217 protein-coding genes, 1 pseudogene and 1 riboswitch (2 of these 219 only partly in view) are annotated in these 226,590 nt (G+C 58.2%); of the genes and pseudogenes, 104 read left to right on the forward strand and 114 right to left on the reverse strand.

Annotated elements, in window-relative coordinates:
- Together K7H94_RS23235 and K7H94_RS20580 are read right to left on the reverse strand one after the other, a co-directional pair.
- A protein-coding gene (locus tag K7H94_RS23235; protein WP_222952096.1) for a VENN motif pre-toxin domain-containing protein crosses the window boundary here: on the reverse strand, window positions 1–847 show its 5' portion. 500 nt of this gene lie to the left of the window's left edge; 847 of the gene's 1,347 nt are visible here — the first part of the coding sequence; its start codon is at window positions 845–847; its stop codon lies off the left edge, out of view.
- A gap of 101 nt (window positions 848–948) precedes the next feature.
- Entirely contained in the window at window positions 949–2,157 is a 1,209-nt protein-coding gene (locus K7H94_RS20580; RefSeq protein WP_222952097.1) for a pyridoxal phosphate-dependent aminotransferase, read from the reverse strand.
- Between the two features lie 68 nt (window positions 2,158–2,225).
- On the opposite strand from K7H94_RS20580, the gene K7H94_RS20585 reads away from it, so the two are divergent.
- On the forward strand, window positions 2,226–3,287 hold the full coding sequence (locus K7H94_RS20585) for a glutamine amidotransferase-related protein (RefSeq protein WP_222952098.1): 1,062 nt from the start codon (window positions 2,226–2,228) through the stop codon (window positions 3,285–3,287).
- Here K7H94_RS20585 and K7H94_RS20590 read toward each other — a convergent pair.
- Genes K7H94_RS20590 through K7H94_RS20620 form a run of 7 tightly spaced genes read right to left on the reverse strand, consistent with a single transcriptional unit; the run spans window position 3,250 to window position 9,896 of the window.
- A complete protein-coding gene (locus K7H94_RS20590; protein ID WP_058775906.1) occupies window positions 3,250–4,194 on the reverse strand; it encodes a dihydrodipicolinate synthase family protein in 945 nt (314 codons plus the stop codon). The two genes, K7H94_RS20585 and K7H94_RS20590, sit on opposite strands and share 38 nt — an antisense overlap.
- Before the next feature lie 9 nt (window positions 4,195–4,203).
- Complete coding sequence (locus tag K7H94_RS20595; RefSeq protein WP_222952099.1) at window positions 4,204–5,373, reverse strand: M24 family metallopeptidase; 1,170 nt, start codon at window positions 5,371–5,373, stop codon at window positions 4,204–4,206.
- Window positions 5,357–6,460, reverse strand: a complete 1,104-nt coding sequence (locus K7H94_RS20600) for a mandelate racemase/muconate lactonizing enzyme family protein (RefSeq protein WP_222952100.1) — start codon at window positions 6,458–6,460, stop codon at window positions 5,357–5,359. Before K7H94_RS20600 ends, K7H94_RS20595 begins: the two co-directional genes overlap by 17 nt.
- Window positions 6,457–7,632 carry a M20 family metallopeptidase gene (locus K7H94_RS20605; protein ID WP_222952101.1) on the reverse strand — a complete coding sequence of 392 codons (1,176 nt, stop codon included), beginning with the start codon at window positions 7,630–7,632 and terminating at the stop codon, window positions 6,457–6,459. The genes K7H94_RS20600 and K7H94_RS20605 overlap by 4 nt, the downstream gene beginning before the upstream one ends.
- Before the next feature lie 13 nt (window positions 7,633–7,645).
- Window positions 7,646–8,392: an amino acid ABC transporter ATP-binding protein gene (locus tag K7H94_RS20610; RefSeq protein ID WP_058775910.1), complete on the reverse strand. Its 747-nt coding sequence runs from the start codon at window positions 8,390–8,392 to the stop codon at window positions 7,646–7,648.
- Window positions 8,389–9,123: an amino acid ABC transporter permease gene (locus tag K7H94_RS20615; protein WP_058775911.1), complete on the reverse strand. Its 735-nt coding sequence runs from the start codon at window positions 9,121–9,123 to the stop codon at window positions 8,389–8,391. The genes K7H94_RS20610 and K7H94_RS20615 overlap by 4 nt, the downstream gene beginning before the upstream one ends.
- Window positions 9,124–9,143: 20 nt before the next feature.
- Window positions 9,144–9,896, reverse strand: a complete 753-nt coding sequence (locus K7H94_RS20620; RefSeq protein WP_369974301.1) for an ABC transporter substrate-binding protein — start codon at window positions 9,894–9,896, stop codon at window positions 9,144–9,146.
- Window positions 9,897–10,146: 250 nt separating this feature from the next.
- On the opposite strand from K7H94_RS20620, the gene K7H94_RS20625 reads away from it, so the two are divergent.
- Window positions 10,147–11,043: a GntR family transcriptional regulator gene (locus K7H94_RS20625; RefSeq protein WP_132463013.1), complete on the forward strand. Its 897-nt coding sequence runs from the start codon at window positions 10,147–10,149 to the stop codon at window positions 11,041–11,043.
- 52 nt (window positions 11,044–11,095) lie between these two features.
- Window positions 11,096–11,881, forward strand: coding sequence for an SDR family oxidoreductase (locus K7H94_RS20630; protein ID WP_222952102.1), 786 nt, complete (start codon window positions 11,096–11,098; stop codon window positions 11,879–11,881).
- Between the two features lie 114 nt (window positions 11,882–11,995).
- Here K7H94_RS20630 and K7H94_RS20635 read toward each other — a convergent pair whose 3' ends face one another.
- Window positions 11,996–13,189 carry a helix-turn-helix domain-containing protein gene (locus K7H94_RS20635; protein ID WP_222952103.1) on the reverse strand — a complete coding sequence of 398 codons (1,194 nt, stop codon included), beginning with the start codon at window positions 13,187–13,189 and terminating at the stop codon, window positions 11,996–11,998.
- A 12-nt stretch (window positions 13,190–13,201) separates the two neighbouring features.
- Window positions 13,202–13,873, reverse strand: coding sequence for a hypothetical protein (locus tag K7H94_RS20640; protein WP_222952104.1), 672 nt, complete (start codon window positions 13,871–13,873; stop codon window positions 13,202–13,204).
- A 232-nt stretch (window positions 13,874–14,105) separates the two neighbouring features.
- Here K7H94_RS20640 and K7H94_RS20645 point away from each other — a divergent pair, with 232 nt between their 5' ends.
- The 6 genes from K7H94_RS20645 to K7H94_RS20670 are packed head-to-tail and all read left to right on the forward strand — an operon-like array spanning window position 14,106 to window position 20,112.
- Entirely contained in the window at window positions 14,106–14,816 is a 711-nt protein-coding gene (locus tag K7H94_RS20645) for a FadR/GntR family transcriptional regulator (RefSeq protein ID WP_021509083.1), read from the forward strand.
- On the forward strand, window positions 14,803–15,969 hold the full coding sequence (locus K7H94_RS20650) for a PLP-dependent transferase (protein ID WP_222952105.1): 1,167 nt from the start codon (window positions 14,803–14,805) through the stop codon (window positions 15,967–15,969). The genes K7H94_RS20645 and K7H94_RS20650 overlap by 14 nt, the downstream gene beginning before the upstream one ends.
- Window positions 15,970–15,990: 21 nt before the next feature.
- The gene (locus K7H94_RS20655) at window positions 15,991–17,262 is read left to right on the forward strand and encodes an ABC transporter substrate-binding protein (RefSeq protein WP_222952106.1); all 1,272 of its coding nucleotides are present in this window, start codon (window positions 15,991–15,993) and stop codon (window positions 17,260–17,262) included.
- A 24-nt stretch (window positions 17,263–17,286) separates the two neighbouring features.
- Entirely contained in the window at window positions 17,287–18,207 is a 921-nt protein-coding gene (locus K7H94_RS20660) for a carbohydrate ABC transporter permease (RefSeq protein ID WP_058759118.1), read from the forward strand.
- Between the two features lie 9 nt (window positions 18,208–18,216).
- Window positions 18,217–19,041 carry a carbohydrate ABC transporter permease gene (locus tag K7H94_RS20665; protein WP_021509079.1) on the forward strand — a complete coding sequence of 275 codons (825 nt, stop codon included), beginning with the start codon at window positions 18,217–18,219 and terminating at the stop codon, window positions 19,039–19,041.
- A gap of 3 nt (window positions 19,042–19,044) precedes the next feature.
- Window positions 19,045–20,112, forward strand: a complete 1,068-nt coding sequence (locus K7H94_RS20670) for an ABC transporter ATP-binding protein (protein ID WP_088517298.1) — start codon at window positions 19,045–19,047, stop codon at window positions 20,110–20,112.
- A gap of 27 nt (window positions 20,113–20,139) precedes the next feature.
- On the opposite strand, the gene K7H94_RS20675 is transcribed toward K7H94_RS20670, so the two are convergent.
- Complete coding sequence (locus tag K7H94_RS20675; RefSeq protein WP_222952107.1) at window positions 20,140–26,118, reverse strand: autotransporter outer membrane beta-barrel domain-containing protein; 5,979 nt, start codon at window positions 26,116–26,118, stop codon at window positions 20,140–20,142.
- A 300-nt stretch (window positions 26,119–26,418) separates the two neighbouring features.
- Complete coding sequence (locus K7H94_RS20680; RefSeq protein ID WP_058759114.1) at window positions 26,419–27,546, reverse strand: acyltransferase family protein; 1,128 nt, start codon at window positions 27,544–27,546, stop codon at window positions 26,419–26,421.
- A gap of 570 nt (window positions 27,547–28,116) precedes the next feature.
- On the opposite strand from K7H94_RS20680, the gene K7H94_RS20685 reads away from it, so the two are divergent.
- Window positions 28,117–28,917, forward strand: a complete 801-nt coding sequence (locus K7H94_RS20685) for an SGNH/GDSL hydrolase family protein (RefSeq protein WP_072208996.1) — start codon at window positions 28,117–28,119, stop codon at window positions 28,915–28,917.
- A 358-nt stretch (window positions 28,918–29,275) separates the two neighbouring features.
- On the opposite strand, the gene K7H94_RS20690 is transcribed toward K7H94_RS20685, so the two are convergent.
- The gene (locus K7H94_RS20690) at window positions 29,276–30,220 is read right to left on the reverse strand and encodes an AraC family transcriptional regulator (protein ID WP_222952108.1); all 945 of its coding nucleotides are present in this window, start codon (window positions 30,218–30,220) and stop codon (window positions 29,276–29,278) included.
- A gap of 99 nt (window positions 30,221–30,319) precedes the next feature.
- Here K7H94_RS20690 and K7H94_RS20695 point away from each other — a divergent pair, with 99 nt between their 5' ends.
- A complete protein-coding gene (locus K7H94_RS20695) occupies window positions 30,320–31,066 on the forward strand; it encodes an SDR family oxidoreductase (RefSeq protein ID WP_222952109.1) in 747 nt (248 codons plus the stop codon).
- Here K7H94_RS20695 and K7H94_RS20700 read toward each other — a convergent pair.
- The gene (locus K7H94_RS20700) at window positions 31,063–31,491 is read right to left on the reverse strand and encodes a nucleotide triphosphate diphosphatase NUDT15 (RefSeq protein ID WP_021509070.1); all 429 of its coding nucleotides are present in this window, start codon (window positions 31,489–31,491) and stop codon (window positions 31,063–31,065) included. The genes K7H94_RS20695 and K7H94_RS20700 overlap by 4 nt on opposite strands.
- A gap of 80 nt (window positions 31,492–31,571) precedes the next feature.
- Complete coding sequence (locus tag K7H94_RS20705; RefSeq protein ID WP_245001424.1) at window positions 31,572–32,714, reverse strand: MFS transporter; 1,143 nt, start codon at window positions 32,712–32,714, stop codon at window positions 31,572–31,574.
- 110 nt (window positions 32,715–32,824) lie between these two features.
- Between K7H94_RS20705 and K7H94_RS20710 the strand changes: the two genes are divergently transcribed.
- Complete coding sequence (locus K7H94_RS20710) at window positions 32,825–33,313, forward strand: MarR family winged helix-turn-helix transcriptional regulator (protein ID WP_059011261.1); 489 nt, start codon at window positions 32,825–32,827, stop codon at window positions 33,311–33,313.
- A gap of 87 nt (window positions 33,314–33,400) precedes the next feature.
- The gene (cybB, locus tag K7H94_RS20715) at window positions 33,401–33,940 is read left to right on the forward strand and encodes a cytochrome b561 (protein WP_031280003.1); all 540 of its coding nucleotides are present in this window, start codon (window positions 33,401–33,403) and stop codon (window positions 33,938–33,940) included.
- 72 nt (window positions 33,941–34,012) lie between these two features.
- On the opposite strand, the gene K7H94_RS20720 is transcribed toward cybB, so the two are convergent.
- The 4 genes from K7H94_RS20720 to K7H94_RS20735 all read right to left on the reverse strand — a co-directional run bounded on the left by K7H94_RS20720 (window position 34,013) and on the right by K7H94_RS20735 (window position 38,188).
- Entirely contained in the window at window positions 34,013–35,953 is a 1,941-nt protein-coding gene (locus K7H94_RS20720) for a methyl-accepting chemotaxis protein (RefSeq protein ID WP_021509066.1), read from the reverse strand.
- Window positions 35,954–36,429: 476 nt separating this feature from the next.
- Window positions 36,430–36,759, reverse strand: a complete 330-nt coding sequence (locus K7H94_RS20725) for a YebG family protein (protein WP_058775925.1) — start codon at window positions 36,757–36,759, stop codon at window positions 36,430–36,432.
- 77 nt (window positions 36,760–36,836) lie between these two features.
- Window positions 36,837–37,631 carry an SIR2 family protein gene (locus K7H94_RS20730; RefSeq protein WP_010618046.1) on the reverse strand — a complete coding sequence of 265 codons (795 nt, stop codon included), beginning with the start codon at window positions 37,629–37,631 and terminating at the stop codon, window positions 36,837–36,839.
- Window positions 37,628–38,188, reverse strand: coding sequence for a non-canonical purine NTP pyrophosphatase (locus K7H94_RS20735; protein WP_010618047.1), 561 nt, complete (start codon window positions 38,186–38,188; stop codon window positions 37,628–37,630). The genes K7H94_RS20730 and K7H94_RS20735 overlap by 4 nt, the downstream gene beginning before the upstream one ends.
- Before the next feature lie 372 nt (window positions 38,189–38,560).
- Between K7H94_RS20735 and K7H94_RS20740 the strand changes: the two genes are divergently transcribed.
- Window positions 38,561–39,919, forward strand: a complete 1,359-nt coding sequence (locus K7H94_RS20740) for a putative bifunctional diguanylate cyclase/phosphodiesterase (protein ID WP_021509063.1) — start codon at window positions 38,561–38,563, stop codon at window positions 39,917–39,919.
- Between the two features lie 202 nt (window positions 39,920–40,121).
- On the opposite strand, the gene K7H94_RS20745 is transcribed toward K7H94_RS20740, so the two are convergent.
- The 8 genes from K7H94_RS20745 to K7H94_RS20780 all read right to left on the reverse strand — a co-directional run bounded on the left by K7H94_RS20745 (window position 40,122) and on the right by K7H94_RS20780 (window position 47,758).
- A complete protein-coding gene (locus K7H94_RS20745) occupies window positions 40,122–41,033 on the reverse strand; it encodes an ABC transporter substrate-binding protein (RefSeq protein ID WP_222952110.1) in 912 nt (303 codons plus the stop codon).
- Complete coding sequence (locus K7H94_RS20750; RefSeq protein WP_021509061.1) at window positions 41,033–41,827, reverse strand: amino acid ABC transporter ATP-binding protein; 795 nt, start codon at window positions 41,825–41,827, stop codon at window positions 41,033–41,035. The genes K7H94_RS20745 and K7H94_RS20750 overlap by 1 nt, the downstream gene beginning before the upstream one ends.
- Entirely contained in the window at window positions 41,811–42,737 is a 927-nt protein-coding gene (locus tag K7H94_RS20755) for an amino acid ABC transporter permease (protein WP_222952111.1), read from the reverse strand. Before K7H94_RS20755 ends, K7H94_RS20750 begins: the two co-directional genes overlap by 17 nt.
- An 11-nt stretch (window positions 42,738–42,748) precedes the next feature.
- Window positions 42,749–43,261, reverse strand: a complete 513-nt coding sequence (locus tag K7H94_RS20760) for a GNAT family N-acetyltransferase (RefSeq protein WP_021509059.1) — start codon at window positions 43,259–43,261, stop codon at window positions 42,749–42,751.
- A gap of 9 nt (window positions 43,262–43,270) precedes the next feature.
- Window positions 43,271–44,203 (reverse strand): ABC transporter substrate-binding protein, encoded by a 933-nt coding sequence (locus K7H94_RS20765; protein WP_021509058.1) that lies wholly within the window; start codon window positions 44,201–44,203, stop codon window positions 43,271–43,273.
- Between the two features lie 17 nt (window positions 44,204–44,220).
- The gene (locus K7H94_RS20770) at window positions 44,221–45,534 is read right to left on the reverse strand and encodes an LLM class flavin-dependent oxidoreductase (protein ID WP_420874732.1); all 1,314 of its coding nucleotides are present in this window, start codon (window positions 45,532–45,534) and stop codon (window positions 44,221–44,223) included.
- Between the two features lie 79 nt (window positions 45,535–45,613).
- The gene (locus tag K7H94_RS20775) at window positions 45,614–46,750 is read right to left on the reverse strand and encodes an amidohydrolase (RefSeq protein ID WP_222952112.1); all 1,137 of its coding nucleotides are present in this window, start codon (window positions 46,748–46,750) and stop codon (window positions 45,614–45,616) included.
- 12 nt (window positions 46,751–46,762) lie between these two features.
- Complete coding sequence (locus tag K7H94_RS20780) at window positions 46,763–47,758, reverse strand: MsnO8 family LLM class oxidoreductase (RefSeq protein ID WP_222952113.1); 996 nt, start codon at window positions 47,756–47,758, stop codon at window positions 46,763–46,765.
- A gap of 418 nt (window positions 47,759–48,176) precedes the next feature.
- Between K7H94_RS20780 and K7H94_RS20785 the strand changes: the two genes are divergently transcribed.
- From K7H94_RS20785 to K7H94_RS20820, 8 genes are read left to right on the forward strand one after another with little or no spacing between them, the layout of a single operon-like run.
- Window positions 48,177–49,799: a TIGR04028 family ABC transporter substrate-binding protein gene (locus K7H94_RS20785; RefSeq protein ID WP_222952114.1), complete on the forward strand. Its 1,623-nt coding sequence runs from the start codon at window positions 48,177–48,179 to the stop codon at window positions 49,797–49,799.
- A gap of 10 nt (window positions 49,800–49,809) precedes the next feature.
- Window positions 49,810–50,754, forward strand: coding sequence for an ABC transporter permease (locus K7H94_RS20790; protein ID WP_193750276.1), 945 nt, complete (start codon window positions 49,810–49,812; stop codon window positions 50,752–50,754).
- The gene (locus K7H94_RS20795; protein ID WP_021509051.1) at window positions 50,751–51,608 is read left to right on the forward strand and encodes an ABC transporter permease; all 858 of its coding nucleotides are present in this window, start codon (window positions 50,751–50,753) and stop codon (window positions 51,606–51,608) included. The genes K7H94_RS20790 and K7H94_RS20795 overlap by 4 nt, the downstream gene beginning before the upstream one ends.
- Window positions 51,605–53,215 (forward strand): dipeptide ABC transporter ATP-binding protein, encoded by a 1,611-nt coding sequence (locus K7H94_RS20800; protein ID WP_222952115.1) that lies wholly within the window; start codon window positions 51,605–51,607, stop codon window positions 53,213–53,215. Before K7H94_RS20795 ends, K7H94_RS20800 begins: the two co-directional genes overlap by 4 nt.
- Window positions 53,212–54,216, forward strand: coding sequence for a putative FMN-dependent luciferase-like monooxygenase (locus K7H94_RS20805; protein ID WP_021509049.1), 1,005 nt, complete (start codon window positions 53,212–53,214; stop codon window positions 54,214–54,216). Before K7H94_RS20800 ends, K7H94_RS20805 begins: the two co-directional genes overlap by 4 nt.
- Before the next feature lie 12 nt (window positions 54,217–54,228).
- Window positions 54,229–55,332: an alkylhydroperoxidase domain protein gene (locus K7H94_RS20810; RefSeq protein WP_222952116.1), complete on the forward strand. Its 1,104-nt coding sequence runs from the start codon at window positions 54,229–54,231 to the stop codon at window positions 55,330–55,332.
- A gap of 2 nt (window positions 55,333–55,334) precedes the next feature.
- A complete protein-coding gene (locus K7H94_RS20815) occupies window positions 55,335–55,712 on the forward strand; it encodes a peptidase dimerization domain-containing protein (RefSeq protein WP_222952117.1) in 378 nt (125 codons plus the stop codon).
- A 23-nt stretch (window positions 55,713–55,735) separates the two neighbouring features.
- Window positions 55,736–56,584, forward strand: coding sequence for a VOC family protein (locus K7H94_RS20820; protein WP_222952118.1), 849 nt, complete (start codon window positions 55,736–55,738; stop codon window positions 56,582–56,584).
- A gap of 1 nt (window position 56,585) precedes the next feature.
- Here the strand turns inward: K7H94_RS20820 and fetB are convergent, their stop codons facing one another.
- A complete protein-coding gene (gene fetB / locus K7H94_RS20825; protein ID WP_021509035.1) occupies window positions 56,586–57,347 on the reverse strand; it encodes an iron efflux ABC transporter permease subunit FetB in 762 nt (253 codons plus the stop codon).
- On the reverse strand, window positions 57,334–58,002 hold the full coding sequence (gene fetA / locus K7H94_RS20830) for an iron efflux ABC transporter ATP-binding subunit FetA (RefSeq protein ID WP_222952119.1): 669 nt from the start codon (window positions 58,000–58,002) through the stop codon (window positions 57,334–57,336). The genes fetB and fetA overlap by 14 nt, the downstream gene beginning before the upstream one ends.
- Window positions 58,003–58,126: 124 nt before the next feature.
- On the opposite strand from fetA, the gene K7H94_RS20835 reads away from it, so the two are divergent.
- A complete protein-coding gene (locus K7H94_RS20835) occupies window positions 58,127–59,065 on the forward strand; it encodes a nickel/cobalt transporter (protein ID WP_222952120.1) in 939 nt (312 codons plus the stop codon).
- 133 nt (window positions 59,066–59,198) lie between these two features.
- Here K7H94_RS20835 and fhuE read toward each other — a convergent pair whose 3' ends face one another.
- Window positions 59,199–61,397: a ferric-rhodotorulic acid/ferric-coprogen receptor FhuE gene (gene fhuE, locus K7H94_RS20840; protein ID WP_222952121.1), complete on the reverse strand. Its 2,199-nt coding sequence runs from the start codon at window positions 61,395–61,397 to the stop codon at window positions 59,199–59,201.
- Window positions 61,398–62,110: 713 nt separating this feature from the next.
- Between fhuE and K7H94_RS20845 the strand changes: the two genes are divergently transcribed.
- Window positions 62,111–62,512: an H-NS family histone-like protein gene (locus K7H94_RS20845; protein WP_021509031.1), complete on the forward strand. Its 402-nt coding sequence runs from the start codon at window positions 62,111–62,113 to the stop codon at window positions 62,510–62,512.
- Between the two features lie 156 nt (window positions 62,513–62,668).
- Here K7H94_RS20845 and K7H94_RS20850 read toward each other — a convergent pair whose 3' ends face one another.
- From K7H94_RS20850 to K7H94_RS20860, 3 genes are read right to left on the reverse strand one after another with little or no spacing between them, the layout of a single operon-like run.
- Window positions 62,669–63,868 (reverse strand): aminotransferase class I/II-fold pyridoxal phosphate-dependent enzyme, encoded by a 1,200-nt coding sequence (locus K7H94_RS20850; protein WP_222952122.1) that lies wholly within the window; start codon window positions 63,866–63,868, stop codon window positions 62,669–62,671.
- A gap of 16 nt (window positions 63,869–63,884) precedes the next feature.
- Window positions 63,885–65,183, reverse strand: a complete 1,299-nt coding sequence (locus K7H94_RS20855) for an LLM class flavin-dependent oxidoreductase (protein WP_058770255.1) — start codon at window positions 65,181–65,183, stop codon at window positions 63,885–63,887.
- 34 nt (window positions 65,184–65,217) lie between these two features.
- Window positions 65,218–66,288, reverse strand: a complete 1,071-nt coding sequence (locus K7H94_RS20860) for an iron-containing alcohol dehydrogenase family protein (protein WP_058759090.1) — start codon at window positions 66,286–66,288, stop codon at window positions 65,218–65,220.
- Between the two features lie 252 nt (window positions 66,289–66,540).
- Between K7H94_RS20860 and K7H94_RS20865 the strand changes: the two genes are divergently transcribed.
- The 9 genes from K7H94_RS20865 to K7H94_RS20905 all read left to right on the forward strand — a co-directional run bounded on the left by K7H94_RS20865 (window position 66,541) and on the right by K7H94_RS20905 (window position 73,896).
- Entirely contained in the window at window positions 66,541–67,086 is a 546-nt protein-coding gene (locus tag K7H94_RS20865) for a GNAT family N-acetyltransferase (RefSeq protein ID WP_021509027.1), read from the forward strand.
- Window positions 67,083–68,234, forward strand: coding sequence for an amidohydrolase (locus K7H94_RS20870; RefSeq protein WP_058775941.1), 1,152 nt, complete (start codon window positions 67,083–67,085; stop codon window positions 68,232–68,234). Before K7H94_RS20865 ends, K7H94_RS20870 begins: the two co-directional genes overlap by 4 nt.
- The gene (locus K7H94_RS20875; RefSeq protein WP_222952123.1) at window positions 68,231–69,547 is read left to right on the forward strand and encodes an MmgE/PrpD family protein; all 1,317 of its coding nucleotides are present in this window, start codon (window positions 68,231–68,233) and stop codon (window positions 69,545–69,547) included. The genes K7H94_RS20870 and K7H94_RS20875 overlap by 4 nt, the downstream gene beginning before the upstream one ends.
- A 40-nt stretch (window positions 69,548–69,587) precedes the next feature.
- Window positions 69,588–70,292, forward strand: a complete 705-nt coding sequence (locus K7H94_RS20880) for a helix-turn-helix transcriptional regulator (RefSeq protein ID WP_211724600.1) — start codon at window positions 69,588–69,590, stop codon at window positions 70,290–70,292.
- Window positions 70,293–70,409: 117 nt separating this feature from the next.
- Window positions 70,410–70,652: a ParD-like family protein gene (locus tag K7H94_RS20885; protein WP_071813632.1), complete on the forward strand. Its 243-nt coding sequence runs from the start codon at window positions 70,410–70,412 to the stop codon at window positions 70,650–70,652.
- Complete coding sequence (locus K7H94_RS20890) at window positions 70,615–70,956, forward strand: type II toxin-antitoxin system RelE/ParE family toxin (protein ID WP_222952124.1); 342 nt, start codon at window positions 70,615–70,617, stop codon at window positions 70,954–70,956. Before K7H94_RS20885 ends, K7H94_RS20890 begins: the two co-directional genes overlap by 38 nt.
- Window positions 70,957–71,028: 72 nt before the next feature.
- Entirely contained in the window at window positions 71,029–71,412 is a 384-nt protein-coding gene (locus K7H94_RS20895) for a VOC family protein (RefSeq protein WP_222952125.1), read from the forward strand.
- 500 nt (window positions 71,413–71,912) lie between these two features.
- Window positions 71,913–73,067, forward strand: a complete 1,155-nt coding sequence (locus K7H94_RS20900; RefSeq protein WP_222952126.1) for an MFS transporter — start codon at window positions 71,913–71,915, stop codon at window positions 73,065–73,067.
- A 34-nt stretch (window positions 73,068–73,101) separates the two neighbouring features.
- The gene (locus tag K7H94_RS20905) at window positions 73,102–73,896 is read left to right on the forward strand and encodes a hypothetical protein (RefSeq protein ID WP_222952127.1); all 795 of its coding nucleotides are present in this window, start codon (window positions 73,102–73,104) and stop codon (window positions 73,894–73,896) included.
- A gap of 125 nt (window positions 73,897–74,021) precedes the next feature.
- On the opposite strand, the gene biuH is transcribed toward K7H94_RS20905, so the two are convergent.
- The 4 genes from biuH to leuE form a co-directional block, all read right to left on the reverse strand.
- Window positions 74,022–74,729, reverse strand: coding sequence for a biuret amidohydrolase (biuH, locus tag K7H94_RS20910; RefSeq protein ID WP_222952128.1), 708 nt, complete (start codon window positions 74,727–74,729; stop codon window positions 74,022–74,024).
- Entirely contained in the window at window positions 74,722–76,032 is a 1,311-nt protein-coding gene (locus tag K7H94_RS20915) for a purine-cytosine permease family protein (protein WP_222952129.1), read from the reverse strand. The genes biuH and K7H94_RS20915 overlap by 8 nt, the downstream gene beginning before the upstream one ends.
- On the reverse strand, window positions 76,025–77,473 hold the full coding sequence (locus K7H94_RS20920; protein WP_222952130.1) for an amidase: 1,449 nt from the start codon (window positions 77,471–77,473) through the stop codon (window positions 76,025–76,027). Before K7H94_RS20920 ends, K7H94_RS20915 begins: the two co-directional genes overlap by 8 nt.
- Before the next feature lie 254 nt (window positions 77,474–77,727).
- Entirely contained in the window at window positions 77,728–78,366 is a 639-nt protein-coding gene (gene leuE / locus K7H94_RS20925) for a leucine efflux protein LeuE (protein WP_058770263.1), read from the reverse strand.
- A 38-nt stretch (window positions 78,367–78,404) separates the two neighbouring features.
- On the opposite strand from leuE, the gene K7H94_RS23185 reads away from it, so the two are divergent.
- The gene (locus tag K7H94_RS23185; protein ID WP_260467644.1) at window positions 78,405–78,536 is read left to right on the forward strand and encodes a hypothetical protein; all 132 of its coding nucleotides are present in this window, start codon (window positions 78,405–78,407) and stop codon (window positions 78,534–78,536) included.
- A 31-nt stretch (window positions 78,537–78,567) separates the two neighbouring features.
- On the opposite strand, the gene K7H94_RS20930 is transcribed toward K7H94_RS23185, so the two are convergent.
- Window positions 78,568–79,449, reverse strand: coding sequence for a LysR family transcriptional regulator (locus tag K7H94_RS20930; RefSeq protein WP_222952131.1), 882 nt, complete (start codon window positions 79,447–79,449; stop codon window positions 78,568–78,570).
- Between the two features lie 123 nt (window positions 79,450–79,572).
- On the opposite strand from K7H94_RS20930, the gene K7H94_RS20935 reads away from it, so the two are divergent.
- A complete protein-coding gene (locus tag K7H94_RS20935) occupies window positions 79,573–80,427 on the forward strand; it encodes a Vmh family MBL fold metallo-hydrolase (RefSeq protein ID WP_222952132.1) in 855 nt (284 codons plus the stop codon).
- 48 nt (window positions 80,428–80,475) lie between these two features.
- Here the strand turns inward: K7H94_RS20935 and K7H94_RS20940 are convergent, their stop codons facing one another.
- Entirely contained in the window at window positions 80,476–81,456 is a 981-nt protein-coding gene (locus K7H94_RS20940) for an alpha/beta hydrolase (protein ID WP_420874739.1), read from the reverse strand.
- Window positions 81,457–81,798: 342 nt separating this feature from the next.
- Here K7H94_RS20940 and yddG point away from each other — a divergent pair, with 342 nt between their 5' ends.
- The gene (gene yddG, locus K7H94_RS20945; protein WP_136547317.1) at window positions 81,799–82,713 is read left to right on the forward strand and encodes an aromatic amino acid DMT transporter YddG; all 915 of its coding nucleotides are present in this window, start codon (window positions 81,799–81,801) and stop codon (window positions 82,711–82,713) included.
- 47 nt (window positions 82,714–82,760) lie between these two features.
- Here the strand turns inward: yddG and K7H94_RS20950 are convergent, their stop codons facing one another.
- Window positions 82,761–83,729, reverse strand: coding sequence for a GlxA family transcriptional regulator (locus tag K7H94_RS20950; RefSeq protein ID WP_222952134.1), 969 nt, complete (start codon window positions 83,727–83,729; stop codon window positions 82,761–82,763).
- A gap of 112 nt (window positions 83,730–83,841) precedes the next feature.
- Here K7H94_RS20950 and K7H94_RS20955 point away from each other — a divergent pair, with 112 nt between their 5' ends.
- From K7H94_RS20955 to K7H94_RS20970, 4 genes are all read left to right on the forward strand, one after another.
- Window positions 83,842–84,483 carry an HD domain-containing protein gene (locus K7H94_RS20955; RefSeq protein ID WP_222952135.1) on the forward strand — a complete coding sequence of 214 codons (642 nt, stop codon included), beginning with the start codon at window positions 83,842–83,844 and terminating at the stop codon, window positions 84,481–84,483.
- 594 nt (window positions 84,484–85,077) lie between these two features.
- The gene (locus K7H94_RS20960) at window positions 85,078–85,812 is read left to right on the forward strand and encodes a gluconate 2-dehydrogenase subunit 3 family protein (protein WP_222952136.1); all 735 of its coding nucleotides are present in this window, start codon (window positions 85,078–85,080) and stop codon (window positions 85,810–85,812) included.
- Window positions 85,809–87,584 carry a GMC family oxidoreductase gene (locus K7H94_RS20965; protein WP_222952137.1) on the forward strand — a complete coding sequence of 592 codons (1,776 nt, stop codon included), beginning with the start codon at window positions 85,809–85,811 and terminating at the stop codon, window positions 87,582–87,584. Before K7H94_RS20960 ends, K7H94_RS20965 begins: the two co-directional genes overlap by 4 nt.
- An 18-nt stretch (window positions 87,585–87,602) precedes the next feature.
- Entirely contained in the window at window positions 87,603–88,898 is a 1,296-nt protein-coding gene (locus K7H94_RS20970; protein WP_222952138.1) for a c-type cytochrome, read from the forward strand.
- 113 nt (window positions 88,899–89,011) lie between these two features.
- Here the strand turns inward: K7H94_RS20970 and K7H94_RS20975 are convergent, their stop codons facing one another.
- From K7H94_RS20975 to K7H94_RS20985, 3 genes are all read right to left on the reverse strand, one after another.
- Entirely contained in the window at window positions 89,012–90,079 is a 1,068-nt protein-coding gene (locus K7H94_RS20975; protein WP_058759073.1) for a mechanosensitive ion channel family protein, read from the reverse strand.
- Window positions 90,080–90,496: 417 nt separating this feature from the next.
- A complete protein-coding gene (locus K7H94_RS20980) occupies window positions 90,497–91,075 on the reverse strand; it encodes a YceI family protein (protein WP_222952139.1) in 579 nt (192 codons plus the stop codon).
- A gap of 281 nt (window positions 91,076–91,356) precedes the next feature.
- Window positions 91,357–91,734 carry a winged helix-turn-helix transcriptional regulator gene (locus tag K7H94_RS20985; protein WP_058759071.1) on the reverse strand — a complete coding sequence of 126 codons (378 nt, stop codon included), beginning with the start codon at window positions 91,732–91,734 and terminating at the stop codon, window positions 91,357–91,359.
- 101 nt (window positions 91,735–91,835) lie between these two features.
- On the opposite strand from K7H94_RS20985, the gene K7H94_RS20990 reads away from it, so the two are divergent.
- On the forward strand, window positions 91,836–92,564 hold the full coding sequence (locus K7H94_RS20990) for an SDR family NAD(P)-dependent oxidoreductase (RefSeq protein ID WP_031279994.1): 729 nt from the start codon (window positions 91,836–91,838) through the stop codon (window positions 92,562–92,564).
- 58 nt (window positions 92,565–92,622) lie between these two features.
- Here the strand turns inward: K7H94_RS20990 and K7H94_RS20995 are convergent, their stop codons facing one another.
- Window positions 92,623–93,402: a MipA/OmpV family protein gene (locus K7H94_RS20995; protein ID WP_104093363.1), complete on the reverse strand. Its 780-nt coding sequence runs from the start codon at window positions 93,400–93,402 to the stop codon at window positions 92,623–92,625.
- Between the two features lie 125 nt (window positions 93,403–93,527).
- Between K7H94_RS20995 and K7H94_RS21000 the strand changes: the two genes are divergently transcribed.
- The 4 genes from K7H94_RS21000 (at window position 93,528) to K7H94_RS21015 (ending at window position 99,723) form a co-directional block, all read left to right on the forward strand.
- Window positions 93,528–94,223 carry a response regulator transcription factor gene (locus tag K7H94_RS21000; RefSeq protein ID WP_021509002.1) on the forward strand — a complete coding sequence of 232 codons (696 nt, stop codon included), beginning with the start codon at window positions 93,528–93,530 and terminating at the stop codon, window positions 94,221–94,223.
- Window positions 94,220–95,392: a sensor histidine kinase gene (locus tag K7H94_RS21005; protein ID WP_222952140.1), complete on the forward strand. Its 1,173-nt coding sequence runs from the start codon at window positions 94,220–94,222 to the stop codon at window positions 95,390–95,392. Before K7H94_RS21000 ends, K7H94_RS21005 begins: the two co-directional genes overlap by 4 nt.
- Window positions 95,393–95,489: 97 nt before the next feature.
- Window positions 95,490–96,659, forward strand: coding sequence for an efflux RND transporter periplasmic adaptor subunit (locus K7H94_RS21010; RefSeq protein WP_222952141.1), 1,170 nt, complete (start codon window positions 95,490–95,492; stop codon window positions 96,657–96,659).
- Window positions 96,643–99,723 carry an efflux RND transporter permease subunit gene (locus K7H94_RS21015; protein WP_222952142.1) on the forward strand — a complete coding sequence of 1,027 codons (3,081 nt, stop codon included), beginning with the start codon at window positions 96,643–96,645 and terminating at the stop codon, window positions 99,721–99,723. The genes K7H94_RS21010 and K7H94_RS21015 overlap by 17 nt, the downstream gene beginning before the upstream one ends.
- Before the next feature lie 131 nt (window positions 99,724–99,854).
- On the opposite strand, the gene K7H94_RS21020 is transcribed toward K7H94_RS21015, so the two are convergent.
- The 3 genes from K7H94_RS21020 to K7H94_RS21030 form a co-directional block, all read right to left on the reverse strand.
- The gene (locus K7H94_RS21020) at window positions 99,855–101,051 is read right to left on the reverse strand and encodes a cupin domain-containing protein (RefSeq protein ID WP_222952400.1); all 1,197 of its coding nucleotides are present in this window, start codon (window positions 101,049–101,051) and stop codon (window positions 99,855–99,857) included.
- Window positions 101,052–101,395: 344 nt separating this feature from the next.
- Window positions 101,396–102,595, reverse strand: coding sequence for an FAD-dependent oxidoreductase (locus K7H94_RS21025; protein WP_222952143.1), 1,200 nt, complete (start codon window positions 102,593–102,595; stop codon window positions 101,396–101,398).
- Between the two features lie 90 nt (window positions 102,596–102,685).
- Complete coding sequence (locus tag K7H94_RS21030; protein ID WP_222952144.1) at window positions 102,686–103,720, reverse strand: SDR family oxidoreductase; 1,035 nt, start codon at window positions 103,718–103,720, stop codon at window positions 102,686–102,688.
- A gap of 69 nt (window positions 103,721–103,789) precedes the next feature.
- On the opposite strand from K7H94_RS21030, the gene K7H94_RS21035 reads away from it, so the two are divergent.
- A complete protein-coding gene (locus tag K7H94_RS21035) occupies window positions 103,790–104,761 on the forward strand; it encodes an AraC family transcriptional regulator (protein ID WP_222952145.1) in 972 nt (323 codons plus the stop codon).
- A 28-nt stretch (window positions 104,762–104,789) separates the two neighbouring features.
- On the opposite strand, the gene mgrA is transcribed toward K7H94_RS21035, so the two are convergent.
- Window positions 104,790–105,824: an L-glyceraldehyde 3-phosphate reductase gene (mgrA, locus tag K7H94_RS21040; RefSeq protein ID WP_021508994.1), complete on the reverse strand. Its 1,035-nt coding sequence runs from the start codon at window positions 105,822–105,824 to the stop codon at window positions 104,790–104,792.
- A gap of 169 nt (window positions 105,825–105,993) precedes the next feature.
- On the opposite strand from mgrA, the gene K7H94_RS21045 reads away from it, so the two are divergent.
- Entirely contained in the window at window positions 105,994–106,893 is a 900-nt protein-coding gene (locus K7H94_RS21045; protein WP_222952146.1) for a LysR family transcriptional regulator, read from the forward strand.
- Window positions 106,894–107,251: 358 nt separating this feature from the next.
- Window positions 107,252–107,575 (forward strand): hypothetical protein, encoded by a 324-nt coding sequence (locus K7H94_RS21050; RefSeq protein WP_245001426.1) that lies wholly within the window; start codon window positions 107,252–107,254, stop codon window positions 107,573–107,575.
- 24 nt (window positions 107,576–107,599) lie between these two features.
- On the opposite strand, the gene K7H94_RS21055 is transcribed toward K7H94_RS21050, so the two are convergent.
- Together K7H94_RS21055 and K7H94_RS21060 are read right to left on the reverse strand one after the other, a co-directional pair.
- Window positions 107,600–109,027, reverse strand: coding sequence for an alpha,alpha-trehalose-phosphate synthase (UDP-forming) (locus tag K7H94_RS21055; RefSeq protein ID WP_222952147.1), 1,428 nt, complete (start codon window positions 109,025–109,027; stop codon window positions 107,600–107,602).
- A gap of 173 nt (window positions 109,028–109,200) precedes the next feature.
- Window positions 109,201–110,064 (reverse strand): substrate-binding domain-containing protein, encoded by an 864-nt coding sequence (locus tag K7H94_RS21060; RefSeq protein WP_222952148.1) that lies wholly within the window; start codon window positions 110,062–110,064, stop codon window positions 109,201–109,203.
- Window positions 110,065–110,298: 234 nt separating this feature from the next.
- On the opposite strand from K7H94_RS21060, the gene K7H94_RS21065 reads away from it, so the two are divergent.
- The 5 genes from K7H94_RS21065 to K7H94_RS21085 all read left to right on the forward strand — a co-directional run bounded on the left by K7H94_RS21065 (window position 110,299) and on the right by K7H94_RS21085 (window position 115,610).
- Window positions 110,299–110,994, forward strand: coding sequence for a RipA family octameric membrane protein (locus K7H94_RS21065; protein WP_058759059.1), 696 nt, complete (start codon window positions 110,299–110,301; stop codon window positions 110,992–110,994).
- Between the two features lie 98 nt (window positions 110,995–111,092).
- Window positions 111,093–111,623 carry an outer membrane lipoprotein Blc gene (blc, locus tag K7H94_RS21070; RefSeq protein WP_222952149.1) on the forward strand — a complete coding sequence of 177 codons (531 nt, stop codon included), beginning with the start codon at window positions 111,093–111,095 and terminating at the stop codon, window positions 111,621–111,623.
- A 230-nt stretch (window positions 111,624–111,853) separates the two neighbouring features.
- The gene (locus K7H94_RS21075; RefSeq protein WP_222952150.1) at window positions 111,854–112,150 is read left to right on the forward strand and encodes a hypothetical protein; all 297 of its coding nucleotides are present in this window, start codon (window positions 111,854–111,856) and stop codon (window positions 112,148–112,150) included.
- A 361-nt stretch (window positions 112,151–112,511) separates the two neighbouring features.
- Window positions 112,512–113,632 (forward strand): IS3 family transposase gene (locus tag K7H94_RS21080; RefSeq protein WP_222952151.1). Its coding sequence is split into 2 segments (ribosomal slippage): window positions 112,512–112,770 and window positions 112,770–113,632, totalling 1,122 coding nucleotides; the frame shifts between segments, so codons are not numbered across the junction.
- Between the two features lie 259 nt (window positions 113,633–113,891).
- Window positions 113,892–115,610: a DUF262 domain-containing protein gene (locus tag K7H94_RS21085; protein ID WP_222952152.1), complete on the forward strand. Its 1,719-nt coding sequence runs from the start codon at window positions 113,892–113,894 to the stop codon at window positions 115,608–115,610.
- A gap of 471 nt (window positions 115,611–116,081) precedes the next feature.
- Here K7H94_RS21085 and K7H94_RS21090 read toward each other — a convergent pair whose 3' ends face one another.
- Window positions 116,082–116,831, reverse strand: coding sequence for a hypothetical protein (locus tag K7H94_RS21090; RefSeq protein ID WP_222952153.1), 750 nt, complete (start codon window positions 116,829–116,831; stop codon window positions 116,082–116,084).
- A gap of 241 nt (window positions 116,832–117,072) precedes the next feature.
- Window positions 117,073–117,291: a DUF7661 family protein gene (locus K7H94_RS21095; RefSeq protein ID WP_222952154.1), complete on the reverse strand. Its 219-nt coding sequence runs from the start codon at window positions 117,289–117,291 to the stop codon at window positions 117,073–117,075.
- A gap of 331 nt (window positions 117,292–117,622) precedes the next feature.
- Between K7H94_RS21095 and K7H94_RS21100 the strand changes: the two genes are divergently transcribed.
- The 4 genes from K7H94_RS21100 to K7H94_RS21115 all read left to right on the forward strand — a co-directional run bounded on the left by K7H94_RS21100 (window position 117,623) and on the right by K7H94_RS21115 (window position 123,043).
- Window positions 117,623–119,335 (forward strand): ABC-F family ATP-binding cassette domain-containing protein, encoded by a 1,713-nt coding sequence (locus K7H94_RS21100; RefSeq protein WP_222952155.1) that lies wholly within the window; start codon window positions 117,623–117,625, stop codon window positions 119,333–119,335.
- A 143-nt stretch (window positions 119,336–119,478) separates the two neighbouring features.
- Window positions 119,479–120,654: an efflux RND transporter periplasmic adaptor subunit gene (locus K7H94_RS21105; protein WP_222952401.1), complete on the forward strand. Its 1,176-nt coding sequence runs from the start codon at window positions 119,479–119,481 to the stop codon at window positions 120,652–120,654.
- Window positions 120,651–122,588 (forward strand): MacB family efflux pump subunit, encoded by a 1,938-nt coding sequence (locus K7H94_RS21110; RefSeq protein ID WP_222952156.1) that lies wholly within the window; start codon window positions 120,651–120,653, stop codon window positions 122,586–122,588. Before K7H94_RS21105 ends, K7H94_RS21110 begins: the two co-directional genes overlap by 4 nt.
- Window positions 122,589–122,764: 176 nt before the next feature.
- A complete protein-coding gene (locus K7H94_RS21115) occupies window positions 122,765–123,043 on the forward strand; it encodes a hypothetical protein (RefSeq protein WP_222952157.1) in 279 nt (92 codons plus the stop codon).
- A 352-nt stretch (window positions 123,044–123,395) separates the two neighbouring features.
- Here K7H94_RS21115 and K7H94_RS21120 read toward each other — a convergent pair whose 3' ends face one another.
- The 5 genes from K7H94_RS21120 to K7H94_RS21140 form a co-directional block, all read right to left on the reverse strand.
- The gene (locus tag K7H94_RS21120) at window positions 123,396–123,611 is read right to left on the reverse strand and encodes a YdgH/BhsA/McbA-like domain containing protein (protein ID WP_058770290.1); all 216 of its coding nucleotides are present in this window, start codon (window positions 123,609–123,611) and stop codon (window positions 123,396–123,398) included.
- Between the two features lie 114 nt (window positions 123,612–123,725).
- Window positions 123,726–123,884, reverse strand: a complete 159-nt coding sequence (locus K7H94_RS21125; protein ID WP_164861079.1) for a hypothetical protein — start codon at window positions 123,882–123,884, stop codon at window positions 123,726–123,728.
- A 141-nt stretch (window positions 123,885–124,025) separates the two neighbouring features.
- Window positions 124,026–124,241, reverse strand: a complete 216-nt coding sequence (locus K7H94_RS21130; RefSeq protein WP_059009207.1) for a YdgH/BhsA/McbA-like domain containing protein — start codon at window positions 124,239–124,241, stop codon at window positions 124,026–124,028.
- Between the two features lie 320 nt (window positions 124,242–124,561).
- Window positions 124,562–125,113, reverse strand: a complete 552-nt coding sequence (locus K7H94_RS21135) for a C40 family peptidase (RefSeq protein WP_021508972.1) — start codon at window positions 125,111–125,113, stop codon at window positions 124,562–124,564.
- Between the two features lie 259 nt (window positions 125,114–125,372).
- A complete protein-coding gene (locus tag K7H94_RS21140) occupies window positions 125,373–126,890 on the reverse strand; it encodes an MDR family MFS transporter (protein WP_222952158.1) in 1,518 nt (505 codons plus the stop codon).
- Window positions 126,891–126,968: 78 nt separating this feature from the next.
- On the opposite strand from K7H94_RS21140, the gene K7H94_RS21145 reads away from it, so the two are divergent.
- Entirely contained in the window at window positions 126,969–127,631 is a 663-nt protein-coding gene (locus tag K7H94_RS21145) for a TetR/AcrR family transcriptional regulator (protein ID WP_215788071.1), read from the forward strand.
- 1 nt (window position 127,632) lies between these two features.
- Here K7H94_RS21145 and K7H94_RS21150 read toward each other — a convergent pair whose 3' ends face one another.
- The gene (locus tag K7H94_RS21150; RefSeq protein WP_193750267.1) at window positions 127,633–127,788 is read right to left on the reverse strand and encodes a hypothetical protein; all 156 of its coding nucleotides are present in this window, start codon (window positions 127,786–127,788) and stop codon (window positions 127,633–127,635) included.
- Window positions 127,789–127,971: 183 nt separating this feature from the next.
- On the opposite strand from K7H94_RS21150, the gene K7H94_RS21155 reads away from it, so the two are divergent.
- From K7H94_RS21155 to K7H94_RS21170, 4 genes are read left to right on the forward strand one after another with little or no spacing between them, the layout of a single operon-like run.
- A complete protein-coding gene (locus K7H94_RS21155; protein WP_021508968.1) occupies window positions 127,972–128,538 on the forward strand; it encodes a peroxiredoxin in 567 nt (188 codons plus the stop codon).
- A gap of 14 nt (window positions 128,539–128,552) precedes the next feature.
- Window positions 128,553–129,782, forward strand: a complete 1,230-nt coding sequence (locus tag K7H94_RS21160; protein WP_215801059.1) for a protein-disulfide reductase DsbD family protein — start codon at window positions 128,553–128,555, stop codon at window positions 129,780–129,782.
- 17 nt (window positions 129,783–129,799) lie between these two features.
- Complete coding sequence (locus K7H94_RS21165) at window positions 129,800–130,351, forward strand: sigma-70 family RNA polymerase sigma factor (RefSeq protein WP_088517367.1); 552 nt, start codon at window positions 129,800–129,802, stop codon at window positions 130,349–130,351.
- Complete coding sequence (locus K7H94_RS21170) at window positions 130,344–130,973, forward strand: NrsF family protein (RefSeq protein ID WP_141495885.1); 630 nt, start codon at window positions 130,344–130,346, stop codon at window positions 130,971–130,973. Before K7H94_RS21165 ends, K7H94_RS21170 begins: the two co-directional genes overlap by 8 nt.
- Window positions 130,974–130,994: 21 nt before the next feature.
- On the opposite strand, the gene K7H94_RS21175 is transcribed toward K7H94_RS21170, so the two are convergent.
- On the reverse strand, window positions 130,995–132,059 hold the full coding sequence (locus K7H94_RS21175; RefSeq protein ID WP_058781094.1) for an SDR family oxidoreductase: 1,065 nt from the start codon (window positions 132,057–132,059) through the stop codon (window positions 130,995–130,997).
- A gap of 100 nt (window positions 132,060–132,159) precedes the next feature.
- Between K7H94_RS21175 and K7H94_RS21180 the strand changes: the two genes are divergently transcribed.
- Window positions 132,160–133,062 (forward strand): LysR family transcriptional regulator, encoded by a 903-nt coding sequence (locus K7H94_RS21180; RefSeq protein WP_222952159.1) that lies wholly within the window; start codon window positions 132,160–132,162, stop codon window positions 133,060–133,062.
- A gap of 7 nt (window positions 133,063–133,069) precedes the next feature.
- On the opposite strand, the gene K7H94_RS21185 is transcribed toward K7H94_RS21180, so the two are convergent.
- The 7 genes from K7H94_RS21185 to K7H94_RS21215 all read right to left on the reverse strand — a co-directional run bounded on the left by K7H94_RS21185 (window position 133,070) and on the right by K7H94_RS21215 (window position 141,165).
- The gene (locus K7H94_RS21185; RefSeq protein WP_021508962.1) at window positions 133,070–133,720 is read right to left on the reverse strand and encodes a methionine ABC transporter permease; all 651 of its coding nucleotides are present in this window, start codon (window positions 133,718–133,720) and stop codon (window positions 133,070–133,072) included.
- On the reverse strand, window positions 133,704–134,801 hold the full coding sequence (locus K7H94_RS21190; RefSeq protein WP_222952160.1) for a methionine ABC transporter ATP-binding protein: 1,098 nt from the start codon (window positions 134,799–134,801) through the stop codon (window positions 133,704–133,706). Before K7H94_RS21190 ends, K7H94_RS21185 begins: the two co-directional genes overlap by 17 nt.
- Window positions 134,802–134,803: 2 nt before the next feature.
- Entirely contained in the window at window positions 134,804–135,604 is an 801-nt protein-coding gene (locus K7H94_RS21195; protein WP_021508960.1) for a MetQ/NlpA family ABC transporter substrate-binding protein, read from the reverse strand.
- A gap of 20 nt (window positions 135,605–135,624) precedes the next feature.
- Window positions 135,625–136,986, reverse strand: coding sequence for an LLM class flavin-dependent oxidoreductase (locus K7H94_RS21200; RefSeq protein ID WP_222952161.1), 1,362 nt, complete (start codon window positions 136,984–136,986; stop codon window positions 135,625–135,627).
- Window positions 136,983–138,185, reverse strand: coding sequence for an SfnB family sulfur acquisition oxidoreductase (locus tag K7H94_RS21205; RefSeq protein WP_222952402.1), 1,203 nt, complete (start codon window positions 138,183–138,185; stop codon window positions 136,983–136,985). Before K7H94_RS21205 ends, K7H94_RS21200 begins: the two co-directional genes overlap by 4 nt.
- 9 nt (window positions 138,186–138,194) lie before the next feature.
- Window positions 138,195–139,400, reverse strand: a complete 1,206-nt coding sequence (locus tag K7H94_RS21210) for an SfnB family sulfur acquisition oxidoreductase (RefSeq protein WP_222952162.1) — start codon at window positions 139,398–139,400, stop codon at window positions 138,195–138,197.
- A 340-nt stretch (window positions 139,401–139,740) separates the two neighbouring features.
- Window positions 139,741–141,165, reverse strand: a complete 1,425-nt coding sequence (locus K7H94_RS21215; protein ID WP_222952163.1) for a hypothetical protein — start codon at window positions 141,163–141,165, stop codon at window positions 139,741–139,743.
- Between the two features lie 184 nt (window positions 141,166–141,349).
- Here K7H94_RS21215 and K7H94_RS21220 point away from each other — a divergent pair, with 184 nt between their 5' ends.
- Window positions 141,350–142,237, forward strand: a complete 888-nt coding sequence (locus tag K7H94_RS21220) for an alpha/beta hydrolase (RefSeq protein ID WP_222952164.1) — start codon at window positions 141,350–141,352, stop codon at window positions 142,235–142,237.
- Window positions 142,238–142,245: 8 nt separating this feature from the next.
- Here K7H94_RS21220 and K7H94_RS21225 read toward each other — a convergent pair whose 3' ends face one another.
- Entirely contained in the window at window positions 142,246–143,448 is a 1,203-nt protein-coding gene (locus K7H94_RS21225) for a lactonase family protein (protein WP_420874733.1), read from the reverse strand.
- Between the two features lie 280 nt (window positions 143,449–143,728).
- On the opposite strand from K7H94_RS21225, the gene K7H94_RS21230 reads away from it, so the two are divergent.
- The gene (locus K7H94_RS21230) at window positions 143,729–144,367 is read left to right on the forward strand and encodes a LysE family translocator (protein WP_222952166.1); all 639 of its coding nucleotides are present in this window, start codon (window positions 143,729–143,731) and stop codon (window positions 144,365–144,367) included.
- Between the two features lie 113 nt (window positions 144,368–144,480).
- On the opposite strand, the gene K7H94_RS21235 is transcribed toward K7H94_RS21230, so the two are convergent.
- The 4 genes from K7H94_RS21235 to K7H94_RS21250 all read right to left on the reverse strand — a co-directional run bounded on the left by K7H94_RS21235 (window position 144,481) and on the right by K7H94_RS21250 (window position 149,694).
- Window positions 144,481–145,281 carry an inositol monophosphatase family protein gene (locus K7H94_RS21235; RefSeq protein ID WP_021508951.1) on the reverse strand — a complete coding sequence of 267 codons (801 nt, stop codon included), beginning with the start codon at window positions 145,279–145,281 and terminating at the stop codon, window positions 144,481–144,483.
- 14 nt (window positions 145,282–145,295) lie between these two features.
- The gene (locus K7H94_RS21240; protein WP_021508950.1) at window positions 145,296–146,357 is read right to left on the reverse strand and encodes an ABC transporter ATP-binding protein; all 1,062 of its coding nucleotides are present in this window, start codon (window positions 146,355–146,357) and stop codon (window positions 145,296–145,298) included.
- On the reverse strand, window positions 146,354–148,576 hold the full coding sequence (locus K7H94_RS21245) for an ABC transporter permease (RefSeq protein ID WP_058781082.1): 2,223 nt from the start codon (window positions 148,574–148,576) through the stop codon (window positions 146,354–146,356). Before K7H94_RS21245 ends, K7H94_RS21240 begins: the two co-directional genes overlap by 4 nt.
- An 89-nt stretch (window positions 148,577–148,665) precedes the next feature.
- The gene (locus K7H94_RS21250) at window positions 148,666–149,694 is read right to left on the reverse strand and encodes an ABC transporter substrate-binding protein (RefSeq protein ID WP_222952167.1); all 1,029 of its coding nucleotides are present in this window, start codon (window positions 149,692–149,694) and stop codon (window positions 148,666–148,668) included.
- 217 nt (window positions 149,695–149,911) lie between these two features.
- Here K7H94_RS21250 and K7H94_RS21255 point away from each other — a divergent pair, with 217 nt between their 5' ends.
- Complete coding sequence (locus K7H94_RS21255) at window positions 149,912–150,946, forward strand: LacI family DNA-binding transcriptional regulator (RefSeq protein ID WP_222952168.1); 1,035 nt, start codon at window positions 149,912–149,914, stop codon at window positions 150,944–150,946.
- Between the two features lies 1 nt (window position 150,947).
- Here K7H94_RS21255 and K7H94_RS21260 read toward each other — a convergent pair whose 3' ends face one another.
- Window positions 150,948–151,850: a LysR family transcriptional regulator gene (locus tag K7H94_RS21260; RefSeq protein WP_222952169.1), complete on the reverse strand. Its 903-nt coding sequence runs from the start codon at window positions 151,848–151,850 to the stop codon at window positions 150,948–150,950.
- 131 nt (window positions 151,851–151,981) lie between these two features.
- On the opposite strand from K7H94_RS21260, the gene K7H94_RS21265 reads away from it, so the two are divergent.
- On the forward strand, window positions 151,982–152,674 hold the full coding sequence (locus K7H94_RS21265; RefSeq protein WP_058770308.1) for an SDR family NAD(P)-dependent oxidoreductase: 693 nt from the start codon (window positions 151,982–151,984) through the stop codon (window positions 152,672–152,674).
- A gap of 5 nt (window positions 152,675–152,679) precedes the next feature.
- Here the strand turns inward: K7H94_RS21265 and K7H94_RS21270 are convergent, their stop codons facing one another.
- Window positions 152,680–153,609 (reverse strand): LysR family transcriptional regulator, encoded by a 930-nt coding sequence (locus tag K7H94_RS21270; RefSeq protein ID WP_222952170.1) that lies wholly within the window; start codon window positions 153,607–153,609, stop codon window positions 152,680–152,682.
- Between the two features lie 79 nt (window positions 153,610–153,688).
- Between K7H94_RS21270 and K7H94_RS21275 the strand changes: the two genes are divergently transcribed.
- Both K7H94_RS21275 and K7H94_RS21280 read left to right on the forward strand, forming a co-directional pair.
- A complete protein-coding gene (locus K7H94_RS21275) occupies window positions 153,689–154,510 on the forward strand; it encodes an MBL fold metallo-hydrolase (protein WP_222952171.1) in 822 nt (273 codons plus the stop codon).
- Window positions 154,511–154,513: 3 nt separating this feature from the next.
- Entirely contained in the window at window positions 154,514–155,875 is a 1,362-nt protein-coding gene (locus K7H94_RS21280; protein ID WP_222952172.1) for an amidase, read from the forward strand.
- Here the strand turns inward: K7H94_RS21280 and K7H94_RS21285 are convergent.
- From K7H94_RS21285 to K7H94_RS21300, 4 genes are all read right to left on the reverse strand, one after another.
- Window positions 155,850–156,257, reverse strand: a complete 408-nt coding sequence (locus K7H94_RS21285) for a DUF2000 family protein (protein WP_058770312.1) — start codon at window positions 156,255–156,257, stop codon at window positions 155,850–155,852. The two genes, K7H94_RS21280 and K7H94_RS21285, sit on opposite strands and share 26 nt — an antisense overlap.
- A 35-nt stretch (window positions 156,258–156,292) precedes the next feature.
- Complete coding sequence (locus K7H94_RS21290) at window positions 156,293–157,150, reverse strand: AraC family transcriptional regulator (RefSeq protein ID WP_058759029.1); 858 nt, start codon at window positions 157,148–157,150, stop codon at window positions 156,293–156,295.
- A 27-nt stretch (window positions 157,151–157,177) separates the two neighbouring features.
- On the reverse strand, window positions 157,178–158,473 hold the full coding sequence (locus K7H94_RS21295) for an SLC13 family permease (RefSeq protein WP_104187539.1): 1,296 nt from the start codon (window positions 158,471–158,473) through the stop codon (window positions 157,178–157,180).
- A 92-nt stretch (window positions 158,474–158,565) separates the two neighbouring features.
- Complete coding sequence (locus K7H94_RS21300) at window positions 158,566–159,465, reverse strand: LysR substrate-binding domain-containing protein (RefSeq protein WP_141495867.1); 900 nt, start codon at window positions 159,463–159,465, stop codon at window positions 158,566–158,568.
- Between the two features lie 97 nt (window positions 159,466–159,562).
- Between K7H94_RS21300 and K7H94_RS21305 the strand changes: the two genes are divergently transcribed.
- Entirely contained in the window at window positions 159,563–160,333 is a 771-nt protein-coding gene (locus K7H94_RS21305; protein WP_222952173.1) for a HalD/BesD family halogenase, read from the forward strand.
- On the opposite strand, the gene K7H94_RS21310 is transcribed toward K7H94_RS21305, so the two are convergent.
- Together K7H94_RS21310 and K7H94_RS21315 are read right to left on the reverse strand one after the other, a co-directional pair.
- A complete protein-coding gene (locus K7H94_RS21310; RefSeq protein WP_222952174.1) occupies window positions 160,318–161,400 on the reverse strand; it encodes a DUF2817 domain-containing protein in 1,083 nt (360 codons plus the stop codon). The genes K7H94_RS21305 and K7H94_RS21310 overlap by 16 nt on opposite strands.
- 38 nt (window positions 161,401–161,438) lie before the next feature.
- A complete protein-coding gene (locus K7H94_RS21315) occupies window positions 161,439–162,209 on the reverse strand; it encodes a transporter substrate-binding domain-containing protein (RefSeq protein ID WP_132463239.1) in 771 nt (256 codons plus the stop codon).
- Between the two features lie 267 nt (window positions 162,210–162,476).
- Between K7H94_RS21315 and K7H94_RS21320 the strand changes: the two genes are divergently transcribed.
- Window positions 162,477–163,151, forward strand: a complete 675-nt coding sequence (locus tag K7H94_RS21320; protein WP_222952175.1) for a heavy metal response regulator transcription factor — start codon at window positions 162,477–162,479, stop codon at window positions 163,149–163,151.
- The gene (locus tag K7H94_RS21325; protein ID WP_222952176.1) at window positions 163,148–164,527 is read left to right on the forward strand and encodes a heavy metal sensor histidine kinase; all 1,380 of its coding nucleotides are present in this window, start codon (window positions 163,148–163,150) and stop codon (window positions 164,525–164,527) included. Before K7H94_RS21320 ends, K7H94_RS21325 begins: the two co-directional genes overlap by 4 nt.
- 29 nt (window positions 164,528–164,556) lie before the next feature.
- Here K7H94_RS21325 and nfsB read toward each other — a convergent pair whose 3' ends face one another.
- Together nfsB and K7H94_RS21335 are read right to left on the reverse strand one after the other, a co-directional pair.
- The gene (gene nfsB, locus K7H94_RS21330; RefSeq protein ID WP_058770319.1) at window positions 164,557–165,210 is read right to left on the reverse strand and encodes an oxygen-insensitive NAD(P)H nitroreductase; all 654 of its coding nucleotides are present in this window, start codon (window positions 165,208–165,210) and stop codon (window positions 164,557–164,559) included.
- A 104-nt stretch (window positions 165,211–165,314) separates the two neighbouring features.
- On the reverse strand, window positions 165,315–166,316 hold the full coding sequence (locus tag K7H94_RS21335; protein WP_021508931.1) for a zinc-binding alcohol dehydrogenase family protein: 1,002 nt from the start codon (window positions 166,314–166,316) through the stop codon (window positions 165,315–165,317).
- Window positions 166,317–166,452: 136 nt separating this feature from the next.
- Here K7H94_RS21335 and K7H94_RS21340 point away from each other — a divergent pair, with 136 nt between their 5' ends.
- The 3 genes from K7H94_RS21340 to K7H94_RS21350 all read left to right on the forward strand — a co-directional run bounded on the left by K7H94_RS21340 (window position 166,453) and on the right by K7H94_RS21350 (window position 168,519).
- A complete protein-coding gene (locus K7H94_RS21340; RefSeq protein ID WP_058759023.1) occupies window positions 166,453–167,370 on the forward strand; it encodes a LysR family transcriptional regulator in 918 nt (305 codons plus the stop codon).
- A gap of 494 nt (window positions 167,371–167,864) precedes the next feature.
- Window positions 167,865–168,236 carry a type II toxin-antitoxin system RelE/ParE family toxin gene (locus tag K7H94_RS21345; protein ID WP_222952177.1) on the forward strand — a complete coding sequence of 124 codons (372 nt, stop codon included), beginning with the start codon at window positions 167,865–167,867 and terminating at the stop codon, window positions 168,234–168,236.
- On the forward strand, window positions 168,220–168,519 hold the full coding sequence (locus K7H94_RS21350) for a helix-turn-helix domain-containing protein (RefSeq protein WP_021508926.1): 300 nt from the start codon (window positions 168,220–168,222) through the stop codon (window positions 168,517–168,519). The genes K7H94_RS21345 and K7H94_RS21350 overlap by 17 nt, the downstream gene beginning before the upstream one ends.
- A 77-nt stretch (window positions 168,520–168,596) precedes the next feature.
- Here the strand turns inward: K7H94_RS21350 and K7H94_RS21355 are convergent, their stop codons facing one another.
- From K7H94_RS21355 to K7H94_RS21390, 8 genes and pseudogenes are all read right to left on the reverse strand, one after another.
- Window positions 168,597–169,064, reverse strand: coding sequence for a hypothetical protein (locus tag K7H94_RS21355; RefSeq protein WP_058759022.1), 468 nt, complete (start codon window positions 169,062–169,064; stop codon window positions 168,597–168,599).
- Window positions 169,065–169,249: 185 nt separating this feature from the next.
- Window positions 169,250–170,179 (reverse strand): ABC transporter substrate-binding protein, encoded by a 930-nt coding sequence (locus K7H94_RS21360; RefSeq protein WP_058781069.1) that lies wholly within the window; start codon window positions 170,177–170,179, stop codon window positions 169,250–169,252.
- A 9-nt stretch (window positions 170,180–170,188) separates the two neighbouring features.
- Window positions 170,189–170,923, reverse strand: a complete 735-nt coding sequence (locus tag K7H94_RS21365) for an ABC transporter permease (RefSeq protein ID WP_222952178.1) — start codon at window positions 170,921–170,923, stop codon at window positions 170,189–170,191.
- Window positions 170,907–171,545, reverse strand: a pseudogene (locus tag K7H94_RS21370) (ABC transporter ATP-binding protein); the annotation flags it as partial. The gene K7H94_RS21365 and the pseudogene K7H94_RS21370, both read right to left, overlap by 17 nt.
- 74 nt (window positions 171,546–171,619) lie before the next feature.
- Entirely contained in the window at window positions 171,620–172,588 is a 969-nt protein-coding gene (locus tag K7H94_RS21375) for a HesA/MoeB/ThiF family protein (protein WP_222952180.1), read from the reverse strand.
- A gap of 10 nt (window positions 172,589–172,598) precedes the next feature.
- Window positions 172,599–173,357, reverse strand: coding sequence for a thiazole synthase (locus K7H94_RS21380; protein ID WP_222952181.1), 759 nt, complete (start codon window positions 173,355–173,357; stop codon window positions 172,599–172,601).
- Window positions 173,358–173,360: 3 nt separating this feature from the next.
- Complete coding sequence (thiS, locus tag K7H94_RS21385) at window positions 173,361–173,558, reverse strand: sulfur carrier protein ThiS (RefSeq protein ID WP_010615679.1); 198 nt, start codon at window positions 173,556–173,558, stop codon at window positions 173,361–173,363.
- Window positions 173,542–174,486, reverse strand: coding sequence for an FAD-dependent oxidoreductase (locus K7H94_RS21390; protein WP_222952182.1), 945 nt, complete (start codon window positions 174,484–174,486; stop codon window positions 173,542–173,544). The genes thiS and K7H94_RS21390 overlap by 17 nt, the downstream gene beginning before the upstream one ends.
- Window positions 174,487–174,613: 127 nt before the next feature.
- Window positions 174,614–174,733, reverse strand: a riboswitch (TPP riboswitch).
- Window positions 174,734–174,898: 165 nt separating this feature from the next.
- Between K7H94_RS21390 and K7H94_RS21395 the strand changes: the two genes are divergently transcribed.
- The 3 genes from K7H94_RS21395 to K7H94_RS21405 all read left to right on the forward strand — a co-directional run bounded on the left by K7H94_RS21395 (window position 174,899) and on the right by K7H94_RS21405 (window position 176,885).
- Window positions 174,899–175,336, forward strand: a complete 438-nt coding sequence (locus tag K7H94_RS21395) for a 6,7-dimethyl-8-ribityllumazine synthase (RefSeq protein ID WP_058781064.1) — start codon at window positions 174,899–174,901, stop codon at window positions 175,334–175,336.
- 171 nt (window positions 175,337–175,507) lie between these two features.
- Window positions 175,508–176,185: a hypothetical protein gene (locus K7H94_RS21400; protein WP_222952183.1), complete on the forward strand. Its 678-nt coding sequence runs from the start codon at window positions 175,508–175,510 to the stop codon at window positions 176,183–176,185.
- The gene (locus K7H94_RS21405) at window positions 176,178–176,885 is read left to right on the forward strand and encodes an RES family NAD+ phosphorylase (RefSeq protein WP_222952184.1); all 708 of its coding nucleotides are present in this window, start codon (window positions 176,178–176,180) and stop codon (window positions 176,883–176,885) included. The genes K7H94_RS21400 and K7H94_RS21405 overlap by 8 nt, the downstream gene beginning before the upstream one ends.
- 118 nt (window positions 176,886–177,003) lie before the next feature.
- On the opposite strand, the gene K7H94_RS21410 is transcribed toward K7H94_RS21405, so the two are convergent.
- A complete protein-coding gene (locus tag K7H94_RS21410; protein WP_031279978.1) occupies window positions 177,004–177,213 on the reverse strand; it encodes a glycine zipper 2TM domain-containing protein in 210 nt (69 codons plus the stop codon).
- A gap of 253 nt (window positions 177,214–177,466) precedes the next feature.
- Window positions 177,467–178,192, reverse strand: a complete 726-nt coding sequence (locus K7H94_RS21415) for a pirin family protein (protein ID WP_222952185.1) — start codon at window positions 178,190–178,192, stop codon at window positions 177,467–177,469.
- 123 nt (window positions 178,193–178,315) lie between these two features.
- Here K7H94_RS21415 and K7H94_RS21420 point away from each other — a divergent pair, with 123 nt between their 5' ends.
- Window positions 178,316–179,197 carry a LysR family transcriptional regulator gene (locus K7H94_RS21420; RefSeq protein ID WP_222952186.1) on the forward strand — a complete coding sequence of 294 codons (882 nt, stop codon included), beginning with the start codon at window positions 178,316–178,318 and terminating at the stop codon, window positions 179,195–179,197.
- Between the two features lies 1 nt (window position 179,198).
- Here the strand turns inward: K7H94_RS21420 and K7H94_RS21425 are convergent, their stop codons facing one another.
- From K7H94_RS21425 to K7H94_RS21465, 9 genes are all read right to left on the reverse strand, one after another.
- Complete coding sequence (locus K7H94_RS21425) at window positions 179,199–179,948, reverse strand: anti-sigma factor family protein (RefSeq protein ID WP_222952187.1); 750 nt, start codon at window positions 179,946–179,948, stop codon at window positions 179,199–179,201.
- The gene (locus K7H94_RS21430; RefSeq protein ID WP_215481189.1) at window positions 179,945–180,448 is read right to left on the reverse strand and encodes a sigma-70 family RNA polymerase sigma factor; all 504 of its coding nucleotides are present in this window, start codon (window positions 180,446–180,448) and stop codon (window positions 179,945–179,947) included. The genes K7H94_RS21425 and K7H94_RS21430 overlap by 4 nt, the downstream gene beginning before the upstream one ends.
- A complete protein-coding gene (locus tag K7H94_RS21435; RefSeq protein WP_058781059.1) occupies window positions 180,448–181,002 on the reverse strand; it encodes a cytochrome b in 555 nt (184 codons plus the stop codon). The genes K7H94_RS21430 and K7H94_RS21435 overlap by 1 nt, the downstream gene beginning before the upstream one ends.
- Complete coding sequence (locus K7H94_RS21440; RefSeq protein WP_222952188.1) at window positions 180,999–182,048, reverse strand: catalase family peroxidase; 1,050 nt, start codon at window positions 182,046–182,048, stop codon at window positions 180,999–181,001. Before K7H94_RS21440 ends, K7H94_RS21435 begins: the two co-directional genes overlap by 4 nt.
- Window positions 182,049–182,119: 71 nt before the next feature.
- Window positions 182,120–183,343, reverse strand: a complete 1,224-nt coding sequence (locus K7H94_RS21445; RefSeq protein WP_222952189.1) for an MFS transporter — start codon at window positions 183,341–183,343, stop codon at window positions 182,120–182,122.
- Between the two features lie 186 nt (window positions 183,344–183,529).
- Entirely contained in the window at window positions 183,530–184,477 is a 948-nt protein-coding gene (locus K7H94_RS21450) for an ROK family protein (protein ID WP_222952190.1), read from the reverse strand.
- Entirely contained in the window at window positions 184,474–185,340 is an 867-nt protein-coding gene (locus tag K7H94_RS21455) for an ABC transporter permease (protein WP_058776091.1), read from the reverse strand. Before K7H94_RS21455 ends, K7H94_RS21450 begins: the two co-directional genes overlap by 4 nt.
- Window positions 185,340–186,260 (reverse strand): ABC transporter permease, encoded by a 921-nt coding sequence (locus K7H94_RS21460; protein ID WP_222952191.1) that lies wholly within the window; start codon window positions 186,258–186,260, stop codon window positions 185,340–185,342. The genes K7H94_RS21455 and K7H94_RS21460 overlap by 1 nt, the downstream gene beginning before the upstream one ends.
- 18 nt (window positions 186,261–186,278) lie before the next feature.
- The gene (locus K7H94_RS21465; RefSeq protein WP_222952192.1) at window positions 186,279–187,814 is read right to left on the reverse strand and encodes an ABC transporter substrate-binding protein; all 1,536 of its coding nucleotides are present in this window, start codon (window positions 187,812–187,814) and stop codon (window positions 186,279–186,281) included.
- A gap of 285 nt (window positions 187,815–188,099) precedes the next feature.
- Here K7H94_RS21465 and K7H94_RS21470 point away from each other — a divergent pair, with 285 nt between their 5' ends.
- The 4 genes from K7H94_RS21470 to K7H94_RS21485 all read left to right on the forward strand — a co-directional run bounded on the left by K7H94_RS21470 (window position 188,100) and on the right by K7H94_RS21485 (window position 193,279).
- On the forward strand, window positions 188,100–189,233 hold the full coding sequence (locus K7H94_RS21470) for an ROK family transcriptional regulator (RefSeq protein ID WP_222952193.1): 1,134 nt from the start codon (window positions 188,100–188,102) through the stop codon (window positions 189,231–189,233).
- An 11-nt stretch (window positions 189,234–189,244) separates the two neighbouring features.
- A complete protein-coding gene (locus K7H94_RS21475; protein WP_222952194.1) occupies window positions 189,245–190,687 on the forward strand; it encodes a M81 family metallopeptidase in 1,443 nt (480 codons plus the stop codon).
- Complete coding sequence (locus tag K7H94_RS21480) at window positions 190,684–192,480, forward strand: ABC transporter ATP-binding protein (RefSeq protein ID WP_222952195.1); 1,797 nt, start codon at window positions 190,684–190,686, stop codon at window positions 192,478–192,480. The genes K7H94_RS21475 and K7H94_RS21480 overlap by 4 nt, the downstream gene beginning before the upstream one ends.
- Window positions 192,481–192,559: 79 nt before the next feature.
- Complete coding sequence (locus tag K7H94_RS21485) at window positions 192,560–193,279, forward strand: GNAT family N-acetyltransferase (protein WP_222952196.1); 720 nt, start codon at window positions 192,560–192,562, stop codon at window positions 193,277–193,279.
- Here the strand turns inward: K7H94_RS21485 and K7H94_RS21490 are convergent.
- The gene (locus K7H94_RS21490) at window positions 193,248–194,417 is read right to left on the reverse strand and encodes an ROK family transcriptional regulator (RefSeq protein ID WP_058759002.1); all 1,170 of its coding nucleotides are present in this window, start codon (window positions 194,415–194,417) and stop codon (window positions 193,248–193,250) included. The two genes, K7H94_RS21485 and K7H94_RS21490, sit on opposite strands and share 32 nt — an antisense overlap.
- 264 nt (window positions 194,418–194,681) lie before the next feature.
- On the opposite strand from K7H94_RS21490, the gene K7H94_RS21495 reads away from it, so the two are divergent.
- From K7H94_RS21495 to K7H94_RS21515, 5 genes are read left to right on the forward strand one after another with little or no spacing between them, the layout of a single operon-like run.
- Complete coding sequence (locus K7H94_RS21495; RefSeq protein WP_222952197.1) at window positions 194,682–195,920, forward strand: extracellular solute-binding protein; 1,239 nt, start codon at window positions 194,682–194,684, stop codon at window positions 195,918–195,920.
- A 9-nt stretch (window positions 195,921–195,929) separates the two neighbouring features.
- Window positions 195,930–196,841, forward strand: coding sequence for a carbohydrate ABC transporter permease (locus tag K7H94_RS21500; protein WP_021508901.1), 912 nt, complete (start codon window positions 195,930–195,932; stop codon window positions 196,839–196,841).
- Window positions 196,831–197,670, forward strand: coding sequence for a carbohydrate ABC transporter permease (locus K7H94_RS21505; protein ID WP_021508900.1), 840 nt, complete (start codon window positions 196,831–196,833; stop codon window positions 197,668–197,670). Before K7H94_RS21500 ends, K7H94_RS21505 begins: the two co-directional genes overlap by 11 nt.
- A complete protein-coding gene (locus tag K7H94_RS21510; protein ID WP_420874740.1) occupies window positions 197,670–198,620 on the forward strand; it encodes a carbohydrate kinase family protein in 951 nt (316 codons plus the stop codon). The genes K7H94_RS21505 and K7H94_RS21510 overlap by 1 nt, the downstream gene beginning before the upstream one ends.
- 3 nt (window positions 198,621–198,623) lie before the next feature.
- Window positions 198,624–199,706, forward strand: coding sequence for an ABC transporter ATP-binding protein (locus K7H94_RS21515; RefSeq protein ID WP_058776100.1), 1,083 nt, complete (start codon window positions 198,624–198,626; stop codon window positions 199,704–199,706).
- 118 nt (window positions 199,707–199,824) lie between these two features.
- Here K7H94_RS21515 and K7H94_RS21520 read toward each other — a convergent pair whose 3' ends face one another.
- On the reverse strand, window positions 199,825–201,234 hold the full coding sequence (locus tag K7H94_RS21520; RefSeq protein WP_222952199.1) for an MFS transporter: 1,410 nt from the start codon (window positions 201,232–201,234) through the stop codon (window positions 199,825–199,827).
- Between the two features lie 115 nt (window positions 201,235–201,349).
- Between K7H94_RS21520 and K7H94_RS21525 the strand changes: the two genes are divergently transcribed.
- The 3 genes from K7H94_RS21525 to K7H94_RS21535 all read left to right on the forward strand — a co-directional run bounded on the left by K7H94_RS21525 (window position 201,350) and on the right by K7H94_RS21535 (window position 202,827).
- Entirely contained in the window at window positions 201,350–202,204 is an 855-nt protein-coding gene (locus tag K7H94_RS21525) for a helix-turn-helix transcriptional regulator (protein WP_021508896.1), read from the forward strand.
- 72 nt (window positions 202,205–202,276) lie between these two features.
- Complete coding sequence (locus K7H94_RS21530; RefSeq protein WP_021508895.1) at window positions 202,277–202,450, forward strand: hypothetical protein; 174 nt, start codon at window positions 202,277–202,279, stop codon at window positions 202,448–202,450.
- 29 nt (window positions 202,451–202,479) lie between these two features.
- On the forward strand, window positions 202,480–202,827 hold the full coding sequence (locus K7H94_RS21535) for a hypothetical protein (RefSeq protein ID WP_021508894.1): 348 nt from the start codon (window positions 202,480–202,482) through the stop codon (window positions 202,825–202,827).
- Window positions 202,828–202,866: 39 nt separating this feature from the next.
- Here K7H94_RS21535 and K7H94_RS21540 read toward each other — a convergent pair whose 3' ends face one another.
- Window positions 202,867–204,060: a zinc-dependent alcohol dehydrogenase gene (locus K7H94_RS21540; RefSeq protein ID WP_058781047.1), complete on the reverse strand. Its 1,194-nt coding sequence runs from the start codon at window positions 204,058–204,060 to the stop codon at window positions 202,867–202,869.
- Between the two features lie 263 nt (window positions 204,061–204,323).
- On the opposite strand from K7H94_RS21540, the gene K7H94_RS21545 reads away from it, so the two are divergent.
- Window positions 204,324–205,031, forward strand: coding sequence for a phage antirepressor KilAC domain-containing protein (locus K7H94_RS21545; protein WP_021508892.1), 708 nt, complete (start codon window positions 204,324–204,326; stop codon window positions 205,029–205,031).
- Between the two features lie 34 nt (window positions 205,032–205,065).
- On the opposite strand, the gene K7H94_RS21550 is transcribed toward K7H94_RS21545, so the two are convergent.
- Both K7H94_RS21550 and K7H94_RS21555 read right to left on the reverse strand, forming a co-directional pair.
- On the reverse strand, window positions 205,066–205,281 hold the full coding sequence (locus tag K7H94_RS21550; RefSeq protein ID WP_021508891.1) for a hypothetical protein: 216 nt from the start codon (window positions 205,279–205,281) through the stop codon (window positions 205,066–205,068).
- A gap of 141 nt (window positions 205,282–205,422) precedes the next feature.
- Window positions 205,423–206,694, reverse strand: a complete 1,272-nt coding sequence (locus K7H94_RS21555) for an NAD(P)/FAD-dependent oxidoreductase (RefSeq protein ID WP_338047827.1) — start codon at window positions 206,692–206,694, stop codon at window positions 205,423–205,425.
- A 117-nt stretch (window positions 206,695–206,811) separates the two neighbouring features.
- Between K7H94_RS21555 and K7H94_RS21560 the strand changes: the two genes are divergently transcribed.
- The 5 genes from K7H94_RS21560 to crtB are packed head-to-tail and all read left to right on the forward strand — an operon-like array spanning window position 206,812 to window position 212,582.
- Window positions 206,812–207,717 (forward strand): polyprenyl synthetase family protein, encoded by a 906-nt coding sequence (locus tag K7H94_RS21560; protein ID WP_022547229.1) that lies wholly within the window; start codon window positions 206,812–206,814, stop codon window positions 207,715–207,717.
- 14 nt (window positions 207,718–207,731) lie between these two features.
- A complete protein-coding gene (locus K7H94_RS21565) occupies window positions 207,732–209,009 on the forward strand; it encodes a glycosyltransferase (RefSeq protein ID WP_222952201.1) in 1,278 nt (425 codons plus the stop codon).
- The gene (gene crtY, locus K7H94_RS21570; protein WP_222952202.1) at window positions 209,009–210,175 is read left to right on the forward strand and encodes a lycopene beta-cyclase CrtY; all 1,167 of its coding nucleotides are present in this window, start codon (window positions 209,009–209,011) and stop codon (window positions 210,173–210,175) included. The genes K7H94_RS21565 and crtY overlap by 1 nt, the downstream gene beginning before the upstream one ends.
- Window positions 210,175–211,656, forward strand: coding sequence for a phytoene desaturase (locus K7H94_RS21575; protein ID WP_222952203.1), 1,482 nt, complete (start codon window positions 210,175–210,177; stop codon window positions 211,654–211,656). The genes crtY and K7H94_RS21575 overlap by 1 nt, the downstream gene beginning before the upstream one ends.
- On the forward strand, window positions 211,653–212,582 hold the full coding sequence (gene crtB, locus K7H94_RS21580) for a 15-cis-phytoene synthase CrtB (protein ID WP_222952204.1): 930 nt from the start codon (window positions 211,653–211,655) through the stop codon (window positions 212,580–212,582). Before K7H94_RS21575 ends, crtB begins: the two co-directional genes overlap by 4 nt.
- Here crtB and K7H94_RS21585 read toward each other — a convergent pair.
- The gene (locus tag K7H94_RS21585; protein ID WP_022547228.1) at window positions 212,521–213,054 is read right to left on the reverse strand and encodes a sterol desaturase family protein; all 534 of its coding nucleotides are present in this window, start codon (window positions 213,052–213,054) and stop codon (window positions 212,521–212,523) included. The genes crtB and K7H94_RS21585 overlap by 62 nt on opposite strands.
- A 308-nt stretch (window positions 213,055–213,362) precedes the next feature.
- Between K7H94_RS21585 and K7H94_RS21590 the strand changes: the two genes are divergently transcribed.
- Window positions 213,363–214,553 (forward strand): CynX/NimT family MFS transporter, encoded by a 1,191-nt coding sequence (locus K7H94_RS21590; protein ID WP_222952205.1) that lies wholly within the window; start codon window positions 213,363–213,365, stop codon window positions 214,551–214,553.
- Between the two features lie 2 nt (window positions 214,554–214,555).
- Here K7H94_RS21590 and sfnG read toward each other — a convergent pair whose 3' ends face one another.
- Both sfnG and K7H94_RS21600 read right to left on the reverse strand, forming a co-directional pair.
- Window positions 214,556–215,650: a dimethylsulfone monooxygenase SfnG gene (gene sfnG / locus K7H94_RS21595; RefSeq protein ID WP_222952206.1), complete on the reverse strand. Its 1,095-nt coding sequence runs from the start codon at window positions 215,648–215,650 to the stop codon at window positions 214,556–214,558.
- Window positions 215,651–215,870: 220 nt separating this feature from the next.
- Complete coding sequence (locus K7H94_RS21600) at window positions 215,871–216,218, reverse strand: ArsR/SmtB family transcription factor (RefSeq protein WP_021508880.1); 348 nt, start codon at window positions 216,216–216,218, stop codon at window positions 215,871–215,873.
- A 159-nt stretch (window positions 216,219–216,377) separates the two neighbouring features.
- Here K7H94_RS21600 and K7H94_RS21605 point away from each other — a divergent pair, with 159 nt between their 5' ends.
- Window positions 216,378–217,604, forward strand: a complete 1,227-nt coding sequence (locus K7H94_RS21605; protein ID WP_222952207.1) for an MFS transporter — start codon at window positions 216,378–216,380, stop codon at window positions 217,602–217,604.
- Between the two features lie 53 nt (window positions 217,605–217,657).
- Here the strand turns inward: K7H94_RS21605 and clcA are convergent, their stop codons facing one another.
- Window positions 217,658–219,061, reverse strand: coding sequence for a H(+)/Cl(-) exchange transporter ClcA (clcA, locus tag K7H94_RS21610; protein WP_081315776.1), 1,404 nt, complete (start codon window positions 219,059–219,061; stop codon window positions 217,658–217,660).
- 297 nt (window positions 219,062–219,358) lie between these two features.
- Between clcA and glsB the strand changes: the two genes are divergently transcribed.
- Complete coding sequence (gene glsB, locus K7H94_RS21615) at window positions 219,359–220,282, forward strand: glutaminase B (RefSeq protein WP_222952208.1); 924 nt, start codon at window positions 219,359–219,361, stop codon at window positions 220,280–220,282.
- A gap of 6 nt (window positions 220,283–220,288) precedes the next feature.
- Here the strand turns inward: glsB and K7H94_RS21620 are convergent, their stop codons facing one another.
- Both K7H94_RS21620 and K7H94_RS21625 read right to left on the reverse strand, forming a co-directional pair.
- Window positions 220,289–220,666, reverse strand: coding sequence for a type II toxin-antitoxin system death-on-curing family toxin (locus tag K7H94_RS21620; RefSeq protein ID WP_222952209.1), 378 nt, complete (start codon window positions 220,664–220,666; stop codon window positions 220,289–220,291).
- Entirely contained in the window at window positions 220,663–220,884 is a 222-nt protein-coding gene (locus tag K7H94_RS21625) for a type II toxin-antitoxin system Phd/YefM family antitoxin (RefSeq protein ID WP_088517422.1), read from the reverse strand. The genes K7H94_RS21620 and K7H94_RS21625 overlap by 4 nt, the downstream gene beginning before the upstream one ends.
- Before the next feature lie 291 nt (window positions 220,885–221,175).
- Between K7H94_RS21625 and K7H94_RS21630 the strand changes: the two genes are divergently transcribed.
- Complete coding sequence (locus K7H94_RS21630; RefSeq protein ID WP_222952210.1) at window positions 221,176–221,592, forward strand: DUF2946 domain-containing protein; 417 nt, start codon at window positions 221,176–221,178, stop codon at window positions 221,590–221,592.
- 65 nt (window positions 221,593–221,657) lie between these two features.
- Window positions 221,658–223,397, forward strand: a complete 1,740-nt coding sequence (locus K7H94_RS21635; RefSeq protein ID WP_222952211.1) for a DUF2534 family protein — start codon at window positions 221,658–221,660, stop codon at window positions 223,395–223,397.
- An 80-nt stretch (window positions 223,398–223,477) separates the two neighbouring features.
- Here the strand turns inward: K7H94_RS21635 and ahr are convergent, their stop codons facing one another.
- Both ahr and K7H94_RS21645 read right to left on the reverse strand, forming a co-directional pair.
- A complete protein-coding gene (ahr, locus tag K7H94_RS21640; RefSeq protein ID WP_021508873.1) occupies window positions 223,478–224,494 on the reverse strand; it encodes an NADPH-dependent aldehyde reductase Ahr in 1,017 nt (338 codons plus the stop codon).
- A gap of 123 nt (window positions 224,495–224,617) precedes the next feature.
- Complete coding sequence (locus K7H94_RS21645) at window positions 224,618–224,887, reverse strand: hypothetical protein (protein WP_010616678.1); 270 nt, start codon at window positions 224,885–224,887, stop codon at window positions 224,618–224,620.
- A gap of 332 nt (window positions 224,888–225,219) precedes the next feature.
- Here K7H94_RS21645 and K7H94_RS21650 point away from each other — a divergent pair, with 332 nt between their 5' ends.
- Complete coding sequence (locus tag K7H94_RS21650; RefSeq protein ID WP_222952403.1) at window positions 225,220–226,116, forward strand: extracellular solute-binding protein; 897 nt, start codon at window positions 225,220–225,222, stop codon at window positions 226,114–226,116.
- Window positions 226,113–226,590 carry the 5' portion of a molybdate ABC transporter permease subunit gene (locus K7H94_RS21655; RefSeq protein ID WP_222952212.1) on the forward strand. 305 nt of this gene lie beyond the right edge of the window, so 478 of the gene's 783 nt are visible here — the first part of the coding sequence; its start codon is at window positions 226,113–226,115; the stop codon falls past the right edge of the window. Before K7H94_RS21650 ends, K7H94_RS21655 begins: the two co-directional genes overlap by 4 nt.

Here is a 226,590-nt window from a genome sequence, read left to right on the forward strand (position 1 = left end):
GCGCATCACCCAGATCTTTAATTGTACCTTCAAGACCTGAAGCTATTTTCTTATCTGCATCCTGTTTAACCTGGTCGCCGGGACCAACAGGCACACCCGGAACAGGAACTGGAGGCGCAGGGATAGTCAGCGCATTATTCTCAACCGCATTCTTCCCTGCCTGAGCGCCGGCCAGCGCACTGGCGCTGCTGCCGCCGGTCACGCCGCCTGCCAGACCCGCAGCCAGGGTACTCAGTGCACTGATGACCTGCTTATCCGACTCCTGCAGGTCACTGACCTGTTTACCCGGATACATCGAATGCATGATCAACTGACCCATCAGCTCTCCGCTGACCGCACCGGTCGCGCCTGCTGCCGCGCTGTTGCCTGCCGCCCACGATGTTACCGCACCTACCACTGCATGAGCCATCGCTTTTGCGGCCTGATTGTCGGCGGTATATTTGTGTATCTGCTCGGCCAGATACGGTGCCGCCGCGCCGCTGGCTGCCTGCGCTAGATTGCCACCCGCCAAACCCTGAATTGCCGCAGTCGCCGCCTGAATCCCCTTCTGGATATCGCTGCCGGTGCCCCAGAGTGCCATGGCCTTCTTATAATCACTGCTGTTTTCCAGCGCTTCCTGATACGCTTTCTTTTCAGCCGCAGGAGCGTCGGCATCCGGCTGGTTTATGTTGTTTTTTGCCAGTTCCTTCTTACCTGCTTCCGTCGCCTCAATCTGCCCCTGCGTCCGGGCGATATCAGCAACCTGGCTGCCTGGTTCACCGATCAGCTGAGCCGTCTGCAGGCGTTTCTGCTCCTTCTCTTTGTCGAAAATCGGGCTGATGCAGTCATTAGCGTGCTCGCTGGCCATTTTTCTTTTAAACTGCCACCTGCCTCACCCGATCGCCATTGCTGGCGATCGGGAGGATGCATGCCAGCATCCGATCGCGTATCAATCCCTCATGGCGGACATCAGCGCAGTTTTAACACCGCAGATTTCAGCCGCGCGCAGGCCTGCTCCAGCAACGCATCGTCAACCGCGTAGGCAATGCGTAAATAACCCGGCATGCCAAACGCCGATCCATGCAACACCGCAACCTGTGCGTCCTGCAACAGCCAGCTGGCCAGCGCGCTGTCGTCCTCCAGCCGTTCTCCCTGCGGCGTCACGCATCCCAGTAACTTTTGGCAGTTGGCAAAAATATAGAATGCTCCCTGCGGCGCCCGGGCGCTGAGGCCGTTGCTGGTGGCGATCATTGTCAGCACCTGCTGACGTCGCCGATCAAGCGTAGCAAGCCAGCCTGCCAGAAATTCGGCTGGTTGCTGCAACGCGACAACCGCTGCTGCCTGCGAGATGCTGCTGGGATTAGAGGTACTCTGCGACTGCAAAATCTGCATCGCGTTAATCAGCCATGCCGGACCGGCAGCATAGCCGAGCCGCCAGCCGGTCATGGCATGGCTTTTTGAGACACCGTTAACTGTCAGCGTGCGGTCAGCCAACTGCGGAGCCGCCGCGGCAAAAGTGCTGAATGGCGTGGCGTCGTAGCGTAACGGCTCGTAAATATCATCCGCCATGATTAACACCTGGGGATGATCGGTCAGCACCTTAGCCAGCGCCTGTAGCTCCTGCGCACTGTAAACCGCACCGGTCGGGTTACCCGGTGAGTTCAGAATCACCCAACGCGTTGCCGGCGTCAGCGCGGCAGCCAGTTGTGGCGGCTGCAGCTTCCAGTCGTGCTGTTCGTCACAGGCCACGATCACCGGTTCGCCTTCTGCGAGCGTCACCATATCCGGGTAGGAAACCCAGTAAGGGGCAGGAATGATCACCTGCTGGCCAGCATCCAGCGTAGCCAGCAGTGCGTTGAAAATCAGCTGCTTGGCACCGCTGCCGGCAATGATCTGCTCAGCGGTAAAATGCAGTTGGTTATCACGGGCAAACTTGGCGGCAATCGCTGTTTTGAGTTCGCGCGTACCGGAAACGGCGGTGTATTTGGTTTGCTGCTGCACAATGGCGGCAATACCGGCATAGCTGATGCTGTCCGGCGTGGCAAAATCGAGTTCTCCCTCGCCGAGGTTGATTATCGCCTTGCCGGCGGCTTCCAGCGCACGCACCCGATCGGAAATCGCGGCGGTTGGAGATGGACGGACGCGCTGCATGCGACGAGCCAGTAGCTGACTATTCATAAATCCTCTTTTGTATATCCTGAATCAACTAATACAATTAATCACCCTATCCCAGCAGGAAGAGTGCCGTGTTACCTATTTTCATTGTTGATGATGCCCGCGTTCCGGCGCGCTTTGGGCTGCTTGCCAGCCTGTATGCCAATCAGCTGGCATTACCGTTATGGAGCCTGCGCCCGGATTTCTCCGGCGATTTCCCCGATAGCCATCAGCATGTCGCGGCGGCAGGTTACTGCGTCACCAGCGGGCTGTATCGGAGCGATACACTGCAGCATGAAGTCCGCGATGTAACCCTGCTGCCTGCGAACGAAGCCGTAATCGTCGTGGCGCAGGCGGATGTAGCGCGCATTGCTCATCTGCGAGGACAGCGCCTCAAGGCGCTTTCCCGTGAGACAACAATGCGGCTGCAGGCTGGCAGCGACACCCTGCTGCAACATACCCTGACTTCACCGACCCCCGGCCGCCATGCGCTGCGTATTGGTCTGATAGCGCGCGAGCACGATCAGCGTGACAGCTATCCGGCCACTCTCGATGCGCTTTACGCCGCAGCCCGGGCGCTGGCGCTCGATGTGGATATTCACTTTTTCGCTCCCGCCGCACTGACAAACGAGCTGCCCGAACTCGACGAGGTGCACGGCATTCTGCTACCGGGAGGTGCCTCGATGGCAGCGGTGCGCGGTCAAATCGCCGTGGCGCACGCCAGTCGGCAACGCAACATTCCCACGCTGGGCCTGTGCCTCGGCATGCAGAGCATGTGCACGGCTGCGTTACAACGTCACCCAGAGCTCAGTCAGGCCATGCTGGCAGAAGTGGCACCGCAGGCCGCGGTGCACAGCTTTATTGCTTTTGCCGATGGTCGCCATCGCTGTGGCCTGCTGCCATACCCGGCCGCAGAGCCGTTTAACCTTATGCATTACAACCATCGCTATCGCTTTAATCCGCAACTGCTGCCGCCACTGCTGGCAAGCGGTGTGCAAGTTACCGCCCAGACTGATGACATCATCGAAGGCATTGCGCTGGCCGATCACCGTTTCTGGCAGGGGGTACAGGGGCATCCGGAGCTACAGTCGCGCCCGGATGCACCGCACCCGCTGTTTACGGCCTTTCTGCAGGCGCTGGTGACGCCAGCGTAACCCCGCTGCGTCCGTCGCTGGCCAGCCGTTGCATCACGCTGGTCAGCGCGACCAGCGCGTCTGGCGAGATCGGCTGCAGCGGTGCGCGCACCGTGCCGCCATTGAAACCGCGCAGCGCCATTGCCGCTTTCACCAGTTGCGGCTGGCCGTGCTGGCGTGCCAGCGTGCGATAGTCAAACCACAGCTGGTGCAGATCGCGCGCGGTGGCGGCATCGCCCTGTTCCAGCGCACGATAGCAGGCAAGGATGAGCTCCGGCAGCGCGCCGCTGTTGGTGGTACTGATGCCATCGAATCCGGCCATCATCGGGCCGGCAAAGGCCAGATCGGAGGCACAAAATAGACGCAGTTTGCCGCGCAGGCGGTTGGCAATCTGATCGATGGCGGTTGGATTCAGATCGCCCTGTTTGATGCCTACCACACCCGGTATCATCGCCAGTTGCTCCAGCAGTGCCGGTGACAGGGTGATACCAATGCCCGGCGCGTTGTAAACCAGAATGCCGGTTTTCGACAGCGGTGCCATCTCAGCAAAATAGGCAAGAATTTGCGCGTCGGTAATTTCGCTGACAAAAGGCGCGGTGACCATCGGCAAACCGCCCAGATCCCCGGCCAGCTGCGTCAGCTCGCGGGCATCACGCGGGTCTGCGCTGGCGCTGCACAGCATCACCGCCACGCGATCCTGCACGCAGTCCATCACGGCGTGAAACAGCGCACGGCGTTCTGGCACTGACATCACCGGAAACTCGCCATAAGTGCCGCCAATTAACAGGCCGTCGTAGCCAAGGCCGATGACGCGTTCGATATTTTCGCGCAGGGCGCCGAAGTCAATGTCGCCGCTGGCGCTGAAGGGCGTCACGGTAATGTTAAAGATACCGCGCAGGCGTTCACGGCATTCGCTGATGTCTTTCATCGGGTTTCCTTATAAGCAGGTTAATGGGCGAGCCAGCGAACCGAGCTGGCGATAGCCGGTTTCCGTCACCACCACGGTTTCGCTAACACCAACCGTAAATTCGCCGTAGATGCGCAGCGCCGGGGGGATATGGAAGGTCATGCCTGGCTGCAATTCGGTGTTGACGCCACTGTACAGGCTGAGAATGCCGCCCTCGCCCCAGTCCGGCGCGAACGAGACACCGATGGAGTAGCCGGTGCGTTTTTTAAAGTTGTCGGTGAAGCCCGCGCGATCGATCACCTGCTGGCAGGCTATGTGCGGTGCGGCACAGGTTGCGCCCGGCCGAATGGCATCCAGTGCCGCCTGGAGCGCCTCCTGACACACTTTCTCCATTTCCAGCGCAATAGCAGGAGGCCGCCCCAGCCATGCCGAGCGCATCAGCGCGGCGTGATAGCGATCGTGCGCGGCAGCCATCTCCAGAAACACCGGCTCATTATCCTGCAACACGCGACGACGCCAGGTTCCGTGAGGCACACCGCTGCGTGGGCCACTGGAAACCAGCGGCTCCATCCCGACATATTCGGATCCGGCCGCGATGGCGGCTCCCATCATGGCCGCGACCAGCGCATTTTCATCCGCCCCGGCGCGCACTGCAGCCATACCGGCCTGCATGCCGGCGTCAACATAGCGCGCCGCCTGGGCGATCTTTTCCACTTCCGCCGTCGATTTCACTGCGCGCAGCGGCTCAATCACCCCGGCAGTATCGGCGAGGCTGCCGATGCGACTTTGTAACGCCTCATACACGGCTACCGGCAAAAACCAGCCGCGTTTGTCCAGCCCGACACGCTTACTAAGCCAGCCGCGCTGCTGCAGCAGGACAACGAGAAAATCAACCGGGTTATCGCCATCCTGATAGATGGCGGCATCTGAGATAAAGGTGTTGGCGATAAAGTTAAAGTATTCGAGCTGGCGGATAACAAACACCGGATCCCCTTCTGTTGGCAGCACCAGCGCCTGAAAGGTGTAATAGCCCGGTGTTTGCTGACCGGTTAACCAGAAGATATTTTCTGGTCCGGTCACAATCATCACATCAACGCCGGCCGCATTGAGACGTTCGCGGGTGCGCTGGATGCGTTGTGTGTACTCCTGTGCGCTAAAGGCGGATTCACTGCCCTGGATAACATTATTCAGCTGTTGCATAACCAGACTCCTGGAGAAAAGTGGCGCGCGCGGCATCAAAATGCACGCCCAGGCCGGGTAAATCATTGATGACGACAGTGCCCTGCTGATAATGCAGGCCGCTCACCGCATCGTTTATCAGGCCATCGGCACCGTACAGTTCTGCGAAACGCGGCTGCACGGCGCGACACACCTGCAGCGCCGCCGCTGTTGCCGCATGACCTTCGTTCATCTGACCTATCATGAAAGGGATGCTGGCCGCCTGAAGGCGCCGTGCCGCCGCCAGCGTGGGCGCAATGCCGCCCAGCTTCACCAGCTTGAGATGGCCCCACAGCGCGCCGTTCGCCGCCATCAGTTGATCGATGGCTGCCGGGCTATTGAGGCTCTCGTCCAGCATGATCGGCACGCCATAACCGCTCAGTTGCGCCAGTGCGGCATCGTTAGCCGGTGCCAGCGGCTGTTCGACATAGCTGAGATTCAGCGCCTGCAGCGCCGGAAAAGCGTCGTGCGCCTGCGCCAGTGACCACTGACCGTTGACATCAATCGCCAGCGTGATGGCCTCACCAAAGCGGGCGCGCAGGGCGTGCAACCGCGCCAGATCGGTCGCCACATCCGCCACGCCGGTACGCAGTTTGAGCTGGGTAAAGCCACGTGCAACGTACTGTTCAGCCTGCGTCAGCATTTGCGCTTCACTGCCCCAGAACAGCGTCTGGTTGGTGGGGTAGCCGGGGCTGGCCGCAGCGGCACCGAGCCAGTGCGCCAGGCTCACGCCGGCCTGCTGCGCCAGTAAATCATGCAGCGCCATGTCGAACAGCATGCGCGCCGGTGCCAGCAGTCCCGCCCCATCCGCATGCACACGCTCCAGCATCGCCTGCGGCGCCAGTGCCCAGTTCCAGCCTGCCAGGGCGCTGGTGATGTTTTCCAGCACCCGATCGGCGCTGTAGCCGTGCAGGTACTGTATGTTGAGCCGCACCTCGCCAGTGCCGCAGCGCGTGCCATCGTCCAGCCGCAGCCACAGCGTATCCAGCGCGCTGATTGCGCCCGAGGACGCGGTGTGCAGTGTGACCGCGTCATAGCGCAGCTGACCGCGCCAAAGCGTTGCTTTCACGTTGCAGACTCCTGCGGCAGCATCGCCAGTGCCACGTCGAGGTAGATGGCTGCGGCAGCAATAAATTCTTCAACAGGCACGAACTCATCTGGCTTGTGAGCCACCGCCAGGCTGCCGGGTCCGATCACCACGCCTTTCGCCCCGAGCGAACGAAAATGCACTAAATCGCATCCCCCGTGAAAACCAAACGGGCCCGGTTCCGCCTGCCCGTGGCGACGACAGGCAGCGAGGCTGTGCTGCACAATCGCTTCGTTACTGTCGGTCTCGGTGGCCCCGCCCGTGGTGGCCTGCCAGGCGATGATTTCAGCCTCTACGCCGGCAGTGGCTTTCGCGTGGTCAAGCAGCTGCTGCAGTTCGGCCTTCACCGCCTGCTCGTCCTCACCAGGCACCATGCGGCGGTCGAGGAGCAGCTCGCAGCTGTCCGGCACCACGTTATCAGCGTGCCCCCCGTGGATGCGCGTCACCGTCAGGCTGGCATTGCCCACCAGCGCGTGGCAGCGACAGCGCACCTGCTGCTGATGCGACTGCTCAATCAGGCCCAGTAATCTGGCGGACTGATAGATGGCATTTACCCCCAGCTCTGGCGTGCCCGAGTGCGCCGTTACGCCCTTCACCCTGACGCGCGGTCGCAGGCTGCCTTTATGGGCAGAAAACGTGGCGTTGCCGGTGGGTTCGCCAATCACCGCAAAATCGATGGCCGGCGGTGCCTGCCGGACATAAAACTTCGCGCCTTCACTGGCGACCTCTTCATCGGCGGTGAACACCCCCATCAGCGTACCGGACCAGCGGTGGCGACTGGCAGCCAGCAGGCGCAGCGCTTCAACCATCGCCACCAGCGGTCCTTTGGCATCGCAGGCACCACGACCGTACAGGCGTCCCTCGCGCTCGGTAAGGGTAAAGGGATCGCTACGCCAGCCGCTGCCGGCAGGCACTGTGTCCAGATGGGTATTGAAGGCGAAGCAGGGTCCGGCACCGTTGTGCAGAACCGCGATGACGTTGGTGCGCCCTGCCGCATATTCACTGAACGACAGGTCAAAACCGGCCTCGCGCAGCCAGCCTGCCACGCACTCTGCCGCTTCGCGCTCCTGACCGGGAGGATTTTCTGTATTGATGGCTACCAGCGTGGCGAGGTCGCGCTTCATGCGCACGCTGTCGACCGGGTGAATAGTCATTATGGCTCCGCAGTTAATGTAGGATTTGATCGAGAAAACGCTGGGCGCGTTCGCTAACCTGGCGGTTGAAGAAGTCGCTGGCGCTGGCGCGCTCCAGGATTTCGCCCTCTTCCATGAATAGAATCTGACTGGCGGCACGGCGCGCGAATCCCATTTCATGGGTGACGACCATGCTGGTCATGCCTTCGGCGCTCAGTTCCGCCATCACATCAAGCACTTCGCGGATCATCTCCGGATCGAGCGCTGACGTGGGTTCGTCGTACAGCATCAGTTCCGGCTTCATCGCCAGCGCCCGGGCAATGGCCACGCGCTGCTGCTGACCACCAGACAATTCGTCGGGAAAATGATCGGCCCGATCGTGAATACGCACCTTCGCCAGCAGCGCTTCTGCCTGTTTGCGTGCCGTGATGCGGTTGACGCCGAGTACCGTCATCGGTGCCAGCATGATGTTTTCCGCCGCCGTCAGATGGGAAAACAGCTCGTAGTTCTGAAACACCATGCCAATACGCTGGCGCAACTGGTGCGGCGGCACTTCTCCCCGGCTGATATTCTGGCGGGTGAAGAACACATCGCCGCTATCGGCGGGTGACAACAGATTGACGCAGCGCAGCAGCGTAGATTTGCCGGAACCGGAAGGCCCAATCAGCACCACCGTTTCCCCACGCTGAACGCTGAGCGAACAGTTCTTCAATACCGGCTGACGGCCAAAGCTCTTGTCGATGCCAATCAACTCCAGCAGCGGTGGTTTTGTCTCGTTCATGACAGATCTCCTGCGGTATCTGCCGCTTTGGTTAACCGACGATGGCGCGCCCGGGCCTTTTGCCATTTTCCACGCCGCAGTTTCGGGTCGAGCGTGCGCTCCAGCCACGACTGAAACAGCATGAACAGCGAGGTCAGCAGCAGGTAATAGAGCCCCGCCGCGCAAAGCGCCTCGAAATAGCGGAAGCTGGCGCTGGCGGTCTGGTTCGCCACCAGCAACAACTCCTGCACCGCAATCACCGACACCAGCGCGCTGGACTTCAGCATGCTGATCATCTGATTACCCATCGGTGGCAGCACGATGCGCGCGGCCTGTGGCAAGACAATCTTGCGCATGATCTGGGCGTGGGTCATTCCCAGCGCCATACCGGCGGTGCGCTGGCCGCTTTTTACCGCCTGTAAGCCGGAACGTAATATCTCCGCCATATAGGCGCCCTCATTCAGCGATAGCGCCAGCACGGCACAGGTAAACGCGGAGAAGCGCAGACCGAAACCAGGCAACACGTTGTAGACAAAGATGATCTGGAACAGCACCGGCGTACCGCGAAACAGCCAGAGATAAAAAAACGCCAGCCCTTTCGCGGCACGAAATGGCGCTTCCTGTAGCAGCGCCAGCACCAGTCCCAGCACTACGCCGCACAACAGCGAGCACAGAGTAATCAGCAGCGTCATCCACGCGCCCTGCAGAAATTCGCGGGAGAGGAAGTACTGCCACATTAAATCGATCGACATAGCTTTCTCCGGTCAGCGGATTAAAAAATGGCAACGGAGTCTGGGAAGTTCCATTTCTCAATCAGTTGCTTGTAAGTGCCGTCTTTCACCAGGTTTTGCAGTCCCTGTTCCAGTTGCGCTTTGGTGGCGCTGTCGCCTTTACGGACCGCAAAAGCGATGTGGGTATCGGCTTCAAACTCAGCGCCTGCCGCTTCAAACACGCCGGGCTTCTCGCTAAACAACGCAACGGTACCGGGCGTTGAGAGGAACTCTGCATCGGCGCGCCCCTGCGCAACAGCCACTGCCGAGTCCGTTGCCGCCGGGAACGTCATAACGTTGATCGCGGCTTTTTTGGCGGCGAGGCAGTTCTGGTTATCCACGCGCGCCTGGCTCTCTTCGATACCGCCAAGCGTGACCGCCACGTTTTTGCCGCACAACGACAGATCGCGCCCGGTGATGCCGGCCGGATTGCCTTTACGCACCACGACGCGACTGCCGATTTTGAGGTAAGGAACAAAATCCACCTGCGCCGCACGCGCCGGGTTGACGTACATCGCGGAGTTAATGATGTCGAGACGTTTGCCCTGCAGTGCCGGGATCAGCCCTTTAAACTCCATCGGCATGGCTGCGGGTTGCAGATTGAGCGTCTTACTCAGCGCGGTTATCAGCTCGATATCAAAACCGGTGAGCTTGCCGTCTTTCACAAACTCGAACGGCATAAAGGTGGCTGCGGTGCCGTAGGTCAGTTTGCCTGGGGCAACGCGATCGCTTGCCGCCTGGCTGATGATGGGCATCAGGGCCAGCGTGGCAAGCGCCAGCAACCGACCGGTAGAGCGAAATGAATTGCTGATCATCTGTGTCTCCTGGTAAACGTTTAAATTGGTTTTTATGATTCACAAAATACAATCATGGTGATAAAAAAACGTCTTCTCCCGGTGCACTCTGCACGCTTATCGTGCATGCATTGCTTTATATCGCAGCATTTACCTCAACATGTTATTGTACCTTTAGTCGACAATAATACATTTCAGGAAATCCCGTTCTATGCAGCCTGACTCCTCCGCCAGCAGCCGTCGTATTGCACGTCAGCTGCTTGACCTGATCTATGAAGCAAGATTCGATCCAGGTCAGCACTTACGTGAACAACCTCTGGCAGACGCGCTGGGCGTTTCCCGCACGCCGGTGCGGGCAGGACTTAAAGAACTGACCCGACTGGGCGCGGTGGAAGCGCGGCCCAATCAGGGATTTTTTCTGCTAAAAGGGGCAGATGAGTTACAGCAGTTGGACATTGAACCCCCGCAGAGCAGCGACCAGACGTTGTACGAGTTACTGGTACGCGATCGTATTGCTGGTGCCCTGCCCGAATCGTTCACCCAGACGGAAATCAGCCAGCGCTATGACGTTGATCGCGGCATTCTGACACGCACGCTGGTCAAGCTGTCGGAGGACGGGTTAATCGCGCGCAATGCGGGACACGGCTGGCGTTTTCAGCAAACGCTTAACTCGGAAGTCGCGCTGCGCAACAGTTATGGATTTCGTCTGATGATTGAGCCAGCCGCCCTGCTCAGCCCGCAATTACGCGCGGACCGTGCGATGCTGAAGCGCCTGCGGGCACAGCATCTGCGATTGATTACCCATCCGGATCTCACGCAGGTACCGGCGCGCGATATTTTTGAGACGGATGCCGCTTTTCATGAATCGCTGGCCGAAGCCAGCGGCAATCTGTTTGTGCTGCAGGCGATTCAACAGCAAAACCGCCTGCGCCGCCTGCTGGAATTTGGCAGTTACCAAAACAAACGGCGGGTGAAAGAGTGGTGCGAAGAGCACGTGGCCATTATCGACGCGCTGCGTGAAAACCGACCGCAACAGGCGGCCGAATTGATGAAAACGCATCTGCAATTCGCCTTCGATCAGGTACAGATGCGTAAACCAGGCGCATAACCGGCACTGTTTTTGCACATTACGACCCTGAAAATACAATCAGGAGGCAGTGATGGATTTGCAAATACAAGGGCGCGTGGCGCTGGTGTGTGGTGCAGGCAGCGGTCTGGGTCAGGCGATAGCGCTGGCACTGGCGCAGGAGGGCGTGCGCGTGGCGGTCACCGGGCGCAACAGCAGTAAGTTGCAGGCAACAGTGGAGCGCATTACCGCTGACGGCGGTGAGGCGCAGGCGTTCCAGCTGGATCTGGCGGCACCCGACACCTTTGACAGCGTGCTGGCGGCGATTCGCCAGCGCTGGGGCGCGGTGGATATTCTGGTGAATAATTCAGGTGGGCCGCCACCCGCGAAAGCCGCGGGTACCGGCAGTGAACTCTGGCGACAGCAGTTTGCGGTGATGGTGGACGCGCTGATTCAACTGAGCGACAAGGTGCTGCCGGCCATGCGCCAGCGCGGCTGGGGACGCATTATCACGTCCACCTCGTCCGGCGTGGTCACGCCTATCCCCAATCTGGCGCTGTCCAATGCGCTGCGCATGAGCCTGCTGGGCTGGTCGAAAACGCTGGCAAGCGAGGTAGCCGCGGATGGTGTAACGGTTAACGTCCTGGTGCCGGGACGCATTGATACTGAGCGCGTCAGTCAGCTTGATGCGCTGAAGGCGCAACGCGAAAACAGCACCGCCGCTGCCGTCGCAGCCCAAAGCCGGCGCAGCATACCGATGGGCCGCTACGGCGCGCCATACGAATATGGTGCCACCGCCGCTTTTCTCGCCAGTGAGCCTGCCAGTTATATTACCGGCAGCGTGATCCGCGTCGACGGCGGCCTGATCGATGCCGTTTAGCCGCTGATCGCGGTTTTAAGATGATTGTCCGGCGAAGCAATATCTCTGCTGGCAATAAAATCCGTATGGCTGCATCGCGTGAAGTGATGCAGCCACTCGCGTATCAGTAATGCATTATTTCCTGGTAAACAGGCTGACTACATTATTGTCGGCTGACTGAGGAGAGCTGTTGTCGCGGGCTTTGAGTGTGGCTGGCAAATGCAAAATCTGCGTTTCCGCTAATTCATCTTTTGGCAGGGAAAACAGTTTTTCTACATCGTGGCGCGCCATTGCCAGTGAAGAGACAAAGCTCTGTTTGCTATACAGGCCTTCATCCAGCAAAAGCCTGAGACTTCTGGGCAGTAATCGCACAGCTTCAGGAACCCGCTGATCGTCAAGCGGTTCACCTTTACGCCAGCCGCGCGCTGAAATTTGCTTGTACAGGCGCTGATGCTCAACATCGCTAATCAAATTCAGCTCTTTAGCCCGAATAATCATGGCCTGTGCAGATATTCCCCAGCGCTGCTTCAGCGCGACGAAATTCTCCAGCGTGGGATTTGCCGGCAATTCCACCGCAAACGCTTCCTCCGGTAACATAAAGCACGCGGCGAACTTATGCGCCTGCGCTTCGATCGGCTTAAAATTAATACTGTCCAGTCGTTTGATAAACCGGTGTAACACTAAATGGCCAAGCTCATGAGCGGCATCAAAACGGCTGCGGTAATAGTTATTTTTATCTGACGCCAGAATCATGTAAGGCCGTTGCTCACGCTCGTTCCATTGCGAGTAGCCATCCATCACCGCACTGCCCTGTTCGAAGCGCGCACAAATCACACCGGCATTTTCAATGACCAGCAGCAGATCGTTTAGCGGTGCGAGACCCAGTCCCCAACGTTTGCGGCACTGACCAGCCATCACTTCAATCATTTGATCATCAATTTGATGGTGATCGGTAACATCAAGCCAGGGAATATTCACAGCCGGAAAATCAAGATCCTGCTGTAAATGCGCTGACGCTTCCTGCAACCACTCCATATAACGTTCCGAAGCCGCGCACAGATCCTTTGCCGTGTTCGCCATGGTGCGGAAAAACACTGGATTATTAGTATGAACATGCAAGGGTTTTGTAAACCAGGCTACGGGACAATTCAGTACCAATGACAGGGCCAGCAGCGCGGCGGAATCAGGCGCATGGCTGCCATTCTCCCATTTAGTAATGGTCGAGGGGGAACGCTCAACCTGGCGCCCCAGATTGATCTTCGAAAACCCACGCGCCTCACGTACCTGGGTTAAACGTTTTGGCTCAAAACCCGCCACACCGACTCTCATTGCTGCACCACACTAACCTTCCTGCTGCTTTAAACGTTTCTTCAACTGTGGAACTGCTAAATCAGGGATTTCATTCTGATTATCTGCTGTATTGTACAACGCGAGAACATCGCGTATTGACTGATTATAATGGTAGTTACGCAGATTGGTGAATGGGACTGTTACCCGTAAATCCAGCATACTTCCCTGAGGCATAATGAGAGGAGGATTGACGTTAACAATCAGCACGCCTAACGTCTCTTTAGCCGTATGCACTCCGGCAATATCATAAAACATATCTGGCGTAACGCCTTCGAGCTCTCCGTTCAGTTCAGCAAGCAATGTGCGATGACGTGCCCGTTTGATCAGGTGTTCGTTGTGATTGAGCCCTATCCGGCTGACTTTGATTCCGCCCGATTCAACAAGACAATAGTGCTCACCCTGAGGTTGAGTGACGGCATCGATGCAGATCAGGCCGCTGGCCTCAGCCGTTCTGCGAAACGCGGCATTCAGAAAATAGTGCCGTGCCTGAGGACGAAAGCGGATCTTTTCCGGATGCTTCAGACTGCCTGCCGTCCCTTCTACCACCGCATGAGCGCTGGCATAACTCGCTTCCAGTTCTTCCATGAGATTAAGCCAGAACTCACGCGCAAATGAGGTGGTGAGCAGTTTGTTGATGCTGTCAAAAATTCCGATACTATCCATCCCGGCACCTCGTTGCGTTAACCGGAAATAATGCTAATTTATTTTCGTTTTGAGCGCAACATTGTCAGCTGTACCGCCACACCACGGTGCACTCTGGCGGTTTTTGCACCAGCAGATCTCATAACCTGCGCTTATTACGGCATCAAATCTCCTGCTGAATCAAAGCATCATGATTCTGGCATGCGGCTTGCTAAGCCTTTGGTAGAGATGTTGGACCAATTAAGGCAAAACGATGCATGACCCGGCTGAACTCCATCCCATTATTCCGACGCGCAGCGATACGCTGATTCTTGATGCGCTCACGCGCTACATGGCGCATGCCGGGGCGCAGCCGGGCAGTCGCCTGCCGCCGGAACGCGAGCTGGCGGAGAAACTGGGCGTCAGCCGTAATACGGTGCGCGAGGCGCTCAAGCGCTGGGAAGCACTTGGCATCATTGTGCGCAAAAAAGGCAGCGGCACCTTTCTGCAGGCGGAGGTCGGTCTGCATGACAGCTTTCTCTCTCTGCGCTTTAAAAACGACTCCGCCAACATGCTTCATGCGCTGGAAGTGCGCCGCATCATTGAGTCCGAGTCCTGCGTGCTGGCCGCGCAGCGCGCCAGCGCCGACGACCTGCTGGAAATCGAACGGAGGCTGGAAGAGATGGAGCGTGTGCACCTGGCTATCGGTTCCGCCGGGCCGGAGGATTGGGCTTTCCACACCAGCATTTACCGCGCCGCCGGTAATCCGCTGCTGTTGCAGATGCTTAACGGCGTCTACGACACGCTGCACGCCTTTTTCGAATCCCCGCCGGAGCAGGCGCTGTTTTCAGACTCGTTTCCCCTGCACCGTGAACTGTTTAACGCCATCCGCGCCCGCGACAGCCAGGCCGCGCGCGCCCTTTGCCACCAGATTCTTGATATCACCGAACGCGACATGAAGGACGTGATCCATGCCAAACGCTAAACCTATTGCGCAACAGACACTGCTGACCCACGACCAGCGCCACGAACAGGGCGCCGTAACGCCACCGATTTATCAGTCTTCGCTGTTTACCTTCAGCGATTACGACAGCATGATCGCCCGCTTTCGCGGTGAGAGCGACCAGCCGCTCTATTCCCGCGTTGATAATCCGACGGTTAAAGCGCTACAGGATAAAGTTGCCGCGCTGGAAGGCGGTGACGCCTGCCTCGCCTTTGCCAGCGGCATGGCCGCCATCAGCAACGCGATTTTGAGTGTGGTTCAGCCAGGCGCGAAAGTGGTTTGCGTCAATCATGTCTATCCCGATACTTACCGCTTTTTGCGCGGCTTTTGTCAGCGTTTCGGCATCACGACGCAGTTTGTTGATGGCGACGATGAAGCGGCGATGGCCGCCGCGCTGCCCGGTGCCAGCCTGCTCTATCTGGAAAGTCCCTCCAGTTGGGTGATGAGTGAACAGAACCTGCGCCAGCTGGCCACGCTGGCGCGCGATGCGGGCGTCGTCACGTTGATTGATAACAGCTGGGCTTCGCCCATTTTCCAGCAGCCGCTGCTGTGTGGTATCGACATCGTGGTGCACTCCGCCTCGAAGTACATCAGCGGCCACAGCGATGTAGTGGCCGGCCTGGTGATTGCCAGCCACCAGCACATCAACAACATTGCCCGTCACATTAGTCCGTTCCTTGGCGGCAAACTGTCTGCGAACGAAGCCTCTTTGCTGATGCGTGGCCTGCGCACGCTGCCGCTGCGCATGAAGCAACATCAGCAAAGCGCCCTGCAGCTGGCGCAAAAGCTGCGTGATCATCCGCAGGTCAGCGCGGTTTGCCACCCCGGGCTCAATCCCCCTGCATGGTCCACGCTGCGCGGTTACAGCGGGCTGTTTTCCTTTGCCGTGACCGAACAGGTCGACATACCGCAATTCTGCAACGCCCTGCAACTGTTCCACATGGGCGTTAGCTGGGGAGGTTTCGAGAGCCTGGTGATGCCGGCGATTTCGGTCATTAATCAGGCCAGTGAATTTAATTCAGCCCAGGATTTTGGTGTCTCGCCGCGCCTGATCCGTATCTCTGTTGGCCTCGAAGAGACCGACGATCTTTGGACCGATCTGAATAAGGCACTTGCTGCCGCCACTCACCGTTAATCACGCTCCGGAGAACCAGCCATGACAACACGTTTCGCCCTGAAAGCCCTGGTACTCGCCGTGGGTTTAAGCAGCGCCTTTTGCAGTCTCGCCGCCAAACTCACCGTGGTGGAAGTTATTACCAGCCCGCCACGTACCGCGCTTCTGCAAAAAATGCTCGACGAATACAAGACGCAGCATCCTGGTACCGAGATTGAGCTGATTTCGCTGCCGTGGGGCCAGGCGTTTGAAAAACTGGGCACCATGTTACAGAGCGGACAGGTTCCGGATGTGGTGGAGATGCCCGATACCTGGCAAGGCTTATACGCCAGCAACAATATGCTGGAAGATCTGGAACCCCGCCTGAAAAGCTGGCCTGAGAGCGCCCAGCTGACGGACAAAACGCTGGCAATGGCGCGGGCCGCAAACGGTAAAGCCACCATGGTACCGTACGGTTTTTACCTGCGGGCGCTGTTCTGGAATAAAAAGCTGTTTAAGCAGGCAGGACTGAGTGAACCGCCGAAAACAATGGAAGAGTTTGCCAGCGACGCGAAGCGTATTAGTCAGTCAGGTAACGGTATCAGCGGCTACTGCATGCGCGGCGGTGTCGGGGGAACCAATGCGTGGATGATGTTTATGGCGGCGATGAACGGTTCGCCTGCTTTCTTTGATAAAGACGGCAACAGTACCTTAACCCAGCCGGGGGCGATAAAGGGAGCACAACTGCTGGTCGATTTGTATCAGCAAGGTGGCGCGCCTAAAGACAGCGTGAACTGGAGCTTTAACGAGATTGTCTCGGGCTTTTATTCCGGCAAATGCGCGATGCTCGATCAGGATCCGGACGCGCTGATCGCGATTAAAAATAGCATGGCGGCTGAGGATTTTGCTGTGGCGCCCATGCCGGTCGGACCGTCCGGTAAAGCTTTCCCGACCATCGGCTATACCGGCTGGGCGATGTTCAAACGGGGTAAACAAAACGATGTCGCCTGGCCGCTGATTACCTTCCTCAGTAATAAAACCAACAACCTGGCGTGGACGAAGTTTGTCGGCACCCTACCCATCTATAAAGGTGCGGAACAGGACCCGTTCTATCAGACGCCGCAGTTTGCCGGCTGGTTTAAGGAGCTGAACGATCCAAATTATGTGCCGCTCACCATGCCGACCCATCTCAAAGGCTGGGGCTATTTCAATTCAGTGATCGTGAAAGAGAGCAGCCAGGAGACGTTACTGGGCGAAAACGACACCAAAGATATGGTGCAGGACTGGGCCAGCTATCTGAGTAAAGAGCAAAAAGCCTGGCTCGCCAGCCAGTAATCCCGCGTAAACCGGAGCCCTGAAATGATGCCTGAAATCTCTCTTCCTGCCAGCCCGGCGCGTCGCCGCTGGCGCTGGACCCGGCTTGCGGAGCCTTGGTGGTATCTGTCACCGGGCCTGTTGCTGATCGCCCTGTTCATCTTCGTGCCGATGGCGATCGGCATTTCTTACGCTTTTCAGAGCATGAACCTGCTCAACCCGCTTGAGAGCGGCTGGGTTGGCTGGGCGAACTTTGCGCAGATGCTCGACGATCGCCGCTTCTTTCGCGCACTCGGCCATACCCTTAACTGGACGCTGAGTTCACTGCTGCTGCAGTTCTTTTTCGGCCTCGCGCTGGCGCTGCTGCTTAACCGCGAGTTTCGCTTTCGCCGCTGGGTGCAGGCGCTGGTGTTTTTACCGTGGGCGGTGCCGGCGTTTCTTTCCGGCCTGACCTGGTCCTGGCTGCTCAACCCGGTTGTAGGTCCGCTGCCACAGTGGCTCAGCGACGTGGGCATTCTCAGCGAACCTTACAATATTCTTTCCGATCCGCAACTGGCGATGTGGGGGCCGGTGATTGCTAACGTCTGGTTTGGCATCCCGTTTTTTGCCATCACTTTACTGGCGGCGCTGCAGTCGATTCCCAAAGATTTGTATGAAGCAGCAGCCATTGACGGTGCCAGCGGCTGGCAGCAGTTTCGCCGTGTCACCCTGCCGTTTCTCGCCCCGATGATCGCCATTACCGTGATGCTGCGTACCATCTGGATCGCTAACTTTGCCGATTTGATCGTGGTGATGACCGACGGCGGTCCGGCCGGTTCAACCTCGATTCTTTCCAGTTACATCTTCACCACCGCTTATCGCAAACTGGATTTTGGTTATGCCTCGGCGATGGCGGTGTGTCTGTTACTGCTGATGACCTGCTATGCGCTGGTACTGCTGCGCATTCGCCATCAGTTACTTAAGTAAGGAGTCCGCATGCGTCTGTTACCGTTGATCGGTCATCGTCTCAGCATCGCCGCCTATTTGCTGTTTGCGCTGTTTCCGTTGTACTGGATCATTAAAATTGCCGTCACGCCGGACAGGTTACTGTTCAGTCAGGGCGTGACGCTGTTACCTGGCGGTTTCACCCTGAGCCACTTTGCGAAGGTATTGACCGACAGTGATTTCCCCACGTTTTTTATTAACAGTCTCATTGTCTCCTGCAGCACTGCCGCGCTGACCACTTTGATTGCTGCGGCTGCCGGCTATGCCTTTTCCCGCTTTCAGTTTCGCGGCAAGATGGTGATGGCGGCCCTGCTGCTGTTTACCCAGATGTTTCCGCTGGTGATGATCATTGCGCCGATTTACCGGGTGATGGCCCCGCTGGGTCTGACGAATAGTCTGCTGGGGCTGATTCTGATTTACAGCGCCTTTAATGTCCCGTTCGCCACCTTTCTGATGCAGTCATTTTTTGATGCCATCCCGAAAGATCTCGAAGAGTCCGCCATGCTGGAAGGCTGCACCCGCTTTCAGGCGCTGTACCGCGTGCTGATGCCGCTGACGCTGCCCGGCATGGCAGCGACGCTCGGCTTTGTTTTCACCGCCGCGTGGAGTGAGTTGCTGTTCTCACTAATGCTGATCAACAAAAACGAAGTCATGACCTTTCCGGTCGGGCTGCTCAGTTTCGTCTCCAAATTCGCCGTTTCGTGGGGCGAAATGATGGCTGCCGCCGTGCTGGCGTTAATTCCAGCCTGTCTGTTTTTCGCTTTCATTCAACGCTACCTGGTTCAGGGACTCACCGCCGGTGCGGTTAAGGGGTAAATAATGGCTGAAATTACGCTGGCGCAAATTGAAAAGCGCTATGGCAACGTTGAGGTTCTGCGCGACATCAATCTGACCATTAAAGATGGTGAGTTCGTGGTGCTGGTCGGCCCGTCCGGCTGTGGTAAATCCACCCTGCTGCGCACCATTGCCGGCCTGGAGTTGGCAACGGGCGGTAATATCCATATCGGCAGTCAGCTGATGAACGAGGTGGCGCCGAAAGACCGCGATATCTCGATGGTATTCCAGAGCTACGCGCTCTATCCGCATCTGACGGTCGCGCGCAACATGGGCTTCAGCCTTGAAATTCAGAAACGACCGCGTGCTGAGATTGAGGAGAAAGTCCGGCGAGCGGCGGAGATTCTCAGCCTGACACACCTGCTTGATCGCCGGCCAAAAGAGCTGTCGGGTGGACAACGTCAGCGCGTGGCGATGGGCCGCGCCATTGTGCGTCAGCCGCAGGTGTTTCTGTTTGATGAGCCGCTTTCCAACCTCGATGCGCAACTGCGCGGCCAGATGCGCGTGGAGATCAAAAAACTGCATCAGCAAATGAACAACACCATCGTTTATGTTACCCACGATCAGGTTGAGGCCATGACGCTGGCTGACCGCATCGTGGTGCTCAACCACGGCGTCATTCAGCAGGTGGGCACACCGCTGGAGCTGTACGACACACCGGCCAATAAATTTGTCGCCAGTTTTATCGGGTCACCGTCGATGAATTTTATCAACGGCGTGATGACCCCCAGCGGCGTGCGTATCAGCGACAGCGCTCAGTTGCCCCTGAATACGCACTGGGCGGCACAGGCCGCTGGCCGCGACGTTATTTACGGCATCCGTCCGGAAAACATCAGTCTGGCGCAGCCGGGTGAGCAGCATGCACTGCCCCTTGAAGTATCGCTGGTGGAACCGACCGGCCTGTCCGAACTGATTCACGGTTCGCTGTTTGGCCACCCGCTGATGCTGTTTACCACCCAGCGTTCCGGCGCGCGTGCCGGTGATATTTTACCGGTCACGCTGGACAGCGAACGTGCGATGCTGTTCGACGCCGCATCACAGCGCCGCCTGTAATTAAACGTTTAAGGTGGTCATTTACGTTTAAAACGACCAGCGCACCCCGGCATTGTAGCGCCAGCCTTTGACGCCGTTGCCGGCAATCTCTTTGCGGTAATCCGCCTCGGCATACAGCGCCACGTTGTTGATCAGCGTCGCCGTGCCCCCGAGGCCGACGTCCCACATCTGGCCAAATTTGCCGCTGCTGAAGCTCTGGCTCAGGTCGCTGTCGCTGGCGCCGACCCTGACCTGCGCCGTACCGCCCCAGCCGCGATAATAGTTAGCGCGCAGATACGGCGTGTACTGGTTCTGACTGCTGTCCTGCCAGCTGCGCGCCACACGTGCGCCGAGCCGGCCAATGGTTTGATCGTAATCGTTATAGGAGACGCGCGCGCCGTCAGCATCGGTAAAACTGTCCATGTTCATACGCAGCCAGCTAACCTGTGCCTGCGGTTCCAGGCGCACATCACCCGCCAGCATCAGCGGATAGCCAGACTCGACTGACGCCGTCCAGCCGTGCCCTTTGGGTTTGGCGACCGCTTTCTGCCGCGCAATGTCGGTTTCGCCACGGTAGCCGCTCCAGCTCAGCGAACCATCTACATACCAGCCACTGCTGCGCAGCCAGGTGCCATAAAGTGACAACGTATCGCTATCAAAGCTGATGGAGCTGTACCCGTCAGCGGCATGCGGGCGAATGCGCGTGTTGCCGCGCGTATAGGCGACGCCGCCACGTACGCTATCTTCAGCGCCATCGGCGCGCAACAGATTGCCGCCGAGCTGTACGGCGCTGTAGTTGAGGTCGAAATCATAACCCCAGGCGTCCAGGCCGCGATTGCTTCGATACTGCAAATCCGAACCGAGGTAGCGGATAAACATCTCTGCGTTGTCTGCCGGCTGCTGGCGCAGTTCGCCGAGTCGCTTATGCAGATCGTCAGTGACTGCCAGCGAGTAGTACGCCAGCCCGACCGGTGCGGAGATCCAGGACGGCACCTGCGGCGTAACCGCCGGACGGACCGCCTTAACCGCACTGCCCGCCTGCGGCTGGCACAGCGAGCCATCGCTGCAGATGAAATTGTTTGCCAGACGATAGTCCCATGCGTTGCCGCCCGCGCTACTGCCCGATGCAAAGCTGTACAGACCATACTGCCACGGCCCGGCTGCCACATAGCCATTGCTCAGCCTGAAGCTGTCGGCGCTGGCGCTGCCGGTCACCTGCACCAGCGAGACGCCTTCGCTGGCCGCGATGACGTTGTCGCGATTGCTGTCCAGCAGTCCGCCGCCCTGCAGCCGGTCATCCACCCAGGTGGTGCCGCTGGCGTTACCGTTAACACGCAGCACGTCGCTGTGGGTGGCTGTCGAATTGAGTTTCAGACGGCCCTGCGCGGAGGCCAGACTACCTTCGACGGTCAGGGTATTTGCCGCCACATTGCCACCGTTGGTCAGGTCGAGCGTGCCGGCATTGTTCACCACCAGCGAATCATTGCTGGCCCCCTGCAGCCGCGCGTTGACGCCATCGCCGGCGAACAGCGTGGATCCGGCATCGATATTGATGGTGCTGTGCGCCAGTTTAATGTTGTCGCTCAGCGTCCACTGCGTATCGATGAAGTTCAGCGTGCTCCAGCCCGCGCCGAGGTTGGTGCCTTTGGTGAGATCGTCCTGCCGGAACGAACCGCCGCGCGCATTGAGCTGGCTGAGGTTCAGCGTGCTATCCGCGCCGCCGCTGGTGATATGACGGGTCTGGTTCAGGCTGATAGCCTGCACTGTCGCCTGATTCGCACTGCCGTCACCCATACTCAGGCCGCCATCCAGCGTACCGCCCATGACCAGCAGCGTATCGCTGCCGTTACCGGTGTTCACTTCGCCGGTGACTTTGCCCGCCAGCAGTGCCACCACATCACGGGTCGCGCCGCCTGCCACTACCACCTGATCGGCGTACGGCGCATCCAGCGTGCCCTGGTTGATAAACACCGTCTCACCGCCGCGCAAATCAATGAGCGGTGCGACGCGGCTTTGTGAACGGATGGTGCCCTGGTTGATCACCTGGCTGGCGCTGCGGGTGACAATCGCCGAACCGCCATCGGCATCGCGGATATCAATCAGGCCCTGAGCGATCACCCGTCCACGGGTGTTGGCACGCACGCCGGTGCCGCTGCCATTAACTTCAATACGGTAGTCGCGTCCAATCACTAAATCGTTGCCCGTGGTCGATCCATCTGCGTTTTCAAAACGATAGCCGGTACCGCCTGCGCCGACGTGAATCTGCGCGCTACCCGCCGGATCGAACGAGGTGGCAGAGCGAATGCCGATGCCACCGTTAGCCTCGAAGCGCACATTACTCAGCGAAATATCACTGATGCCGGCGCGATTGTTCAGCGCAGTACCGCTGCCGTAAGCGCCGATGATGATGTCGTTGGCTTCAAAGCGCTGTGCACCACTGTCGAGCAGCAAACCATCGGCTTTGCCGTAAGCCGCCAGCGTGCTGGCCCCCTGCCCGTCGCCGTAAATTTTCATCGCGCCGCCGGAGCCCACGCGCAGCGTGGCGGTGCCGTCATTCACGCGTAAGGTGCTGTCGAGCGGTACATACTGGCCATAACCGCTGCTGACATCCACGCCGGTGCCGCTGGCGACGCTAACCGTGCCGCGGTTGATAAAGTTACCGCCATCGTGCACCCGGGCCCCGGTACTGTTGCGGCCACGCAAATCCACTACGCCCTGCTGCTGATTAAACAGGCGCGCGTCGCCGCTGACATCAAACGCCGTGGCGTTGCGCCCGGTGCCAGTGATAAGTGAGGCGGCGTAGACCTCGGTGCCATCGCCTGTCGCCTGCGCGCCGAGGGTGTTTTTGCCGTTCAGCGCGATTAGGCTGGTAATAATCCCCTGCGCGCGATCGCTGGCGCGCAGCACGGTGGCACCCTTACCGGTGACCTGATAAACATCGGTGCTGGATACCAGCGCATCCGTCCCGCTGACCACGATGCCGGTGCTGTCCCTGCCGCTCAGCGTGACGTTGCCAAAGCCCTGGTTGTACAGCCACGCGCCGTTGCGGATTTCATACAACGTCGAGTTGCGACTGCTGACATCAATCGGGCTGCCGTTGACGATCAGGCGTGAGCCGGGATCAAAAGCCTGATAGCCGATCTGCTGCGCATCGTGGAACACCACACGGCTGTTCGCGCCCAGCGTAATACGGCCGCCGGCAAAGGTTTTCGCGCCGACCACGTTATCGCCGTACAGATTAATTGTGCCGTTCTGGTTAATCCGCCCCAGCTGGTGATACGAGACCGCACCGAAGGTGGTGGTTTGCTGGGTGCTCTGACCGCTGTAGAGATTAAGCGTGCCGCTATTGTTAATCTCCGTCAGGGTTTTGCCGTCGCCGGCGCCTGGATAACCATCGGCGAACAGCGCCCGGCCGTTACGCAAAATGTTGATATCGCCGCGGTTGTCGACCGTTGCGCCATACTGCGCGTAGATACCCGTTACGCCTTCCCCCCGCAGAGAGATCGCGCCGCGATTCACCAGCCGCGCGTGATTCATCACGGTAAACGGCTGCTGGTTATTGGCGCGGCCGTCTATCGCCGCCTGATTGATCAGTAAAGTGTTCGGGTCGAACTGCGTATTAGGGTTAACAACGTTACCCTGCAGCGTATAGCGATTACCGTCAGCGATGGCGACGCGGGCATCAGACCCGTTGAGGTGAATACGCGTTGCGGCATCAATGGTAGCGCGGGCGCCATCAGTAATGGTCAGCCCGCTGGCAAAGCTGGCGATGTTCAGCGTCGCGCCGTGGGTATTAATGTCGGTGCCCGCACCGCTGCCGTACACACCGGTCGCAAACGGGCTGTTCATCGACAGAGTCAGGCCGCGCCCGTCAAAATCCGCGCCCTGCTCGACGCGAAAAATCATGCCGTTCCACACGGAGGCGCTGTAGCGGCCGTTGGCCGGCAGATTAATGCGCGCATCCGGGCCGATACGGTAGAAACTGATCTGTCCGCTATCCAGCATGCTGTCGCTGCCGCTGGAGGTGGGAATGGCGCGGGCACTAACGTTGACCGTTGCCTGGCCTTCAGCACGAATCCCGATGCCCGCTTTACCGCTGAGCCGGATTGGGCCGGTGATATCGGCACTGGCGTGACCGCCCGGTTCGCCAGTTACCCACACCGCCGTATTGTTGGTGCCGCCAAAGCGGTCGGCGTCACCCGCCACGTTGATCGCCCCGCTGGAGAAGGCGTGCGCCTGGTTGCCCGCCGTGGCGATCACTTTCAGGCCGGTGCTGTTATAGCCATTCAGATTGAGGGTGCCGCGGTTGCCCACCTGGCCGCCGCTGCCGGAATCCATCGCCAGCATGGCGATATTTTCGCGCGGTAGCGCCTGCGCCATACCGTTGACATCGATAACGCCGTTATTCAGTGACACCGCGTTGGGCCCGGCCTCGATGCGCATGCCAACGGCGTTCTCGACTTTTGAGCCGATAACAATACGACCATCATTGATGGCTCGTGAGTCGAGCAGGCCGGAAATGGCGCTGATGCCACCGCCGAGGCTGACCGCGACATCCTGCGTGACGTCGCCCTTGTGATTTTGCGGTGTGCGGCCGAGATAAATCGTGCCATCGCGCGCGTTGACGAAGCTGCCCTCGCCGCTGAAACTCACCGCCGCTGCTGAGGAGCCGTTCGCCACATCGTGAATGCCGATGTTAATATTGCCGTGGTTGACCGCGCTGCTGCTGCCGAGGAATAAGCCGGCGATGCCCCACGGCGCATCGCCGATATGCACATTGAGCACGCCGTTATTGCGGAAGTCGCTGTCATAAATCGCTGACACCGCCGTGCCCGCATAGCCGAGAGAGTCTTCTGCCACGCCGCGCCCATTGGCGGCATTAAAAAAGCCACTGTTGATGACGCCATTATTGATACCGCGCGCGCCGCTGATCAGCTCCAGCGCGCCCGCTTCGGATGAGAGCGCGTTACTGGTCGCCAGTTTTCCGGCGATAATCGGCGTTGCACCGTTGCTGGCGCGCATCACGGCGCTGGCGCTGTTAGCCACTTCCAGCGTTTTGCCGCGATTGATTTTCACACTGGCTTTCGCGCCATCGGCACTCAGCACCACCTGATCGCCCAGTGCGGCAGCCACTTCATCATCGTAATTGCCGGTGCTCATGCGGTAAACCACACGACCGTCGCGCAGGCTGAACGCCTGGTTCAGCGCGGCGTTATAACTTTCCGGGCTCAGGTTGCCGCCGCTAATCTGGTCAATCAGCCAGTCGTTATAGTTACGCAATTCATTGAGATTACTGACGTAGTACGCGTTGCTGCTGCCATCCTTAAGAGTGACATCAAACAGACCGGCATACATCACCACGCCTCCGGCATCAAATGCCAGCCGATCGCCACCGTACGGTGGCGTGGCGGCGGTAAAGCGGATGCGGTTATTGCTGTCCCAGTTAATATGGCCGTTATTACTGCTGGCAAATAACTGACTCTGTTTGGCCGCCATTGACCAGCGATTGGTGCTGGCGTTAGCGGCTGCGCCTTGCTGACCAATATTGATATTTAACCGGCCATTAGTGACTGTCGCCACGCGCGCATCAATATATTGTTTATCGTTCACATCATAATAATCTGGCACTACCGTAGCGCCATTAATTTCCGCCGGCGCAATCATTTCCGCACCGTTATAAACCTGATAGACACGATAACTGCCTGTTTCTTCATCCGGAATACCAATAGCGTAATTTTGTGCGCCGAGTTGCAGGCGGGGCTCGCCAATTAAATTGTCATTAATAATACGCCCAACCTTTTGTAGTTCACCCAGCGTGACGCTGCTCATGCCACTTTCTCCAGCGGTAAAGCGCGGCACGCCGCTCAGCGTCTGGGTGGAACCATTACATAAGCAATAAGCGCCGACTTTATTGTCGTTGCGTTCGGGAGTGAAAGGTTTTAATACCACCGCCGATACCGGTGTGGCAGACAGCATTAAGCCCTGCGCAGCAAGCAGGCTTAGTAACAAGGGGTTTAATTTAAACACACTATTTTCCTCACCAGAGAAAAGACAAATGCCGCACAGCGAATGCGCAGTGCGGGGAAATAGCGAAGCGAAATATATTGGCGTAATAGCTTACGGCTGGAAATCCGTTGAAATGAGTATTACCGCGACCAGGTTAAAACGTCCAGTTTGACTTAAGAAATTGTGATGACGGCGATAAGCTTTAGGAATTGCGCTAACGGCTTGAGATAATTATCTGGAACTAAAAATGCGGAAAATGGCAAAAATCAGATGGCGGGAAATAATACCCGGCACGCCAGTGGCGGCCGGGCATGATGACAATTACAGTCGCGCTTCGACCGGCACCGCCACTTTTTTATCTTTCGGCTTGAGGCCAAACATGAACGAGGCGAAGCGTGAACGTTTGACGATGGCGTAACACACCGCGCTCAGCGCAATGCCGAGGGCAAAATCGATCAGGACATACAGGACTGACAGGTTATCCGGTAACCAGACATCCAGCAGCCATGAGAAAATGATCACCACCGGATAGTGCAGCAAATAGATAATCAGCGCGGAATCCACAATCGCCGTCAGAATGCGACTCTCTTTCACGTTGATGCGTTCGAAGCTAAACACCAGCCAGTAGGACAGCATCACCGACAGCACGCTGCCCAGCATCACCGGCACATATTTCATCACCCCGGTGATGTGGTTGTGCGCGACGACATAGCAGGCGGCCCACACCGCCAGCACCAGCGCGGCCACCAGCCAGCCATTCATCAGTTTACTGTTGGCGTACCGGGCAATTTTCTCGCGGTTGACGTATAACGCAAAACCGGCGGTGTAATAGACGAGGAAACGTGCGGTCACCGGGATGAGCTCGACAAATTCACCGCGGCCTTTCACCAGGAACTTCAGCACGAAGCAGGCGTTACCCAGAATCACCAGCGTGGCGATCAGCATTGGCAACGACATTTTGCCCAGCTGACGGGCGCTCCACTGATAGAACGCGCCAGGTACCAGCAGCGACATCACCGACAGCGACACGAGGAACCACAGGTGGTGCATCATGGTATAGCTGTTTAGCCAGCCTTCGAGACTCAGCGGGGTGTTATTCATCTGTCCCGCGATAAAATACATCAGCGGCGGAATAAACAGATAGGCTGATATCAGCGGAATCAGGACGCGCTTACGGCGATTATCCGTAAAGAATTTCTGCCCTTTGCGCAAAATAATCAGCGCGGAGAACATGCCCGAAAGAAAGAAGAACACTTCCATCCTGAAGGTGTGCACCATGCTCAGCAGTGCCGTGAATATTTCCGAGGGATCGCGCTGCGCGACATAATACCAGCCATTCTCACCCGGTAAACTCCGTGAGGCGTGTAATAACACCCCTTCCAGAATTAGGCCGGCACGCAGCAGATCCAGGCCAATATTGCGGCTGGATAAAAAGGATTCTGTTTTCACATTGCACATCCTGAAATGAGTTGTAACGCAATCATAATGATTCAGTCAGAATGCTAACACCGGATTAATCTGTATACATTATGTTTAGAAACGTTTCGGAATTTCGCCATAGTGTAAAGAATGTCACTGTGCAATGGCTATAAAGCTTAAGCCAGAATGTTCTGATGGTAAAAGTTATCGTCAGGCAGTGCTTATTCGCAGCTAACCGCCGGATAAATAGTGAAAACCCGATACTATACAATAAGTTATGAATTATCCGACCCGACTCGCAGTGCGAAAATTCGCTAATCAAACCGCGTTATGTCCTGAAGCAACCATGATGTTTTAAGCAGGCGACAATGCGGGATTTTCTGGCTGAAGGGTGGCTATTAGGCAGGGATGTTTTTTACCTGATTGAATTTAAATAACTTTTATTCAGCAAGCGGCTTTTTTCTCAGAGTTGACCTAATTTTCACCCGACAACCGTGCTTTCGGATTGTTGACCCGCAATCTTCCCTGTTAAGGTAATTCGCTTACGGTAAACAACCGATTCTCCATGTAACCTTGAGTATCAAAAGGCGGAAATTTGTTATGCAACGAGCGCTATCTGGCATCGTCACTTTGCTGATTACCACAGCCTGTCTGTGCAATACCGCATTCGCCGAAAGCGGCAAGCCCGATAATAACTTTATTATTGAAGCCTATGGCGGTTCCAGCACGCGTGGCGCTATGGCGATAAAGGAAAATGGCAAATTGCGCGCAATCTATATTAAAGACAATGAGATTGCTCTGATTAACCAGTGGTTACAGGAGAAGTATGGCGATGGTATTCGCGTCGTGAATAAAGGCGCGTCCTCATCGCAGGCCATGGATCTGTTAAATGGCAAATATTTTTACAAGAATAATAAAAGCTGGCGCGAAGAGATGAAGAAATCGCCGGCAAAAATCATTTTGCTGAATTTTGCCACCAACGATGCACGCCATTTCCATTTCCGCGATATAGAAAAAGATTACCAGGTTAGCCCGGACAAATATACCCAGGTGATGACACAGCTGATTACTATTGCCCGTGAAGAGGGTAAGCAGGTGATATTACAGGAGCCGCACCCGATTTGTGGCCGCGCGGAGAAATGGCACGTTGCACCTTACGTCACCAAACTGGACGCACTGGCTAAAGCGGAGTCGGTGCCGCTGGCGCGTCAGTATCAGCGCATCCTGCAGATGAAAGACTGGCAGTCGCTGATGTCACCCGATTGTATTCATCCGTCCGAACAGCTGTACCGCATGAAAGCAGAGGAAACTTTTTCGGTGCTGGTCTCCCACTTTAATACCGAGCTGGCTGCTGCCGGGCATGGCAAAAACCCGGATGGCGAGCAGGTGGCGAAACGCTAAACCGGTGATTGGCTGACCGGTGAAAACGGCTTAACGATATTGTAGCGTTATGGCTGTCTTGTATGGTCGTCTGTGGCGCAGGCAAGTATTCCCTGGTCGCCATAAATGGCGACCCTACAAGGTAACTGCGCAGTTTTATAATATGTTTTGGGTCACCATAAATGGCGACCCTACGGGTTAATTGCACGGTTTTATAATGTGTTTTGGCTCACCATAAATGGTGGCCCTGTCGAGTAACGGCACGGTTTTGTAGGGTGCGCATTGATACGCACCGGCATTATCAGGGTGATTTTTTTACTGAACGGCATTGCACGCTTTATGGCGGCCCGTTTTACGCTGGCCGCCACTCCGGGCGTGATTAACTTACCTGGGCTATTGCTGGCTCAGCTTCTGCGGTGCCGCTGCGCCGTTCCGCGCCAGCGAAGCCGGTGGGCGTCTGGCCGGTGAAGCGGGTGAAAGCGATGCTGAAGGCGCTGGCAGAGCGGTAACCCACCCGTTCAGCCACGTCGGCTACTGACAGGCGGCTGCTGCGCAGCAGATTTTTCGCCAGCGCCATGCGCCACGTCAGCAGATACGCCATCGGCGCCATGCCCACTGCATCGCGAAAACGTACGAAAAACGCCGAGCGCGATAGCGCCGCGTGTTTCGCCAGCTGGGGCACCGTCCAGCCATGGGCAGGCCTGGCGTGGATGGCGCGAATCGCCCCGGCCAGCCGCTCATCGGCCAGTCCCCGCATCACGCCGGGCGATGCATTTGCCGCGGGCATTGCGCGCAGCGCCTCGATCAGCAGTAATTCCAGCAAACGTTCCAGCACGATCTGCCGTGCCGGACGCTGTGCACGACACTCATCCCTGACCAGCTGCACCAGCGTGGTCAGGCGCGATGCGCCACGCACATGAATGAACTGTGGCAGTAACGAGACAATCAATCCCGCGTCGGGTGCGGCAAACTGGCAGTAACCAATCAGCGTCTGTACCTCGGCTAGCTGCTGCCGATCGCCAAGCCACACTTCGCCCGGCGCAAGCATCTCCGGCATCGAATCAGGCGCATCTGCGGCCGGTGGCTGCTCGCTGGTCATGCAAAACTCCCACGCGGCCGGAATCAGGACAAAATCCCCCGGCTCAAGCGCAACCGGAGGATGACCTTTCATTTCCAGCCGGCTGCGCCCCTCCAGCACCACGCAGTAAAACGGCTGGCCGGTCTCACTGCGCTGCACACGCCATAATCCATTGGCACGTGCGCGTTTCGAATAAGCCGCCCCGGGCTGTAACAGTGACACCATTTCGGCGAGCGGATCGATCATAATGGACTCCTGCAAATGAAACCAGGACTGTACGTTGTAGTGAGTCCGGTAGTGGCACTCTATAGTGAGCTCTTACCCAACGCAATGCAGGAGTGAACCATGAAAACCATTTTAATCACCGGCTGCTCTTCTGGTTTTGGTCATGCTACCGCGCTCTGGTTTCTGGAGCGCGGCTGGAAAGTCATCGCCACCATGCGCACCCCGCGCGCCGAACTGTTTCCTGAATCCGCCCATCTGCGCCTGCTGCCACTGGATGTCACCGATGCCGCCAGCATCAGGCAAACGCTGGCTGAAGCAGGAGAGATTGATGTGCTGGTCAACAATGCCGGCATCGGTTTATTAACTTCGCTGGAAGGCGCGCCGATGTCCTCGGTGCGGGAAGTGTTCGAAACCAACACGCTGGGCACCATCGCCATGACGCAGGCGGTCATCCCGCAGTTCCGTGCGAAAAACAGTGGCATGGTGATCAATGTGACCTCGACGGTGACGCTGAAATCCCTGCCGCTGCTGGCGGTTTATACCGGAAGCAAAGCGGCCGTCAACGCCTTTACCGAGTCGCTGGCGCTGGAACTGCAGCCCTTTAATGTTCAGGTGAAACTGGTATTACCCGGGATGGCTCCCACCACCGACTTTGGCAAAAATGCCCGGCCGCGCATGGAAAACACCTTGCTCGAGCCTTACCAGCCGATGTTTGATGGCATCATCGCCGGCATGCAGCAGCCCCAGCCAACCACTAAAGCACAGGACGTTGCCGCTGCCGTGTGGCGTGCCGCAACCGATCCCGCCGCCCCGATGCGCATCCCGGCGGGAGAAGATGCCGAAGCTTCGATGAAGCAATACGGTTAGCGATCTTTACGCTGGGCCAGCGCCTGCAGTGCCGCCAGACCGTCGCGCGCCAGCCAGCTTTGCAGCGGCGCAAACAACGGTTCAGGCAGCGCCTCAGGCGCGAACCAGTGCCAGCCTGCGCACTTATCCGGTTCCCGCAGTTGCGGCTCACCGCTGGCGTCCGGCGCCACCATCAGCAGCGTAATATAGTGCCGGTTGACCGCCGGAAACACATCGCTGACGAAGGCGCCGTTGTGTACGCTGTGCAGCTGTAGACCGGTCTCCTCCAGCACTTCCCGCCGCGCACAGGCTTCCGGTGATTCACCAAACTCCAGATGGCCGCCCGGTGCCGACCAGTCACCGGCACCGTGGCTGCCTTTACGCTGGCCGAGCAACAGCTTGCCATCGCGGAAAATTAATACGCCAACACCGACCTGCGGGGACATCATTGCTCCTGATTTATCGATCCTCTCACTCTGCACGGTTTATAAAACAGCGTATTCCATCTGACAATGGTTTCCTGCCGTTATCGCTGGGGTTTGAGTCGCAGCGCCATCAGCATCAGTAGCAGCACGCCCGCCGCCATGATCTGCCACGCACTGTCGAGCGATGCCGCGCGGTCGCGCACAATGCCGGCCATCAGCGGCATCAGCGCGGCCAGCATATAGCCGCCGCCCTGCACAAACGACAGCAGCGCAGTGGCTTCTTCCGGCGTACGGGCATGATCAAGCGTGACGATCAGCGATAGCGGAAACAGCGCACCAATCCCCAATCCCAGCAGCAGCGTCGGCAACCAGGCGTGTTCGCCGCCCAGCCACAGCAGTGCGATCAGCCCCAGCAGGATGGAAGCCAGCAGCAGCGGCCAGCGGCGATCGCGGCAGCGATGAATCAGCGCGGAGAGCATAAATCCGGCGGCGACTTCGGTCAGGGTTAATGCGCCCAGCACGTAGCCGCTCTGCGCCGGCAGCCAGCCGTGTTGCATGTAAAATGGCGGCAGCCACGCCAGCACCAGCGTGTAAGCACCGGTGCCGATGCCAAAAAACAACATCAACAGCCAGGCGCGCCGCGTGCGATGTACGCCGCCGGCTGGTGGCGTGTTTACTCTCGTGGTCACAGGCTGCAGGCGCAGCCACAGTATCAATGCGATCAGCGCCGGTAGCGACGGCAGCATCAAAGTAATCGTCAGTCCGGCATGGCTGACGAGCGGCGCGGCGCAGGCTGCGGCCACTGCGGCTCCGGCCATAATACCGGTGGTGAACAGTGCCATTAACGTACCGGCACGCGAGGCGAAGTGACGTTTGATGAGCGCGGGCATCAGCGCCTGGATCAGCCCGATGCCGCAGCCGGCCAGCAGCGCGCTGGCGGTTAGCATGCCGGCGCTGTGATCGACGCCACGCGCGCCACCCGCGAGCACCAGCACTATCAGGCCAGCGGTAATGCCGCGCGCTTCACCCAGCCTGCGCAGCAGCAGCGGCCCGGCCAGCGCCGCCAGCCCCATCATAATGACCGGCAGCGTCGTCAGCAGGCTCAGCTGCGTGGCACTGAGCCCTGCATCGTGCTGCAGTTGCAGGAACAGCGGTCCGATGGCCGCCATCACCGGACGCAAATTCAGCGCCACCACAAAAACCAGTAAAGCAAACATGCCAATAGCAGGTAAGGTACGATTCACATTCTGTCTCCATACGCCAAAGTATCTTAACGTTAAGATACTTTGCGGAAGAACGATAGCGGGTGCGCACAAAGCGACACATTGCCCGCCGTGAACTGATGAGAATTAACATGACTGACCACGTAGATTTTGTCGTTGCGCAATGGGCCAGCGCCATGCCGGAGCTGGACGCCTCTTCCATGGCGATTTTTGGCCGCATGCTGCGCCTGATGAAGCATCTGGCGAAAAAGCGCGCTGAGGCGCTGGCGCCCTTTGGTTTTCGCGACGGCGAATTTGATGTGCTGGCGACGCTGCGGCGTGCTGGCGCACCTTACCGGCTGTCGCCCACGCAGCTCTACAAATCGCTGCTGGTCACCTCCGGTGCCATGACCAACCGGCTTAACCGGCTGGAAGAAGAGGGATTGATTGCGCGTGTTGCCGATGCCGATGATAAGCGCAGCATGCTGGTGACGCTGACGCCGGCCGGGCTGGCGAAGATTGAGCAGGCGCTGCAGGTGCATACGCAAACGCAGAACGCGCTGCTGGCCACGCTGGACAATCGGCAGCAGCAGCAGCTTGCCGCCCTGTTGCGTCAGCTGTTGCAGACAGCCGAACAGTAAGCCGGACGGGATGTGGCAAAAAATGAATTAATTCAGCGCGTTTTTCGCTATGTTAAGCATCCCACACCGCTTATTTTCGGACTGGCTATGCGTAACAAATATGCCCCTGCGCAAATCTTTATTCACTGGCTGACGCTGGTACTGGTGGCCACCGCTTACTGCACCATGGAGTTTCGCGGCTTATTCACGCGCGGATCCTGGCAAGGCTACACCATGATCGTCGGACATTTCAGCGCCGGCAGTTGTGTGCTGTTGCTGATGCTGTCACGCATTGTGCTGCGTTTTCGCCATCGCAGCCCGAAAATCGAACCCCAGCCGCCACACTGGCAAACCGGACTGGCGCATCTGATGCATCTGGCGATTTATCTGTTCTTTATCGTGCTGCCGATTCTCGGCATCCTTTCGCGCTTCTACATGGGCCGTAACTGGTGGATTTTCGCGATTCCGATGCCGGTCAGCGCCAGCCCGGATCCCGACTTTGCCGATATGCTGAGCGACTGGCACGAAACCCTCGCGCCCTACGGCTACTGGCTGATTGGTCTGCACGCGGCGGCCGCGCTGGTGCATCATTATCTGATTAAAGACAATACGTTGCTGCGCATGATGCCGTCACGGCGAAACGGATGAAAGGAATAAGACGGTCGCCTGACGTGGCGACCGTCCTGATTTACGCAGCGTGCCGGCGACCGGTCACCGACCTCAGCTGAGGTGAAAACGTCCCACGGTATGCGCCAGCTGTGCCGCCTGGTCTTCCAGCGAACTGGCGGCGGCTGACATCTGCTGGACCAGCGCGGCGTTCTGCTGGGTGGTGCCATCCATCTCGTTCACCGCGATCGTTACCTGGCTGATGCCGCGCGCCTGCTCGTCTGACGCAGTAACAATCTCGCCGATAATGGTGCGCACCGAGTTCACCGCCTGCGTCATCTCCTGCATGGTTTTACCGGCATCCTGCACCAGCTGCACACCGCTGCCGACGCGCTGCCCGGACTCTTCAATCAGCGCAGCGATGTCCTTCACCGCATTGGCGCTGCGCTGTGCCAGATTACGCACTTCCGACGCCACCACGGCAAAGCCGCGTCCCTGTTCCCCGGCGCGCGCCGCTTCAACCGCGGCGTTGAGCGCCAGAATGTTGGTCTGGAAGGCGATGCTGTTGATAATGGCGGTGATGTCGCCGATTTTCTTCGCGCTGTCGTCGATTTGCGCCATGGTCTGCACTACCTGGCCCACCAGTGACTCACCGCGGCTGGCGATGTGCGTGGCGTTATCGGTCAGCGTCGTCGCCTGATGCGCGTTAGCAGCGTTGTGTTTCACCGTCGCGGTAATCTGCTCCATGCTGGCGGCAGTTTGTTCCAGCGCGGCCGCCTGCTCTTCGGTACGTGACGCGAGGTTGAGGTTGCCGCTGGCGATTTCACCTGCGCCCTGGCGCACCGACGCGCTGGCATCCTGAATCTGCCCGACAATCTCGCGCAGCTGGTTTTGCATGGTGTGCAAGGCGAAGAACAGACTGCTGCTGTCGCGCGCTTTCAGCGGGATAGCGTTATCCAGTTTGCCATCGGCCACCGCCAGCGCAATGGTGGCTGCGGTCAGTGGCTCACCGCCAATCGGCTTCAGCACTTTGCGACTAAATACCAGCCCAAGCAGTGCGCACACCACCAGGATGCTGATCACCATTAAAATCACCGCGTTAATCAGCTGACGGTGCGCCGCCTCCATGACTTTGCTCACCGGGGCCACCACGCCGAGATACCATTTCTGATCGCTGTTACCGATCACCACCGGCCGCCAGGCTACCAGCGCATCCTCGCCCAGAATAGCGTCATGCTGTTCGGTGACCGTGCTGCTGAAATTATGCGTGTCGCCCTTCCAGGCTTTGCTGGTCTGGCTTTTGTCCGGATAAGACACCACATTGCCCGCGCTCGAAAGCAGCATGGCGTAACCGCTGCCTTCCCACGGTTTGATGCTGTTCACTTTTTCCTGCAGTGACGCCAGTGAGATATCGGACGTCACCACGCCCCACAGTTTGCCCTGGCTGATAATTGGCGCGGCCACCGAGGTCAGCAGCGTTGGCACACCGTTATAGGCATAGCTATAAGGTTCGATCAGCGTATCTTTCTGGCTTTTCTGTGGCAGCAGATAGTAATCGCCCTGGCCTGGCGTAAAGATTGAGGTCAGCGGATGCAGGGCAAAATTGCCGCCCTGGTCGCGATCGACGAAATAGGCGTAACGTCCTTTAGGTGCCGCGCCAGCCTGAGAGGCAAACTCAGCATCGCGTCCGTCAAACGCGTTTTCTTCGAAGATGACCGAAATAGAGAGATAGTCCGGATTATCACGCAGTGCAGAGACCAGCAGCTTATCGGCCACTTTGCGGTCCTGCACACCGGCAGCCGGCAGGGCAATCAGACTGTGGCCAAGGTTGTGTGCGACATCGCGTGCGTAACTCAGCTCCTGCTGGATTTGCAGCGCCTGACTCTGCGCAATCTGCTGTAAGTAACTTTCCGCCAGCGATTTTTGCTCATTGCTGGACTGCCAGCTGAGCACGCCGATAGTCACGGCGAAGCCGAGGGTGATGGTTAAGGCGCCCGTCAGCAGCATTTGTGTGCGGGTGCTCATTTTTTTCTTATTAGATACGGTTGTGGCCATGTCGGCGCTCCTGGTGTTGACACTTTATTACTGAAAAAGAATCACGCCCTGTGCACCTGCATCCCTGTAATCACTCTATCGGCGCACAATCCGGGAACTTGATGGCCTGGCAGGTCCGATCAGAAAACCACCAACCGCTGTTGTGGCGTTGAGTCGCCATTAAAAACGCTAAGACGATGCAATAAAAATGAGGGAATTTGATCTGGCGCAAGATCGCCACTTCGTTGTGCTGTCAGGTTAGTGCGTACGGGCGCAACGCGCCGCATAACAAGAGGAATGCAACATGGCAGGTAAATTGAGTCTGGCAGGGTTAATGGTGGTCTGGCTGGTGTATGTGGCGTGGATGGTCAGTTACTACTCAGGCACCTTCTCTCTTTTCACGCACTGATCCTTTGCACTGATCCTTAGCACGGTTCCCAGGCCAGCACATAGGCTGGCCCGGATTCAGCAGCAGTACAAAGCGAACGCGCGGTTCCTCAGGCGGCTTTGACCGCTCGCACCTTCTTCTCTTTTTCCGGCGCAGCGGTATCGCTGTCGTCAGCAGCAGTTTCGCCGCTGTCTTTCACCGCGTCCGGCAGTTTGCTGGTGCGCAGAATGTGTTGCACCGCGTCTTTCTGTTCGGCCAGCAGCATACCCAGCGCTTCTGCCTGGGCCTCATCCATCGCTGGCTGATGTTGCTGCAGCCAGTCGGTGAACGCGTCGGCCATATCGAGCATTTTGTCCCATGCATCTGCGTCTTTTTTATTGGCAAACGTCATCTTCTCTTCACCCTTTCTGACCACAACATATTTGGTTTCGACTGCCATGATGCACCTCATTTACTGTGTTTATATACAGTATATTTCATTCAGCTTTATTTCGCCAACGGTTTTCTGCTCGCCGTTTAAGCCAGCAGCTCTTCGAGGAAGGTTGCCAGCGCTTTGCGCGGATCGTCCTCTTCAGACACGATCATTTCAATGCCCCACTGCCCCAGTACCTCTTTCGCCACCGGATTATTACGGTTCGTGAACAGGTAGGATTTAGGCCGTGCGGTCGCCAGCCCGGTGCGGCCCCACATCTTGGTCAGGCGATAAAACAGCAGGCGGATATTGAAATCGCTGATGCTGTAGCCAACAAACAGCACGGAGTTACCCATAACATCATGGGTCAGTTTGATATCCAGCGGCGAGTCAAAATAGAGCCGCTCGAAGTAGCTGCTCTCATCCAGCACGATGGAGGTATCATCGTCAAAATCGCCATGAAGTTTAATAATATGGCGCTTATCTTCGGTCAGCGATACCAGATCGGCGGCGTTAGCGACCTTGCTGTACGGCACGTTGTGCGCTTCATGCGCCATCTCGAGCCAGCGGTCGTAATTGGTGGTATAGATGCGCGAGAAATTGCCCTGGGTGATCATGGTGTGGATTTCAGAGCTGCGCACGTCGATGTCAGGACGGTGCCACTCGCGATCCATCCAGCTGCGCAGCGGGCCGAGCGAGCCTTTGCGCTGTTTGTAATACTCCGCCAGCGACAAATGGGTGCCGTAGGTATTGAAGATCTTCGGATCGTAGCCCAGCTCATTAGCCAGATGCGCAATCAGCTCGTGCCACTCCGGCAGTCCGAGATTGCGTGAGATGCCCGCACCGGCGAACAGAATCAGTTTGCCGGCATCGTAAGCGCGTTTGAGTTCCGGTTTCATGCCAGTCCCCGCGAAGTTTTCAGAAAGGTGGCAAAGCGATCCAGCGCCAGGCGGCGCATTGAGATTTCGTTTTTCAGTTCGCCCATTTCAGCGAATGTCTGGGTGTGCCCTTCCGGGATAAAGACGCAGTCCCACTGAAACTCACGCGGCCCCGCCGGCTCCCGGGCAATGGTGCCGCGCAGCTGGCCTTCAAACTGGTACATTTTGCGCCCGTCACAGTAGCCGAGGACGGTTTTGGCGGTCACGCCCGGGCTGTCCAGTCCGTTCACCAGTTTGGTAAAGCGTTCCGCGTTCAGCCGGCTCCAGAAGATGCGCGTCAGTCCGGCGGGCAGGCCATTGAGCCCATCCAGATACAGACCGGTATGCTCGACAAACAGCGGGCGGCCAATGATTGAAAAGGCTTTAGTCAGTTTGTCACGAACCAGCTCCACCTCATTTTCGGTCTGAATCTCTTCAATACGGCGCGCAATGGGCACCACTTCGACACCCACCGGCTCAAGGATGGTACGCACCTCGGCCAGCTTGAGTTCATTAGCAGATAAGAAACGAATTTTCATTGCAATCAGTATGTTGAAAGTGGGTTAATCCAACCTGGTGACGCGTATCCGGCTGCGGTTCCGGCTGTTATTGTCCGGCACGCTGTCGCCGCGCCGCGTGGTCATTCTACTCTGCGGCGACGTCACTGGCGAGGAACAATCGGGTCGCGCTGCGCGCGCCTTCGCCGTTATAGCGCATCGCTTATCGCTGGCGGCGTTAAATATTGCGCCTGAATGCGTTAATAGCGCTATTTGACGCCGCTTATGTCAAATATAAAAATCCGCGCTTAACGCGCAAATAATCTGAAAACAATTATGACAGTCGTCTCGCTTAAATATATTATGTGGCGTTTACACCTTCACGCGTCATGACAATAAAACCCGGAACCGTTTATGAACCCTTTGTTGAGTTCAGCCTGGTCGCGCATCCGTAATCTGCCCTTCATTCTGCAGGGTGATAGCCCGGAAAAAAAGCTCCGCCTGACGCTGCTGATTGCCGGCGTCGCCAGTATCGTGGCCGGTATCTTTATGGCAACACTGAATTTCAGTCGCGGTCATCATGACATTGGCTGTCTGTATATCGCCAGTATAGCGCTGGGGGGCTACATCATCATCGGCGCCTTCAGCGACCGGCTGGAGCGGCATCTGGCGATCATTACCCATGCGTTATTATTCACCATCATCGTGCTGTTGCTGGTGGATAATCACCACGCTGCCGGCAAGCGTTCAGAATATAACTATCTGGTGGCCTTGATCATCGGTTCGGCACTGGTGTTGCGCCAGCAATCCTTTTATCTGAGTAAAATATTTCCGCTGCTGTGCCTGCTGTGTTATCTGTTTTTTGTCACCACCGGTCTGATCTGGGAAAATAATCGTTTCCATCTGAATATTCCGCAGGAAGCCGTTTTTACCGTTTTCAATTGTGCAGTGCCGGTGACGGCACTGCTGTCGACCGTGTTTACCTATGGCGGCAATTATTCCGCCACCGATCTTATCAAGCGCGAGCTCGCGTCCGCCATCGAGCGCCAGCAGCTGGAGCTCTATTATCAGCCGCAGGTCGATGGCGACAAAAATCTCATCGGTTTTGAAGCGCTGCTGCGCTGGAAGCACCCGGAGAAAGGCTTTATCTCACCGGAAGTGTTTATTCCGGTAGCCGAAAAAAGCGGGCTGATTATCGATATTGGCAAGTGGGTGCTGGAGCGCATGCTGCAACAAATCGTTGAGTGGGATCGCGTGCTGCGGCTGCCCCCGCTGGTGTTTTCCATCAATATCAGCCCGCTGCAGTTGATGCACCGCGACTTCACCCATGACACGCTGCTGACGCTGTCGCATTACAAAATCCGTCCCGAGCGGCTGAAGTTTGAAATTACCGAGACCACCTTTATTTACGATCAGCAGCGCATTGGCGATGTCATTAACCACTTCAGCCAGTTAGGGATTAAGTGGGCGATCGACGATTTCGGCGTCGGTTACTCTTCGCTTAAGTCGCTGAGTGATTTCGCTATTGATGATATTAAGATTGATAAATCCCTGATCATGCATATTTTTGAAAACGAATCGGCGGCGATTGTGGTGCAAAAGACCATTGAGCTGTCGCGCGCGATGGGGCTGAACGTGCTGGCAGAAGGCATTGAGAGCGAGGAGTATTTCGAGCACCTGCGCAATAAGGGCTGCCATTTATTCCAGGGCTACCATTTTGCCCGCCCGCTGCCCGCCGCCGAAGCATTGCAGTGGATAAAAAAAGCAGGGTAAACCGGGCGGGATGACGTGAGGACGGATTGCTGTGTCCTCACGCAATACACCACATTGCACGAAACTGTGGAGGCGCGATTTATCGCGCTAATGTTCAGAAGCGCCATGCCCTCCCGGCATAGCGCAATGAATTGTGCCGTTACCGCTATTGCCTGTGTTGTTGAACGGATAAAAACTCATCTCGCCGCTCTGCCACCCCGCCCTAATTATCCTGATAAACAATTCCGGGCGGATTAACCTGCGAAATCTCTACTGCTTCGCCCTCTTCACCCCATCTTGCCAGCACCTGGTGGTACTGGCCACCAGCGATAGCGCCGTTGATCGCCTGCTGCAGCGCGACGTCCAGGCCATTGCCCTTCTTCGTGGTGACCGCCACCCAGGCGCGAAACGGTCCGTGCCCGACAATTTTGGTTTGCCCGCGCGAAGCCACTTTCCACGCCGCCATGGCCTGCGGGCCGAATGACGCATCGGCCCGGCCAGAGAGCAGCGCCAGCGTGGCGGAGGCATCATCGTTGAGATAAATCGGCTGCACCGGGGCAAGGCCCTGCGCCCGATTCTTCTCATCCCAGCTCAGTAAGATTCGCTCCTGATTGGTACCGGAGCCCACAATAATCCGTTTGCCGGCCACGTCTTCCCGGCGACGAATCGCGCTGATTTTACTGTCCGCTTTCACCGCGAAGGCGTGGTTATCCGCGCGATAGGTGGCGAAATCGAATTTCTGCTTGCGCTCCTCGGTCACCGCGATATTAAACATCGCCACATCATAGCGCCCTGCCGTGATGCCCAGCGGCCAGTCCTCCCACGCCGCCGGCACCAGCCTGAGTTTCAGACCGAGGCTGTCGGCCAGCAGGCGCGCAATGTCCGGGTCGCTGCCGATCAGCGTTTTATTATCGGACGCCCAGAGGCCAATCGGCGGTGAATTATTGGCTGAAGTGGCGACGGTTAAATAGCCGGGTTGAACAAAATGAAACCCGGCGGGGATCTTCGCGATCGCCTGCGGGTTGGCCGCCATAGTGATCGGCGTTTCGTTATGACTGGCGTCAAGCTGTTGCGCGCCTGTCGCGGGTGCCGCCAGCACCGCACCCGCCAGCGCGACTATGATCACTTGCTTCATTACAGCACCCTGGCGAGGAAACGTTTGGTGCGCTCATGACGCGGCTGATTTAGCACCTGCTGGCTGCTGCCCTGCTCAACCACGCGCCCGTCAACCATAAACACCACGTTATCCGCCACTTCGCGCGCAAAGCCGATCTCGTGCGTGACAATCACCAGCGTGGTGCCGGAGCGCGCCAGTTTTTTAATCACATCCAGCACTTCGCCCACCAGTTCCGGGTCGAGCGCCGAAGTCGGCTCATCAAACAGCATCACGCGCGGGTTGAGCATCAGCGCACGCGCAATCGCAATGCGCTGCTGCTGACCGCCAGAGAGATGCCGCGGCCAGGCATCGGCTTTGTGCCGCAGGCCGACCACATCCAGCAGTTCACCGGCGCGATCGATCGCTGCCCGGCGCGACAGCTGACGATGGGCAATCGGCGCTTCAATCAGATTTTCCAGCACCGTCAGGTGCGGAAACAGATTGAAGTTCTGGAACACATAGCCGACGTTGATGCGCTGCCGCAAAATCGCCTTCTCTTTCAGCTCATACAACTTATCGCCGCGCCGCTGGTAGCCGATGTAATCGCCATCGATCTGAATAAAGCCTTCATCCACGCGCTCCAGATGATTGATGGTGCGCAGCAGCGTCGATTTGCCAGAACCGGACGGCCCGAGGATCACCGTCACCGAACCGGGAGCCAGCTCAAGCGACACCTCATCCAGCGCTTTATGCCGGCCAAACGTCTTGCTGACGCCGGTAATACTGATGGCGCCGGTGGTATGCAGATAGCGGTAATCAATGGCTTCGGACATGAGACAGCTCCTCGTTGACGGCAGGGTTCGCGCTGCGGTTGCGCCACTGGCGCCAGCGCGAAGGTTGCGGTTCACGCGTGACGCTGCGTGCCAGCCAGCGCTCGACGCTGTGCTGCAGCAGCGACAGCACGGTGGTGATGATCAGATACCAGGCGGCCCCGACCATCAGCAGCGGGATCACCTGCTGGGTGCGGTTGTAGATCATCTGGATGGTGTAAAACAGCTCGGGCATCGCCAGCACATACACCATTGAGGTGCCCTTGGCGAGGCTGATGATCTCATTAAAGGTGGTGGGAATAATCGCGTGCAGCGCCTGCGGCAGAATGATGCGAAACGTGCGACGCGACGACGATAATCCCAGCGCCGAAGCGGCTTCAAACTGACCGTGATCGACACCGAGAAACCCACCGCGAATAATCTCCGCGCTATACGCGCTCTGCACCAGCGTCAGGCCAATCACCGCCGCCGGGAACTGGCCGAGCACGTTGATGGTCTGGAAGTGCCCCCACGACAGGGCGGTGAACGGAATACCGAACGACAGCGTGTCGTACAGGTACGAGAAGTTATACAGAATAATCAGCACCACAATCAGCGGCAGCGAGCGAAACAGCCAGATATAGCCAAACGCCAGCGTGCTCAGCAGCCACGATGACGAGAGCCGCGCCAGGGCCAGCAGGCCGCCGAATATCAGGCTCAGCAGCGTGCCGCACAGCGTCAGCAGCAGCGTTTGTCCCAGGCCATTGAGGATCACCGGATCGAAAAACCAGCGGGCAAACACGCTCCACTCCCAGCGCGGATTAAAGGCCACGGAATCGATCACCGCCGCAAGGATAAACAGCGCGATGATGGCACCGACGGTACGCGCCGGATAGCGTGCCGGCACCACGGTCAAAGGTTGTTGCTTACTCATGGTGGCTCTCCTTAGCTGGCCTGCGCCACGTTGTGCACATCAATGACTTTGAGAAAACGCAGCCGGCCATCGTGCGGCGGCTGGCCGTAAATCTCCATATCTTCGCGCAGCTCAAACTGCGGCTGATAGCCGTGGCCGATATACAGCTGTACCGCTTCCGGCTGACGGAAACCGGTGGTGAGAAACACGCGCTGATAGCCTGCGCGCAGCGCCCGGCGCTCCAGTTCCTGCAGGATCAGCAGTGCCAGTCCCTGACGGCGCAGGTCACGCCGCGTCCAGATGCGCTTCAGTTCGGCGGTGGTAGCATCCCACGGTTTGTAGGCACCCATGGCGATGATCTCACCGTCGCGCTCCAGCACGATGAACAGCCCGCGCGGCGGCAGATACCACTCGGTCAGCTCGACTTCATTGTGTTTTCTGAAGAAATCGCCGTAGCGTGCGGCATATTCACCAAACAGACCGTCAAGAATCGGCTGCAGCTCCGGCGCTTCCGGTGACACTTCGCGGAAAAATTGCTGGCTCATGCCGCCTCCTTAATCGCCCAGTCCGGGCGGATTGATCTCGGAACGATCCAGACGCTCCACGCCTTCACCCCAGCGGTTCAGCACCTTGTCGTAGTCACCGTTTTTGATCACGCCGTTGAGTGCGGTGTTGATTGGCTGCACCAGCCCGTTGTCTTTCTTCACGGTCACCGCGATGTGCGCCGCCTTCGGCCAGCCGCCGTCCACGCTACCCACCAGCCGGGTCTTTTTGGTCAGCGCCGCTTTCCACGCGCCAATCACGTTAGGGCCGAAGTAAGCGTCGGCGCGCCCGGCCTGTAGCGCCAGCGTCTGCGCAGCGTCATCTTTGGTATAAACCGGTGTGAAAGGCTTCAGTCCCTTAGCCTGATTCTCTTTATCCCAGGCCAGCAGGATGGCCTCCTGATTGGTGCCGGAGCCGACGATGATGCGCAGGCCGGCAATATCTTCTGCCTTGCTCAGCGAGGTAATCGGGCTGCTGGTTTTCACATAGAAGCCCAGCGAATCTTTACGGTAGGTGGCAAAATCAAAACGCTGTTTACGATCTTTGGTCACCGTCACGTTGGTAATCGCCGCGTCATATTTGCCCGATGCCACGCCCAGCGGCCAGTCTTCCCACGAGGTGGGCACGATGTTGAGCTTCAGCCCGAGGCTGTCGGCCACCAGACGCGCGATATCCACCTCACTGCCCAGCAGCGTTTTATTGTCGTCGCTGAATACCGTGAGCGGCGGCGAGTTGAGTGCCGCCACCGCCACGGTGAACGATCCCGGCACAGCAAATTTGTGGCCCGCCGGAATTTGCGCCACGGCGGCAGGATTCTCTGGCGTGTTGATGGGCGTTTTATTGGCGGCAAGGCTCACCTGCTGACCATTGACGGCCACGTCCTCGGCCAGTGCAGCACTGCTCAGGCTCAGTAACAGCAGCGCAATCAGGGATTTTTTCTGCATAGCGTGTTTTCTCATCGTTATTGTGGTGTGAACTGGTTGAGCGGCTGTTTCAGACCAAAGCTGGCGCGCAGCGTGCTGCCCGGGTATTCGCGACGCGTCAGGCCGCGCGCCTGGAGAACCGGAATCACCTGATCAACAAAACGCTCGAAGGTGTCCGGCGTGCCGCCCTGAATAATGAAACCGTCAGTGGCTTCGGTTTCGAACCACAGCTGCAGACCATCCGCCACCTGCTGTGGCGTACCGTGAAACAGCGGACGCGGCGTCGCGGCTTCCAGCGCGGCCTGGCGGAGCGTATGGCCGTGTTCAAGCGCTTTGCGTTTGATTTCGTCGGTGGTGCTACGGAAGCTGTTCTGGCCAATATCGCCAATGTCCGGGAACGGCTGGTCGAGCGGATACTGCGAGAAGTCGTGATGGTCAAAGAAGCGACCGAGATAGTTGAGTGCATCCTCAATCGAGACCAGCGCCGCGGTGGTCTGGTACTGACGCTCGACGTCTGCGTCATCCTCCCCCACGATCACACTGACGCCCTGGAAAATGTGCAGATCGCCCGGTTCACGCCCGTTCGCCACCAGCTGCTGCTTCACATCCCGGTAGAACGCCTGCGCTTCTTCGCGCGTTGGCTGATGGGTGAAGATGGCATCGGCATGACGCGCCGCCAGCTTGCGGCCATCTTCCGATGCGCCCGCCTGAAAGATAATCGGCCGGCCCTGCGGCGTGCGCTCAATGTTCAGCGGCCCCTGTACCTGGAAAAAATCACCGTGATGATTCAGCGTGTGCAGTTTGTCAGGCGCATAGAACTGACCGCTGGCTTTATTGCGCACAAACGCGCCTTCTTCCCAGGAATCCCACAACCCTTTCACCACCTGCAGGTACTCGTCGGCGATGCGGTAGCGCAGCGCATGCTCGGGATGCTGCTGACGCGAAAAGTTTTTTGCCGAGCCCTCCAGCGGCGATGTCACCACATTCCAGCCCGCGCGCCCGCCGCTGAGATGGTCGAGACTGGCGAACTGGCGGGCAATGGTGAACGGCTCACTGTAGGAAGTGGACACCGTACCGACCAGGCCGAGATGCTCGGTGACGCCGGCCAGCGCCGACAGCAGCGTCAGCGGTTCAAAGCGGTTAAGAAAGTGCGGGATCGATTTCTCATTGATGAACAGGCCATCGGCGACAAACAGGAAATCCAGTTTGCCAGCCTCGGCTTTACGGGCGATACGGCGGGCGTAATCAAAACTGATGCTGGCATCCGCCTGCGCCGCCGGATGACGCCAGGCGGACATGTTGCCGGATGCGCCGTGCAGAATGGTGCCGAGGCGCAGTTGTCTTGCAGTCATAATCGTCTCTCTTTGCTCATGGCGCAGCCTGTCGGCGATAGCCTTATCGCCGTACAGCGCTGCCAGAAATGGAAGAAAATCAGTTAATGATGGCGTCGCGACATCGCGCGTTTAGCTGCTGCAATGCCTGTTGCGCCAGCTGACTAAAGTAGTGTGCCGCCGGGGCGATCAGCGCTTCATCGGGGTTGAAGCCACCGTGATGCAGGCCAAATTCACTGGCGCTGCCAATGCTGACAAACGCGCCAGGGAGCTGCTGCAGGTAATAAGCGAAATCTTCGCCGCCAAGGTGTAGCTCAGCCTGTTGCACCTGATAACCCACCTGCTGCGCCACCTGACTGGCAAACTGTGCCCAGTGGGCGTCGTTCTCCAGTACCGGCGGCCCCGGATGCCAGCTAAAGGTGGCCGTGGCACCGCTGGCGGCGGCGATATTGACCACCACCTCGCGCGCACGCTGCTCCAGCTGCGCGCGCACCTGTTTATCGTGCGTGCGCACCGTGCCGCCAAATTCCGCTTCAGCCGTCGGCTGACCGTCGTGCCTGTGCGCATCAATCCGCGTGACGCTCAGCACCAGACTGTCCAGCGTATTAAAGCTGCGGCTGGTGAGGGATTGCAGCGCCTGAATAATCTGGCTGGCGACCAGGATGCTGTTCACGTCCGCGCGGGTGCTGTGCACGCGCACCACAAATTTATCGGCGTTTGCGTAAAACGCACCGCTGCGCGTGGCAAAGGTGCCCGTGGGCAAACCCGGTTCGTTGTGCATGCCAAAAATCGCCTGTACCTGATCCAGCACCCCCGCGTCGATGAACTGGCGCGCGCCCTGGGCAATCTCTTCCGCCGGCTGGAACAGGATGCGCACCCGCCCCGCTAGCTGAGCTTCCCGTGCTTTCAGCTGCAGCGTGGCACCCAGTATCACCGCACTGTGCACATCGTGACCGCAGGCGTGCATGACGCCGGCTTGCCGTGAACGAAAAGGCAGCCCGGTGGCTTCATGGATCGGTAATGCATCGATATCGGCACGCAGGGCGATCAGGGGCGCGCCCTGACCCACTTCCGCCACCACGCCGGTGTGCAGCGGATAATCCAGCAGGCGCACGTCAGCCTGCTGCAGCCAGCGGCGCAGCCGCGCGCTGGTTTCCACTTCATGACCGGAGAGTTCCGGCCAGCTGTGCAGCTCGCGCCGCCAGTCAATCAGCTGCTGTTCGCTTACTATCGTCACAGGACCTCCCGGTCAGGCGCTAACCAGACGATGCGTCGCCAGCAGTTCGAGGGATTTCACCCGCGCCTGCTCCTCCGCCACCGGCGTATCAATAACAAACTCTTCAATGCCGTAGCGCTGGTGCAGCGCATCAAGCTGCGCGTGCACCTGTGCCGCGGTCCCTTTCAGCAGCGACGGCGTGCGTGGCTCAATCACGTAGTCACTGAAACCGCCCTGACGCACATAGCGCTCAGCCTGTTCAATGCTGCCGACGTTAACGCTCTGTCCGCCCGTCACGCTGACGTGATAAATGCGCAGTGTGTCGACCAGCAGGTCAGCTTCTGCCGGCGAATCCGCCACCACCACCTGTACCGCCACCAGCGCACGCTGACCCTGACTGTGCTGGCGATAGCTGTTCAGCACCTGCGCCATCAATTGCGGATCGCCGTTGTGGTGTGCGGCGAACACCAGCTGCCAGCCGAGCTCTGCCGCCAGTCGGGCGCTCGCTTCGCTGGCCCCGAGCAGAAAGCGATTGGCCGGACGCGGCGGCTGCGGCGTGGCGCGCAGGATCTCCTCATCCCCCACCGGCGGCACACTGAGCCAGCTATCCAGCAGCGCCAGCTGTTCGGCAAAGCTGCCTTTCTCCTGCTGGCGCACACCCAATTGCAGCGCGCGGGTGGAAAGCGGCAGTCCGCCGGGCGCTTTACCCACGCCCAGGTCAATACGTCCAGGTGCCAGCGCAGCCAGCAGGTTGAAGTTTTCCGCCACTTTATAAGGGCTGTAGTGCTGCAACATCACGCCGCCGGAACCCACGCGGATATGCCGGGTCTGGCCGATGATCCAGGCAATCAACAATTCCGGCGAAGGACTCGCCAGCTGCTCGCTGTTGTGGTGCTCCGCCAGCCAGAAGCGGTGATAACCCCAGGCTTCCGCGCGCTGAGCCAGCTGCAGTGTGCGATGCAGGGCCTGCGTGGCGCTCTCACCTGCTGCAATCGGTGATTTGTCGAGCAAACTCAGTCGGTATGACATGCGCCTGTTCCTTATTTCGATGAATAGGGTTGCGATGAATATGGCGCTTAGTGTGGCGGGGAGATTTATATTTCGTAAAACAACTAAATCGGCAAAGCGATTCAGGAAATGAGAAATAGTCATAATACTGGTGCATGAAAGCCTGATTTTGGTAAAGCGGATTTCGCTTTCTGTCGGGTTAACATTACGCGAGCCGGTAATGATCTGCAGCAGCAATAACCTCAGTGCAGGTTTTCAGGTTGAGAAAAAAACAATTTTTATCGAGCCAGGAAAACAACCCGGTAATTGCGGCATACAATTAATTCTCCGCTTTTGTTATTTTCGCAAAAGCTTAGTGCAATTCATTGGTTCAACTCACGGGTTGCACATTTGATGATGATTTCAGCCCACCGGGCACTTGATAACAAAGGAAATCATCATGAAGACGCATTTTCACTTGCGGGCGCTGAGCTTAGCCCTGCTGACAGGGATATTTAGCGCCCACGCGGCGGAGACGCCGGTCAAAGGCGGCACGCTGATTTATCTGGAACAGCAGGCACATACCAATCTTTATCCGCCGGCCGGGGGTTTTTATCCCAACGGCGGCATTCTTAATCAGATCACCGACAAACTGACGTGGCAAAATCCGAAAACGCTGCAGGTGGAACCGTGGATTGCCGAAAGCTGGAGCAGCAACGCGGATAAAACGGAATATACCTTTAAAATTCGTCCTGGCGTCACCTTTTCCGATGGCACGCCGCTGGATGCGAATGCCGTAGCGAAAAACTTTGATACTTACGGACTCGGTAATAAAGCCCAGCGCCTGCCGGTATCTGAAGTGATTAATAATTACCAACGCAGCGAAGTGATTGATCCCCAGACGGTGAAGTTTTATTTCAAACAGCCCTCACCTGGATTTTTACAGGGCACGGCCACCATTGGCTCCGGGCTGGTTTCCCTCAGCACGCTGCAGCGCAGCTTCGACCAGCTCGGCGATGCGCGCCATATTATTGGCTCCGGGCCATTTGTGGTCAGCGATGAAAAGCTTGGGCGGGAAGTGGATTTAACCGCGCGCAAAGATTACCAGTGGGGACCGAAAAACAGCGCCCAGCAGGGACCGGCGAATCTGGCTGGCATCAAATTTATCGTCACACCGGAAGATAGCGTGCGCATCGGCGCACTGCTGGCCGGTCAGGCCGATTTTATTCGCCAGGTGCAGGCGTATGACGAAAAACAGGCACAGCAGCAGGCGTTCCCGGTTTACGCAGCGCCGACGCGTGGCGTCAACGACAGCATCAGCTTCCGCCCGGACAACCCGCTGGTCAGCGATCTGCGCGTACGTCAGGCGCTGTTGCACGCGACCAACGCGCAGCAGGTGGTGCAAACCCTGTTTTCACCTAACTATCCGCAGGCCACCTCGGTACTCGCCGCCTCGGCCGCCGGGTATGTCAACCTCGCGGACAAACTGAAATACGATCCCGCCCGCGCCGGGCAACTGCTTGATGAGGCTGGCTGGCAGCCCGGCAGCGACGGCATCCGCGCCAAAGCGGGTCAAAAGCTGGCCCTGACCGTGTATGAATCGCTGCCGCAGCCGCAGAACAAAGAAGTGCTGCAGCTGGTGGCCCAGCAGTGGCGTCAGGTTGGCGTCCAGCTCACGGTGAAAGCCGGTGACGCCGGCAGCCGCACGCTGGACAACCTCGATCCGCTAAAAACGCCGCTCACGGTCTCGGAAGTGGGCCGCGCCGACCCGGACGTGGTGAAGAGCATGTTTTATCCCGCCAACCGCGATGCGCTGCTGCAAAAAGGTGGCTCCAGCGACAAAGTCCGGCATTTCCGTGACGACCAACTCAACAAGCTATTGGTGGCGATCTCGGCCGAAGTCGATCCGGCGAAACGTCTGGCGCTCACCGGAGACGCCCAGCGTTATCTGCTGGATCAGGCTTATGTGATCCCGATCTTTGAAGAGCCGCAGGTGTTTGCCGGCGCGCCGTGGCTGAAGGGCGTGAGCTTTGAAGCCGTAGGCCGACCGTCGTTCTACGGCGCATGGCTGGAAAAACATTGAGAGGATGATGATGCGACACGCACTGCTGCATAGAGCGGGACAAAGCCTGCTGGTGTTATGGGCGGCGTTTACCCTGTCGTTTCTGCTGCTGCAGGTGCTGCCGGGCGATGCGGTGCTGATCAAGTTCCAGAATCCGGATCTGGGTCTCAGCCCGCAGCAAATTGCAGAGATGCGGCAGGCCTACGGTGCCGATAGCCCGATCTGGCAGCAGTATCTGCATACGCTGCTGGCGATGCTGCGCGGTGACTTTGGCTACTCGGTGCAGGCAGGTGTGCCGGTCAGCGATCTGCTGCGCAGCAATCTGCCCGCCACGCTGCAGCTGGCGCTGGCCGGATTTGCCGTTGCCTGCGTGGTGGCCTTCGCACTGGCGGCGCTGGCGCGGCTGCCGGCGCTGCGCCTGCTACGCGCGCTATTGCAGTCGCTGCCGGCGCTGTTTATTTCGCTGCCGACGTTCTGGCTTGGTATCGCGCTGATTCAGCTGTTCTCCTTTCAACTGCGCTGGATCCCGGTGATCAACCCATCGCCCCTGCAGGGGCTGATTTTGCCGGTGCTGACCGTCGCCGTGCCCATCTCCGCCCCACTGGCCCAGATTCTGCTGCGCAGCATCGATCAGGTTGCTACTCAGCCGTTTGTCGCCGTGGCCCGCGCCAAAGGTGCCAGCGCACCACACGTGCTGTGGCGCCATATCATGCGTAACGCGCTGCTGCCGGTGCTCAATGTGGCCGGTTTGCTGCTGGGGGAACTGATCGCGGGCGCGCTGATTACCGAAACCGTGTTCGGCTTAAGCGGCATCGGCCAGCTGACCCAGCAGGCGGTCAACAATCAGGATGTGGCGGTGTTACAGGCGGTGGTGATGATCTCCGCACTGGCGTTTGTACTGATCAACCTGCTGGTCGATCTGCTCATGCCGCTCTTCGACCCACGTCTGCAAACCGTAGCCGGAGGAAATTCATGAGTCTGGTCGATTACTCTACCGCGCGTCAGGGACAGCCGGCCTTGCGGCGCGATCGTGCCCGTCGCCTGCAGCCTGGCTTGTGGCTGGCATGGACGGTGCTGGCGCTGGCATTCGTGGCGGCCGTGGCACCGCAACTGTTCACCCACTATAGCCCGACCGAAGGCATTGCCGGCGCGCAGCGCTTAGCGCCGCACAGTGCGCACTGGCTCGGCACCGATCAACTCGGACGCGACCTGCTGGCGCGCATCGTCTATGGCGCCTCGCAGTCACTCTCTGCGGCGGTCGCGGCGGTGGCGATGGGGCTCACTGGCGGAACCGCGCTGGGCGTCCTGGCCGGGGCCGTGGGCGGCCGCACTGAACAGGCGCTGATGCGACTGGTGGATGTGCTGCTTTCAATCCCGGCGCTGCTGCTGTCATTAAGCCTGCTGATCCTGCTGGGTTTTGGCACCGTGCACGCTGCGCTGGCGGTGGGCATTGCCTCGATTGCCAGTTTTGCCCGGCTGGCGCGCGGCGAAGTGGTGCGGGTTCGCCGCAGTGAATATGTGGAAGCGGCTTATGGCAGTGGCGGCCGTTTCTGGCAGGTACTGTGGCGCCACATTGTCCCGAACTCGCTGACCGCGGTGATTGCCTTCGCCGCGCTGCAGTTCGGTCAGGCCATTCTGGCGCTCTCAACCCTCAGCTTTCTCGGCTATGGCACGCCGCCACCGACCCCCGAATGGGGTTTGCTGATCGCCGAAGGCCGCAACTATCTGGCTACCGCGTGGTGGCTGACTACCTTTCCCGGCGTGGTGGTGGTCGCCGTGGTGCTGGCGGCGAATCGCGTCAGCCGTCAGCTGGCAGGAGGTGACGCATGACAGCGCTATTGAGCGTGGAAAACCTCAGCCTCAGCTATCGCCAGCGCGGCGAGTGGCACGAAGTGGTACACAACGTGAGCTTTTCCCTGCAGCCGGGCGAGATGGTGGCGCTGGTCGGTGAATCCGGCTCAGGCAAAACCACCACGGCCCAGGCGATTATCGGTCTGCTGGCGGACAATGCCCGGCGCGATAGCGGTAAAATTTTGCTGAACGGCACCGATATCGCCGGCTGGTCATCCCGGCGCATGGACAGCGTGCGCGGCGTGCATATCAGCCTGGTGCCGCAGGATCCCGGTAATTCGCTTAATCCGGTGAAGACCATTGGCGATCAGGTTGGCGAAATCCTGCAGCTGCATCAGAAGCTTAGCCGGACCGCGCGCCAGCAGCGCGTGCTGGAACTGCTGCAAAAAGTTGGGCTGAGCCATCCTGAGCAGCGCCTGCATCAATATCCGCATCAGCTCTCTGGCGGGATGAAGCAGCGCGTGCTGATTGCCATCGCTCTCGCCCTGCAACCACAGTTGATCATCGCCGATGAGCCGACCAGCGCGCTCGATGTTACGGTGCAAAAGCGCATTCTCGATCTGCTCGACCAGCTACGCCGTGAGTTCGCCACCGCCGTGCTGTTTGTCACCCACGACCTGGCGCTGGCCGCGGAACGCGCTGACCGTCTGCTGGTGTTTCGTCACGGCGAGATCCAGGAACAGGGAAGCGCAGCGACGCTGGTCAGCGCGCCACAGCATCCTTATACCCGCCAGCTGTTACAGGACGCGGTGCCTGATGTTACCGCTCTGCCTTATCCGTCCGCAGCCCGTTTTTCCACCCCGGCGATTCAGCTCAACGCCATCGATAAACAGTTTGCGCTTGGCAGGCAGCAGACGCTGACGGTGGCGAAAGCGGTCAGCCTGACGGTGCCACGCGGTACGACGCACGCGCTGGTAGGTGAATCCGGCTCCGGCAAAACCACGCTGGCGCGCATTCTGCTTGGCTTTGAACGCGCCGATCGCGGCAAAGTGGTGATCGACGGCATTGATGCCAGCAGCCTGCGCGGCGAAGCGCTGCGTCAGCTGCGGCGCAAAATCCAGTTTGTTTACCAGAATCCGTTCGCCTCGCTCGATCCGCGCCAGACGCTGTTTAACATCATTGAAGAACCGCTGCGCAACTTTGGCTCGCTCAGCGCCGCCGCACGCCAGCAGCGGGTGCACGAGGTAGCGCAGCGCGTGGCACTGCCGCTGGATCTGCTGACGCGCAAGCCACGCGAGCTGTCCGGCGGCCAGCGTCAGCGCGTCGCCATCGCACGGGCGTTGATCCCGCAACCGGCGATCCTGGTGCTGGATGAGGCGACGTCAGCGCTGGACGTCACGGTGCAGGCGCAGATTCTGCAATTGCTGCAACAGTTACAGCGCGAGCTGGGCCTCACCTATCTGTTTATCACCCACGATTTAGCCACCGTACGACGACTGGCACACAGCGTTACCGTGCTGCGCGCCGGCGAAGTGGTTGAACAAGGTGACACCGTCACACTGTTCAATGCGCCGCAGCACCCTTACACCCGCGCGTTGATTGACGCCATTCCGGTTTTCCGTCCGCTGATTAAGGAGTCTGCATGACGCGCAAACGCATCGGTTTTTTTACCCGCCTGCTCGACGACACCACAGCGCAACAGCGCTACCGGCTGGCGACGGAACAAATTCAGCACGCTGAACGCTGCGGATTTGACAGTGCCTGGATCGCGCAGCACCACTTTCATGAAAAGGAAGGCGGGCTGCCCTCACCGCTGGTGTTTCTTGCTCACGTGGCCGCGCACACCCGTCATATCCGCCTCGGCACCGGCATCATCACCCTGCCGCTGGAAAATGCCCTGCGCGTGGCCGAAGACGCGGCGGTGCTGGACCTGCTGAGCGACGGACGACTGGAGGTGGGGCTCGGCTCCGGCGGCACGCCAACCTCATTTTTGCCGTTTGGCCTGACCAGCGAACAGCGCGCCGGCGTGTTTGCCGACCAGTTGCATACGCTGCTCAGCGCGTGGCGCGGCGACACGCTGGCCCATCCGGACAATCATCTCTATCCGCCGGCTCCCACGCTGGCGCAGCGTGTGTGGATCGCCACCTTTTCCGTTGCAGGCGCGACGCGTGCCGGCCAGGCCGGTCACGGGCTGATGTTATCGCGTACCCAGCCGCGGCCGGCGGGCCAGCCGGACCTGTCGCTGCAGCAGCTGCAAAACCCGATGATCGATGCTTATCTCGCGGCGCTGCCGTCGGGCGTGGCGCCCCGCATCCTGGCTTCACGCACCGCGTTTGTTGCCGACTCGAACGACTACGCGCGCCGCCTTGCCGCGCCCGGTCTGCAGCGCCAGGCGGAGCAGTTTCGCAAGGCGGGCCACGACATCACTGGCAGCACGCTGGAGAGCCACGCGCGCCAGCTCGATGCGCATATCGGCGATGCCGACGCGGTGCTGGCTTCGCTGCTGGCCGACAGCACGCTGACGCGCGCCACCGACATCACCTTCCAGGTGCACTCTATCGATCCGCCGCACGCCGATACGCTGCGTTCGGTGGCGTTAATTGCTGAACATATTGCCCCCACGCTGCGTGCGCTGGGTACCGCTTAACAGGAGAAAACCATGTCTCAGGCTACAGATTTACTGGCGGCACTGGCCGATATCGACCCGGCGGCGCAACTGGCAGAGGCGCGCAACGTGCGTCAGGCCGCGACCCGACACGCTCAGGGCAGCTATGAGGTGCTGTTTGGCGAGGATGACGACGATTTCCCGCTGGCGCAGCGCTACGCGCTCGCCGGGCAGGTCGCCGGCTGGCACGGCGTTACGTCATTGCAGGCACACTATCAGCAGCAACCCAGCGAAACTCCGGCAGATGCGCGCTTTGCCGCCGGTCGCGCCTTTGCTGAACTGCTGAGCCTGCATCCGGTCGACGCCACACCGCAACAACTGACCACGCTGCGCCATGCCGGCTGGACGCCGCGCGGCATCGTCACGCTGGCGCAGCTGGTGGGATTTGTCAGCTTTCAGAGTCGCCTGCTGACCGGCCTGCGCCTGCTGAGCGGTGAAACATCGCGCGCGCAGCCGCATGCGGTGGCCGGTAAATGGCATAGCGCCCCGCTCACGGCCAGCGGTCAGACTGCGCTCACTGCGTTTACCCAGCAGGAGCTGGGCTGGGAGCCGTGGCTGGCAGCCAAACCGCTCAGCGAGTTTACGGCGGAAGAACAGGCGACACTGGCAAAAAACGGTCATAGCGAGTCCGACTATTTCCGTCTGCTGGCGCGCAATCTGCCGCTGCTGGAACAACGCACGCTGACGGATAAAGGCATCTTTTATACGCCTGGCGGTTTGCCTCGCGCCGAGCGTGAACTGGCGGCCACGGTGGTGAGTAAAGTCAACGGCTGCATTTACTGCGCGTCCGTGCATGCCCGCAAAGCCAGTCAGCTGTCAAAAGATGAGACTGCGGTGCAGAAACTCCTGAATGTCGCGCCGGGTGCCGAGCTGGCACACGGCCAGTCCGCGCGCTGGGCGGCGATTATCGATTTTGTCGCCACCTTATCGCTAACCCCGGTCGCCAGCAGCCAGACCCAGCTGCAGGCGCTGCGCGAGCACGGGCTGGATACGCTGCAGCTGCTGGACCTGATCCAGTCCGCCGCGTTTTTTGCCTGGGCCAACCGCCTGATGCTAACGCTGGGCGAACCTTTCTTACCTGAACAGCCGCAGGGATGACCATGACACACACGTTATCTGCCACACCGGCAGCGTTTACTGACCATTTCCATATCACCATTCACGGCAAAGGCGCTCACGCTGCACGTCCGCATGAGGGCATCGACAGTATCGTTACCGGCAGCCACATCGTCAGCGCGCTGGCGGCCGCCGGCCTGGATGTCACCCGCTTTCAGGGTGGCAACAGCTGGAACGTGCTGCCGCCAGAGGTCGTCGTGGAAGGTGTGCTGCACAGCGAGGATGCCAGCGCGCGCCAGCGATCATCGGCGCAGGCCGCGACGCTGGTCAGCCATATTGCCCGGGCGTTCGGCGCCGACGCGCAGCTCGCCTGGCAACCGCAACGCGAAGCCGAACGCAGCGCGACACCGCGGTCATCGTAATGATGCGAACCAGGAGGCAAATAATGGCGATACCGGTACCCGTTCCACAGCTCGATCATGCAGTGATCAATGTTGCCGATCGGCTGGATGACGCCAGCGCGCTGTATCGCCGGCTCGGTTTCCAGCTCACGCCACGCGGCCATCATTCGCTGGGCTCCAGTAATCATCTGGCGGTGTTTGGTGATAATTATCTGGAACTGCTGGGCTATGAAGCCGGACGTGCGCACCAGCGTCAGGATATCTGGCAGGCACCGGCGGGCCTGAGCGGTCTGGTATGGAAAACCGGCGATGCCGATGCAGTGTGGCGCTATCTGGAAAGTCAGGATATTGATGGCGATCCCGCCGCCAGTTTTTACCGGCCGGTGCAGTTGCCGGATGGCAGCACACAGCAGGCGCGCTTTCGCACCGTACGCCTGCGCCCCGCTCTGGTGCCAAACGGACGCAGTTTTTTCTGCCAGCATGAGACACCGCAGGCGGTCTGGCAGCCAGTGTGGCAGCAGCATCCCAACGCGGTGACCGATATTATTGAGTTTGTGGTGGTGGCCCAGGATCCGGCAGCCGCCGCGCTGCCCTACAGTCGTTTATTTGGTGCCGATAAGCTCACCGCCTGTCAGCAGGGCGCGTTTGTGCTGAAAGCGGGCGTGGCCACCGTGCGCTTTGCCGCTGCGCACTATGTGACGCAGCGCTTTACCGGCCTGCCGCCCGATTATGACGGCAGTGCGCGTATGGCCGCGCTGACGCTGCGCAGCAGCGACTTACGCAGGGTGAAAGCCAGCCTGCTGCTGGGCGATGTGCCTTTCCGCGAAGAGCCGGATGCCATCGTGGTCAGCGCGGAACAGGCCAGCGGCGTGGCGCTGCGGTTTCAGGCGTAATCTACGGTTTAAGCTGCGCCCGCGCGGTGTAAAAGCGACGGTAGGACAGATACGCCGCGATGATGGTCGACAGGCTGGCGGTGGCAATCAGCATAAACGTCACCATGATCTGGTACTTGATCGCCTTAACCGGATCGATCCCGGCGAAAATCAACCCGGACATCATGCCTGGCAGACTTACCAGCCCCACCGTTTTCGCGCCGTCAACGGTGGGGATCATCGCGGCACGAATACTGTCACGCATCAGCCCGGCGGATGCGCGTTTGATCGGCGCGCCCAGGCTGAGCATCTCCATGATTTTCTGCTGGTTGTCGCTAAAGCGCTGATTGAGGTTAGTGAAACACAGCCCGACCGCCACCATGGCGTTACCGGCAATCATGCCGGAAATGGGGATTACCTGCATGGGAACAAAGGCAATGGCACCGCTCAGCAGCAGCACCGTTAGTGTCAGTGCCGTACCGCTGGTAATCGCCACCAGCGCGATGATAAAACCATGATCGATCCGCCGGCTGCGTTTGCGCGCATTCAGCGCTGCATTGACGCAGATAAACAGCACCATCAGCAGCGTCAGCCAGTCATTATTGACATCGAAAATTGACTTCAGCACATAACCGACGATCACCAGCTGGATAATGGCGCGCGTGACACTCCACAGAATGTCTTTGCTCATCCCCAGCTTCTCTTTCTGGCTAATCAGCAGCGCTACCAGCACCAGCATGAGTGAAAGCAGCAGCGAGCTGTCGCTGATATTATGCTGATTCATACTGTTCTCCCGCTGCGGGTGGGGTCAGCCGCAGAATACGCTCAGCGGCATCAATCTCCTGTACGTCATGGCTGATACGGATCACCGCCAGCCCTTTTTCCGCCACCAGCGCGGCAATCAGCTGGTTAACCCGTTGTTTATTGGGCTCGTCCAGTGCGCTGGTCACTTCGTCCAGCAGCAATATCTGTGGCAGAAACTGCAGATTGCGCAGCAAAGCCACCCGCTGCTTTTCACCCCCAGAGAGTCCGGCAACGTTTTTGTCCAGCAGGTCGCCGGATAAATGCAGACTGCGCAACGCCGCCACCAGCTGCTCGCGTGACGGTTGTTGCTGACGCAGTTGCCACGGCAGCGCCAGGTTATCGTAGACCGTGTCTCCAAACAGTTGCGGTGTCTGGAAACAGTAGGAGACCTGCTGGCGATAGTGTTCGACTTTCAGCGTGTGAATATCCCGCTGCTGAAACAGGATCTGGCCGCTATCGGGCTCCAGCAGTGAGGCAATAATTTTCAGCAACGTGCTTTTGCCGCTGCCGGACGGGCCGGTGAGCAACAGCGTTTCACCGGCGTACAGCTGCAGTGATACCGGCGCCAGCAAGGTGCGCCCCTGCACGGCCAGCGTGACGTCTTGTACCGCCAGCAAAGGAGAATCAGCAGACATAAAAGGCATCCGTGAGAAATTGTCGGCAGATTATAGTCAGCTGCACAAGGCAGGGGAATGCGTCACGATGCGGAGAGCGGCTGCCGTTTAACCGCCGTGGCTTTACAACGCGGCAGAAATCCGCATGCTGGTGACATTCAGGACCACTTTCTTCATTACTATGACCGCCACCAAAAACGGATTTCTCTGCGCGAGCGTGCTGCTGCTGAGCGCGCTGACGCTGCTGTCGTTGCACTGGAGCGCGTTTCAGGCATGGGCGCTGCAAAATCAGATTCAGCTGCACCGGCTGCTGGTTACCCATTTACTGCAAATCAATAGCGGCCAGTACAGTGCCGGACTGTGGCTGCTGGCCGTGACCTTCATTTACGGCATTCTGCACGCGGTGGGTCCCGGACACGGTAAATTTATCGTTACCACCTGGCTGACCACCCATCAGCCCCCGCGCGGCGTGGCGCTGAGCGTGCCGCTGCTGGGCAGCCTGGTGCAGGGCCTGAGCGCGATTGCCTTTGTCTTTATCCTCGCGGTTGGTTTTAACCTGACCACCGGCGATCTCAGCCTGAGCCGCTGGTATCTGGAGAAAGCCAGCGCTGTGTTCATTGCCGGGCTGGGCGTGATGCTGCTGCTGCAAGCCTGGCGCAGGCCGCCAGCGGAGCATCATCATCATGATCATTGCGGCCACGCGCATGGCGTCGCGGCTGGGCACCGCAGCGACTGGAAAAGCTGGACGGGTATTATTATTGCCACCGGCGTGCGGCCGTGCAGCGGTGCGCTGACGGTGCTGCTGTTCGCCAGCGTCATCGGCATTACGCGCTGGGGCATGCTGGCGGTGATGAGTATGGCGCTCGGTACCGGCATGGCGCTGGTGGCGCTGGCACTGTTTGTGCAGCATTATCGTCAGCGCGCCGGACAGCTGTGGCTGGCAGAACGCTCGCCGCAGGCGGCATCGCTGCTGAGAGCGGTACGGATCGCCGGTGGGATGTTGCTGGTGATGTTTGCGCTGGTGCTGTTTTTTACCGTGGTGCCGGTGAGTGCCAATGGGGATTATATTGCGGCGGGATGTTGAGGTGCATGGGTTGGGAGGGTGCGGTTTTCCCCTCACCCTAACCCTCTCCCGCACGCGGGAGAGGGAACGTCAGGTGCCGCCTGTTCTCCGGGAGAGGGGACGTCAGGGGCTGCTTTTGATACCAGCTTAATGATCAGAAACGGTATTTCGCGGACAGCATAAAATTGCGCGGCTCGCCGTAGACGATGCCGGTGCTGTCGACGTTTTCGTCGTACTCTTTGTCGAACAGGTTATTCAGGTTGGCCTGCAGGCTGAGGTTTTTGGTCACGTCGTAGCGCGCGAACAGATCCACCAGCGCATAGCTGCCCTGACGGGTGCGCCAGGTGCCATTGCCATCCGGGCCACTGATATCCGCGTAAGTTCTCGCCTGCCAGTTCACACCGCCACCCAGCGTCAGCTGGTCCAGCATCGGCAGGCGATAGCTGGTGAATAGGTTGAACGACGTGCGCGGCAGCTGTGAATTGTAGCGATCGCCGTTGGCGTCTTCCGCCACATACGAAGTCCCGCCAAAGGTCATCTGCCAGTTATCGGTCAGCGCCCCATTCACCTCAAACTCGACGCCACGACTTACCACACCCTTCTTCGCCACGTAAATGGTATTACCGGTCTGCGCATTGGTCTGTCCGGTGCTCTGACCGACGTTATCCAGTTCGGTGCGGAAGATCGATACCGAGGTGGTCAGACGGCTGTTGAACCAGTCGGATTTCACGCCGGCTTCGTAGTTTTTGCCAATCACCGGCGAGAGATAAGCGCCTGACGCATCCTGATAATCCTGCGGCTGGAACACCGAAGTGTAGCTGGCGTAGGCAGACCAGTTATCGTAGAAGTCCCAAATCACCCCACCGTACGGCGTGATGTTGTTTTTCTCCATCTCTGCCGTCAGCGTCTGGCGGTTCCAGTTGGTGTAGCGCGCCCCGACAATCAGGTGCAGCGGATCGGCCAGATTGATGCGCGTCGCAAGATACGCTGACTTCTGCCGCACCAGTTGGGTGTCGGCCGCGGGTTCACGCGGATTCCAGTCAGTTTCCGGGAAATCACCGTTGAACTGATTAAAGTTGCCCAACTCGGCTGACGAAATGTTGGCCCAGGCGCTGTAATATTTGTTGTCCTGACGGCTGTAGTTCACCCCGACCATCAGCTCATGCTGGCGGCCCAGCAGTTCATAAGGACCGCTGGCGAAGGCATCGACCGCATCCACCTTACGTTTGCCGGTGTTGTAGCCGGTTCCGCCCACCACCGGATAGCCGGCATAACCAGAGACGCCTGCGCCAGTGGTTTTGTCGAAGTAACCGTCGAGATACAGCTGCTTGCTGTCGAGGAACATCTCGTTATGCGTGCCGTTAAGGGTGATGTTCCAGCCGTTATCGAAATTCTGCTGCAGGTTAACAAAGACCTTTTTATTTTCTTTGTTGTTGTAAGCCCATTCAGGTGCGGTGTTATAGCCGCGACGGGAGTGGATCTGCGTGCCGTCGGTGTACCAGCGCGGCGCACCGCCCCACATCGGTGAATCGGTATTTACCTGGCTGAATTCATAACCAACGGACAGTCTGGTGGCGTCCGTCACGTCAGCGTCGACCACGCCGTAGATAAACTTCTTATCGGCGCCGTAGCGTTCAATGAAGCTGTTTTTGTCTTCATAGCCGGCCACCAGGCGACCGCGCACGTTGCCTTCCGGTGACAGCGGTGCAGAAAGATCGGCGACGTAACGCTGCTTATTCCAGCTGCCATAGCCAGCTTCAAGGCTACCGGTAAACTCTTTGCTGTCGGCATGTTTACGTACCATGTTGATGGCAGCGGAAGGATTGCCCGGTCCGGTCAGCAGGCCCGTTGCACCGCGCACCACTTCGACGCGCTCGTACAGCGCGGTATCGGTCTGCGCATCACCGAGGTTCCAGCGTTGGGCAAACGCGGTCGGAATGCCGTCGGTCATATAGTTATCAATCAGAAAACCGCGCGAATAGTAATTGATGCGGTCCATATCGGCGGCCACACCGTGGATGCCGGTGGTGTTGCTCAGTACGTCGTTCAGCGACTGCAGCTGTTGATCCTGCATGCGCTGCTTGCTGACGATGGTAACCGACTGGGGAATATCACGTGCGGTCAGCGCCATTTTGGTACCGGCCCGCGTCACCGGTACGCTGTAATCCGCTGCGGCCTGCGCCTGCTGCGCTTCTGCGCTGGCGCTGGCATCAACGGTCAGGGTGGCCTCACTGTTTTGCGTATCGGCCGCCTGAGCGACACCCGAGGCAACCAGCACTGCCAGCAGTGACAGGCGCAGCGCGCGCTGCGGCGCAAGACCTGCGTCCCGGACGCGCATCTCTTTGCAAGACATAATATTCCTCAATCGGCTTATCGTTATTTTGTGGTGAGCATTTGGTTAAGAAAGCAAATGAGAAATATACGCATTAAGATTAACATTGCAAGAAATTGTTACGGCCTTTCTGACGCCTTTACACTGCGAAAAAATCTTATGCTTCAGGAAGTAACGGCCCTGAGGCTGCTTTACAGGAAACTATCACGCGTGAAATCATCCTTAATCTGAGTCAACCGGTGCGTGACCTACGGCCTCCCCGCCTGAACGGCTGTGCCTGCATCCTGATCTGGCATCTGAACACCACGCATTTACCGGCCTGGTACCCGGTCACCGCCATTGGTTTATAATTACGCTGCCGATAGGAAAGGTGTTTATAAAATTTCCTTTTCTGCGCTAAGGTTGACCAGTAACGCTTTTAATCCCTGCAGCAATCGCTGCGTTGTTAACATGACGCCATTTATTAAGCTGTAAATCGCCGTGACGTATATTGTGTGAGATGCTGCGATGTTAAATGAACGGCTTAACGTAGGTGGCTGGTAATATTAAATCAGCCGCTAACATGTTTATGCGTAATCAATGAAGAGACAAAAATCTTTACGCCCAATCAAAAACTGTACAGGTCGGGGCATATTTCCGGACAAATCTGTCGGCGGGTGAATATTTTCATTTGAATAAAATTGCCGTAGAATGCACGCTTTCAAATCAGTGATATCAGTAATAAGGGTTTATACATGAGCGATGCACTCAAGGCATTGAACAATCTTCGTACGCTGCGGGCTGAAGCACGTAATATTGAGGTTGCGGTATTAAACGAAATGCTGGAGAAGTTTGCCGTGGTGGTCGCCGAACGCCGCGAAGAGACGGCGGCAGAGAGTGCTGCACAGCGCGAAAAAGAAGAGAAGCTGGCGTTATATAAAGAGATGCTGCGCAAAGACGGCATTACAATTAATGAACTGGCGCAATTAAACCAGGGTGAAACGAAGAGCAAAGCAAAACGTGCACCGCGTCCGGCGAAGTATAAATTTACCGACGAACAGGGTAATGAGAAATTCTGGACCGGTCAGGGTCGTACTCCCTCGCCGATAAAGTCAGCGATTGACGCTGGCGGTTCGCTGGATGATTTTCTGATTTAATCCAGTCGCAGGAAATCGGGGCGGAACCGGCTAATTGCCGCATCACCGCCCCTGTATCCCGGCACCCTAAATGCTTTCATGCAATCCTTTCATGCATTCCTTTCATACAGTGTGCCGCGAGGTGATCAGGCCATTACGCCTTCCCACACCCGCCCGTCAGATTAACGCTGCACAGGCGCGCGCAATACGTTTACCCGCCTCCTGCACGCTATCGATATCCGTGGCGATCGACAAACGGAAATACGGCGACAGGCCGTAAGCACTGCCCGCCACGCCGGACACACCGCTCTCCAGCAGATAATTCAGCACATCCTGTTCGTCATGCAGTACGGCGCCGTCAGGCCGGGTTTTGCCCAGCAGGCCAGCACAGCGACAAAAGACAAAAAATGCGCCCTGAGGTTGCAGCACTTCAATGCCGGCCACCTGCTGCAACTGCTGCACAATGACATCGCGTCGCGCCTGATACGCGGCGCGCTGCGGGGGCAGAAAATCGAGCCCACCGCTAAAGGCCGCAACCGCCGCCGCCTGGCTGATGGCGCTGGCGCCAGAACTGTTCTGCGACTGCACCACCACCATGGCATCAATCAGCGGCTGCGGCCCGGCAGCAAAGCCAATGCGCCAGCCGGTCATGGCATAGGTTTTCGACACGCCTCCCACCAGCAAAACGCGTTCAGCCAGATCCGGCGCCACCTGCAGCAGACTAACATGCTGACGATCGTCAAACAGGATATGTTCGTACAGCTCATCCAGCATAATCAGCACATCGGGATGATCGCGCAGCACCGTCGCCAGGGCCTGCAACTCCTGTGCGCTGTACACCATGCCAGAGGGATTGCCGGGATTGTTCAGCACCAGCCAGCGGGTTTTCTCAGTGATCGCCTGCGCCAGCTGCGCCGGCTGCAGCTTGTACTGCTGCTCAAGCGGACAAGGCAGCAGCACCGCCTCGCCACCATTGAAGCGCACGCTGTCCGGGAAAGTTGGCCAGTATGGCGTGGGCACAATCACCTTATCGCCGTCGTTTAGCGTCGCGGCAAACGCGTTGAAGATGATTTGCTTTGCGCCGTTGGCGATACAGATTTGACCCAGCGCGTACTGCAGCTGGTTCTCGCGCGCCAGTTTGGCCTGCACCGCTTTACGCAGCGCGGTGGTGCCATTGGTCGGCGTATAACGGGTTTCACCGCCATCCATCGCGGCGCTGGCGGCGGCACGGATGTGCGCGGGCGTATCAAAATCCGGCTCACCGGTGGTGAGGTCAAGAATATCCACGCCCTGCTCTTTTAGCTGGCGCGTCAGCTGACGTGCCGCCGCGTTAGCCGAGAGCGACACAGATTGTACGCGCTTCGATAGGGTGATCATGTTTCGCTCCTGTCTCTCACACCACCGGCAGGCCGAGGTTTTCACGCAGCGTGGCGAACTCGTACTCTTCGCGGAACAGACCGCGACGGCGCAGTTCCGGAATCACCAGCTCCACAAACAAATCAAGCTGCTCGGACATGATCGCCGGCATGATGTTGAAACCATCGGCACCGCCCTCGTTGAGCCACAGCTCAAAGTCATCGGCAATATCCTGCGCGGTACCGACGATTACCCGGTGACCACGCGATCCGGCGGCTACCGCGGCCAGTTCGCGCAGCGTCAGATTTTCACGTTTCGCCATGTCGGTCATCAGCTTCACACGGCTCTGGTTGCCTTCACCCAGCGGCACTTCCGGCACCGGACCGTCGAGCGGATACTGGCTCAGATCCATATTGAAGCGCAGCGAGAGCTGACGCAGACCGTTGTCTATATCAACCAGCGTGTTGAGCTCTTTCCACAGCGCTTTGGCCTCTTCGCGCGTGCGGCCAACAATCGGCATCACGCCAGGCATGATCACCACGTGATCCGGATTGCGTCCGGCGGCAATCACCTGATCTTTCTGCGAACGGTAGAAGCTCTGTGCTTCTTCCAGGCTGGCCGAGGCGGTGAAAATCACCTCGGCGGTCTCTGCCGCCAGCTTCTGCCCATCGCTGGAAGAACCGGCTTCGATAATCACCGGACGCCCCTGCGGTGAGCGGGTAATGTTCAGCGGGCCCTGCACCTGGAAGTGCTCGCCGACGTGGTTAATCGGCTGAATTTTGTCATCAATGAAGTACTGACCGGTCTCTTTGTTGGGCTGCACCGCCCCTGCCTGCCAGCCGTCCCACAGCTTATAGGTAACATCAAGGAATTCACGGGCGCGCGCGTAGCGCTCCGCATGATTAGGCATATCGCTGCGGCTGAAGTTACGCGCCACATCGGTAGAGAACGACGTCACCACGTTCCAGGCGGCGCGGCCGCGGCTGATGTGGTCCAGCGACGAGAAGCTGCGCGCCATGGTGAACGGGTCGCTGAAGGTAGTCGAGGCGGTCGCCGCCAGGCCAATACGTTTGGTGTTGACCGCCAGCGCCGACAGCAGCGTTAACGGCTCCAGACGCGCCATGGTAGAAGGCAGACGATACATGCTGGTCGCCAGTGCATCACCCACGAAGAACAGATCAAACTTGCCGGCTTCGGCTTTTTTCGCGATGGTGATCAGCCAGTCAATATCCGTCGGATCGCCCAGATTTTCCGTCAGCCGCCAGCCGCTCACGTGCTGTCCTACCGGTTGCACAAACAGCCCTAAACGGATGCGGCGTGAAGATGAAGTAGCCATATTTTTTCCTGGTCAATAAAAGGGTCAATAACAATTAAAAGGCGTTCTCGGTCGCCAGCAGCGCCTGCTCTAAGGCATCCGCGCTGATGCGGAACGGCAGACGTTCGGCGCTGGCCGCCGGGAATTTGATCTGTTCAGCAATGCTTCTGATGGCTGCGCGACGATCGCCGTGCAGCGGCGCTAAGGTCAGCGGCATATCATACTGCCGCAGCAGCGCCAGCAGCGCGGCGTCCGGCTCACCGTCGTGCTCAATCAGCGACTGCACCAGCAGGCTGTAACCGACTTTTTCACCGTGCAGCCAGTGGTGCAGCTCCGGCTGATGGGTCAGACGGTTATGAATCGCATGGGCAAAGCCTGGCGTTGGCAGCACGTCACGCACGCTGTTGGCCAGGCCGGCCAGCACAATGCTGGCATCGATCACCTTCACCAGTTCCGGCGTTACCTGCTGTTGCTGGTTGGCCAGCACGGCGGCGGCACCGTGCTGGCGATAGACATCCAGCGCGCGCTGCGCGGTCATCACTTTAAGATCGAGGGCGAGATCGTGGGGGTTGTGCCGCAGATAAGGAGAGAACTCGTAGTATTTAGCCAGCGCGTCAACAATGCCTGCTTTGAGGTAACGCACATCACTTTGCGCGATCACTTCGCTGTCTACCAGCACCAGTTCAGGCATTTTGCCCAGCGGCTGGCTGCGCACGTGGCCGCCCTGCGCGTCATAAATAATCGCCACCGGTGACCAGGCGGCACAGGTCGCCGCGACGGTGGCGAAATTGACGACGGTGATTTCCGGTAACTGGCTGCCAACCGCTTTAGCCGCATCCAGTACGCGCCCGCCGCCAATTGCCAGCAGCAGTTCAGCCTGCTGCTGTTGCAGATTGCTTTTCAGCGTATCAATGGCCGCATCGGTGCATTCGCCGTGCAAATACTCGATTTCCCAGCGAATACCACAGGTTTCCAGACTTTGCGTTAATTGCGGATTAACCGCCTGCCAGGCGCGCGGAGAGGTGAAAATACGGATATGCGTAGCATAAGGTTTAATGAATTCACCGGTGCGCGCACGCAGTCCCGGTTCGTGTGCGTAGGCACGCGGAGATTTAATCGCTAACACGTTGTCACCCTGATTAGGAAAAACGCCATAACAAAATTGTTATATTTCAGAGGATTAATGCGAAATAGTTATAGCGCTATGTATTTTATGCATACTACGGTAAATGGCGATTAGTGCAATGAAAAAGCCGCGATTTCATTTTCACAAATTTGCATTAGCTTATCCGGATTTCACATATAGCCCGTCAGCGCTTTACTGCTACTCTGAGCCTTCTTTCTTTATCGCCCGCCGGGCGGTTTTCCGGGGATAGCTATGACACTTGAGTTTCGTCAGGTCACAGAAGACGAAGTGGACACTTATCAGGCGCTGATGCATGCCGCCTATGCGCCCACGCTGGCGCTGGGGATCAAATTTGATGCGGCCACCGCTGACCGCGAGAAAACGCTGCGGCATCTGCAAAGCCACGGCGTGTATGCGCTGTATGCCCAGGGCGTGATGGTCTCCTCGGTCACCGTGCGTTATCCATGGGGCCCGTTGCCGGGTCCGTTCGGCCTGCCGCACATCGGCTGGTTTGGCGCCCACCCGGACTATGCGGGGCAGCAGTTTGGCCGCCAGGTTCAGGATCGCCTGGAGCAGGAAATTTTACGCGGCCAGTTACGCGCACCGGCGGTTTCGCTCGGTACCGCCATCAGCCATCCGTGGCTGATTGATATGTATCGCAAGCGCGGATTTGTGCTCATGCACACCACCGATCTCGGCAAAGGCCACATCACGCAATATATGAAAAAAGTGCTGGATGAAACCGCGCACGATGCCTGGCTGACGCGCCAGGCGGCATCACAAGGAAGCCAGGCATGAGCCAACTGAATGAAACAGCGCTGGGCGAGCAGCTGATCGCCTTTCGCCACGAACTGCACCGTTTTCCGGAGCTCTCTAATCAGGAGTTTGAAACCACCGCCCGCCTGCGCCAGCAGCTGGAACAGCACCAGATTCGCATCGTTGATTTGCCACTGAAAACCGGTCTGGTGGCGGAGGTCGGCCCGGCACAGGGACCGCTGATTGTGCTGCGTTCGGATATTGATGCGTTGCCGATTGAAGAGCAGTCGGACGTTGCTTTTCGCTCGGAGCGTCCCGGCGTGATGCACGCCTGCGGCCACGATTTTCACGCTTCCGCTGCACTCGGCGCGGCGATTCTGCTTAAGCAGCAGGAGGCAACGCTGCCCGGCCGCGTGCGGATTCTGTTCCAGGCCGCCGAAGAGACCGGCCAGGGCGCGCCGGATGTCATCGCCACCGGCGCGCTGCAGGAGGCGGTGGCGATTTTCGGCATTCATAACGATCCGTCGCTGCCGCCTGGCGTGGTGGGTAGCAAAGCCGGTGCGCTGACCGCGGCGGTGGATCGCTTCGATATCCGCATCACCGGCACCGGCAGCCATGCTGCCAAACCGCATCAGGGCAACGATCCGATCGTTATCGCGGCACAGATTGTCTCCGCGGCGCAAACGCTGATTAGCCGTAACGCCCCCTCCGCTGACAACGCGGTGGTGTCGATCACCCAGCTGCACAGCGGCAGCACCTGGAACGTCATTCCGGACAGCGCCTGGCTGGAAGGCACGGTGCGCACCTTCTCTCAGTCCACGCGTGAGCGACTGGAGCAGCGCTTCCGCGAAATCGTGCTCGGCCTCGGTGCGGCTTTTGCCGCAGAGGTTGAGTTTAACTGGCACGCCGGTCCGCCTGCGGTGGTGAATGATGCGCACTGGGCGGATTTTGCTCTGCAACAGGCCACCGCCAGCGGACTTGAGGCGCGCGTGGTGGAAGCCAGCCCGATCGGCGAAGATTTTGCTTTTTATCAGCAACAGCTGCCCGGCGCCTTTGTGATGATCGGCACTGGCGAACCTTATGCGTTGCACCATCCGGCTTTTCGCATCAATGATGCGGTGTTGCTGCCCACCTCACGCTACCTCGCACAGCTCGCCGTGGCGGCGCTGCGCAGTCTGGAGCAGGCATGAACCTGAGCCACGCGCTGGCTGAGCGCATCCTGCAAAGCCAGCCGGATGCGGCGGCACGTGATGCCGCGCGCACTGGCGTGCAGGATTTTCTGGCTGTGAGCTGGCCGGTGTTACAGCAGCAGGTCCCGGACAGCGGCTTACCGGCGCTGCGACAGGTTTATGGCGACGGCAGCGTACGCTCACAGGCGTTACTGCTGGGCTATGCCGGTCATGCGCTGGATTACGATGATTTCCATGCCGATTTTCGCGGCCATCCCAGCGTGGCGATTCTGCCTGCGCTGTTTGCCTGGCAGCAACAGCAGCCCGCCACTGCCGAAGCGTTCCTTGATGCTTATGTCATCGGCGTGGAAGTGGCTGGCCGGCTGGGACTGGCCGCCAGCCAGCAGCACTATGCGCTGGGTTATCACAACACGGCCACGCTGGGCACGCTGGCGGCGGCGGCCGCGCTGGCACGCCTGCTGCAGCTTAATGCAACCGACTGCGCCACGCTGATCGGCATCGCGGCGACCCAGGCCAGCGGACTGCGCGCCCAGTTTGGTTCAGCGGTGAAGCCGCTGCATGCCGGACTGGCGGCAGAGCGTGCAGTGATGGCGGCGCAGCTGACGCTGGCGAAATTCGATGGCCGGCATGAAGGCGTGATCGACGCGTTTCTCGCCGCCAGCAGTAACGGCGAGGCGCAGCCGCATCGGCTGGTGGAAAACTGGGGCGCGCCGTGGCGCATCAGTACCCCCGGTCTGGAGTTCAAACCCTTCCCCACCTGCGCCGGGACTCACAGCGCTGCCGAAGCGGCACGTCTGCTGCGGCGCGCCTGGCTGGCAGAAGGTCACTCGCTGGACTCGCTGCTGGAAAATATTGATGACATCACGGTCGCCTTCCCGCCTGGTGGTGACATCGCGGCGGCAGTTCGCGTGCCGGCTAACGGCATCGAAGCACGCTTTAGCCTGGAGTACGTGATTGCCGCCATGCTGATGTACGATAATTTACGGCTGGAAGATTTTGCCGAAGGCGCGCTCAATCCGGCGGTGATGCCGCTGGCGGCCAAAGTGCGTCGCACGCCGGATGCGTCCGCGCCGCCCGATGCGCTCAACCCGGCGCGGCGTTTTCATCTCGTCACGCTGACGCTGAAAGAGGGTCGTCAGCTGCAGCAGCGCCGCACGCGGCAGCAGTCGCTGGCGGATGGCGTAGATGTGGCGGCCAAACTGTGTCAGGCGCTACGCCATGAAGTGCCGGCGCGCCAGCAGCAGTTACTGGCTATCAGCGAGCTGCAAAGCACGGCGGATTTGGCTACATTAAGCCAACTGTTGCGTGCCTGATTCCTGGCGGCGCGCGTTCTTCGCTTAAGGCTGGCGTATCGTGTCTAAAACTCAGCGGCTTCCCGAACTGCTGCAATTGCTGCGCTGTCATCGCTATCCGCTGACCGCGCAGCGTATCGCTGAACAGCTGCACATCAGCGTGCGCACCGTCTATCGTGACATTCTTAGTTTGCAGCAGCAGGGCGTAGAGATTGAGGGCAGCGCGGGCGTTGGTTATTTACTGAAATCAGACGGCCATTTGCCGCCGCTGATGTTTTCCCGTCAGGAGATTGACGCGCTGGTGCTCGGGCTCAACTGGGTCACCCGACACACCGACGATGAGCTTAAGTCCGCCGCGCGCCATGCGCTGGCCAAAGTCCAGGCTGTGATTCCGCCGCATCTTACGCAGAGTATCGATCACCAGTCGCTGCTGATCGCCTCCCAGGGCGAAGCGTTGTTCGAAACCCATCTGCCGCAGATTCGCCAGGCAATCCATCAGCGCAGCAAGATCAGCCTGCGCTACAAAGATCTGCAGGATAACCTCTCCACGCGCACCATCTGGCCGGTGGTGATTGGCTACTTTGAACGCGTGCGCCTGCTGTGCGGCTGGTGCGAACTGCGCCAGGAGTTTCGCAATTTCCGCGTCGATCGCATTGAAGCGATCAGCGTCACCAGCGAACTCTATCCCGGCACGCGTCATCAGTTGCTGAAACGCTGGCGGGATTATCACCATTTACGTCACCCGGTGGACAGCGCGACGCGGTAGCGACATAACGTTGCTATAAGCGACAAAATGTCGCATACTTGGCCGCGTGCAGCAGTAATCGCAACTCAACATTACAACAGTCAGTCCATCACCGCTTTCATCCGCGAGGTAATATTCATGGCCACAAGTATTCGTTTAGACGATGACTTCGTGAGCGACGTAAAAATTCACGCTGAAGCCGCCAGCCGCAGCATTCCAAAGCAGATTGAGCATTGGGCGAAAATCGGTCGGATTGCTGAGGATAATCCGGACTTACCGTATAGCTTCATCGCTGAAGTATTGATCGCCCAGGCTGAAGTCGATAATCAGAAGGTTTCGCCGTATGTCCGCCGAACACCCCGATCCAAAACCACAAAATAGCATCGAGGTTTATCAAACACGCCGCTTTGAAAAAACGCTCGATAAATTGCCCGATACACAACGTGCCATCGTCGAGGATGAGATCGACAGGATTGTTTATGCGCCTGAGATCGGTGAGCTTAAAAGAGGTGACTTAAACTTTTTACGCGTGCACAAATTTCAGCTGAATAACCGCCTGACGCTGTTGGGCTATAGCTGGGTGGAAAATAAACTGGAACTGTATCTGCTGGATATCGGACCCCATGAAAATTTCTATCAGGAACAGAAAAAGCACCGTAAAGCCGATCTGAAAATTATCAGTTAACCCATCGACTCCTGACAAAATCTGTCACAGCCTCCCCCTACTATGCAGCGGTAAACACACAAGGAGATCACCATGCTTACCGCTAACATGACCATTATTTATGTGCCCAACGTCGTGAAAAGTGCTGACTTTTATGCCGCGCTGTTCGACATCAAACCCGCAGAACTCAGCCCGACTTTTGCCATGTTTGTGTTTGAGAGCGGCTTTAAGCTGGGTATCTGGTCGCAGTATACCGTTGAACCCGCACTCTCTCTGCCCGCCAGTGCAGCGCGTAGCGAAATTGTGTTTAAAACCGCGCGCAAAGACGATGTCGATTTTCTTTATCACGAATGGGGCGCGCTGCGCGAAATCACCATCATTCAATCGCCGGTGCGCATGGACTTTGGCTACACCTTTACCGCGCTGGACCCGGACGGGCACCGCCTGCGTGTCTGCTATTTACAGCTGGATGAGTAAGTGAAGAGACCTGGCGCTGACGATTACAGGTTGTTAACCGCGCTGATAAATCATTAACTATATTTATATTCTTAATTGCCGGTTAATGACATTAACGCTGCTGTTCAGTTAAGCAACGTGCAGGTAATTCATCCTGGTGGATAGCGGTGCGATTTATCGCGCAATAAGTTGCACCGCTACACAGTGCGCGAGAAGCTTGTATTACCTCAGGCTAATTACCATATATTTCAGTTTATTAAAGTAATTCTTGTCATCGTTGACTTTACCCGTCATTACCGCTCCCATCCCACATCGCGCTTTTTTAAAATGCCTTCCGTGTATGCCATAAATAAAATCTACTGAATACAGCCACCTGAACACGCTACGTCATTTCCAGGACAAGTCTTGTTACCGTTAAATATTAATTACGTTTTTATGGGCTTCTGCACAGGCTGCAGTGTACCTGTAGCCCGACCATGGATAAGGCCAGGCAATGAAACGCCGTACTACACCGGGATGTGATGATGAACAGTAATCTGCTTAACCTGCGCCAGCAGCGCGCGACGCGCACGCTATTTTTTATCGCCGGACTGGGCATGGCCGCCTGGGCGCCGCTTATTCCCTTCGCCAAAGCGCAACTGGCGATCAATGACGGCATGCTGGGGCTGCTGCTGTTCTGTATCGCCGCTGGCTCCATGTCAGTTATGCCCTTTACCGGCGCGCTGATTGCCCGCTTTGGCTGTCGCACGCTGCTGCTGCTGTGCGGTGCCGGACTGGCGCTGGATCTGCCGCTGCTGATGCTGCTAAACGCACCGCTGCCGATGGCGGGCGCGCTGTTGCTCTTCGGTGCGATCAACGGACTGATGGATGTCAGCATGAATTATCAGGCGGTGATCGTGGAGCGCGAGGCCGGGGACAGCATGATGTCGGGCTTTCACGGCTTTTACAGTCTTGGCAGCATTGCTGGCGCCGGCGCGGTGAGTCTGCTGCTGTGGCTACAGGTTGCGCCTCTGCTGGCGCTGCTGCCGCTGTGTGTGTTGATTGTGTTGCTGCTGCTGATGAGCCATACCGCCCTGTTGCCCCGTCGTCGCACGGATGCAAAACCAACGCGCGGTACGCTGCGCGCCCTGACGCACCGTAACGTGGTGCTGATTGCCCTGCTGTGTTTCCTGCTGTTTCTCACCGAAGGCGCCATGCTCGACTGGTCAGCGGTGTTTATGAACAGTGAACGCGCCATGTCGATGCAGCTGGCCGGTTTCAGCTTCACGCTGTACGCCACGGCTGTCGCCACGCTGCGCCTGTTTGGCGATCGGCTGATTAATCACTATGGCAGTCGCCGCGTGCTCACCTGGGGAGGTCTCGTCGCCAGCGGAGGGCTGGCATTAGCGATTTTCTCCGTCTGGCTGTGGAGCGCCCTGCTCGGCTTTGTGCTGGTGGGTATCGGTCTGGCCAATATCGTGCCGATTCTGTTCAACGCGGCGGGTAACCAGCGCACTGTCGCCGCGCATTACGCCATACCGGCCGTCACGCTGTGCGGTTATTCCGGGCTACTGCTGGGCCCGGCGCTGATTGGCTTGAGCGCCCAGCTTACGTCCCTGACCACCACGCTCAGCGCCGGCATCGTGATGTTGCTGCTGGTGACTTTCGCGGCGCGTTTCGCTCTGACAGCGAAGTAGCGCCTTTGCCCTGTCATATTCACAAGGAGTTTCTATGACAACCTCAACGCAACCGGTGTTCAGCCTGCACTACGTCGGGCTCAATCTGAAGAAAGGCGTTAATGCCGCGACCTTCGAAGCCTTTCTCAAGGCGCGCGGCACGCAGATTCCTGCTTATCCGGGCTGGCAATGGTCGCTGTTAAAAGGCCTGCGCGGCGAACGCCAGGAACAATACCTGATGCTGTATCAGGCTCCCAGCCAGCCCGAATATGACCGCTATATCACCCCCACAGGAGCACTCACGGCTGAGGCCATCGCCTTCTGGCAACAACGGCCCGAGGCGAGCGCGCTGCTTGAGGAGTGGAAAAACTTTGCCACCTATGGGGAGTTACCAACGCTCTTCTCCACCTTCTCGCTGCTGGCAGAAAACCGCCACAGTTCACTGCCGCCCGGCCCGAACTTTCAGCCCGATGCTCAACCTGCGGTGGCACGCGTGGTCGGTTTTCATCATCTGGCACTACGCGCTGGCGTGACGGCTGCCGACTTTGATCGCTTTATGATTGAGAACGTCGCGCGCATTGATGACTATCCCGGCTGGAAGTTTCACATGCTGAAGGGCACCGGCGGTAATCGAAGTGAGCAGTATGCGGTGATGCTGGTGATCGAAAGCCTCGACTCGCTCAACAGCTTCCATCCGACGATGGACGTCTCAACCGAAAAATCGCTGAGGTTTGTGAAAAACCATCAGGAGAGCGAGCGTATGTATGATGAATGGCGCACCATGGCCTCGTTCTCCGGCGCACCGCAAATGTATACCGACTATCTGACGATTGCCGGCAACGTTGGCTGAGGTTGGCCATGACCGGCGGAGGCCGGTCAGACTGCATCATCACGCCCGCGCAGGGTTGGTGTGCGGTTGTGGCTGGCCCGGCACCTCAACGCCTGGCCAGCCCGCCATTCGCGTCCGTTGCCGGATTAGCTCACCCGCGCCGCTGCCAGGCTGTTCAGCGCGGCCAGCAGCGTTGCCGAGTCCGCCACTGCACCAAAAATACCGCCCTGCATATGAATCATGCTGAGCGCCGCCTCATGATGCTTCAACTCCGTCGCCGCGCAGCAGTCGCTCAGCACCAGACATTCAAAGCCGCGATCGTTGGCTTCGCGCAGTGTGGTATGCACGCAAACGTCGGTGGTGATGCCGCTGATGATTAAGTTGCGGATACCGCGACTGTGCAGAGTCAGCTCAAGGTCGGTGGCGTAAAAAGAGCCCTTGCCGGGTTTATCAATAATCACTTCATCCGGTAGCGGCGTCAGCTCGGGAATGATTTCCCAGCCTGGCTCACCGCGCACCAGAATGCGACCACAGGGCCCTGGTGCACCAATCTCCGCCTGCATCCGCCGCGATCGCCAGCGCTTGTTGGCCGGCAGATCGCTCAGGTCCGGACGATGGCCTTCACGGGTATGGATGATCGGGAAGCCGGATTCGCGCATGCGCGCTAACACCTGCTGCAGCGGTTTGATGGGGGCGCGCGTCAGGGAGATGTCGTAACCCATAGTGTCAACATAGCCGCCCTTGCCGCAGAAGTCGGTTTGCATATCAATCACCAGCAGCGCGGTATTTTGCACCGTGCAGTTGCCGTCAAACGGCCACGGATAGGGGGTTGAATTAACGATATAATCAGGCATTGCTTTTCTCCATTACCGCCGTGCTGCTTTCCGGTTTCCATTTCACAATCAGCGTATAGCTCAGTGCCGCGGTGACCAGGCCGATAACCGCTTCACCAAACTGCGGGAATTCGAGGTGGGCCATCACCGCACACAGGCTGCCGATGGCCCAGGCGGCGAACGCGCTGCCGCGCAGGCGCCGTGTTTGACGCTGTTCGCTGATTTTCGCCATAAAGATCAGATCAACAATCATCACTGCGCCAAACGGCGGCACCACCATGCCGAGCAGGCTGAGCCATTCGAGGAACCAGGACCACACGCCGGCCAGCGCCAGCACGCCACCGATGGCCCCGAGGATCAGCGTCCACAGGCGCATTTTGCTGCTGAACAGATGGCTGAAACCGACCGCGCCGTTATACAGGCAGTGCGTGCACACCGAACCGAGGTTGATAAACACAAACAGAAAGGCAATGACGGAGAGCAGCATGCCGTGCCCCATCAGCAGCGGCAGGAAGTTACCGCCGTTGCTGAGCGGATCGACCGCCGCGCCGACGGCGACAATCACCACGCCAAACAGATAGGAAATCACATTCGCCAGCGGGAACGCGGAAAACGCGGCGATCACCGCTGATTTGCCGTCCTTCGACCAGCGGGTGAAATCCGCTGTCATGGTGCCGGAATCCGCAAAGCCGGCAATCACCATGGTGACCGCCGTGCCCATGCTCATGGCGCCAGCGGCTTCCGGACTGCCCTGCCACTGGGTCAGCGTGGTGAAATCATGATCCTTGCTCACCAGCCACAGCGCAACCAGCCCCAGCACCACAAACAGCGGAGCGGCAATCATTCCCAGCACCGACAGCGCCCGCACCCCAAGAAAGGTGACGCCGGTATACAGCACCATGGCAAACGCGGTGACCGCCAGCGCATTCCAGCCAAAGGTCTGGTTGATCACCGTCCCGGTCAGGCCGGTCTGGAAGGCGTACCAGCCTATCACCACGGTAGAAAGAAAGCCGGACACCAGGATATAGCCTTTGGTGCCAAAGGTCCGCTTCGCCTGCAGCGCGAAGTTCATACCGGTATGTCCGGCGAACCAGCTAAGTGCGCCGACATAGGCAAACAGCACCAGGTTACCCAGCAAAATCGCCAGCAGTGCCGGCCAGAAGCCAAGATGCCAGGTGATAATGCCGCCGAACAGCGCATTGGTGAGGATCATCGGAAAGCCAAACCATACCGCCGACACCGAACCCGTCGAGTGGCGATGGCTAAGCGGCACCGGCTCATGCTCGAACTCCTGCTCCAGCGCAGGGGAAGATTTGTTACTCATGGAGAACTCCAATAGCAGCAGGATAGTGATGATTCCATGGTTGGATGCGCTCAAAAGCGGCACTGGCCGCCAGCACCAGGCCATCGTCCAGATGACGACCCACAATTTGCATACCGATCGGCAGACCACTGGCCGTGAAGCCGGCAGGCACCGAGGCGGCAGGCTGACCGGTAAAATTGAACGGGAAGCAGAACGACAGCCAGTGATCGCTGCGCACCATGCGGCCATCAATGACTTCCGGACCCTGCATATGCAGCGCAAACGGCGGCACCGCCAGCGTCGGCGACAGCAGCAGATCGTAGCGCTGCATAAAGCGCCACAGCTGGTTGCAGAGCTTTTTGCGCGTGGTATTGGCGTCGGTGAAATGCTCCGCGCGCCAGTCGCGCTGCAGCATGGCACTCAGGTGCGGTGACATCGCTGTTCCCAGCTGGTTCTGCATCTGGCGCATGCCGCTCAGATCGCTTTCGAACGCCACCAGCGCAGCAAAGCTGGCGCTTTCGTCAGCGATGCCGGGATCCACCTCCTCCAGTTCTGCGCCCAGCGCCGCAGCGAAACGACGTGCGGCCGCGGTGACCACGGCGCGCACTTCCGCATCGACGGCGATATAGCCAAAGTCGGCGCTGAAAGCGATGCGCAACCCCTGCAGTGGCCGATCCAGACTGGCCAGCCAGTCAACATCGCTGCATGGGATGGAGTGCCGATCGCGCATGTCCGGACCGGCCATCACTGACATCATCAGCGCGCTGTCGCGCACGCTACGCGTCATCGGACCGATATGTTCAAGGGATTCCCAGCTGGAAACGCCAGGATAACGTTCATCGCGGCAGCCCGGCCACAGCGGCACCCGCCCCATCGAGGCCTTGAGTCCATAGACACCGCAATGGGCTGCCGGGATTCGTACCGATCCTCCGCCATCACTGCCGAGCGCAATCGGACACAGCCGCGCCGCCAGCGCCGCGCCGGATCCCGCACTCGATCCGCCCGGCGTTTTGCTCACATCCCAGGGATTACGCGGTGAGGGAAACAGGGGATTATGGCCGACACCGCTGTAGCCAAACTCCGGCGCGGTGGTCTTGCCCAGCAGGATGGCATCGGCCGCCAGCAGGCGCTCAACGGTGATGTCATCTTCTTCGGGAATAAAATCGGCGTAGGCGGCCGATCCTGACGTGGTTCGCACACCTGCGGTACAGATCAAATCTTTTACCGCCAGCGGCACACCCGCCAGTGCGCCCAGCGGCTCGCCGCGCGCACGACGGCGGTCGATCTGCTCTGCCTGTGCCAGCGCCCTCTCCGGCGTCAGGGTACAAAACGCCTGAATCAGCGGCTCACGCTGTTCCAGGCGATCCAGCGTCGCCTGGGTTAACTCGCGCGCGGAAACCTCGCCGTCGCGCACCCGCGCCGCCAGCTGGGTGGCATCTTCATCCAGCAGTGCATCAAACATGATCGTTCTCCCGGGTTAATTGGCTTCCGGGAGGAGTGCAGTTTGCGTGCCAGAATAGCGTGGTGTGCGCGGCCGTTATGCGCCGGGCCAGATAGGATACGGTCTGGGATACAAGATGGAATACTTATGGATGCGGCAGCCACACCGATGCAGGCAATGCGCACAAACTGTGCGCATTGCCTGCATCATCGCGTTGCCATTTTAGGGTGCAGCAGGCGGAGGCGGCGTTGAAGAAGTGGCGTGCGTCAGAAGGGTTAGCTTTGCGCGCTGACTAACCGCACGGCGAAGCCAAAAAACAGCATGCCGGTCAGCATGTTCGCCAGCTTGACCAGGCGGGTGCGGCTGCGCAGATAGCGCACCATCACCGCGCCAGCCACCAGCAACAGTGAATAGTAGCTGAAACTGATCACCTGAATCAGCGCACCCAGGGTGGCAAACGCCGGCGCGGTATGGGTTACGCGCGGATCGATAAACTGAATGAAGAACGAAACGTAAAACAGAATCGCCTTGGGATTGGTTACGCCAAGCAGCAGCGCACGCAGGAAATAGTTTTCCTGTTTTACCGCTTCAGCCGGTTGATCGCCGCTGCGTTTGCGCAGCGCGCCGATGATAATCTTCACGCCGAGATACAGCAGGAACATGGCACCAAGATAACGCACCACCATAAAAATATGCGGACTGGTACGGATCAGCGTCGCGACGCCCGCCCAGGCGAGGAAAATCAAAATTAAATCGCCCGCCATCACCCCGGCTATCGCCTGACAGGCCGGCTTTGCCCCACGACTCATCCCGGTGCGCAGCACATACAGGCTGTTGGGTCCGGGTAATAGAATGATCACCAGCGCGCCCGCCAGGAAAGTCCAGAGATTGATGATGCCTAAATCGTGAAACATTACGGTGCTACCCCATGCCGTTAAGCAGGTAAAAATGAGTGAAAGTGGAACCCGGCGCGCTGCTCAACTGCCGCGGCGCGGCGCATAGTAGCAGTTGTGCGGTGGATTTGTCGCTTAACGCCACGGTTCAGTATGTCGAAACGGTGTTACGTAACGCATACAGCGCGTGACAGGCACCAGTGACGTTGTCACAGTGATGATTCAGAGGTTTTGCAACTGCTGCATCACCGCATCCAGAAATACCCGTAATACCGCAGGCTGTCGTTCGCGCGACATATACAGGCCATAAATGCCTAAGGTGCGCGGTTGAAAACCGGGCAGTACGCAACGTAACTGACCGCTGGCCAGCGCAGCCTGTGCCTCCATTGCCGGCACCATGGCAACACCACAGCCGGCGATAGCGGCATCACATAACACGGATGAAATACCGGCGCTGAAATTGCCGCTCACCACCACGGAAACCGCCTCGCCTTGCGCATCGTGAAACTGCCAGCGCTGCCCGGCAAAGCGGCTGTAGTGCAGGCAATTATGTTGTGCCAGATCCGCTGGCGTCTGCGGTTCGCCCTGCTGCGTTAAATAGGCCGGCGCAGCGCAGACTACCGAGGCACATTCACCCAGCCTGCGGGCAATCGCGCCGGGCTCCGGATCGTCGGTAATGCGAATGGCCACGTCGATGCGCTCACCCACCAGGCTGACCGGCTGATTATTGATCTCCAGCTCAATACGTACTGCCGGGTAACGCGTGAGGAACGCCGGAATCATCGGTCCAAGAATGTGTGTGGCGGTTGAATGTGCACAGGCCACGCGCAACGTGCCCTGCGGTTTGCCCTCATCGCCCTGCTGTTCAATCTCGTCGGCCAGCCGGGCCAGCGCGCGTGTCTTATGCAAAATCTGCTCACCCGCCGGGGTAATGGTCAGCCGCCGTGAAGAACGGTGCAGCAGGCGTGCGCCCGCCCACTTCTCCATTTCATCAAGATAGCGACTGACCATCGGGCGCGAAATATCCAGCGCGCGCGCCGCCGCGCTCAGGCTTCCCAGTTCACAAATCCGGTTAAACACCCGCGTTGCCGTCACTCTGTCCATGCAGGCTCCATCTGATCGTTTTATGCAACTGATCATATCTGATTGCGGGAATTCTGCCAGCTGGCGATTTGCTTACAATAGCGTCTTTCAGTGACGGCACGTTGCCGTAAAAAGGAAGATGCCATGAAGATGAAATCACTCGCGCTGCTGGTCACCCTAGCCGCCGCGCCGGCTTTTGCCGCTCCGTTGCAGTTAGACGTGTATAACCCACAGGAACAGGGAATTTTTCCGGTCTCGTCGACGCTGGTCTCCGGTCCGCATGAAGCGATTCTGTTTGATGCGCAGTTCAGCCCCAAAGATGGCGAGAAGCTGGTGGAACTGATTAAAGCGCGCGGCAAGCAGCTGACCCACATCGTGATCACCTCGGGCGATCCGGATTTCTACTTCGGTCTTGAGCCGCTGGTGCAGGCGTTCCCGCAGGCCAAAATTGTCGCCTCGCCGCTGGTAGTGGAACATATCGAAGCGACCAAAGATGCCAAGCTGCAGTACTGGGGACCGCAGATGAACGGCGCTGCGCCGCACCAGCTGTATGTGCCGCAGATTACCCACCAGACGCGGTTTAGCGTCGATGGTGAGCGCATCGAGCTGCGCCACGCGGCAGAAAAATCAGCCTACGTGTGGATTTCCTCCAGTAAGGCAATACTCGGTGGCACAGTGGTGGATTCCGGCATTCATGCCTGGACCGCGGACACCCAGACCGCAGCCAGCCGTGCAGAGTGGCGTCAGGTATTGCGAGAAATGCAGCAGTTGAAGCCGCAGGTGGTGATCCCCGGCCACTATCTGGGTGCGCGTCCGGCGGGCGATAAAGCGGTCACCTTTACGCTGGATTATCTGCAAAGTTTTGAGCGGGCGCTGCAACAGCACAAAGGCTCCGCGGCGGTGATTCAGGCAATGAAACAGGCGTGGCCAACCTTAGCAGATGTCAGCTCGCTGGAGCTGAGCGCGAAGGTGAATACCGGTGAGATGAAGTGGAAGTGACGCGAGGATAAATAAACGGGCCAGACGCCGCCGCGCCTGGCCTGAAGCTTACTGCAGATGGGTTTTCAGCTCTTCCGCCGCCTGGCGAATCGCGGTGCGGACCGCCGGCACCTCGCTCAGCGGATTGAGCAGGCCGTAGTCATGAATCAGACCGTTATAGCGCGTCACGGTGACATCCACACCGGCGGCATCCAGTTTGCGACCAAAGGCTTCACCCTCATCACGCAGCACATCCAGTTCTGCCGTCTGAATCAGCGTTGGCGGTAAGCCCTGCAGCTGCTCTTTTGTGGCGCGCAGTGGCGAAGCGAGAATATTGTCGCGCTCGCTCTGTTTGGTGGTGTAGGCATCCCAGAACCATTTCATCATGTTCCGCGACAGGAAATATCCGTTGGCAAACTGGTGATACGAAGCGGTATCAAAGCGCGCATCGGTTACCGGCCACAGCATGATGTCATAACGAATTGCTGGCGTTTGCTGCTGTTTAGCCTGCAGCGCGACCGCCGCCACCATGTTACCGCCGACACTGTTACCAACCAGCGCCAGGCGCTTGCCATCGACACCAATTTCACTGCCGTGTTCCGCCACCCAGCGTGTCGCTGCATAAGCCTGATTGATGGCCAGCGGATAATGCGCTTCGGGGGACGGCTTATAGTTAACAAACACGGCCGCAGCGCCAGATTCCACCACCAGATCGCGTACCAGACGTTCGTGGGTCGGGAAATCACCGAGGATCCAGCCGCCGCCGTGGAAGAACATAAATACCGGCAGCGTACCCTGTGCGCCCTGCGGTTTTACGATATTCAGCTTAATGGGCTGGCCGTTTACCTGAATGGTTTTTTCAGTGACATCGGCCGGCGGCAGCGTTACGCCCTTCTGCGCATCAATCAGGACCTGACGCGCCGCCTGCGGTGACAGTTGCTCAATCGGTTTGCCGCCGCTGCTGTTCAGCGCCTGTAAAAACTGTTGCACGTGACGTTCAGGTTGTGGTGCGTCAGCAAAGCTATTTACCGACGCAGTAGCCATCGCCATGGCAAGCAGAGAGTGTTGTAATTTCATGGTATTACTCCTTTAATGTTTTTTGCGATTATATCGCACGCTATTTAAATGATAATGACTTGATGGTCGTGTTCTGAACTGAGACTGAATTTATATAGCGCGCTATTTAATAGCAAGGTATTTTTTAGCGAAGATTTACATCACTACTCTATTACACTGATTTTAATCAGGATATTTTTTTAGATTTTTGCCTGCAGGCGGGTGCGCTTTCCGGCCAGTCACATCGGCAACCTGCAGATTCATCTTGTCTGCGTCCCCGCCAGCCGCCACACTGGCGAGCACGCCGCGATTTTTCACACATTGAGGTAACGGGTAATGCCGCAGAGTAAAGCTACCCTGACTGGTCTGCTGGCCATTCTGCTGTGGAGCACGATTGTAGGATTAATAAAAAGCGTCAGTGAAAGTTTTGGTCCGGTAACCGGTGCCGCGCTGATTTACAGCGCCAGCGCCCTGCTGTTGCTGCTCACCGTGGGTTTTCCTGACCTGCGCCAGTTTCCCCGCCGCTATTTGCTGATCGGCAGCCTGCTGTTTGTCTGCTATGAGCTCTGCCTGTCGCTGTCGCTGGGTTTTACTCATAGCGGCCATCAGGCGATTGAAGTCGGCATGGTTAATTACCTGTGGCCGGCGATGACCATCGTTTTAACGGTGATGGTTAACCGGCAAAAGACCAGCCCGTTGATTATTCCCGGCCTCCTGCTGGCCGTCGCCGGTATTTGTCGGGTACTGAGCGGAGATCGGGGGTTTTCACTGGGCGAAATGATCGACAACGTGATGGATAATCCGCTCAGTTATGGTCTGGCATTTGGCGGTGCGATGATTTGGGCGGTTTATTGCGTGGTGACAAAAAGTAGCGCTAAAGGCAGTAACGGCATCACGCTGTTTTTCATCTTAACTGCGCTGACGCTGTGGCTGAAATCGCTGCTATCACCGCAGCCGCCCGTGGTGTTTTCGCTACAGGCGTGCATCAGCCTGGCGCTGGCAGCGATGGCGATGGGGCTTGGCTATGCGGCGTGGAACGTCGGCATTTTGCACGGCAATGTCACGCTGTTAGCCGCAGCCTCCTACTTTATCCCTATCATTTCATCGCTGATAGCCGCTTTTATCCTTAACTCCAGCCTGACCTTCTCCTTCTGGCAAGGCACGGCGATGGTTTGCCTCGGTTCGCTGCTCTGCTGGTGGTCAACGCGCGGGACTGCAACGCATAAGCTGGAAAGCAACACGCTGGAATAAGCGGCTGGATGGCGCAGCCGGACGAGAATACAGACAGTGGTGCAGACTCAGCGCGGCGGCGGGAACATTTTGCGATACAGCGACGGCGTCATGCCGGTTACTTTGACAAACGCGCGGCGCATCACATCGGCACTGTGATAACCGCAGGCCGCCGGGATCGCTTTGAGCGGCAGCTCACCGGCATCCAGCAAAGCCCGCGCGTGGCTGATGCGCGCCTGCTCCAGCCATGCGCCAGGCTGGATCTGCATTTCCTGCTGAAACAGACGCGCTAAATGCCGCGTACTGAGGTGCATGTGCGCCGCCAGGTCTTCCAGCCCGCGAATCTGTGCCAGATGCGCGATTGCCCAGCGCTGCATCTCCTGAAAGGCGCTGCGTCCGGCCAGGGACACCTGCTGTTTACGCACAAAATGTCCCTGTGTGACCGGGCGCTGGAAGAACATCACCAGGCTGGCGGCCACCTCCTGCGCCAGCTCGCGCCCGAGATCCTCTTCCACCAGCCGCATCGCCAGATCCAGTCCGGACGTCACCCCCGCTGCCGTGCGTAATGCACCATCCGCCACATACAGCGCATCGGCTTCGACCTGTGCATCGGGTAGCAGTAATGCCAGCCGTTCCGCACACGCCCAGTGAGTAGTGACTTTCCTGCCGTTCAGCAAACCCGTTTGCGCCAGCAGCAGCGCCCCGGTACACACCGAGCCGTAACGCTGGCTGCGCTGACAGAGCGCGATAATCTGCTGGCACTCACTGGCGGAAAGCTGCATCTGGCTGGCGTCAGGTGCTCCGGCAACCAGAAAGGTATCGGCGCGATGCTGTGTCGCCGCAGTGAGCGCAACGTCGGCTTCCAGCCGGACACCAGACGAGCAGCGGATGCTGGTGTGCTGCAGCGACATCACGCTGAGCTGATACACCTGACGATGCAGCAGCCGATTTGCCTCGGCAAACACATCCAGCGGCCCGGAAATATCCAGCAGTTGGGCGCCGGGAACGGCCAAAAGGGTAATGTGATGGTGAGTCATTGTCTGGCTGTCCGCTTAAATCGCAATGTCTGAAATCATCGTTAAACAGAGATTCATGACATTGTCGCGCGGCTTTATGCTGAACGCAACTTCACTAAGCGGAGAGATCACCATGAGTTTTACGATTAACGGCATTCGTATTCCGGACAGCAAAATGGCGCGCGATGCTACCGCGCTGGTACGTGACATCGAATCGGATCTGTTATTTCATCACTCCAGCCGCGTTTTTTACTGGGGCGCTTTGGCAGGTCAGCGACTGGGGATCAAAGTGGATGCCGAGCTGCTTTACGTTGGCTGCATGTTCCATGATGTGGGCCTGACGCAACAGCATTGCAGTTGCGATAAGCGCTTTGAAGTCGATGGCGCCAATGCGGCGCGCGATTTCCTGCAACATTACGGGGTTGCCCAGGCGGACATTGATAAAGTGTGGACGGCGATTGCCCTGCACACGACGCCCGGCATTCCGCAATTTATGGCCGGGGAAATCGCCCTGGTGACGGCCGGCGTTGAGATGGATGTGCTGGGTATTGACTATGATCACTTCAGCGATGAGCAACGTGAAGCCGTGGTGCAGCAGCATCCCCGTCCGGCACAGTTTAAAGAAGAAATTATCCAGGCATTTTATGAAGGCATTCAACACAAACCGGCGACGACTTTCGGCAACGTGAAAGCTGACGTCATCGCTGATAAGCAACCGGCATTTCGCCCGATGAATTTTTGCCGGGTTATCCGCCAGTCGCGCTGGGCGGGTTAACATGGACAGCGGAGATAGCTCATCGCGAACGGGAGAAATGGCGACGGAAGCGTGCGCTGTGAATCCCGGCAACAAAATTAACTCATCGAACATTGTCAGCAGGGGAGAATTTTCGTTGCTACTATAGTGACGCAACACACAGCTCAAGCGTTGCGACGAGAATTTTTCCTGTAGTTATTTGTTATGCCCGCTCTGCGGGCATTTTTTTATGCCAGAAATGGACTGCCGTTTCCTGCTGCTGCCGTGCTGCCTGATGTCCGCTGGACGTTTTGCCGGTACCGGATGTTAATGAAAGCGACCAATTCATAACAATTCACCCACCACGCATGTATATCTTCGTTACAAATAGGGTGAGAAAATGACCTTGTTTCATATGGTACAACACTGTTTCACCATGTAAAATCGCAACGACTATCCAGTAGGACTGCTTACAGCATGCATCGATCCCTGAGAGATCGGGCTGCCGCATGGCCAGAGGATCGAATACAGAAAAACAATTAGTTGAGGTTATTTATTATTCCCCTGGGAAAGAAAGGGGGTGGGCAAAAGCAAGTAGTGCAAAGCGCCATGTCTTTGTACTCAGGAATCATTTGAATGAAATCAAAAGAGCAACCAATCAAAACATCCAGAAGGTCATTTCTGCAGAAAACCCTTTCTGTTATCCCCTTTACCGCGCTTGCAGGCACCACAGCAGTGAGCGCGATGGCTTCTGCAGCTCCGGCTAAAGAAAAAAGTGAGACCTATCACTACGTTCCGGTATTTTTTAATAATGACGAATGGCGATTTATTTTATCCGCAACGGACCTGCTGATTCCTGAAGACGAATGCGGCCCCGGTGCGGTGAGTGAAGGCGTGCCCGTTTACATCGATAAGCAAATGGAATTGCCTTATGGCTATGGTTACCTGTGGTATATGAGCCCGCCATTTCAGGAATCGATTCCTGAGATGGGATACCAGACTAATCTGGTGCCACGGGAAATTTACCGCCGGGGAATTATCAACCTGAACAAATACTGCCGTGAAAATTCCCAGAATAACTTCGCAGATTTAAGCAAAGAAAATCAGGAAGCGATTTTACACGATCTGGAGTCGGGAAAAATCGTGCTTGATACTATTTCCGGCAAGTTATTTTTCTCTCAGTTACTACAGAACACTAAAGAAGGTTATTTAGCCGATCCGGTGCATGGCGGTAATCAAACCATGGCATCCTGGAAATTAATTGGTTTCCCGGGCGCGCGCGCGGACTTTATTCAGGTTATGGAGAACCCCGATAAACCTTATCCTTTAGGCCCTGTGAGTATTTCTGGCAAGTATGGTGCAAAAAAATGACGATTAAAAAAGAACCTGTAGATGTAGTTATTGTTGGCTTTGGCTGGGCTGGTTCGTTGATGGCGATGGAATTAGCCTCAACCGGATTAAAAATTGTTGCGCTTGAACGGGGAGAACAGCGAGATACTTACCCTGACTTTGCCTATCCCCGTATCATTGATGAGCTGACATATGGTGTCAGGCTAAAACTTTTTCAGAACATATCCAAAGAGAGCGTGACGGTAAGGCATACCACTAAAGATACCGCTTTACCTTATCGCCGCATGGGTTCTTTTTTACCCGGCGACGGCGTAGGCGGCGCTGGCGTACACTGGAATGGTCTACTCTGGCGGCCACTGGAAGCGGATCTCCGACTGAAAACCGTGGTGACTGAAAAATACGGTGCCAGTTTTATTCCTGATGGTATGACGCTGCAGGACTATCCTTTCAGCTACAGTGAAATAGAACCCTATTTTGATAAGTTTGAGAAAATTTGTGGTGCTTCAGGCCAGGCCGGGAATCTGAATGGCAATATCATCGAAGGTGGCAACCCCTTTGAAGCGCAACGCGCGAATCCTTTCCCGACCAAACCGTTGCTTTACCAGTATTCTGCCATGCTGTTTGAAAAAACCGCGAAAGAACTGGGCTACAATCCTTTCCCGGGTCCCGCCGCCATCTGCACTGAGGCATATACCAACCCGTACGGCGTTGCGCTGGGCGTCTGTAACTATTGTGGTTTTTGTGAAAAATTCGGTTGCTATAACTATTCTAAAGCGTCGCCACAAACCAGTGTTATTCCCGCCCTTAAGCAATACGATAACTTTGAATTGCGCTGTAAATCACATGTGCTTCGCGTCAATAAAGACAACACGGGGAAACTGGCCACTGGCGTAACCTATATTGATGAAAATGGCAGTGAAGTCGAACAACCCGCAGCGATGATTATCCTCAGCGCCTTCCAGTTGCATAATGTCCGGCTGCTTTTGCTGTCTAAAATCGGTAAGCCTTATAATCCCGAGACAGGCGAAGGCGTGGTTGGCAGGAATTATGCCTATCAAATGTTAGGCGGCGCAAAACTGTTCTTCAATAAAGAGACCTACTTTAACCATTTTGCCGCCACCGGTGCGTCAGGCGCCTATATTGATAATTACAACAGTGAAAACTTCGATCACTCTGCTGCAGGCTTTATTGGTGGCAGTACGGTCTCTGCGCATGTTACCGGCGCCCGGCCTATAGAGCAAACTGTCACGCCTAAAAATGCGCCTAAATGGGGCAGCGGCTGGAAAAAAGCAATCAGGGATAGCTACCTGCATAATATGAGCATTGGCGTCAGTTCATCTGTCATGCCTTATAAGCAATGTTATCTTGATCTTGACCCGACCTATACCGATGGTTATGGGCTGCCTTTATTAAGAATGACGTTTGACTGGCAGCAGAATGAACTCAAAATGACCCAGTTCATGGCGGGCAAAACGGAAAATATCGTTAAGGCTATCGGGCCAGACTCTTACGACATGGGCTTTAAAAACTTATCTACCCATTACGATGTTCGCCCCTATCAATCTACCCATACCACTGGTGGCGCCATAATGGGTGACAGCCCGGCGACCAGCGTGGTGAATAAATATCTTCAGTGCTGGGACGTCTCCAACGTTTTCGTGGCCGGTGCCAGTTGCTTCCCACAAAACCATGCATACAACCCTACGGGAATCGTCGGCGCAACCACGCTGTTTTCAGCTAACGCAATCAAAACGATTTACCTGAAAAATCCAGGCCCAATGGTTCAGGCTTAAGGGGATAAGGATAAGAAGATGAAAATGACCTGTTTGAAATGGCTGTCCTTATTAACACTATTCTGTGCTTTATCCTCTGCAGCGGAAGATGTCTCTCCGGAACTCATCAGCAAGGGTAAATATATTGCCACTGCCGGAGATTGCGTTGCCTGTCACTCGATTGCCGGAAAAGAGAGCTTTACCGGCGGATTAAAAATGATGACGCCGGTTGGCGCAATTTATTCGACTAATATCACCCCAGATAAAGCCACCGGTATTGGCGAATACACCTATGACGACTTTGCTAAAGCATTACGTCAGGGAATAGCGAAAGACGGGCGCCATTTGTATCCAGCGATGCCTTATACGGCTTATGCCAAAGTTAACGATGAAGATATGCATGCTTTGTATGCTTACATGATGCATGGCGTAACGGCGGTTCACGCGGAAAACAGAAAAAGCGATATCCCATGGCCACTGAATATGCGCTGGCCACTGGCCCTGTGGAATCTGGCTTTCCACGACGATAACGCTTACGCAGCGGATACCACCAAAAGTGCGGAGTGGAATCGTGGCGCTTATCTGGTGCAGGGATTGGGTCACTGCGGCACCTGTCATACCCCGCGTGGCATTGCTTATCAGGAAAAATCGTTAGATCAGCAGGGTAAAACGTACCTGACCGGCGGGACACTGGAGGGCTGGCATGCGCCGGATCTGACCGGCAACGCGAAGTCAGGACTCGGCAGTTGGTCAAATGAAGATATTGCGTTATTCCTGAAAACCGGTCGTACCAACACCTCAGCCGCGTTCGGTTCTATGACGGATGTGGTAGAGCACAGCACGCAATATCTCAGCCAGGCCGATCTTACTGCGGTGGCTAGCTATTTAAAATCACTGCCGGCTTCCGCCCCTGATGCGCCGTCTGCGCCATCCGCCGATACCACCACTGCCGCGCTTATCCGGGGAGACATCAGCGTACCCGGTTCACGGCTGTATATGGATAACTGCTCAGGTTGCCACCGCCTGGACGGCAAAGGCTATGCCAAAACTTTCCCTTCTCTTGTCGGTAACTCAGCGATCCTGAGTGATGATCCTTCATCGGTGATTAGCATTGTACTGCGCGGCGGCAAAATGGCTGTCACGAAGGAGGCGGTCACCGGGCTGGCTATGCCTGATTTTGCCTGGCGGCTCAACGATCAGCAGGTGGCGGATCTGGTGACATTCATTCGTAACGGCTGGGGCAATCAGGCACCTGCGGTAAGCGCGGATCAGGTGGCAAAACTGCGTAAAGATCTGCCAAAGGCAGCGGAGGCGGATAAGGAAAAGAGTCAGTAAAAACGGACGGAGAAAACGCCCTGTTCAGGGCCCCGACAAGGGCCCTGATAATAACGCCGGATAGCAATGGCAACCTGAGCAGTTACCGCGCAATGCCCCATCGCCAGCCTGCACTATGCTTTGTCGGCGTCGGTCAGGGTGGCTCTCACCTGCGGCAGACTCTGCGGGTAATTCTGCTGAATGAATTCAATCATTTTCTCGCGGACGTAGCAGCGTAAATCCCATGCCGTCGGTGAGTTCTGCGCGGTCATCAGTAAACGGATGGTCATGGTTTTTTCCGTGGTATCGGTCACCTGCAGTACCTGAGTTTCGCGATCCCAGAGCCGCGTCTCATTGAGGATTTTTTCAAAATGCTCACGCAACGGCGCCAGCGGCATCGAGTAATCAACATAGAGAAATACAGACCCCAATATTTGCGCATTATTTCGCGTCCAGTTCTGAAATGCATTCTCGGTAAAATAGGTGATGGGCAGCACCAGACGGCGTAAATCCCAGATGCGCACCACAACATAGGTCAGATTGATTTCCTCAATCCAGCCCCACTCCTTTTCGACCACCACCGCATCGTCAATTTTTATCGGTTGGGTGAAAGCAATCTGAATCCCGGCAAACAGATTCACCAGCGACTTTTGCAAAGCGAAACCGATAATAATACCGGCGACACCGGCACCCGCGAGGATGGTGGTGCCGAATTTACGTACACCAGGGAAGTTGAGCAGAATTAAACTCAGGCAAAACAGTACCAGGATGACGATAGCCACTTTTTTAACATAGATTAATTGCGTACGAATTTTACGCGCGCGCAGGTTGTTCGACAGGTTGATATCGTAGCGAATAAACAACATATCCTGCGCTACGTTAATCAGGCGAATCAAAATGGAACAGAACGATAAGATGATAAAGATATTAAGCGTGGTGGCGATAAAGCTCAGTGAGCCAGGATCAAGATGCACATAATTCATCCCCATATTAATTAGCAGTAATGGAATGAATAAAAATAACGATCCCCGCAGATGCTTTTCCAGCGATTTAAACAGCTTGCGATCGCGGCTTTGCCAGTAGCGAATAAACCTGAGAAGAATAAAGCGGGCCAGAAAACCCAGCAGTAGCGAGAGTGTGACGAGCAATACAGCAGGTACCCATGTCGGCGCACCAGATAACTCACCTAGAAGTAATGGCATGATATTCCCTTCTGTTCAGCTAACAACCGTGGTTGTCAGATAAGTCACAAAATCAGTAACCGTTATCGTGCCGGTTATCTGCTAAACCCATGATTTCGCACTTCAGTGGGTAAAAATATAGTTCACTGGCCGCTGTTAGCAGGGTAAAAACCCTTCATGTCATCGGGGTGTTCTGCTGGCGATCATCGCAAGGTTATGAATTGGTGGTTTTTTTCGGCTTTATTGCTAAAGGTCTGAAATTTCAGGCAGGTGATGAGGCAAAGCGTCAGAGGGTGCTGACGAGAAATGCGCTGACAGGCAGTGATGCTGCGCCCGGGGAAGAAGTACAGACAACCTGTTGCGCCAGCTCGCGCTGACCACGCGCATAGCGCAGCAGGTTGATGCAGAGAAAAAGCGCGCGATTAAGCGCGCAATGCCTTATCTGGCGTACGCCTCGGTAGAGAGCGTAATCGTCACTTCGTCGCCCACGGCCGGAACATATTTATCGATTTTAAAATCCGAGCGTTTGATGACGCCCGTGGCATCAAAACCGATTGCCTGCTTTTTAACCATAGGATGCATATCCTGCTTGTTCAGCGTGGCATGCAGCACAACCGGCTTAGTGATACCTTTGATGGTTAAATTACCCTGCACATCATATTTATTATCGCCTTTGCTTTCCACATGGGTGCTGTGGAAGGTGGCCTGAGGATATTTTTTAACGTCAAAATACTCATTACCCAAAAACTCTTTGGTCAGCGCTGGCACATGCGTGTCAATCGTTTTTAACGGCAGGGTCACATTAACCTGTGACTTTTCCGGGTTTTCTTTATCAAAAGCCAGCTGACCGGAAACATCAGAAATATCAGCAGTCGGATGAGAGAAACCAAAGTGATTCCATGCGATCACCACGGAAGTATGTTGCGGGTCAAGGTTATATTCCGTCGCCGCGGCATGTGACAGGGGAACATATAATGCCACCAGAGAAAGCAGCGCCGTTTTTTTCAAAAATTTCATGGAAACATCCTCAAATAATCAAGTGCTAATACTGTAGCGCAAACCTGCTGAGGTGTTATTGAAATCATTTGCTTTACCCATTCAAAATTTTTAACCGTTTTCTACCGCAAGCAAATAATAACGCAGAGTGAATTTTACTGAAATGACGTAATTAAATTTCTGCGAGTAGAATTTAATAATTCCGTTTTTATGTGGGCTAATTTAGCGGCGAGGAGAAGAACGGCAAACCATGTTGAGCATGCGATTAACAGACCGCCTGGATAGCAAGCGGCCGCCACGCTTTATTCTTCACTGGCACGACGTTGATCATAGACAAGCTGTGCCTTTTCAATCGCGTCGCCCTGCTCTCTGGCCCACTTTACCAGCGCAACAAACGGATCCTGCAACGTCTGGCCCAGCGGCGTAATGGCATATTCCACCGCCACCGGGGACGAGGCGATCACGCGGCGGCTGATCAGGCCGTTACGCTCCAGCCGGCGCAACGCCTCCGTCAGTGCCTTGTGGGTAATCGGATCAAGACGGCGCTTGATCGCGTTAAAGCGCGCGGGTTCAGTGCACAGCACGGTCAGAATTAATACCGACCACTTATTGGCGACCTGTTCCAGGATTGGACGGGTGCTGTTGATCTCTGCCAGCAGCGCCGCGATATCAGTCGGCATGGGGTTTCCTTATGTATATCTAATGTAGATAAGGTGCGTAATTGACACTAAATATACGAAATGTATCATCAGCCGTCCACCCCTCTCATTCTGGAGCAGCCATAATGAAACTCGAAGGAAAAGTCGCGCTGGTGACCGGCGGCGGCAGTGGTATCGGCCTCGCCATCGCGCGCCGTTTTGTGCAGGAAGGTGCCCACGTTTTCATCACCGGGCGACGCGAAGCGCTGCTGGCCGAAGCCGTCACGCTGACTGGCGGCCGCATTGAGGCGATAGCAGGCGACCTCACCAGCGCAGACGATGTTGCCCGTCTGTTTGACACCGTGCAGGCCCGCGCCGGACGTCTCGATATTCTGGTGAACTCCTCTGGCGTGGCTGAACCCGCCAGCCTCGAAGAGACCAGCGCAGAGCACTTTGACCGCACGTTCGGCCTCAACGTGCGTGCCATGGTATTCACCGTACAGCATGCGGTGAAGCACATGACGGAAGGCGGTGCCATCGTGCTGGTGGGCTCGATTGCGGGCAGCATGGCCAATCCTGGCTATGGCGCTTATTCGGCCAGCAAAGCCGCGGTGCGCGCCTATGCCCGCACCTGGAGCAGCGAACTGGCACCGCGCGGCATTCGCGTCAACACGCTCAGTCCTGGCCCGACGGACACGCCGATGTTTGACCAGGTCAGCGACGAGGTACGACAGACATTCAGCGCGCAGATACCGGCCAAACGCCTCGGCCATCCTGACGAAGTTGCGGCGGCCGCCCTGTTCCTCGCATCGGACGAAAGTGTCTATGTCACCGGCAGCGAACTGGTGATTGATGGCGGTATGTCCGCGTAATGGTTGTCGTGCTGCACAGCGCGCCGGCCGGGCGTTGTGCAGCCACCGAAAACGTTTCTCAGAAGGTGTAGCTAAAGCCGACCGTGCCGGTGACCTGATCGCGCCGGGACACGATCGGGCTGTCCGCGGCGCGATCGCCCAGCCAGCTGTAACCGGCGCTGACCAGCGTGCCCCAGTGGGCATCAAACTGGTGGCTCCAGGTGAGCGTAGTCGCAACACCGTAGAAGCCGCCGCCGGCATCGTAGCGTGAAAACCGGCTGCGCCTGCTCTGGACATCGCTCACGCCATACCAGGTATTCATATAACGCGCATCGCCAAACAGCGCCGCCGTCTGCAGTGCAACGGTATCGCTGTCGCGCTGGAGAGGCACCAGCGTAACGGATGCCTGATAGTTCACGCCCTGATCATCGCTGAGCGGCAGCACCGCTTTGCCCTCTGCGCTCAGCCACGGCGTAAGCTGCCAGCCCAGCGCCAGTGCAGTGTTCACCGTCGCACTGATGTTTCCCATGCCTTGCAGCCGGCTGGCGCCGTCCCGCCACGTCGAATCTTTATCGCTTCGGCCCAGGCCATAACCCAGCGTGTGTTCCAGATAAACCCCGCTGTCGCTCTGCAGGTCATAACCAATGCCTTTCTGGGCATCAGCAAAAAATGCGCCGTCTCTGGCCTGGAAAATCGGTACCGGCTGCACCCGTGTTTTATTCGATCCGCTGTAGCGTGGCGCGAATTGCGCCCCCGCGCCGAGCGTCAGGCTGGTCTGTGCGTCGCCATCCGCCCTGGCGGCAGCGGAAATCATGAGTAGCAGATGGGTCATGTACATCAGCGTTTTTCTGGTTATCATCGTGTCACCTCTTTATCGGTCCGTTTACCGCCCCTTGCCCGGGCAGCCGCAGCGCGAAGCCGAAGTATCCCGGGGCTGTGTCAACAAACAGCCAGGGATTTATGAAGAAACTGTCAAGGTGAGTTATGCAGACCAAAAATATCCTGATTATTGAGGACGACGCTGACGCGGCTGAGGTGCTGGAGGCCTATCTGCTACGGGAAAATTATGCGGTGCGTGTTGCCGCGGATGGCCTGAGCGGACTTGAGCTGGCCCTGCGCTGGCAGCCCGATCTGATTTTGCTTGATGTGATGCTGCCCGGCCTGAACGGCACCGAGGTGCTGGCAAAACTCCGGCGCAGCAGCGAGGTGCCAGTGATTATGGTCACGGCCATGGGCGATACGCCCGATCGCATCGGTGCGCTGCGCTACGGCGCGGATGATTATGTGGTCAAGCCTTATCATCCCGGCGAAGTGGTGGCACGCGTGCAGGCAGTGCTGCGGCGCAGCGCGGTAAAAACGCCGCAGGAAGAGATCCTGCGCTGGCAGGGGCTGGAGGTGAACAGCGGCGCGATGACGGTTACCGTCACGCAGGCCTCCGGTAACGTGCTTTGCGTTGATACCACGCCAACCGAATTCACGCTGCTGGTCACGCTGATGCGCGCACCGGTGCGCGCGCTGAGCCGCCCGTTTTTGCTGGAGCAGTGTATGCCGGACAGCGACGCGCTGGAGCGGGTGATTGATACCCACGTATATAACCTGCGCAAAAAGCTGGAGGCGGCCGGTATGGCGGGCGTGCTGCTCAACGTGCGCGGCGTAGGCTACCGGTTCCGTCAGCCATGACAGAAAAATCCCCACAAACGCTCTGGCGCTGGCTTTGTCTGCGCATTCTGACGCTGGCAATCGGTACCGTGGTACTGATTGCTTTGTGCATGTGGCTGCGCTTCACGGTGCAGTACCTGTGGATCACGCACCATATGCCGCCGGCGGTTCTGCGTGAATTTCTTGCCCTGCGTGCGCACCCGGAACGCGATCCAGTGCGCTTTCACCAGATCATCGATAGCTGGTGGGGCATACGCTACTCCGACCCGTCCATTGCCTCCTCGGACTGGATCACCGTCGGCATCCTGGTGCTGGTGACCATTCCGTTTATTGCCTATTTCGGGCTGCGCCACGCGCGCCCGCTTTCTGCGCAGTTCAGCCAGCTCAGACGAGCGGCAGACCAGGTGACCGCAGGCGACTTCGGTGCGCAGGCGGCGTTAACACCGGCAGCGCCCGCCGAACTGGCGCAGTTCGCGCACAACTTCAACGCGATGACGCGCCAGCTGGCGCGTTACGACAAAGAGCTGCGTACGTCGCATGTCGCCATGGCGCATGAGCTGCGGTCGCCGCTCAACGCCGCCATGGTGCGTCTGCAGGCGCTGCTTGATGGCGTATTCAGCGCTGACTCACGTCAGCTCGCCCTGATCATGGCGCAGCTCAGTTGTCTGCACCGGCTGATCGATGAGCTGCATCTGCTGTCACTGGCGGATGCCGGCCAGCTCACGCTGGAGAAAGTCCGCTGCAACCCGGCCGATATCCTGCGCGAGCGCCTGCAGTGGATCAAGCCGCAGCTGGATGAAGCGCGCATCCGCACCGGGGTAGCGCTGGCTGAAGAGACATTGCTGCCGGTCGATCCGTTCCGTCTCGGGCAGGTTTTCACCATCCTGCTGGAAAACGCCCTGCGCTACGCCGGAAGCGGCAGCCAGCTGCAGCTGCGCACGCGCAACACCGTTGATTATTACGAAATCATCGTGCAGGACAGCGGCCCGGGCGTTCCTGCGGCGTTTCTGGCGTTGATGTTTGAGCGCTTTGCGCGCGGTGAGGCGTCACGCGCCCGCCACTCGGGCGGCAGCGGGCTGGGCCTGTCGATTGCGCGGGCGATTTGCCAGGCGCACGGCGGCACGATTAATGCCACGCTGCCGGCAACGGGAGGCTTGCAGGTACAGATTTTGTTGCCGCGCAACGCCTGACGTTGTTGCCCTTCTTGACACGCTCTTGATGGAACATCGCCGGATTCTTGATAATCGCACGGTGTAATGGCGCAAATACCGATAAAGGAATTGCGCCATGACCGACGAGCTTCCCTGCCTGATCAAACAGGGTGTGCGCCACCTGCTTAATCCGCGCCACCTGGTTTCCCTGCTGCCGCTGCTGCCCTGTTTGCTGCTGACGGCCCTGCTGCTGACCGGCTGTGACCGCAAGCGTTCACCCACGCCGCCGCCACCGCGTCCGGTAAAGTTCATCACGGTTGGCCCGCCCACGCCCGCCGGGCAGCAAACCCTGACCGGCGAGATCCGCGCGCACGATGAAACCTCGCTCAGTTTCAGGCTGGAGGGGCGGATTCTGACGCGCAGCGCCGATGTCGGCAGCCGCTTCAGGCAGGGAGAGACGCTCGCCGTGCTTGACAGTCCCGGCGCGCTGAATCAGCTGGCGAGCGCACAGGCGGAGCTGAACAGCAGCCGCGCGGCCGAAAAGGTGGCGGCCCTCAATCTGCACCGCATACGCCTGCTGATGCCGTCCGGGGCAATTGCCCGTGCTCAGCTCGATAGCGCCAGCGCCGACTGGCAGGCTGCGCTGGCGCGGCGGCAGAGCAGTGAAGCGGCATTGAAAAATGCGCAGGATAGCCTGCGCTGGACCCACCTTACCGCGCCTGAGGATGGCGTGGTGACGGGCGTCAGCGCCGCAGCCGGTCAGGTGGTCAGCGCCGGTCAGACGGTGTTTACGGTTGCGACCGGCACAGGCCGTGACGTGGTATTTGACGTTGCCACACCTGAAACCCTCGATCGCCGGGCCAGTGCCCGTTTCCGCGTTGCGCTATTGCAGAATCCGTCCGTGATGGCCGAAGCGCACCTGCGTGACGTCAGTCCACAAGCCGACGCCCAGACACGCAGCTGGCGGGTGCGCATCACACTGGACAATCTTCCCGCGGAGATGGTGCTGGGTGCCAGCGTCGCCGTCACCCTGCCGCTGGCCGACACGACGGCGGATGCGGTGATGGCGATTCCGGCCACCGCGCTCACCCGCCAGGCAGGCCAGGCGGCGGTGTTTATCCTTGACCCGGTGAAAAACTGCGTTATCCGGCGCACGGTTGCGATTGCCGGCTACACGGCAGATGCGGTATGGATTCGCGCCGGCATCATGCCGGGCGATCGGGTGATCACGGCGGGCGTCAGAAGCCTGCGTGACGGTGAACGCGTTGCCGGCAGCCAGGAGGACCAGCATGAAACCGGCGTTTAATCTTTCTGCCTGGGCGCTGAAGCAGCAGCAGCTGATGGCCTTTCTCATGCTGCTAATCATGGCCGCCGGGATCGTCAGCTATGAAAAACTCTCGCGCAACGAAGATCCGGCGTTCACCATCAAAACCGCAGTGGTCTCTGCGCAGTGGCCAGGTGCCGACATCAACGATACGGTCAGACTGGTCACCGATCCGCTGGAGAAAAAGCTGCAGGAAATTCCCTGGCTGGATTATGTGCAGAGTGAAACGCACGCTGGCCGCACGGTCATTTTCGTCAATCTGCGTGACGACACCCCGCCCGCGCAGGTGGCCGGCATCTGGTATCAGGTGCGTAAAAAAATGCAGGATGTGACCCCGGCTTTGCCGCAGGGCGTGCAGGGCCCGGCGGTCAACGATGAGTTTGACGATACCTTTGGCACGATTTACGGCTTCACCGCTGACGGTTTTTCCCCGCGTGAGCTGCGGGACCGGGTGGACGATATTCGCCGCGATCTGATGAGTCTGCCGGATGTGGGTAAGATCCAGCTACTGGGCGAGCATGAAGAGCAGCTGGTGGTGGCCTTTTCCCCGCGCCAGCTATCCGCCATGGGGCTGGATTTGCAGCAGGTAGCAGAGGCGCTACGGGCGCAGAACGTCGTCGAGCCGGCAGGCAGCGTGCGCACCGCCACCGATAACATCGCCCTGCGCGTGAGCGGCGCGTTCAACAGCGAGGCGAGCCTGCGGGCGGTTACGCTGCGCGTTAACGATCGCTATGTTCCGCTGACGGCGATCGCCACCATCACGCGCCGCCCCGCCGAGCCGCCTGCCCCGCTTTTTCGCGTTAACGGCCAGCCGGCCATCGGACTGGCCGTGTCGATGGCCGTCACCGGCAACATGCTGGAGTTTGGTCAGGCACTGCGGACGCGCATGGAGAGCGAAGCCAGCCAGCTGCCGCACGGCATTGAGATGACGCGCATCGCCGATCAGTCAGCGGTAGTGCAACAGGCGGTCAGCGGATTTGTCGATGTGCTGGGCGAGGCAGTGATCATCGTGCTGGCGGTTTCGTTTGTCTCGCTGGGACTGCGCGCCGGACTGGTGGTCGCGGCGGCGATCCCGCTGGTGCTCGCCATGACGTTTATCGGCATGCATCTGGCCGGTATCGGCCTGCAGCGCATCTCGCTGGGCGCACTGATCGTGGCGCTGGGCCTGCTGGTGGACGATGCAATGATCACGGTGGAAACCATGGTGGCGCGGCTGGAGGCCGGCGATTCCCGCACCGGCGCAGCGACCTGGGCGTTCAGTACCACCGCCTTCCCGATGCTGACCGGTACGCTGGTGATGATTGCCGGTTTTATTCCGGTCGGCTTTGCCGCATCCAGCGCGGGCGAATATTGCTATACCCTGTTTGCGGTGGTGCTGATGGCGCTCATCAGCTCATGGCTGGTGGCGGTGCTGTTTTCACCGCTGACCGGCAGCTGGCTGTTGCCGGCCACGCTAAAGCAGCACCGCGCTGGAAACGGGCGCCTCAGCCAGTGCTATCGCCGCCTGCTGAGCAGCGTGCTGCGCCACCGCATGCTGACGCTGGCGATGGCGATGCTGGCGCTGTTGCTGGCCGGCGTCGGCACCACGTATATGCAGGGCGAGTTTTTCCCGGCCTCCGATCGGCCTGAGCTGCTGGTGAGCCTGGCGCTGCCGGCCAGTGCGTCGCAGCAGGCCACCCTCCGTCAGGTGCAACGCCTTGAGCGGATTGTCTCCGCCAGCCGGGATGTTGACCACTATTCGTCTTACGTCGGCACCGGTGCGATACGCTTCTACCTGCCCATGGATGTGCTGCTGGACAATGAAAACAGCGCTCAGCTGGTGGTGGTGGCCAAAAGCCTGGCTGCCCGTGAACGACTGCAGCGCTCGCTGGATGCGGTGCTTGCCCGGGATTTCAGCGACATCACCACGCGCGTCGCGCCGCTCGAGCTCGGTCCGCCGGTAGGCTGGCCGATTCGTTATCGCATCAGCGGGCCGGATTATCGCCAGGTGCAGCAGCTGGCAGAGCGACTGGCCGCCGCGCTCGGCAGCTCAGCGCTGACGCGTGACGTCAATCAAACCGCCGGTGAGCCCGAACGCGTAATCACTTTGCAGGTGAATCAGACGGCAGCGCGCGCAGCCGGCCTCTCTTCTGACCTGATTGCTCAGTATCTGCATACGCTCTGGTCAGGAACGCTGATCACTACGGTACGCGATCGCAACCGGCTGATTGATGTGGTGCTACAGGGCAACGCTGCAGCGCGCCATGACCTGAGCAGCCTGTCCGGATTGCTGCTAACCGCGCCGTCGGGCGCAAAAATTCCGCTGACGCAGGTCGCAACACCGCAGTGGGGGCTGGAGGATCCCGTTATCTGGCGACGCCAGCGTCTGCCGTTTATCACCGTCCAGACCGATACGGCGCCGGGTTTGCGCGCGGAAGCCGTCTCCGCCGCCCTCACGCCGCTGATTGCCACCTTCAGGGCCAGCTTGCCGGCGGGTTACCGCCTGAGCGAGGATGGAGCAGTAGCGGAGTCTGACAAGGGCAACCAGTCGGTGATCGCCATCCTGCCGATCACGCTGCTGTGCATGCTGGTATTGCTGATGTTACAGCTGCGGCGGATTTCCCGCATGCTGCTGGCCCTGCTGATGGCGCCCTTTGGTCTGCCGGGCATTGTGCTGGCCATGCTGCCGACCGGCACACCGATGGGCTTTGTGGCGCTGCTGGGCGTTATTGCCCTGGCTGGCATGATCATCCGCAACGCGGTGATCCTGATCAGCGAGGCGGATAACAACGTTGATGCAGGTATGCCGCCGGATGCCGCCATTGCGGCTGCCGCCGAACACCGCGCACGGCCGATCGTGCTCACCGCCAGCGCCGCGATTCTCGGTATGATCCCCATCTCGCGTCAGGTTTTCTGGGGACCGATGGCGCTGGCGATTATCGGTGGGCTGTTAGTGGCGACGCTGGTGACGCTCACGGTTTTACCCGCGGCGATGAGTCTGGTGATGCAGGCAGCAGCCCGTCGTGACAAACTGAAATCGCTGCGCTGGCGGCCGTTCAGAAAATAACCGCCTGCTGGTCAGCCCTGCTGGCATGGGGCAACGAAAGGTTTATCCACAGGGTTCCGGGCGGGATATGCACGCCAGATGTGGACAGTATCAGGAGAGAACGCGCAGCACCGGCTGCGCGTGGCCACGGGCTATTTCACTACCGGATGCTTCTCCTGCTGCAGCGCATTCATAAAGGTGTCGCTGAGATGCAGATGCTGGCGCACCAGCGCTGGCGGCGTGCTGGCCAGCCACTGGTTAAGCGAAATATCCGCGTAATAATCGCTTTTAAACAGTTCCAGAAAGCGCAGCGGCTTGTCACCCGTGTTTTCGATATAGTGACCCATGGCAAAGGGCACATAGCCGACATCACCGGCGCGGAAGTCAAACGTACGCGCCTGACCCGACGAGGCAAACACGCCCATCCGCCCCTGACCTTCCAGATAGTATTGCCATTCGTCGTTATTGGGATGCCAGTGCAGTTCGCGCATCGCGCCGGGAGCCAGTTCCACCAGCGCGGCGGCGATGGTTTTCGATACCGTAAAATTACTGGAATCAGTAATGCGTACCGTGCCGCCCGGCAGCGTCAACGGCTTCTGCGCCAGCATTTTATGCGAGAAGACCTGCTTCGATTTCACCCCGCCGCTCACCGCCGAAGCCGCCGCGCCGTCCGGTGCCTGTCCGGCAAAGATGTACTCCTCTTCCGGCGAAGGCAGCGTGTTAAACACCTCAGCCGGCACGCCAAAGTTTTTTGCCAGCACTTCTGGCGGGATATGTTTGAACCAGTCGCTGAGCAGAAAGGTACTGTCTTCATCGAAATTGCCGTTGTCGAAGGCCAGCAGGAATTCACAGCCGTCCGGCCCGAGCCCCTGAATCGAGTGCGGCACGCCCGGCGGGAAATACCATAAATCGCCCACGCCAACGTCATCGACAAACCAGCCACCTGCGGTATCCAGCGCGGTAATGCGCGCATTGCCGTACAGCATGTAGGCCCACTCGCCCTCTTTGTGCCAGTGCAGTTCGCGGATGCCCCCTTTATCCAGCCGCATATCGACGCCAGCAATGGTGGTGGAAATGCCCAGTTCGCGCTGCGTCACCTGGCGCGTCCAGCCGCCGCTGCCTTTGCGCACGTGCGCATCGCTAAACGAAAAGCGCAGGTTGGGTAATGTGCCGCTGTCGGTTGCTGGCGGATCGACCAGATCCGGATTCAGCGCTTCGCGCACCGGATCGTGCGGGCCAGGGTCGCGCGGATGGTTGGGATCATTGGCCGGATAAGTCGCCACCTTGCCGTCGTGGGCATGGACCTTGCCGGCCGCCAGCGCCACGGTGCCACCAGCCGCGAAGGCCATAAAGCTTCTGCGAGATAAGTTTTCCAGTTTCATACCTGCTGTCTTCCTCAGTTTCTTATGGTTTGTGTCATGTCCCTTAACCATAATCAAACTGTGGCTTTCGCCAACCTTGTGTCACCGCTGAAATCAATAGAAAACCTTTATCATCGCGTAATCCCGCTATTCACCCGCCTCACGCCATTTACGCTTCGTTGAGATCGCGTTGACGTTCAGGTTATATCAGCCGACAAATAAGGCACAAAGTGATTAAATCCCCTCTCCGATTAAGCAATTTTTTTAATGATAGCCCGCCGAAAAAGTTAATGTAATGTTACAAAAGCATCGCAATTGCAATAATTACCCGGCTACGTTTTTTCTCCGGCGAGACTTGGCCGTTCCGGGCGGAAACCCATGCCAATCAATCGGCCAAACAGATGACGTAAAAACGGATAGCGGCTGATGAGCTGCGGAACCCTACTGGGCGTGGTGCGCGGGCGCTTGCCGCTGCTCATCTTGATCTGCAGGAATTGCGTCGCCACCGTCGGAAACTGCCGCCGCCGCTGCACGTTCTCCAAATCGCGCAGCGTGAGCGTGCCGTTTTGCAAGGGCCGCGTCAGATAATTGGCGCTGGCCACCGCGTCCTGAATCGCCAGGTTCACGCCCACGCCGCCAATCGGTGACATCGCATGTGCGGCATCGCCAATGCACAGCACGCCGGGCTTCATCCATTTGTCCAGCCGATCGATACGGATGGATAACAGACTCAGCTGCTGCCACTCCTGCAGCTGCGCCATGCGCGCCACGCTGAACGGCGCAACCTCTGCCATGCGGTTTTTCAGCGCGTCGAGCCCGGCCTGCTTCAGCGCCTCGAATTCGCCTTTCTGAATGGTGAATCCACACTGCCAGTATTCGCCGCGGTCAATGACGATGAAGTTTTGCTTCGGCCCCTTGTGGCCCATCCCCAGCTCGGGGTCGTCCGGCTGTTTATCCAGCCGGAACCACACCACATCGCGTGGAGCACCAAAGCTTTTACCCACCAGCCCGGCTTTCTGCCGCACCGCCGAGCGACGGCCATCCGCGCCTATCACCAGTGGCGCGTGAATTTCGTGACCTTGTAACGTTTTCACGCCTGCGATTACGCCGTCCTGATAGAGAAAATCGTCAAAACCGGTGGATTGCAGCAGCGTGAAACCGGGATAGTGCGCCGCCTGGGCGGCGAGGAAAGTGAGGAAATCCCACTGCGGCATGAAGGCGATAAAACGGCAGCGCAACGGCAGACGGGAGAAATCGGCCATGGTGATCTCCTGCCCGCCCACTTCCGCCTGTAACTTCTCCGCGCGCTGATGCGGCAGCGCCAGCAGCGCGTCGAGCAGACCCAGCTGGTGCATGATCTCTAGGGTTGAGGGATGAATGGTGTCGCCGCGAAAATCGCGCAGAAAATCGGCGTGCTTCTCAATCACGACCGCGCGCAGGCCGGCGCGCGTCAGTAAATAGGCCAGCATTAAGCCGGCCGGACCGCCGCCGACGATACAGCAGTCGGCGTTTATCACCTGTGGAGACGGCATGATGTCCTCATCAATCGCTATATATGATAATTGTTATCATTTATATAGCATCTGCGCGTCACCAGGGTGATGATAAATGCCGCAGTCAGACTAGTGGTTTGCTACCAGCCCCAGCGCAATCAGGCTGCGCGCGGTGGCAAGAATGGCCTCCTGCGGACTGCGCGGGTGCCAGTTCAGCAGCCAGCCAGCTTTAGCGGCGCTGACATTCATATCAACGCCCAGCAGTTTTACCATTCCCGTCATCAGCGGATTTTGCGCTGCCGCCGCCCGCACCATGGCGTCACTCATTGGCTGCAGCGAAACTTTCTCTGCTTCTGCTGCCAGATGGGTTTTGAGCGTGCGCGCCACCTCAATAAGCGGCAGGCTGTGCCCCGAACTGGCGAGGAAGCGCTGCCCCTGCGCGGCGGCGTGGGTCATCGCCAGCACGTGCAGACTGGCCACGTCACGCACATCAACAAAACATGAGTTGATGTCAGGACAGCCTGGCTGCCCCTCCAGTAGCTCCTTCACAATGCGAATCGAATGTGAATAGTCGGCACCCAGCACCGGTCCCAGCACCGACACCGGGTTCACCGTGGCCAGTTCCAGACCGTTACCCTGCTCAGCGATAAACTGCCAGGCGGCGCGTTCCGCCAGGGTTTTCGATTTCTGATACGGCCATACATCGCCGCTGACATCGCTCCAGTCGCGCTCGGTAAAGGGGCGCGGATAGTCCGCTGGATGTCCGATACCGACCGCGCCAAACGCCGAGGTCAGCACCACACGTTTAACGCCTGCATCGCGCGCGGCGCGCAATACGCGCAGATTTCCTTCAATCGCCGGATTCACCCAGTCAGCTTCGCTTACCTGGCTGCCGGTCGGGGTGGGTGAAGCGCCATGCAGCACGAAGCGACAGCCCGTTACTGCGTCTTCCCAGCCCGCGTCTGCCGTTAAATCGGCAACGACAAATTGCAGCGCCTCGCCTGCGGCCACCCCGGCATGCAACAGATGCGCCCTGACTTCAGCTTCACGTTCGGCATCACGTAAGGTGGTTCGCACCTGATAGCCCTGCTGCAGCAGCGCAATAATGCAGTACTGAGCGATAAATCCGCTGCCGCCGGTAACCAGAACCTTTTCATTACTCATTTTTCTTCCTCATCACAATCATCGTTCATTCGACGCGCTCTACGTTAAGCGGCGGATGGTGGATTTTGAATGCTTGTAAATGCAGTTTACTTGCGTGATAGTACAGAAATGAGCCTTGATCCCTTTTCCGACATTCTGCGATTCGTTCGCGCTGAATCATTGCTGACCGGCGGTTTTACCGCGGGCGGACGCTGGGCGCTGCGTTTCCCTGCGCCAGATAAAATTAAATTCTTCGCCATTATCAAAGGCAGTTGCTGGGTCATACTGGAAGGCGAACCTGAACCGTTCCACTTTGCCACCGGCGACGTCGGCTTGCTGAGCGCTAAACGCGCCTTCGTGCTGGCCAGCCATCCGGACGAACCGCCGGTTGACGCCATGAGCGTGTTTTATGGCGCAGGGAAAGGCCATGCGCCGATTGGCAGCGGTGATGACTTTGTCCATATCGGTGGCCATGTACTGCTTGATCCTGCCAGTGGGCGTTTACTGACCCACGTATTACCTCCCTGGATTCAGGTACCGGCGGCGTCACCGCAGGCGGCGTCATTCCGTTGGGTGCTGGATCAACTGGTGCAGGAAGGCCAGCATGTCCAGCCGGGATCGCAGCTGGCAACGTCCCAGCTGGCACAACTGCTGTTCATCCAGATTCTGCGGGCGCATTTGCAAACCAGCAGCGCACTGCCCGCCAGCTGGCTGCGGGCGCTGAACGATGCGCGATTGGCACCGGCGTTACAGCGGCTGCATGGCGATCCGGCGCGCAACTGGCATCTGGACGAGCTGGCGCGTGCCTGTGCCATGTCGCGCACCCGTTTTGCCCAGTATTTTCGCCAGGTGGTCGGCATCACGCCGATAGCCTATCTGACGGCGTGGCGCATGCGGCTGGCAGAGCGTGCGTTGCAGGAGGAAAATGAGGCGGTGGCCGTGGTAGCGCAGACGCTGGGTTACGCCTCAGAGAGCGCCTTCAGCCATGCTTTTGAGCGTGAAACGGGTCAGTCACCCAATGCATTTCGCCGCGCCGTGCGGTTACAGCTGGCGCAGCGATAAAGCGCGCCGCGTTGCGCGGCGCCGGGCATTATTTAAGTTGAGAAGAGACGCGCCACATATCCACCCCGCCTTCGGTGGCGTAGCGATCAATGTCCGCCAGCTCCTGTGCCGTGAAGGTCAGGTTGTCCAGCGCGCGCAGGGAATCGCTTAACTGATCAACCGTGCGGGCACCAATCAGCGCAGAAGTGACCCGCTCATCACGCAGCGCCCAGGCGATCGCCATCTGCGCCAGCGTCTGACCGCGCGCTTCAGCAATCGCGTTGAGCGCGCGAATTTTTGCCAGGTTCTCTTCGCTGAGCATGGCAGAAAGACGCGGATCGCTGCCGCCGGCGCGCGCGCCCTGCGGTACGCCGTTGAGGTATTTACTGGTCAGCATGCCCTGTGCCAGCGGTGAAAAGGCGATGCAACCGCTGCCGAGCTCCGCCAGCGTATCGAGCAGCCCATGCTCAATAGTGCGGTTTAGCATCGAGTAATTGGGCTGATGAATAAACAGCGGCACTTTCTCATCGGCCAGAATCGCAGCGGCCTGACGCGTCAGCTCTGGCGAATGGGAAGAGATGCCGACATACAGCGCCTTGCCCTGACGATGCAGCTGTACCAACGCGCCCATGGTTTCTTCCAGCGGTGTATTCGGATCGACGCGATGACTGTAGAAGATATCGACATAATCCAGCCCCATGCGGCGCAGGCTGTTATCACAGCTGGCAATCAGATGCTTACGGGTGCCGGTCGGGCCACCATACGGACCCGGCCACATATCCCAGCCCGCTTTGCTGGAGATAATCAGTTCATCACGATATGGGGCAAAATCCTGCGCCAGCCAGCGACCAAAGTTCTCTTCAGCCGATCCCGCTGGCGGACCGTAGTTATTCGCCAGGTCGAAATGGGTAATGCCGTTATCAAACGCGTGGCGCAGGATCGCTCTGCCGGTCTCAAACACGTCAACGCCGCCAAAATTCTGCCATAGCCCCAGCGAGATCAGCGGCAGCACCAGGCCACTTTTGCCGGTTTTACGGTACTGCATGTTGGTCTGATAACGCGCTGGCGATGCAACATAACTCATAACAGATTCCTCTCATTAAATGCCGCCGTACAGGTGCACAGAAGACAATGTTCTGCCTTCCTGCAAAACCGCGCGGCGAACAGGCGATTGCCGGACAAATTTTTACCGCGTATCGTTAATCTGTAAAATTCATTATTGTGATTAAATTCATCTTTTATGGAGATAACTGATGGAATTGCGCCAGATGCGGCACTTCATCGCCGTGGCGGAACATGAAAATTTCACCCGCGCCGCACAGAGTATGCATATTGTGCAATCGGCCTTGTCCACCTCGATCAAACAGCTGGAGGAGGAACTGGGCGCGCCGCTTTTTATCCGCTCCACTCGCCAGGTGCGCCTGACCATGGCCGGGAAAGTGTTTCTTGATTACGCCAGAACCATCGGTGCCTTTGTCGAAAAAGCGTCGCAGGAAGTGGCGGCGATCGTGGCGCTTAAGACCGGAACCCTGTCGATTGGCACGGTGCAAAGCGTGCCGCCGTTTATCGATCTGCCGCAATTACTGGAAACCTTTATTCGTCGCTTTCCGGATTTTGACGTCAAGCTGTGTCAGGGATCATCGGCGAAGCTCAATGCAAAAGTGCACAATCAGCAGATCGATCTGGCGATTATGCCGGTGGAGGAAGTCTCCGACCGGCTGTCGTCGCGCATCATCGCCTGCGATGAAATCGTGGTAGCGTTTGCCGCGGATTATGCCGGATTCACCGCGATGCAGCCGGACGTCACCATGGCACAACTGGCGCAGCAGTCGTTCATCGATTTCGAAGCCGGCCAGGGCACGCGCAAGGTGAATGACAACAGTTTTGCCCTGCAGGGGCTGAGCCGCAAGGTGACGTTTGAAGTGAGCGATCTGGAAACTTTGCTGAGTCTGGTTGAGCGTAATATGGGAATTGCCCTGCTGCCCGAACAGGTAGTGAAAGCGCGCAGCACGACGCTGCATTATTGCCGCATCAGCGACGCTGATGTGTGCTGGGAACTGGCTGTAGCCTGGCTCAGCGATCGTCCCGGCAGTATGAACGTCTACGACCGGCCAGTGCAGGAATTTATGGATATTCTGGGCAGCAGCGATTAGCGCCGGGGCGGGTAACGGTGCAGGATGACGGCGGCAGCGCTTGTTATGTGTTAACGAATCGACTGCCAGGCATGATACGGTCGCCATCAATGGCGACCCTACCGGGAAATTGCACCCTCAATGTAGGGTGCGCATTAATGCGCACCGCTATTGATATCTGATTCAAGCCACTGTTTGTCAGGGATTGTGTGGCTAAAACCCATGCCACTCGCACTCCCGCCTGTACAGAAGCGCTTTTGTTGTATAAGTTTAAGGGTGCTGTCGGGGAAAAATTTCGCTCAGCAGGTCACACATTTCCGACAGAGGAAGAGCGACACTATCAGTCGTTGATTAGGCTTTGGTTTACCTGCACCAGGCAATGCTAAACGCAACGCGGATACTGAGAGCTTTTATGTATAGAAGTGAAGATGAAAAACTGGCCGACATTGTCATGGGCGATGCCGTGCTGCAATTGTTAAAACAAGCCGGACCGGTAACCACTCTCGCGCTGTTGGAAAAACTGCGCGCGATGGCGGCATCAGAAACTGATCCGGCACGCCAGCGCGCGTTTCGCTATGCGATTGCTGAAGTGCAGAACAGCAAAAGTGCGCCACAGGGCGAAGCAGTGGCGTTAAAAGGTAGCGATAACGTGACCCATATTTTTCGCAACCGTGATAATACGGGCAAAAACACCCGACATTAGCCCCGCTCTGTCCCTGCCTGCTTATCAATAACGTAACCGCCCGCTTATGCCTGCGCCCGACAGGTGACGGCTACACAGCTGCACACTCTCCGGCTGCGGCTCATCCATTAACAGGGCGAGGAAGCTGTCAGCCCACCAGTGACAATCATAGCGGTGCAGATTATTCAGCAAGCGCGCATGACGGTTCTGACGGTCGCTGAGCGGCAGCCGCAATGCCGTATGGATGGCATCCGCCATTGCATCAGGATCGTAAGGATTAACGATCAGCGCGCCATCCATCTGTTCGGCCGCACCCGCGAACTGTGACAGAATCAGCACGCCGGGATTCGCCGGATCCTGCAGTGCAGCATACATTTTCGCCATCAGGCTCATGCCCGCCATCAGTGGCGTCACCAGTGCCACCCGCGCCGCACGATACAGTCCGGCCAGCTCTTCACGGCGATAATCGTGGTTGAGATAGCTGACCGGATACCAGTTGAGCATACCGTGCACGCCATTGACCTCACCGCACAGATTTTCCAGATTGTGGCTGATCGCCTGCTGCCGGTGCGGGTGTCCGCTGGCAGCAGAAGCCAGCTGCAATAACATCATGTTGCCCGCATAGTCGGGATGATGGCGCAGCAGCACTTCCAGCGCGCTGATGCGATACGGCAGACCTGCGCTGTCGTCGAGATGACCGCCGCTCAGCACCGTGTTGGCCGGCAAATGTTCGCGACTCTGCTGTTCCATGTACTGGCAGCTGTTGCTTTCGAGTAACGCCTGAACCTCAGCCAGATCGATCCCGACCGGAAACACGCCAGTGCTGATAATGTGACCGTGCACGCGCAGACGGTTCCTGCCTAAGCGTTCAGCGCGATACTCGCTCTCCAGCCACAGCAGAAAGTTATTCATATCCTGCCCGGTCTGGAAGCCAATCAGGTCGCAGCACAGCAGCGATTCTGCCAGGCTGCGCCAGTCAGGGATCGCTTCAAACAGCTGACCGGACGGAAACGGCTGATGTAAAAACAAACCGATGCGGTTAGTTAAGCCGGTATCACGCAGCATTTTTACCGTTGGGATGAAGTGATAATCCTGCAGCCAGATCACATCGTCCGGCATGGCATATTCGGCGATGGCGTGGGCATAAGCCGCATTCAGCTGGCGATAGGCCAGGAAGCTGGCGCTGGTGAAACGTGCCAGGTCCGGACGCTGGTGGAACACCGGCCACAAGCCCTGATGGACGTAGCCGTGATAGCCCTCTTCGTATTCTGCGCGCGTCAGCGCAAACTGCAGCCTGTCGTATTCGTTATCCTGCTGAAAGCTAAGCGTGCGCGCCGCTTCCTGCGCAGCGACGGTACGTTGTCCATCCCAGCAGACCCAGAGGCCACCGCGTCGCGCCATCAGGCGATCGTAAATGGCTGCCAGCGTGGAAGACTGATGCTGATTATGTGTGACCAGAATAGTGCCGGGCATGATATTTCCCTTTAAGGTTAAGGCGCGCCACAGTGCCGCCTGCTGCGCTGATTTAACCGCCGGCAATATAAAAAAGGCGTAAAGAAAACCTGCGCGGATATAAAAATCCGGCAAAGATCAGCGCCAGTGTGTGGAAATCAGCCCGGCGCCCAGGGGGGAAAGGCTTGCAGCGATCAGTGACGGATGGCGCAGCCGCACTGCGACATTTCGCCAGGCACATATTTGCCGTAATGCGAATGGCGCACCTGCAGCTCACCCTGCTGCCAGGCGCGGCTGTGGTCCGGACGCTGATCCAGCAGCCGGTTGAGGGCTTCCGTCACCAGTAAATCACGGCGCGGTACCCAGCTGCTCAGGTGCCATGTGGAGCCGCGCGCCTCGTCAGCATCATCAAAGCCCACCACGGCGATATGCGCGCCCTGACCGAAGTCGCGCACGGCCTGCAGTGCGCCGAAGGCCAGCTCGTCGTATTCGCACATCAATGCATTGATGCGTTCTGCCGCACGGGTTTTCTTCAGATAAGCCATCATCGCCTGATAAGCCTGCTCGCGGTGAAGCGCGCCGGCGTGCAGTGCTGCGTGCAGCGTCTTATCTTCCGCCTGCAGGCTAGCAATAAACCCCTGCACCTGGCGCGGCGGCGTGTCACTTGCCTGCACCAGCATAGCGCCCAAACGCTGGTGCCCCTGCGATAGCAGCAGTGCGCCAAGCTGCTGCCCGGCGTGATACGCATCGGCAATCACCACATCAGCGCCCGCGCTGTCGCTCGGGCACAGATGCACCGTGCGCAGCGATGGCAGCAGGTGCGCGGCGATTTCCTGCGCATCCTGACACGGCGAGCTCAGGAACAGCAGTCCACCCAGCGGCAGCGACGCCGCGTTACGCAGCGCGGCCTGAAAATCCTCGCGCGTGGCGGCGCACAGCAGCACCGGCAGCCGATCACGCGCACTGAGCTGACGCGTGACTTCTTTGAGCATGTGCATACTGTGCGGATGGCTGACATCATCGCTGACGATGCCGATGAGCGGCGAATGGACGGACATAACTGACCTCTCCTGCTACGTAGGGTACGGGAATAATCTTGACGTATTAGTATGAAATTCCACGTTACCCGAATAATCAGATATCGCCAATTGGTGGATGCGAAGGATTGCTACTCTCCCCCATCAGCCGGTGCGTGTTGATGGCGGCCAAATGCGCAGCCGCTGCACCGGACGCCCGGTGAGCTTCGTTTTACGTTACACTGACGCCACGAATATTTTGCTAGCGGAAAACTTATGCGCATCACCCTCGATCAGGCCGATCAGCCTTTTATTCACCGCTTACTGGGCGAGGAGATCGCCAGTATTGATTCCACGTCTGACGAACAACTGCGCCTGCGACAGGCGTTGCAGGATGCGCGGTTACAGAGAAATCATGAAGCAGAGCTCGACTGGAAACGCAACGCGCTCTATCTGCTGCTGTTTGTGTTCCTGTATGGCGCACTGGGCTGCTCGCTAACGCTGGATTTGAGCGCGGTCGCACAAGCGTCGAGCCATAAAAGCATTGCCTATGCGCTGGAAGCGGTACCGGTCCTGATCGCCTTTTCTGGTCTGTTCCTTTCGCTGCTGTTTCTGTTCGCCGCGCGCGGCAGCGCACGCCGCCTGCACAACTGGGATCACACTATCGTGCTGCTGGAAAAATACAGCGGCTGCAACCTGAGTCTGCAGATTAATGAAATGGGGGCGCGTACCACGCATTACTCGCAGTCGGCGATTACCGTGGCGCTGGCGATGTTTATCTGCCTCACCTGGGTGGTGATGTACAACTACTTCACCTTCACCACCAGCGGCGTGATTGGCAGTGTGATCTCACTGTTTATCACCACCATGACCTACGTGATTCTGGATATTCAGCTGCTGAAATCCGGCAAATCGATCGCTATCGATGAGCCGGTGATTCCGCCAGAAGATGAGGTTGAGAAACGCCGGTAATCGACAGACCGGCAGCGGCGTAAGGTTTTGAACCGCGCCGGTTTCGCTATCCTTATCTATACTTCAGACAGGATTTTGAGAGATATAAAGGAGTTGCGATGAAAATCTGGCCGTTAGTCGCCATCACGGCGCTGTCTGTTACTCTGGTCGCCTGTAAATCCCCGACGCCACCTAAAGGGGTGCAGCCCATCACCCACTTTAATGCCGATCGCTATCTCGGCACCTGGTATGAAATTGCCCGCCTCGATCACCGTTTCGAACGCGGTAAAGATCATGTGACCGCCACCTACAGCAAACGCAGCGACGGCGGTATCAGCGTGCTGAATCGCGGTTACGATCCGGAGAAAAAAGCGTGGAGCGAGAGCGAAGGCAAAGCTTACTTCACCGGCAAACCTGACGTCGCCGCGCTAAAGGTCTCGTTCTTCGGGCCTTTTTATGGCGGTTATAACGTGATTGCGCTGGATGAAGATTATCAGTATGCACTGGTCGCCGGGCCGAACCGGGGGTATCTGTGGATTCTGTCGCGTCAGCCCACCATTCCGGCTGAAGTCAAACAACGCTATCTCGCCTATGCCCAGCGACTGGGCTTCGCAACCGATCAAATGATTTGGGTGAACCAGTCACGATAAGAGGTGCAGCGCCAGTGACTCCCGCGCGGGCGTCAGTGATTACCCTCGCAATAAGCAGAGTGAGGTCAGCAGCAGGCACTGCGTAAATTGACGGCCTTAGTTTCTTATTGAAAAACGGGTGTTGATGATCTGTTAAGTCAGCAGAGATAAAACGGATGGTAGTGTATCTCTTCGTGAGTATTACCCGCCGCGGCAGCCTGAGCTGCCCGTTACGAATCGAGAGGCTAACAATGAGTAAGTATTTTCTGGCCTGCTTTTTGGCACTGTTTGCATGCTCTGTCAGCGCTGGACAGGGAGGAGCCGGAGGTCAGGGAGGAAATGGCGGCTATGCGGGAGAATCCGGCGCTGACGGTGGAAACGGTTCAGATGGAGGTAATACTGATGGCTCTGCCGGCAGGCCGGGATGTCCCGGCGGCACCGATCCTGATGCGGACGGAAAATTTTATCTCCCTGGTACCACTCAGGAGTGCAATCCAGGCAAGCATGATTCGATGAAGGCACGTCAGCCGACGATAACCGGTGCTTAATTCGCTAGCCTGTTGCCGGGGTAAGTGCAGGTTCGGGCCAGGGTGTGAGTTACTTCCCAGTTATATACGGTTTCAGTCACTCTCTAAGCGTCAGCAGCAGGCTGGCTCCGCCAAAGGCCCGTAGCCAACCAATTCTCTATTGCGCCGCCGCCGGTAAGCATGCTCAACCAGAGCGTTTTGTTACATGGCACATAATGCACTGGTTACATACTGTCTGTAAGTCTCCATTCCTATTGACAGGAAAAATTGCTGTGAACGTCCGCTTTGTGCCAACACCGGACACTATCAAATGACCTGCTCCCCGTTGATTAATACACCGCGATGTTAGTAATGTCTTCATAAGCCACATGAGGACATCCCCATGAAGAAGCGTTTTTCCGACGAACAGATCATCAGTATTCTCCGCGAGGCTGAAGCCGGCGTTTCTGCCCGGGAACTCTGCCGTAAGCACGCCATTTCCGACGCCACGTTTTATACCTGGCGTAAGAAGTATGGCGGCATGGAGGTGCCTGAGGTTAAGCGCCTGAAGTCACTTGAGGAAGAGAACGCCAGACTCAAGAAGCTGCTCGCCGAGGCCATGCTGGATAAGGAGGCGCTTCAGGTGGCTCTTGGGCGAAAGTACTGACGACAGACCAGAAGCGCGAAGTCGTGGTGTTGATGTGTGATGCGACCGGTTTGTCGCAACGTCGTGCCTGCAGACTCACAGGTTTGTCCCTGTCGACCTGCCGCTATGACGCTCAGCGTCCGGCGGCTGATGCCCATTTATCAGGGCGCATTACTGAACTGGCACTGGAGCGCAGGCGCTTTGGCTACCGCCGCATATGGCAGTTACTGCGCCGTGAAGGGCTTCTGGTTAATCACAAGCGCGTGTACCGCCTTTATCATCTGAACGAGCTGGGCGTTAAACGCAGACGTCGTCGTAAAGGGCTTGCAACAGAACGTCTACCGCTGCTCCGCCCGGCGGCGCCCAACATGACCTGGTCGATGGATTTCGTCATGGATGCGCTGGCTACTGGTCGCAGGATCAAGTGCTTTACCTGCGTCGATGACTTCACAAAGGAATGCCTGACGGTCACTGTTGCCTTCGGGATTTCAGGCGTGCAGGTCACGCGTATTCTGGACAGCATTGCGCTGTTTCGCGGCTATCCGGCTACGATAAGAACCGATCAGGGCCCGGAGTTTACCTGCCGCGCGCTCGATCAGTGGGCCTTTGAGCATGGAGTGGAGCTGCGACTTATCCAGCCCGGCAAGCCGACACAGAACGGATTTATTGAGAGTTTTAACGGACGCTTTCGCGATGAATGCCTGAATGAAAACTGGTTCAGCGACGTCAGTCATGCCAGGAAAACCATCAGCGAATGGCGTCAGGATTATAACGAATGTCGTCCGCACTCCACGCTGAATTATCAGACGCCGTCTGAATTTGCAGCGAGCTGGAGAAAGGGTAATTCTGAGAGTGAAGGATCCGACATTACTAACTGAGTTTTGTATTTAATCCGGGGGCAGGTCACAAAATCAGCTGATTTTGATAGAATGTAAAATTGATTAATACGCATAAGAAATGATTCCTTATCCTTTAAATAACATTACTGATTAGATCATTTTCATTGGCATCAATTCAAAAAACATTTTTTCATAGCTTTAGACAATGTAAATCATAATTATCATATTGATATCGATTTGATTTGAGGTTATATTTTCATATCTATAGCCATACTCATAAAGCACAGTAGGATTATTGATGAAAATTGAGGCTAATGACAAAGAAATACAGGATATTTTCTCATCCGGATATTTCAAAATCCCGAGATTTCAAAGGCCGTACTCATGGGAAAAAGATGAGGTTGAAAATTTTTGGGAAGATATTACAAAGAATGAAGATGATAATTACTTCATTGGTTCCATGGTGGTATTTCAGTCAGCAAAACCATACTTTGGAATTGTTGACGGGCAACAACGTTTAACAACGATAACTATAATTCTATCAGTAATCAGAGACTCCTTTATTAAATTAAATCAAGATAATCTTGCTAGAGGCATACATAAATACATTGAAAAGGCAAATGTCGACAATGAAGATGAGTTTATTTTAAACTCTGAAACATCATTCCCTTTTTTACAAGGTGTCATTCAATCATATAAAAAGAACAATACTAAAGATGAAATAGGTGTTGAAGAAAGCAATCTTCAGAATGCTTACAATTTGATAAAAAGCAAATTGATAACACTAATACCGCAAATAGAATTATATGACGACAAGCAAATTGATCTCTTCAATGACACTAAAGATAATCCAATTCAAAAATTAAAAGACATCAGGGATAAAATACTTGCACTTAAATTAGTGTTCATCCAGCTTGATAATGAAGATGATGCATACCTGATTTTTGAAACTTTAAATGCTCGAGGGCGTGATTTAAAAACATCCGACCTCGTGAAAAACCTTTTCTTAAAAAAATTAAGATCGAGTAATTCTCGGTATGACTCGGCAAAAGTCTCTTGGAATAGCTTGGTGTCTAAGTTTGACAATGATACAGGTGAGCAAACCTTAGATAACTATCTTTTACATTATTGGCTATCAGAGCACAAGTACATCACAGATAAAAAACTATTCCCAGAGATAAAATCAACCTTAGGTGATGACAATCTAAAAGCTGAAAGTCTCTTAGGAACAATTATTAAAACAGCTGATTACTATAAGCAAATAACTTACCCAAATAGTGTGGAATGGACTAAGCAAGAATTAAAAATAAAAACAATATTTGAGAATATTAACCTATTTAAGGTTAAGCAACAGTCGTCTATGACACTCTCTCTTACTCGGGCGTACAGGGAAAATAAAATTTCTTTGAAAATGCTAAAGTCCGCTCTCGAGAAAATCGAGTACTTTCATTTCGTGTTTAACGCCATTACGTCACAGCGTTCATCAGGCGTCATCGCCACTAATTATTCAGATCATGCAATAAAATTAACAGCAGCAACATCACATGACCAAATACAATCAATCTTAAACTCTCTTTTTAAATCACTTGAATCAAAACTACCAAGCTTTGAAGAGTTTTACGTTAACTTCGCTGAGCTTAACTATTTATCTAACAAAACTAGAAATAAAAGCATTATTAAATACATTTTATCAAAACAATTGGGCGAAGCTATATCTGGGTTAAACATTAATCATCACCTATTAACCATCGAACATTATATTCCCGAGTCAAATATAAAGCTTGGAGTTTCAGGCGATATAATCGGAAGTGTTGGCAACTTATTACTCGTCGATGAAGTTACGAATAATAACGTTCTGAAAAACTCTGCTACAGAAGAAAAATATAAAATTTTAAACAATAGTGGGTACCCTCTAACACAAACTTATATCTCTTCCCATTCATGGTCGGAGCGGGAAGTTAAAAATCGAACAGAATCCATTGCAAAGCAACTTTATGAAATGATAATACTCTCATAATGTAGAAACACCTGAAACAGCAATCTTTCAGGTGTTATTTTTATACAGTAAATTCAATACCACCTTTAAAAACCGAGAGGTATCTTTAGTTATTTACATATACTTTGAGATTTAATCATCATTAGTTACATGTGTTTGCGAGCACTTTTATTTTCCAATGGATTTATGCAAGTTGATTAAAAAATTTACGCGCCTTGCTCATAGATACCATGCCAAAATTACTGTTAGGCAACTTCGTATCAACAGCGAAATTCAAATATCAAATTGTGTCACTAAGATTAACCAAAAAATAATGAGAAAAATTAGCCATACCAAGAGAGAAACCGACAGATGGGTATGCCATTCATTATATTCTGTCTGTGCAACATCCCATTATATAAATAACCCACACATCTGATAATCGTCGGAATTAATTTCTGCATGAGGAAATTAAAAACTCCATTAACTGCCCCTGATGGTGTGCTAACAGTCCTAATGCTTAATTTCTAGATCAGATATTGCTATTGCTCTTATTTCTGTCAATGCTGTATCAACAGCCGATTTTATTCTAAGACCATAATCATCTGGCTCCTCATAATCCATGGGAGAGGGATCAAAACCAATATCTGCAATTAACTTCTCTAAAATTGAGGTTACATTAGCATTTAATACAATTGCTTTTGTTATTAAAAGTTCTGTTAGCGACGTCATTGCAACACTCAATTTATGCTGTAGATCTCTATTTTTACTCTGAATATCCTCGTCATTCATTGCCTTATCAATCTCTGCTTGAGCTTGTTGAATTTCTTCGTAAAATTGCTTCTCTTGCACCTCATTAAAGTAGGGCTGGTGACTGCTTGCTATCCACCTAGGAACCATATGAAGCTCAATTATGTGAAACTCATTGTCGGCCCATTTCTTAATCGCTAACAATTGTGCATAGACGAACTCATACATGTCATATTTTTTTTGCCAGACTTGCTGCGAAATCCACAATTCGGAAGTAATCTTCTTCTCTATATCTTTAATAGTAGTGGTGTTTATAGATAATTGTTCCCGCAGTGTTTCATAGTTGGAGTTAGTTGCTGAGATTTTAGCCTTTTCCATAACAATTGAAACCAGAAAACTCATTATCAGAGCTGCGACAACTACGGCGAGGCTTAAACAAAAAATTTCTGCTGTAGAGAAATTGGACGACTGTAATACTTTAATAAGTTCAAATAGTTGCTTTTCTGTAAGCATTGATCATTCCCAAATAAAAATATTCATTGTTAATTAATAGATTACACCACTCTTCACATAATGAAGATAAAGATCAATAATCGAAATATATCTATTAAAATCATACAGATAGATTGTGACTTCTTCCCTAACAATTTATACACAATGCCGTTAGCAATGTCCTTTTATCACTCATAACGGACATGGACTTGTGCACACTGCACTTTATGCCAAAGGCAAGCATCTCAACATAACCAGGTTTTCATTCGATGCGTTTCACATCAGGATGATGCTCAGTTGCAGCTTCATGAAAGATATCACCCAGCCAGCCTGCAACTTCGTCTTCTGACATATCATCTGGAATAGCGATATCAAACATTCGTGAGAATTTTCTTTCTGTCACGTCGGTGCGAAAAACCTGCCAGGCATCCTCCTTGCGCAGAACGCCTATGTGCCGGCCAAAAACGTCATAAATCAACATATTCAATCTCCTGTGATATCTATCAGGCTCTGACGCCATACTATACCAACGCCGATACAAATCGCTGGAAAAAGCCGCACACCGCCACTATTATCGGCTGACTTATTCACCTGCTGATAACTAAGGAGGAACTCTATGCCGTCGTGTGAACTGTTTGTTTACTCACACTTCTATGGTGACTGGACCCGCTCAGGTTTTACCGCACTCGTGCTGCGATAATCCGCCTGAGCGAAGTTCTGACAATCTAATCCCTTCTCTCCGGCTTACCGGGTTGTCGTCAGCGAAATTCTGACGTCAGGCTTTTTTGCGCCTGCAACTTGAGAGTAAGTAGATGAGCACACTCCTTTCCGCACATGCCGTCGGCTTCGACAATGCCTTTGGCCCGCTTTTTCATTCCCTGGATTTCAGCCTGAAAAAAGGCGACCGCATCGGCCTGATTGGCGACAACGGCAGCGGTAAAAGTACCCTGCTGAAAATTCTCAGCGGTGAACTGGCCGCCAGTCACGGCAGCGTCACACCCGCCAGCCACTGTCTGCTGGCGCGCATCGAACAACACCTGCCAGAAACGTTATTCGGGGCCTCATTGCTGGATGGCGTGATCGCCCGGCTGCCCGCAGCACAGCGCAGCAGCGAGCGCTGGCGTGCCGAGGCGCTGCTGCATACGCTGGGTTTCAGCACAGCGCAGCAGTCACAAACCGCGGCGACGCTGAGCGGCGGACAGCATATGCGGCTGTTGCTGGCGCGCGCGCTGATTCTGCAGCCCGATTTACTGTTGCTGGACGAACCGGGTAACCATCTCGACCTGCCGACCCTGCTGTGGCTAGAGAATTTTCTGATCGGCTGGCAGGGCAGCTTTGTGCTGGTGTCCCACGACAGCGCGCTGCTGGACCGCGTCACCAACTGCAGCGCAATCCTGCGCGATCGCACGCTGCATGTTTTCCGTCTGCCCTGCACGGCCGCCCGCGAGGCGCTGGCGCAGCAGGATGAAGCCGATGCGCAGCGCCACCAGGCACAGCAGCAGGAGATCGCCCGGGTTGAGAGCAGCGCAAAACGGCTGGCGATCTGGGGCCGGACCTATGACAACGAAGGTCTGGCGCGTAAAGCAAAACAGATGGAGAAGCGCATCGACTGGCTGAAAGCCGCGCAGACCACGCTCAGCGCCGGCAGTCCGTGGCAGCTGCAGTTACAGGGCGAAGCGCTGCAGGCGGATCGCGTGCTGGCGCTGCCGCCGATGTCGATTCAGCCTGCTGCCGGGGCGCCGACCCTTTTTTCCATGCCGGCGCTGCAGGTGAAAAGTGGCGATCGCATCGCGATTGTCGGCCACAACGGCTGCGGCAAATCCTCACTGCTGCGCCAGCTGTGGCACAGCTGGCAGCAAGGCGACAGCCCGCTGTTTCATCCGCGCGCCCGCGTCGGCTATTACGACCAGAGCCTGCAACAGTTGCGTGACGACCAGACGTTAAGCGCGGCGCTGCACGGTTTCGCTGCGCTGAGCGATGAGCAGTGCAAAATGGCGCTGATTAGCGCAGGCTTTCCCTGGCTGCGCCACCAGCAGAAGGTTGCCTCACTCAGCGGTGGTGAGCGCTCGCGCCTGCTGTTTGTCGGCCTGACGCTGGCGCGCTACTCGCTGCTGCTGCTGGATGAACCGACCAACCATCTGGATATGACAGGCAAAGAGGAGCTGGCGCAGGCGCTGCAGCAGTTCGCCGGCGCGGTGCTGCTGGTGTCTCACGACCGCAGCCTGATCGCCAGCAGCTGCAATCGCTTCTGGCTGATTGAACAGCAGCAGCTGAGCGAGTGGCACGACTGGTCGCAGGTAACCGCCAGGCTGGCCACCGCCCATGTGCCAGTCGATCACCCGCTTGCCGCTGCCGCCGTCGATGACCGCCCGGGCGATGAAGATGCGCTGTTGCAGGCGCTGCTGGTGCTGGAAGAAAAGCTGCAGCAGGACGAAGCGCGTAAGGCAAAGCATCAGAAACCGGCGCAGCAGCAGCAGTGGCGCAGGGAGATTGCGCAGCTGAAGCAACAGCTGAATCTGCTCTGAACGGATTGATGGACGGGGTATCGCTAACCCACAACCTGCGCCAGGGATGGCGCACTCCCCTGCGGCTGGCAAAATTCCGCAGAATTTTTCTCCAGTTTATCCCGCTTAGTGATTATTATTCTCGCTAAATTTAAGGGACGATGATGCACACAATGACGAAAAAATGGCTGTTTGCCGCGCTAACCGCGCTGGTGATGATTCTGGTTTTCTGGGCGTATTCGGCGTCACGCAGTAAACCCAATCCGCTGATGACCGCCGCGGTGCGCCAGGGCGACATCGAAAACGTGATTGCCGCCACCGGCAAAATGGACGCGATTGAGCGCGTTAACGTCGGTGCGCAGGTCTCCGGTCAGGTGAAAAAGCTGTATATCAAAGCCGGCGACAACGTGCGCAAGGGCCAGTTGATCGCGGAGATCGATGATCAGCCGCAGCGCAGCGATCTGCGTAATGCGCAGGCGGCGCTGAGCGTGGCGCAGGCGGATTTACAGACCCGTCAGGCTACGCTGGTACGCCAGCAGGCGCAGTTTCAGCGCCTGCAGCAGATGATTAAAACCAACGCCGTTTCCCGCCAGGATTTTGATACCGCCGCCGAAGCGTGGCGCATCGCCCAGGCAGAGCTGACGGCGCAGCAGGCGCGGGTGATTCAGGCGCAGATCGAAGTGGATAAAAAGCAACTCGATCTCGGCTACACGCGCATCATGGCACCGATTGACGGCACGGTGGTGGCGATCGTCACGAAGCAGGGCCAGACCGTAAACGCCGTGCAGAGCGCCCCGACCATCGCCAAACTGGCGCAGCTCGGCACCATGACCATCAAAGTGCAAATCTCCGAGGCGGACATTACCAATATTCAGCCCGGCCAGCAGGCGTGGTTTACCACTTTCGCCAATCCGGATAAACGCTACAACGCCACGCTGCGCAGCATCGAACTGGCCCCTGAGTCGGTGATGAAAGATGATGCACTGATGGGTAACAGCGAAAGCAATACCGTAAGCAGCACAAACGCGGCGGTCTATTACAACGCCCTGCTTGATGTGCCGAACCCGGATAATGCGCTGCGCATCTCCATGACGGCGCAGGTTAATCTGCTGCGTGACCAGGCGAAAAACGCGCTGCTGGTTCCGGTACAGGCCACGAAAAAGGCCAGCGATGGTCGTACTTACGTCGAAATCGCGGATCAAAATAATCAGCCTGAGAAGCGCTACATCACCACCGGCATTAGCGACAGCGTTGACATTCAGGTGCTGAGCGGGCTGCGCTTAGGGGAAAAAGTGATCCTTGCCACGCAGCAGCCGGGCGCGGACAAGGTGGTGATGTGAATATCATCGAACTGCACAACATTCAGCGCAGCTACGTCAATGGTTCGCAATCCCTGCAGGTGCTGAAAAACATTAATCTGCAGATTGCCAGCGGCGAAATGGTGGCGATCATCGGCCCCTCGGGCTCAGGCAAATCCACGCTACTGAACATTCTAGGCTGCCTTGATGCGCCGGACAGCGGTGATTACCTGATTGGCGGCAAAAATACCGCCACGCTCTCGCCCGATGCGCTGGCGCAAGTGCGGCGCGAGCACATCGGCTTTATCTTTCAGCGCTATCACCTGATGCCGGATCTCAGCGCGCTGAGCAACGTTGAAATACCGGCGATTTACGCCAATTTATCCGGCACCGCACGCCGTCAGCGCGCCGCACAGCTACTGGCACGGCTCGGATTACAGGGGCGCGAACAGCATAAGCCGGGCGAGCTGTCAGGCGGCCAGCAGCAGCGTGTCAGTATTGCGCGTGCACTGATCAACGGTGCCGAAATTATCCTCGCCGATGAGCCCACCGGCGCGCTCGATTCGCACTCCGGTGAAGAAGTGCTGCGCATCCTCAGCGAACTGAACCGCGAAGGTCACACGGTGATTATCGTTACCCACGATATGAAAGTGGCGCAGCACGCAGAACGCATCATTGAAATTCAGGACGGCGAGATTTTTGCCGACAGCGGCAGCGCTGCCACGGCCGCAAAAACGCGCTTTACGCCAGCGCCACGCAAGCGGCAGAGCCGATTCCGCGGCCTGCTTGACCGGCTGCGCGAATCATTGCGCATGGCGCTGAATGCCATGAACGCCCACCGCCTGCGCACCGCACTGACTATGACCGGCATTATCTTTGGCATTGCCGCCGTTGTCACCGTGGTGGCGCTGGGCCAGGGCGCGCGGGAAAAAACGCTGGAGAGCATTTCCGGACTGGGTACCAATGTGGTTTCTATCTATGCCGGGGGCGATTATGTCGAGGATGAGGCGCATCCGGTACAAACCCTGGTGATGGCCGACGCCGATGTGATTGCGCGCCAGCAGTTTGTCGCCGCCGTCAGTCCGGAAATCATCGCCACGCAGCCCATTCGTTACCTGGCCAACGCCTCCAAAACTTCAGTTTCCGGCGTAGGCGTCGACTATTTTCGCATTCAGGGCATTAAGCTGGTGGAAGGCAGCAACTTCAGCGATGAGCGGCACGCGCGCCAGGAAGTCATCATTGATATCAACACGCGCAATAAATTATTTGGCGAACAGGGCCCGAGCCCGATTGGCAAAATGATTGTGCTGGGATCGGTGCCGGTGCGTGTTATTGGCGTGGCCAACAATGAAGATGGCCTGTCGCCCAACCGTCTCAGCGTCTGGCTGCCGTGGAGCACGGTGATGTATCGCATTAGCGGCCAGACCGCGCTCACCAGTATCAGTATTAAACTCAAAGATGATGTGGTGAGCGGTGCGGCGGTGGAATCGCTCACCCAGTTGCTGACGGCGCGCCACGGCACCAAAGATTTCCTCATGTTCAACCGGGACAAGTATCGTAAAGCGATAGAAGGTGCGGCGGCCACGCTGACGCTGCTGATTTTACTGGTGGCTTCGATTGCGCTCATGATCGGCAGTATTGGCGTAATGAACATCATGCTGGTGTCGGTGACCGAACGCACCCACGAGATTGGTGTGCGCATGGCGGTAGGTGCGCGACGCGGCGACATTATGCAGCAGTTTATGATTGAAGCGGTGCTGGTGTGCCTGGTGGGCGGATCGCTCGGCGTGGCGCTGTCTCTGGTGATAGGTCCGGTCATTTCACTGCTGGCTGGCGGCGTGCTGACCGCCATCTACTCGTGGCAATCGGCTGGCGCAGCGTTTGCCTGCTCAACCATTATCGGCATGATATTTGGTTATCTGCCCGCGCGCAAAGCCGCACGAATGGATCCGGTCGCCGCGCTCGCCAGCGAATAAAATCAGCAACCGGACCGGCACATTATTCATGCTGGTCCGGTCATTTCAGGTCTAATCCGAAAGTCATTAAATCAATTAGCCCCGCAGGTCATCATCGGCGTAGACTGAATGCGTCTCTAATTTAGACACATCACCGATTATCTATTCGATGGCTATCACTCGCCCGAGAGTAAGTTATGTTAGAACCGCACTATTTTTATTTATGTCACGATCCGGACGCCGGCTGGGTATTGCATAAAAAAGGCTGTTACGTCCTGGAATTTGAGGAAGAGAAGCGCTTTATCGGCTCTTTGTATACTGTGCATCAGGCGCTGACGGTAGCGCGTATCCACCATCCGCAAATAACCTGTTGCCGCGACTGCCTGCTGGACAAAGGCCGGTCGAAAAGAACGCCGGTTGATAAAGAGAAAAATCTGATTCCCTCTCGCCATTTTGACGACGACGCGGAAAAATAACGGTGCAGATTACGCAAACCTAATGTGTTTTGAAATGGTGAAATAAACTCTCCCGCTTCGCGTTTATTTAGCCGCAACCGGATTCATTTCTGACAAAATAACCGACGGGTAAGTCGGGAAATCCACTCAGCGTTTATCGCCTGACGGTTTGATATTAAAGCAGTTATCCACAACTGACGTGCAAAGAGGCTGGCTTATCCTGTGGATAAACGCCTGGGCTCCGCCTGTTGCGCCCGCTGAGCAGGATTGGTCAAATTTCGAACGCCAGCCTGCTGCTTTTGATAGCTTTCAGCCGGGCCGGAAACAGCAAAGCCGCCCGAAGGCGGCCTTAACGCAGTTAAGCAGTCTGAACTTAGTTATACAGTTCAGCCGTCATGTGCACGCGGTTGTTGGTGTTGGCTTCAGTAATTTTATACTGAGCGCCCTGCTCTTGCGCCTGCGCGGCGATTTTAGCTTCTGCACCGTCCAGCGTAGAGGAAGTCACGGTTACGCTCTGGGCAAAGCTGGCAGCTGACATCAGTGAAAGAGCGGCAACAGCGGCGATTGACATAGCTTTAATGGTTTTCATGGTCTTATTCCTTAATGGTTGTGGCTGAAGGCTGTGTGCCTTCGATGGAACTAATAATAACTCAAGTTACTATACTGCAATTGATAATTAGTGCGGTTATCGTGATCGTGCTAATTATTTCTGATTGCCCGGTTGCGCCAGCTCAGCGCGCACCGTTGCGATAAATTGCGGCCAGTGGGCAAAACGAATCACCGGAACGTGAGCATGGCGTTGCGTGCGTAATGCATCGGCAAAAGCCAGCGCCTGCCGGTTGATATCCACGTTGTTCAGCATATTGCGTTCTCCTGCCAGACAGTCTGCGCTGCAAATTCAGCAATTTCGCCAGAATGATTGATACGCTGCGAGCCTGACTGCACGACAAAAAAGGCCGCCCGTCAGGCGACCCGTTCTGGCACATCCCTGAGCAACCATCCGTTATTTGTAGAGTTCAGCGGTCATGTGCACCAGGTTGTTGGTGCTGGCTTCCAGAATTTTATATTGCGCACCCTGCTGCTGAGCCTGAGCGGCAATTTTCGCTTCAGCACCATCCAGTGTGGTGGAGGTGGCTGAAACGGTTTGCGCGAAGCTTGCAGCAGACATCAGGGAAAGCGCGGCGGCGGCGGCAATGGTCAGTGTTTTGATAGCTTTCATGGTCATATTCCTTAGCGTTTGATGAGAAGGCGCTGCGCCTTCGATGGGGATAATAATAACCATGATTACTATTACAAAATTGATAATTAGTGCGAATACTATGATCGCACTAATTGTTAATGCATGATATTTAAATTCTTTATTTATAATCAATAGGTTGATTAGATCTCAATGCCCATAAAGCGGCACAGAGCGTTAAAGCAGCCATCATGTTGAAGGCGAATTGCCACTGAAACAGGGGACGGATGGTTGACGGCAGGATGGGTCTGAGCACGGGCGCGAAAACGTCGCGCCGCGGCTTTGTGGAGGGATGTCTGACCTCAGACTTTATTTTTATAATTGAAACTGATCTGCGAATTCTGCTCGCGCGGAAGTCGTCTGGCTTCTAAATATACCGATTTCCAGTACGGATTATTCAGTGACGAGCGCATCACGCCCTGGCTGACTGAGGCGTGCAGGAACTGGCGATCGGTGTCGTAAAAGCCGACGTGCAGCTCATGCTTAATGCGGAAGAACACTAAGTCGCCAGGCTGTAAATGCGCCTGATCAACCGGCTTACCCATGGCAATCAGTTCACGCGTTGTGACGCGATCCATGGGAATATTGAAACGATCTTTTAAGGTGCGCCAGACAAATCCGGAACAGTCAACGCCGGATAATTGCGTTCCGCCCCACTGATATTTGGTGCCTTCCCACGAATGCATTTGATCGTGCAAAGCGGCTATTACCGGAATTAAATCGGGCTGTTTACCACCGTCCTGCGAGGTATCAACACTTTCCTGCTCCGGTGCTGGCGAGGAGTGAGACGAGCAGCCAGCCAGGGTTAATAACATCAGGCAGGCAATCAGGTTGCGGGCCGCAGTAGCAATCATAGGGTGACGTTTCACAGTGGATAACAGGGATAGCAGATTTATACCGTAAAGAAGTTGCAGAAATAAAGCGTCTCCGCCCGAATTCTCGCTGTCTTCACTATTTTTACCTAAGTTTACATAAAGGTAACGCTATGTATTTAGGATAAAAATCTATATCTTTTGCTGCTTTGCGCCGACAGCGCATATTTATCCGGCAAATTGCGTTTAAATTTTATTCCGCAGCCTGACCGACGGACCTGCTGCGAAATAACCGGAAAGCTTATTTGCGCACGTTATCGCGCAGCGGCAACTCCGGCAGCAGCAGCGAAAGTATAAAAGCCAATAGCATAACGCCGGCGGCCATCTGAAATGCGGCATGCACCGCATCACTGAACACCAGCAAATAAGCCTGACGCAGCGCTGCAGGCAAATGGTTCACGGCGACCGGATCCAGCGAAGGCGGCAGCACGTTACCCTGCTCTATCAGTCGGGTCGCTCCGGATTTCAGCACGTGACTGAACACAGCGCCAAACAGCGCAACGCCGATCGAACCGCCCACCGAGCGAAACAGCGTAACCGATGAGGTCGCTACGCCGATGCGATCGGGCGTCACCGCATTTTGCACCGCCAGCACCAGCACCTGCATAGTCATGCCCATTCCCATGCCGAGCACGCTGGAGAACAGATAAATGTGCCAGAGCGGCGCATCCAGCGTCAGCGTGGTCATCAGCGCCATCCCGGTTGTGGCCAGTAGCGTCCCGGCGATGGGGAACAAACGGTATTTCCCGCTGCGGCTAATCATGCGACCACTAATGATCGAGGTGACCAGCAGCCCGCCCATCAGCGGTAACAGCTGTAGTCCGGCCTCGGTGGGCGTGGCGTTTTTTACTACCTGCAAATAAAGCGGCAAAAACGTCACGCTGCCAAACAACGCCATGCCGATAATAAACGCCATCAGACTGGCGAGGGAAAAACTGCGATTGCGGAACAGATCGAGCGGAATGATCGGTTCCCACGCGCGTCGCTCCTCATAGATAAATCCCGACACGCCAACCAGCCCCATGGCCAGAATGCACCATAGCTGGGGATCTGACCATTCGCGCAGCGTGCCGCCTTCACTGGTAAACAGCGTCACGCCCACCAGCGCCAGGCTGAGAAACACCGCACCCGGATAATCGATTTCATGGGGTTTGCGTCGGCTATCCGCTTTAAACACCGCATTAATGATCAGCAGCGCCAGCAGGCCGAGTGGCAGATTAATGTAGAAAATCCAGCGCCAGGACATGTGCTGCACGATAAAACCGCCCAGCAGCGGCCCAATCACAGTCGCCAGACCAAACACGCCGCCAAACAGGCCCTGGTACCGGCCGCGATCGGCGGGCGGAATGACATCCGCGACCGCCGCCATGCTCACCACCATCAATCCGCCGCCGCCCAGTCCCTGCAGCGCGCGGGTAAAAATCAGCTGCGGCATGTTTTGCGCCAGCCCGCACAGCGCCGAGCCCAGCAAAAACAGCACCACCGAGATTTGCAGCACCGTTCGGCGGCCAAACAGATCGCCAAATTTGCCGTACAGCGGTACAACCAGGGTTGAGGCCAGCATGTAAGCAGTGACGATCCACGACAGGCGATCCAGCCCGCCCAGTTCGCCGACGATAGTCGGCAGCGCGGTCGAGACGATGGTCTGATCAAGCGCGGACAGCAGCATCACCAGCATCAGCGCGCCCATCAGCAGGCGAATGGAAGGCGGGCGGGTTGCCCCGCTGTCGCGCTGCGATGTGATAGATTGAGGTTTCATAACGACACCGTTTGAAATTAATTAAATGCACAATTAATATTAACCGAAGTCTGACACGAAACCCGTGAGTACGTAAAGATGACCGCACAAAAAGTGATGGAGAGCGAGACAACACCTTCTGATAAACCCCGCCGGCCGGGCCGTCCACGCGGCGGCGCAATCAATGCCCAGCAGCGCGAGCACCTGCTGGACATCACGCTCGCGCTGTATGCGCAAAACGGCATCGCGGAAACCTCGCTCAACGCCATAGCCCGTAAAGCTGGCGTCAGCCCGGCCATGCTGAATTACTATTTTCAATCGCGCGAGTCACTGCTGGATACCGTGGTCGCGGAACGCTTTGTGCCGTTACGGCAACGGCTGGAAGCGCATTTTGTCGAAGAGAGTAGTGACCCTGTCGCTGCGATCAGCGGATTTATTAAAGAGTTTGCGGATATCGTGCTGAGTCATGACTGGTTCGCACCGCTGTGGCTGCAGGAAGTCGCCAGTGGTCAGGGGCTGGGCGGCACGCTGAAACAGCGTCACGGTCATGCCGGACGCGAACGGATTCGCGCGTTGCTGATTCAGTGGCAGCAGCAGGGATTACTGAATAACCAGCTGAATGTCGATGTGCTGATGACCTCAATTCTCAGCATGGTACTGGTGCCCTTTACCCGCTTTGCCCACGAGCCGGGCTTTGATACCGAAATGATTCTGCAGCACACCCTCAGCATGGTGTGCCAGGGTATACAGCCGCGTAACTGAGTCAGGCGTCGTCGCCGTGGGTCAGCGTCTCCAGCTGCTGCCAGAAATCTTCCGGTACCGGCTGCACCCGGGGTGCCGGCTCGGCAATGTGCTGTTCAAGGGAGGCCAGCAGCTGCTGGGTTTCACTGTTCTGTTTATCGCAAGACGTTGAAGACATATCTAAAACCTAAAAAAACATCAGGCGATTATTGTAAGGATTTCACGCAAAGAATAAATAAACGAGACGGGAAAAAGGGATCTTCCCTGCTTTTTTTTGCCCTCCGCGCAACTTTTTACCGACTGCGGCGAACTGTCTGGCTGAACACCCCTAACCGGACCTCTTTCACCGCAGGAGCAGATCATGACAACTATCAGGCATCTCATCGCTACCCTCACCCTCGGCACCACGCTGAGCCTCGCCGCCTTCGCTGCCAGCGCGGCGCTGCCCGTCGGGGCCAAAGCACCTGACTTTGAACTTCAGGGCGCGCTGGCCGGTAAGCCGCTCACTTTCTCGCTGCAGCAGGCGCTGCAAAAAGGGCCGGTGGTGCTCTACTTCTTCCCGGCGGCCTTCAGCGCGGGTTGTACCATTGAGGCGCACGACTTCGCCGAAGCCACGGATGATTTCAAAAAAATGGGCGCCACGGTGATCGGCGTCACGGCCGGTAACACCGAGCAGATCAGCGATTTTTCTAAGCTGGAGTGTCGTGACAAATTCGCCGTAGCTGCCGATCCGGGTGCCAAAGTGGCCGCCGAATATAAAACGCTGATGCAGATAAAAGGCAAAACGCTGTCTGACCGCACCTCTTATGTGATTGCCCCCAACGGCAATATTCTGCTGAGCTATACCGACAGAAACCCGGATACCCATATCGAAAAAGCGCTGGCGGCGGTGAAAGAGTATGACGCTGCGCATCCGCAAGCGCAGTAAGTGAGAGGGCAGCCATGTTAACCGCGATGCTGGCCGCCTTTTTGGGCGGCATCATCCTCAACCTCATGCCGTGCGTCTTTCCGGTGATTTCGCTGAAAGCGCTTGGCCTGCTACGCCATCAAAGCCAGGCTGCCAGCGCGCGCCGTGAAGGCCTCGGTTTCCTGCTCGGCGTGCTGGTGACCATGATGGCGCTGGCCGGCATTCTGCTGGCCGCACGCGCGGGTGGCGCCGCGGTCGGCTGGGGCTTTCAGCTGCAGTCACCGCTGGTGATCGCCCTGCTGTCGCTGGTGATGCTGGCTGCCGCGCTTAACCTGCTTGGCGTCTTTGAGGTGGGACTAACGGTGCAGCGCGTCGGGGCCATCGACATCCAGCGCGGCGCTTTTTTGCGTTCCGCGCTGACCGGGGCACTGGCGATCATCGTAGCCACGCCCTGCGCCGCGCCCTTTATGGCCAGCGCCATCGGCTACGCGCTGGTGCAGCCCCCTGCGGTTGCGCTGGTCATTTTCTTTGCGCTGGCGCTCGGCTTTGCCGCGCCCTTTACCCTGCTGTCGCTGTTCCCGCCGCTGGCGCGATTTTTACCGCGTCCTGGCGTCTGGATGGATATCCTTAAGCGCGGGCTGGCCTTTCCCATGCTGGGTGCCTGGGCCTGGCTGGTGTGGATTCTGGCCCAGCAGGCGGGCAGCAGCGCGCTGGCTATTGTGCTGGCCGCCTCGGTGGTGCTGGCGTTTGCCGGCTGGCTGTATGGCATGGCGCAGCAGCGCCGCTTTGCCGGAAAAGGGCACAAAGCGCTGTTCAGCGTCACGGCGATATTGCTGATTGCGGTGATCGCGCCGCTGCCGGGGCTGATCAAGCCAGGCGCGGCGCTGCAAGCCGATGTGCAGGCGCAGGTCAGCAAACAGACGTGGACGCCGCAGGCGGTGGCCGCTCAGCGCGGGCATGGCAAAGCGATTTTTGTCGATTTTACCGCATCATGGTGCATCACCTGTCAGGTGAACGAGAAGACCTCGCTGTCGACCCAGGCGGTGAAAACCGCACTGGCGAAAACCGGTACGCTGTACATGGTGGCAGACTCGACTAAATTTAACCCGGACGTTGATGACGTGATGAGTGAGTTTGGTCAGGGCGGTTTACCGATGTACCTGGTGTATCCGGCTGATGGCGGACCACCGAAAGTACTGCCGCAGGTGCTGACACCCGGCATCGTAGTGGATGCGTTAAACCAGGCGGCAGCGAAGAAGACGTAACGGCAACAAGGCAGCGTATGCACACAGGCGATAGCGCACGTGAAAACTGGCCCGGACTGATGGAACGCGCGCAGGCCGGGGATCAGTGTGCCTATACCCGGCTGCTGCGGGCGCTGGTGCCGGTGATACGCGCGCAGGTGCGGCGCAGGCTGAGCGATGAAGCCTTAACGGAAGATGTGATTCAGGATGTGCTGCTCACGCTGCATCGCGTGCGCCACACCTACGATCCCGCTTACCCTTTTCTGCCCTGGCTGACGGCGATAGTCTCGGCACGCGCGATTGATGCCCTGCGCCGCCGCGGCCGCCAGCATCACTGTACGCTTGACGACGCTCAGGCCGCCGATCCCGCCAGCACGGCAGAACAGCAGCAGCTGGACACCCGGCAGGAGCTGGCGGGCTATCTCAGCCAGCTGCCGCTGCGTCAGCGCGAAATCGTTGAGCATGTTCATTTGCATGAAATGAGCCTGAACGAGGCGGCGGCACACCATAATCTGAGCGTATCGGCGGTGAAATCGCTGCTGCACCGCGCGCTCATCAATCTGCGCCGCTTTGGAGCAAACCATGACTGACCATCATTTGCTGATTGAAAAACTGGGGCGCGATCTGCGCCCGGTGAAACGCCCGCCGGCGACCGGAAAACGCGTGCTGGGCTGGCTGGCGCTGGCGCTACCGGCCGGCATCGCGGCCAGTTTGCTGGTGCCGCGCACTCTGACCGACTGGTCGCAGACCGGCGCGATGCAGGCCGCGCTGCAACTGATGCTTGCGTTTATCCTCGGGCTGCTGGCGATGCGCAGCGCCTTTGAACTCAGCATTGCCGGCCGGCGCGGCATCAGCGCAAAGCTGCTGTTGCCGCCGGGCCTGCTGTGGCTGGGATTGAGCGCCAGCAGTCTGCTGCAGACGGCCACGCCGCTGCAGCAGCACGACACGCTGCCGTGCTTTGTTTTCCTGCTGGTGGTGAGTCTGCCGATGCTGCTGCTGACCATCATCAGTCTGCGCCGGACGCGGGCGCTCTATCCGGCCCGCAGTCTGGCCATGGCGGGCCTGGGCGTCGCCTGCATGGCGGTAAGCCTGCTGGCGTTCTGTCATCCGGTGCACCTGCATGCGCTGGATTTGCTGCAGCACCTGGCGGCCATCGTGAGCATCATCGTGCTGACCGTATTGCTTGGCCGGCGCTGGGTGCAGATCGCCTGACGGCGCCGGCCAGTGACGCTATCAGGGAATGATGCGCTCCGCACGCAGCCGGTCGAACAGCTGGGTGAAGGAATCCAGCGTGGCGCGATAGCCGGTAAAGCCGGCTTTACGGCTCTTGCTCATATCGGTAAACGCCTCCATCGGCCGACCCAAATCCGCATCGGTGTGCCACCACGACGCCAGTTTATCGATGTCCGCTTCACGCAGCTGATAGCGCGCAGCGATCTCACGCCATGCCGCTGCGGCTTCCTGCATGCGTCCTTCCAGCGGCATCATCTGCGCCGGATAGTCTGCAGCTTCAATACCGAAATAGTCTGCCAGACGCGGCCACAGCCAGTTCCAGCGGAACACATCGCCGTTCACCGCGTTGAAATCCTGATTGGCAGCCCCTTCAGCACTGGTTGCCCACAGCAGCTGTTCCGCCAGTAAACCGGCTTCGGTGACATCGGCCAGACCGTTCCACTGCTGCGGCGAGCCGGGAAAGATAAACGGCCAGCCTTTTTCACGGCACAGCGTGGCGTAAACGGCCAGCGTCTGCCCCATGTTCATGGCGTTACCCAATGCATAACCGATGATGGTGTGTGGACGGTGCACACTCCAGCTGTAGCCATATTGCTCTGCGCCGGCAAACACTTCGTCTTCCTGCGCATAGTAAAAGTTATCGACTGGCTGACGTCCCTGCTCTTCGCGGAACGGCGTCACCGGGACCGCGCCCTTGCCATACGCTTCGAACGGACCGAGGTAGTGCTTCAGCCCGGTCACCAGTGCCACATGCGCACCGTTCAGCCGCTCGCCGAGCGCGGCAATGACGTTATGCACCATGCCGCCGTTAACGCGAATGTTCTCTTTTTCATTCGCCTGGCGTGACCAGACGCTAAAGAACAGCGCATCCGGTTTTTCCTGCGCCAGCGCATTGCGCACTGCTTCTGCATCGGTCAGATCGGCCGTCAGACTGCGGCAGCCTTCCGGAATGGCACCGCGTCCGCGCGACAAACCGGTTACCTGCCAGCCCTCGCTTTGCAGCCTTTCCGCCAGCGCACGACCGATAACCCCGCTGATTCCCACGATTAACGCCTGTTTTTGCATGTCGAATCTCCTCTGTTGCAGTTATCCTTAGCGTAATAGAGAATTAAATTCTTAGCCGTGGCATTAATTCACATCATTCCTGAACTGGATTCACTAATACATGCACGATCAGCGTCTGAAAGACATCGTTCCTTTTGTCGCCAGTGTCGAAAGCGGCAGTTTTGCCGCTGCCGCTGAGCGTCTGCACCTGACCGGTTCCGCCATCAGCAAAAGCGTGACGCGGCTGGAAGCGCGGCTCGGCTCACGTCTGCTGGAGCGCACCACCCGCAGTCTGACGCTCACCGACGCCGGCAGCGCCTATTATCAGACCTGCCTGCGCATTATGGAGGAGCTGGCGGAAGCCGAAGCAGTGCTGGCGGCGCAGCGCACCATTCCTTCCGGGCGATTGCGGCTGGCGGTGCCCAATACCTATGGCCGGCTCGGCGTCATGCCGCTGCTGATTCCGTTCTGTCAGCAGCATCCGGATGTGGAACTCAGCCTGACCTTCTCGGATCGCTTTATTGATCTGTTTGATGAGGGCATTGATGTCGCGGTGCGCATCGGCGGTTCGCCGGATCTGCCCGCCTCGCTCGGCTGCCGGGCGATGGGCCGCGAGCGTATGGTGTTTTGCGCCGCGCCGGACTATCTGGCGCGCGCAGGCAGACCAACCAGCGAGAGTGAGTTGCTGCGGCATCGGGCGATTCTGTACGAGCGCGTTGACGGCAGCACCAAGCCGTGGCTGTTCACCACGGAGGATGGACATCCGCACTGGCGCCAGGTGCCGTCTCGCATGGCGCTGGGCGACGTGGATGCACAAATGCAGGCGCTGTGCGCTGGCCTCGGGGTGGCGCAAATGCCGTCTTGGCTGGTGCGTGACGCGCTGGCGAGCGGCGCGCTGGAAGTGATTGTGCCGCATCAGCAGCCGGACGGTCTGCCGCTGTCGGTGATTTGGCCACGGCGCAAACAGCTACTGCCGAAGGTTGACGCGCTGCTGGCGGCGCTTGACGGCCTGCAGATCAGGTAAAACGCCTTTAGCGATGGTTCAGCCGGCGCGACAGCCGGTCGCCACACAGCTGCAGCAGCGTGACCAGTGCCACCAGCACCACGATCACCGTGAGCATGACCTGCATATCGAAACGCTGGTAGCCGTAACGATAAGCCAGATCGCCCAGCCCGCCGGCGCCGATCGCACCGGCCATCGCCGAGGCATTAATCATCGTCACCAGCGTAATGGTAAAACCGCTGACGATGCCAGGCCGCGCTTCCGGCAGCAGCACGTGCCAGACAATATGCCAGCGCTGAAAGCCCATCGCCTGCGCCGCTTCCGTCAGCCCTTTATCCACTTCGCGCAGACTCACCTCCGCGATGCGGGCAAAAAACGGCGTCGCCGCCAGCGTCAGCGGCACCACGGCCGCCCAGACGCCGTAGGTAGTGCCGACAATCCAGCGGGTAAACGGGATCAGCGCCACCATCAGAATCAAAAACGGAATCGAGCGGAACAGGTTCACCAGCCAGCCCAGCAGCCGGTTGAGCAGCGGATTGGGGAACAGATCGCCGCGCCCGGTTACCACCAGAATCACCGCCATCGGTAAACCGATCAGCAGCGCCAGCAGCGACGACACGCCGACCATCAGCAGCGTATCCAGCAACCCCTGCCATAAACGATCAATAGCCAGTGACATAACCTGCAACCTCCAGTTGGTCCGCCAGCGGATGAAGCGCGGCAAGGGCTGCCGGCGCGTCGTGGCGGGCATCCAGCAGCAGCAACAGCTGGCCGGTGGGTTTGCGATCGACCCATTCAACCGCACTATACAGTAGCGTCAGCTCACCGCTGACCTGTGCGCTGATCGCCGCCAGATCCGGCTGCGCGCCCTTCCCGCTGTAGCGCAGCCGCACCAGCAAACGCGAGTCCACGTTCTGACGTTGCGGCGTCAGCAGCGGCTGGATGGCCTCCGGCAGCGCGCCGAATTGCGGATTGAGCAACTGCCGCGTCGTCTCATGCTGCGGATCGCTGTACACCTGCCACACCGGACCGCGCTCAATGATTTCACCCTGATCGATCACCGCCATCTGGTGACACAGGTCGTGCACCACGTCCATCTCATGGGTGATCAGCACAATAGTGATATGACGCTGCTGATTGATTTTTTTCAGCAGCGCGAGGATGGCGCGCGTGGTTTCCGGATCCAGCGCCGAGGTTGCCTCGTCGCACAGCAGCAGTTCCGGATCGTGCACCAGCGCGCGCGCAATGCCGACGCGCTGCTTCTGCCCGCCGGAGAGTTGCGCCGGCCAGGCATGCTGGCGCGCTTCCAGCCCAACCAGCGCCAGCAGCTCATCCACTTTTTGCCGCCGTTGCGCCGCCGGTATGCCAGCCACCTTCATCGGCAGCTCAATGTTTTGCCGCACCGTTTTAGCGGACAGTAAATTGAAGTGCTGAAAAATCATGCCGGTGCGGCGCCGCCACTGCACCAGCTGGCTGGCGCTCAGTGAACTGAGATCGATACCGTCAATCACCACCGCACCCTGCGTCGGATTTTCCAGCCGGTTCAGACAGCGGATCAGCGTCGATTTGCCCGCGCCGCTGCGGCCAATGATGCCAAAAATTTCGCCGCGTTTAACCTGCAGGTCGATGTGCTTCAGCGCATCCTGCGACTGGCCGTCATAGCGTTTGCTCAGCCCGCGGATCTGCACATGCGCACGGCCCGCCACCGGCGTCGTCGTGTGCAGCGCCGCCTGCTCGCCAGGAAGAGTCAGGCTGACCATGATTACTGGCTCCAGCCCGGCTGATACAGCTTGCCGTAGAACTCATCCAGCTTCGCGCGCACCACCGGCGAGTGCTGATAGATATCAACAAACTTTTTGAGACGCGGATCGTCCTGATGTCCGTCACGAATCACGAACTGAATCACATATTCCGGATGCTCAAGGCCATCAAATAACAGGGCCTTGTTGGGGTCGATGGTCTTCGACAAACGCAGATAGTGCGGATACCCCTGCGCCAGGTCGACCTCATCCAGCGAGCGCGACAGCTGCACTGCTTCCACTTCGATGATTTTCAGGTGTTTGGGATTGCTGGCGATATCATCCACGGTGGATTTCAGCCCGCTGCCCGGTTTTAACGTAATCAGCTGCGCTTTTTGCAACAGCAGCAATCCGCGCGCACCGTTAATCGGGTCATTGGCAATCGCCACCGTGCCGCCGTCCGGAATCTGATCGATTGCCGTGTGCTTCTTCGAATAGAGCCCGATGTTATTGATGATGGCGGGCGCATACGGCACCAGATGGAAACCGCCCTCGCGGTTGGCATTATCAAGAAACGGCTTGTGCTGGAACAGGTTGACGTCAATGTCGCCATTTTCCACGCTCACGTTCGGCGCAGTCCAGTCGGTGAACTCCACCAGCTCCACCTGCAGTCCCTGCTTTTTCGCTTCAGCCACGGCGGTTTCCAGCGGCGGCGCGAAAGCCGCCGTGGTACCGACTTTGAGGGCGCCGCTGTAGTCACCGGCGGCAAACGCGCTGGCGGTTAATATTGCGGCGCTCAGCGCCACTAATGAGGCAAATTTCATCCTGACTCCCTGAGGTTAAATTAACGAACGTCAGCCGCAGGCCGCCAGCGCGCGGCCGGGTGGCGCGCGGGCAGACGATCCTGCTGTTGAAAAATTTTTTGCCGGAGCGATCCCGGCTGATAAGCGGTTTTAAAGCGGCCGCGCTGCTGAAGTTCCGGCACCACCAGCTCAATAAAATCGCGGTAGCTTTGCGGATTCAGGATGCGCGTCAGATTGAAGCCGTCGATGTCACCTTCATCAATCCAGCGGATCAACTGGTCGGCGACCTGGGACGGGTTGCCGACAATCACCGGGTAGCGGCTGCCAAGCGCGTGCTGCTCCAGCAGCTGGCGACGCGTCCAGCCGTTATAGGCTTTGCTCACCGATTCAATGGCGCGCGTGTCGCCGCTGTGAATCGGTTCATCGAGGCCAAACGCGGCGAGATCGACGCCAATTGAGCTGGAGAAGTGCGCAATGCCGGCTTCGGCACTGGCGTATTCCAGATAGCTGCGGTGCTTCTCCTGCGCTTCGCGTTCGCTGGCGGCGACGATCACGCTGACGCCCATAAAGATGCGTAAGTCGTCCGCCTGACGACCCGCCGTCACCGCCGCGTGGCGCAGACGCTGCGCCTGCTCGCGCAGCGCCGCCGGCGAGCTGGCATTCACGAAACTGCACTCGGCGTGCCGCGCAGCAAACGCCACGCCGCGTGCGGATGAGCCTGCCTGGAACAGCAGCGGCGTGCGCTGCGGCGAGGGGCTGCTCAGGTGATAGCCCTGCACCTGATAAAATTCACCCTGATGATTGATCGCGTGAATCTTCTGCGCGTCGGCATACAGCCGGCGCTGTTTGTCGGCCAGCAACGCATCGTCCTGCCAGCTGCCTTCCCACAGCTGATAAGTGACATCGAGAAATTCATCGGCCTGGTCGTAGCGCCGATCGTGCGCCAGCAGTTGCTGCTGCCCCATGGCGCGCGCCGCGCTGTCGAGATAGCCGGTCACGATGTTCCAGCCGATGCGGCCATTGGTCAGATGGTCGAGCGTCGACAGGCGGCGGGCAAAAGGATAAGGGGCTTCGTAGCTCAGATTGGCGGTCACGCCAAAGCCCAGGTGCTGCGTCACGCTGGCCATGCCGGAAATCAGCATCAGCGGATCGTTCACCGGCAGCTGAATGGACTCGCGCGCCGTCAGGCCGATACCCTGCTGATACACATCGTAAACGCCGAGAATATCGGCAATAAACAGTCCGTCGAACAGGCCGCGCTCCAGCAGGCGCGCTAAATCCAGCCAGTACGCCAGCGAATTGAACTCCACCGAGCGGTCCTGTGGATGGGTCCACATGCCATGGTGAATATGCCCCACGCAGTTCATGTTAAAAGCATTGAGCAGAATCTGTTTGCGGCTCATAGCGTTCCCCGTCGCGGTGGCAGCACGCCGTTAAGCAGATAGTTGCCGATGACCGGATATTTCCAGCGTACCGGGTCATGCAGCGTGTGGGTGCGCGCGTTGCGCCAGTGGCGATCGAGATTGTGCTCGCGCAGGCTAGCGCGCGATCCGCCCAGCTCAAACAGCAGGTTGCCGGCTTCCAGCGCCACCTCAGTGGTCCAGGCACGCGCTTTCGCCACTTCAACCGATGCCAGCGCGACGTGTTCAGCGCTCGGGTTGCGTTGGGCGATATCGACCGCCTCCCCGGCGACATCCAGCAACGCATCACCGGCGCTGAGTCGTGCGGCAAGCCGCCCGGTGCGATCCAGCGTCAGCGGATCGTCACAGGCTCGCTCGACGCCGCTGTCCGGCCACGGCCGCGCGCGCTGCTGCACAAAGGCCAGCATGTCGTTGAAGGCCGCGCGGGCAATGCCCTGGTCGATGGCCGCGTGCATAATCTGGGCAAACGGTCCGACGGTGGTCGGCCGCTCAAACGCGCTGTGAAACGGCACCACATCGTCCGGCGCGATCGCCACATCACGAAACTGCACGCTGCCGCTGCCGGTGGTGCGCTGGCCGAAACCGCTCCAGTCATCAATCACCGTCACGCCCGGCTGATGGCGCGGCACAAACACCAGCTGTTCTTTGCCGTCATCGGCGATGGCCAGCGTCGGGATGCGGTCGGCAAACAGCGCCCCGGTGCAGTAAAATTTGTCGCCGTTGAGGCGCAGCCCGCTGGTGGTCTGGCTGAAGGCGGTGGTGCGCTGATGCGCCGCCGCAGAGGCGAACTCCGCCAGCGCGTTACCATAGTGAACGCCCGCCAGCACTTCGTTGTACAGCCGCTGCTGCTGGGCGTCGCTGCCGTTAACGCGCAGCACTTCCAGCGCGTAGAAGTGATTTTGCGGCACCTGACCGATTGATGCATCGGCAGCGCTGAGCATGACAAAAATCTGCGCCAGTTCTGCGCTGGAAATCTCAATGCCGCCCCACGCACGCGGCACGGTAATGGCGCCTAAGCCGGACTGGAAATAGTGCTGAAGTTCAGCATGTGGCAGCTCACGCTGCCGATCGCGCTGCGCTGCGCCGCTGCGAAAGCGTTCAGCCAGCTCCTCTGCCACCTGCAGGGCCTGCTGCGCACTGCGGATGCGTGCTGCCGGCTGTTTAGCGAAAACCTGCGTCATCATCGCTCCTTAAATCCACGCATGACGCGCGGGCAGAACATCATTGAGGTAATAGTTGCCGATGGCGTGCGTTTTCCAGCGCACCGGATCGTGCAGCGTATGGGTGCGCGCGTTGCGCCAGTGGCGATCCAGCCCATGCTTCAGCAATGTGCCGCGGCTGCCGCTCCACTCCAGCAGCTTTTCGCTGGCTTTCAGCGCAATTTCGGTGGTCAGCACTTTGGCTTCTGCAACCGCGATGGAGGCGCGCGCGCAGTGCGCAGCGGTAAGCGCGTGCGGGTCAATGCTGTCCAGTACGCGCGCCGCCCGCACCAGCAGCGCGTTGGCGGCGCCCAGTTCGGTGCTGATACGCCCGACATCGGCGAGAATGTAAGGATCGTCTGCGTTGCGGCTCACGCCCGCGTCCACCCACGGACGCGAGCTGCTGTGAATAAACGCCAGCGCCTCATCCAGCGCGCCCTGGGCGATCCCGGCGTCAATCGCGGCCTGGATCAGCTGCGATACGGCACCGCGCAGCGTTGGCTTATCGGGGGACGGTAGCGCGATGGTCAAACCGGCATCGACCGCCACCTGCTGGAGCTTCACCGTGCCGCTGGCGGTGGTGCGCTGACCGATACCCGACCAGTCATCGATAATCTCCACCCCTGCCGCCGGCAGCGGAATGAACGCCATCACCGGCTGGCCCTCCTGCTGCGCGGTGGTCACCAGAATGTCGGCAAACAGTGCACCGGTGGAATAGAACTTTTCACCGCTGAGCCGTAAACCCTCCGGGCCTGACACCAGCTGCGCCTGCACATCACGCGTATGCTTGCTGTTCTTTTCCGGACCGCCGTTGCCGAGCCGCTGGCCCTGTACCACCGCGCTGAGCAGGCGCTGCTGCTGTTGCGCGCTGCCTTCCCCCAGGATGAACTGGATCAGCCCGAAGTGGTTTTGCGGAATCTGGCCAAGCGACGGATCGCTGGCGGAGATCAGGCGGAACACCTCCGCCACAGTACCAAACGACAAACCGCCGCCGCCAAACTGGCGCGGCACGCTGATACTGCCCAGCCCCAGCTGGGTGAACTGATCGAGCAGTTCACGCGGATAGATACGCTGTTGGTCGCGTTCGGCTGCCCCGGCTTTCGCCTGTTCCGCCAGGTGGCGGGCAGCGTCGATTGCCGCCGCGTCAGACGTAATCACCGCCGCGCGCTGAAGTTGTTGAGCCCTGATTTGCGTCATCGCTGGATTCACTTTTTATTTTGCTGTGATTCACAGGCTCATTCTGCCAGGGCAGAGAGCCGTAATTTAATAACAGATTGAGCGCGATGATAATCAGCGGGAATAACAGCGGTAAAGAGCGCGGTTATGCTATATCCGGCAAACGGCATGCAGAAAGAGAATAAAGAATTTATCAGGGATAAGAAGGCGTTAGCGGGCGCGGAGATACAAGGTTATTACGCTGAGTGACACGGGTGAATAATCTTAAGTATTAATTCCGCTATCGATAGTGATAAATGACATTATTGTTTTATTGCGCCATGGGCTGGCGCAATAAAGTGGGCATTACGTTATCCTGGTATTACGCCTGCGCCAGATACATCGCCGGGGAGTAGTGGCGCGTCGATTCACTCTTCTCACTGTGCGGTGTGCTGGTGCTGTCAATCAGCTTCGCCAGCTGATAGGTCTTCACCGTTTCCTGCTGCGTCAGCTGCCGGGCGAAACGGGCGGTGAGATTGCCCTGCGCATCCTGCGTCACCTCAGTGGTGCTGCGCGTTTCATCGTGAATCTGGTGGTAGTGATAGTTTTGTGACTCTTTGGTTTCATTGAGCGCCAGCGGCGAACTGGCGCTTAGCGCGGTATGAAAACTGGCGTTTAGCTTAAACAGGGTTTCCTGCGTCATGCGCTGCGTATCGCCGTTCTTCTGCTGGCTGCTGCGCTGCGCCACATCCAGAGCGAAAGTATCTTCTTCTTCCGGCTTCAGCGGATTGCTGGAGCGCGCCGTCTGGTGATAGCTGGCCGAGAAATCCGCCAGGCCGCTGATGGCACCGGCCTGCGCCGCATGCGCGCCTACGGTGATCGCCTGCGGGGTGCGCATCGCCACGCCGGCCGCCGCGCTGGTGCTGTTTAAGGTCTCGAAACCCTGCTTAAACAGTGCCAGCGCCGCGCGATCGCCGTGACCGCGCGAAGCGGCCTGATCAAATTTCGCGCTCCACTGCGCCAGGGCGCTCTGCTGCTGACCGGCGTTGCTGGCCTGCGCCAGGCTGCGCATGTCCGTCGTCAGTTTGAAACTGGCGTCGGCATTATGGAAACCCAGCCAGCGTGAACCCGGGTCGGCATGCAGATTCAGCGACTGCATCACTTCGCCGCTGCGACGCAGGTCGGTTTTCAGATCAACGCTGGCCAGCTGGTTACTGTCAAAACTGAGCAGGTCACCGACATCCAGTTTACCGTTGCCGTTATCCAGCCCGCTCAGGGTTTTCTCCAGCGCGCCAGAAAGTTTGGCAATTGCCGCAGCTTCGTCATCGCTCAGCTTACCGTGAGTGGTTTTCAGTGCCACCGCTACGCCATCCTGCTGCCGCGTCATCTGCAGAGTCAGGCTCACGCCGGACTGAGTGGTAATCTCCAGTGCCACCGCGCTCTGCGTGTCAGTTTGCGCGCCGCCGCTGGCCGGTACGCTGATGGTGACATCGTCACGCTGCTGCGTCAGTGCGCTCAGCAGCGCGCTGCCAATGCCGTTCATGCTGACGCCCGAGCTGCGCAGCGCACCCATCGCCTGCGTCTGCATATCAGGCGATAGAAGCGTGCTGGCGGTGACGCGCGCCGGTGTCATCTGGTACACCGCAGAGATGGCGTCGGTGGCTTCGCTAAAGGTGACTTTCGCTGAGGCGTCTGCCGTCAGACTATTTTGCCGGGTCGCATTGCTTGCCGTGCTGCTGGTCACGCGTGCGCTGGCGCTGCTGAGATGGAGCGGTGAGAAACTACCCGGTCCGATACCGTTAATCATCCTGACTATCCTCGCTGGTATTATACCGCTAAGTTATCGGCGATCCTGACGAAATCTTTACACTTCCGCACGGCGCATGACGGTGCAAAATGGTTGTTGAAATTAATAATCATTATCACTAATCTGTCTGGCGCTTTCGCTGTGACACGGAAGTAATTGACTCGCCAGCTAGTAAGGAAGCGCCATGATTTATCGCTTTATCATTCCGCTGTTCACCCTGCTGAGCCTGCTGCTCAATCCGGCTGTCGGTTTCGCCCGGCCTGATATGACGCCGCTCGGACCCAATATTGCCGACAAAGGCTCTGCCTGGTATCGCTTCACTGTTAACACTTTTGATTCCGCTGACGGCCAGCGCCACTACAAGGTGTGGACGGCGGTGCCACGTAAACCGGCACCGGCCACAGGTTACGCGGCGCTGTATATGCTGGATGGCAACGCCGTGATGAACCATCTCAGCGAAGCACTGTTGCAGAAGCTGGCGGCAGGCAACCCGCCGGTGCTGGTGGCGGTAGGCTATCAGACCCCGCTGCCGTTCGATCTCGCTGCGCGCACGCTGGATTACACCCCGCCGCAGCAGGTGCAGGATCGTCGCGGCCGCCCAGCCGGCGGCAGTGCCGCCTTCCGCCAGTTGCTGGAACAGACTATCGCGCCGCGTGCCGAACAGCATCTGCCGATCAATGCGCAGCAGCGTGCGCTGTGGGGCCACTCTTACGGCGGGCTGTTTGTGCTGGACAGCTACTTGACCTCCGGATTTTTCCAGCACTATTTTGCCGCCAGTCCTTCCCTGCGCGGCGACGCAACGCTGTTGCAGCAAATGGCGGCGGTGACGCCCGCATCGTTTAAGCAGAAGCAGCTGGTGCTGATGGAAGGCAACGGCGAATCACGTCCCGGCGTCAGCGATGTGCTGAGCCGGATTCGCACCACCCTCGACGGCATGCAGGAGAACGGCCTGGCGGCTCGCTTCCAGCTGTTTCCCGGGCTCAGTCACGGCCAGATGTTTCCGGCCTCGCTGGAAAGCGCGCTGTCGGCTATGGCGGAAGACGGTGCGCCGTCACGCGCACCGGATGAGTGAAAGGGCAGCTAGTTAAAGAATTTGATGTCGGTTGGCGTTGCCAGCTTCGCCGCCACACCGCGCGCGCTCAGCTTGCCGCTGTGCGCATCAAAATCAAACAGCGTAATGGTGTTGGTAAACACGTTGGTGACATAGAGGTGTTTACCGCTGTTATCAAACGCCAGCGCGCGCGGCTCAATACCGTCGGCGGCATAGCGCTGTGCATCTGTCAGGCTGCCATCGGCGGCAATCTTAAACACCAGCAGATGATTGTCAGATCCGCGGTTAGCGGCAATCAGGAATTTACCCTGCGGGCTGAGAATGATGCCGCCGCCGCTTTTGTAGGCGGCGCTGCTGTTTTGCGTATTCAGCGCCACCTGTGCCTGCCGTTCCAGCCGGTCATCAGTGACGCGGAACACCACGATTTCGCCCGCCATTTCAGTAATCACATAAGCGTGTTTACCGTCGGCGGAGAACACCATGTGGCGCGGACCCGCACCTGGCGCAAAGCTCACATCACGGCTGGTATCCGCCTGCAGCGGCTCCCGCCGATCCGCGTGGTAGCGATAGGCGTGCAGTTTGTCGTCACCGAGATCGGCCGCATACAGATAGCGACCATCATGGGTAAAGGTGGTGGAGTGCGCATGGCCGCCATCCTGCCGATCTTTTACCACGCCGCTCCCCTCGCTGAACGCGAAATGCTGGACCTGTTCGCCCAGCTTGCCGTCCGACGCAATCGGGAACACCGTTACCCCTGCTCCGCCTTTCGCCACCGAATAGTTGGCGACAAACAGGAATTTGCCGTCCGGGCTGAGAGTGGCGTGCGTCGGCTGCTCGCCGTGGCTGTCGACCTGATTCAGCACCTGCACTGCGCCCTGTTTATCGATCGCCAGCGCGGTAACGGCACCGGCATTTTCCTCATTGGTGGTATAAGCAAACCGCCCGTCGCGTGATTTAACGATCCACGACGGGCTTTTCATCCTGATCACCTCCAGCGGCTTGAGCGTCCCGTCGCTGTTGACCTGCATGCGATACAAACCTTCACTGGGTCGATCCGGCTTTTGTACCGCAGGGGCATCCGGAATACTGGTCCAGGTGCCGACTAATGCTGTTTGATGATGTTCCGTGTTCTGCGCCATAGCACTCCCCGCCAGAGTCAATAGAGCCAGTGATATTGCCACGGTTAAGTTTGTTGCTAAACCGCCTGTTGCCGGTTTTGGGTATCCACTCATTGTCTTTCCACCATAATCGGAATTTTCACGGGCCTGCGCCCAAACCAGGTTGATTTTTTTGTATTGAAACGGACGTTGTTAACGTCTCGTTAACGACTATAGTGGCATTCCCTGCGCACAAAGCTGCGCAGGCCGATCGGCTTCACAAATCGGTTTATTTAATTGTGCCTTTGCTAATAGGTCATAGCGTTTGGTTATGGATGGCAGGAAGCAGTGTAAAAAGCCCCGGCACGCATGCTTTAATCTTTCCTTTACCGAACTCAGGGATGGTCACGACGTTATGCTGCCGTTTTCTAATGGTTTTTTATTGAGTTTATCGCTGTGTCTGGATATCGGACTCGCCAACATCGCCATGCTGACGCTGGCGATGCAGCGCGGTTATCTGCACGGTTTCTGGCTGGGCATGGGCACCTGCGTAGGCGATTTAATTTACGCCTTGCTGGCGATGGCTGGCATGGCGGTGATACTGCAGTTTACGCCGGTGCGCTGGTTGCTATGGATTGGCGGCGGCATCTTGCTGTTGTGGTTTGCCGCTAAAATGCTTTACGCCGCGCTGGCCAAAAAAATCGATATTCCCACGGCTGAAACCCAGCCTTATCGTTCACTGCTGCGCGAATTTCGGCGCGGCATCGTGCTGGCGATGTCGTCACCGACGGCGATTCTGTGGTTCGCCAGCGTGGGCGGCGCGCTGATAGCCCGTATCGGCCACAGTGATGCCGGAGCAACTTCGTGGTTTCTCAGCGGGTTTTTCCTCGCCGGGGTGGTGTGGACCTGTGTGATCTGCCTGATCGGCAGCATGGGCGGAAAGCTGTTAGGCGAGCGCCTGCTGAAATATTCGTATCTCGCCTCAGCGCTGATTTTCTGTTATTTCGCGGTGTATGTGATTTGGTCGGGATACCGCGAGTTCGTGGCGGTTTAAGTCACCACGTAACCGTTAAAAATCAGCGATTATCCAGTAACGACAGCGCAAGCGTTGTAAGGTCGCCATGGATGGCGACCCGGAAAACGCCGCGCGGCCGTGAAATGCACCACTTAAACGCCGGCAATCCGCCTCAGCTCTGCCTGCGCACCCGGCGCCACCGCCAGCACCTGCGCGCCTTTTAACAGCCGATCGCCCTCGGTGTTAAACGGGTGATACCAGCCGCCGGCCTCTTTCACCAGACAGTAACCGGCCAGGCAATCCCACGCGTGCATATAGGGTTCGAAATAGCCCACCACGCGTCCGGCTGCCACCCACGCCAGCATCAGCGCACCAGATCCGATACGGATAAAGTTGCCCCCCGCTGCCAGCAGTGACGCCAGCAGGCGGCCCACCTCTTCCGGGCTGACATAGCTATTAGCGCCAAAGCCGGTCACGTGATTTTGCAGCGTACGTGACGGATCCACCTGCAAACGGCGGCCATTCAGCGTTGCGCCCTGGCCGAGCGCGGCGACGTAGCACTCCTGATAGGTCGGCGCAAAGATCACGCCAATCACCGGTACGCCGTCATGCAGCACCGCAACGGAAACACACCAGTTTGGCATACCGTTGAGGAACGGGCTGGTACCGTCAATCGGATCGACCACCCAGGTATAGCCTGACGTGCCAGGCTGCAGGCCGTACTCCTCGCCAAGAAAACCGTCGTCCGGGAAGCTGGCGCGAATCTGCTGGTCGATCATCTGTTCCACCTCGCGGTCAGCGCGTGATACCACATCCTGCAGGTCGTGCTTGGTTTCGACCACCAGCGTGTCACGCTGATTGAAGTAGGCCAGCGCCTTCTCCCCGCCCGCCCGCGCGACGCGTTCGGCCAGCAGCAGACGCGATTGCAGCGCGTCATTTTTCGTATCACTCATGCGTTATCCTTAAATTAACCGGCAATCAGGGCCAGACCCTGAGGTTTAAAATCAATCGCCACCCGTGCGGCCAGCGGCAGCTGCTGCTCCATCTGCGCATCGACGATAAACAGCGAGCCCAGTTCCGTGTTGACCTCGTATTCGATGTGATCGCCCAGCCAGGTGGCATGCGTCACCTCGCCGCGCAGTGCGCCTTCAGCACCGCTGTGCAGGGTAATGAACTGTGGTCTGACCGACAGCTGCGCGGATCCGGTCGCAACGCCGTTACCGCGTACGCGATAGCGCTGCCTGCCGAGTCGCACCAGCGCTTCGCTGCCTTCTACCTGTTCGACTTCGCACGGCAGAATATTGGCTTCGCCCATAAAGTCAGCGATGAACACCGAATTGGGCGCGTGATACAGGCTTTCCGGCGCGCCCTGCTGAGCAATATCGCCCTCTTTCATGACAATAATTTTATCCGACACCGCCAGCGCCTCTTCCTGGTCGTGCGTGACATACACCGCCGTGAAGCCCAGCCGCTGCTGCAAATCACGAATATCCGTGCGCACCCGGCGGCGCAGGCGCTCGTCGAGATTGGAGAGCGGCTCATCCAGCAGCAGCACCTGCGGCTCCAGCACCAGCGCGCGCGCCACCGCAATGCGCTGCTGCTGCCCGCCGGAAAGTTCGGACGGCAGCCGCTGCCCCTGACTCTCCAGCCCGACCAGTTTCAGCCCTTCGCGCGCACGATCCTGCGCTTCCTTTTTGCTCATGCCGGACGATTGCAGGCCGTACATGATGTTGTCGAGCGCACTCATATGCGGAAACAGCGCGTAGGATTGAAACACCATCGCCACGTCGCGCTCGTTGGCTGGCAGATGCGTTACGTCTTTGCCACCAATTAAAATACGCCCCGAAGTCGGATGTTCCAGGCCGGCCAGCAGGCGCAGCGTGGTGGTTTTACCGCAGCCGGAAGGCCCCAGTAGCGTCACCAGCGTACCTGGCTCCACCGTCAGCGATAAATCCGGCAGCGCGGTAAAACCGGCAAAGCGTTTTTCGACGTGTTCAAACACCACGGAACCAGCAGTAATCGCGGTCATACGGCACTCTCCTGAGTTAACGAAGGGGAAGCAGGTGGCGCGGCGACGTCCACCGGGCGCGCCACGCGGCGCAGGCGACGTTCGCCCACCAGCCACTGGAACACGCCAATGATCAGCAGCATCACCACAATCAGTACTGTCGAATAAGCAATGGCGACGCCGTATTCGCCATTCTCCACCAGCCCGACGATGTAGGACGTCGCCATGTTGTACTGAGCGCTGACGAGGAAGATTACCGCGCTGATCGAGGTAATGGCGCGGACAAAGGCATACACCAGCGCCGCGCTTATCGCCGGTTTCAGCAGTGGCAGCACCACTTTGCGCAGCGTGCGGAAACTGCTGGCACCCAGCGTCAGTGACGCTTCATCAAGGCTTTTATCCAGCTGGCTCATCGCTGCGATACCGCCGCGCACGCCGACTGGCATATTGCGGAACACAAAGCAGGCAATCAGGATCATTGCGGTGCCGGTAATCTCCAGCGGCGGCAGGTTATAGGCCATCACGTAACTGACGCCGATCACCGTGCCGGGAATGGCAAAGCTCAGCATCAGCAGGAACTCAAACGTCTGACGACCGGCAAATTTCTGCCGCACGATGAGCCAGGCGGTCAGCAGGCCCACCACGGCGGTGAGCGGTGCGGCAATCAGGGCTATTTCCAGCGTGGTCCAGAACGAGTTCCACGCCACGCCGCTCCACAGCAGATGACCGTCACTGACGCTGACGCGGAAAGCGCGCACGTAGTGTTCGATGGTCAGCGCATCGTTCAGGCCCCACGACTGCACAAAGCCGCCCACCACAATCATGCCGTAGATCACCAGGGTAAACAGACCCCACGGAATCACCATGCCGTACACGCCGTAGCGCAGCAGACGCGGCAGCTGACCATGTTTGCCGCCGTCGCCCTTGCCGGTCACCGTGGCGAAGTTTTTGCCACCCAGCCACAGCCGCTGCAGCACAAAGGCGGCCAGCGTGAAGCACAGCAGGATCATCGCCAGCACCGCGGCGCGACTCGGATCGTTTTGCGCGCCTACCACCGAGAAGAAAATTTCGGTAGAGAGCACGCCGTGACTGCCGCCCAGCACCATCGGATTACCAAAATCGGCCATGCTTTCGATGAAGCTGATCAAAAAGGCATTGGCCAGACCCGGCGCCATCAGCGGCAGCGAAACGCGGCTGAAGGTGCGCCAGCGGTTAGCGCGCAGCGTTTGCGACGCCTCTTCCAGCGACGGACTGACGCCCTCAACCACGCCAATCAGCACCAGAAAGGCAATCGGCGTGAACGACAGCACCTGGGCAATCCAGATACCGGTCAGGCCATACAGCCAGCGGCCGGGCTCGATGCCAAACAGCGCCGCCAGATGCTCCGTCACCACGCCCGAGCGACCGAACAGCAAAATCAGCGCCAGACCAATCACGAACGGTGGCGTGATGATTGGCAGAATGGTCAGCATGCGCAGCGCTTTCTTGCAGGGCAGCGGCGTGCGCGTTGCCGCCAGGGCAAAGGCCAGACCCAGCAGCGTCGAACCACTGGCGGTCATCAGCGCCAGCCACAGCGTGCGCCACGCGGTGCCGCAGGTGCCACCTTTCAGGCAGGCAAGGCTCCATATCGACGGGTCCTGCAGATTGCTGATCAAACCGTCCGGTTTGAAACTGCCGTCAACGTCCTGCACCGACACCACAAACATACTGAGCACCGGATAGAGTACGAAGATGCTGACCAGCGCAGTCAGCAGCACCAGCGACGCCACCACAAAGGCGTCGCCTTTCAGCACACCGCGTTCGGCCAGCGCAAACGAGAACAGCAGCAAAAACACGGTCAGCAGCAGGAGTGCGCCAGCGCCCATCGCTGGCTGTCCCTGCGGCAGCGCGCCGAAGCGGTTTTCCAGCCACAGCCAGCTCCAGCCGCTGTAGCCAATCGCGTGCCCTTCCACAATCAGGAAGATCACGCCCAGCGCGCTGAACAGCAGCAGCAACCGGCTGCGTGCGCTGCCGGGCAGTAAACCGCAGGCGGCGCACAGCGCCAGCAGCGCCACGGCGAGCGCCAGCCATGGATGGCTGCCGATCTGCCACAGTGCCGGCGCGCTGGCTTCATCACGCCACAGGTTAAGCAGCCAGCCGCTATCGAAAAAGCCTGCTTCCAGGCTGTACCACGGCAGCAGCAACAGCGCGACGGCGCCCAGCAGCAGCGCGCCTGTCAGACGGCGATTATTTGCGTTCATGTGTTACCTCAATGCGGGATCATCGCGCCATCCTTAGCGCTGTCGGAATCGGTAAGCCGCCGTGAGCGGCAGCGTCCGGCGATGCGGCATTACTGCGCGCTGGCGCCGATCTCTTTATCCCAGCGGCTCAGCAGCGCTTTACGTTTGGCGGAATCGCCGTAGGTTTTGAAGTCATAATCGATCAGTTTGATGTTCTCGAAGCGCGGCGCGTATTCGGAGATCTCTGCACTGCGGTTTGACGGCAGCTGGAGGGATTTGGCCTCTTTCATGTGCGACTGCGCTTCGGCGGTAAGCGCCCAGTCGTACCACACTTTGGCATTGGCCAGATTGCGTGCCCCTTTGACGATCGACATTGAGCCAATCTCATAGCCAGTACCTTCACAGGGCGCGACGGTTTTGATCGGGAAGCCGTCGACTTCCATCGCCACCGCGTCGTGCATAAATACGATGCCAACGGTGGTTTCGCCGCGCGCCGCTGCTTTCACCGGTGCCGAGCCGGATTTGGTGTACTGGGAAATATTGGCGTTGAGCTTTTTCAGGTAATCGAACGCTTTGTCCTCGCCCATGATCTGCACCAGCGTCGCCAGGGTGTTATAGGCGGTGCCGGACGAGTTCGGATTGGCAATCTGAATTTCGCCTTTGAAGGCCGGATCGAGCAAATCAGCCCAGCAGGCTGGCGCTTTGAGCTTTTTATCCGCCAGCAGTTTGGTGTTGTAGCCCCAGCCGAGCGCACCGGCATAAATCCCGACCGTACGGTAACCTGAGTTTTCCGCCTGCTTCTGCGCCCAGTCCTGCTGCTGGTCGAGCAGCGGCGATTTATACGGCTGCGTCAGCCCCTCTTCCGCCGCCTGCATATGCGGATCGCCGGTGCCGGCCCACCAGATGTCGGTGCGCGGGTTACGCGCTTCGCTGCGCAGGCGGGCATAGGCTTCACCCGCTGACAGGCGCACCATGCTGACTTTAATATCCGGATGTGCCTGGCTGAAAATGCGCGTCATGTGTTCGCACACCACCACGTCCGCCGAGCAGACCATATTGAGATTGCCAGCGGCCGTCGCGGCAAACGGCAGCGCGGTGCAACTGAGGGACAGCGCGATGGCCAGTGAGGTGTAGCGCATGATGTTCTCCTTGGTTAGCAGGGTTCCGTGCTTAACAGAGGTTTTTATTTGCACGTGTGTGCAAATTAGTAATGAACAGAAAATAGCCTGTCAAATAGCGCAATCTGCAATTGACAGGCTGTGTCACAAAAATGCAACAAATGTGATCGCAGACAAATTGCACAGCTTTGCAATTTACGGCAGACTGCTTTTCAGCCGTAATTGTGAGGAGTTGAAGATGCAGAATGACAAAGCCGGGGTGAGCGCGCAGGATGTGGCGGATCGCGCGGGCGTGTCGCGTTCGGCGGTGTCGCGCGCCTTTACGCCCGGTGCCAGCGTTTCTGCAGCCACCCGTGCCCGGGTGATGAAAGCGGCGCAGGAGCTGGGCTATCACGTTAACCACCTGGCGCGCGGGCTGGTGCGCAACCGCAGCGGCATCGTCTGCCTGATCGTCTCTGAAATCGCCACGCCTTACCGCGCCACACTGGTGCGCTGGCTGACACAGTTTTTACAGGAAGCGGGCAAAGTGGCGATGCTGATTAATACCGATCGTTCCGACAACAGCGTCTCCGCCGCGCTGCTACAGGCGATTAATTTTCGCGCCGACGCCTCCATCATCCTTTCCGGCATGCCGGATCGCACCATCACCCGCCAGTGCTATCAGCACGGTCAGCGTATCATCCTGATCAACCGCGACGAAGCGCTGCCGGGCTCGCTCAGCATCAACCTCGACGCGCAGGCGGCGGCCGAAACGGCGGTGATGGCGTTTCAGCGCGCCGGCTGCCGTCAGCTGGCGTTCGCCAATTCGCTGGCCGGTACGCCGAGCCTGATCAAACGTGAAACGGCGTTTATCGCCGTGGCGGAGCGCGCCGGACTGACGGTCAGCGTGGAGCGATTCGGCACCACCTCGTATGAGAGCGGTCAGATCCTGGCGCATCGCCTGCTGACGCGTCATCAGCGCCCGGACGCAGTGTTCTGCGTCACCGACCTGATGGCCTGCGGTTTCATGGATGAAGCGCGCCACCGTTTCCAGCTGCGCGTACCGGAGGATTTGTGCCTGATTGGCTACGACAATATCGCGCAGGCTGGCTGGTCCTCTTACAATCTCACCACCTTCGCCCAGCCGGTGGAGCGCTTTGCCCGCGACGCCATCGCCTGGCTGACGCAGACCGAGCAGGCGGAAAGTGGTTTTACGCCGCAGAGTGAGCAGCAGCACGACATGCTACTGTATCAGGCTGATGTGGTATGGCGCGGATCGGTGCGCGGCGGCTGATCTAAGCGCGGCATACCTGCCGCACCGTGTCACGCAACCAGCGGTGTGCGGCATCCTGCTCCAGCCGCGGATGCCACAACTGTGACACCGTCACCTCTGGCGTGGCAAACGGTAATTCAAACATCGCAAACGCCGGATTATCTTTGATAAGCGGATGGTGCAGGCACAGCGTATGCGGCACCAGCGCCAGCCAGTCGCTGTGCAGCGTGAGCGCGACGGCAGTGGAAAAAGCGGGTACCACGGCGGCCACCTGGCGGGTAAAACCGGCGGCGAGCAGTGCCTCATGCACCGGCCCGCCCAGCTCACCACGCCTTGACGCCACGATGTGACCATATGCGGCCAGCTGCGGCAACGTTACGTCCGCGAGTAACGGATGCCCGGCGCGCACCACGCCGACGAAGCGATCGCGAAACAGCGCCTGCAGCCGAATCTCCGGTCCCATATTGCCCAGAACACCAATCTCCAGATCGACGTCGCCGCTGCGCAGCGGTTGATCATTTTTCTCTGCTTTCGGCATAAAACGCAGCTGCACGCCCGGCGCCTGTGCGCGGACTGCGGCGATCAGCGCGCTGCCAAACGCTTCGACAAATCCTTCGTTGGTACGCAGCGTGAAGTGGCGCTGCAGCTCGACGGCAGCAAAGCGTTGCGCGGGTGGACTCAGCAGCGCCTGCGTGTCCTGCAAAGTGGCATGCACCTGGCCGCGCAGCGCTTCGGCGTGTGGCGTCAGCACCATCACGCGCCCGGCGCGCACCAGCAGCGCATCGCCGGTGGCGGCACGCAGTCGCCCCAGCGTGCGGCTCATCGCTGACTCGCTCATCCCCAGACGACGCGCAGCGCCCACTACGCTGCCTTCACTGAGCAGCGCGTCAAGCGCAGGGAGTAAATTCAAATCGACGCTATTCATCGCATTATCCTTATTGATTGAGCGCCATCTGGCAAGGCGTTTGCTGCAGGTTATCTATGCAGATGCTGCGCGTTCCGCCTGTTGTCATGCAAGGGTAGACTTTTCACTCACCCCAAAACCAGGAGAGGGTCATGAACAAGGCTTCCCGTGCTTTATTGATTGGTGCTTCACGCGGCCTCGGCTTCGCGCTGGCGGAGAATATGCTGCAGCGTGGCTATCAGGTGGTGGCGACCGGCCGCCAGCACTCCCTTCACGCGCTGCAACAGCTGGCGCAGCGCTACCCGCAGCAGCTGACGGTGGAGAGCGTGGACATCACCGTGCCAGCAGAGGTCAACGCCCTGCATCTGCGGCTAAGCGGCCAGCAGTTCGATCTGCTGCTGGTCAACGCGGGCGTGAAAAATGACGATCGCGAAACCCTTGCCGATGTGTCGACGGAAGAGTTTATTCGCGTAATGGTAACCAACGCGCTGAGCCCGCTGCGCGTGCTGGAAACCTTCAGAAACAACGTCAGCGCGCATGGCACGCTGGCGGTGATGTCCTCCGGCCAGGGCAGTCTCACCAACAACACCCATGGCAACTACGAGGTGTATCGCGGCAGTAAAGCGGCGCTGAATATGTTTATGCGCAGCTTTGCCGCGCGTCACGACGATGCACGCACGCTACTGCTGCTGGCCCCCGGCTGGGTGCGCACCGACATGGGTGGTGCCGGGGCGCGACTGAGCATTGAGGAGAGCATCCCGAATCTGCTCAACACGGTGGAAAGCCAGACCGGACGCGGCGGCCTGCACTATCTCGATTACCTCGGCCGCGTAGTGCCGTGGTAAGCGTTTCACGCCAGCTTGCGTTCGATCAGCTGACGCAGCGTGGCGCGCAGCCAGCGGTGCGCCGGGTCTTCGGCCCGGGCGTTATGCCACAGCAGCGAAAGTGCATAATCCGGCATGCCGATCGGCACCGCCGCCGTACTCAGCGCATAGCGCTGTTGCCATGCCTGCACCAGTCCCTGCGGAACGGTCGCGAACAGCGGCAGACGCTGCAACATTAGCGGTAACACCGAGAAGTGCGGCGTGACATAACGCACGCGGCGCGTCAGCCCCTCGCGGGCTAACGCGGCGTCCAGCGCACTTTCACTCACGCCACGATAGGAGACCAGCGCATGCTGATACTGCACGAACTGCGCCAGCGTCAGCGGTGGCGCAAGGTCAATTTGTCCGCGATGCCATACCGTGCGGAAGCCGGCGCGCGCAATGTGCTCCCGCGTAAGATCGTGACTGGTTTCCTCTCCGACGGTCACCACCACGTCAGCCTGCTGCTGCTCCATCAGCGGAATGGCCTGCCACGGATCGGCAGCCACCACCCGGATATCAATATTCGGGGCCGAGGCGGCCAGCTGCAGCAGTAAATCGGGCATCAGCCAGTGCTCGAGCCAGTCGCTCATGCCGAGCGTAAAACTGCGGCTATCGTGCGCGGCATCAAAGCGATCGGCAGTGAAAATAACGCGATGGACGCTCTGCAGCAGCGGTGCGATCTGCCGCACCAGCTGCTCTGCGCGCGGCGTGGGCGTCATGCCTTGCGAGGAACGCACGAACAGCGCATCGTCAAACATTGCCCGCAGTCTTTTTAATGCCGCGCTGACCGCCGGCTGCCCCAGATAAAGCCGGTTTGCCGCCTGGGTAACGCTGCGCACGTCATACATGACCAGCAGCACAATCAATAAGTTAAGGTCGATTTTGCTGAAATCATTTTCATTGATGCTTTTCATGATTTTAATCGATTTAAATAATGAAACATCCCTCAGTATAGTGACCTGCAGTAACAGGCACCACGCTTTAGGAGGCAATATGACCCTGCACATAGGTGAATGCAGCATTGATAAAGTGATCGAGCAGACCAGCTCACTCCCCTTCGCTGCGCTGTTTCCGGCACACCGCGAGACGATGAGCGACACGCTGGCACAGCAGCCGGCAGAGCTATCCATCCATAGCTGGGTGGTGCGCACCGCTCGCGACACCATCGTGATTGATACCGCAACGGGCAATGGCCGAAACCGCGATAACAAGCCGCTGTTTCACCAGCTGCAAACCGCGTGGCCGCAACGTCTGGCCGAAGCGGGCGTCGACCCTGATGAAGTGACGCTGGTGCTGATGACGCATATCCACACCGATCACGTCGGCTGGAATACCTGCTGGCGCGCTGGCCGCTGGCAGCCGATGTTTCGTCATGCGCGTTACATCTGTTCATCGCGTGAACTGGCGCAGTGCCGCAGCATGCCGTCGATGCAGGCGCTGTATCACGATAGCCTTGCGCCGCTGCTGGCGAGCGGACAGCTGGTAACCATTGATGTGCAGCACTCCCCGCTGTTTGCCGGTGTGCTGCGCTATATGCCGACGCCGGGCCACAGCGTCGATCACGCTTCAATTGTGCTGCAAAGCGCCGGTGCCCACGCGGTATTTAGCGGTGATGTGATGCATCATCCAGTTCAGTTTGCACATCCGCAATGGAACTCAGTTTTTTGTGAGGATTTACCACGCGCCGTAACGTCACGTCAGTTACTGATAGACTGGTGCATCCGCCATCAGGCACTCTGGTGCAGCTCTCACTTTGCCGGCAGTTCGTGCGGCCGGGTTTCGCCAGAGCGGCAATGGATTCCTGTGGAGGCCTGAACCATGCAATACGCTGATTACCTCACCTCGTCGCTGGGGGATATGCAACAGGCGCTGGCCCAGCGCCGGGTGAGCGCACGCCAGCTCACCACATTTGCGCTGCAGCGCATTGCTGACGTAGATCAGCCGCGCTACAACGCCATCAGCTGGCTGTTTGCCGATGACGCGCTGGCTGCGGCCGCTGCCAGCGATGCCGCACGGCAGCAGAATGCGCCAGTTGGCCCGCTGGCCGGTATTCCGCTGCTGATTAAAGACAACATTGAAGTCAAAGGCTGGCCGACCAGTGCCGGTTCGGCGCTGCTGCGCGACGTGATTGCCAGCGAGGATGCACCGCTGGTTACGGCTCTGCGTCAGGCTGGCGCAATCCTCATCGGCAAAACCACCATGCATGAACTGGCGGCAGGCATCACCGGCGCGTCGTCGCTGAGTGGCTTCACCCATAATGCCTGGCAGCAAGGCCGTTCTCCGGGAGGTTCAAGCAGCGGTTCAGCCGTGGCGGTCGCCGCAGGCTTCGTGCCGCTGGCGATAGGCAGTGATACCGCCGGTTCGGTGCGCATTCCGGCCGCATTCAATGGCCTGTTCGGCTTACGTATGACGCGCGGTGCACTGAGCAGCGCTGGCATCGTGCCGCTGTCGCCCACCCAGGATATCCCCGGACCGCTGGTGCGCCACGCGGCTGATTTGCGGCTGATCAGTGAAATACTCACGGGCCAGCATTTTTCCCGTCCCGACCGGCCGTTGCGCATCGGCATCTGGCAGGAAGGATTTGCCGCAGAGGAAACGGAGATTAACCAGGCGGTGCAGGACGCTGTGGCACCGTTTCAGCCGCGCATGCTGAGCTGGCCGCAGCTGGAGACGCTGGCGACGGAAGCCAATATTATTGCCTATGAATTTGCCGACGCGCTGGCCGCCTGGCTGGCGGATAAACCGCAGGCACCGCTGCGCACGCTGGCGGCGATTGCCGCGTCAGGACGCTATCATCCCCAGCTGGAGGCCACCTTCAAAACCCGCGCGCAGCATCCCGGCATGCAGAGTGACGGCTATCACGAGGTGCAGCTGCGCCAGCAGAGGCTGTATCAGCAGCTGGCGCAGTTTTTTCAGCAGCAGCAGATCGACCTGCTCGCTTATCCGGTCGTCCGCCATCCGCCGGTGAAGCATGGCGAGTTGCAGCCTGGCAGCAACGCGCTGATCTCAGCCGTTACCGGCGCACCGGCAATCAGCATTCCGGTCGGCCTGAGTACGGAAGGGTTACCCATCGGCCTGGAGCTTCTGGCACTGCGCGACCGGGAAGATGTGCTGTTAAAGGCGGCAGAACAGATTGAACAGGCGCACCCGCCGTTCAACCGTGCAGCGCCAGCCCTTTAATGGCTTTATCCACCGCCTTTTTCGGGCCGCGCAGCGCGATCCCCACCAGGTTGAGATTATCGGCGTCTTCGGCCAGAAACACCGCGCGGTTGGCGGCATCGTGGCCGGTGGAAAACATCGCTTCGACGTAGGGAATCAGCGTTAACTCGCGCTCCACGCCCTGGCGATGCGCCCGTTGCAGGCCGGCTAAATCGGCGGCAAACACCAGCATCGGCTGGCCGGCCATGTTGCCGTACTGACGACCGAGCGCGTCGACGTAAGGTTCACCCATCATCTCCGGCGCGGCTGCCGCAATGCCGGTCGCCAGAAAAGCCACCACATTCAGGCGCTGCCAGGTGGCTAAATCATCACGTACGATCAGGGCAATTTTGGTATCAAACATCTGTCAGAACTCTCCGGTGAGGATTAAAAATCCCATCATCGGATAGCCGGCAGAGAGCGGTATAGAACGTTTGTGCACTGGCGCTGATAGGCGGCGGGCGTCAGGCGATAAGCACGCTGGAACCAGCGGCCAAGATGGCTTTGGTCGGCAAAGCCCACCTGCGCTGCGACCTGCACTGGCTCAACGCCCTGTGCCAGCAGCGCACGCGCGCTACGCAGCCGCAGCCGCACCAGATAGGCATGCGGCGACTGGCCAAACGCCTGCTTAAACTGGCGCGTCAGGCGGAAACGATCAATGCCGGACAGGCGCGACAGATCGTCCAGCCCGATATCCTGCGCCATAAAATCGTGCAGATAATCACGCAGCAGATGCATCTGCCGCTGGGCGTCACTGAGCTGCACGCCGGGTTTATTTTCCAGATGCCGGGACAGCAGCGTGAGCAGATGATCCAGGCTCTGATCGCGCGCCAGCCGCCCTTCCCGCTGATGCACCGCAAACCATGCCTGCTGAATCGCAGAGGCCAGCTGCGCATCATCGGTGAGCGTGGAGCGAAATGCCCCCTGAATATTCGCCACATCGCCCAGCCCGCGGCGCTGCATCATCTCCGCCACCCAGGGTTGCGGCAGATAAAGCATCACATAGGTAAAACCGGCGGCATCGGGCGCGTGACCATCGTGTACCGCGCCCGGCTCAATCAGAATAGCGCGGCCCGGCGTGCTGGTGTGTAGCGCGCGGTGACAGTTAAAGCGCTGCAGCCCCTGCTGCGTCACACCGACCAGCAATTCGTCGTGGTCATGCGGATCGTAAGCGTGGCCGCAGAAGTGCGCGTTAACACTTTCGATGCCCGTCTCCTCATCGCGACGGAAATCAACCCAATCGTTAGTAGCTGACATAGCGAATTCGTGACCTCTGACGGCGTATCAGGCATAGCCTAGCAGCCGGAACCACAGATAATCCAGCGGTAACAGCAGCAGCGCGCTCAGCACAAACACCAGCAGGCACAGCTGCAAACCGGCTCTGGCAGGCACATTCCCCAGCCCCATTGCCACCACGATGGGCGACGCCTGATATGGCAGCAGCGGGGTGGCGTAGGCAAAAACCTGCAACATCACCACGCTCAGTAGCGGAAAGCCCGAAGCGGCAGCCAGCTCCTGCGCCATCGGCGTAACCATCGCCGGCACGCCGTTGGCGGTGAGCACAAAATTCAGCAGCGTCACCAGCGCATTGAGCACGGCAAAATTACTGAATGACGGCGAATCATGCAGCGGCAGCAGGTGAAGCAGTGCATTGGCGATGAGCCGCCCCAGGCCAGAGTCCACCACCACCGTGGCGACGCCGAGAATGCCGGCGATATAGATGCAGGTGCGGAAATTGACGCCGCTGGCAAAATCGTCGCCCGAAAGAAAGCCCACGCGCGGTAACAAACACAGACACGCCGCGGCCAGCCCGACCCACGCAGCAGATAAGCCGTGCAGGCTGTCGGTCATCCACAACAGTAACGTGACGGCAAGTAGGCCAATCAGCCGCCATTCGCGCCCGCTTAGCGCCGGCAATGCTTCCCGCGTTGCCACCGGCTGCGGCTGAGCGCGGAACAGCAGCGTAATGCAGGCAACCAGCAGAATACCTTTGCCCAGCCCCACCACCGGCATGTGCAGCAGCCACCACGGCAGCCATTGCAAATGCAGCTGGTACGCGCTTTCCGCCGCGCCGCTCAGCACCAGGTTTGGTACGTTGGCGGGCAGAATACTGGCAGAGAGTTGAAAGGTGCCGAAGCCCACCGCCAGCGCCAGCCCAATGCTGCCGCGACTGCCCGGCCGGATACCGGCCCGCTCGCCCAGCGCCAGCACCACCGGCATCAGCAGCGCGATGCGTCCCATGTTCGACGGCATCACCAGCGCCAGCAGATAACTCAGCAGCACCGTGCCCGCTACCATCCGCGGCCAGCTCTGGCTGAACGGCACCACCAGCCAGTTGGCCCAGCGTTGGGCAAGGCCCACTTTGCGGATCGCCGCGCCCAGCACAAAACCGCTCAGCACCAGCCAGAACGCTGAGGAGGCAAAACCGCTGAACACGCTACTGGCTGGCGCTATCGACAGCAGCATCGCCGCCGCAAAAAACAGCAGCGCGGTAAGGTATTCCGGCAACCGCGCCAGCGCCCACAGCAAAATTGTGATGCTGACCACCAGCGTGGTCAGCCAGAATGCGGTATCAATCATCGTGCCTGAACTCCCTTTCTTCGCAACTGCGCACAAAGCGCATCAGCATAGGGCAATCCCTGTCGCAGAACGCTGCGGCAGTTAACAGTTTGTTAACTCGCCAGCTGCGTCAGCCACTGAATCAGCGCCTCGCTGCCGGGTTGACTGCGGGAACGCTGTGGCCAGGCGAGGAAATAGGGTTTGCTCAGCGGCAGGCTGAGCGGATCCACCACCTGGAGCGCGCCGCGCGCCAGTTCGCCGGCAATCAGGCGACGCTGCCCCAGCAACACACCGGCCCCGGCTACTGCCGCGTCGATCGCAAGTGAGGTGAGATTAAAGCTGAATGCCGGCTGGGCCGCCGGCTCCATGCTGCCTTTGGCCTGAAACCAGCTGCGCCAGTCGGGCAGAAAGCGCCCTTCATTGCCCCAGTCCAGATGGATCAACGGCGCCTGGCTGAGCAACGATTCGCCCGGGTAACGCTGTATCAGCGCCGGACTGGCGACCGGCAGCACCTCGTCACAGAACAGCCGTTGCTTGTCGAGTTGCGCGTAGCGATCATCACCAAAGCAGATGACAAAATCTGCCGGTGTGGCGCTGAAATCCACCGGCGCATGAGTGCCGTGCAGGCTGAGATCGCAGCCTGGGCAGTGAGCCCGCCAGGCGGTGATATTCGGCAGCAGCCATTTCGACGCCAGCGCCGGCAGTGAATAGAGCGTCAGCTTAGGCATGCTGGCTGCATGGCGCAAATTTTGCTGCCCCAGATGCAGAATGTCGAACGCCTCACTGACATAGCGCAGATACTCTTTGCCGGTTTCCGTCAGCATCACGCCGCTCTGGGTACGCACAAACAGTGCGCTGCCCAGCTGCGCTTCCAGCTGACGAATTTGCTGGCTGACGGCAGCCGGCGTCAGCGCCAGCTGCGCGGCGGCTTTCGCCAGGCTACCAAGTTCCGCCGCCACTTTGAACGACTGAATCACGCTGATTTTCGGCAAACGCGACGCGGGTGCAGGCATTAAGGTTTCCTTAGCAAGGCGTTAAATATTTATCGTTAGGCATCAACATATCAGGCCGTTACAGTCTCTACACCTGCCAACTCAGAGAACCACCGCGATGTCTGCTTTGATTCGATTTGATTTGCACCCCCTGGCCGACGCCGACTGGCGTCGGCACTGTCGCCAGCAGCTGGAGCAACACGGCGCGCTGGTGCTGCGTCAGTTTTTGCAACCGGCTGCGCTGCAGGCGATCGTGGCTGACGGACTGGCCCAGCGCCATCTGGCTTACCACACCGTCAGCAAGCACAACGTCTATCTGCTGAAGCCGGACGAGGCGTACCGTGCCGATCATCCGCGCAATCGTGACGTGATCAGCACTAAAGGCTGCATCACCGACGATGTGATTGCGGCGGAATCGCCGCTGCGTCAGCTGTACAATGACGAACTGTTTAAACGCTTTCTGTGTGATGTGCTGGACGAAGACGCGCTGTATCCGTATGCCGACCCGCTGTCGTCCATCAATCTGCATTACGCGCCTGACGGCCAGGAACTCGGCTGGCATTTTGACAACTCCTCTTTCGCCATCACGCTGCTGGTGCAAAAACCGCGCGGCGGCGGTGTATTTGAGTATGTGAAAGATTTGCGCGATGCGGATGCCGGCGAGATGAACTACGACGGCGTCGCCGCCGTGCTCGATCAGCGCCATACGGTCGAGGCGCTGGAGATTGATGCCGGTGACCTGGTGCTGTTTCGCGGGCGTAATTCGCTGCACCGCGTGACGCCCACCGAAGGCGATGTCACGCGTATGCTGGCGGTGCTGGCCTACAACACCCAGCCCGGTATCGCGTTGTCCGAAACCGCGCGCATGACCTTTTACGGCCGGTTGTAAGCCACCAGCGCGCGCCAGCCGCGCAGGAAAATCTGCCGGGTACGAAACGCAGTTAAGGCGCGCCAGTCTTCATCGGCGGGCCAGAACCCCTCCACCAGCTGCTGCTTCAGCGCGCGTCCTGCGTGGCTTGCCGGATCGCCCTGCAGATGCAGCCAGTGATCGTCGCGCACCCGGCGGTGCATCTCCTCACCCGGATAAGTGCCGCACTCCACCACCAGCGGCAGCAGCTGCGTGTCAGGCAGCGACGTCAGCAGAAACTGCGAGACATAGCCCGTTGCCGTGGCGGTCACGCCGGTGTCGCTGTCGCGCCCGGCGCCGGTAAACAGCAGCGTCAGCCACTCATCGTATAACGTTTTGCCCCAGTCATGCGCCGGATAGCGCTGTTCAGCAATCGCCAGCAGCATCGGATGGCCCCACGCGCCGGCACCGGTGTGCAGGTCGAAACTCAGGATGACCTGCGCCTGACGCAGATGCTGTTCGACGATGGCGTGCAGCGTGCGGTGCGACCAGGCCGGCTGCTGCCCGCCATAAAACAGGCCATCTGCTGCCTGATATTGTCCCGCTTCCACTACCCGTTTTAGCGCCGGCCAGCCTGACTGCTGCAGTGTCTCCGCCAGCAGCCGATCGGCATGTGCGCGGTCGCCGTGGTAAAGATCGTGCCATAGCGCATAGTGCGGATTAGCGGGTGCGGGCTGGCTGAAATCGATGAAATTCCGGTTGAGATCGATATTGTCTTCATTGACGCGCCGCAGATGCGCAGCGCCCCATGGATTCAGCAGATGGATCAGCACTAGGGCGCAGTCGGGCGGTAACGCGGCGACATCAAGGCTATCAAGCCAGGCGATCTGGCTGTCTGAACCGTAATAGCCCTCCACACCGTGTGTGCCGGAGAGAATCAGCATGCGTTTGCGGGCCGCCGGATCGCCGATCACCGCGACGTCGGTGTACAGCGCAGCCCCGTCGGGCGCGGTCAGCGGATGGCGATAGGCAGTCAGCGCACCGTGCTGGCGCGTGACGGCGTCCAGGAATCGCGCCCGCTGCTGGGTATAATCAGGGAGTAAAGACATGATTTTCCTGTGCGTGATGAAGGCAAATCGCCCTGCGATTAGGGATAAACCTTAACCTTAAAGTACTTCTGCGCCAGCCGGTCATAGGTGCCGTTGCTGTGCAGCGCAGCCAGCGCATTGTTAATTAAAGTAAGATTGGCCGTATCGCCTTTACGCAGCCCGATACCTACGCCATTGCCCAATAGTGCTTTATCCACCAGCGTGGCTTTATTGACATAGCCCTTGCCTTCCGGCGTGTTGAGAAAGCCCTGCTCGGCCGAAACCGCATTCGCCAGGCTGGCATCGAGTCGACCCGCTACCAGATCCGGGTAGATCTCCATCTGATTCGGATACGAGACCACGTTGACGCCCTGCGGTGCCCATTTCGTTTTGGCGTAGGTTTCCTGAATGGTGCCCTGCGCGACGCCGATATTTTTACCGCGCAGCGTGCTGATGTCCGCCGTCAGCGTGCTGTTGGCAGGCGTCAGCAGCGCGCTGGGCGTGATATACAGCATATCGCTGAACGCCACCTGCTCGCGGCGCTTCTCCGTCATCGACATTGCCGACAGAATGGCGTCAAATTTCTTCGCCTGCAGCGCCGGAATGCTGCCGTCAAAGCCAATCTGTACCCACTGACATTTCACTTTGGCCTGCGCACAGATGGCATTGCCCAGATCAATATCAAAACCCTGCAGCGAGCCATCGCTGGCTTTGGATTCGAACGGTGGAAAAGTGGGATCGACGCCAAAACGCAGCGTCTGCTGCGCCGCAGCCAGTTGGCTAAGGGCGCTGAGTGACAACAGTAAGGCATAAGACCAACGCTTTTTCATGATGCTCTCCGGCAGGCTATCTCACAGGTTTTAACCTTGTAATAACACGATGCCGCTGACACCACCATCAAAAGCGCGCAATAATGCAGAGCAAATTCTTATATATGTTAATGAGTTAGCGAAATTTGTCGCGCCATTAAGTTTTACTTAACGCTCTGTCATGATTTTGTCATCAGGGGCTCATGCCGCTGTCAGCCTCGGTTTTCTATGCTAACCCGCGTTATACTGCCCGCCATCAGCAAGCGGCCGCCACTGCCGGGAGATCGCATGAAAATATTGGTGATAGAAGATGAAGCCGGGGCGCGTGATTACATGCGCAAAGGATTGACCGAGGCCGGTTTTATCGTCGACGTGGCGGAAAACGGTCAGGATGGCCTGTTTTATGCGCAGGAGCACCATTACGATCTGATTCTGCTGGATGTGATGATGCCCGGCATCACTGGCTGGGAGGTGATGGCGCAGCTGGATAAGCAATTGCAAACGCCGGTGATTTTCCTCACCGCCAAAGGCACGGTGGAAGATCGCATCAAAGGGCTGGAACTGGGTGCCGATGACTATCTGGTCAAGCCCTTCTCCTTTGCCGAGCTGCTGGCGCGCGTGCGCACCCAATTGCGACGCGGCAGCCAACAGAAGCTACCCGACATCCTGACGCTGGCCGATCTGCAGCTGGATATTGCCCGTCGCCGGGTCGAGCGCGCCGGACAGCGCATCGACCTGACCAACAAAGAGTTCAATCTGCTGCATCTGTTTCTGCTGCATCCCGGCGAGGTACTGACACGCACGGTGATTGCATCACGCGTCTGGGACATGAATTTTGACAGCGACACCAACGTGGTGGATGTGGCGGTAAAACGGCTGCGGCAGAAAATTGACGGCCCTTTTAACCGACCATTAATTCATACCGTGCACGGTGTCGGTTATCGCTGCGAAGCTGAAACATGAAACCCCGCTCGCTCGCCGTCCGCCTTTCGCTACTGCTCAGTGCTACGGTGGTGGTCATTTTTACACTCAGCGGCATGGCGCTGTATCACACACTGGCGAAGCAGATCGGCGTGCGCGATGACGCAGCCCTACTGACGCGCATCGATCAAATGCGCACGCTGCTGCGCGATGAAGATGCGCTGACGCTGATTCAGCAGAAGCCGCGGCTGTTCGCCAACATGCTGGGCAATACCGAATCGTTGCTGGTGCTGCGCTTTCCCGGCCAGCCGCCGCTGATCGTGATCAATCCTGGCGCGCGTCCGGTGCCAGCCATTACGCCGGTCGCCGCCGATCAGCCGTTAACCCTGCAATCGGTCCACCATCAGCAGGCGGCGGACGGCACGCCGTTTATCGCCGCCGCCGCGTTAACACCAACGCGCGATGGCAGCGGCCAGATCGAAATCATCACAGGTCGCCTGATGAGCGACCGCACGCAGACCCTCACCGGCTATCGCCACCAGATTATCCTGTGCACCGCGCTGGCGGCGCTGCTGGTCGCCGCGATCAGTGTGCTGCTGGTGCGCCGCGGCCTGACGCCGCTGCGCCGGCTGGCAGCGGAAGCCGGGGTGATCGACGTGCGGCGGCTGTCGCATCGCATTGAACTGACCAGCGCGCCAGGCGAGCTGCAACCGCTGCTGGCGGCGCTCAACCAGATGCTGAGCCGGCTGGAGCAAGGTTATCAGCAACTTAGCCAGGTCTCAGCGGACATGGCACACGATCTGCGCACGCCGATTGGCACGCTGCTTGGTCAGACGGAAGTGGCACTGAACCAGCCGCGCAGCGTCAGCGAGTATCAAACGCTGCTGGGTTCCAATTATGCGGAGCTGGAGCGGCTGGCGAAGATGATTGATAACATGCTGTTTCTCGCCAAAGCCGCAGACGCCAGCCAGGCGCTGGACAGGCAACGCATCGATCTGACACCGCTGGGTGAGCGGTTGAGTGACTATTTTGAGGGTATGGCAGAAGAGCATGGCATGCAGCTTGTCATCTCGCTTCACGGCGAGTTGCACGCCGATCCACAGTTGTTACAGCGCGCGCTGGCGAATCTGATCGCTAACGCGCTGCATTACGGCACGCGCGACGGCACCATTCACGTCTCCAGCATTCCGCAGCCAGACGCCGTGCTTTTGGTGGTGGAGAATCAAGGACCGACGCTAAGTCAGGCGCAGCAGGCACGCCTGTTTGACCGCTTCTGGCGCGCCGATGCATCACGCCAGCAGGGCGGCAGCGGACTGGGTCTGTCGATCGTGCGCGGGATCATGCAACTGCATCAGGGCAGTTGCACGGTGAGCAGCGAACACGGCATCACCCGTTTCTGCCTGCGGTTCCCACGTTAAGCGCGCAGGTGCGCACCTGGTTAAGTCCCTTAGATAAATGTGAAAATTTCGTCCTGCGGCAGTCGCGATTTCGGCAGCGTGGCGTTGAAATCTTCCTCACTGCGATAGCCAAGCGAAACCAGCACCACGCTGGTAAAGCCCTGTTCACGCAGGCCCAGCGCCTGGTCAAGTGCGCGCGCATCAAAGCCTTCCATCGGGGTGGCATCAATGCCGAGCATCGCGGCGCCCAGTAACAGTCCGCCCAGCGCCAGATAGACCTGTTTCTCCATCCATTGCGGCACATCGCGCAGCTCATAACGGTGCATATCCACGTAGCTGCGGCGGCTCTTATCCTGCCCGGCTTTGGCTTCGGGTTTGGCAAAACGCCCGTCTTTCTCTTCCTGCGCCAGCACATTTTGCAGGTGCGCTTCATCCAGATCGGTGCGCATGCACAGCGCAATCACGTGTGAAGCGTTCAGCACCTTAGGGTTGTTGTAAATGAACGCGCCGCTGGTGGATTGCGCCATCTTTTCCCGCCCTTCCGCAGTCGACGCGACAACAAAGTGCCACGGCTGCGAGTTAACCGATGACGGGCTGTTGCGCAGCAGGTTAAGCAGCGTGTCGATCTCCTGCTGCGGCAGCGTTTTGCCCGCAGAGAAAGCTTTTACTGTGTGACGGCGGGCAACCGCATCATTAAGGGTCATGAGAGTCTCCTGATTGAAGATTGCGCCAGAGCGCAGATAAATAGCAAAGTCGCTACCATAACCGCCCGGGCTGACGGACGGTTAACCTTACGTGTTTTAATGACTTAAAAGCCGCTGAGAACAATCTTGCCGCGTGCGCGACCGCTTTCAATCAGCGCATGCGCTTTACGCAGGTTGGCCGCGCTGATGCTGCCGTGATGCTCGCCAGCGGTGGTCTGCAGGGTTTGATCGTCAATCAGCTGACTCACCTGCTGCAGAATCTGATGCTGGCGCTGCATATCGGCGGTATGGAACAGCGAGCGGGTAAACATCAGTTCCCAGTGCAGCGAGATGGCTTTGCGCTTCAGCGGCACCGCATCCAGGGTTTCCGGATCGTCAATCAGCGCCAGTTTGCCCTGCGGAGCCAGCACATCGATCAACTGCGGGTAGTAGCTGTCGGTATGGGTCAGTGAGGCCACGTAGCGCACCTCTTTATGGCCAATCGCTGCCAGCTGCTCGCCCAGCGGACGCTGGTGATCGATAACATGATGGGCACCCAGCGAGCGCACCCAGTCGGCGGTTTCCGGGCGAGAGGCGGTACCAATTACCGTCAGTCGGGTCAGTTTGCGCGCCAGCTGCGTCAGCATCGAACCCACGCCGCCGCCCGCGCCGATGATCAGCAATGTGCCTTCGTCGGCAGCATCAATTTCCAGGCGATCAAACAGCAGTTCCCACGCGGTGAGTGATGTCAGCGGCAGCGCGGCGGCATCGGCGTCGCTCAGCGTGCGCGGCTTGAGTCCGGCGATGCGTTCATCCACCAGTCCGTACTCGGCATAGCTGCCAGCGCGCGTGATGTCGCCGGCGTAGTAAACTTCATCGCCGGGCTGAAACAGTGTGACATCGCTGCCCACCGCCTCGACCACGCCCACCGCATCCCAGCCGAGAATGCGCGGCGTGTCTGTCGGGGCGCCAGCGCGCACTTTGGTATCAACCGGGTTAACCGCAATCGCGCTGATTTTCACCAGCAGATCGCGTGCGCCTGGCTGCGGTTTCGCCACGTCCAGTTCATACAACGCATTTTCATCTGAAATCGGTAAACCGTTTTGGCTATAAACAATCGCTTTCATGCAACAGGCTCCAGGTGAGTGAATATTTTCAGGGTATTGACAGCAGCATAGCCAGACATCGCACCGGGAAAAATGCCTGTTGCAGGACAACACTTTCACTCGTAGAGTGAAAATCCCGATAATGGCGAGAACGTCGATGATTCGTTTAGAAGATGTCACCCTGTTTGTGCGCTCTGCCGCGCTGGGCAGCTTTTCCCGCGCAGCGCGCGAAGCCAACCTGCTGCCCGGTCAGGTCAGCGCCGCCATTCAGCGGCTGGAGCGCGATCTCGATCGCCGCCTGTTTGCGCGATCGACGCGCAGCCTGCGTTTAACGGCGGAAGGCGAAAAGTATCTGCCGTTCGCGCAGGAGATGCTGGCGCTAATGCACGCCGGTGCAGAAAGCCTGCAAAGCCACGACGATGCCCTGAGCGGCGAGCTGAAAATCGCTCTGCCGTCTGACATCGGCCGCCATATTATTCTGCCGCTGCTGACAGAATTTTGCCGGGCGCATCCGGCGCTCGGGCTGCGTCTCTCGTTTTCCGATCAGGTGAGTGACGTGTTCCGCGATCCGGTGGATATCGCTATTCGCTACGGTAAGCTGGAGGACAGCAGCTATGTCGCGCTACCGCTGGCGGAAGAAAACCGCCGTGTGATGGTCGCCGCACCCGATTATCTCGATCGACATGGCCGTCCGGAAAAACTCGAGGATCTGGCACAGCATCACTGTCTGCCGTTTGTCATGGGCGGCCACGTGTATGATAAATGGACCTTTCCGCAGGAAGGGATGCGGCGGCAAATCACGGTGAAAAGCCGGTTGCTGTGCGACGACGCTGAAGTGGCGCGCCGCTGGGCAATTGCCGGAATGGGGATTGCTTATAAATCCTGGCTTGATGTCTGCGACGATATCAGGCATGGCCGGCTGGAACGGGTGCTGCCGCAGTTGCCAGGCGAAAGCACGCCGCTGCATTTAATCTGCCCGCATCGCAAACAATTCTCGCCGGCGATTCGCGCTTTACATCAATTATTGCGTGAACATTTACGCACTCTGACGGCGCAAATCTTACCGGCGATTTAATCTCACCGCTGCGCCTCGACGCCATCAGCCACGCAATCCGGGCCAGCCATCAGGCGAATGCCTCTGCGATTTATCTTTAAAATTAAGGACGCGCGGCCGCAAGCGGATGAAATGCTGCGCCTTCTGAACCCGCGCATGAAAACGCAGCCGTCCGGCACCTCTGATAACCGTGGCACAGCATAGTAATCTTATTCTTAACAGGTAATATTTAACGTTACTTCACTGTATTCACGTTAATTATTCAGGACTGATGATGTCTCAACCCAAAGCGATGTCTGTTAATGCCCTCACCCACATTATCCTGTTCTTCCTGGTCATCAACGCCATTGATGTCGTGTATGCGTTGATGCACTGATGGCTTATTGCGCTTTACCGCTGTTTTTGCGAGCCAGACTCGAAAGATGAGATAAATTCCCCGTCACGGATTTTTTAATCCGTGAGTCTTGATAGGCTGCAGACGATAAAATAGACTACAGACTATCAAGGATGGCATCGTGTGGCAGGTTGAAGCAACAGATCGGTTTTGGAAATGGTTGCAGACTCAGGATGAAGCGTTGCGTCTCGACGTGCTTGCCGCCATGAAGCTTCTGGCGCAGGACGGTCCGCACCTCGGCCGCCCTTTCGTTGATACCCTGATGTTATCGCGGGTGCCCAATATGAAAGAGCTACGCGTGCAAAGTAAAGGTCGTCCCATCCGCAGCTTTTTTGTTTTCGATCCGCGCCGCCATGCGATTGTGCTGTGTGCCGGCAACAAACAGGGTAAAAATCAAAAGCGTTTCTATCAGCAGATGCTTCGCATTGCCGAAACCGAATACCATCATCATCTGAACGCAATCGGGGAAACACATAATGAAAACCTTGGATGAGATGCTGGCGGCGCTGACGCCCGAACAGCAACATCAGGTCGATGAACGCGTCAGCCAGATGCGTCTGGAATACCAGCTTTATCAATTACGTGAGCAGATGCAGCGGACTCAGCGTCAGCAAGCGCAGGCCATGCACATTGCCCAGTCATCTGTGGCGGCGATGGAAGCGCGTGGCGCAGAGTTAAAAATCTCCACGCTGAAGCGCTACATTGAGGCGCTGGGTGGAGAGCTGACGCTGGGTGTAAAGATGCCGGGTGGCCAGCATGTTGACTTAATTATCTGACCGTTCAGGCAGAGCGTATTACGCCCTGCCCCAGACTTCGATCAACGGTGCCGACACCTGGCCCGCACCGCAGTCAATCAGGAGTTGTTTGGCGTGGCAGCGCTTTCGCTGAACTGCGGTTTTTGCCGCGTAACGGAATAGACCACGTTTTTCGGGCCATTGGTGTCTGTGGTGACATCGACCGCAGGAATGGTCACTTTGCCAAAACCAAACAGTGTTTGCACGTAGCCGCCAATCTGGTGTTTACCGGCCGGAACGCGGAGCTCTTTACTCTCGCCCTTTTGCAGCAGTCCGGCTTCCTGCCCATCCACCGTCACGTACACGGATGAGCCATCGTCGGTGCGCGTCACCAGATGGGAGACATTGATGACGGTCGGTCCGCTGGCAAACGGCGAAGCGCTGTCGTTGTTTTCGACCGGAGCGGAAGCGGTAGCCGGGGCTTCTGCGGCGGCAGCATCAGCGCTGCTGTCGCTGGCAGCATGACGCGCACAGCCGGTGAGCAGGAGTGTGGCCGTTAACGTGGCCAGTGTGAAACGCGAAAACATCGTGACGAAAAACCTTCTGCTAAATGAGAAGTATTTATTTTAGCGTTACCCGCGCAGTGATAACAGTCACAGAAATCCAGTATTTTCCGAAAACCGGGGATGCGGGTCTCCGTTTGTCCCCCGGCCGCACGCAATGTCAACGCGCGCCGTTCTCCCGGCCCGGGAAAACGGCGTAAGCGGACGGATTACAGTGAATAGCGCGCCAGCGGCGCCACGGTGGTGATCAGCCCGTTGGCTTTCATATATTCACCAAATGCCTGATAACGCGCCTGATTGAATTCCGCACTGTGCGTTGCAAAATAAGGCAGCGTCGCCTGCCAGGCCTGATGATTGAGTGGCGTATCCAGTTCAGGGTAACGCTTAATGAACGCCTGCCACGCCTGTTGCGGGTGAGCGCGCAGCCAGGCGATGCCCGCATCCAGCCCACGCAGAAATGCCGGGATGCGAGGATCGTTTGCCGCCGTGTTGCTGTTGGCCAGAATAATCAACTCATCGTAGGCCGGCACGCCGTAATCTTCCGGTTTAAAAGACACCGGCTTTGCGCCTTTGTCCTGCAAATCCAGCAGCTCGTAGTTACGGAAGATGGTCAGCGCGCCGTCAATTTTATGCGTCAGCAGCGCGGAGACGGCGTCCATATTCAGATTTACCAGCTTCACGCTGTTAACGTCGACGCCCTGCGATTTCAGCATATTGCGGATAGCCACATCTTCCGCGCCGGGAATCGCATAGCCAATCGATTTACCGGCGAAATCTTTAATACTGTGGATATCGCCCGATACGGCTGTCAGGGTGTTCAGCGGCTGGTTAATCAGCGTACCAACCCGGATCACCGGCACCTGCTTGTCCACCAGCGTATAGAGCTGCGGCTGATAGCTAATCGCCAGATCCGCTTTGCCTGCCGCCAGCAACAGCGGTACCGACGCGGAATCCGCCGGTGCGATCATCTCGACATCCAGCCCCTGCTGTTTAAACGCCCCGCTGTACTGAGCGGCAAAGATCGCCGCGTGGTTGGGGTTAATGAACCAGTCGAGCAGCAGCCGCACCTTTTCGGCTGCCTGCGCGTTGACGGTGGCCAGCAGCAGTAACGAAGCGATGGCACGAAGAAGTCTATTCACTCAAGTTCCTTAGTATGATTGCCAGAGAAATTTTTTACGCACCAGCGCCACGGCCGCTGAGAGCAGCAGCGCCAGGCTCATTAACAGCAGCAGTGCGGCAAAACTGGTGGCCGTTTCCAGCCGCGCGTTGGATTGCATCATCAGGTAGCCCAACCCTTCGCTGGCACCGACCCACTCGCCGATCACCACCCCAATCGGTGCCAGCACCACCGCCATCTGCAGGCCGGCGAAAAACTGCGGCAGCGCAGCCGGCCAGCGCACGCGCCAGAAAATTCGCCAGCGCGAGGGATACAGCGTTTGCGCCAGCTCCAGCCAGCCGGCAGGCGTACGGCATAAACCGTCGAACAGCGACAGGCACAGCGGGAAAAACAAAATCAGCGCCGCCACCACGACTTTTGACGCGATGCCAAAACCCAGCCACAGCACCAGTAGCGGGGCCAGCGCAAATACCGGGATGGTCTGGCTGGCTGTCACCAGCGGAAACAGCACCCGACGCAGTAGCGGGCTGGAGGCCATCAGTACCGCCAGCACCACGCCGCCGCCGACGCCCAGCAGCAGCGCCAGCACAATCTCCGCCAGCGTAAACATTGCGTGATGCGCGAGCAGCTGCCGCTTTTGCCACAGAGCCTCCAGCACCGCATGCGGTGCCGGCAGCAAAAATGCCGGTACGCCGTTGTGCCGCGCCAGCAGCCACACGCCCAGCACCACCGCGATCAGGTAGATACCACTACTCAGCTTTTTCATAGGAATTCAGTCGGGAAAAGAGTTCGGCCTGCGCCTGCAGCAGTCCGGCATCATTGAGCGCGCGCGGCACCGTACCTGCCGGCACAGCCCAGTGCGTCACCTGCAGCGGCTGGCCGTGCAACAGCCGAATGTCATCGGCCATACGGCAGGCTTCCAGCGGATCGTGCGTCACCAGCAGCACCGTTTTGCGGCGCAACAGCGTCGCGGTCAGCGTTTGCAGCTGGTGTTTAGTCATCACATCCAGCGTGGCGAACGGCTCATCCATCAGCACCAGCTCGCGCTGCGCATACAGCGTGCGCGCCAGCGCGACCCGCTGCCGCATACCACCTGAGAGCTGTGAGGGCGCGGCTTGCGCCTCGTCTTCCAGTCCCACCTGTGCCAGCAAATGGTGCGCCCGCACGCGGTCCGGCTTCGCACCGCTCAGACGCGCCGTCAGCATCACATTCTCCAGCACCGTTAGCCACGGATAGAGCAGATCCTGCTGCCCCATCCATGCCACGTGCTGCGCAATACCGCTCAGGCTGCCCTGCTGCGGCTGCACTAAGCCGGCCACCAGACGCAGCAGCGTACTTTTACCAATGCCGCTGCAGCCCAGTAACACCGTGGTCTTGCCGCCACGCAGTTGCAGATTGAGCCGATGGCACAGCTGTTTTTCGCCCCAGGCAAAGCTCACCTGGTCAAAGCGGATGTCCTGCGTCATGGCCGCCGCGCCGCCAGAATCGCCAGCTGATTGAAGCCGCGCTGCGCCAGCGCGCTGGCCGCCTGCGCCGCCCGGATGCCGCTGGCACACACCAGTACGATGCGGCGATCCGCCGGTGGCTGCCAGGCGTCCAGTTCGTGCGGCAATACGCGCTCAACCCGATCGGCCACGCTGGCGGGCGCCTCTTCGCAGCTGCGCAGCTCCACAATGCAGTCTCCGGGCTGTAACAGGTGAGCATCAATAAACGGCACGCCGGGCTGGGCCGGTTCCTGTGCCGCATCAAAGCGGAACGAACGAAAGTGCCAGCTGACGAAGTCACAGTTGACCATGCAACCGAGCGGTGAGGGTTGCAGGCCGAGCAGTATGCTGAGCGCCATCTGCGCCTGCATCGCCCCCAGCGCCGCCACGGCTGGCCCTATCACGCCGGCGGTGTTGCAGTTAGCTGCGGAAGCAGGCAGCTGCGGAAACAGCGCACGATAACTCGGTGCGCCGCCGCAAAAACCGCCAGCATAGCCCTGACGACCCAGCACCGAGGCGCTGATCAGCGGTATGCCCGCCTGGAAACAGGCATCAGACAGTTGGTAAGTCACCGCGAAGTTATCGGCGGCATCAATCACCAGATCGCACTCCGCCAGCGCCTGCGCGATATTGCTGGCACTCAGCGCCTCGGGCACCGCTTCGATTTGCACCTCAGGATTGCGCTGATGCAAAGCCTGCTGCGCCGCCACAGCTTTGCTGCGACCCACATCCTGCAGGGTGAACAGCGTCTGGCGATGCAGGTTATGCAGCGCGACCTGATCGTCATCGTACAGACACAGCTGACCGACGCCCGCGCCCGTCAGCTGAGGCAGCAGCGTGGCGGCCAGCCCACCGGCACCGGCTACCAGCACGCGGGCGCGAGCCAGTTTCTGCTGCCCGACGACGCCAATTTCCGGCAGCATCATCTGGCGTTGGTAGCGTTCCATTGCGAGCTCCTTAGTTCAGGTTAGCGAGGCCGAAGATCGGCGTTGAGGCCACGGCCATATCACGCTTCTCCATCAGCCCGGCCTCGCGCGCGCCCTGCCCGGCGGCGATCGCCTGGCTGAACGCGCGCGCCATCGCCACCGGATCGCCCGCTTTCGCCACAGCGGTATTGAGCAGGATGGCATCGAAGCCCATCTCCATCGCCTGCGCTGCCTGTGACGGCGCGCCGATGCCAGCATCAATGATCAGTGGAATATCGCTGAACCAGGCACGCATCGCCCGCAGCCCGTCAATATTTCGCAATCCCTGGCCGGAGCCGATGGGCGCGCCCCACGGCATCAGCAGTTCACAGCCAGCGGCCAGCAGTTTTTCACCGACTATCAGATCCTCCGTGGTGTAGGGAAACACCAGGAAGCCGTCGGCGCACAAAATGCGTGCCGCTTCGACCAGCGCGAACGGATCGGGCTGCAGCGTGTCGGCATGACCAATCACTTCCAGCTTGATCCACGGCGTGTTAAACAACTCGCGCGCCATGTGCGCGGTGGTGACGGCCTCTTTGACCGTGTGGCAGCCAGCGGTATTGGGCAGCACGCGCATATTCAGGCCCGTCAGCAGCTCGCGAAAAGCCGCGCCCGCCGTGCCTTCGCGGCGCAGGCTGACAGTGATAATTTCACTGCCGGATGCGGCGATCGCCTGCTGCAAAATCGCCGGTGAAGGGTAGCCTGCGGTGCCGAGCAGCAAGCGTGACTGCGGCGTAAAATCGTAAAACATCGCTCAGCCTCCCTGCATCGGTGACAGGACTTCCAGCTGCCAGCCTTCCTGTAACTGCAGGCTGGCATACTGACTTTTCGGCACAAAATCGCCATTGCAGGCGGTGGCAACACAGGCCGCATCGATTTGCTGTTCGATCAGCAATTCGCTGAGGCTGGTGGCCTCAGTGCTGATGGTGCGGCCGTTAAGCTGAATATTCATGGCTAACCTCCCCGGACAGGCGCTGCATCAGCTGTTCTGCCATCATTGGTGCCAGCAGAAAACCGTGACGATACATGCCGTTAAGATAAAAAATACCGTTGTGATAGTGGATTTCCGGCAGATTAGCCGGCCATGCCGGACGCAGACCGCTGCCGCTTTCGATGACGCGCGCTTCCGCCAGCGCCGGGTGCAGGGTGTAGGCCGCGCTGAGCAGTTCCATCATGGCGCGCGCGCTGATAGCGCTGGCATCGTCGCTTTCGATCATGGTGGCGCCGAGCATGAAGTGGCCGTCGCGACGCGGCACCAGATAACAGGGAAAACGCGGATGGAGCAGACGAATCGGCCGGGAAAATGACACCTCATGACTCTGCAGGATCAGCATTTCCCCGCGCACCGCGCGCAGGCCGGAGAGCTGCGCTCTGGCATGGATACCGCGACAGTCGATGATCCGGCCCGATGGCTGGCGCGCATCAAAGCGGACGCCGCGCTGCAGCAGTTTGTCACGCAGTTCAGCCAGCGCACGGCGCGGATCGAGATGTGCTTCGCGCGGGAAAAACAGTCCGCGCGCAAACCGGTTTTCCAGCGCCGGTTCAAGCGACGCCGGATCAACCCATTGATGCGCCGTCGTCATGCGCGCGAAGCGGTTTAACTCCGGGTTATCACGCGGCGGTGCCAGCACTAACGTACCCTGATGCACCACGCTGCTGACGCGCGTTTGCCACCAGGCCGCAGCATGCTGGCCGAGGGTAATCACCTCCGCTGGCGCGCTTTCTGCTTCACACCACGGCGCCAGCATGCCACCGGCAAACCACGAGGCAGGCTGACGCGCTTCATCATCAATGACCTCGACGGTTTCGCCGCGCTCAGCCAGCAGCGTGGCGACACAAATCCCGGACACGCCGCTACCGAGCACGCTCCAGCGGCTCATGAATCACGTTCCGGTAAATAATCTGGGAAATTCACATCGGCCTCTCAGTGATAACTGAGACCCGCAGATACAGGTGAAGGGAATCGACGCCAGCGATCGGGCTCGCCTTTGCGCCAGACGGCTTTGCACATGAAGCCGTCAGTCTTCCTACGCCAGTATCAACTGGGTCAGGTTCAAAGGGTCGCTAAGCCGCGCAGTGCGCTATTAGCCTCTCAGTCTCTCAGGCGAGACTCCCCCGACGCGTCTATTTGTATTGCAGGCGCTGGCTGGCGTCAAGCAGCACGTTAACCGCGCTGCCCGCGTTGTGGATCAAAATTGCAACATATGGTATACCAGACGGATAGCGGGCAGATGATAAAAAAGACTTTTTTATTATTCACTTATAAATTTTTCAGCTAATCATGGAAGCATTATGAATAAGTTTCGTGTGGCTTTTATTAAAGCAGGATGGCATCAGGCGATCGTGAACAACGCGCTGGTAGGATTTGAGCAGGAACTGGCAGAACAAGGCGTCGAAAATACTTTAAAAAGCTATGACGTACCCGGCGCGTTTGAAATGCCGCTGCTGGCCAAACGCCTGGCCGAAACCGGCAAATTTGATGCGATTGTCTGCGCCGCGCTGGTGGTCGACGGTGGCATCTATCGCCATGACTTTGTCGCGCAGGCCGTCGTCGATGGCCTGATGAATGTGCAGCTCACCACCAATGTTCCGGTGTTTTCGGTATCACTCACTCCGCACAATTTTCAGCCGGTCGACGCGATTGAAGCGTTTTATACCGAACATTTCATTAAAAAAGGCAAAGAAGCCGCCCGCGCCGCTCTGATGATTCACCAGCTTCAGATCGACTGAACCTCAAACGGATTGTTAGCGTTTCCCACTTTTAACAATCCGTTTTCTGCAGTGTGCTCCCTCTTACCACTCGCCTCTTGCTTACTTAAAGCAGCACCGTCAATGCCATTGCAAGTTATTCGGGATATCTTTAAAATCGGATAACCTAAATAACCTTGCGGGAGTTAACTGATGGTTAGCGATAAAGATCAAACCGGGGTTTCTGCACTGACGGGTACTCCGCAGGAGATTCAGGGGCGACTGTCAAAATCACATGCCAGTCACGTTGTTGCCATTACTTTCGACCATCCAAGCGATGCGCTGACGCTGCGCAACCTGTCAGAAAATCTTTCCGCAATCGCTTCATCCATGTTTGCAATTTTTCAACAGCGGCAGCGGCAGGAATCGCTGGAGCAACTGGCCATTGCGATGTTACCGCGCGTGCCAGCTTCGCCTCATTTACTCAAAGAAGCGGCGATGTTGCTAGAGGCGCGCAATGCCGTGCTGGAGAGCGGAAACTGGCTCAGCGCCGCAGAAGTGGCGCAACTGGCAGGGTTGAGTTCCACAAATCCGAGCGCTCAGCCGAATAAATGGAAAAAAAGCGGTCAGATATTTGCCATCAATCACAATGGGATAGATTATTTCCCCGATTATGGCCTGGATCGCGACACGCACTTTCGCCCGATTAAACCACTGGCTCAGATACTCAGGATTTTTGCCGGACACAAAGACAGTTGGGCTATTGCATTGTGGTTTCTGTCGAATAACAGTTTCCTTGCGGGCAAACGGCCACAGGATCTACTGCTAACCGAAGCGCAACGCGTCATCGACGCCGCTCTGGATGAAATGGAAGGAATAACGCATGGATAAGCGCAGCACTGCGGCGCAACCTGATGATTTATCAACTTTGCCTGTTATTACTGCCGAAGAAGGTGCGCCATTGCCAGGCGCTTTACTTCAGCTGTCATTTATTACGCTTTCAGCAGGAAGCATTCTGCACCGGGTCCATCTGTCGCATTATGCCGCCAACCAGTTTAATCCTGGAGTGAAAGGGAATGCCCGCTTCAGTCCAATAAAAACCAGACATGGGCAGCCAATACCGACTCTATACGGCGGTTCGACCAGAGACTGCGCATTAATGGAAACAGTATTTCATGACGTGCCTTTCGCACCCGGTCTTAAGACGCTGGATAAGAATAAATTACATTATCAACTTCATTCCTGTCTTAAAGTTAATGAAGATATGCTGCTGATCGACCTGAGCAGCATCGCATTGCGCAAGTTAGGTATCACGCGTAAGCAGCTTATCGATACAGAAAAACATCACTATCCCCTCACCCGACGCTGGGCAGCCGCTCTGCATCATCAGAGCGAATCAGCGCAGGGCCTTTCATGGATATCCCGTCAGGATGATTCAGCGCGGGCAGTGATGTTATTTGGCGATCGAATTTCACCTGGCATGCTGACGCCACTTAATAAATCATTAAGCCTGATTGATGATTCCGATACTTATGGCGAGGTTTTACATCTCGCATCGCGATTAGGTGTGTTTATCATTGCAGCAAAATAAACCATGATGCTATCCGGCGATGGATAAAAGAGAAAAGTGGACGAATAAGAATTTAAAAATGAAATGGTTTAAAATTTCGCCAGCACTCCAGCTGGCGAAATCCTGAGTAGCGGTGAAATTAACGGCTGACTTCGTGACCAATCAGGCCGCCGATAGCTGCGCCGCCGAGGGTACCGAAGGTGCTGCCGCCGGTCAGAACAGCGCCGCCGACCGCACCTACACCAGCGCCAATGGCGGTGTTGCGGCCACGATGAGACATACCACAAGCCGTTACAGAAAAGGCTAAAACCAATACCACTGCGATATTAAAGCTGCGTTTTAAAACCATCAAAATCCTCATTACCATTAATTCTAATGGAATGTAATAGTGTTAACTTTGTTTGTTGTTTAGCCGCCAAATACCTAGCGTAGCGTGCTTATCCTGGAGGCAAATTTAAGGGGCTTTGCATTTTTGTGGAAGGTAAAAATTCCTATTTTATGCCGGACCTGTCAGGTACTGGTTATTATTCGTTCCTTAAGCCAAATAAAAAGGCATGGCGTGAAGGTTCACGCCATGCCTCGCTGACTTACCGCGCAATGAATTAACGCTGCGGATGATTAACTTCGACTGGTCGTAAATCAAACACCAGCACTTCAGCGTTGTTACCGTTAGCGAACCGCAGCGCCGTCTCATTGCGTACGCGCGCGCCGTCGCCGGCTTTAAAGCTCACGCCATTCACTTCAATGCTGCCGCGCGCCACGTGAATATAAGCATAGCGATCGTTAGCCAGTTCCAGCGTCTGCTGCTCGGCACCGTCAAACAGTCCCGCGTAAATACGCATATCCTGACGTACGCGCAGCGAGCCGTTATCGCCTTGTGGCGAAACAATCAGGCGCAGCTGGCCGCGTTTGTCGGCCTCTGCCACTGACACCTGCTGGTAACCCGGCTCGGTACCGCGTTCTGCCGGCACAATCCAGATCTGCAGGAAGTGCACATTGTCCTGTTTCGAGTGGTTAAACTCGCTGTGCGTTACGCCGCTACCGGCGCTCATCAGCTGCACGTCACCGGGCACGATAACCGAACCGGTACCCATGGAATCTTTATGCTCCAGCGCGCCTTCCAGCACGTAAGAGATAATCTCCATGTTGTTGTGCGGATGCGCACCGAAACCGCGACCCGGTGCTACCTGATCATCGTTAATCACCAGCAGATCGGAGAAACCGGTCTGTTGTGGGTCCCAGTAGCTGGCAAACGAAAAGGTATGGCGTGAATGCAGCCAGCCGTGATCGCCTAAGCCACGTTGTTCGGACAGTCGTTGTTCAATCATGGTCTGCTCCTTAAATTTTTAGCTGGAGGGCGAAGGCCCTTCCCGTTGCTGACCAGTATACGTAAACTGATTTGCCCAACAATGCGCCTGTATGACAATGACTGTCACAGATAAGTGGACAATATGCAGATTGAAGATCTCCGGATTTACGTCGCTGTAATCAAAGCGGGCAACTTTACCGCTGCGGCTGAACAGCTGATGCTCTCCAAGCAGTACGTCAGCCGGCGCATCGCCGCGCTGGAAGAGTCACTCGGGGCGCGTTTGCTGAATCGCAATACGCGCAAACTGTCCGTTACCGACAACGGCCAGCTGTTTGCCCAGCATGCGCAGCGCATTCTGGATGATGTGCAGGAAGCCGAACTGGCGGTGTCTGGTCGTCGTCAGGTGCTGCGCGGCAGTTTTCGTCTCAGCGTGCCGATGTCGTTCGGCATCAGCCATCTTTCCCCTTATATCGCCGAATTCCTGAGCCAGCATCCCGGTATCCAGTTCCAGGTGGAACTGGCCGATCGGCATGTGGATATGGTGGGCGAAGGTTTTGATATGGCGATCCGCATCGGCACGCTACCGGACTCCAGCCTGATCGCCAAACGGCTGGGGGAATTCCGCCGCGTGATTTGCGCCAGCCCGGCCTACCTGCAGGGCGCCGGCGCACCGCGTGAGCCGGAGGATCTGCTGCAGCATCTCTGCCTGCGCTATGGACGTGAAAGCCAGACCGGCTGGGAGCTGTTTCAGGGCGACATGCGTAAAGTGCTGGCGGTCCAGGGACCGATGGTCAGCAATAACGGAGAAATGCTGCGTGATGCGGCCGTCGCCGGGTTGGGGCTGATCCTGCTGCCGGAGTTTATCGTGGCTCCGGCGCTGGTGCGTGGTGAGCTGGTAACGGTACTGGATGACTGGCATCCGGCCTCGCTGCACCTGAATGCGCTTTATCCGCAGCATCGCCAGCGCAGCGAGATCAATCGGGTATTTATGACGTTCCTGCAGGCAAAGCTGGCAGGCAAATGAATCAGCCCACTTCGCTGCCTATCGCAGCACGCAGTGCCGGTGCGGCTTCCCCGCTCATCGGGCTCACCAGCGCATAGTTATAGTGGCGATCGCTCCAGTATTGCGCCACCAGGTTGTCCGCCTGGCGCGACCCCTTTTCCAGCCGCACGGTTTGCGGGCGGATGTACCAGCCAACGCGCGTGCCGCTGGCGGTCTGATACAGCACCAGCGCCGAGGCGCCATGCTCATTCGCCATCAGGCGCGCGCCGATGAGCTGATAGCCAAAGCGCTCCAGATTGGGCGGCAGCGGACCGTTGATAAAATAGCGGCCCAGCCAGCTGGCCAGCTGTGTCGTCTGATGGGTGCTAATGTCCATCATCGCCTGCTGCGCGCCATCGCCGAATAACCGGTAAGCCTGTACCGCATCCTCCATCGGTAACGGGTGATTCTGTAAGCGTTCAGTCATCTGCCAGCCGGACAGACTGCCGATCCCTAACGCCAGCACCAGCGAGCAGGCCAGCGCCAGCCGCTGATAACGCTGTCGCGCACGCCGCTGGCGCAGCTGTGCCGGCTGCAGTGGCGTAAAAGCGGTTCGCGCCATGTTGCGCTGCAGGCTTTGTTGCAGGCGCAGCTTGTCCTGACGCCAGCCCTCAACCTGGGCGGCGACGGCAGGATGCTGCGCCAGCCAGTGGCTGACGGCCTGATGGCTGGCGCTATCCAGTTCACCATCCAGCCAGGCGTGCAGCTGGTTCTCATCGGGCGGGATATTCATTTTAATCTCCTCAACGTCACCGGGGCCGGCAGGCCTTCGGTCATGTGCTGCAACTGTTTTCGCGCCCGCGACAACCGTGACATCACGGTGCCCAGCGGAATGTCCAGCGTGTCAGCTGCTTCCTGATAACGCATGCCTTCCACGTTAACCAGGAGCAGCAATGCGCGACTGTCAGCCGGCAGACGGGCGAACAGCGCCAGCATCTCATCGGCGATGGCGTGATGCTCAGCCGACTCGGCAAAGGGTTCGGCGCGGCTGAACAGCGTCATAATCGCCTGCCAGCGCTTGCGGCGCCGTTCGCCATCAATGAACTGATGCCAGAGAATGGAAAACAGCCAGGCACGCAGACTGCGCGTGTCATCGCGCGCCGCGTCCAGTGCTTTGACCAGCGTGTTTTGTACCAGATCTTCAGCGGCCATGCGCTCACGCGTCAGCCCCAGCGCAAAACGCTGCAAATGCGGCAGTAATGTGCGGATTTCGTCATCGCTCAATGCAGACATTATTTTTGCTCTCGCACCCGGCGCAGGCCGGTCATGCTACTCAGCACGCCATCACGTAAAATCAGACCATGCAGCAGCGCGGCAGCCAGATGGGCCAGGATCAGCGCGAACAGACTAAACGCCAGCAGCGAGTGTAACGGGCGCAGCACGGCATAACTTTCCACGCTAACCGGCAGCAGCGGCGGCAGCACCAGCCCCTCGCCAATTGTCACCGGAAACCCGCCTGCCGACAGCATCGCCCAGCCTACCAGCGGTTGCGCCAGCATCAGTAAATAGAGCGCCAGATGGGTCAAATGTGCCACCGTTTGCTGCCAGCCCGGCACCGACGCGGGCATGGCGGGCACACCATAGTAACGCCGCAGCCCGATACGCACGACCACCAGCAACGCGATCGCCACGCCGAGTGGTTTGTGTATCGCCAGCAGCAGTGAATGGGCAGCCGAGATATCCGCCACCATCGCCACGCCGATAAATAGCATGGTCAGCACGGCCAGCGCCATCAACCAGTGTACGATGCGCAACAGCGGATGAAACAGGGTTGTCTGGTGACTCATGATTTTTTCTCCTGCTGGTGCGCCTGTTCAGCCGTGCGCAGATTGAAAGATTTTGCGTAAGCGGCGGAGCGCGCGTTGAGCAGCGGATCGTCCGAACCGCTGATGCCCTGCGGCAGAATCAGCGGATCGTAATTGATGTCATTGCAGCTGCCGCCCTGTTGCGGGCTGCTGTCGCGCAGCGTCAGCGTACCGGCGACAACCTGCTGCCGATCGGCTGGCCACACCTTGCTGGCATCGTTCACCGCATCGCCGGGCTGAGCCACGCTGATCACCAGATCCCACTTCAGCGGTGCGGTCGCCAGCCGGTCGTGCAGGTCGCTCTGCAGATAATCCGGCTGCTGCTGCTGAGCGGCGCTGATCGGCTGCCATGGCGTACGCGGCACCAGACTCCAGCGCACAAAGCGCGTTTCCCCCTGCGCATTGGTAAAGCGGAAGGCATTCAGACTGTTGTACTGCTCCTGTGCCCAGCTGGCGGCCAGTACGTGGGTTTTTAACCAGGCAAAGAACGGTTTAACTTCGGGATGGGCAACGGTAAACGCCATCAGCTTTTGCGCATCAGGTTTGCCGGTCTGCGGCAGCGGTCGACTGGCCTGCTGCTGATCGTAAAAAGCCTGCGGCGTACTGACCGGGAAAAACGGCAGCGCGTTCATGCCGGTACGCCACTGCTCGCCGTGCGCCAGCTGAAATTCCAGCGCCAGGCTGCGCACCGGCACGCCATAATCCGGCGCGTGAGGATTACCGCCGGCAATGGCAAAGCGGCCAATCACCGGCACCGTACCCGGCTGGAAAACGCTGGCGCGTGACAGAAACGCCGCGTTGCCGCTGGAGGTAAAATCACCGGTAACGCACACGCCCTTGGCATGATTGCGCCGGTATCCCGGATGCACACCGCTGTTTTGCTGCAGCGACTGCACCAGACTTTGCGCACTGAGGCGCTGCGGCGTCAGCCAACCGCCTGCAGCAAGAAACAGCACCAGCAGTAATCCGGGAATAATGACCACCAGCAGTAACAACGGCAGATGTCTGACCGTGGGTTTAAAGTTCATCTTAGCCAACTCAGTAAGGAAAAGTGGGCATAAGACGAACCAGTGCGGCGTTTATTCCCGCGCGGTAAAAATTATTTTATGGCGAGCGCCGGCGTCCGGCGCGCATCGCGCACCGCAATGGCATGAATCAGCAGCCCCAGCACGGACAGAATGGCCCCAACCCAGCCAGTGGACTGCCAGCCCAGCCCGGCGGAAATGGTGATGCCGCCGAGCCACGCCCCCAGCGCGTTGGCAATGTTAAACGCTGAGTGATTAAGTGCGGCCGCCAGGGTTTGTGCATCACCGGCCACGTCCATCAGGCGGATTTGTAGCACGCTTCCCAGCGCCACCATGGTACCGACCAGCATCACGTTAAGCGCGCCCGCCAGCGCATAATGCGCGGCAAAAACAAATGCGCTCAATACCAGCAGCGACCACACCAGTATAATGCGGATGGTTTTCTCCAGCCCGCGATCGGCCAGACGTCCCCCGACAAGGTTGCCGATAATCATGCCAAGACCAAACAGCGCCAGTATCGCCGGTACCAGATTTTCCGGCAGGTGGGCCAGTTCCATCATGGTGGGTTTAACGTAACTGAATACCGAGAACATGCCGCCGCTGCCAATCGCGCCAATCGCCAGCGTCAGCAAGACCTGCTTGCGCGTCAGCGCCGAGAGTTCGCGCAGTGGACTGGCCTGCTTATCACCGGCCACTTTGGGTACCCAAAGCCACACCAGTAGCAGCGTCAGCAGCGCCAGTCCGCCGACGATAGCAAACGCATCACGCCAGCCAAACCACTGGCCGATGGCGGTAACGGCAGGTACGCCAATCAGATTGGCGATGGTTAATCCCAGCAGCACCATCGACACCGCCTGCGCGCGCCGCGCGCGCTCCACCAGTCCTGCCGCTACCAGCGCCGCAACGCCAAAGAAGGTGCCGTGCGGAAAGCCCGCCAGAAAACGGGCCACCAGCATCGCAGGGTAGCCCGGCACGACAGCGCTCAGCAGATTACCCAGCGCAAACAGGCCCATCAGTGTCATCAGGAAATTACGCCGTGAAGCCCGCGCGCCGAGAATAGCCAGCAGCGGCGCGCCAATCACTACGCCGAGGGCATAAATGCTGATGAGATGGCCGGCCTCAGGAATGGTGACGTTCAGGCCTTTCGCCGCATCGGGCAGCAGGCCCATGATGACAAATTCACCGGTGCCGATGGCAAATCCACCGGTGCCCAGCGCGAACAGCGCTTTTGGCACGCTGTGACGCGGCAGCGAGGCCTCGTCCGGGAGCTGAGAGAGTTGAGGTTGTACTGATGACATGTTTTTTTCCGTACCGCAGGTGAAAAAAACAGCAAAGAGGCTGGCGACAGTGTCTGTTCACCAGCCTCTTTGCTGCGGGTTTTAGCGCGTCAAGCTTAGCGCATTTAAGGTTGAATCGGGTTCAACGAAGTCTTGAGCGCAACACGGTAACCGAAAAGCGCCAGCAACGGGCGAAAGGGCAAAAGCTCAGGACGCGCTGAGCGCCTGCCGCGCCAGCAGCGCCGCGCCCACCATGCCGCCCTGATGGGCAAACTCGCCCGGCACCACCAGCGCATGCGCTGTGCTGCGCAACACGCAGCGCTGCACCGCATCATTAAGCGCAGTAATCAGCGGGGTGACCGAAGCCAGGCCGCCGCCTACCGCCACCCGTGACGCGCCGGTAATGTTAATGGTGTAGGCGAGCGGCTCACTCACCAGTTGCAGCCAGGCTTCTATCGTCTGCTGCGCCCGCGCTTCTGCCTGCTGCCAGCGGGCAATGATTTCCACGCTGCTGGCGCTTTCAGCGTGCAACACCTGATGCAGCGTTTCCAGTCCGCGCGCGCCGCCGTAGGTGTCCAGACACCCTGTCTGGCCGCACGGACACGCCTGGCGCGGCACGCGCACGCGACGATGCGCCAGCGTCACTTCCGTGAGGGTAATCGGCCCGTGGCCCCATTCGCCGGTCAGGCCGTTTTGTCCGGTGATAATGCGGCCGTCCGCCACCAGACCACCGCCCACGCCGGAACCGAGAATCGCGCCAAACACCACTTTGTGCCCTTTGCCGCTGCCGGCCTGCGCCTCGGCCAGGGCAAAGCAGTCCGCGTCGTTGTGCGCGATCACCGGCCGCTGCAGCACCTCACCCAGTTCCCGCGCCAGATTACGCCGGTGAAAAGCCGGGATGTTGCTGGCAAACATTTCGCCGGTTTGCGGTGCCACAATGCCCGCCGTAGAGATGGCGACAGCCGCCTGGCTGCTGAAATGGTTATGCTGCCCGGCGATCATCTCGCTGACTCTGGCGCAAAATGCCTGCCAGTCCGTCGCCGGGATTTTTTGCTGATCGAGCAGGGTTAGCCGATCCTGCGCATCCATCACGCCAAGCTTGATAAAGGAGCCGCCCAAATCGAGGCAGATCACGGTTGAGTGCGGGTGAGTCATAAACGTTTATCCATTACATCGCGCAGGCCGTCGCCCAGCACATTAAAACCGAGCACGGTAATCAAAATCGCCAGTCCGGGAAATAGGGAGACGTAAATATTTAGCCCGAGAAAGTTGCGGCCATCGCTCATCATGGTGCCCCACTCCGGCATCGGCGGCTGCACGCCGAGTCCGAGAAACGACAGACTGGCGGCAGAAAGCACCACCGCACCAGCCGTTAGCGTCGACTGCACAATCAGCGGGCCAATGGCGTTGCGCAGAATATAGTGCGTGATAATGCGCGGGTATCGCACGCCAAGCATATGCGCCGCTTCGATATACTCCATGTTTTTCAGTCCCAGCGTCAGGTTGCGACTCAGACGTGCATACACCGGGATCGAGAACAACGAAATGGCGATCAGCATGTTTGTCAGCCCCTCACCGAGCACGCTGACAATCAGAATCGCCAGTACGATACCGGGGAAGGCGAAAATAATATCCATCAGCCACATAATCAGCGCATCAATCTTGCGTCCGGCCAGCCCCGAGATGATGCCGAGAGGAATGCCGATCGCCATCGAGATGGCTACGCTGAGGCTGACTTCAAACAGCGTGATGCGCGCGCCATAAATGACGCGGGCAAAAATATCGCGGCCGTAATCATCGGTGCCGAACCAGTGGGCAGCGGAAGGTGCCTGCAACGTGTTCAACAGATCCTGCTCGATGGGATCCCAGTGAGTAATCAGCGGTGCAAAAAGGGCAGCCAGCACCACCAGCAGCACCAGCCCGCCTCCGGTCGTGATGGAAGGGTTGCCAAGCAAAAACCTCACGATCTGGCGGCGGCGCGCGGGCGGCGGCTGGAGAGACGTGTCGAAACTGTTCATCAGTCGAACCTTATTTTCGGGTTGAGCAGGCCAATCACTATCTCACCGACCAGATTCATCAACACCACGCCGGTTACCGCCACTAACGTTACGCCCTGAATCAACGGATAATCGCGGTATTTCACCGAATCCACCAGCAGGCGGCCAATACCCGGCCAGTTAAACACCGACTCAGTGACCACTGCACCTCCGATCAGGCTGCCAAAATTCAGCGCGACGATGGTGACAATCGGTATCAGCGCATTGCGCAGCGCGTGTTTCCAGTTAACGCTGGCCGACGATAATCCTTTGGCTCTGGCGGTACGGATGTAGTCCTGACTGAGCACATCCAGCATGCTGGAGCGCGTCATTCGCGCGATCATCGCCATCGGGAGAATCGCCAGCGTCACGGTCGGCATCACATAGTTGCGCCACGAATCAGCGCCGAGTAGCGGCAGCCAGCCGAGCTGAACCGCAAAGTAGTTCATCGCCAGCAACGCCAGCCAGAAGTTCGCAATCGAGGCACCGGCAATGGTCAGTACCATGACGATCTGATCGGGAATGCGCTGCCGGTAAATGGCCCCGGTCATGCCCGCCGGCACGCCGATGGCAATCGCCAGCAGGTACGCCAGCGCCGCCAGCGACAGCGTGTACGGCAGGCGTTCGCTGATTTCGGTCATCACTGGCCGCTGCGACTGCAGCGACAGCCCGAGATTGCCATGCAGCGCTTCACCGGCAAACCTGACGTATTGCAGCGGCAAAGGCTGATCCAGCCCGAGGCGCACGCGCATACTGTCCACCGCTTCCTGCGGCGCTTCCGGGCCGGCCATCAGGCGTGCCGGATCACCCGGCAGCGCGCGGATGGCGATAAACACGATGATCGACACACCGAAGATAATCAACGGCAACGAGAGCACCTTTTTTGCGACATACGCTTTCATATCAATCAGCCATCAGCACTATTTCTTCACGGCATCACGGACCACAATCTGGCCGCCCGGTTGCATTGTCACGCCACTGATATTTTTGCGCGTCGCATACAGGTCGTCCTGATAGTAGAGCAGCACCTGCGGGGCGAGTCCGCTGATCCGCTGCTGTGCCTGGAAATAGAGCGCTTTGCGCTGGGCATCGTCGAGCGTGGAGGCGGCGCTATCGATTAGCTCATCGGTACGTTTGTCGCTGAAGAAGCCGAGGTTAGCCCCGCCGGGCGCAAAGCTGCTGCTGTGATACAGCGGACGCAACTGCAGATCCGAGCCGTACAGCCCCGAGGACCAGGACGCCAGCACCGCGTCCGTCCCCTGCGCGGCTTTCTCTTTGGCATCGGCAAACGCCGCTTTGGCCCATACGCCGCTCTCCATCTGGCGCACGCTGAGTTTGACGCCAATTTTGCTCCACATACCCTGCAGAACCTGCGCAGTGCGTGCGTCGGGTGCCTGCACGGCAATCGACATGGCGAAGCCATCGGGATAGCCCGCTGCCTTAAGCAGGTCTTTGGCTTTCTGCACATCGTACGGATAGTCATGCAACGCTTTGTCGTAGTTGGCATCGACCGGCGCCAGCGGGGAATTGGCCGGCTGCGCATAACCAAACATCACCGCTTTTACCAGCGCCTGCTGGTCGGTCGCGAAGTTCAGCGCCTGGCGGACTCTGACATCGCTGAGGGCTTTACTCTGCGTATTGAGATCGATCCAGAATACCGCCGCGCCCGGCGACTGTTTTAACTGCACGCCGGGATTATTTTTTAACATGCCGGCAAATTGCGGCGGCACCGGGTTAATAATATCGACCTGACCGGATTGCAGCGCCATATTCATGACTGACGGCTCACTGCTCCAGGTCCATTTTATTTCGTCCGGCCCGGCAGACTTGCCCCAATAGTCCGGGTTCTTCTGCTCCAGGACAAATTCACCGGATTTATACTGCGCCAGTTTATAGGGCCCGGTACCGTCGGCTTTATTATTGATCGTGCCGGCTTTGTCAGCTTGTGGACTCACCATTAATCCCGGACCGGATGCCAGCACGGTTAAAAACGCCGGATTAATTTTCTTCAGTGTGAAGGTGACGGTTAAGTCATCTTTTTTCTGCACGTCCTGAATAAAGGTGCGAATTTTCCCACTTCCGGCGAGACCGCGCTTCGTATCCAGATGACGCTGAAAGTTTTCAACGACCGCATCGGCATTAAATGGCGTGCCATCGTGGAATTTAACGTTGGGGCGCAGCGTAAATTCCCAGTGCAGTCCGCTGTCGTCGGCATGCCAGGAGAGCGCCAGGGCCGGCATGATTTTGCCATCGTCACCGAGCCGCGTCAGGCCTTCATACATCGGGTCCAGCACCGTGCCGGTAAAGGTCGCGGTCTGATTGCCCGGGTCCATGCTGCGCGGCGGTTCGTTTTGTATAATGACCAGCTGAGCAGCCAAAACCGATGCGCTGGAAAACGACGCCAGAATACCCGCGGCAAGTGTCAGTATCCTGAAATGCTTGAGTGTGCTTTGCATGAAGGCCTCAGTGAATCAGTGACATAGAGTGAAGAGTCATTGCCCGGCAGGCAGCTGACCGTCAATGCACGCCATCGCCTGCCATACGCTTTGGTTGTGTTAACGGCAGCAGAAGAACGGGCTCGACGCTATATAAGGCACACTCTGCAAACAAAAGCCAAGATGTCAGTTCATATATTTTACTTATAACTCGATCTGCATTCAGAAAATAAACTAAATGCGCTTGAATTTGTTTTCACCGCTGATTATTGTCGGCCAGATACAGCCTATGCCGTGAGAACCCGGATGCTTAATGCTCATCAGCAACAAATTCTGCGTTTATTAATTGCTTCGCATGGCATGAGCCGCACGGCAATTGCGGAAAAAATGAAGCTGAGTAAAGCCGCAATCAGCACATTAATCAAAGAGATGCTTAGCGCAGGACTGCTTGAAGAGAGCATTCCGGAAAGTAACGGTCAGGGTCGGCCTTCGGTGTTATTAAAAATGCGTGCCGACAGCGCTTATTTTCTCGGTGCGTCGTTGCTCGGTGACGATGTGTATCTGGTGCTGACAGATATGCACGGCCGCATCCTGGCCAGCATCCACATGCCGCTGAATCCCGATCCTGCGCTGCTGGCTGGCGCGCTGGCCGCCGCCATTCCCGGCCTGCTTGCACAAAAAGGCATCTCCGCCGATCAGCTCATCGGGCTGGGCGTCACGCTTTCCGGCTTTGTGGATGAAAACCAGGCGGTGTGCGTCCAGTCTGCCCTGCTGGGCTGGAAAAACGTCCCGCTGGCGGCACTGCTTAACGCGCAAACCGGTCTGGAGGTATCACTGGAAAACGATGCCAAAGCTCTGGCGGTCAGCGAAAAGATTTTCGGCGTGGCGAAAAAGGCACGGAATTTCACCCTGATTTCCCACGGCGACGGCATTGGCTCCGCGCACTTCTTTCAGGGACAGCTGCACCGCGGCGCGCACGGTGGGGCCGGTGAAATTGCTCACTGTACCGTAGAGCCAGGCGGGCGTCCGTGCCGCTGCGGCAAACGCGGCTGCCTTGATACGCTGGCGTCGCTCACTGCGATGCGTGAAAGCATGCGTGACAAACAGCTGCCCTGCACCAGCGTTGCCGAACTGGAAGCGCTGGCGGTAAAAGGCAATAGCGCCGCGATCGCCATTCTGCACCAGGCAGGTGACGCACTTGGCCTCGCCATCGCCAATATCATTCAGATGAACGATCCGGAGATGATTATCATCGCCCATCAGCCGGATGCGTTCGACGGCCTGCTCAGAACCGTGGTGATGCAGGCGGTAGATAGTCACGTGTTGCCTTCAATCATGGGCAAGACGCCCATCGCCAGCATGGCGATTGATCAGTTGAGCTGGGCCCGCGCCGCAGCCAGTGTGGCGGCTTACCGTTTTATCGTTCACTTACCCGACTAGCGGAGTCTGTTATGCGCATTGCCTATGGTGGAATTCATACTGAATGCAGTACCTGGAATCCGGTGCTCAATTACGCCGACGACTTCCGCATCGTGCGGGGTGAAGCGATGACGACCAATCCCTATTTCGCCTTTCTGCAGGATTACGCGGCCGAGTTTCTGCCGACCTTTCACGCCCGCGCCATTGCCGGTGGGCCAGTAGCACGTGTGACTTATGATGCCTTCAAACAGGAGTTTCTCCATCGGCTCGAGGCGTATTTGCCCGTGGATGGCGTTTACCTGGCGATGCACGGCGCGGTTTATGTCGAAGGGATGGAAGACGCGGAAGGCGACTGGATTAGCGCGACGCGCGAGCTGGTCGGGCCCGATTGTCCGATTAGCGTCAGCTACGATCTGCACGGTAATGTCTCGCAGCGCATCATCGACGCGATCGATATGTTTTCGACCTATCGCACGGCACCGCATATCGATGTGGAAGATACCATGCGCCGCTCCGTCTCAATGCTGGTCAATAGCCTGCAAAGCGGCATCCGACCGGGTGTGGTGTGGGCACCGATCCCCGTGGTGCTGCCAGGCGAGCGCACCAGCACGGAAGATGAACCGGCCAAAAGCCTTTACGCCAGCCTGCCCGCGATTAACGCACTTGAACATATCTGGGATGCTTCGCTGATGGTTGGCTATGTCTGGGCGGATGAGCCACGCGCCACGGCGGCCGCCATCATGACCGGTACCGATGCCGATGTGCTGTCTGAGCAGGCGGCCAAACTGGCGCTGGCTTACTGGCAGGCGCGTGAGCAATTCGTGTTTGGCTGCGTGACCGGCAACACTGAAGAGTGCGTACGCATGGCGATTTCCAGCCCTGGCGGACCGGTGATTCTCGCCGACTCCGGTGATAACCCGACCGGCGGCGGCGTGGGCGATCGGGCCGATGTACTGGCCGAACTGCTGCGGCAAAATGCGCAGGATGTCATCGTTGCCGGCATTACCGATAAACCGGCCACTGAGGCGGCCTTCGCCGCGGGCGTCGGTGCCCGGCTCTCCCTGACTATCGGTGCCACGCTGGATCCTGCCGGCGGCAAAGTCAGCGGCGAGTTTGACGTGCTGCTGCTGAGTGATGATGCCCGTTCGGTTGCCCGCCAGGCGCTGCTGAAGATTGCAGGCATCACCGTGGTGGTTGCCGATCGGCGTCGGCCTTACCACAACCTGGCGGATTTCGCCCTGCTCGGACTCGATCCGCGCCAGGCAAAAATTGTGGTGGTAAAATCCGGTTACCTGTCGCCCGAGCTGGCGCCGATTGCCAATCCCAACCTGATGGCGCTGTCGGAAGGTGTGGTCGATCAGTACGTTGAACGGCTGGTGCGGAAACGCAAGCTGCAGCCGGCTTATCCGTTCGATACCGATTTTACCTTTGTGCCGGTCAGCACCCGCTCGGCGCGCTTTGTGGCGGCACAATGAATCGCGCTGACCCGCCGGTGCTGAGCATCGAAAATCTCACCGTCGCATTTCGCAGCGATGACCGCTGGCGTGAGGTGGTGAAAAACGTCTCTTTTACCCTCGGGGCCGGTGAAACGCTGGCGATCGTCGGTGAGTCGGGCTCAGGCAAAAGCGTTACCTCGATGGCGATCATGCGCCTGCTGAATAGCCGTCACACACGTATCAGCGGCAAAGTGCTGCTGAACGGCGTGGACTTGCTCACGCTGAGCGAACGTGCAATGCGCGATATCCGCGGCAATGCCATCGCGATGATATTCCAGGAGCCGATGACCAGCCTTAATCCGTCGTTCACTATCGGTCACCAGATTGCTGAGGCGCTGATCGCGCACCGCAAAATCAGCGCACGCGCCGCCCGCGAGGAGACCATCCGGCTGCTGGAGAAAGTGCGTATTCCCAACGCGGTCAAACGCTTCAATGATTACCCGCACCACTTTTCCGGCGGCATGCGTCAGCGCGTGATGATCGCCATGGCGCTGGCGCTGCGCCCAAAACTGCTGATTGCTGACGAGCCGACCACGGCGCTCGACGTCACGATTCAGGGTCAAATCCTTGACCTGATCAAGACCCTGCAGGAGGAGGAAGGCACCGCCGTACTGTTCATCACCCACGATATGGGCGTGGTGGCAGAAGTCGCCGACCGCACGCTGGTGATGTATCAGGGCGCGATGGTGGAAACCGGCAGCACCGCCGCGATTTTTTCAGCCCCGGCGGCAGAGTATACCCGCACGCTGATTGCAACCGTGCCGCAGCTGGGTGCCATGCGCGGCATCGATGGACCGCGTAAGTTTGCGCTCAACGGCGAAGCGCCGGTGGCGCAGGCGCGGCAGACGCCACAAGGGCAAACGCCGCTGCTGTCGGTGAAGAACCTCAGCACGCGGTTCAGCATTCACGAAGGGCTGTTCAGCCGTAAAACCGGTGCAGTGCACGCCGTGGAGAATATCTCATTTGATTTGCTGCCGGGTGAAACATTATCACTGGTCGGTGAATCCGGCTGTGGCAAATCCACCACCGGCCGCTCGCTGACGCGGCTGGTGCAGCCGGCCTCCGGACAGATTGCTTTTGATGGCAGCGACGTGCTCACCCTCTCCCGGCAAGAACTGCGCAAGCTGCGCTGCGCCATGCAGATGATTTTTCAGGATCCGTTTGCCAGCCTTAACCCGCGCATGTCAGTCCTTGAAGCCCTCACCGAACCTTTTTTACAGCATCGGCTGGGCAGTAAGGCCGCCGCACAGAGCAAAGCGGCCGAACTGATGACGCGCGTTGGCCTGCCCGCAACCATGCTGAAACGCTATCCGCACGAATTTTCCGGCGGCCAGCGTCAGCGCATCTGCATTGCCCGTGCGCTGATGCTCGATCCGAAAATGATCATTGCCGACGAGTCGGTTTCCGCCCTCGATGTCACCGTGAAAGCGCAGATCATCAATCTGCTGCTCGATCTGCAACACAGCCTGAATCTGTCGTATCTGTTTATCTCACACGATATGGCGGTAGTGGAGCGCATCAGCCAACGTGTGGCGGTGATGCTGCTGGGAGAGATTGTTGAGATTGGCCCGCGCGCGGCTATTTTTGAGAATCCGCAGCACCCTTACACACAAAAACTGCTCGCGTCGGTGCCAGTGCCCGATCCGGCGCGCCGCCATTTAAAACGGCACGTGGACGTCAGCGAGCTGAAGAGCCCGGTGCGCGCCAATGGATTTGTGCCGGAAACACGGCATTATCTGGAAGTGAGCGCCGGACACTGGGTGATGCGGTAAAACGCTGGTATAAGTGCCGATGATATTCTGGTTTCATTTACCGGACATCATGCGCGACGCCACGGCTAAGGAAATCAACGTGACACGTCATAATCATTATGGTCAGCCCATCGGTTTTGCCTTGCCGGACTGGCAACCTGCCAGCTATCCGGCAGCAGAAAATCTGTCAGGGCGCTTTTGTCATCTTGCGCCATTGCAGTTGAGCCACAGCCAGGCGCTGTTTACGGCATTTTCACTCGCCCCAGACGATCGCGACTGGACCTGGCTGGGCGCCAGCCGGCCACAGTCATTGATGGAGATGGAGAGCTGGATTGAGCATAAAATCAGCGATCGCCAGCTAGTGTGTTATGCCGTCATGGACAGGCATCAGCGTGCCGTGGGCGTGGTTTGTTTTGCAAGTATTGATATGCAGAACGGCGCGATAGAAATCGGTCACATCACCTGGTCACCGCTGATGCAGCGTAACGTCATGGGTACGGAAGCCTTGTTCCTGTTGCTGCGCCAGGCATTTGCGCTGGGCTATCGTCGCGTTGCATGGCGCTGTGATTCGTTAAACCTGGCTTCACGCCGGGCTGCCGAGCGCATTGGTTTTACCTTTGAAGGACGCTTCCGCCAGGCCATGACGCGCAAACAGCGCAATCGCGATACCGACTGGCTCTCAATGATTGATGGTGAATGGCCTGTTGTTCAGCAGGCACTTACAGCCTGGCTGGCACCAGACAATATGGATGATAACGGGTGCCAGCGGCGGACGCTGGCCGCGTTTTTCACTTCATCAGCACCTGGAACTGCGGATTAAACTCATCAAAAATTGGCAGAGCCGCTGCGCCGAGGGCGGCGGTGTCGCTGCCGGTCATGCCGGTCTTGAGTCGCGTGCCGGTCAGATAGCGGCCGCGCACCGATTGGTAGAGCGGCGGCAGGCGCTGGATAATTTTATCCAGCAACACCGCTGGCATCATGCCGCCGATAATCACGCTCTCGGCATCAAAGATACACTCCAGCATGTTTATACCCTGGCGCAGCGGCGTGAGCACAGTATCGATCCAGCGATCAAACAGCGCCGGATCAACCTGCAGTAAATCTTCCGGCAGCGCGCTCATCGGGTCCAGCCCGCAGAATTCGTAAGCGGCCTGCAGCGAAACATAACGCTCCAGGCAGCCGTGATTGCCGCAGTAACACTCACGTCCACCGGGTTCCACCACCACATGCCCCACTTCACCGGCGTTGTGCGCATGGCCGCTATACACATGGCCATCCATGATGATGCCCGCGCCCAGGCCCGTGCCAATATACAGATAAATAAAGGAATTAAGATGACGCGCCACGCCGTGAAAGCGTTCGCCAATCGCCGCGACGGTGGCATCATTCTCCAGCGTCACCGGCAGTCCGCTCATCTCAGCGAGACGCGCAGCGATATCAACGTCCTCCCAGCCGTGCAGCGTGGTCGGCCCCATTGACGAGATACCTTCCACACCAAACGGCCCCGGCATCACTACGCCAATACCCAGCACTTTTTGCCAGCGCGGCCCGGTCTGCTGTTTGATCTCCGCCAGCACTCCGGCAATGCGCGCTAATGTGGCATCCGGCTGCGGTTTTTGCACCATAATAAGGCGGCGAAAATGGATTTCACCGGTCAGGTCCACCAGCACAATCAGTAGCGTCTGATGGTCAAGATGGATGCCGATGGAAAACGCACTGGCCGGATTCAGGGTGACCGGAATCGCCGGCTGACCGCGGCCCTGCTTACGCGGCTGACGGCTGGTGAGCAGTTCCGCCTGCTCCAGTTCAGCGACAATATTCGAGACGGTTTGCGGCGTTAACGCGGTCAGTCGCGCCAGCTCGGCACGGGTCAGCTCACCGTGCAGGCGTATCGCTTCGATAATCACCCGGCGATTGTGCGCGCGCGCATGTTCCAGATTGGTTCCCGACGTTTTCATCCTGCTCGCTTCCCTCTTTTAACCACCGCTGCGGACCGCCGCCTCAATATCTATGATCGGCCACACATTTTACAACCTGTTTACCTGACAGCGGCAAAAATCTGTGCAAAGTAGTGTCGGATGGCAGCGTTGTTTTCTGCCCTGGCACGTCCCTTGCTTTAGCTCACTGCTGTCAGCCACTGCGCGCTGGCAATCTGCGCGCGATATTAAATCAATCAAATTGATTTAATTAAACACCCTCTACTGCATGAAGGCGAGAACGCAATGAAAAATCAGATGAAAGGTTGTTTTGCCGCCGTACTGTTCGCCTGCGCGGGCAGCGCGGCAGCGGCTACCACTACGCTCAACGCCCTGTTTATGACGCAGGCGGCCTACAGTGAAAACGATATCCGCGCCATGACGCAGGCGTTTCAGACAGCGCACCCGGACGTGCAGGTCAATCTGGAATTTGTTCCTTACGAAGCGCTGCACGATAAGATTGTCGCGGCACGCGGCGCGGGCGGCAACGGTTACGATGTGGTGCTGTTTGATGCCATCTGGCCGGCTGAATTCAGCAAGTTCGACCTGTTGCAGGATGTCAGCAGCCGCATCAGCGCAGATGAAAAAGAGAAAATCTTCCCCGGCGCAATGAACACCGTGGTGTTCAAAGGCAAAACACTGGGCATGCCGTGGATCCTCGACACCAAATATCTGTACTACAACAAAGCGATGCTGGAAAAAGCCGGCATCAAAGATCTGCCGCAAACCTGGCAGCAGGTGATGGATGATGCGCGCATCATTAAGCAGAAAAATATCGTTAAATATCCGCTGGTATGGAGCTGGTCACAGGCGGAAGCGCTGGTGTGTGACTACACCACGCTGGTCTCCGGTTTCGGCGGCAAATTCTATAACAACGGTAAGCTCGATTTCTCTACGCCAGCCTCGCTGCAGGCGGTGAAGCTGATGAAAAGCTCGCTCGATGAGGGCCTGACCAACCCGGCTTCGCGCGAATATCTGGAAGAGGATGTGCGCAAAGCCTTCTCCAACGGCGATGCGGCTTTCGCGCTCAACTGGACCTACATGTACAACATGGCCAACGATGCCAAACAGAGTAAAGTCGCCGGCCAGGTTGGCATCATGCCGGCACCTGGTGATGCGCCCAATCGTTTCGGCGCGGTCAACGGTTCGATGGGTCTGGGCATTGCCAAAGGCAGCAGCCATCCGGAGCAGGCGTGGCAGTACATCAGTTACATGACTTCGCAGCCGGTACAGAATAAATACGCCACGCTCAGTCTGCCGATCTGGAAAAGCTCCTACCAGGATCCCGCGGTCAGTAAGAATCAGAAGAGCCTGATCGCTGCGGCCGACAAATCGCTTAATGTCATGCTGTCGCGTCCGGAAACCGCTGATTACTCACGTCTCTCCAACACCCTGCAGCAGCAACTGCAACAGGTTCTGGTCGGCAGCGCGACGCCGGAAGCAGCTATGCAGGCGGTAGACAAAAGTGCGGCGCGTCTGCGTTAAGGGGTCAGTATGCTGAGTTTGCGTCAACGCGAACAACGGCAGGCGTGGGTGCTGCTGGCACCCATGCTACTGGTGATGCTGTTGCTCACCGCCTGGCCGCTGCTGCGCACTATCTGGCTGAGTTTTACCGACGCCGCGCTGATTGGCAGCGGCGGTGAAGCGCCGCAATGGATTGGCCTGGAGAACTATCTCTACGCCATTACCGATGCGGATTTTCAAACCTCGCTGTGGCGCACGCTCTACTTCACCGTGGTGTCGGTAGCGATTGAAGGCGTCATCGGCGTGCTGGTTGCGCTGCTGCTCAACCAGAAATTCGCCGGACGTAACGTGTTGCGCGTGCTGGTGATTCTGCCGTGGGCGCTGCCAACCATTGTGAACGCCATGATGTGGCGCCTCAATTTCAATCCGGACTACGGCAGTATCAACGCCCTGCTGACGCAGCTCGGTATCATCGATGGCTACCGCAGCTGGCTGGGATCGCCGGCTTCCGCGCTCAACGCGGTAATGTTTGCCGACATCTGGAAAAACTATCCGCTGGTGACGCTGCTGGTGCTGGCAGCACTGCAGTCGGTGCCGGAGGATCTCTACGAAGCGGCGCGGCTGGATGGCGCATCGGCATGGCGACGTTTTCGTGCCATCACCTTTCCGGCGATTGTCGGATCGCTCAGCGTGGCGCTGGTGTTACGCACCATCGACGCCTTTAAGATCTTCGACATCATCTATGTGATGACGCGCGGCGGTCCGGTCGACAGCACCAAAACGCTGAGCTTTTACGTCTATCAGGAATCCTTCAGCTACCTGCGCGCCGGCAGCGGTGCGGCTTATGCCATGTTAATGACGCTGCTGTGCGCGGTGCTGATCACCCTTTACATGCTATTACTGTGGCGGCAGCGCCGTCGGGGAAGTGCCTATGAAGGTTAAACTGCGTACCTGCGCTAAATACGCGGCGGCGCTGCTGGTGGCGCTCTCCGTCGTGGCACCGATGGGCTGGCTGTTTCTGATGAGCGTCAGCGCCACCAGCGATCTGACACGCGTGCCGCTGGAGTGGCTGCCGCGCCAGTGGGATTTCAGCCGCTACGGCAGGCTGATCTCGCTGGAACCCGGCCAGCCCGGCGCGCTGTTCCTGCATGCGCTGGGTAATAGCCTGCTGGTGGCAACCGGCGCAACGCTGGTGTGCCTGCTGCTCGCGATCCCGGCAGCGTTCAGCTTCTCGCGCTATCGCGGCCGTGACGGCTGGCTGTTCGCGTCTCTGGCCATCTATATGGTGCCGCCGGTGGCGTTTGTGCTGCCGCTCTACTTTCTGCTGCAGCAGTTCGATCTGCTCAACACCCGACCCGGTTTGATCATCGTGTACTGCTCCCTGATTCTGCCGTTTCTCACCTGGATGCTGAAAAACCAGTTTGATGCCCTGCCGCAGGATATCGAACAGGCTGCGCGTCTTGATGGACTGCGCGTCTGGCAGGTGCTGCTGCGCATTACGCTGCCGCTGGCGAAACCAGTGCTGGGCGCGGCGGCGCTGTTTGGCTGGCTGCTGGCGTGGGATGAATTTTTCTACGCCCTGCTGTTCACCAGTAACATCGCCGCGCAAACCCTGCCGGTCACCATTGCCGGCTTTACCGCAGGCCGCGCCACCGACGATGGGCTGATTGCCGCCGTCGGTATTCTGGCGTCGGTTCCTCCTCTCTTTATCGCTATCTGGCTGCAAAAAACGCTGGTCAGCGGCCTTGCCAGTGGCGGGAGCAAAGGATGATGAGCAATAAGGAAGCCCGCGCCACGCTCTACGTGGTGGGCAATATCAATGTCGATGTCATCATGGGTACGCTGGACAGCTGGCCGCAGCGCGGCACCGAAGTGATGCTGCAGCACAGTGAGCTGCGTCCGGGCGGTTCGGCGGGCAACTGCGCGCTGGCGCTGGAAGCGATGCAGGTGCGCCATCGCGCCGTCGCTAATCAGGGCGATGACGGCCTCAGCGCATGGCTGGCGAGCCATTTTCCGCACAGCGCGGCGCACTGGACGCGCTACGCCTGCGAAACCTCGCTCACCGTTGGCGTCACGCACTCCGATCACGAGCGATCGTTCCTCAGTAATCTCGGTCACATTGTGCGGCTCAGCGCGCAGGACGTGCTGAGCCAGCTCCCGGCGCAAGCCAGCAGCGGCGATATCGTGCTGTTGTGCGGCACGTTTCTCTGCCTGCAACTGTATGAGGACTATCCGCAGTTACTGGCCGAACTGCAGCAGCGCGGGTTTATCACTGCCGTCGATACCGGCTGGCCGCCGCAGGGCTGGAGCGATGAAGTGCATGCGCAGATCGCCCGCTGGCTGCCGCAGTGCGACTGGCTGTTGCTCAATGAAGTCGAAACGCTCGGGCTGAGTGGCGCAGATAATCTGCACACCGGTGCGCATCTTCTGGCGCAACGGCTCAGCGGGCGCGGCGGCTGCGTGGTGAAATGCGGTGCGCAGGGCGCGGGCTGCTGGCAACGTCAGCACAGCCTGCAACAGCCCGCTCGCGCGGTCGCGGTGGTCGACACCATCGGTGCCGGCGACAGCTTTAACGCCGGTTTTCTTACCGCGCTGCTGCATCAGCAGGATCTTGCCACCGCGCTGCAATGGGGCATTGCGGTGGCCTCACTGGCAATCAGCACGCAGCCACGTCGCTATCCCGACTGGCAACAACTGCAACTATGCGCACAGGAGTTTTAAATTATGGCCGGTGTTGAACTCGTTAAAGTGGCCAAGCGCTACGGTAAACAGTCGGTGCTGCATCCGCTCGACCTGACCATTCCCGACGGCAGCTTTACCGTGCTGGTTGGCCCGTCCGGCTGCGGCAAGTCGACGCTGTTGCGCCTGCTCGCCGGACTGGAGAGCCTGTCCGACGGCGCGATTCTGATGGATAAAGTGCAGATTAACGATCGCGATCCCGCCGATCGCGACATTGCGATGGTGTTTCAGAGTTATGCGCTCTATCCGCATCTGACGGTGGCCGAAAACCTGGCATTCCATATGCAGGTGAAGAAGGTACGCCGCGATGAGCAGCAGCAGAAAATCGCGCGCATCGCCGCGATTCTTGGCATTGATAAGCTGCTGCAGCGCTACCCGCGCGCTCTCTCGGGTGGGCAGCGTCAGCGCGTGGCGATGGGCCGCGCCATGGTGCGTAATCCGCAGGTGTTTCTGTTTGACGAACCGCTCTCTAACCTTGATGCCCAGCTGCGCATGGAGCTGCGCGCCGAGATCAAGTCGCTGCATCAGCGTTTCAAAACCACCATGGTGTATGTCACGCACGATCAGGTAGAAGCGATGACGCTGGCCGACCAGATTGTGGTGATGAAAGAGGGACGCATCGTGCAACAGGGCGCACCGCTGGCGATCTACGATCGTCCGGCAGATACCTTTGTGGCGCGTTTTATTGGTTCGCCGCCCATGAACCTGTTACCGGCACAATTGCTGACGCATGACGGCGTGCCGGGCGTGCAGTGTCAGGACTGGTGGCAACCGCTGCCCGCGCAGTGGCAGGCGGTGGCGCGGGAACGTGAAGGCGCTGCCGTGACGCTGGGGGTGCGCCCGCACGATCTGTGCGAAGTGCAGGACGGCGCGCCTGCGCGGGTGAACGTGGTGGAGATTACCGGGGAATCAACTCTGCTGCACCTTGACTGGCACGGTCATGCGCTGCATATGCAGATGGCCGGCCGGCATGCAGCCGGCAGCGGCGCGACGCTGCGCATCGGTTTCAATCCGCAAAAAATTCATCTGTTCGATGCCGAAAGTGGTTTACGCCTGGCGGAAAAGTAAGCGCGAAGCGGTTTTCAGGTGCCGGGGCGCATCAATGCGCACCCGGCCCAAAACCTGTTATTACCTTGCAGGGTCAGCGTTTACAGTGACCAGACGGGCTGACTTTTTCCCTCCGGCGTCAGCCTTCAGCCGTCGCCGGAGGGAACGTCCGGCGGTTGACGCTGGTCAGCACCACCAGCAGTGCCATCATCAGCAACTCCACCGCCAGCGTACCGCTGATGGCTGCCAGATGATTACCATGCTGATTGATCTGGGTGAACACGCCGCCGAGCAGCATCGGTCCCAGTCCCAGCGCCGATTGCTGCACGGTAGACAGCACCGCACTGCCTGCGCCGGCCTGATGATGCGGCACCCCGCTCATGCCAATCCGGTAGAAGGTGCTGACAATAAACGACTGGCCAAAGCCAATCAGCGCGGTAGCCGGAATCAACGTAGCAATGCCCACCTGCGGCCACTTCAGCTGCAGCGTCGCGATCAGCGCCACCAGCCCGACCATCTGAATCGCACAGCCAGACAGTAACGTGGCACGTTTACCATAGCGCTCAACCATGCGGGTAGTACGCATTGAGCCGATAAAATAGGCCGCACCCAGGGCAATAAACGCGTTGCCGGACTGGAAAGCGGTCATGCCGATGCCGGATTGCAGCGTCAGCGCCACCGCGAACATAAAGCCGCTCCAGCAGGAGAAGAACAGCACCGCCAGCGTCAGACCAAAACGCACGCTGGAAAGACGCAGCAGCGAGGGTGGCAGCAGCGGCGATCCGCCAGCGGCTTCCAGTCGCAGCGCGCTGTGGCGCAGTCGATGCAGAAACAACGGAAACAGCGCCAGCAGTAACAGGCACGGCCACGACCAGTGCAGCAGCGGCCCCAGTGCCAGGGCCAGCATCAGACAGCCGATCGCGCCAGCCAGCAGCAGCGTACCGCTCACATCCACCGGCACGCGCTTGAGGTTATGCGTTTCCGGCACGAAGCGGCGCGCGGTTAGCAGGACGAACAGGCAGATCGGCAGGTTGATGAGAAACACGCTGCGCCAGCCGTAGCCGCCAATATCGGCTTTGATCAAAAAACCGCCCAGCACCTGGCCAATAATAAAAGCCAGCCCGCCGATACCGCCGTACAGGCCAATCGCCCGCGCATGTGCCCTGCCCTGCAGCGTAACGTGCAGCGTGGCGAGAATCTGCGGCACCATAAAAGCGGCACCGACGCCCTGCAGCGCGCGCGCAAACATCAGCATGCCGACGCTGTTAGCGATGCCGCACAATAATGACGCAATGCCAAAGATCCACACGCCGGCAAGAAACACGCGACGGCGGCCAAAGTTATCGCCCAGGCGTCCGCCCATCGCCAGACAAATAGCAAAAGCGATACCGTACACCGCCACGATCAGCGCCAGCGCGATCGGCGAGGCACGCAGCGATTGCGCCATCGCATCCAGCGCGACGTTGACTATGGAAAAGTCGATCATCGGCAATAGCTGCCCGGCCAGCAGGACCACCAGTCCTGCACGTTGAAGTTGCGATGTCTGCATAGCGTTAACCTTGTTTTTAGTTTCACTACGGCATAGCATCACCTAACCATTAAACGGGTACCAGTTCTTGATTATCATGGTATAAATTCTACCCGTCTCGTCTGGAGAGCTGCTGATGAGCACCGCGCAAACCCTTACCCCCGCTGAGCTGAACAACCGTAAATTACTCGGTACCTTTTTACGTACGCGCCGTGAGAGCCTGGATCCTAACCGCCTCGGTTTACCGCGCATGCGTCAGCGCCGCACGCCGGGTTTACGCCGTGAAGAGGTAGCGCAGCTGGCGGATGTCGGCGTCACCTGGTACACCTGGCTGGAACAGGGGCGCGATATCAAAGCCTCCACCAAAACGCTGACGGCCATCGCCAGCGCCCTGCAATGCAATGATGTTGAGACGCAGCATCTTTTCTCGCTGGCCGGACACACTCTGCCATCGACGCGCGTCGCTGCTGCCTGCTGCAAACTCGCCGGACATAATCAGCAAATGCTGGATGCCATTCAGCTGCCGGCGATCATCGAAACGCCGCGCTTCGATATTCTCGGCTATAACCAGGCGTGGTGTGCGCTGATGGGCGTCGATTTAGCCCAGATCGCGCCGGAAGATCGCAACTGTATCTGGCTGGCGTTCAACCATGCCGGCTGGCGTAACGTGATGACCGACTGGGACGAAGTAATGCCACAGATGGTGGCGATGTTTCGCGGTCAGATGGGCGAGCATCTGGGCGATCCGCACTGGGAAAGCTTTCTGGCGCGATTGCTGAACAGTTCCGATGAGTTCGCGCACACCTGGCAGCGCTACGAACTGGGCAAGGTAGAAAACCGCGTGAAACGCTTTTACCGTGCCGAAGTGGGCGAAATGACCCTGCGCCAGAACAACTGGTGGTCGGCGTCACGCAACGGCGACCGCCTGCTGGTGTATGTGCCGGATGATGCCGCCAGCGCAGCGGCGCTGCAGCAACTGATTAATCCCTGAATCACCTGCGCTATCCCCAACCTTATTTATCCTGACTATGCTTATCAGACGATAATAAATTCAGGAGAGCGCATGAAACTACTTTATTTCGTTTCGCTTATTGCTGCAGCCGGTTATTTACTGGCTTTCTTACCTAAACTGCGCACCCGTCGCGAGCCTGTGGCTTATTGGGGGTGCTGGGCTTATTTAGGTCTGAACGCGGTATATTGGGCAGTATTTGCGTTTCGCTATTATTTTCTGCGCTAACCGTGGTAACGTCATGAAGGAGTTATGTTATGTCAGAAAACAATCGCGATCGGATGCCCTATTTACTCTATTTTTCCCGTCAGCGTTTACTGGTGGAAAATATCGATGGCCACATCGTTGATATTGGCGGTGCGGAAAGAGTGGGCGATCGTTATCGCTGGCAGCTGGACGGTAAAGATGCCGGGGGAGAAACGGAGCAGGAAGTGGACGAATTACTGGCCGAGGTGGAAAAACACCTGAGCTTTTTGTTCGTCGATGGCCAGTTTACCAGCCTGCCCGATGTCAGTGCTGATTATGGCGATCGGCTGGATAACGCGCCCTCACGGCAAATTGCACTACCCGAGCTCAACGACCGCGATGAAGATATCGTGCGTTAAGCCACGGAAGCAGGCTGCCGTCAGGCAGCCTGTCAGTACTCAGGCCGCTGGCGTGGTACTGGCCATACCGGGCACCAGAATCACTTTGCGGCAATCCTCTTTACGTTTTTCAAAGATTTCATAGCCGCGCGCGGCCTCTTCCAGCGGCATATGGTGCGTCACAATCTCTTCCGGCGTCAGCAGCCCTTGCTCAATCAGCGACAGCAGGCGCGGTAAATAGGCCTGCACATGCGTCTGGCCCATTTTAAACGTCAGTCCTTTATCGAATGCATCGCCAAACAGGAAGCCGTGGATAAAGCCGGCATACACGCCCGGCACGCTGACCACACCGCCACGGCGCACTGCCGCAATACACTGCCGCAGCGCCTTCCCGCTGCTGCCCTCCAGCTTCAGATTACTCATCACCGTTTCCGTCAGGCTGCCTTTGGCTTCAAAACCTACCGCATCGATTACCGCATCAACGCCCCGGTGGCCCTGGGTATGATCAATGATCCAGCCAGCAGGATCGTCGATTTCATCAAAATTGATCGGCGTAACTCCATAACGCTGGCGGGCAAATTCCAGTCGATAAGCGTTGTGGTCAATCATAAAGATCTCTTCCGCACCAACCAGACGCGCGCAGGCGGCGCTCAGTAACCCGACCGGGCCGGCGCCAAAAATGGCGACGCTGGAGCCTTTATCCAGCCCGGCATTTTGCACTGCCTGCCAGGCGGTGGGCAGGATATCGGAGAGAAACAGCACTTTCTCATCCGGTAGCGCCAGCGGCACTTTAAACGGCCCGACATTGGCTTTTGGCACCCGTACATATTCCGCCTGGCCGCCCGGCACGCCACCGTACAGTTTGCTGTAGCCAAATAACGCTGCAGGCGGGGTAATATTTTTCTTGTTTAAAATAGCACCGCGCCCGCTATTGGTATTTTCACAGGCTGCATACTGATGCAGATGACAAAAGAAACAGTCGCCACAGGCAATAACAAAGGGCACCACAACGCGATCACCAATTTTTACGTTGGTAACCTCACTCCCCGCTTCGACCACTTCACCCATAAATTCGTGACCAAATATATCACCGTGATCGGTACCGGGAATTTTCCCGCGATAAAGATGTAAGTCGGAGCCGCAAATTGCCGTCGCGGTGACGCGTAAAATAATGTCGTCCGGCTGCTCTAAAATCGGGTCAGGAACAGTTTCAACGCGCACCCGATGTGGGCCATGATAAGTTAACGCTTTCATAATCGGCTCCTCATAAATAAGCGTAACGAAAGGCTGTCTTTATTTAACCTGAATCGCTTAAGCCTGGTAGCAATAGTCGAATAGGCAAGCGTATCGGTATCGGGTGCAGAGCGGGGTCCGGCGCAGTTGCGCTTTGTGCGATATCTCGCAGAGAGGCATTTCTTACAGTAACGGCTAAAAATAATACTGGATATGCAAACAGTATATTGTATACTTATCCAGCAGTCTGATGGACTGTTCCACGTTTGTAAGAGGTGATACTGATGATGATCTCAACGGAAAGTCTTGCTGCTCTCAACGCAACCCTGCTGATGAGCAGCCGTGAAATTGCCAGAATAACCGGCATCACGCATGGCGAAGTGAAGCGCCTGATTAAAAGCCTGGAAACCGCGCAGCGCCTTTCCCAGCCTGTCACGGTGAATCATTACGAGCATGAAGGTGAGACACGTCAGGAGTTTCAGCTAAATAAACGTGACTCGCTGCTGGCGGTTGCTCGTCTTTCCCCTGGCTTTACCGCCGAACTGCTGGACCGCTGGCAGGAGCGGGAAAAATTCACCCATCTGCCCGATTTCACCAATCCGGCGGAAGCGGCCCGTGCCTGGGCAGAACAGTTTGAGCAACGCCGTGCGGCGGAACAGCAACTGGCGCTGACGGCCCCAAAGGCAGAATTCTTTGATCGCTTTGTTGATGTGCATGAGTCGCTGGGTTTTCGCCAGCTGTGCAAAATGCTCAAAGTGAAAGAGCCGGAGTTTCGGCAGTTTCTGCTTGAGCGCAACATTATGTACCGTGACAAAGGTGCGCTGACGCCACAGCAGCACCATCTGCAGGCTGGCTATTTTGCGCTGCGCAGCGGAATGGGTGAAAACCAGCATGCTTTTTCGCAGGCACGGTTTACCGCGAAAGGTGTGAAGTGGGTTGCCAGCCTGTGGGCCGGTCATGTCGCTGCACGGCCGAATGGTGTCGCTGCCTGATATTCAGCCGGTCAGGACGACCGGCTGGATTCGCTTAGCGCTGATGGCGGCGGCGCTGTAGCCGATGGCGAAACTGCCTGACCTCTTCGCGTGACCAGCAGCGAGAGGAGAGCGGCAGGCTGTCATCAACCGCCGCCGGCAGCGGCAATTTCTCCAGCGTGCCACGATTACACATAGCACGCGCCAGCGTGGTACAGGGGATATCAAGGTAATGCGCCATCTGCGGCAGCGTCATCAGGGTGGTACGCATACTCACCTCCATTTGGCTTATGTTTCGCCTTCCATGGTTGAGCAGCCCGACAGATGTTTTTTTGATCGCGATCAGCCTACGCCTTAATTCAGGTTAAAAATTAATCAACCCGCTACCCTGTGGTCTGCGCCATCGCTTCGCTCACTGTGCCGCCGGAAAGTTTCGCTGAATCGGTGCAAACGCGCTGGCGGTTTTGCCGATCAGCCGTTGTGGCCGGAACTCTTTCAGCAGGTCGCTGGGACTGTCGCCGATCAGTTCTTCTGCCACCAGCCGGCCAATCAGCGGTGACAGCGTGACTCCGCTGTGCGTCACCGCGACATACACGCGCTGATGCGGGGTGACAAAGCCCAGCGCCGGCAAGCCATCAGCCGGACGCGCCCGCTGCCCGACGACAATCTGCTCGATCTGCAACGCACCGGCCGTGGCAAACAGCGCCCGGTAGCGCTCACGAAACTGATCGGCCATGGCGCCATGAGTCGACGGCGGCGCGTCCGGATCGGCCAGGTGATCGAGATCCAGCGCCTGTAACAGTAACCGCCCGCCGCCGTCCGGGCGCACGTTCAGCTGCGGAGAAATCAGGTTGGTGCCAAGCGATAACGGCTGTGGTGCGGTGCGCGCCAGAAAGCTGCAGGCCACCGCATCAGGCTTGCTGGTGTCAATCAGCGCCAGTTCCAGACCAAGCGTATGCAGCAGCTGATTGGCCCAGCGTCCGGTCGCCAGCACCAGCCGGTCGCCCTGCCACTGCTCACCCTGCTCCAGCTGCACCGTCACGCCTTCCGCATTTTCACTAATGTGCTGAATCGCCTGATGCTGATGCAGTACCGCGCCGTGCGCCTGCGCCTCTGACCACAGCCGTGCCAGATACAGCGCCGGATAGAGCACTGATTCCGTTGGAAAATGCCAGATACTGCCGTGTACCGCAGACGCGCGCAGTTCAGGAATTTCCTGCTGCAGCTCGGCCAGCGTCCTTTGCCGTGCCGCATAGCCAGCGGCCTGTAATGAGGTGGCACGCTGCTGCAGTTGCTGTTCGGCTTCACCCGCGCCGGCCCACTCCCAGGTGCCACAAGGTTCCAGCCAGCGCACGCCATTGGTCTGCGTCAGCTGCAGCCGGATATGCTCCTCCATCGCCAGCGCATTGAGGCGGTGATAGCTGGCAGGCTGTTTGCCGTTGGAGTTCACCCAGGCAAATGTGGTGCTGCTGGTGCCCGCGCCCATGTGTTGCCGGTCAAAGAGGGTCACCTGCGCGCCCTGCCTTGCCAGCGCCCACGCCACGGCGAGGCCGATCACACCCGCACCGATTATCGCCACTTTTTGCGTCGTCATAGCTGTCTCCTCTGATTGCCCGTCATCATAGCAGTCACCGCAGCGAAAACTGGCCTGAGGGTCATAGGAATTACTTCTCAGATTATTCAATAAATAAAAAAAGCGTGACGGTGTGTTAAAGTCGCTTCGCTCGCTGGCGCACTCCCCTTACCGGGTCTACGGTTAATTGAAAAAGCACAAGAATTTAACTAACCATGGAAAGCCGCTATGACCGCCCATGTCGATACCACAGCAAGCCAGGAAAGCGATCTCCTTCAGTTGCATCACGCATTGCAGGCTCATCTTGAACATTTATTGCCTGCCGGGCAGCAGGCCGATCGCGTTCGGGCCGCCATGCGTGCCGGCACGCTGGCACCGGGCAAACGTATTCGTCCGCTCTTGCTGCTGCTGGCAGCACGCGATATGGGCTGTGACGTGGCGCAGCAGGGTATCCTTGATCTTGCCTGTGCGGTCGAAATGGTGCACGCCGCCTCACTGATCCTTGACGACATTCCGTCAATGGATAACGCCCGGATGCGACGTGGACGCCCGGCAATCCATTGTGAATATGGGGAAAACGTGGCTATCCTGGCGGCGGTCGCGCTACTCAGCCGCGCCTTTGAGGTGATTGCACTCGCGCCGGGTCTGCCGGCAACGCACAAAGCCGAAGCCATTGCCGAGCTCTCCTCTGCCGTGGGCCTGCAGGGACTGGTTCAGGGTCAGTTCCAGGATCTGCATGACGGCGCACACAGCCGCAGTCCGGAAGCCATCACCCTGACCAACGAACTGAAAACCAGCGTCCTGTTTCGCGCCACGCTGCAGATGGCGGCGATTGCGGCCGATGCGTCAGTGCAGGTGCGTCAGCGTTTAAGCTATTTTGCGCAGGATTTAGGTCAGGCATTCCAGTTACTGGACGACCTGGCCGATGGCTCAAAACACACCGGCAAGGACTGTCATCAGGATCAGGGCAAATCCACGCTGGTGCAGATGCTGGGCCCGGAAGGGGCTGAACGTCGTCTGCGCGACCATCTCAGCAGTGCCGATGCACACCTTGCCTGCGCCTGCCATCGCGGTGTCGCCACCCGTCAATATATGCACGCCCTGTTTAATCAACAGCTGGCGATGTTCAACTGAAGCCGGTCATACCTATGGGGCATTTTGCCGTTATTGCGCCACCGCTCTACAGCCACTTTCACGCATTGCAGGCGCTGGCGCAAACGCTGCTGGCGCGCGGACATCGCATCACCTTTATCCAGCAAAGTGATGCACGCACCTTGCTGAGCGACGAGCGTATTGCCTTTGTGGCCGTCGGCGAGCGCACGCATCCTGCCGGATCGCTCTCCAGCGAACTCAGGCGGCTGGCCGCACCGGGCGGGCTATCGCTGTTTCGCGTGATTCACGATCTGGCCAGCACCACCGATATGCTGTGCCGCGAACTGCCCGCGGTGCTGAAACGCCTGCAGGTCGATGGCGTGATTGCCGACCAAATGGAAGCGGCGGGTGGTCTGGTGGCAGAGGCGTTACAGCTGCCGTTCGTGTCGGTGGCCTGCGCGCTGCCGGTCAATCGCGAAGCGGCCATTCCGCTGGCCGTAATGCCCTTTCGCTTTGCTCAGGATGAGAAAGCGCTGCAGCGCTATCAGGCCAGCAGTGACATCTACGACCGCATCATGCGTCGTCATGGCGCTGTCATCGCTCGTCATGCGCGCGCCTTCGGCCTGCCCGAGCGCCATGGCTTACATCAGTGTCTGTCGCCGCTGGCGCAAATCAGTCAGCTGGTGCCCGCTTTTGATTTTCCGCGTCAGCAACTGCCAGCCTGCTATCACAGCGTGGGCCCGCTGCGGACTCCAGTCGCTAGCGGCGCGCTCGCCGCACCCTGGCCAGCGCTGCGCCAGCCGGTGGTATATGCCTCGCTAGGCACGCTACAGGGGCATCGCTTTCGCCTGTTTCTGCATCTGGCTCAGGCCTGCCGCAATCAGCAGCTGTCGCTGGTGGTGGCGCACTGTGGCGGGTTGACCGCCAGCCAGGCACATCAGCTCAGACTGGCCGGTGCTGCGTGGGTGACCGATTTTGTGGATCAGCGGGCGGCACTGCAGCATGCGCAACTGTTTATCACTCACGCCGGTCTGAACAGTGCGCTGGAAGCGCTGGAGTGTGGCACGCCGATGCTGGCGCTGCCGATCGCCTTCGATCAGCCCGGTGTGGCGGCACGTATTGAGTGGCACGGCGTCGGCCGGCGCGCCTCACGTTTCAGCCGGGTCGCGCAGCTGGAGCGACACCTGCAACAATTGCTGAGTGACGATCGCTATCGTCTGCGCATGTCAGCCATTCAGGCGCAGCTGCAGCGGGCCGGTGGCTGTACGCGCGCGGCGGATATTGTCGAGCAGGCGCTGTGTCAGCAGCAAATCGTGCTGGCGGAGGCCACCTGATGCGCGCACCTTATGATGTCATTCTGGTCGGTGCCGGCCTGGCCAACGGGCTGATTGCGCTGCGTTTACGCCAGCTGCAGCCCGCACTTAAGGTTTTGCTGCTGGAGAGTCAGGCGCAGCCGGCCGGCAATCATACCTGGTCGTTCCATCGCGAAGACGTCAGCGAAGCGCAGTTCCGCTGGCTCGAGCCGCTGCTTTCGGCGCGCTGGCCCGGTTATCAGGTACGCTTCCCCACCCTGCGTCGCCAGCTGGATGGAGAATATTGCTCGATTGCCTCGGAGGATTTTGCCCGGCACTTACAGCAGGTGCTCGGTGCCGCGCTACGCACCGCAGCGCCGGTCAGCGAGGTCTCGCCCACCGGGGTCAGACTGGCGGATGGCGGGATGTTACAGGCGCAGGCGGTGATTGACGGACGCGGACTGCAGCCGACACCGCATCTGCAGCTCGGCTATCAGGCATTTGTCGGTCAGGAGTGGCAGCTGGCCGCGCCGCATGGCCTGCAGCAGCCAATATTGATGGACGCCAGCGTCGATCAGCAACAGGGTTATCGCTTTGTTTACACCCTGCCGCTCAGTGCCAGCCGTTTACTGATTGAAGATACCCACTACATCAACCATGCCACGCTGGATGCCGCACAGGCGCGCCGGCACATTACGGATTATGCCCACCAGCGCGGCTGGAATCTGCGCCAGCTGCTGCGCGAGGAGCACGGCTCGCTGCCGATCACGCTCAGCGGCGATATCGATCAGTTCTGGCAACAGCAGCACGGACAACCGTGCAGCGGGCTGCGCGCCGGACTGTTTCACGCCACCACCGGTTACTCGCTGCCCGCCGCGGTGGCGCTGGCGGAGAAGATTGCCAGCACGCTGCCCGCCGATGCCCATACGCTGAGCCACTGCATCGAATCCTTTGCCCGTCAGCACTGGCGCGAGCAGCGCTTTTTCCGTCTGTTAAATCGCATGCTGTTTCTTGCCGGACGGCCTGAACAGCGCTGGCGCGTGATGCAGCGTTTTTACCGGCTTGACGCCGGATTGATTAGCCGCTTTTACGCCGGGCAACTGCGCCTCAGCGATAAAGCACGCATTCTGTGCGGCAAACCGCCGGTCCCTCTCGGCGAAGCGCTGCGCGCATTGATGATGACCTCTCCGTTACCAGGGAAGAAATAATGAAACGCACCTATGTGATTGGCGCAGGCTTCGGTGGCCTGGCGCTGGCGATTCGTCTGCAAGCGGCCGGCGTGCCGGTCACGCTGCTGGAACAGCGCGATAAGCCTGGCGGGCGCGCCTATGTTTATCAGGATCAGGGTTTTACCTTTGATGCCGGTCCGACGGTGATTACCGATCCCAGTGCTATCGAGGCGCTGTTTACGCTGGCAGGCAAGCAACTCAGTGATTATGTTGACCTGATGCCGGTGACGCCGTTTTATCGCCTGTGCTGGGAAGACGGCAGACAGCTGGACTACGACAACAATCAGGCGCAGCTGGAGCAGCAGATTGCCACTTTTAACCCGCAGGATGTCGCCGGTTACCGCCAGTTTCTGGCCTATTCACAGGATGTGTTTCGTGAGGGCTATCTGAAACTGGGCACCGTGCCTTTTCTGCATTTCCGCGACATGCTGCGTGCCGGGCCACAGCTGGGTCGGCTGCAGGCCTGGCGCAGTGTCTACAGCATGGTGGCGAAATTTATTCAGGACGATCATCTGCGCCAGGCTTTTTCCTTTCACTCGTTGCTGGTCGGCGGTAATCCTTTTGCAACGTCTTCGATCTATACCTTAATTCACGCACTGGAGCGCGAATGGGGCGTGTGGTTTCCGCGCGGCGGTACCGGTGCGCTGGTTGATGGCATGGCGCGGCTGTTTCGCGATTTGGGCGGTGAACTGCTGCTCAACGCCGAAGTCAGCCAGCTGGAGACCGAGGGTAACCGCATCAGCGGTGTCCAGCTGAAGGATGGGCGCCGTTTTGCCGCCGCCGCCGTTGCGTCAAATGCTGACGTGGTGCACACCTACGATCGCCTGTTAAGCCGGCATCCTGCGGCGCGTAAACGCGCGGCAACGCTGAAGCGCAAGCGGATGAGCAACTCGCTGTTTGTGCTCTATTTTGGTCTTAATCATGCCCACCCGCAGCTGGCGCACCACACGGTGTGCTTTGGTCCGCGCTATCGTGAATTGATCGATGAGATCTTCAATAGCAGCCAGCTGGCGGAAGATTTCTCGCTGTATCTGCACGCGCCCTGCTCCAGCGATCCGTCGCTGGCACCGGCGGGCTGCGGCAGTTTTTACGTGCTGGCGCCGGTGCCGCATCTCGGTACCGCCGCAATTGACTGGCAACAGGAAGGACCGCGCTTGCGCGATCGCATTTTTGCTTATCTGGAGGAGCACTATATGCCGGGTCTGCGACAGCAGTTAGTGACACACCGTATGTTTACGCCGTTTGATTTTCGCGACACGCTGCACGCGCATCAGGGCTCAGCGTTTTCGCTCGAACCCATTTTGACACAAAGCGCCTGGTTCCGGCCGCATAACCGCGATGCCGACATCACTAACCTTTATCTGGTGGGGGCTGGCACGCATCCCGGTGCCGGTGTGCCAGGCGTGATCGGCTCCGCGAAAGCGACCGCCCAGCTGATGGTGGAGGATCTGACCGGATGAACCAACCGCCGCTGATTGAGCAGGTCACGCAAACCATGGCGCAGGGCTCCAAAAGTTTCGCCAGCGCTACCCGGCTATTTGATCCTTCAACGCGCCGCAGTACGCTGATGCTGTACGCCTGGTGTCGTCATTGTGACGATGTGATAGATGGTCAGACGCTGGGAGAAGGCGGCACGCAGCACGCGGTGGCGGATGCCCAGGCACGGATGCGCCACCTGCAAATCGAAACCCGCCGCGCCTACAGCGGTGCCCACATGGATGAACCAGCGTTTCGTGCCTTTCAGGAAGTGGCGCTGACACATCAGCTTCCCCAGCAGCTGGCGTTTGATCATCTGGAAGGGTTTGCGATGGATGCGCGTGAAGAACGTTACGCGTGTTTCGGGGACACGCTGCGTTACTGCTATCACGTGGCCGGCGTGGTGGGGTTAATGATGGCGCGCGTGATGGGCGTACGTGATGAGCGCGTACTCGATCACGCCTGTGATTTGGGTCTGGCGTTTCAGCTGACTAATATCGCACGGGATATCGTTGAGGACGCGGAGAATGGCCGTTGCTATCTGCCACAAAGCTGGCTGGATGAGGCCGGACTGAGCGCCGCCCAGCTTGCCGATCCGCAACATCGCGCAGCGCTGGCCCCGCTGGCAGCGCGTCTGGTGCGCGAGGCTGAACCTTACTATCAGTCAGCGCGCAGCGGGCTGCCAGGATTGCCGCTCCGTTCGGCGTGGGCGATCGCCACCGCGCGCGGCGTTTACCGGGAAATTGGCGTAAAAGTGCAGCATGCCGGTGCCCGGGCATGGGATACGCGCCAGCGCACCAGTAAAGGCGAAAAGCTGGCGCTGCTGGTGAAAGGTGCCGGCGTCGCGCTTACTTCGCGCCTTGCTCATCCCCAGGCGCGTCCTGCCGGTCTGTGGCAGCGTCCGCGTTGACACGACGCCCATGGCGCTGGCGCAGCGTCGCCTGCAGCTTGTGCAGCGGCGGGGCGTAAAGAAAGCCAAAGGAAACGCAGCCTTCCCGTCCCCGCACCGCATGATGCATGCGGTGCGCCATATACAACCGCTTCAGATAGCCTTTGCGTGGAATATAGCGGAACGGCCAGCGCTGATGGACCAGACCGTCGTGCACCATAAAATAGAGCGCGCCATAGGTCGTCATGCCAGCGCCAATCCATTGCAGCGGCCAGACACCGTTGACACCCAGCCAAATCAGGCCAATCGACAACAGCGCAAACACTACGGCATAGAGGTCGTTGAGCTCAAATTTGCTCTCATGTGGTTCATGATGCGACAAATGCCAGCCCCATCCCCAGCCATGCATAATGTATTTATGCGACAGCGCCGCGACGATCTCCATCAGTATCACGGTAGCCAGCAGGATAAGCGCATTCCATAACCAGAGCATCATTGGTCCATTTGCGAAGAGTGAGAGTATAAAGGTGGACGTGGATAGCGAAAGGCGCAAGTCCCCGGCAAAAAAACGCACCGGCAGCGTAAATACCAGCCAGGTCACAGATGCGTGCTGTCACCGTCAGACAAGCAAAGCGGCAAGGAGGTTACCCTGCATGGCGGCCGGGTCGGTCTGCTTTACATCGATTTAACAGCTGGTTAGTATAGCCAGCGGTTCAGCGGTCCAGGCTGCTGCGTACGCGTTAACGTCAATCAACGCACCATATGCAGAGACTTTCTGCCTCATTTCTATGGTGCGCAAACATGTCCCATACCGCTTTATCTGCTGATTCTGCCCTGCGTCGTTCCGGCTTTTTCCTGCTGCTGCTGTTACTGACCGCCGCCAACTTACGCACGCCCATCACCGCCACCGGGCCGGTACTGGAAAATATTCGCCTGACATTTGGCCTGAGCGCCAGCGCTGCCGGCGTGATTAACTTTTTACCGCTGCTGATGTTCGCCACGCTGGCTCCGCCAGCCGCCTGGTTTGGCAATCGCTTTGGCCTGGCGCGCAGTCTGTGGGGGGCGTTACTGCTGATCGTCCTGGGTTCACTGCTGCGAATCAGCGGCAGCGAAACGGCACTGTGGCTGGGGACGCTGATTCTCAGCAGCGGGATCGCGGCGGCCAACGTCCTGCTGCCGCCGCTGATTAAGCGGGATTACACCGCGCACACCGCGCGCTATATCGGGCTATATGCCATGACCATGGGCATCACCGCCAGCATTGCTTCCGGCGTGGCCGTGCCGCTGGCCGAACTCAGCAGCGCCGGCTGGCGTCTGTCGCTGGCGGTCTGGCTGATTCCGGCGCTGATCGCGCTGCTGGCATGGCTGCCGCAGCTGAAAAATCCCGCGACGCATGAGCAGCGCGCGACAGAGGTCACCGTAACGCGTTCGCCGTGGCGTTCCGCGATCGGCTGGCAGGTTTCGCTGTTCATGGCCAGCCAGTCGTTACTGTTTTATACCCTGATTGGCTGGTTTACCCCGTTCGCACAGGATAATGGCATCAGTCAGCTGCAGGCGGGCGGCATGTTGTTCGTCTATCAAATTGTGGCGATCGCCTCCAATCTGGCCTGTATGCGGGCGCTGAAGCAGCTGCGCGATCAGCGTCTGATCGGGCTGCTGGCCTCGCTGTCGATCTTCATCGCGGTGACCGGCCTGCTGCTGGCACCCGCATGGTCGCTATTGTGGCTGATTCTGGCAGGCCTCGGTGCGGGCGCCTCGCTGCTGATCAGCCTGTCACTGTTTAATTTACGCACCCGGGACCATCGCCAGGCCTCGAAACTCTCCGGCATGGCGCAGTGCGTGGGTTACGGGCTGGCGGCGCTGGGACCGCTGTGCTTCGGCATGCTGCATGATGTCAGCGGCAGCTGGCAGCTCCCGCTGCTGATGCTGTTGGCAGTAAGCGCGCTGCAAATGGCGATGGCGCTGCTGGCCGGACGCGACCGCGCTATCTGACCTCAGACCGTGACGGCGTTAAGCGCCTCCTGCCGTTCCAGTTCGCGCACGCGTGGGATCACTTCCCGCCCAAAGAACTCCACCTCTTCATGGAAATGCAGAAACGCCAGCAGCAGTAAATCCACGCCAGCGCGTTTCTGCTCTATGATGCGCTCAGCAATTTGCTGCGGCGTGCCAATCAGATTGGTTTTAAAACCGTCGTTGTATTGCACCAGATCCTCGAAGGAGGATTTGGCCCAGTTGCCCTCGCCTTCCGGCGACGCACTGCCGGCATTTTTCACCTCATGCTGGAAGCCTTTCACTGCATCCGGATTGGCTTTGGCGATGATCTCCTGCAGCACCGCCTGGGCTTCCTGTTCGCTCTCGCGGGCGATGACAAAACCATTCAGGCCGATTTTAACGGCGTGCTGATTGACGGCGGCTTTGGCGCGGATATCGTCCACCTGCTGGCGTACGCCCTGTGGCGTGTTGCCGTTGGTGAAGTACCAGTCAGACACCCGTGACGCCATGTCCCGCGCGGCGCGCGAGCTGCCGCCCTGAAAAATTTCCGGCAGCGGATCGAGCGGTTTAGGCTTGAGCGCGTAGTCGCGGAAGCGATAAAAATCTCCGGCGAAGCTGAAGCTGCTTTCACGCCAGATGCCGCGCAGGCAGCGAATAAACTCTTCCGAACGCAGATAGCGCTCTTCGTGATCGAGCCAGGGTTCACCAATCGCTTTGAACTCGCCGCGAAACCAGCCGCTGACAATGTTCACCGCGATGCGCGGACCGTACAGATGGCTGATGGTGGCGATCTGCTTCGCCGCCAGCGTCGGGTTCCACGGCCCCGGCAACAGCGCGGCAATCACTTTGAGTTTTGTGGTGTGGCTCAGCAGATCCTGAGAGAAGGTGACTGATTCGTGCTGATTATCCGCGCCATAGCCGGCGGTGAAGCGAATCTGCGTCAGGGCATAATCGAAGCCAGCGCGTTCAGCGATTTTCGCCAGTTCACGGTTGTACTCCGCGTCCCAGCGCGTGCGCTGCTCGATCTGACTGATGACTAAACCACCTGAAACATTAGGCACCCAGTAAGCAAACTGCAGCGGTTTTACCTGTGACATAGGTTTCTCCTGAGACTTCTTATAGCTGGATTAATGGAAAATTATCTTCATTAATGCTTTTGGCTATAAGAGGCTATGCAGTGAGCGTGCCAGTTCCTGGCAGAGATTAAACGCCTGATTTGCGGGCTAACTGAATGAGAAGATGAGGAATGTCTGTTGCGGATGCAGCAGCCGCTGTCGCCAGGCTGTTGCAATTGCAGCCGCTCCGGCGAAAAGGGCGCTACTCCGCGTGCTGAAAAGCCTGCAGCGCGCTTCGGGTGGCGGCATCGTCAACGGCGGCGCTGAGCAGCGCATCAAGCAGACCAGGAAAGCGCGCGTCCAGATCGTCGCGCCGCAGTGACAGCAGATTCTCGCGGCCAGAGGGTTTTTGCCAGATTACGCCGCTGTCACGCAGTACCCGCCAGTGGTGGGTTAAGGTTGATTTGGATACGCCTTGCAGCAGCGAACCGCAGCTGCGCGCCTCCCCCTGAGCCAGCAGCGCGACGACCGCCATGCGCATCGGATTGCCCAGCGCGGCCAGCACATTCTCCAGCCTGATGGCGTCACGCGACGGATGATTTTCCAGCATTGCTTATCTCTGTAAGGGCGTAAGACAGCAAATTATCCGTGAGTCGGCGGGCGATGTATAGCGCAGTACGAGCGGTGCGCCAATCGCGCTGCGCTAATTTACGATGTCACATTGCTGCTCTATGCTTGTCACCATCCTCCACTCTTTCTTCATCACAACATGAATGCAAATCCGATAGCGCATCCCGCTGCTTTGCGGTCTCTCCAGGCGTTGTGCCTGGTCAATTTTTTCATGGCCGATGTGCGTGATGGACTCGGCCCTTTCCTGGGGATCTTTCTTACTGAACATGGCTGGAGAGCGGATGATATTGGCTGGGCGATGACTGCCGGTGGTTTAGCCGGACTGCTGGCTACGCTGCCGGCGGGTCTGGCAACCGATGCCACGCACCATAAAAAAGGGCTGCTGATTCTGGCCTCACTGCTCATTACGCTGGCCACCCTAATGCTGTGGTGGTTTCCTTACGGTGGAGTGGTGGTTGGCTCGCAGGTGGTTACCGGTCTCGCGGCCGCGCTTATTGCCCCGTTACTGACCGGCGTCACCCTCGGCCTGACCGGCTCTCAGGGGTTCAGCCAGCAGATGGGGAGAAACGAGGCGTTCAATCATGGCGGCAATATGACTGCCGCGCTGTTTGCCGGGTTTGCCGTCTGGCTGTGGGGCACCGATGCGGTTTTTATCCTGATGACCGCGATGGCACTGTGCGCATGTTTTGCCGTGGCCGCCATTCAGCGTAACGCGATCGATGACCGCGCGGCGCGCGGCGGTGCCGGACAGCAGGCCGCAGAGCTTCCGGGTTTCTCTGCCCTGCTGCGCAATCCGGTGCTGCTGATTACCGGCCTGACGCTGCTGCTGTTTCACCTCGGCAACGCCGCGCTGTTGCCGATGCTGGGCATTCGCGCGGCGGCAACGCACAGCGGACAACTCAGCCCCGGTGTTTATACCGCTGCAACCGTGGTGATTTCGCAATGCGTGATGATTCCCGTGGCGTTAATCGCCGCCCGAAACGCCAGCCGCCTCGGTTTCCCGCTGCTGATAACCCTCGCGCTGGTGGTGCTGCCGGTGCGTGCCGGCATCGCCTCCCTGTTCGATGGCACCTATGCGATGGTACCGGTACAGATTCTTGATGGTCTGGCCGCCGGGCTGCTGGGCGTGGCAGTACCGGGCTACATCGTCAGCGTGCTTGACGGCAGCGGACACACCAATGCCGGCCAGAGTTTCGTCATGCTGATGCAGGGTGTGGGCGCGGCATGCAGCCCGGCACTGACCGGCAGCATCGCCGCCGCCTGGTCTTATCAGGTCGCTTTCGCCGTGCTCGGCAGCATCGCCCTCGCCGCACTGATGCTCTGGAGCCTCAGCCAGCGCATCCGATGGGTTAAAAGCCGGGCGTGAGGTGATATCTTTCCACCCGGCTTGAGTCGCGCTTCGATAAGCCGGGATAATCCCTATTCCGTCCGGGCGCTGGCGCGGTTAGTGAGCTGTGCTTTGGCCAGGGTGCGCGCCAGGATTGAGGAATAAAGCGGTTTGCCACCAAAGAACTGCGCCGCCAGTGTCGCGCCCAGGCAGGTGATGATCATCGGCAGAATCAGTTGATAGTTATTGGTCATCTCCAGCACCAGCACGATGCCGGTAAGCGGTGCGCGCACCGAGGCGGCGAACAGCGCGCCCATCCCGGCGACGGCAAAGGTGGCGGCTTCCAGCTGATAATGCGGGAACCAGTCGGCGCTCAACTGACCAAAGCAGGTGCCCAACAGCGTGCCCAGCGTCAGCATGGGCGCAAAAATGCCGCCCGGCGCGCCTGAAGAGAAGCAGCAAATGGTGACCAGCGTGCGCAGCGCGAAGAGAGCAAACAGCGCCAGCGCGCCATAGTGTCCGGTAGCGAAATCCGGAATCAGCGTCGTTCCGCCGCTCACCGCCTGCGGCAGCAGTAAACCCAGCACGCCGCACAGTCCGGCCAGCAGGCTACCGAACAGCACCCAGCGCCCGGTACGTCCGAGATGCAGGCGCTGAAACTGGTCCTGTGCGAGAAATATCAGCCGGTTGAACGCCACGCCGCAGCCGCCAAACAGCACACCCAGCACCAGATAGAGCCACAGCGTCTCGGTGGGCGCGTCACGCAGCTGACCGATATTAATGATGGCTTCATTACCGTTGAGCACGCGAAAGACAATGCTCGACATAATCACGCCAACAAACACCGCTTTTATCGATATCAGGCTATAGCGAAACTGCGGGCGCATCTCTTCGATAATGAACAAAATGCCGGCCAGCGGCGCGTTGAACGCCGCCGAAAGCCCCGCCGCGGCACCGGTCGCCAGCAGCGTATGACGCGATTCGGAATCGCGCACGCGAAACAGATCGAGGCACATACCGCCGATGTTGCCGCCAATCTGTACCGTGGGTCCTTCGCGTCCCAGCACCATGCCAGAGCCCAGCGCGCCCATGCCGCCGATAAATTTAACCGGCAGCACGCGCCACCAGCGCACCGGGCGCAGCTCTTCCAGCGCGCCCTCGATTTCCGGAATGCCCGAGCCTCCCGCCTCTGGCGCGAAGCGGCGCACCAGAAAATAGCCGATGCCGCCCAGCAGCGCCGAAATAAAAAACGCGCTCAGCAACGCCATGGCCAGGTTATCCGCACGCTCCGTCAGCCAGCCGATCCGCAGGTGGAGAATAAAATTGACCGCGCGATCGAAAGCCACCCCGACCAGCCCGGTGAGGATACCGACCAGCGCGGCCAGCAGCAGCAATGCCAGCGGGGTTTTATCGCGTCGCAGCAATTTTTGCAGCAGCATAAAGCGCCCGGCGCGCATCGCGTTGGCAGGCTCGGTGGCATCAGGTAAGGCAGACATCGTCATCCTCAATTACAACGGTTGAGCGCATTGGCAGCGCCGGAAAGAGTTGGGGCTTAGCATAACCAAAATTGCCTGATCGGTAACTCAATCATTCGCAACATAATTTTACCTCAGGCCGCGCAATGTGGCGTAGGCGCCAGGCTGGGTTGCGATCGGGCGCAACAAACCGGGCAGAAAATCCGCAATGCAGTGCAGGCTTGCTGCAGCATGCTCACAGAATTTTGCGCGGTGGATTGACGCGCCGACGGCAAATCACCATGATCGCGCCAGGATTAGTCACCCCGGAGCCAAAAGGTGTCGGAACTCAGTAATGCATTGCTTGAAGAGATTGTCACGGACGTACGCCCCCTCACCCGGCAGGGCAAAGTGGCAGATTATATCCCGGCGCTGGCCGGCGTGGATGCCGATCAACTGGGCATCGCCATTGCCACCGCCGATGGTCGCAGCTATCAGGCCGGCGATGCGGGCACGCGCTTTTCAATCCAGTCCATCTCCAAAGTCCTGTCGCTTACCGTCGCGCTGACGCTGTACGAGGACGCCGAGATCTGGCAGCGCGTAGGCAAAGAGCCATCCGGCCAGGCATTCAATTCACTGGTGCAGCTTGAACTGGAACAGGGAAAGCCGCGCAATCCATTCATTAACGCCGGCGCGCTGGTGATGTGCGATTTGCTGGAAAGCCGGCTCACCGCGCCGCGCCAGCGCATGCTGGAGTTTGTGCGTCGACTGGCACAGCAGCCGGACATTCAGTATGACCGTGTGGTCGCGCGATCTGAATATGAGCACTCGGCACGTAACGCCGCCATTGCCTGGCTGATGAAGTCGTTTGGCAACTTTCATAATGACGTCAGTAAAGTAATGGAAACCTACTTTCACTACTGCTCGCTGGCGATGAGCTGCAGCGAACTGGCGCGCACGTTTCTCTATCTCGCCAATCACGGTCGCACGCTGGATGATGAGTGGGCGGTGATCTCTGCACGCCAGGCGCGGCAGGTGAACGCACTGATGATGACCAGCGGCATGTACGACGGCGCCGGTGAGTTTGCCTGGCGCGTGGGCATGCCAGCTAAATCCGGCGTCGGCGGCGGGATTGTCGCAGTGATTCCCGGTGAGATGAGTATTGCCGTCTGGTCACCGGCGCTGGATCATTCCGGTAACTCGCTGGCCGGCACCGCCATGCTGGAGAAACTCACGGAGCGGCTGGGGCGATCGATATTTTGATGCGGGTTAATGAGCGCTAAAGAATGAGCGTAATGCGCGGGCAAGATCGTCAATGCCCGCTTCACCGGTGGCGGCCATAACGGTCAGCTCAACTAACTCTGGCCGATCATGCACCTTTACCCCGTTGCGTTTCAGAAACAGCATGGTGACGTTGAGAGAAGTCCGTTTATTAGCGTCAGCAAAAATGTGACCACGAGAAATAGCAACCCAATAGGTTGCAGCGAGCTCGTAAACATCCTGCACACCTTCATAAAACTGCCGATTAATGACTCGGGTAACGATGGCTTCCGCACGGCCCGGATCCTGCATTCCCGTAACACCGGCATAACGTCTCAACACATAATCGTGAAGCGCAATGACTTCATCGGCTGAAACATGATTCATCTATCGGCCAGCGCCTGATTTGAGGCATCAAACTCCCCGATCAGTTCGGCAAACTCTGCATCAAGCGCAGCTTTACGATAGGCATCAAAATGCGCTTTGCTAATGACAACGGCAGAATCGCCGCTGCGACGTGTAATTTCCACGGCTTCGCCCGCAATGGCCTGGTCAAGCACCTGAGAAAAATTCTCACGCGCGCTGGTATAGGTGAATTTATTCATAATGGCCTCCGACTTGTACAGGTCAATAGTACAGGTTACACACCATTGCAACAACAACAGAAGACACCGTTGATTGCAGCGAATCGTTGCTGACAGTCAGATCTCGCTGTACAGCTCATAGTGTTTCTCTAATGTACTCATCAGGTTGCAATTAAGTTAACAAACGCACCACGTTAAGTGACTCTTTTCAAAAGGTGCGAATTTTGTCGCTCCCAGCCTCACTTTTATTAACCCTTGTGCGGCAATCGCGTTACACTTCGGCCTCATTTGTTGAAGCACTCAGTATTTGCCATGACGTTTTCCTATCACTTTCGCCAGCACCTGACCGCCTGCGTCGCCATTGTGGCGGTGCTGTTGCTGTTCGTCGCGCCGATTGTGTCGAAAACGCTGCTGGAGCGGCAAACGCGCATTGTCCTCGTGGCGTCGCAGAGTCTTTCATCTGCCATGCCAATGCACCATCACGATATGCCGATGGAGATGGCGATGCCGGGCATGATGCATCACAACATGGACGACGGCGAATTTGCCTGCGGCTATTGTGATTTGCTGGTGCATGTTCCGCTGATGATGTGGGTGTTTATCCCGTTCATCTGGCTGATGCTGGTGATCTCGCGCGCCCCACCGCTGCCGCCGCTGGTGGCACCCCGGCCGCGCCGCTTCAGCGGTACCCATCGTCCGCGCGCGCCACCGGTTTTTCTTTCCTGCTGAATCTCATTAATCGGTACAACGCCTGCGCTGTGCCCTGACATTCTCTTATCGGAAGGAAGACGGCTTTGTCTGCTGTTCACTCTGCAGCACCGCGCGGCGCGGTGCTTAATCTGCTACGCCGCTTACATTTTTACATTGGCCTGTTTGTCGCGCCGTTCATCTTCGTGGCGGCGCTCAGCGGCACGCTGTATGTGCTGACGCCGCAGCTGGAAAATCTGATCTACGCTGATGCGCTCACCGCGCAGCCGCAGGGCAATGCACAACCGCTCTCGGCGCAGATCGCCGCAGCACGCGCCTATGCGGGCGAAAATCAGCACATTTATGCGGTTCGACCTGCGCCCGCCGCGCGCGATACCACGCGCGTACAGTTCAGCGATGCCACACTCGGTCCGTCGCAGTCGCGCGCGGTGTTTATCGATCCCTACAGCCTCAAAGTAACCGGCGACATGACGGTGTATGGCACCAGTGGCGTGTTGCCGCTGCGCACCACGCTCGATCTGCTGCACAGTAGCCTGTTACTCGGTGACTTTGGTCGCAACTACAGCGAACTGGCGGCGAGCTGGCTGTGGGTGGCCGCGCTCGGCGGCGTGCTGCTGTGGCTGGGCACACGACCAAAACGCCGGCTGAAAACCGTGCGAAAGGGGTTTGCCTTCACCCGGCACTGGCACATCACGCTGGGGCTGACGCTGCTGCTCGGGCTGCTGTTCTTCTCAGTTACCGGCCTCACCTGGTCACAATGGGCAGGTAGCAATATCGATAAGATGCGCACCGAGCTTAACTGGCTGACGCCACAGGTAAATACGGCGCTCAGCGGTGATGCGCCCGCCGCGCCGGCGGATCCTCACGCCGATCACCGCAGTATGCCGGACATGGACATGACCAGCATGCCGATGTCGTCGATGGCGAAACCGGCGGCGCAGCCGGCGAAGTCACTGCCGGCAAATGCCGCCGACGCTGACTGGGATCGCGTGCTGGCGGCGGCGCGTCAGGATGGCATCCGCGCGGCCAAAGTGGAGCTGCGCCAGCCGAAAAGCGAGGGCAAAGCCTGGACGGTGAGTGAGATTGATCGCAGCTGGCCCACCCAGGTGGATGCGGTGTCCGTAAATCCGCACAGCTTCGCGATTGTCGATCACGTCTGGTTTGATCGCTTCCCGCTGGTGGCAAAACTGACGCGCTGGGGCGTCGATGCGCACATGGGCGTGCTGTTTGGCTGGCCTAATCAGCTGCTGCTGGCGCTGTTTGGCCTGGGTTTATGCAGCATGATTGTGCTGGGTTATCGTATGTGGTGGCTGCGCCGCCCGGCTCTGGATCAGGCCAGCCCGGCGCAAACCCTGAGCGCAAGCTGGCTGGCGCTGCCGCACTATGCCAAAGGTGTCTGCCTGATGCTGGCGCTGGCGCTCGGTTATGCCCTGCCGGTGATGGGCGTCAGCCTGCTGGCCTTCGTTCTGGTGGACGTACTGCGCTGGCGCAGACAACAGCGGGCGCCGATGAGCGAAGCGGAAATTCTCGCCGCGCAGCAGTCGCCGCTCGGTATCGTGCGGGCGCGCTTCACGGTGAAACGCAAGGAGATGCGTTACTACCTGCGTGGGCTGTTTATTCTGGCGCTGATTGTCGGTACGGTGATGAGCAATGCGATTATCGGCGGCGTGATCGATCAATACGGCATCCCGTTCAGCCACTGGACGCTGACCATGTATCTGACGCAGGGCTTTATGATCGCGCTTTACACCACGGTGTTCACCGCACTGATGTCGATTCCGCTGTGGTATTTCTTCCTCGGCGAAAAGGATGATTCGCAGGGATAAGGCGTAAAAAACGGCGGATAATTCCCCATCCGCCGTTTTGTCTGACAAATGTCAGCGAGTTATCCGCCTCAGATTCCGACTCAGAAATCGGCCTTCAGCACCACGCGGTAATTAGCTTTACCGGCGCGTACGTGATCCAGCGCTTCATTGATTTTTGACATCGGGAACTCTTCCACCTGCGGTGCCACATCGGCGCGTGACGCCAGACGCATCAGCTTACGCAGCTGGCCCGGTGAACCGGTAGACGAACCCGTTACCGCGCGATCGCCCAGAATCAGACTGAACGCCGGCACCTCAAACGGCTTCATCACCGCGCCCACGGTGTGGAACTTACCGTGCGGAGCCAGTGCCTGGAAGTACGGCTGCCAGTCCAGATCGACGGCTACGGTGCTGATAATCAAATCAAACTGCCCGGCCAGCGCGTTCAGCGCCTGCGGATCGCGGCTGTTGACCACACGATCGGCGCCCATGGCTTTGATGGATTCGGTTTTGCTGGCATTCGAACTGAACGCCGTAACTTCAGCACCCATGGCGCGCAGCAGTTTGATCGCCATATGGCCGAGGCCGCCAATACCGATAACGCCGACGCGGCTGGTGGCCGTTACATGGTGCATCAGCAGCGGTTTGAATACGGTAATGCCGCCACACAGCAGCGGACCGGCAGAGGTGATGTCCATGGATTCCGGCAGCGGAATCACCCACTGCCAGTCGGCGCGCAGATGGCTGGCGAAACCGCCTTTGTTCATGATGGTGGGCACTGAACCGTTCTCACAGTTGACCTGCTCGCCATTGATGCAGGCATCACAGTGCTGGCAGCTTTTCGCGGTCCAGCCGATACCCACGCGCTGGCCGACCTTCAATCCTTTGTCCTGCGCCGCATCGCCGAGTGCGCTGATGCGACCAATCACTTCGTGACCGGCAATGACCGGATAAGAGGAAATGCCCCACTCGTTATCAATCATCGACAAATCAGAATGGCACACACCGCAGTAATCGACCTCAACCAGCACTTCTTCCGCCGCCAGCGGACCGGTTTCGTACTCGTACGGTACCAGCGCATCACCGGCGTTGTGTGCGGCATAACTTTTGATTTTCATTACTGTCCTCTGTTTTCAGCGTTGTTAACCCAGGAAGTCTAGCAGAGCGTATTGCCTGATTAAGATTAAGTTTCAGCCAATTAGACTCTGTTAAGCGCAACGGGGAAAGAAAAGCATTTCGCGTTAAAGCGAATCGTGACTGGGCGGACTGCGGAACGCATGGCGCGCCTCTTCTATCAACTGGCTGGCGGTGACGGTGGGCGGCAAACGCGTCAGCACTTTGCTGGCCTGCCAGTAACACAGCACCATCTCCTCGTTAGTTTCGTTCTCCGCCATTTCCCTTAAGCGCCTGCGCAGGCTCAGCACGTCCAGCGTTTGCTGTTCATCCACCATCTCAGCGATGGTTTGGTTGATGACCTGATGAATAATTTTCCAGGAAAGATCGGCAAACACATTAAACCTCGTGACGTAGTAACGGGCTCCAGGCAAATGAGGAAAAGGTGCACGCCCAGCGGCACGCAAATAATCTAACTGGGATAACTATAGCCGCTTATTTAACCAGCAAACGGCTGGCCGCCTGCGTATGCGGTAGCTTGCGGATCGGTAAATGAATTTTTTTCTCTCAGCACGCGTTGCAATGGTACTAAAACCCGGCGCTGGCGCGCGACCGCAGGATTTCGCAACAGATTTTACCTTGCGCTAAAACGGAGAATTCCGATAATCGCTATCTACTCATTTATATAGCGAAAAGGAATCTCCGCGTGAAGACGCTTACCCTACTGTTAATGACTGCCGCCGGCGGATTGAGTTTACCGGCGCAGGCCGCCATGGATATCCGCGTGACGTATGCCGGTTCGATGGGAAAAGTGATGGATCAGGCACTGGGCCCGGCATTTGCACAACAGCATGACGGTAAGTATGAAGGTCAGGGCCAGGGGGCTTACGGCATGGCGCGTCTGCTGGCGAGCAAAAAAATCACCGCTGACGTGTTCGTGTCTATTACTCCCGGTCCGATGCAGATACTGAAAGACGCTGGACTGATCGACAACGCAGTACCGGCAGCCAGCACCAGCATGGTGATCGCCTATAACCCGAAAGGGCCGTTTGCGCCGCAGTTTGCCGCAGCCAAAGGCAATGATGGCCGCTGGCTTCAGCTGCTGGCAGCGCCGGGACTGAAATTTGGCCGGACCGATCCGGTAAACGATCCTAAAGGGCAAAACATTATTTTCACCCTGCTACTGGCGCAGAAGTATTACCGGCAGCCCGGCAGCGCTGACAACATTCTCGGCGGTTACCAGAATCCCGCGCAAACCCATCTGGAAGGTGGCTTACTGACGCGGCTCGAGAGCGGTCAGGTGGATGCGGCAGCAGGCTATGAAAGCGAAGTGATCTCTGCCCATCTGCCTTACATCGCGCTGCCCGATGAAATCAATCTCAGCAATCCGGCGATGGCGTCAAAGTGGTACAACACGGTCAGCTTTAGCGTCAAAGATAGTCAGGGTAAAGATAAAGTGCTGCACACCCAGCCGCTGGTCTATTACGCGGCGGTGCTCAGGAATGCGCCGCACGGTAAGGCCGCTGGCAAAGCCTTCATAGATTTCATGCTGAGTCCGTCAGGACAGACGCTGTTCAAACAGCATGGCTACGCCGCACCGAAGGGCGATGGGCTTTATACACCATGAAAATCCGCCATGCTGGCGCGCTGTGGCTGTCGCTGCCCGCCCTGGTGCTGCTGGCCGTGCCGTTTGTCACCCTGACGGGCGTCACACACTGGCAACACCTGCGGCTGGCGTGGGGTGACGGCGCGGCGATAACCACTTCGCTCAGTCTGGGGGCGATCGCGCTGGTGCTGATTTTTCTGACCGGCTTACCGCTGGCCTGGTGGCTGTCGCAGGCGCGGGGAAAAATACGCTGGCTGGTGGAAACGCTGGTGATGATCCCGCTGCTGACGCCGCCGCTGGCGATGGGAATCCTGCTGGTCAGCGCGTACGGTCCGTACAGTTTGCCCGGCCAGCTGCTGAGCAAGCTGGGCTGGACGCTGGTGAACAATCCCGCCGCCTTTATTCTGGCGCAGTGGTATGGCGCGCTGCCCTACTTTGTCACCAGCGCACGCTCGGCGTTTATCGCGGTGCCGCCGGAGATCCTTGAAGCGGGTC

Source organism: Pantoea dispersa (assembly GCF_019890955.1).
Taxonomy (GTDB): domain Bacteria; phylum Pseudomonadota; class Gammaproteobacteria; order Enterobacterales; family Enterobacteriaceae; genus Pantoea; species Pantoea dispersa.

Bases quoted from the DNA above. Each gene is read 5' to 3' on its own strand.
- K7H94_RS20580 (WP_222952097.1), bottom strand. From the start codon at position 2,157: ATGAATAGTCAGCTACTGGCTCGTCGCATGCAGCGCGTCCGTCCATCT.
- K7H94_RS20590 (WP_058775906.1), bottom strand. From the start codon at position 4,194: ATGAAAGACATCAGCGAATGCCGTGAACGCCTGCGCGGTATCTTTAAC.
- K7H94_RS20595 (WP_222952099.1), bottom strand. From the start codon at position 5,373: ATGCAACAGCTGAATAATGTTATCCAGGGCAGTGAATCCGCCTTTAGC.
- K7H94_RS20605 (WP_222952101.1), bottom strand. From the start codon at position 7,632: ATGACTATTCACCCGGTCGACAGCGTGCGCATGAAGCGCGACCTCGCC.
- K7H94_RS20610 (WP_058775910.1), bottom strand. From the start codon at position 8,392: ATGAACGAGACAAAACCACCGCTGCTGGAGTTGATTGGCATCGACAAG.
- K7H94_RS20615 (WP_058775911.1), bottom strand. From the start codon at position 9,123: ATGTCGATCGATTTAATGTGGCAGTACTTCCTCTCCCGCGAATTTCTG.
- K7H94_RS20620 (WP_369974301.1), bottom strand. From the start codon at position 9,896: ATGCCCATCATCAGCCAGGCGGCAAGCGATCGCGTTGCCCCAGGCAAA.
- K7H94_RS20625 (WP_132463013.1), top strand. From the start codon at position 10,147: ATGCAGCCTGACTCCTCCGCCAGCAGCCGTCGTATTGCACGTCAGCTG.
- K7H94_RS20630 (WP_222952102.1), top strand. From the start codon at position 11,096: ATGGATTTGCAAATACAAGGGCGCGTGGCGCTGGTGTGTGGTGCAGGC.
- K7H94_RS20635 (WP_222952103.1), bottom strand. From the start codon at position 13,189: ATGAGAGTCGGTGTGGCGGGTTTTGAGCCAAAACGTTTAACCCAGGTA.
- K7H94_RS20640 (WP_222952104.1), bottom strand. From the start codon at position 13,873: ATGGATAGTATCGGAATTTTTGACAGCATCAACAAACTGCTCACCACC.
- K7H94_RS20645 (WP_021509083.1), top strand. From the start codon at position 14,106: ATGCATGACCCGGCTGAACTCCATCCCATTATTCCGACGCGCAGCGAT.
- K7H94_RS20650 (WP_222952105.1), top strand. From the start codon at position 14,803: ATGCCAAACGCTAAACCTATTGCGCAACAGACACTGCTGACCCACGAC.
- K7H94_RS20655 (WP_222952106.1), top strand. From the start codon at position 15,991: ATGACAACACGTTTCGCCCTGAAAGCCCTGGTACTCGCCGTGGGTTTA.
- K7H94_RS20660 (WP_058759118.1), top strand. From the start codon at position 17,287: ATGATGCCTGAAATCTCTCTTCCTGCCAGCCCGGCGCGTCGCCGCTGG.
- K7H94_RS20665 (WP_021509079.1), top strand. From the start codon at position 18,217: ATGCGTCTGTTACCGTTGATCGGTCATCGTCTCAGCATCGCCGCCTAT.
- K7H94_RS20670 (WP_088517298.1), top strand. From the start codon at position 19,045: ATGGCTGAAATTACGCTGGCGCAAATTGAAAAGCGCTATGGCAACGTT.
- K7H94_RS20685 (WP_072208996.1), top strand. From the start codon at position 28,117: ATGCAACGAGCGCTATCTGGCATCGTCACTTTGCTGATTACCACAGCC.
- K7H94_RS20690 (WP_222952108.1), bottom strand. From the start codon at position 30,220: ATGATCGATCCGCTCGCCGAAATGGTGTCACTGTTACAGCCCGGGGCG.
- K7H94_RS20695 (WP_222952109.1), top strand. From the start codon at position 30,320: ATGAAAACCATTTTAATCACCGGCTGCTCTTCTGGTTTTGGTCATGCT.
- K7H94_RS20700 (WP_021509070.1), bottom strand. From the start codon at position 31,491: ATGTCCCCGCAGGTCGGTGTTGGCGTATTAATTTTCCGCGATGGCAAG.
- K7H94_RS20710 (WP_059011261.1), top strand. From the start codon at position 32,825: ATGACTGACCACGTAGATTTTGTCGTTGCGCAATGGGCCAGCGCCATG.
- cybB (WP_031280003.1), top strand. From the start codon at position 33,401: ATGCGTAACAAATATGCCCCTGCGCAAATCTTTATTCACTGGCTGACG.
- K7H94_RS20720 (WP_021509066.1), bottom strand. From the start codon at position 35,953: ATGGCCACAACCGTATCTAATAAGAAAAAAATGAGCACCCGCACACAA.
- K7H94_RS20725 (WP_058775925.1), bottom strand. From the start codon at position 36,759: ATGGCAGTCGAAACCAAATATGTTGTGGTCAGAAAGGGTGAAGAGAAG.
- K7H94_RS20730 (WP_010618046.1), bottom strand. From the start codon at position 37,631: ATGAAACCGGAACTCAAACGCGCTTACGATGCCGGCAAACTGATTCTG.
- K7H94_RS20735 (WP_010618047.1), bottom strand. From the start codon at position 38,188: ATGAAAATTCGTTTCTTATCTGCTAATGAACTCAAGCTGGCCGAGGTG.
- K7H94_RS20740 (WP_021509063.1), top strand. From the start codon at position 38,561: ATGAACCCTTTGTTGAGTTCAGCCTGGTCGCGCATCCGTAATCTGCCC.
- K7H94_RS20745 (WP_222952110.1), bottom strand. From the start codon at position 41,033: ATGAAGCAAGTGATCATAGTCGCGCTGGCGGGTGCGGTGCTGGCGGCA.
- K7H94_RS20750 (WP_021509061.1), bottom strand. From the start codon at position 41,827: ATGTCCGAAGCCATTGATTACCGCTATCTGCATACCACCGGCGCCATC.
- K7H94_RS20755 (WP_222952111.1), bottom strand. From the start codon at position 42,737: ATGAGTAAGCAACAACCTTTGACCGTGGTGCCGGCACGCTATCCGGCG.
- K7H94_RS20760 (WP_021509059.1), bottom strand. From the start codon at position 43,261: ATGAGCCAGCAATTTTTCCGCGAAGTGTCACCGGAAGCGCCGGAGCTG.
- K7H94_RS20765 (WP_021509058.1), bottom strand. From the start codon at position 44,203: ATGCAGAAAAAATCCCTGATTGCGCTGCTGTTACTGAGCCTGAGCAGT.
- K7H94_RS20770 (WP_420874732.1), bottom strand. From the start codon at position 45,534: ATGACTGCAAGACAACTGCGCCTCGGCACCATTCTGCACGGCGCATCC.
- K7H94_RS20780 (WP_222952113.1), bottom strand. From the start codon at position 47,758: ATGTCATACCGACTGAGTTTGCTCGACAAATCACCGATTGCAGCAGGT.
- K7H94_RS20785 (WP_222952114.1), top strand. From the start codon at position 48,177: ATGAAGACGCATTTTCACTTGCGGGCGCTGAGCTTAGCCCTGCTGACA.
- K7H94_RS20790 (WP_193750276.1), top strand. From the start codon at position 49,810: ATGCGACACGCACTGCTGCATAGAGCGGGACAAAGCCTGCTGGTGTTA.
- K7H94_RS20795 (WP_021509051.1), top strand. From the start codon at position 50,751: ATGAGTCTGGTCGATTACTCTACCGCGCGTCAGGGACAGCCGGCCTTG.
- K7H94_RS20800 (WP_222952115.1), top strand. From the start codon at position 51,605: ATGACAGCGCTATTGAGCGTGGAAAACCTCAGCCTCAGCTATCGCCAG.
- K7H94_RS20805 (WP_021509049.1), top strand. From the start codon at position 53,212: ATGACGCGCAAACGCATCGGTTTTTTTACCCGCCTGCTCGACGACACC.
- K7H94_RS20810 (WP_222952116.1), top strand. From the start codon at position 54,229: ATGTCTCAGGCTACAGATTTACTGGCGGCACTGGCCGATATCGACCCG.
- K7H94_RS20815 (WP_222952117.1), top strand. From the start codon at position 55,335: ATGACACACACGTTATCTGCCACACCGGCAGCGTTTACTGACCATTTC.
- K7H94_RS20820 (WP_222952118.1), top strand. From the start codon at position 55,736: ATGGCGATACCGGTACCCGTTCCACAGCTCGATCATGCAGTGATCAAT.
- fetB (WP_021509035.1), bottom strand. From the start codon at position 57,347: ATGAATCAGCATAATATCAGCGACAGCTCGCTGCTGCTTTCACTCATG.
- fetA (WP_222952119.1), bottom strand. From the start codon at position 58,002: ATGTCTGCTGATTCTCCTTTGCTGGCGGTACAAGACGTCACGCTGGCC.
- K7H94_RS20835 (WP_222952120.1), top strand. From the start codon at position 58,127: ATGCTGGTGACATTCAGGACCACTTTCTTCATTACTATGACCGCCACC.
- fhuE (WP_222952121.1), bottom strand. From the start codon at position 61,397: ATGTCTTGCAAAGAGATGCGCGTCCGGGACGCAGGTCTTGCGCCGCAG.
- K7H94_RS20845 (WP_021509031.1), top strand. From the start codon at position 62,111: ATGAGCGATGCACTCAAGGCATTGAACAATCTTCGTACGCTGCGGGCT.
- K7H94_RS20850 (WP_222952122.1), bottom strand. From the start codon at position 63,868: ATGATCACCCTATCGAAGCGCGTACAATCTGTGTCGCTCTCGGCTAAC.
- K7H94_RS20855 (WP_058770255.1), bottom strand. From the start codon at position 65,183: ATGGCTACTTCATCTTCACGCCGCATCCGTTTAGGGCTGTTTGTGCAA.
- K7H94_RS20865 (WP_021509027.1), top strand. From the start codon at position 66,541: ATGACACTTGAGTTTCGTCAGGTCACAGAAGACGAAGTGGACACTTAT.
- K7H94_RS20870 (WP_058775941.1), top strand. From the start codon at position 67,083: ATGAGCCAACTGAATGAAACAGCGCTGGGCGAGCAGCTGATCGCCTTT.
- K7H94_RS20875 (WP_222952123.1), top strand. From the start codon at position 68,231: ATGAACCTGAGCCACGCGCTGGCTGAGCGCATCCTGCAAAGCCAGCCG.
- K7H94_RS20885 (WP_071813632.1), top strand. From the start codon at position 70,410: ATGGCCACAAGTATTCGTTTAGACGATGACTTCGTGAGCGACGTAAAA.
- K7H94_RS20890 (WP_222952124.1), top strand. From the start codon at position 70,615: ATGTCCGCCGAACACCCCGATCCAAAACCACAAAATAGCATCGAGGTT.
- K7H94_RS20895 (WP_222952125.1), top strand. From the start codon at position 71,029: ATGCTTACCGCTAACATGACCATTATTTATGTGCCCAACGTCGTGAAA.
- K7H94_RS20900 (WP_222952126.1), top strand. From the start codon at position 71,913: ATGATGAACAGTAATCTGCTTAACCTGCGCCAGCAGCGCGCGACGCGC.
- K7H94_RS20905 (WP_222952127.1), top strand. From the start codon at position 73,102: ATGACAACCTCAACGCAACCGGTGTTCAGCCTGCACTACGTCGGGCTC.
- biuH (WP_222952128.1), bottom strand. From the start codon at position 74,729: ATGCCTGATTATATCGTTAATTCAACCCCCTATCCGTGGCCGTTTGAC.
- K7H94_RS20915 (WP_222952129.1), bottom strand. From the start codon at position 76,032: ATGAGTAACAAATCTTCCCCTGCGCTGGAGCAGGAGTTCGAGCATGAG.
- K7H94_RS20920 (WP_222952130.1), bottom strand. From the start codon at position 77,473: ATGTTTGATGCACTGCTGGATGAAGATGCCACCCAGCTGGCGGCGCGG.
- leuE (WP_058770263.1), bottom strand. From the start codon at position 78,366: ATGTTTCACGATTTAGGCATCATCAATCTCTGGACTTTCCTGGCGGGC.
- K7H94_RS20930 (WP_222952131.1), bottom strand. From the start codon at position 79,449: ATGGACAGAGTGACGGCAACGCGGGTGTTTAACCGGATTTGTGAACTG.
- K7H94_RS20935 (WP_222952132.1), top strand. From the start codon at position 79,573: ATGAAGATGAAATCACTCGCGCTGCTGGTCACCCTAGCCGCCGCGCCG.
- K7H94_RS20940 (WP_420874739.1), bottom strand. From the start codon at position 81,456: ATGGCGATGGCTACTGCGTCGGTAAATAGCTTTGCTGACGCACCACAA.
- yddG (WP_136547317.1), top strand. From the start codon at position 81,799: ATGCCGCAGAGTAAAGCTACCCTGACTGGTCTGCTGGCCATTCTGCTG.
- K7H94_RS20950 (WP_222952134.1), bottom strand. From the start codon at position 83,729: ATGACTCACCATCACATTACCCTTTTGGCCGTTCCCGGCGCCCAACTG.
- K7H94_RS20955 (WP_222952135.1), top strand. From the start codon at position 83,842: ATGAGTTTTACGATTAACGGCATTCGTATTCCGGACAGCAAAATGGCG.
- K7H94_RS20960 (WP_222952136.1), top strand. From the start codon at position 85,078: ATGAAATCAAAAGAGCAACCAATCAAAACATCCAGAAGGTCATTTCTG.
- K7H94_RS20965 (WP_222952137.1), top strand. From the start codon at position 85,809: ATGACGATTAAAAAAGAACCTGTAGATGTAGTTATTGTTGGCTTTGGC.
- K7H94_RS20970 (WP_222952138.1), top strand. From the start codon at position 87,603: ATGAAAATGACCTGTTTGAAATGGCTGTCCTTATTAACACTATTCTGT.
- K7H94_RS20975 (WP_058759073.1), bottom strand. From the start codon at position 90,079: ATGCCATTACTTCTAGGTGAGTTATCTGGTGCGCCGACATGGGTACCT.
- K7H94_RS20980 (WP_222952139.1), bottom strand. From the start codon at position 91,075: ATGAAATTTTTGAAAAAAACGGCGCTGCTTTCTCTGGTGGCATTATAT.
- K7H94_RS20985 (WP_058759071.1), bottom strand. From the start codon at position 91,734: ATGCCGACTGATATCGCGGCGCTGCTGGCAGAGATCAACAGCACCCGT.
- K7H94_RS20995 (WP_104093363.1), bottom strand. From the start codon at position 93,402: ATGATAACCAGAAAAACGCTGATGTACATGACCCATCTGCTACTCATG.
- K7H94_RS21000 (WP_021509002.1), top strand. From the start codon at position 93,528: ATGCAGACCAAAAATATCCTGATTATTGAGGACGACGCTGACGCGGCT.
- K7H94_RS21005 (WP_222952140.1), top strand. From the start codon at position 94,220: ATGACAGAAAAATCCCCACAAACGCTCTGGCGCTGGCTTTGTCTGCGC.
- K7H94_RS21010 (WP_222952141.1), top strand. From the start codon at position 95,490: ATGACCGACGAGCTTCCCTGCCTGATCAAACAGGGTGTGCGCCACCTG.
- K7H94_RS21015 (WP_222952142.1), top strand. From the start codon at position 96,643: ATGAAACCGGCGTTTAATCTTTCTGCCTGGGCGCTGAAGCAGCAGCAG.
- K7H94_RS21020 (WP_222952400.1), bottom strand. From the start codon at position 101,051: ATGGCCTTCGCGGCTGGTGGCACCGTGGCGCTGGCGGCCGGCAAGGTC.
- K7H94_RS21025 (WP_222952143.1), bottom strand. From the start codon at position 102,595: ATGCCGTCTCCACAGGTGATAAACGCCGACTGCTGTATCGTCGGCGGC.
- K7H94_RS21030 (WP_222952144.1), bottom strand. From the start codon at position 103,720: ATGAGTAATGAAAAGGTTCTGGTTACCGGCGGCAGCGGATTTATCGCT.
- K7H94_RS21035 (WP_222952145.1), top strand. From the start codon at position 103,790: ATGCTTGTAAATGCAGTTTACTTGCGTGATAGTACAGAAATGAGCCTT.
- mgrA (WP_021508994.1), bottom strand. From the start codon at position 105,824: ATGAGTTATGTTGCATCGCCAGCGCGTTATCAGACCAACATGCAGTAC.
- K7H94_RS21045 (WP_222952146.1), top strand. From the start codon at position 105,994: ATGGAATTGCGCCAGATGCGGCACTTCATCGCCGTGGCGGAACATGAA.
- K7H94_RS21050 (WP_245001426.1), top strand. From the start codon at position 107,252: ATGCTAAACGCAACGCGGATACTGAGAGCTTTTATGTATAGAAGTGAA.
- K7H94_RS21055 (WP_222952147.1), bottom strand. From the start codon at position 109,027: ATGCCCGGCACTATTCTGGTCACACATAATCAGCATCAGTCTTCCACG.
- K7H94_RS21060 (WP_222952148.1), bottom strand. From the start codon at position 110,064: ATGTCCGTCCATTCGCCGCTCATCGGCATCGTCAGCGATGATGTCAGC.
- K7H94_RS21065 (WP_058759059.1), top strand. From the start codon at position 110,299: ATGCGCATCACCCTCGATCAGGCCGATCAGCCTTTTATTCACCGCTTA.
- blc (WP_222952149.1), top strand. From the start codon at position 111,093: ATGAAAATCTGGCCGTTAGTCGCCATCACGGCGCTGTCTGTTACTCTG.
- K7H94_RS21075 (WP_222952150.1), top strand. From the start codon at position 111,854: ATGAGTAAGTATTTTCTGGCCTGCTTTTTGGCACTGTTTGCATGCTCT.
- K7H94_RS21085 (WP_222952152.1), top strand. From the start codon at position 113,892: ATGAAAATTGAGGCTAATGACAAAGAAATACAGGATATTTTCTCATCC.
- K7H94_RS21090 (WP_222952153.1), bottom strand. From the start codon at position 116,831: ATGCTTACAGAAAAGCAACTATTTGAACTTATTAAAGTATTACAGTCG.
- K7H94_RS21095 (WP_222952154.1), bottom strand. From the start codon at position 117,291: ATGTTGATTTATGACGTTTTTGGCCGGCACATAGGCGTTCTGCGCAAG.
- K7H94_RS21100 (WP_222952155.1), top strand. From the start codon at position 117,623: ATGAGCACACTCCTTTCCGCACATGCCGTCGGCTTCGACAATGCCTTT.
- K7H94_RS21105 (WP_222952401.1), top strand. From the start codon at position 119,479: ATGCACACAATGACGAAAAAATGGCTGTTTGCCGCGCTAACCGCGCTG.
- K7H94_RS21115 (WP_222952157.1), top strand. From the start codon at position 122,765: ATGTTAGAACCGCACTATTTTTATTTATGTCACGATCCGGACGCCGGC.
- K7H94_RS21120 (WP_058770290.1), bottom strand. From the start codon at position 123,611: ATGAAAACCATTAAAGCTATGTCAATCGCCGCTGTTGCCGCTCTTTCA.
- K7H94_RS21125 (WP_164861079.1), bottom strand. From the start codon at position 123,884: ATGCTGAACAACGTGGATATCAACCGGCAGGCGCTGGCTTTTGCCGAT.
- K7H94_RS21130 (WP_059009207.1), bottom strand. From the start codon at position 124,241: ATGAAAGCTATCAAAACACTGACCATTGCCGCCGCCGCCGCGCTTTCC.
- K7H94_RS21135 (WP_021508972.1), bottom strand. From the start codon at position 125,113: ATGATTGCTACTGCGGCCCGCAACCTGATTGCCTGCCTGATGTTATTA.
- K7H94_RS21140 (WP_222952158.1), bottom strand. From the start codon at position 126,890: ATGAAACCTCAATCTATCACATCGCAGCGCGACAGCGGGGCAACCCGC.
- K7H94_RS21145 (WP_215788071.1), top strand. From the start codon at position 126,969: ATGACCGCACAAAAAGTGATGGAGAGCGAGACAACACCTTCTGATAAA.
- K7H94_RS21150 (WP_193750267.1), bottom strand. From the start codon at position 127,788: ATGTCTTCAACGTCTTGCGATAAACAGAACAGTGAAACCCAGCAGCTG.
- K7H94_RS21155 (WP_021508968.1), top strand. From the start codon at position 127,972: ATGACAACTATCAGGCATCTCATCGCTACCCTCACCCTCGGCACCACG.
- K7H94_RS21160 (WP_215801059.1), top strand. From the start codon at position 128,553: ATGTTAACCGCGATGCTGGCCGCCTTTTTGGGCGGCATCATCCTCAAC.
- K7H94_RS21165 (WP_088517367.1), top strand. From the start codon at position 129,800: ATGCACACAGGCGATAGCGCACGTGAAAACTGGCCCGGACTGATGGAA.
- K7H94_RS21170 (WP_141495885.1), top strand. From the start codon at position 130,344: ATGACTGACCATCATTTGCTGATTGAAAAACTGGGGCGCGATCTGCGC.
- K7H94_RS21175 (WP_058781094.1), bottom strand. From the start codon at position 132,059: ATGCAAAAACAGGCGTTAATCGTGGGAATCAGCGGGGTTATCGGTCGT.
- K7H94_RS21180 (WP_222952159.1), top strand. From the start codon at position 132,160: ATGCACGATCAGCGTCTGAAAGACATCGTTCCTTTTGTCGCCAGTGTC.
- K7H94_RS21185 (WP_021508962.1), bottom strand. From the start codon at position 133,720: ATGTCACTGGCTATTGATCGTTTATGGCAGGGGTTGCTGGATACGCTG.
- K7H94_RS21190 (WP_222952160.1), bottom strand. From the start codon at position 134,801: ATGGTCAGCCTGACTCTTCCTGGCGAGCAGGCGGCGCTGCACACGACG.
- K7H94_RS21195 (WP_021508960.1), bottom strand. From the start codon at position 135,604: ATGAAATTTGCCTCATTAGTGGCGCTGAGCGCCGCAATATTAACCGCC.
- K7H94_RS21200 (WP_222952161.1), bottom strand. From the start codon at position 136,986: ATGAGCCGCAAACAGATTCTGCTCAATGCTTTTAACATGAACTGCGTG.
- K7H94_RS21205 (WP_222952402.1), bottom strand. From the start codon at position 138,185: ATGACGCAGGTTTTCGCTAAACAGCCGGCAGCACGCATCCGCAGTGCG.
- K7H94_RS21210 (WP_222952162.1), bottom strand. From the start codon at position 139,400: ATGACGCAAATCAGGGCTCAACAACTTCAGCGCGCGGCGGTGATTACG.
- K7H94_RS21215 (WP_222952163.1), bottom strand. From the start codon at position 141,165: ATGATTAACGGTATCGGACCGGGTAGTTTCTCACCGCTCCATCTCAGC.
- K7H94_RS21220 (WP_222952164.1), top strand. From the start codon at position 141,350: ATGATTTATCGCTTTATCATTCCGCTGTTCACCCTGCTGAGCCTGCTG.
- K7H94_RS21225 (WP_420874733.1), bottom strand. From the start codon at position 143,448: ATGAGTGGATACCCAAAACCGGCAACAGGCGGTTTAGCAACAAACTTA.
- K7H94_RS21230 (WP_222952166.1), top strand. From the start codon at position 143,729: ATGCTGCCGTTTTCTAATGGTTTTTTATTGAGTTTATCGCTGTGTCTG.
- K7H94_RS21235 (WP_021508951.1), bottom strand. From the start codon at position 145,281: ATGAGTGATACGAAAAATGACGCGCTGCAATCGCGTCTGCTGCTGGCC.
- K7H94_RS21240 (WP_021508950.1), bottom strand. From the start codon at position 146,357: ATGACCGCGATTACTGCTGGTTCCGTGGTGTTTGAACACGTCGAAAAA.
- K7H94_RS21245 (WP_058781082.1), bottom strand. From the start codon at position 148,576: ATGAACGCAAATAATCGCCGTCTGACAGGCGCGCTGCTGCTGGGCGCC.
- K7H94_RS21250 (WP_222952167.1), bottom strand. From the start codon at position 149,694: ATGCGCTACACCTCACTGGCCATCGCGCTGTCCCTCAGTTGCACCGCG.
- K7H94_RS21255 (WP_222952168.1), top strand. From the start codon at position 149,912: ATGCAGAATGACAAAGCCGGGGTGAGCGCGCAGGATGTGGCGGATCGC.
- K7H94_RS21260 (WP_222952169.1), bottom strand. From the start codon at position 151,850: ATGAATAGCGTCGATTTGAATTTACTCCCTGCGCTTGACGCGCTGCTC.
- K7H94_RS21265 (WP_058770308.1), top strand. From the start codon at position 151,982: ATGAACAAGGCTTCCCGTGCTTTATTGATTGGTGCTTCACGCGGCCTC.
- K7H94_RS21270 (WP_222952170.1), bottom strand. From the start codon at position 153,609: ATGAAAAGCATCAATGAAAATGATTTCAGCAAAATCGACCTTAACTTA.
- K7H94_RS21275 (WP_222952171.1), top strand. From the start codon at position 153,689: ATGACCCTGCACATAGGTGAATGCAGCATTGATAAAGTGATCGAGCAG.
- K7H94_RS21280 (WP_222952172.1), top strand. From the start codon at position 154,514: ATGCAATACGCTGATTACCTCACCTCGTCGCTGGGGGATATGCAACAG.
- K7H94_RS21285 (WP_058770312.1), bottom strand. From the start codon at position 156,257: ATGTTTGATACCAAAATTGCCCTGATCGTACGTGATGATTTAGCCACC.
- K7H94_RS21290 (WP_058759029.1), bottom strand. From the start codon at position 157,150: ATGTCAGCTACTAACGATTGGGTTGATTTCCGTCGCGATGAGGAGACG.
- K7H94_RS21295 (WP_104187539.1), bottom strand. From the start codon at position 158,473: ATGATTGATACCGCATTCTGGCTGACCACGCTGGTGGTCAGCATCACA.
- K7H94_RS21300 (WP_141495867.1), bottom strand. From the start codon at position 159,465: ATGCCTGCACCCGCGTCGCGTTTGCCGAAAATCAGCGTGATTCAGTCG.
- K7H94_RS21305 (WP_222952173.1), top strand. From the start codon at position 159,563: ATGTCTGCTTTGATTCGATTTGATTTGCACCCCCTGGCCGACGCCGAC.
- K7H94_RS21310 (WP_222952174.1), bottom strand. From the start codon at position 161,400: ATGTCTTTACTCCCTGATTATACCCAGCAGCGGGCGCGATTCCTGGAC.
- K7H94_RS21315 (WP_132463239.1), bottom strand. From the start codon at position 162,209: ATGAAAAAGCGTTGGTCTTATGCCTTACTGTTGTCACTCAGCGCCCTT.
- K7H94_RS21320 (WP_222952175.1), top strand. From the start codon at position 162,477: ATGAAAATATTGGTGATAGAAGATGAAGCCGGGGCGCGTGATTACATG.
- K7H94_RS21325 (WP_222952176.1), top strand. From the start codon at position 163,148: ATGAAACCCCGCTCGCTCGCCGTCCGCCTTTCGCTACTGCTCAGTGCT.
- nfsB (WP_058770319.1), bottom strand. From the start codon at position 165,210: ATGACCCTTAATGATGCGGTTGCCCGCCGTCACACAGTAAAAGCTTTC.
- K7H94_RS21335 (WP_021508931.1), bottom strand. From the start codon at position 166,316: ATGAAAGCGATTGTTTATAGCCAAAACGGTTTACCGATTTCAGATGAA.
- K7H94_RS21340 (WP_058759023.1), top strand. From the start codon at position 166,453: ATGATTCGTTTAGAAGATGTCACCCTGTTTGTGCGCTCTGCCGCGCTG.
- K7H94_RS21350 (WP_021508926.1), top strand. From the start codon at position 168,220: ATGAAAACCTTGGATGAGATGCTGGCGGCGCTGACGCCCGAACAGCAA.
- K7H94_RS21355 (WP_058759022.1), bottom strand. From the start codon at position 169,064: ATGTTTTCGCGTTTCACACTGGCCACGTTAACGGCCACACTCCTGCTC.
- K7H94_RS21365 (WP_222952178.1), bottom strand. From the start codon at position 170,923: ATGAAAAAGCTGAGTAGTGGTATCTACCTGATCGCGGTGGTGCTGGGC.
- K7H94_RS21375 (WP_222952180.1), bottom strand. From the start codon at position 172,588: ATGGAACGCTACCAACGCCAGATGATGCTGCCGGAAATTGGCGTCGTC.
- K7H94_RS21380 (WP_222952181.1), bottom strand. From the start codon at position 173,357: ATGTTTTACGATTTTACGCCGCAGTCACGCTTGCTGCTCGGCACCGCA.
- thiS (WP_010615679.1), bottom strand. From the start codon at position 173,558: ATGAATATTCAGCTTAACGGCCGCACCATCAGCACTGAGGCCACCAGC.
- K7H94_RS21390 (WP_222952182.1), bottom strand. From the start codon at position 174,486: ATGAGCCGCTGGAGCGTGCTCGGTAGCGGCGTGTCCGGGATTTGTGTC.
- K7H94_RS21395 (WP_058781064.1), top strand. From the start codon at position 174,899: ATGAATAAGTTTCGTGTGGCTTTTATTAAAGCAGGATGGCATCAGGCG.
- K7H94_RS21400 (WP_222952183.1), top strand. From the start codon at position 175,508: ATGGTTAGCGATAAAGATCAAACCGGGGTTTCTGCACTGACGGGTACT.
- K7H94_RS21405 (WP_222952184.1), top strand. From the start codon at position 176,178: ATGGATAAGCGCAGCACTGCGGCGCAACCTGATGATTTATCAACTTTG.
- K7H94_RS21410 (WP_031279978.1), bottom strand. From the start codon at position 177,213: ATGGTTTTAAAACGCAGCTTTAATATCGCAGTGGTATTGGTTTTAGCC.
- K7H94_RS21415 (WP_222952185.1), bottom strand. From the start codon at position 178,192: ATGATTGAACAACGACTGTCCGAACAACGTGGCTTAGGCGATCACGGC.
- K7H94_RS21420 (WP_222952186.1), top strand. From the start codon at position 178,316: ATGCAGATTGAAGATCTCCGGATTTACGTCGCTGTAATCAAAGCGGGC.
- K7H94_RS21425 (WP_222952187.1), bottom strand. From the start codon at position 179,948: ATGAATATCCCGCCCGATGAGAACCAGCTGCACGCCTGGCTGGATGGT.
- K7H94_RS21430 (WP_215481189.1), bottom strand. From the start codon at position 180,448: ATGTCTGCATTGAGCGATGACGAAATCCGCACATTACTGCCGCATTTG.
- K7H94_RS21435 (WP_058781059.1), bottom strand. From the start codon at position 181,002: ATGAGTCACCAGACAACCCTGTTTCATCCGCTGTTGCGCATCGTACAC.
- K7H94_RS21440 (WP_222952188.1), bottom strand. From the start codon at position 182,048: ATGAACTTTAAACCCACGGTCAGACATCTGCCGTTGTTACTGCTGGTG.
- K7H94_RS21445 (WP_222952189.1), bottom strand. From the start codon at position 183,343: ATGTCATCAGTACAACCTCAACTCTCTCAGCTCCCGGACGAGGCCTCG.
- K7H94_RS21450 (WP_222952190.1), bottom strand. From the start codon at position 184,477: ATGACTCACCCGCACTCAACCGTGATCTGCCTCGATTTGGGCGGCTCC.
- K7H94_RS21455 (WP_058776091.1), bottom strand. From the start codon at position 185,340: ATGAACAGTTTCGACACGTCTCTCCAGCCGCCGCCCGCGCGCCGCCGC.
- K7H94_RS21460 (WP_222952191.1), bottom strand. From the start codon at position 186,260: ATGAAAGCGTATGTCGCAAAAAAGGTGCTCTCGTTGCCGTTGATTATC.
- K7H94_RS21465 (WP_222952192.1), bottom strand. From the start codon at position 187,814: ATGCAAAGCACACTCAAGCATTTCAGGATACTGACACTTGCCGCGGGT.
- K7H94_RS21470 (WP_222952193.1), top strand. From the start codon at position 188,100: ATGCTTAATGCTCATCAGCAACAAATTCTGCGTTTATTAATTGCTTCG.
- K7H94_RS21475 (WP_222952194.1), top strand. From the start codon at position 189,245: ATGCGCATTGCCTATGGTGGAATTCATACTGAATGCAGTACCTGGAAT.
- K7H94_RS21480 (WP_222952195.1), top strand. From the start codon at position 190,684: ATGAATCGCGCTGACCCGCCGGTGCTGAGCATCGAAAATCTCACCGTC.
- K7H94_RS21490 (WP_058759002.1), bottom strand. From the start codon at position 194,417: ATGAAAACGTCGGGAACCAATCTGGAACATGCGCGCGCGCACAATCGC.
- K7H94_RS21495 (WP_222952197.1), top strand. From the start codon at position 194,682: ATGAAAAATCAGATGAAAGGTTGTTTTGCCGCCGTACTGTTCGCCTGC.
- K7H94_RS21500 (WP_021508901.1), top strand. From the start codon at position 195,930: ATGCTGAGTTTGCGTCAACGCGAACAACGGCAGGCGTGGGTGCTGCTG.
- K7H94_RS21505 (WP_021508900.1), top strand. From the start codon at position 196,831: ATGAAGGTTAAACTGCGTACCTGCGCTAAATACGCGGCGGCGCTGCTG.
- K7H94_RS21510 (WP_420874740.1), top strand. From the start codon at position 197,670: ATGAGCAATAAGGAAGCCCGCGCCACGCTCTACGTGGTGGGCAATATC.
- K7H94_RS21515 (WP_058776100.1), top strand. From the start codon at position 198,624: ATGGCCGGTGTTGAACTCGTTAAAGTGGCCAAGCGCTACGGTAAACAG.
- K7H94_RS21520 (WP_222952199.1), bottom strand. From the start codon at position 201,234: ATGCAGACATCGCAACTTCAACGTGCAGGACTGGTGGTCCTGCTGGCC.
- K7H94_RS21525 (WP_021508896.1), top strand. From the start codon at position 201,350: ATGAGCACCGCGCAAACCCTTACCCCCGCTGAGCTGAACAACCGTAAA.
- K7H94_RS21530 (WP_021508895.1), top strand. From the start codon at position 202,277: ATGAAACTACTTTATTTCGTTTCGCTTATTGCTGCAGCCGGTTATTTA.
- K7H94_RS21535 (WP_021508894.1), top strand. From the start codon at position 202,480: ATGTCAGAAAACAATCGCGATCGGATGCCCTATTTACTCTATTTTTCC.
- K7H94_RS21540 (WP_058781047.1), bottom strand. From the start codon at position 204,060: ATGAAAGCGTTAACTTATCATGGCCCACATCGGGTGCGCGTTGAAACT.
- K7H94_RS21545 (WP_021508892.1), top strand. From the start codon at position 204,324: ATGATGATCTCAACGGAAAGTCTTGCTGCTCTCAACGCAACCCTGCTG.
- K7H94_RS21550 (WP_021508891.1), bottom strand. From the start codon at position 205,281: ATGCGTACCACCCTGATGACGCTGCCGCAGATGGCGCATTACCTTGAT.
- K7H94_RS21560 (WP_022547229.1), top strand. From the start codon at position 206,812: ATGACCGCCCATGTCGATACCACAGCAAGCCAGGAAAGCGATCTCCTT.
- K7H94_RS21565 (WP_222952201.1), top strand. From the start codon at position 207,732: ATGGGGCATTTTGCCGTTATTGCGCCACCGCTCTACAGCCACTTTCAC.
- crtY (WP_222952202.1), top strand. From the start codon at position 209,009: ATGCGCGCACCTTATGATGTCATTCTGGTCGGTGCCGGCCTGGCCAAC.
- K7H94_RS21575 (WP_222952203.1), top strand. From the start codon at position 210,175: ATGAAACGCACCTATGTGATTGGCGCAGGCTTCGGTGGCCTGGCGCTG.
- crtB (WP_222952204.1), top strand. From the start codon at position 211,653: ATGAACCAACCGCCGCTGATTGAGCAGGTCACGCAAACCATGGCGCAG.
- K7H94_RS21585 (WP_022547228.1), bottom strand. From the start codon at position 213,054: ATGCTCTGGTTATGGAATGCGCTTATCCTGCTGGCTACCGTGATACTG.
- K7H94_RS21590 (WP_222952205.1), top strand. From the start codon at position 213,363: ATGTCCCATACCGCTTTATCTGCTGATTCTGCCCTGCGTCGTTCCGGC.
- sfnG (WP_222952206.1), bottom strand. From the start codon at position 215,650: ATGTCACAGGTAAAACCGCTGCAGTTTGCTTACTGGGTGCCTAATGTT.
- K7H94_RS21600 (WP_021508880.1), bottom strand. From the start codon at position 216,218: ATGCTGGAAAATCATCCGTCGCGTGACGCCATCAGGCTGGAGAATGTG.
- K7H94_RS21605 (WP_222952207.1), top strand. From the start codon at position 216,378: ATGAATGCAAATCCGATAGCGCATCCCGCTGCTTTGCGGTCTCTCCAG.
- clcA (WP_081315776.1), bottom strand. From the start codon at position 219,061: ATGTCTGCCTTACCTGATGCCACCGAGCCTGCCAACGCGATGCGCGCC.
- K7H94_RS21620 (WP_222952209.1), bottom strand. From the start codon at position 220,666: ATGAATCATGTTTCAGCCGATGAAGTCATTGCGCTTCACGATTATGTG.
- K7H94_RS21625 (WP_088517422.1), bottom strand. From the start codon at position 220,884: ATGAATAAATTCACCTATACCAGCGCGCGTGAGAATTTTTCTCAGGTG.
- K7H94_RS21630 (WP_222952210.1), top strand. From the start codon at position 221,176: ATGACGTTTTCCTATCACTTTCGCCAGCACCTGACCGCCTGCGTCGCC.
- ahr (WP_021508873.1), bottom strand. From the start codon at position 224,494: ATGAAAATCAAAAGTTATGCCGCACACAACGCCGGTGATGCGCTGGTA.
- K7H94_RS21650 (WP_222952403.1), top strand. From the start codon at position 225,220: ATGACTGCCGCCGGCGGATTGAGTTTACCGGCGCAGGCCGCCATGGAT.